We start from the raw sequence: 203,401 nt of genomic DNA, 5'->3' as shown, positions 1-203,401 counted from the left end.
CAATAACAGAGCAGCAAAGGTCACCGAAGGGCCGAAAAACCACTCAATGTGGTGAGTAGGTTCTTCAGGGGTGGTCGTGTCTGAGTTCAGGCGAGCTGAAAATCCGACTTTTTCAACAGAATCGGCCAGAAGCAGACATTCAAACCGCTAGCCAAATACACTGTCGAGAAGATCGCACTCAAAAATTTTGGTGCAAGTGTGCAGCCATGGAAAAGGGAGGATTCATGAGTCTTGATCTGTGCTTGGAAGCTGATAGTACGCTCACAATTTCGACGCTGAGCAAAGCACTTGCGAATGCTGGTGCTTGGGAAATAGAGAAAACGCAGCGGCCAGCGCAGTTCAAGATTACTGAACAAACACAGTCCATCTATCCACTCGCCAATACGCTCGTATCGTCAAAGGCTGGGTGAAGGCCGTTGGCCTTGATCCAGCCATGTATGGCACTCATGAGATGAGACGTACGAAGGCATCACTGATCTATCGCAGGACGAATAACCTGCAGGCGGTTCAACTGCTGCTCGACCTGTACGAAGACCTGAACGGCAAACACCGCGACATCGCCCTGGCGATCCATCAACTGAGCGAACTGGGCGTACTCCTCACCGCCAAATTACTCGATCGTGAAACGCCTTGCCCTGGCCAACCCGCCCAACAAGCCGTCTCAGGCCACCTGCAACGGCTTGCCGCGATCAATTGACCCCAGGCCAGCTCTCCACATATTCAATAGTGAAGTCCGGATAGGAATCGACGATCTGGATCTTGTAGTCGGGGTAGCTGTCGACGATTTGCCATTTGCCAACAGAGTCCGGCCAGGAAACCACCTTCTTTACCTTAAGGTCGGGGTACTGATTCACCACTTTCACCTTGTAGTCGGGATAGCTGTTCACGAACTGGATCTTGCCGTAAATCTTCGACACATCGACCGTCGTACCGGCGTGAGCGCAAAAAGTGCAGGTCAACAGCAAGGAAGCGAGGGCAGCTTTGAACATGAGCATTTCATCCTAAAAAATCGAAGCGTCCAGTCTATCGATATCCACGCGGGCCGTGCCGAGAAACGCCTATCCCTTCAACTCACCTGCCCGATTGCTGGCGGCGTCATCATACGGCACATACAACGGCTCGGCGATCTGGCTTGTGATGGCTTTGGTCGATTCAAGCCCCAATACAACCCCCTCAGCCTTGCCGACTGCGCGATTGAGCTCAAGCGCCATCGATGGCGTCGAGCTGCTTGGCAGCGTGAAGGCCCACGCCTTATCGCTCTAAAGTGATCACTGTAGTCCGCTATCCAAATCTAACGGTTCGGAATTCTATTTCGCGGGAAGAAAGTGACCAGCTACTCGTTTTATACTTGGCCGGTTCAGGCTTGCTCATGCAGTCATTTCACCAGCCAGCCCATAAAGCTCGATTTGTATAACAAAGCCCCACCAACCGAAAAATAACTTCAGATTAAAAATCAATTTGCCTGCCGCCGATTGGGGTTTCCATATCATTCTGACCAGCAATCATAGCCGACGCGCTAATTGCATTTTGATTCGCCCAATCACGAAGTTTTATAAACTCATCCTTACGCATTTTGCTCATTGGCACTAAGCGCGAAATAGTAGTTTCAAAATCAACCATATTCAGATCGCTTAGATCATCAGAGCCATTCATCCGCCGCGAGAACGCTTCAATCAGGGAGTCTCCAACCCAAGCTTCGATTTCAGCACCAGATAGCACAACGTCTTTACCAAAATTCGACTCGCCCCCCAAAGCAGACAATCGATCCAAATCAAATTTTTCTGGGTCACGTTTCAATTTTTTCAGATGTATTTCAAGAATCTTTTTTCTTTCTAATGATGAAGGAAAATCAACGAAAAATATTTCGTCGAATCGCCCCTTTCTCAATAACTCCGGAGGTAAGCTGTTGATGTTGTTAGCGGTAGCAAACACAAAAACAGGCGCCGTCTTTTCCTGCATCCAAGTTAACAGTGTGCCGAATACGCGTGTAGCCGTTCCACCATCAGATGCCCCTCCGGAAGAACCGGAAAGTCCTTTTTCAATTTCATCGATCCATAGGATGCAGGGCGAAACAGCTTCGGCAGTGCGTAGTGCGGAACGAATATTGGACTCTGAAGAGCCAACCACCCCTTGGAAAATTTTCCCCATGTCCAAACGTAATAAGGGCATATTCCATGACGACGATACGCATTTCGCTGTTAAAGACTTACCGCAACCAGGAACTCCAGTTAAGAGCAAACCCTTCGGAGTCCCAACACCGAACTCCTGAGCAATCTGCCCAAAACACTGGCTACGCAAGTGGAGCCATTTCTTAAGAGTTGCCAGACCTCCAACATCTTCAAGACTCACCTTTGAGTCAATGTATTCCAAGATACCTGTTTTTCGTATGATTTGTTTTTTTTCGGAAAGCAAATCTTTTACAGTATTTTCATTTACACTCAGACTGGATACCAATGAACGAGATAAGCTATTGTCAATTTCCAATCCCGTGAGGCCCAATGCAGCATCAATGAGTTTCTCTTTGGTTTCGGCAGTAAGATCAATTTTAACGCTACTATTTCCTTGCCATGAATTAACAAAATTATTTATCTGGTCCTTAACCTCATCTCTTGATGGCAAAGGAAAATCAATCAACGTGATTTCCTTTTGAAGATCGTTGGCAACTTCAAAGCTGGGGGCCACGATAATGCAATTGCTTCGATATCCGCGTGAGCGGATATTTATGGCTAAATCTCGAAGTCGACGCCGATAGACCGGATTTGATCTTGAGGTAAGGTAGTTATGAGCATCACAAAAAACAAAAATATTTTTGCTGCCTTCCTCCTTCGCCTTTTCTTCGCAAAAGTCCAAGGCCATTTTCAAATCAAAGGTTTTATCCCCAGAAACGACGCCATTTATCTGGACGCCTACCGTCGAGTTCCAAACGAACAACCGATGGCTAAGAGCCTTAGCGATTTCAGAAATTTCACTGAGTGCACGTTCCTCCTCGAAAGTTTCAATGACCAAAATCGCATAACGCGCCTTGAGGTAATCTGTTATCTGCTTGGTACGATTCATGCCTATTATCCCTATTCTTGAACTGAGTTATACATGCATCGGAAGGCCAGTTTTGGTAACGCCAGAACTTGAAACAACAAACTCGACAACTCTTCCAGTACGGAAAAAGTCAATATCGACCCTGTCGCTGGTTTTGATAATCTGCTTGTGCTGATAGGGATGTTTCGCGTTATGCCGATACCGACCAGCCAACGTCATATCAACGGCTTTAACTACTCGGATCATGGCATCATTCTGGAATATCTCTTTTGGCGTATAGCCTGTATAAAGTATCCGGTTTTTCTCACCATTGACGGCATGTATTAATTTTTCCAAGGCTGGCGCTTGGTCGAGGGGCTCCCCCCCAGAGAGGGTAACTCCAGCGATGTCCAGTGCATTTATCTTCTGTGCCAACTCATGAATAGACATCAACGTACTCGCTTCGCGAGCGTGGGTTCCCTGATTGAAGCACCCCTTACAATTCAGCGCACAGCCCTGCACCCATAATGTCAAGCGCAACCCAGGCCCGTTAACGCTGCTCAACTCCATATGATGTACATTTATTTCCATTTATAAATTCGCGCTGAGAATTTGAAGGGTTTGTTCTTCATGAACGACGGTATACTCCGGCTTCCACTCAGTCACAAGTTCCGTAGTGGGGCTAGAAAGTAGAGACTCGAGCTCTTCGGTAAGCTTTGTACAAATATCGCCTTTCACGCCATGCACTTCCTCCGTAATCTCATTGCCCGTGAAAGTGACATGAATACCGTATTCGTAGTTAGGTCCGAATTCAATCTCGAACCCTTGAAAAGTTTCTTTCACTCTTGCTGGAACACCTGATGCGTCTATGCGCCTGATGGTTTCATCGATGGCTACGCTGATGTACGCTTTCTGAAAGCTTAAAGCCAGGTCAGCCATTATTGCTTCATCGTCGGACGAAATCATTCCCCGCTCAATGAGAAGCTTGTAAGAGCCCTCCTCAATCTTGCAAACAAACAAATTGAATTTATCAGCTGTTTGGCCACAAATAGCTCTAAACTGCTGTTTGCCCATATAACCTATTTTACCCAATATCTTTTTACTGAAGTCGCTGGTAAATACGGAAACTAGATCGGTCGCTGGCTTAATGCCCATCTTGCCGAAAGCTTTGGCAATGGTCTCTTCATTAACATAAGAAAATTCAAATTTTGTACAATGAGACATTGTTAAAGCTCCAGCCTGCGACCGGGAACAACTTCTTCAACGTTCTGGATAGCGACTAATACGTCAGAGGCAACCTCAATATTGCGAATCGGTGCCACGGATGCAAGCGTAGCCTCAGGCGCAACATTTTTTGTGAGCGCAGTTGGAGTTCCAGAGTTGGCAACCACCCGACGTCTTTGTACAGCCTGTGATGCACCACTACCACAAAGGAGACTTGTATCGATCGTTTCCAATAACCTTCTGATGACCAGAATGGGATTTGATGTTAGCTTTTCATATAGGCCAATGCGCAACAACACATCACACCCATCATTGAATTGCAATTTAACAAAATAATTTTTATTTTCATCACCGATGATACCAATGCGCGAGACCTGATTAAGATCCCGCGACAGCTTGCCCCAACCATATCCATCAAACGACGCTACAATTAGTTTTGTCGCTGTTGCGGCAAAAGCATTACTACCAACGTCAAACTCGTCAGCATCAAAATTCTGGTAGCTGACTAGAACTTTTTCCCCTGCAGGAATTCCCAGAGCGGTCGCTAAATATTCATTTGTTGAATGATCGATATCTGCGTGAAACTTTAAGCTTTTTGACAAAACATAAAGACTAAAGACACATCCTACTCCATAGAATATTGCACTCAGTGCGTCTTCTGGTGCTAGGGCTACAAAAGCCACGACAATAAAAATAATGATTCCGTAGCCGTAATTTATGGCCTTCTTTGTACTGAGTTTTTTATTTCTGTAGCCCTGAAATGTTTTGCCGGGAATATACTTTTTTGAAGGTGCAAATAGCACGGCGCACACACTAAAAAAAACCAGACAAATTAGCCCCATTGCAGCCTGGCGCTTTTGCCCATTTTGCAACCCTTCGAGAAACATCCACGCACCTGTAACGATGAAAGCAGGTAAGGACGCCAGTACTGCAAGTCCCGCTGCCTTACCTTTGGTGATCATCATCATTTTCCACATCGGGATAGTTTTTATCATTCATAAACCTTCTAGAGTCGGTGCAGAAGCGCGTAGTGTGAGGATGACTGTAGAACTACTCATTGGTCTATGCTACATGATGATCTTTGGTTTATCACGCCTTAGGGATGGTCTGAAGTAGCCTTACGTTTCGTGTTAACTTCGACCACTGCCGATTTTGAAAGTGACGAGTCGATCCAAAACACTGAAATCACTCACTCCTTTCTGGCTTTTCAGCCGTTACGAGCAACTCGCAGCGGCCATTCCCCGCAGTACAGGCACGCCTCTCCTGCGTTACTCTGCAAATGTCGACGGGCCATCCACAGATTTCCGATTTTGGGCTGCCCCTAGGTCTCCTAGACACATCGCGAGTGTCCGTTTCTGGCCGGACGCGGCCTATTCCGAATCCCCGCTCTCGACCCATAGCTGCTGGTGGTGATCGCCCGCTTTAGGCCGTAAACCATTTCGAGTGAAGAGAATTAACTCGTCTGATTTTCACCTGTGCAGCTAGATCAAGGAGGGACTTTAACGAATGCGTCGTTAGGGATATGGGCTCTTATCGCTTGCTCGATTTTGCGTTATGCCATGCAGCTGCATGGCATAACGATAGTGGCTGGTGAATGCGATGCGCTCACGCCCCTAAACGATGCGGCACGCGGGAGTTGCGTTACAGCGCTCGCACTGGAATGCAGATGTCGCAACTAAACTCACCGGTGTGGGGGTCAAGTGCCGTGGTCGCAGAAAACATCTCGAAGCAAGGCCTATCGTCGCATTGTAGTCCGCTGGACGGCATCCATTCACGCGTCAGCCACATCCAGGCGTTACCTAAAACCTCAGCTTTCCCTTTGAAACTCGCTACGGCATAACGGCCGCCCGGCAGAGTTAGAATATCTACCTGGCCGCTAGCAACAAAATGAGCGGGTACTTCGACGCACGCGTCATAGCGGCACTTGTTGGCTGGAGTGAGAGACGGGTCGTCATGACCTATGCCATAACACGTTTCATCACTGAGGCCATTTGAGTGCATCCACGGGGCAATGGTGCCGCGCCAAAATTCGCCGATGGCGGGCCCATATGGTCCGATCAAACGTTGATACGCGACGCGTGCTTTTGGTAAATCAACGATACGTACATCCATGGCACAAGTTTCCGTTAGCCGATAAGAGACGTCAGATTCACCGAGCGCGGGCTCGCCTTCCTGATGGATATTGCTGAAGACCTGATCAGGATTGCTCTCTTGGTTGCCTGGTTGCTGTCCGATCGCGGACGCCTGCATTTTCAGCCGCTGAAGAGTCGTGGAGCGCCAGGTCGATGGCGTGCAGCCGAACTTGAGTTTGAAGGCTCGTGCAAACGCTTCACCCGAATGGAAGCCGGTGGCCAACGCTGTTTCAAGTACTGTTTCATGGCTACCACAGGACAGCCGGAAGGCCGCCTTCTCGAGCCGTCGACGCTGTGCATAGCTGCCAAGCGTTTCGCCCATCCATGCGGCGAAAATTCGATGAAAATGGAAGCGCGAGAAATTGGCGATGTCGGCTAACTGCGCGCCATCTAACGGCTGATCGAGGTGAGCATCGATGTAGTTGAGTACACGATTTATCCGTCGCGCGTACTCAGCGCGGGATACTTGCGCCGAAGGCTTGGTCGTCATGTTAGCTATTCTAAAAATCACCGTTCATGTGGCTGTTGAGCCGTTGAGTTCCTGCGATAACCGCAGCGCGTTCTTCGTTTCTTTCTCGGCAGCGTGCAGCTCCAGCGTAGGCCAATCTGTAGCAAAGGTATCGAGTTTGAACTGTTGGCAGAGCGCTTAAAGCGTCATGTCAATCCACGCAGACAGCACAGGACCAGGCACTTCGACGGTCATCGGGTTTTTGAAATAACGCCACCCATGTATTGATTTAAATCGCGAAAATCCTTAACGCTCCATGAGTGCGGCGATAGCTTTACTCCATTCTCACGCAAGGTTCTTGGAATTAAGTCGCCATTTGGGCGAAGTATTATCGAAGACACAATCACGCCCGGATAATCATTTAATCGTTTTTTGAAAGCGAGCGTTGTTAGATCAGGCGTCGGCGGATTACTTTTTTTAGCCAGCGGTCCTGTTGCTTTGAGATCCATTCCATGGCACATGCTGCATCGCTGTAGATAGAGATTTTTTCCATTAGCATTATCCGCGAAGGATAGTGATGTTTGAGTCAGCGACAACATTCCTAGCGAAGCGATGAGCAATACTTTCATTGTTTTTATCTTCCTTGATGGGACCGGCGTTGATTGGACGCGATTGGGCGCGCGGGAAAGATATCAGCCATCGCGTCGGCGCACACTGTCATTTCTGATGCCCATTAAACCAATACGTTTTCCCGGAGGTAATCGGGGGCAGACCCCGGTTGTTTCCTGCATCTGGGGGGATCGGCGTCCCCCCCGACCGACCTAACGGAAATTTTTCGCCACAGATACTGACTTTCAACCCCAATCGCTCCTGCGCTAACTTCCTCCCCGTCGCTTCCAACCCAGCGACCGGACTTGAGAATCCGAGAAACAATAGGCTCACTATATTAGGAGCTTAAGCAATGAGCATTTCTGACAGGCCATACCCTCACAACCCCACCACCCACACCTCCGCCCATCCAGGAGGTGCCCAATGATCAACCCACCCCTCAACAAAACCCTCGGCGTCATCACCTTTTCCACCTGTGGCAAGCAGCCCAACCTTCACCGACTATTCCGCGTGAACGCCGGCGTGCCCATCCGCGATGCGCTGGAGCATGCCTCCGAACTTCTCCACTGTTCAAAACTGCTGGCGTTGGATGCCGCCATGGACACGGGCGCGGATCGTTATGCCTGGGCGGCGCATTATTTGGGGGAGATGGCGAAGGCGGTGGTGGATGATTTGGCGAATGGGATGTTGGCCAATGGGGTGACGGAGGAGGGTGAAGTGGCGGGTAGTTAGTCTGGTGGTTTGAGGGTGTTGCGGCTGACGCTATCGCAGGCAAGCCAGCTCCCACAAGGGGCTGTGTTTCAAGTTGATGTTGCGCTGGTCGGGGATTTTGCTGGTTGCCCACTTTTCGACAGGCGAAAAAAAAGACCTTGAATTTCAAGGTCTTTTTTTAAGATGGTGCCCCGAGGGAGACTCGAACTCCCACTCCTTTCGAAAACGGATTTTGAATCCGCCGCGTCTACCAATTCCGCCATCAGGGCTCAATGGCGGCGAAGTATAGAGATGAGATTACCGTTGGTCAATCACGTTTCATGGTCAATTTTGACTATTTCCGCTAGACTTCCCGGCCCTGCTAGACGAACCCCATCATGCGCGTTGCTGACTTTACTTTTGAGCTCCCTGATTCGCTGATCGCCCGCCACCCTTTGGCCGAGCGTCGCGCCAGTCGACTGCTGACCCTGGACGGGCTCAGCGGTGCCCTCGCACACCGTCAATTCACTGATTTGCTTGAGCATTTGCGCCCAGGCGATTTGATGGTGTTCAACAATACCCGGGTGATTCCGGCGCGGCTGTTTGGCCAGAAAGCTTCCGGCGGCAAGCTGGAAATTCTGGTGGAGCGGGTGCTGGACAGCCATCGCGTGCTGGCCCATGTGCGCTCCAGCAAGTCGCCGAAACCGGGTTCGACCCTGCTGATCGATGGCGGTGGCGAGGCCGAGATGGTGGCGCGTCATGATGCGTTGTTCGAGCTCAAGTTTGCCGAGGAAGTGTTGCCGCTGCTGGAGCGCGTCGGCCATATGCCGTTGCCTCCTTATATAGACCGCCCCGACGAAGATGCGGACCGCGAGCGCTATCAGACGGTGTATTCCCAGCGCCTCGGTGCCGTCGCGGCGCCGACGGCCGGGCTGCATTTCGACCAGCCGCTGCTGGATGCGATCGCCGCCAAGGGCGTCGAGAGCGCGTATGTGACCCTGCACGTGGGGGCCGGCACGTTTCAGCCGGTGCGTGTGGATAACATCGAAGACCACCATATGCACAGCGAATGGCTGGAAGTCAGCCAGGACGTCGTGGACGCGGTCTACGCGTGCAAGGCGCGCGGCGGGCGGGTGATTGCCGTGGGCACCACCAGCGTGCGTTCCCTGGAAAGCGCGGCGCGTGATGGCGTGCTCAAGCCGTTCAGCGGCGACACCGATATCTTTATTTACCCAGGCCGGCCGTTTCATGTGGTCGATGCGCTGGTGACCAACTTCCATTTGCCGGAATCCACGCTGTTGATGCTGGTGTCGGCATTTGCCGGTTATCCGGAAACCATGGCTGCTTATCAGGCTGCCATCGACAATGGATACCGTTTTTTCAGCTACGGTGATGCGATGTTTATCACCCGTAATCCGGCGCCACGCGGCCCAGAGGAACAACTATGAGTCGTATGTCGTTTGAATTGCTGGCCACTGACGGCAAAGCCCGTCGCGGTCGTCTGACCTTTCCGCGCGGTACGGTAGAGACCCCGGCGTTCATGCCGGTCGGCACCTACGGCACCGTCAAAGGCATGCTGCCGCGCGATATCGTCGCCACCGGCGCCGAGATCATCCTCGGCAACACCTTCCACCTGTGGCTGCGCCCGGGCACGGAAGTGATCAAGAAGCACGGCGACCTGCATGACTTCATGAAGTGGCAAGGCCCGATCCTCACTGACTCGGGTGGTTTCCAGGTGTTCAGCCTGGGCGCCATGCGCAAGATCAAGGAGGAGGGCGTGACCTTCGCCTCGCCGGTCGACGGTTCCAAAGTGTTCATGGGCCCGGAAGAGTCGATGCAGGTCCAGCGCGACCTGGGCTCCGACATCGTGATGATTTTCGACGAATGCACGCCGTACCCGGCCGATGAAGACGTCGCGCGGGTTTCCATGGAGTTGTCGCTGCGTTGGGCCCAGCGCTCGAAGAACGCCCACGGCGACAACACTGCGGCGCTGTTCGGTATCGTCCAGGGCGGCATGCATGAAAGCCTGCGCAAGCGCTCGCTGGAAGGCCTGGATAAGATCGGCTTCGACGGCCTGGCCATCGGCGGTCTGTCGGTGGGTGAGCCCAAGCACGAGATGATCAAGGTGCTGGATTACCTGCCAGGCCTGATGCCTGCTGACAAACCTCGTTACCTTATGGGCGTTGGCAAACCGGAGGATCTCGTAGAGGGTGTGCGCCGCGGTGTGGACATGTTCGATTGCGTGATGCCAACCCGTAATGCCCGCAATGGGCATCTGTTCATCGATACAGGCGTGCTGAAGATCCGTAACGCGTTCCATCGCCATGATGATTCGCCGCTGGATCCCACCTGTGACTGCTATACCTGCCAGAACTTCTCCCGTGCTTATCTGCACCATCTGGACAAGTGTGGGGAAATGCTGGGTAGCATGTTGAATACCATCCACAATTTGCGTCATTACCAAGTCCTGATGGCTGGTTTGCGCGAGGCTATTCAACAGGGTACATTGGCCGCCTTCGTCGATGCCTTCTATGCCAAGCGCGGGCTCCCTGTGCCGCCCTTGGACTGAGTTTTCCGACCCTAAGATTCACTATTTGCAACTGGAGTGCTAAATGAGCTTTTTTATCTCTAACGCCATGGCTGATGCCGCTGCGCCTGCTGCTGCCGGCCCTATGGGCGGTGGTTTCGAGTGGATTTTCCTGGTCGGCTTCCTGGTCATCTTCTACCTGATGATCTGGCGTCCACAGGCCAAGCGCGCCAAAGAGCAGAAAAACCTGCTCGGCAGCCTGCAGAAAGGTGACGAAGTCGTGACCACCGGCGGTATCGCGGGCAAGATCACCAAGGTTTCCGATGCTTTCGTGGTTCTGGAAGTCTCCGACACCGTCGAAATGAAGTTCCAGAAGGGCGCCATCGCCGCCACGCTGCCTAAAGGCACGCTCAAAGCGATCTGAGTAACAACTTTTACCAATCGACGGGGCGCGCAAGGCGCCCCGCGTTATAAGCGGGCGGCGTGATGCTGAACAAATACCCTCTGTGGAAATACCTACTGATCCTGGCGGTGCTGGCGATCGGTTTTATTTATTCCGCTCCCAATCTCTATCCTGATGACCCTGCGATCCAGATCTCTGGCGCCAGCACTTCGCTGAAGGTCAATCAGGCTGACCTGGAACGCGCGAGCAAAGCGCTCACCGATGCGGGCATCCAGGTCAAAGCGGCAACGTTGGCAGCTGATGCGAAGGGCGGCTTGTTGCGCCTGACCAAGCAAGAAGACCAATTGCCGGCCAAAGACGTCGTGCGCAAGGCCATGGGTGACGACTACGTTGTCGCGCTCAACCTGGCACAGACCACGCCAAAATGGCTGCGCAGCATTGGCGCGCACCCGATGAAGCTGGGTCTGGACTTGTCCGGTGGTGTGCACTTCCTGCTGGAAGTCGACATGGACAAAGCCCTCGACGCGCGCCTGAAAGTCTACGAAGGCGACGTGAAGAGCCTGCTGCGTAAAGAGAAGTTGCGTTATCGCAGCCTGCCGCAGCTCAACGGTGCCATCCAGCTGGGCTTCTCTGACGAAGCGTCCCGCGAGCAGGCCCGTGCGCTGATCCGCAAGAACTTCAACGATTTCGACATCGTACCGGCCGACCTCAACGGTCAACCTGTACTGCGTCTGGCGATGACCCCGGCCAAGCTGGCGGAAATCCGCGAATACTCCATCAAGCAGAACTTGACCACGGTGCGTAACCGCGTCAACGAGCTGGGTGTGGCCGAGCCGATCGTTCAGCGCCAGGGCGCCAACCGCATCGTGGTTGAGCTGCCGGGCGTGCAGGATACCGCTGAAGCCAAGCGTATCCTCGGCAAGACCGCCAACCTGGAATTCCGTCTGGCCGCCGAGCCGGGTGCTTCCAAAGCCACTTCCGAGACCTTCGAGTTCCGTGAAGGCAACCGCCCTGCGGCGCAGATCGAGCGTGGCTTGATCATCACCGGCGACCAGGTGACTGACGCCAAGGCCGGTTTCGGCGAGCACGGTACGCCTGAAGTGAACATCCGCCTGGATGGCCATGGTGGCGAACTGATGAGCCGCGCCACGCGCAGCAACGTCGGGCGCAGCATGGCGGTGATCTTCATCGAGCAACGCCCGATCACCACCTACACCAAGCAAATGGTCAACGGCGTCGAGAAAGACGTGCCGGTGCAGACCTTCAAGGAAGAGAAGAAGATCATCAGCCTGGCGACCATCCAGTCGCCGCTGGGTGCTCAGTTCCGCATCACCGGCCTGAACGGCCAGGGCGAATCCTCGGAACTGGCCCTGCTGCTGCGTGCCGGTGGCCTGGCTGCGCCGATGTACTTCGCTGAAGAACGCACCATCGGCCCGAGCCTGGGTGCCGACAACATCACCAAGGGTATCGATGCGGCCTTGTGGGGCATGCTGTTCGTGTCGCTGTTCATCATCGCCATCTACCGCTTCTTCGGCATCATCGCCACCGTGGCCCTGGCGGGCAACATGGTGATGCTGCTGGCCTTGATGTCGTTGCTGGGCGCTACGCTGACCCTGCCAGGCATCGCCGGTATCGTCCTCACCATGGGGATGGCGGTGGACGCCAACGTGCTGATCTTCTCGCGGATTCGTGAAGAGATCGCCGCCGGCATGACCGTGCAGCGCGCAATCAACGAAGGCTTCGGCCGGGCATTTACCGCGATTCTCGACTCCAACCTGACCACATTGCTGGTCGGCGGGATTCTCTTTGCCATGGGCACCGGCCCGGTCAAAGGTTTTGCGGTGACCATGTCCCTCGGTATCTTTACCTCGATGTTCACGGCCATCATGGTGACCCGCGCAATGGTCAACCTGATCTTTGGCGGGCGTGACTTCAAGAAGTTGTGGATTTAAGGGGCTGCCATGTTACGTACAATCAACTTCATGGGCGTTCGCAATATTGCGTTCGGCGTCACCGTGCTCCTTACCGTTCTGGCGTTGTTCAGCTGGTTCCATAAGGGCCTGAACTACGGTCTGGACTTCACCGGCGGTACGCTCATCGAGCTGACCTACGAGAAGCCGGCCGACGTGACTCAGGTGCGCGAAGAGCTGGTCAAGGCCGGCTATCACGAAGCTATCGTGCAGAGCTTTGGTGCGACCACCGATCTGCTGGTGCGTATGCCGGGCGAAGACCCGCAACTGGGTCACCAGGTTGCCGAGGCCTTGCAGAAGGTCGGCGGTGATAACCCGGCGGCAGTCAAGCGCGTCGAGTTCGTCGGCCCGCAAGTGGGTGAAGAGCTGCGCGACCAGGGCGGCCTCGGCATGCTGATGGCGCTGGTCGGCATCATGATCTACCTGGCGTTCCGCTTTCAGTGGAAGTTCGGTGTCGGCGCCATTGTCTCGCTGATCCACGACGTGGTCGTGACCGTGGGCATCCTGGCGTACTTCCAGATCACCTTCGACCTGACTGTGCTGGCCGCGGTGCTGGCGATCATTGGTTACTCGCTCAACGACACCATCGTGGTATTCGACCGGGTTCGCGAGAACTTCCGCGTACTGCGCAAGGCGACGTTGATCGAGAACATCAATATCTCCACTACCCAGACCCTGTTGCGCACCATGGCGACGTCGATCTCCACCTTGCTGGCGATCGCAGCACTGATGATCTTCGGTGGCGATAACCTGTGGGGCTTCTCCCTGGCGCTGTTTATCGGCGTTCTGGCGGGCACCTACTCGTCGATCTACATCGCCAACGTGGTGCTGATCTGGCTGAACCTCAACAGCGAAGACCTGATCCCTCCGGCCGCGACTGGCAAGGAGGTCGACGACCGCCCTTGATGGGTGTTTGTTGATCTGCTGTTACAAAGAAGGCGCGAGTATTGAACTCGCGCCTTTTTTTTTGCTCCAAGGCTGGGTATAGCGCGGATCTTTCGGTCCGTTTGTGATGGTCAGGAGGTTCAACGTGAACAAGTCGTTACTGGTTGGTGCGGTATTGGGTGCTGTCGGTGTGACTGCCGGGGGTGCTGTTGCCACCTACAGCCTGGTAAAAAGCGGCCCTGAGTATGCGCAAGTGCTGGCGGTGCAGCCGGTGAAAACCCAGATTAAGACCCCGCGCGAGGTCTGCAAGGACGTCGCCGTGACCCGGCAGAAGCCGGTGCAGGATCAACACCAGATCGTCGGTACGGTGGTCGGTGCGCTGGCCGGTGGCCTGTTGGGCAACCAGGTCGGTGGCGGTAACGGTAAGAAGCTGGCCACCGTGGCCGGTGCGGTCGGTGGCGGTTATGCCGGTAACAAGGTGCAGGAGGGTATGCAGAACCGTGATACCTACACCACCACGCAAACCCGTTGTAACACCGTCAACGACATCAGCGACAAGGTCGTCGGTTATGACGTGCGTTACACCTTGGATGGCAAGGAAGGTTCGGTGCGTATGGACCGTGACCCGGGCGGCCAGATCCCGGTGGATAAAGAGGGGCGTCTGATCCTCGGCCAGAACCAGCAATAACCCCGGGCCTGGCACAGTTCACAATGTGGGAGGGGGCTTGCCCCCGATGGCGGTGTGTCAGTCAGCCTATCTGTAGCTGAAACTCCGCTATCGGGGGCAAGCCCCCCTCCCACAGTTGGCTTGTGGTGTTGCTGGTATTTAAGCTCACACCAAATTCCAGGCATAAAAAAAGCACCGAAGGGTGCTTTTTTGTGCTCGCTCGCTTAGCGCTTCAGCGAAGCCGGCAGGTGCGGCTGGATCGCCGTCAGTACTGCCTTGAAGCATTTGGTGTTGCCGGCTACCACGTGGCCTTTCTCCAGGAAGTCATGCCCGCCGGTGAAGTCGCTCACCAGGCCGCCGGCCTCTTGGATCAGCAGGGCGCCCGCTGCCATGTCCCACTCGGACAGGCCCGATTCCCAGAAGGCATCGAAACGACCGGCGGCGACGTAGGCCAGGTCCAGGCTGGCTGCGCCGGCGCGGCGGATGCCGGCGGTCTGGCCAACCAGGGCGCGGAACATACCCAGGTAGTTGTCCAGGTTGTCCATCTGGTCGTCACGGAATGGGAAGCCGGTGCCCAGCAGGGCGCCGTCCAGGCTGGTGCGGCCGCTGACGCGCAGGCGACGACCGTTCAACTGGGCGCCACGGCCACGGCTGGCGGTGAATTCTTCCTGGCGAACCGGGTCCAGCACAACGGCGTGTTCCAGGCGGCCACGGTATTTGCAGGCAATGCTCACGGCAAAGTGCGGGATACCGCGCAGGAAGTTGGTGGTGCCATCCAGTGGGTCGATGATCCACAGGTAGTCTTCGCCTTCGCCGCTGCCTTTGTGCAGGCCGGTTTCTTCGCCGAGAATGCCGTGGGTCGGGTAGGCCTTGCGCAGGGCGTCGATGATTTTCTGTTCGGCGGCGCGATCCACCTCGGATACATAATCCTTGGCGTCTTTTTCGTCGACCTTGATGGTATCCAGGCGCTCGATGGAGCGGAAGATCAATTCACTGGCGCTGCGGGCGGCGCGCAGCGCGATATTCAGCATGGGCTGCATGGATGTGTCACCTAAGGTTGTTAAAGAAAGCCGAGCATTCTAGCAGAAACTTTCTTCAGGTGAAGGACGGCGTGAGCTTTCGTGGCATAACCTTAGGCTGTTCTGTAAGATTTGCTCCCCTTTCCCGTGTCCGAGAGCGCCTCCCTTGCTGCAAAACATTCGTGTCGTCTTGGTCAATACCAGTCATCCCGGCAATATCGGCGGGGTGGCGCGAGCCATGAAAAACATGGGGCTGACGCGCCTGGTGCTGGTCGAGCCGCGCGTGTTCCCGCACCACGAGGCCGATGCCCGCGCATCCGGCGCCAATGACATCCTTGAAAAAGCCCAGGTCGTCGCCACTTTGGAAGACGCATTGGTCGGCTGCAACCTGGTGCTCGGCACCAGCGCCCGCGACCGGCGCATCCCCTGGCCTTTGCTCGATCCGCGCGAATGCGGGACCAAAGTGGTGGAAGAGGCCGTCGGCGGCGCTGAAATCGCCCTGGTGTTCGGTCGTGAAGACTCCGGCCTGACCAACGAAGAGCTGCAGCGATGTCATTATCACGTGCATATTCCATCAGACCCGGAGTTCAGCTCGCTGAACCTCGGGGCGGCGGTGCAGGTGTTGAGTTACGAAGTACGCATGGCCTGGCTGGCCGCTGAAGGGCAGCCGAGCAAGGTTGAGAAGGATGAAGTGGCGTCGACCAAGAGTGGCGAGTTGGCCACCATGGACGAGCTGGAGCGGTTCTATGAACACCTGGAGCAAACCCTGGTGGCCATCGAATTCCTCGATCCGGAAAAACCGCGGCACTTGATGGCGCGCCTGCGTCGTCTGTACGGACGCAGCTCGGTCAGCCGGGCGGAAATGAATATATTGCGTGGCATCCTCACGGAAACCCAGAAAGCGGCCCGTGGCGAGCTTCTTAAGCGGAAGGATTAAAAATGTTCGAGCGTTTGCGAGAAGATATCCAGAGTGTTTTCCACCGTGACCCGGCGGCGCGCAACGCCTTTGAAGTACTGACCTGCTACCCGGGCATGCATGCGATCTGGATTCATCGCCTGTCCGGTGCCTTGTGGGGCATGGGCTGGAAATGGCTGGCGCGGGTGGTGTCCAACTTTGGGCGCTGGTTGACCGGCATCGAGATTCACCCGGGCGCCAAGGTCGGCCGCCGCTTCTTTATCGACCATGGCATGGGCATCGTGATTGGCGAGACCGCCGAAATCGGTGACGACGTGACCCTGTACCAGGGCGTAACCCTGGGCGGCACCAGCTGGAACAAGGGCAAGCGTCACCCGACCCTGGAAAACGGTGTAGTGGTCGGGGCGGGCGCCAAGGTGCTGGGTCCGTTCACCGTGGGGGCAGGGGCCAAGGTCGGCTCCAATGCGGTGGTGACCAAGGCGGTGCCGCCGGGCGCAACCGTGGTCGGCATTCCGGGGCGCATCATCGTCAAGCCGGAAGTCGGCGATGAGCAGGAAGCCAAGCGCAAGGCCATGGCTGAGAAGATCGGCTTCGATGCCTACGGCGTCAGCGAAGACATGCCCGACCCGGTGGCCCGTGCCATCGGCCAGTTGCTCGACCACCTGCAGGCGGTAGATGGCAAGCTGGACGGCATGTGCGGCGCGCTGAAGGAGCTGGGCAGTAACTATTGTGCGAAAGACCTGCCTGAGCTGCGCGAAGAGGACTTCGCCGAGATCAAAGACGAAGCCGCCACCAAGGCTGGCTGAAGCCTCGCGATCACCAAAAGTCCCCTGTGGGAAGGGGCTTGCTCCCGATAGCGGTGGGGCAGTCACCCATACATTGACTGGTCCTTCGCCATCGGGAGCAAGCCCCCTCCCACAGGTTGTTCTCCATTGGTCTTGGAATTCCTGCTTGGCCGCTGTTCCTTCTGTTCGTCCCCACCCCATCCTGCTATTATTTGCGCGCCCTTTTTACGGGTAATCCTGACTAAAGTACTAGGTCTTATAGTTGACTTAAATACTCGGGAATAGCATACTTGCTCCCATTCTGAAACACCTTGGTACTTGTCCATGAGACTGACTACAAAAGGCCGATACGCGGTGACCGCCATGCTTGACTTGGCTTTGCACGCGCAAACTGGGCCGGTGTCCCTGGCCGATATCTCCGAGCGCCAAGGCATTTCCCTGTCCTACCTCGAGCAACTGTTCGCCAAATTGCGCCGCAGCAATCTGGTCTCCAGTGTGCGTGGGCCGGGTGGCGGCTATCAACTGTCCCGCGACATGCAGGGCATTCAGGTGGCCCAGGTGATCGACGCGGTCAACGAATCCGTCGATGCCACCAAATGCCAGGGTTTGGGTGATTGCCATGCCGGCGACACCTGCCTGACCCACCACTTGTGGTGTGACTTGAGCCTGCAGATCCATGAGTTTTTGAGTGGTATCAGCTTGGCTGATCTTGTGACTCGCCGTGAGGTGCAAGAAGTAGCCCAGCGTCAGGACCAGCGCCGTTGCAACACCAAGGCGCCGCGTCTGGACAAGATTGAAGCGTCCGCCGTCGAGTGACAGCCGAAGAGCTAACGGCACGCCAGCCAGCCTGATTTAGGAGAAAGTCCATGAAATTGCCGATTTACCTTGATTACTCAGCGACCACCCCGGTTGATCCGCGTGTCGCGCAAAAGATGAGCGAATGCCTGCTGGTTGACGGAAACTTCGGCAACCCGGCGTCGCGTTCCCACGTATTCGGCTGGAAAGCCGAAGAAGCGGTTGAAAACGCTCGTCGCCAAGTCGCCGACCTGGTGGGTGCAGATCCACGCGAAATCGTCTGGACCTCCGGTGCCACCGAATCCGACAACCTGGCAATCAAGGGCGCCGCGCATTTCTACGCGACCAAAGGCAAGCACCTGATCACCACCAAGATCGAGCACAAGGCGGTCCTCGACACCATGCGCCAACTGGAGCGTGAAGGGTTCGAAGTCACCTACATCGAGCCGACCACCGACGGTATCGTGACGCCGGCGATGATCGAAGCGGCCATGCGTGAAGACACCATCCTGGTTTCCGTGATCCACGTGAACAACGAAATCGGCACCATCAACGACATCGCGGCCATCGGCGAGCTGACCCGCTCCAAAGGTGTGTTGCTGCACGTCGACGCGGCTCAGTCCACCGGCAAGGTCGACATCGACCTGTCGAAGCTGAAAGTCGACCTGATGTCGTTCTCGGCGCACAAAACCTACGGCCCCAAAGGCATCGGCGCCCTGTACGTGAGCCGCAAGCCTCGCGTTCGCATCGAAGCCACCATGCACGGCGGCGGTCACGAGCGCGGCATGCGTTCGGGCACCCTGGCGACTCACCAGATCGTCGGCATGGGCGAAGCGTTCCGTATCGCCAAGGAAGAAATGGCTGCCGAAAACGTGCGTATCAAGGGCCTGAGCGATCGCTTCTACAAGCAGGTCGAAAACCTTGAAGAGCTGTACATCAACGGCAGCATGACTGCCCGTGTACCGCACAACCTGAATTTGAGCTTCAACTACGTCGAAGGCGAGTCGCTGATCATGGCGCTCAAGGACCTGGCGGTTTCGTCCGGTTCGGCCTGCACCTCGGCCTCCCTTGAGCCGTCCTACGTGCTGCGCGCCCTGGGCCGCAACGACGAACTGGCGCACAGCTCGATCCGCTTTACGTTTGGCCGTTTCACCACCGAAGAAGAAGTCGACTACGCCGCGCAGAAAGTCTGCGAGGCCGTCACCAAGCTGCGCACCTTGTCGCCGCTGTGGGACATGTACAAAGACGGCATCGACATTTCCAAGATCGAGTGGGCGGCACACTAACTATAGAAGCCGCCACCCCAGCTCTGTAGGAACGTGGCGGAAAACGCAGACGTTTTTACAGGGTTCCAGAGCGGCCCTGATGAGTGAGGATTCAGTACCATGGCTTACAGCGAAAAGGTCATCGACCACTACGAAAACCCGCGCAACGTCGGCAAGATGGACGCGGAAGACCCTGATGTCGGCACCGGCATGGTCGGCGCTCCGGCGTGCGGCGATGTGATGCGCCTGCAGATCAAGGTCAACGAACAAGGCATCATCGAAGACGCCAAGTTCAAGACTTACGGCTGCGGTTCGGCCATCGCCTCCAGCTCCCTGGCGACCGAGTGGATGAAAGGCAAGACTCTGGATGAAGCAGAGACCATCAAGAACACTCAGCTGGCCGAAGAACTGGCCTTGCCGCCAGTGAAGATTCACTGCTCCGTACTCGCAGAAGACGCCATCAAGGCGGCCGTTCGCGACTACAAGCAGAAGAAAGGCTTGATCTAAAGCATTTGGCGACGAGTAAGGAGTCAACGATGGCTATCAGCATGACAGAAGCGGCTGCGCGGCACGTGCGACGCTCCCTGGATGGGCGCGGTAAAGGTGAGGGGATTCGTCTGGGTGTTCGCACCACGGGCTGTTCCGGCCTTGCCTATGTGCTGGAGTTCGTCGACGAGGTAGTGGCGGAAGATCAGGTGTTCGAAAGTCACGGCGAGAAAGTGATCATCGACCCGAAAAGCCTGACCTACCTGGACGGCACCGAACTCGATTTCGTCAAGGAAGGGTTGAACGAAGGCTTCAAGTTCAACAACCCCAACGTGCGCGGTGAATGTGGCTGCGGCGAAAGCTTCAACATCTGAGGCTACTTGTGGGCACTCCTTGTCATTTCGCTTTATTCGAGTTGCAACCGAGCTTTCGGCTGGACCTCGAGCAGCTTGCCACGCGCTACCGTGAATTGGCGCGTGGCGTGCATCCGGACCGCTTTGCCGACGCTTCCGAGCGTGAACAGCGCCTGGCGCTGGAGCAGTCGGCCAGCCTCAACGAAGCCTATCAGACCCTCAAAAGCCCCCCCAAGCGCGCGCGTTACCTGCTCGCGATGAACGGTGGTGAGTTGCCGCTGGAAGTCACGGTGCATGATCCTGACTTTCTGATGCAGCAGATGCAGTGGCGCGAAGAACTCGAAGACTTGCAGGACGAAGCCGATCTGGCGGGTGTCGCAGTCTTCAAGCGGCGTCTGAAGGTGGCCCAGGATGAGCTCAACGAAAGCTTCGCAGCCTGTTGGGACGATGCAGCGCAACGTGAGCAGGCCGAACGCCTGATGCGGCGCATGCAGTTCCTCGACAAGCTCTCCTACGAAGTGCGCCAGTTAGAAGAGCGCCTCGACGATTAACCCAGCGCTGCCCCTGTTGCACGCCTGAAAGACAGATAAGACCTGATTACCATGGCCCTACTGCAGATCGCCGAACCCGGCCAAAGTCCTCAACCGCACCAGCGTCGCCTGGCGGTCGGGATTGACTTGGGCACCACTAATTCCCTGGTCGCCGCCTTGCGCAGCGGCCTGTCCGAGCCGCTGCCCGATGCTGATGGCCAGGTGATCCTGCCGTCGGCGGTGCGCTATCACGCCGATCGCACTGAAGTCGGTGAGTCGGCCAAGCTGGCGGCGTCCACCGACCCGTTGAACACCGTGCTGTCGGTCAAGCGCTTGATGGGTCGTGGGTTGTCCGACGTCAAGCAATTGGGCGATCAACTGCCGTACCGCTTTGTCGGCGGCGAGTCGCACATGCCGTTCATCGACACCGTCCAGGGCCCGAAAAGCCCGGTGGAAGTGTCGGCCGATATCCTCAAGGTGCTGCGCCAGCGCGCAGAGACCACCCTGGGCGGCGAACTGGTGGGGGCGGTGATCACCGTGCCGGCGTATTTCGACGACGCCCAGCGCCAGGCGACCAAGGACGCGGCGAAACTCGCCGGCCTGAACGTACTGCGCCTGCTCAATGAGCCGACCGCGGCCGCCGTGGCCTATGGCCTCGACCAGCAGGCCGAAGGCCTGGTCGCCATTTACGACCTGGGCGGCGGTACCTTTGATATTTCGATCCTGCGCCTGACCGGCGGGGTCTTCGAGGTGTTGGCCACCGGCGGCGATACCGCCCTGGGCGGCGATGACTTCGACCATGCGATCGCGCGCTGGATCATCAGCAGTGCCGGTTTGTCCGATGACCTGGACCCGGGCGAGCAGCGCCATCTGCTGCAAACCGCCTGCGCCGCCAAAGAAGCCCTGACTGACGCGGCCTCTGTTGACGTTTCCTACGGCAATTGGTCGGCCCAGTTGACCCGCGAAGCCTTCGATGCGCTGATCGAGCCGATGGTCGCCCGCAGCCTCAAAGCCTGTCGCCGCGCTGTGCGTGACTCCGGCGTAGAACTCGAAGACGTGGCTGCCGTGGTCATGGTCGGTGGTTCGACCCGCGTGCCGCGCGTGCGCGAAGCCGTTGCCGAAGCGTTCGGTCGTCAGCCGCTGACAGAAATCGACCCGGATCAAGTGGTGGCCATTGGTGCTGCGATCCAGGCCGATACCCTGGCGGGCAACAAGCGCGACGGTGGCGAACTGTTGCTGCTCGACGTGATTCCGCTGTCCCTGGGCCTGGAAACCATGGGCGGCCTGATGGAGAAGGTGATTCCGCGCAACACCACCATCCCCGTCGCCCGCGCCCAGGACTTCACCACCTACAAAGACGGCCAGACGGCCATGATGATTCATGTGCTGCAGGGCGAGCGCGAGCTGATCAGCGACTGCCGCTCCCTGGCGCGCTTTGAATTGCGCGGTATCCCGGCGATGGTCGCGGGCGCGGCGAAGATTCGCGTGACCTTCCAGGTCGACGCCGATGGCCTGCTCAGTGTGGCTGCGCGTGAATTGGGCTCGGGCGTTGAGGCCAGCATCCAAGTCAAGCCGTCCTACGGCCTGACCGACGGCGAAATCGCCAAGATGCTCAAGGATTCGTTCCAGTATGCCAGTGACGACAAGGTCGCCCGCGTGCTGCGCGAGCAGCAAGTCGATGCCCAGCGCCTGCTTGAAGCGGTGCAGGGCGCCCTGGATGTCGACGGCGAACGCCTGTTGGATGCCGAAGAGCGCATGGTCATTGACCTGCAGATGCAGGAACTGGCCGAATTGATGAAAGGCTCCGATGGCTATGCCATCGAGCAGCAGACCAAGCGCCTGTCGCAAGTGACCGATGCCTTCGCTGCCCGCCGCATGAACCAGACGGTAAAAGCCGCCCTGGCGGGCCGCAACCTGAATGAAATTGAGGAATAATTGATGCCGCAGGTCATTTTTCTGCCACACGCCGAGCATTGCCCGGACGGTATGGTCGTGGAGGCTGAGACCGGCAAGTCCATCCTCGAAGTTGCCCATGAAAACCACATCGAGATCGAAAGTGCCTGCGGCGGTGTCTGCGCTTGCACCACTTGCCACTGCATCATTCGCGAGGGTTTCGACTCTCTGGAAGAAGCTGACGAGTTGGAAGAAGACTATCTTGACCGTGCCTGGGGCCTGGAGCCGACTTCTCGCCTAAGCTGTCAGGCCAAGGTCGGGACTGAAGACATCACCGTCGAAATTCCGAGATATTCACTCAACCATGCGGCCGAAGCGCCGCATTGATTCAAGGAAGTGTCATGAGTCTTAAATGGGTTGATGTGCAAGAGATCGCTATCCTGTTGGCCGATGGCAATCCGGATATGGATCCCTACTCGCTGAACTTTGTCGCTTTGCGCGACATGGTCATGGCTTTGCCAGGGTTTGACGATGAGCGCGACCGCGGCGGTGAAAAGGTCCTGGAAGCGATCCAGACTGCCTGGAACGAAGAACAGGACTGACGCCTCCTTTACGCAGTTAGGCAATACCCAAGAACCCGCGTATAATTCGCGGGTTTAATTTTTCGCAAATTACCGTTTCTGGAGTTACACCATGGCTGTTCAACGTACTTTCTCCATCATCAAGCCTGACGCTGTTGCAAAAAACGTCATCGGCGAGATCACCACTCGTTTCGAAAAAGCCGGCCTGAAGGTTGTAGCCTCGAAACTCAAGCAACTGTCCAAGGCTGAAGCTGAAGGCTTCTACGCTGAGCACAGCGCTCGTGGCTTCTTCGGCGACCTGGTTGCCTTCATGATCTCCGGTCCTGTTGTCGTTCAGGTTCTGGAAGGCGAAAACGCTATCGCTCTGAACCGTGAGCTGATGGGCGCTACCAACCCTAAAGAAGCAGCTGCCGGCACCATCCGTGCTGATTTCGCTGATTCCATCGACGCCAACGCTGTACACGGTTCGGACTCCGAAGCCGCTGCTGCCCGCGAAATTTCGTACTTCTTCGCAGCTACTGAAGTAACCACTCGCTAAGCATTGGCTTAAGAGTGAAGGTGAATCCATGACTACATCGACTGTAAAAACCAACCTGCTGGGTCTGACTCAACAGGAAATGGAAAAATTCTTCGACTCGATCGGGGAGAAGCGTTTCCGTGCCGGTCAGGTAATGAAATGGATTCACCACTTTGGCGTCGATGATTTCGACGCCATGACGAACGTCAGCAAGGCCCTGCGCGACAAGCTCAAGGCTATTGCCGAGGTCCGTGGTCCCGAAGTTGTCAGCGAGGACATCTCCAGCGACGGCACCCGTAAGTGGGTGGTGCGCGTGGCGTCCGGCAGCTGCGTCGAGACCGTCTACATTCCCCAGGGCAAACGTGGCACCTTGTGCGTTTCGTCCCAGGCAGGCTGTGCCCTGGACTGCAGTTTCTGCTCCACCGGCAAGCAAGGCTTCAATAGCAACCTCACCGCCGCCGAAGTCATCGGCCAGGTGTGGATTGCCAACAAATCCTTTGGCAGCGTCCCGGCGACCGTCGACCGTGCCATCACCAACGTGGTGATGATGGGCATGGGTGAGCCGCTGCTGAACTTCGACAACGTGATCGCGGCCATGCACCTGATGATGGACGACCTGGGTTACGGCATCTCCAAGCGCCGTGTGACCCTGTCGACCTCCGGCGTGGTGCCGATGATCGATGAGCTGTCCAAGCACATCGACGTCTCCCTGGCGTTGTCGCTGCACGCACCCAATGACGCATTGCGTAACCAATTGGTGCCGATCAACAAGAAGTATCCGCTTAAGATGCTGCTTGAATCTTGCCAGCGCTACATGTCGTCCCTGGGCGAAAAGCGCGTGCTGACCATCGAGTACACCTTGCTCAAGGACATCAACGACAAGGTCGAACACGCGATCGAGATGATCGAGTTGCTCAAGAACATCCCGTGCAAGATCAACCTGATTCCGTTCAACCCGTTTCCCCATTCTGGCTACGAGCGGCCGAGCAACAACGCCATCCGCCGTTTCCAGGATCAACTGCACCAGGCCGGCTTCAACGTCACCGTGCGTACCACCCGTGGTGAAGACATCGATGCCGCCTGTGGCCAATTGGTAGGACAGGTGCTGGATCGCACCCGTCGCAGCGAACGTTATATCGCCGTGCGCGAACTGAGCGCCGCCGACGATGTGCCGCAAAGCGCCGCGACTCGAACCTGAGAGAGGATCTCTATGCCCTTGCGCCTTGCGCTGCTTTTGCTTGTTACCGGTCTCGCGGCCGGTTGTGTTTCATCGGGCTATGACAGCCCTTTGCAAACCGGCAAGGGCCGCGAAGAGGCGCGAGTGGCTTATGTGCAACTGGGCTTGGGTTACCTGCGCCAGGGCATGAGCGAGCAGGCCAAGGTGCCGTTGAAAAAGGCCCTTGAACTGGACGGCGACGATGCCGAGGCCAATGGCGCACTCGCCCTGGTGTTCCAGGCCCAGGCCGAGCCTGAGTTGGCCGAGCAGTATTTCAGCAAGGCCCTGGCTTCCCGTCCTGCCGATCCCCGGCTGCTGAACAACTACGGCAGCTTCCTGTTCGAGCAGAAACGCTATGACCAGGCTTCCCGTTATTTCCAGCAAGCCAGCGCCGATACCCTCTACCCAGAACGGTCGCGCGTGTTCGAGAACCTTGGGGTGGCCTCCAAGCGTCTCGGCCAGCGTGACATCGCGCGCCAACACCTGGAAAAAGCCCTGCACCTGAACAGTCGCCAGCCTCGCGCTTTGCTCGAAATGGCTGAGTTGTCTTACGAAGACAGGCATTATGTGCCGGCACGTGACTATTACGAACGTTTTAGCCTGCTCAGCGGGCAAAATGCACGTAGTCTATTGCTCGGTGTGCGCCTGGCGACGGTTCATGAAGAACGCGACACGGCCGCACGTTATGGCCAGCAACTCGAACGACTCTATCCCGGTACGCCGGAATATCAGCAATACCTGTCGGAGCAATGATGAAAGCGGCGCACCCGGAAGTTGTAGCAGCTAATCGCGTAAACCCAGGCGACACCTTGCGTCAGGCCCGCGAAAGCAATGGTTGGTCGCTGGCGGAAGTGGCCCTCAAGCTCAATTTGACCACCACGTCCCTGGGCAACCTGGAAGCCGGCGCGTTCGACAAGCTGCCTGGGCATACCTTCGCCCGCGGCTATATCCGCGCCTACGCCAAATTGTTGGGTATCGACCAGGCCATCTTGGTCCAGCAATTCGACCAGGTCACCGGCACCGACTCCCAGGGCAGCAACGTCCATGGCCTGGGGCGCATCGAAGAGCCGGTGCGGGTGTCCCATACGATCCTGCGCATCGTCAGCCTGTTGCTGCTGATCGCCGTGATTGGTGGCGGTTTCGTCTGGTGGCAGGACCAGGCCTCCCAGCGCACCAAGGACCTGACCAGCAACGCCATGGAGCACGTCGAAGTCGAAAGCGCCGACGGCACCACGCAGATTCACCCGTTGGACGAGCCGGAAGACCAGGCTGTCGCCGAAGGCCAGGCTGCGCCCGAAGCGCCAGTGACGGCCGAGCAACCCGCGGCGGAATCGGCCCCGGCGGCCACCACTGCTGCGGTGCCGGCTCCAGCCGTACCGGCGCACGCCCCGGTCGTACCGGCTGCACCGGCGCACACTCCGGCGGCGCCTGTGGCGCAAGCCACCGCCCCGGTCGCTCCCGTGCAGGCGCCAGCGCCTGCCGCCGCCCCGACAGCCCCCGCGATTTCGCCGCCGACCACTCCCGTGTTGATCGCCGGTGACGGGCACGTACAAATTACCTTCGTTGCTGACTGCTGGACGCAACTCAGCGATGGCAATGGCAAAGTGCTGTTTAGCGGTCTGAAGCGTAAGGGAGATACGCTCGACCAGGGCGGCAAGCCTCCTTTGACGCTGCGTCTGGGCTTTGCCCGTGGCGCGCAAGTGGCCTACAACGGCCAGCCTGTCGACGTAGCGCCGTTCACCAGTGGCGAAACTGCTCGCCTGAAGTTGGGACAATAGTCATGCACGGCGAATCTCCAATCAAACGTCGCGTATCGCGCAAGATCTGGGTCGGCTCGGTGCCGGTGGGTGGCGACGCCCCCATCGCGGTACAGAGCATGACCAACAGCGACACCAACGATGTCGCTGCCACCGTCGCCCAGATCAACCGTCTGGAAGCCGCCGGTGTCGACATCGTGCGGGTTTCCGTACCGGATATGGATGCCGCCGAAGCCTTCGGCCGCATCAAGCAACTGGTCAAGGTGCCGCTGGTTGCCGACATCCACTTCGACTACCGGATCGCTTTGCGCGTCGCCGAACTGGGCGTCGATTGCCTGCGCATCAACCCGGGCAACATCGGTCGCGAAGACCGTGTGCGCGCAGTGGTGGATGCTGCCCGTGATCGCGGGATTCCGATCCGCATCGGCGTCAACGCCGGTTCCCTGGAAAAAGACCTGCAAAAAAAATACGGCGAGCCGACCCCGGCCGCGCTGGTTGAATCGGCGCTGCGCCACGTTGAACACCTTGAGCGTCTGAACTTCCAGGACTTCAAGGTCAGCGTAAAGGCCTCCGACGTGTTCATGGCGGTAGAAGCCTACCGCCTGCTGGCCAAGGAAATCGTGCAGCCGCTGCACCTGGGTATCACTGAAGCGGGCGGTTTGCGCTCAGGCACAGTGAAATCTGCGGTGGGTCTCGGTATGCTGCTCGCCGAAGGGATTGGCGATACTATCCGCATCTCCCTGGCGGCAGACCCGGTAGAGGAAGTGAAGGTCGGTTACGACATTCTCAAATCCCTGCATTTGCGTTCCCGTGGCATCAACTTCATTGCCTGCCCGAGCTGCTCGCGGCAGAACTTCGACGTGGTGAAAACCATGAACGAACTGGAAGGGCGCCTCGAAGACCTGCTGGTGCCGCTGGATGTCGCGGTGATCGGTTGTGTGGTCAACGGGCCGGGTGAAGCCAAGGAAGCCCATATCGGCTTGACCGGCGGCACGCCGAACCTGATTTACATCGACGGCAAGCCGTCGCAGAAACTGACGAATGACAATCTGGTGGATGAGCTCGAAAGACTGATCCGCCAGAAAGCGGCCGAAAAGGTCGAGGCTGACGCTGCAGTTATCGCGCGCGGCTGATCCAGCGAATTTAAGGAATAGATGTGAGCAAGTCTCTGCAAGCCATTCGTGGCATGAACGACATCCTTCCGGAGCAGACGCCGCTGTGGCGCTACTTCGAGAACACCGTTGCGCGTCTGCTGGATAACTACGGTTACAAACAGATCCGTATGCCGATCGTCGAGTTCACCGAGCTGTTCAAGCGCTCCATCGGTGAAGTGACCGACATCGTTGAAAAAGAGATGTACACCTTCGAAGACCGCAACGGTGATTCCCTGACCTTGCGTCCGGAAGGCACCGCCGCGTGCGTGCGCGCCGTGCTCGAGCATGGCCTCACCGGCGGTGGCCAGCCGCAGAAGCTGTGGTACATCGGGCCGATGTTCCGCCACGAGCGCCCGCAGAAAGGCCGTTATCGCCAGTTCCACCAGATCGGCCTGGAAGTGTTCAACCTCGACGGTCCGGACATCGACGCCGAACTGATCGTGCTGACCTGGCGCCTGTGGGGCCTGCTGGGCATCCGCGATGCGGTCAAGCTTGAACTCAACAGCCTGGGCACCAGTGAGTCCCGGGGCCGCTATCGCGTCGCCCTGGTCGAGTACCTGTCTGCCCACCTGGACAAGTTGGACGAAGACAGCCAGCGCCGTCTGAAAACCAACCCGTTGCGCGTCCTCGATACCAAGAACGCCGACACGCAGGCCGTGCTGGTCAATGCGCCGAAGATGGCCGATTACCTGGACGACGAATCCCGCACCCACTTCGAGGGGCTCAAGGCGCGCCTGGAAGCCGCCGGGATTCCTTACGTGATCAACCCGAAACTGGTGCGCGGCCTCGACTACTACAGCAAGACCGTGTTCGAGTGGGTCACCGACAAGCTCGGCGCCCAGGGCACCGTGTGTGCCGGTGGCCGTTATGATGGCCTGGTCGAGCAGATGGGCGGCAAGCCGACCCCCGGCGTGGGTTTTGCCATGGGTATCGAGCGCCTGATCCTGCTGCTGGAAACCCTGGAACAGGTTCCGGAAGAAATCTCCCGTCAGGTGGATGTGTACCTGTGCGCCTTTGGCGAGGCCGCCGAACTGGCTGCCCTGGCCCTGAGCGAAAAAGTGCGCGACCAGTTGCCGAACCTGCGCCTGCAGATCAATGCCGGCGCCGGCAGCTTCAAGAGCCAGTTCAAGAAGGCCGACAAGAGCGGTGCGCTGTACGCACTGATCCTCGGCGATGACGAATTGGCCCAGCAAGTGATAGGTTTCAAACCCCTGCGTGGCCAGGGCGAGCAACAGAACATTGCCTTTGATGCGCTCGCCGCGCACTTGGCCACCTGCGTCGTGCAGGGTTGAAGCTGTCGAACAGCCGAATTTAGCGATTAAGGAGTGTTGGGGTGTCGAGTACTGATGATGAGCAGCTGGCCGAGTTCAAGGACTGGTGGCAGCGTAACGGCAAGCCCCTGGTTACCGGCGGCCTGCTGGCTTTAGTGGTGGTGTTCGGCTGGCAAGCCTGGCACAAGTATCAGGCCAACCAGTCCCAAGGCGCCTCGATCCTCTATCAGCAATTGCTGGAAAGCACGCTGACGCCGAGCGGCAAGCCCGATCCTGCGCAAGTGGCAGACCTGGCCGGCAAGCTCAAGAGCGAATTTGGCGGTAGCACCTACGCCCAATACGGCAGCCTGTTCGTCGCGAAAGTCGCGGTCGACACCGGCAAGCTGGATGACGCCGTCGCCGAACTGAAGGCCATCGCCGACAAGCCGACCAACCCGACCCTGGGTGAAATCGCACGTCAGCGCCTGGCTCAGGTATTGGCGGCACAGAACAAGGCCGACGAAGCACTCAAACTGCTCGACGGTGACGCTGACAAGGCATTTGTAGCCACTCGCGAAGAGCTCAAGGGTGACCTGTTGGTCCAATTGGGTCGTACCGACGAAGCCAATGCTGCGTACAAAAAAGCCAAGGCGGCGCTGTCTGATGAAGCGGCGGTCGGTGGCTTACAAATCAAGCTCGACGACTTGGCCAAAGGGGATGCGTGACGTGATCCGTTGGAAACATGCAGCATTGCTGGCTCTGGCCGTTCTGGCCGCGGGTTGCAGCAGCAACAGTAAAAAAGAACTGCCTCCGGCCGAGCTGACCAGCTTCAAGGAAGAAGTGGTCCTGCAAAAGCAGTGGAGCCGCTCCATCGGTGACGGTCAGGGCGAAACCTACAACATGTTGGTACCGGCAATCGACGGTGACAACATTGTGGCCGCTGACGTGACCGGCGTGGTGATCTCCATGGATCGCATGAACGGCGACGTGAAGTGGAAGAAAGACCTCGAACTGCCTGTATCCGGCGCCGTCGGCGTGGGTTACGGCATGGTCATGCTCGGCACGCTCAAGGGCGAAGTCGTGGCGCTGGACTCCAGCACCGGTGAAGAGAAATGGCGCGCTCGCGTGACCAGTGAAGTTCTCGCACCGCCTGCCACCAACGGCGACATCGTCGTGGTGCAAACCCAGGACGACCGTGTGATCGGCCTCGACGCCAGCACTGGCGCCCAACGCTGGTTGTACGACAGCACCCCTGCGGTGCTGACCCTGCGCGGTACCAGTGGTCCGGTTGTGACCAATAATCTGGCCGTTGCGGGCCTGTCGACCGGTAAAGTGGTCGCCCTGAATACCCAGAACGGCGTGCCTATCTGGGAAACGCGTGTGGCGATCCCGCAAGGTCGTTCGGAACTGGATCGCGTCGTCGACATCGACGGTGGCTTGCTGCTGTCCGGCGAAACCCTCTACGTCGCTACCTACCAGGGCCGTGTCGCGGCACTGGACCTGCAAAGCGGCCGCGTCAACTGGCAGCGTGATGCTTCCAGCTACGCCGGTGTCGCCCAAGGGTTTGGCAGCGTCTACGTAAGCCTGTCGTCCGGCACCGTTGAAAGTGTCGACGAACGTTCCACCACTGCGCTGTGGAGCAACGACTCTCTGGCCCGCCGTCAACTGTCGGCACCGGAAGTGTTCTCCAGCTACGTAGCGGTAGGCGACTTCGAAGGCTACCTGCACCTGCTGAGCCAGGTAGACGGTCGCTTTGTGGGTCGCGAGCGCATCGACAGCGACGGCCTGCGTGCTCGTCCGCTGGTCGTGGGTAACATGCTTTATGTGTTTGGCAACAGCGGCAAGCTGGAAGCCCTGACCATCAAGTAAAGGTTTGACTATGCTTGGGGTTACCCCCAGGCGGCCCTGCTTCATTGCTTAATGTAGGAGCGAGCTTGCTCGCGAAGGACGTCAACGCTCACGCGGGTTTCTGGATAAACGCGGCGTCCTCAGGTTTTTCGCGAGCAAGCTCGCTCCTACAGGAACCAGTGTCGGGCAGGGTATGCGGCATTTCAAATGCCGCCCCGAGCACCAGCCGCTGCCTTGCAGCGGCTTTTGTATTTTCTGAAATAACGAAGTGGAGAGCCGCATGGTTCCCGTAATCGCCCTGGTGGGCCGACCTAACGTCGGCAAGTCCACCTTGTTCAACCGCCTGACCAGGACTCGCGACGCCATTGTCGGCGACTTGTCCGGTCTGACCCGTGATCGCCAATACGGTGAGGCAAAGTGGCAAGGGCGCTCCTACATTATTGTCGACACCGGTGGTATCTCCGGTGACGAGCATGGCATGGACGAAAAGATGGCCGAGCAGTCGCTGCTGGCCATTGAAGAAGCCGATGTCGTGTTGTTCCTGGTGGACGCCCGCGCGGGCTACACCGCTGCCGACCAGATGATCGGCGAGCACCTGCGCAAGCGCAACAAGCGTTCCTACGTGGTCGCCAACAAGATCGACAACATCGATCCTGAAATGGCCCGTGCCGAATTCAGCCCGATGGGCCTGGGCGACGCGATCCCGATCGCCGGTGCCCACGGTCGCGGCATCACCCAGATGTTGGAAATCGCCCTGCGCGACTTCCCTAAGGATGACGCCGAGGAAGAAGAGGGCGAAGAAGAGGTCGTCGCCGAAGGTGAGGAAGCCAAGCGCATTCCGGGCCCGAGCGAAAAAGACGGTATCAAGATCGCCATCATCGGCCGTCCCAACGTCGGCAAGTCGACCCTGGTCAACCGTATGCTCGGTGAAGACCGGGTCATCGTGTATGACCAGCCCGGCACTACTCGCGACAGTATCTACATCCCGTTCGAGCGTAACGACGAGAAGTACACGCTGATCGACACCGCTGGTGTGCGCAAGCGCGGCAAGATCCACGAGGAAGTTGAAAAGTTCTCCGTGGTGAAAACCCTGCAGGCGATCAAAGACGCCAACGTGGTGATCTTCGTGATGGACGCCCGCGAAGGCGTGGTGGACCACGACCTCAACCTGCTGGGCTTCGCCCTTGAGGCTGGTCGGGCGCTGGTGATCGCGATCAACAAGTGGGACGGCATGACGCCGAGCGAGCGCGATTTCGTCAAGATCGAACTGCAGCGTCGTCTGTTCTTCGTCGAGTTCGCCGATATCCACTTTATCTCGGCACTGCACGGTACCGGCGTGGGCAACCTCTACGCGTCCGTACAGAACTCGTTCAAGTCCGCGGTCACCCGCTGGCCGACCAACCGTCTGACCCAGATCCTCGAAGACGCGGTCGGCGAGCACGCACCGCCGATGGTCAACAACCGCCGGATCAAACTGCGTTACGCCCACTTGGGTGGTGCCAACCCGCCGATTATCGTGATCCACGGTAACCAGATCGAGAAGGTGCCTAAATCCTACGTGCGTTACCTGGAAAACACCTACCGCCGTGTCTTGAAGCTGGTCGGTACGCCGATCCGTATCGAGTTCAAGGGTGGCGAGAACCCATACGAAGGCAACAAGAACACACTGACTGACCGTCAGGTGAACAAGAAGCGTCGTTTGATGACTCACCACAAGAAGGCCGACAAGAAGCGCCGCGACAAGCGCTGATTCTGACCTCGCAAAAAGGGCTCTTTACGGGCCCTTTTTTGTGCGTGGTGGTTTGCGCCTTGACCCGATGCAGTTGGCAGCTTAAAACTTGGGGTTCACCTGCAGGGGCCTCCGATGATCAACAGCAAGCTGCCAAATGTCGGCACGACCATTTTCACCACCATGTCGCAACTCGCTGCCGAAACCGGCGCGCTCAACCTGTCCCAGGGCTTCCCTGACTTCAATGGCCCGCAGGGTTTGCTCGATGCCGTGGGCAAGCATGTCGCCAGCGGCCATAACCAATACGCACCGATGACCGGCCTGCCAGCCCTGCGCCAGCAAGTGGCGGCCAAGATCGCGCGCAGCTATGGCGCCACGGTCAGCCCCGACAGCGAAGTGACGATCACGCCCGGAGCCACGGCGGCGATCTTCTGCGCGATCCAGGCGGTGATCCGCAGCGGCGATGAGGTCATCGTGTTCGACCCGTGCTACGACAGCTATGAGCCTTCGGTCGAGTTGGCCGGCGGTCGCTGCGTGCATGTGCAACTGAACCTGGAAAACTTCAGCCTCGACTTTGAAAAGATCCAGGCGGCGTTGTCTGCGCGCACGCGCATGATCATCCTGAACACGCCGCATAACCCCACCGGCGCACTGATCAGCCGTGCCGAGCTGGACCTGTTGGCGGCCTTGATCCGCGACCGCGATATTTACCTGGTCAGCGATGAGGTCTACGAACATCTGGTGTTTGACGGTGTGCCTCATGTCAGCGTGCTGGCCCACGAAGAACTGTATCAACGTGCGTTCGTGGTCAGTTCCTTCGGCAAGACCTATCACGTCACCGGCTGGAAAACCGGCTACGTGGTCGCGCCACCGGCACTGACCGTCGAATTGCGCAAGGTGCATCAATATGTCAACTTCTGCGGCGTGACCCCGCTGCAGTACGCGTTGGCAGACTTCATGGCCGAACACCCGGAACACGTCGAAGAACTGCCGGCCTTTTACCAGGCCAAGCGCGACCTGTTCTGCGACCTGTTGACGCCGTCGCGTTTCAGCTTTACCCGGGTCACCGGTACTTACTTCCAACTGGTGGATTATTCAGCGATTCGCCCAGACCTGGATGACGTCGCCATGTCGTTGTGGATGACCCGCGAGCATGGCGTAGCGACGATCCCGGTTTCGGTGTTCTACCAGCATCCACCCCAAGGCCAGCGCCTGGTGCGCCTGTGCTTTGCCAAACGCGAGGAGACGCTGCAACAAGCAGCTGAGAAACTATGCGTGATCTGAATGCACTACCCGACCTGAACATCGCCCTGGTCCAGACCAGCCTGGCCTGGCACAACCGCCAGGCCAACCTCGATCACTTCGAACTGTTGCTGGAACAGGCTCGTGGCGCTGACCTGATCATCCTGCCGGAGATGTTCACCACCGGTTTCTCCATGGACTCGGCCACCCAGGCCGAACCGGAAAATGGCCCGACCCATCGCTGGCTCCAGAGCCAGGCGGCGAAGTACAACGCGGTGATCACCGGCAGTGTGATCATCCAGGCCGCCGACGGCAGCCACCGCAACCGCCTGTTATGGGCGCGGCCGGATGGCGAGGTGCTGCATTACGATAAGCGCCACCTGTTCCGCATGGCCGGCGAGCACAATCACTACACGCCCGGCGAGCGCCAGGTGCTGTTCGAGATAAAGGGCTGGCGTATTCGCCCATTGATTTGCTACGACCTGCGCTTTCCGGTGTGGAGTCGTGACGCCCAGGATACCGACCTGCTGCTGTACACCGCCAACTGGCCGGGGGCGCGACGCCAGCATTGGAACCGGTTGCTGCCAGCGCGGGCGATCGAGAACCTGTGTTATGTGGCGGCGGTGAATCGGGTGGGTACCGACGGCAAAGGCTTCGCTTATACCGGGGATAGCCAGGTGCTGGATTTCCAGGGTGAGAGCCTGTTGAGTGCGGGGGAGGCGGACGGGGTGTTTACGGTGTGCCTCAAAGCGGATGAATTGGCGGCTTACCGCAGCAAATTTCCGGCGAACCTGGATGCCGATACTTTTCAGTTTGTCTGACAGACCGCTATCGCGGGCAAGCCCACTCCCACATTCGAGCCGAACACGGTCAAAATGTGGGAGTGGGCTTGCCCGCGATGAGGCCCCAACAGACCACACACATCCAAAGCCCAACAAAAAAGGCCCCTGAGTTCTCACCCAGGGGCCTTTTGCATGTCAGCGCTCAGTGTGTTTACGCCGCTTTCGCTTCCAGATGGCTCAACGAGCGGTTCAGGGCGCTGAATACCGCCTTGAAGCTGGCCGTGGTGAAGTTTTCATCAATGCCCACGCCATGCACCGGACGCTCACCGTTCACTCGCAGCTCGATGTAGGCCGCAGCCTTGGCGTTGGTGCCGGCACCGATCGCGTGTTCGTTGTAGTCCATGATTTCCACGCCAATCGGCAGGCTGGCGACCAGGGCTTCGAGCGCGCCGTTGCCCTTGCCGTGCCAGCGCAGGTTGGTTTCGCCCTGGCCTTTGCCCGAGACTTCCACTTCCACGGTGCTGTTACCGTTTTCTTCCTGCAGGCGATGGCTGACCAGCGCGTAGGGCGTATTGGCTTGCAGGTATTCACGCTGCAACAGCGCGTGAATCTGCGAAGCGCTCATCTCCAGGCCCACGCGGTCGGTTTCGGCCTGAACCACTTGGCTGAACTCGATCTGCATGCGACGCGGCAAGCTGATGCCGTATTCCTGCTCCAGCAGGTAGGCGATGCCGCCTTTGCCCGACTGGCTGTTCACCCGGATCACCGCCTCGTAGCTGCGGCCGATGTCGGCCGGGTCGATCGGCAAGTACGGCACTTCCCACAGGGCGTCGGGTTTCTGCTGGGCGAAGCCCTTGCGGATTGCGTCCTGGTGGGAGCCGGAGAATGCGGTGTGTACCAGGTCGCCGACATACGGGTGACGTGGATGCACCTGGATCTGGTTGCATTCCTCGACCACTTTGCGCACGCCGTCGATGTCGGAGAAGTCCAGCTCAGGGTTCACGCCCTGGGTGTAGAGGTTCAACGCCACGTTGACCAGGTCGACGTTACCGGTACGCTCGCCGTTGCCGAACAGGCAGCCTTCGACACGGTCGGCGCCGGCCATCAGGCCCAATTCGGTGGCAGCTACGCCGGTGCCACGGTCGTTGTGGGTGTGCAGGCTGATGATCACGCTGTCACGACGGTTGACATGACGACCGAACCACTCGATCTGGTCGGCATAGATGTTCGGCGTGGCGCATTCAACGGTGGCCGGCAGGTTGAGGATCATCTTGTGCTCGGGCGTCGGGTTCCACACCTCGATCACTGCGTCACACACTTCCTTGGCGAATTCCAGCTCGGTGGCGCTGAAGGTCTCTGGCGAGTATTCGAACGTCCACTGGGTTTCCGGCTGCTGGGCGGCGTATTTGACGAACAGTTTGGCCGCGTTGACCGCGATGGCCTTGATCCCGTCCTTGTCCTGGTTGAACACGATGCGACGGAAGGACGGCGAGGTAGCGTTGTACAGGTGGACGATGGCTTTTTTCGCGCCGCGCAGGGATTCGAAGGTGCGCTCGATCAAGTCTTCACGGCCCTGGGTCAGCACCTGGATGGTGGTGTCCTCGGGGATGTGGTTGCCTTCGATCAGGGTGCGGACGAAGTCGAAGTCGGTTTGCGAAGCAGCCGGGAACGAGGCTTCGATTTCCTTCACGCCGACGGCGACCAGGGTCTTCCAGAAGCGCAGTTTTTTCACTGCATCCATCGGTTCGATCAGCGACTGGTTGCCATCACGCAGGTCGGAGCTGCACCAGATCGGCGCGGTGGTGATGGTTTTCGACGGCCAGGTGCGGTCCGGAATATCGATGGTCGGAAACGCGCGGTACTTCGAAGACGGGTCTTTGAGCATGCTCATCGGGAAATCCTTTGGTGGAGGGGCCGAAAAAGGGCGGCCTGCCGGAAAATTGTTATGGGGTATAAAACAAGGGACGAGGCAGATCGATTCAGCCTGGCAGTCGTGCGCTGACAAGGCACAGGCTGCGGTGCTGGCGGAGCAAAATGAGTGTGTGAGAGGTTTTCATAAGCTCAACCCTAACCGCCGGGGTGAAAGATGGCAAGTAGTCCAGAAAAATTGAGATAAGTTCTTCTGTGGGCGTAGGAAACGAGATTTTATGCTTGGTAAATAGTCTGGGGCTGGTTTTAATTGCGCAGCCTTTATCGGCTGCGCAATCGAGTCGGTCAAGGTTGAAATGCGCCGATAAAGATCGCGGGATCCACCCGTGCATCGTTCAGGCTGACATTCCAGTGCATATGCGGCCCGGTCGCGCGACCCGTCGCGCCGACCTTGCCCACCACCGCGCCGCGTGCCAGTTGCTGGCCCGGGCTGACATCGATCTTCGACATATGGCAGAACATGCTGATAAAGCCCTGGCCGTGGTCGACGAACACGGTGTTGCCGTTGAAGAAGTAGTTGCCGGTCAGGATCACCTTGCCCGCCGCCGGGGTCTTGATCGGTGTGCCGGCGGGGACGGCGAAATCCAGGCCGGAATGCGGATTGCGTTCTTCGCCGTTGAAGAAGCGACGCACGCCGAACTTGCTCGACAGCGGCCCGTTGACCGGTTTGTCCAGCAGCAGGTTGCTTGGCAGGTTAGGGCTGAAACTGCGGTAAGCCTTGATCTGCACCGCCAGCTCGGCTTCGATGCGCTTGAGTTGCGCCGGGGCGGGGTTGACCTGGCTTTTGTTCTTCAGGGTGATGCGCTGTTCCGGGTACTGCTTGTAGCCGACGATAAACGGCAGGTTGCGCCCGCCGCTGCTGATGCGTTCGTTGCCCGGTTTGACCGTCAACGGAATGCCGACAATCGCCAGCCAGTTGGCCTGTTCCTTGACCACCAGGACCGGCTTGCCCTGGTAGGTGGCTTTTGGCGCGGCCGCCGCGGGGCCGAGGTCGACGACGGCCACACCGCCGGGCACCGGCTTGTTCAAGGCCCGGATGATGAAGCTGTCGGCGTGGGCGTTGACGGTCAGGCACAGCAGCATCAACAGGCTGAAAAAACGTGGCATCGATCAATCCAATAACGAAAGGGTGACGGGTGTCAGGTGGTTGTCTTCCACCCGCACTTGCAATTGGCCTTCACCGAGGCGCGCAGTCAGGCGCTGGCCGGTGTGGGTCTGCGCGGCATTGCGAATCGCCTGGCCGCGCTCGTCGAGCAGGATGCTGTAGCCGCGGCCGAGAGTCGCCAGCGGGCTGACCACTTGCAGCGTCTGCACCTGGCTTTGCAGTTGCAGGCGGCGCGCCTTGAGGCCTTCGCGCATGGCGCGGGGCAGGCGTTCGGCGAGGCTGTCCAGGCGTTGGCGCAGCAAGGCCAGTTGGCGCCCGGGGTGTTGGCCGGCGAGGCGGGTTTCCAGGCGGATCAAGCGTTCGCGGCGGGTATTGAGGCTGCGTTCGAAGGCGCGGCGCAGACGCATGTCCAGGTCGTCCAGGCGCTGGGCCTGTTGGCGCAGACGTTCGCCGGGGTGGCGCAGGCGGCGGGCCATGCCTTCGAGGCGCAGGCGGTCGTGGCTCAGCCGGTTGCGCATCAGCATCACCAGGCGGCGGTGCAGGCTGTCGACCTGGCGCACCAGGTTGCTGGCGTCCGGAGCCAGCAGTTCTGCGGCGGCCGACGGCGTCGGCGCGCGCACGTCGGCGACAAAGTCGCTGATCGACACATCAGTCTCATGGCCGATGGCGCTGACGATCGGCGTCACGCAAGCATCCACCGCCCGGGCCACGGCTTCTTCGTTGAAGCACCAGAGGTCTTCCAGCGAGCCGCCGCCACGGGCCAGGATCAATGCGTCGAAGCCACGCGCGTCGGCCAGCTTCAGCGCGCGCACGATCTGCGCCACCGCTTCGCGACCTTGTACGGCCGTGGGGATCAAGGTGAGCTGCACCTGCGGCGCGCGGCGGCGGAACACGCTGATGATGTCGCGGATCACCGCGCCGGTCGGCGAGCTGATAATGCCGATGCGCTGCGGATGGGCCGGCAACGCCACCTTGCGGTCGGCGCTGAACAGGCCTTCGGCGCTGAGTTTTTCCTTCAGCGCATCGAAGGCCAGGCGCAGCGCGCCATCGCCGGCGGGCTCGACGGTGTCGAGGATCAGTTGATAGTCGCCACGGCCCTCGAACAGCGAGACCTTGCCGCGCACTTTCACCGCCAGGCCGTCCTTCAAGGCCTGGCGCACCCGCGCGGCGTTCTGCCGGAACAGCGCGCAACGCACTTGGGCGCCGCTGTCCTTGAGGGTGAAGTACACATGGCCGGACGCCGGGCGGGCGAGGTTGGAGATCTCGCCTTCGACCCAGATATTGGTGAACACGTCTTCCAGCAACACCCGCGCACGGCCGTTGAGTTGGCTGACAGTCAGGACCTCGCGGTCCAGGCCCAGGCGGGCGAACGGATCTTTAATCATGGAGAGGGATCTTTAATCATGGGCGGCAGTTTATAGGCATTCGCGCAAGGTTTGGCAGAATTGCTCCACCAACGCGCTCGGTGTGTGCGGGCAGGCCAGGGCTACGGTACTCAGGCAGTCCGGGTCGGCCAGGGGTAAAAAATGCACGGCGGCCGGGGCGATTTCCTGCATCGATTTTGGTAACAAGGCAATACCGAAGCCGGCCTGGATCAACTGCAACTGCGTGGTCTTGCGCGACATGACCCGTGCAGCCTTGGGGAAAAATCCGGCACGCATGCACAACTCGGCCGACAGATAGCTCAGCCCGCCGCGCTGGGGGTGGGGGACCGAGATAAACGCTTCGTCCTTGAGTTGGGCCAATTCGACCGGTGCCTGGCAGCGGGCTAGCGCGTGGTTCGGCGGTACGGCCAGCAGTAACTGCTCACTGTATAAAGGCACCACACGCACGCCTTCGCGCTGGCGTAGCACCGGCAGGCGCAGTAGGCCGACGTCCAGGCGACCGTCGGCAATTTCTTCGAGCTGGGCTTCGGAGGACAGTTTTGCGATATCCATCGATACGCCGGGGCAGCGCTCCAGCCAGGTGCTGATGCCGCGCAGCAGCGCGCCGCTCATCGGCACGGTGCTCGAATGGCTCAAGCGCAGGGTGCCGACCTGGCCGTTACCCACTTGCGTCGCCATCTCGCTGGCCTTGTGCAGTTCACTCAGCAGGTTGCGCGCCCGCGGGTAGAAGGCTTCACCGGCGGCGGTCAGCCGAGGCTGGCGCGCGGTGCGTTCGAACAATGGCGTGTGCAGTTGGTTTTCCAGTTCTTTGATCTGCCGGCTCAGGGCCGATTGCGCGACAAACAGGCGCTCGGCGGCGGCGCTGAAGCTGCCGCTGTCGGCGATTTCGACGAAGTAGCGCAGTTGGCGGGTGGAAATCACACGTCATGCCTTTTCGAGATGGGTGGAGGGCTTTGAAGATATTAGTCGCAACTCTCACCGATGGCTAAAGTGATGGACATCTCTTTCAAGGAATTACCCATGAGCCCGGTTGAGCTGATGAGTCAGTGGTCGTTTGGCGGTACAGATTGGCTGGTGATCGGCCTGGGCGTTGCCGTGGCCTATATCGTGTTTGGCATCGCCGGGTTCGGTACGGCGCTGGTGGCGGGGCCGATCCTGCTTATGTTCATGCCGCTGTCGAAGATCATCCCGCTGCTGGTGTTGCTGGATTTCATCGCGGCCTTCGGCAACCTGCTGCAATCGCGACGGGATGTGAACAAGCCGGAGCTGTTGCGACTGCTGCCGTGCATGGCGATCGGTTGCACCCTGGGCGTGGTGTTTTTGCTCAACCTGCATTCGGATCTGTTGCTGTTGTTGATGGGGCTGTTTATCAGCGCCTACGCGATTTACACCTTGGCGGTGAAGGCCCGGCCGGCGCAATTGGCGTCGGGCTGGGCGGTTCCCATGGGCACCGTCGGCGGTTTGTTCGGTGCGTTGTTTGGCAGTGGTGGCTTTCTATATGCGATTTACTTGAGCAGTCGTTTGCCCAAGGACGCCGCGCGTGCCACGCAAAGCGCGTTGATCAGTTGCAGCACCGTGGTGCGCCTGAGCCTGTTCCTGATCGCCGGGGTGTATGCCGACATGCCGCTGTTGCTGCTGGCGGTTTGCCTGCTGCCGGCGATGGCCCTGGGGTTGTGGTGTGGGCGGCGGCTGACGTTGCGCATGTCCCGTGAGGCGTTTGTGCGATTGGTCACGTGGCTGGTGCTGGCCAGTGGCATTGCCTTGATTGGGCGGTACCTGAGTACTTGACCTGTGTCGGGCAGGGATTAAGCTGCCTGCCTTCAGGGCTTCTTCGCGAGCAAGCCCGCTCCCACAGTCGATCGCATTGCAAGGTGGGAGCCGGGCTTGCCCGCGACGGCGCCAGACGTCATACCGCAGGGCTCCCATGAATTCCCAAAGCATCCTTGTCCCGAAAATCTCCACCTTGCCCGTCCACGAACCCCGTGCCCGGGCGATCGTGCGCTGGCTGGTGCGCAAGAACATCATCAAGGAAGAGCTGACCACCTGCGGGCGCACCGGCAACCGCATGGCCTACGCCCTGGCCGACGGCGCCCGTGCCGTGGTGCTGCACCCGGATGCGTTGCCGTTCAACGAACCCGTCAATGGCCTGGAAATCATCTACAAGCGTTGCATCTATACACCGGCCAAGGGTTTTCTCGAAGAAGCCGGCTGCCCGGAATGCCTCAAGGAAATCGGCGAGGCGCTGTTCGACAGCCTGGAAGAGTGGATGCCCGGCCACACCGACAACTTCACCTGCCCGCTGTGTGGGCATGAGGATGACATCAACGGTTTTCTGTTCCTGCAGGAATGTGGGTTTTCCAACCTCGGATTCATCTTCAACAACTGGGCGGAGGCGGGGTTCAAGCAGAGCTTTATCGACGAATTTGCCGATTGGTTGGACCAGAAGATCAGTTGGGTCAAAGTCGAGTTGTAGGCTGCAAGCTCAACCCTTTGTAGGAGCGAGCTTGCTCGCGAAAACCGTCAACGATAATCCGGGTAGTCTGGTTGAACGCGGTGTCTTGGTGTTCTTCGCGAGCAAGCTCGCTCCTACAGAAAAGCAGCATCTTTTCTCCATCTATCAGTATTACCAAGTTTGTCAGAGTTTTACGTTGAGACCTGAGGGGTGTCTGAGTATAATGGCGCGCTTCCATTTTCCCGCTCGGGAGCCCCCGCGATGCTGCGTATCAGCCAAGAAGCTCTGACATTCGACGACATTCTCCTAGTGCCCGGTTATTCCGAGGTGCTTCCTAACGAAGTCAGTCTCAAGACCCGCCTAACCCGTGGCATCGAGCTGAATATTCCCCTGGTTTCCGCTGCCATGGATACCGTCACCGAAGCCCGTCTGGCCATCGCCATGGCTCAGGAAGGCGGTATCGGCATCATCCACAAGAACATGACCGTCGAGCAGCAAGCTGCCGAAGTGCGCAAGGTCAAGCGTTATGAAGCCGGTGTGGTGAAAGATCCGATCACCATCGACGCTGACGCCACCGTGCGCGACCTGTTCGAACTGACCCGCCTGCACAACATCTCCGGCGTTCCGGTGCTGCACAATGGCGACCTCGTCGGCATCGTCACCTCCCGTGACGTGCGTTTCGAGAACCGTCTTGAAGTCACCGTCCGCGAAGTGATGACGCCTAAAGAGCGTCTGGTCACGGTCAAGGAAGGCGCCAACAAGAACGACGTGCGCGAATTGCTGCACAAGCACCGCATCGAGCGCGTGCTGATCGTCGACGACAAATTCGCCCTCAAGGGCATGATGACCGTCAACGACATCGAAAAAGCCAAGGCTTACCCGCTGGCCAGCAAGGATGACCAAGGTCGTCTGCGCGTCGGCGCGGCAGTCGGCACCGGTAAAGACACTGGTGATCGCGTAGCGGCCCTGGTTGCTGCCGGTGTGGACGTGGTAGTGGTCGACACCGCCCACGGTCACTCCAAGGGCGTGATCGACCGCGTTCGCTGGGTCAAACAGAATTTCCCTGAAGTCCAGGTGATCGGCGGCAACATCGCCACCGGCGCTGCCGCCAAGGCCCTGGCCGAAGCGGGCGCGGATGCGGTCAAGGTCGGTATCGGCCCTGGCTCGATCTGCACCACGCGTATCGTCGCCGGTGTGGGCGTGCCGCAAATCAGCGCCATCGCCAACGTCGCCGAGGCCCTCGAAGGCACGGGCGTTCCGTTGATCGCCGACGGCGGTATCCGGTTCTCCGGTGACCTGTCCAAGGCCATCGTCGCCGGTGCTTCCTGCGTGATGATGGGCTCGATGTTCGCCGGTACTGAAGAAGCCCCGGGCGAGATCGAACTGTTCCAGGGTCGTTCGTACAAGGCTTACCGCGGCATGGGTTCGCTGGGCGCCATGTCCCAGGCGCAAGGTTCTTCCGACCGTTACTTCCAGGACTCTTCGGCAGGCGCCGAGAAACTCGTTCCGGAAGGTATCGAAGGTCGTGTGCCGTACAAAGGCACCCTGAGCGCGATCATCCATCAACTGATGGGCGGCCTGCGTTCCTCGATGGGCTACACCGGTAGCGCCAACATCGACGAAATGCGTACCAAGCCAGAGTTCGTGCGGATCACCGGCGCCGGTATGGCCGAATCCCACGTCCATGACGTGCAGATCACCAAGGAAGCGCCAAACTACCGCGTAGGTTGAGGCTTCCAGCATAAAGTTAAGTAACCGGGGCTGTCTTATTCAGCCCCGAGTTGTTTCTGATTCATTAGACGAGACTGATCTCATGGCCCTCGACATTCACGCCCACCGTATCCTGATCCTCGATTTCGGTTCCCAGTACACCCAACTGATCGCCCGTCGCGTGCGTGAAATCGGCGTGTACTGCGAACTGCATCCGTTCGACATGGACGACGCAGCGATCCGCGAATTCGCACCGAAAGGCGTCATCCTCGCCGGCGGCCCCGAGTCGGTACACGAAGCCAACAGCCCGCGCTGCCCGCAAGCCGTATTCGACCTGGGCGTGCCCGTGTTCGGTATCTGCTACGGCATGCAGACCATGGCCGAGCAGTTGGGCGGCAAGGTTGAAGGTTCCGAGCTGCGTGAATTCGGTTATGCCCGTGTCGACGTGGTCGGCAAGAGCCGCCTGTTGGACGGCATCGAAGACCACGTCGACGCCGACGGCCTGTTCGGCCTCGACGTGTGGATGAGCCACGGTGACAAAGTCACCAAGATGCCGCAAGACTTCCACATCCTGGCCAGCACCCCGAGCTGCCCGATCGCCGGCATGTTCAACGACGAGCGTGGTTACTACGGCGTGCAGTTCCACCCGGAAGTGACCCACACCAAGCAAGGCGGGCGCATCCTGTCGCGCTTCATCCTCGACATCTGCGAGTGTGAAGCCCTGTGGACCCCGTCGAAAATCGCTGAAGACGCCATCGCCAACGTGCGTGCCCAGGTCGGCACCGACAACGTCCTGCTCGGCCTGTCCGGCGGCGTTGACTCCTCCGTGGTTGCTGCGCTGCTGCACAAGGCCATCGGTGATCAACTGACCTGCGTATTCGTCGACAACGGCCTGCTGCGCCTGCACGAAGGCGAGCAAGTGATGGCCATGTTCGCCGAGAACATGGGCGTCAAGGTGATCCGCGCCAACGCTGAAGATCAGTTCCTGAACAACCTGGCCGGCGAGTCCGACCCGGAGAAGAAGCGCAAGATCATCGGCCGCACCTTCATCGACGTATTCGATGCCCAGTCCAACAAACTGGACAACATCAAGTACCTCGCCCAAGGCACCATCTACCCCGACGTGATCGAGTCGGCTGGCGCCAAGAGCGGCAAGGCCCACGTGATCAAGTCCCACCACAACGTGGGTGGCCTGCCCGAGGAAATGAACCTCAAGCTGGTCGAACCGTTGCGTGAGCTGTTCAAGGACGAAGTCCGCCGTCTCGGCCTGGAACTGGGCCTGCCCTACGACATGGTCTACCGCCACCCATTCCCGGGCCCGGGCCTGGGCGTGCGGATCCTCGGTGAAGTGAAGAAGGAGTACGCCGACCTGCTGCGTCGCGCCGACCACATCTTCATCGAAGAACTGCGCAAGGCCGACTGGTATCACAAAGTCAGCCAGGCGTTCGTGGTGTTCCAGCCGGTGAAATCGGTGGGCGTGGTCGGTGACGGCCGTCGTTACGCCTGGGTCGTGGCCCTGCGTGCGGTGGAAACCATCGACTTCATGACCGCCCGTTGGGCACACCTGCCTTACGAACTGCTGGAAACCGTCAGCGGCCGTATCATCAATGAAATCGAAGGCATCTCGCGCGTGACGTATGACGTGTCGAGCAAGCCGCCGGCGACGATTGAGTGGGAATGATCCTGCCCTAGCAGGTGGATGCTGAATAACAGAACCCCGGCCATGTGCCGGGGTTCTGCGCATCTGAAACACGATAAATCAAACGCCGCAGCAAAAGTGTGGGAGCGGGCTTACTCGCGATAGCGGCCCGCGGCTACGTTTGAGCTTCGCTCGGCCTTAGCGCCGCGCAATATCCGAAAAGTAGAACTTATCCAACGTATGCCGCGACTCGGTGTACTCGAACTGCCGCCCGTCCTGCAGAAACGTCTGGTTGCTTACCACGATCACATGGCTTTGCCCCTCGAGGTCGAGGTGTGCCTGGTCGTCTTTGCCGCGGGGCAGGGCTTCGATGGTGCGTTGGGCGTAGCTGATGTGCAGCTGCAACGTCTGTTCGATGAAGGCGTAGATCGACTGCTCGGCGATGGTGCGGTCCAGGCCGGGGATCAGGTCGGCGACGAAGTGGTTGATGTCGAGGATCACCCGTTTGCCGCCGATGCGCCGCACCCGTTTGATGCGGGTGATCAGGGTGCCGGGTTCGGCCTCGATATGCTGCAGCAGTGAGCCTTCCAGCGGGAACTGGGTGAATTCGACGACGTCGGTGTGGACGTCATCGCCCAGGTCGGCGTGGGTTTCGTGGAAGCTGACGATGCCGCCCAGTTGGAACTCGATGGGGTTGGGCGATAACACAAACGTGCCTTTGCCATGGATTTTCTGCGCAAACCCACGCTCCTGCAGCTGCTCGATGGCCCGCCGCACGGTGCCACGACTGGCCTGGTAGGCATCCATCAGTTCGGTTTCAGAGGGAAGACGGGTGCCGCGTTGCAGGCGTTCGGTGGTGATGTTGGCAAGCAGATCGGTATAGATCTGGTTGTATTTGCTCATGGGGATGGCTCTGTGCCGCGTTTGCGTTCAAGGCAGGAACCTTAGTGGCACGGCTGGGGTTTGTCCATTGGGCCCATGGAAATCTGTGGGCTGTGGCGGGGCCTGATCCAGAAAAAATAGACAATATGTAACTCGTACAGACGAGTTGTTGCTTTAACTCGTCTGTACGAGTACTTTTGCCTTCGGCGTGCTGCCAATGACTGCCCCCCAAATAAAAAAATCAAAGTGGAAACCAAGCATGAGCCACGACTATTCGAACATCGCCCGCGAAATTCTCGAGCACCTCGGAGGCCGCGATAATCTTGAGCAAGCCGCCCATTGCGTGACCCGCCTGCGCCTGGCGCTCAAGGACCCGAGCCTGGTCAACGGCAGCGCGTTGAACCAAGTCGACCTGGTCAAGGGCTCGTTCTTTACCGGTGGCCTGTTCCAGGTGGTGATCGGCCCCGGCGAAGTGGAAAAGGTCTACGCCGCCCTGCGCGAACAGACCGGCCTCGCCGCCGCCACCATCGCCGACGTCAAGAAGAAGGGCGCCGACAAGACCAACGCCATGCAGCGTCTGGTGCGGGTGTTCTCCGATGTGTTCATGCCGATCCTGCCCGCGTTGATCATCGCCGGCCTGTTGATGGGCGTGAACAACCTGATGGGCGCCAAGGGCATGTTCATCGAGGGCAAGACGCTGCTGGAGGCCTACCCGAACCTGGATGGCCTGTGGAGCCTGATCAACCTGATGGCCAACACCTCGTTCGTGTTCCTGCCGGCGCTGGTGGGCTGGTCGGCGGCCAAGCGTTTTGGCGGCAGTGAAATCCTCGGCATCGTGCTTGGCCTGATGCTGGTCCACCCGGACCTGCTCAACGCCTGGAACTACGGCAAGGCGGTGGCCGGCCTCGATGGCCAGAGCCTGCCGTACTTCGATATTTTCGGATGGTTCAAGATCGAGAAAGTCGGCTACCAGGGGCAGATCCTGCCGATCCTGATGGCGGCGTATGTGATGAGCGTCATCGAGAAATGGCTGCGCGCGCGAGTGCCGAATGCCATCCAACTGTTGGTCGTGCCGATCACCACCATCGTCGTCACCGGCGTGCTCGCGCTGGCGATCATCGGCCCGGTGACCCGTCACCTCGGCATCCTGATCACCCAGGGCGTGGTCACCCTGTTTGACCTGGCGCCGATGCTCGGCGGGGCGATTTTCGGCCTGTTGTATGCGCCGCTGGTGATCACCGGCATGCACCACATGTTCCTGGCGGTGGACCTGCAACTGATCTCCACCCAGGGCGGCACGTTTATCTGGCCGATGATCGTCATGTCCAACCTGGCCCAGGGCAGCGCCGCGCTGGCGGTGTTCTACATGGCGCGCAATGCGCGGGACAAAAGCATGGCCTCGACTTCCGCTGTCTCCGCGTATTTCGGTATCACTGAACCGGCGATGTTCGGCGTGAACCTGCGCTTCAAGTTCCCGTTTTATGCCGCGCTGCTGGGCTCGGCACTGGGCAGCATTTTCCTGTCGCTGAACAAGGTGCAGGCCTCGGCCATCGGGGTCGGCGGCTTGCCCGGGTTTATCTCGATCGTGCCGCATGCCATCCCGATGTTTGTGATCGGGATGGTCATCGCGATGGTCGTGCCGTTTGTTCTGACCTGTGCATTGAGCATGAAGATCGTGCGGCCTGGGTATCGCGTTGCCTGAATTACCGCGTTCGCGAGCAAGCCCGCTCCCACAGTTGAATGCGTTCCCCCTGTGGGAGCGGGCTTGCTCCCGACGAGGCCCGAGCGGCGGGTACACAATTTTACTGAAGGAACCCACCATGCAAAACTGGCAACACTCGGTGATCTACCAGATCTACCCCAAAAGCTTTCACAGCCACGCGGGTAACGCCACCGGTGACCTGCTGGGTATCGTGGACAAACTCGACTACCTGCAATGGCTGGGCGTCGACTGCCTGTGGATCACCCCGTTCCTGCGCTCGCCGCAGCGCGACAACGGCTACGACATCAGCGACTACTACGCCATCGACCCGAGCTACGGGACCATGGCCGATTGCGACCAACTGATCAGCGAAGCGGCCAAGCGCGGCATCAAGTTGATGCTCGACATCGTGGTCAACCACACCTCCATCGAGCACGAGTGGTTCCAGCAGGCGCGCAGCAGCCTCGACAACCCGTACCGCGACTTTTACATCTGGCGCGACCAGCCGAACAACTGGGAATCCAAATTCGGCGGCTCGGCCTGGGAATACGAAGCGCAAACCGGCCAGTACTTCCTGCACCTGTTCGATCACACCCAGGCCGACCTGAATTGGGACAACCCCAAGGTGCGCGCCGAGGTGTTCAAGCTGATGCGTTTCTGGCGCGACAAAGGCGTCGGCGGTTTCCGCCTGGATGTGATCAACCTGATCTCCAAGCCCGCCGATTTCCCCGAGGACGCCAGCGACGGTCGGCGTTTCTACACCGACGGTCCGAACGTACACGCGTACCTGCAGGAAATGCACCGCGAAGTCTTCGCAGGCCATGACCTGATCAACGTCGGCGAGATGTCATCCACCAGCCTGGAACACTGCATCCGCTACTCGCGGCCGGAGTCCAAAGAACTGTCGATGACCTTCAACTTCCACCACCTGAAAGTCGACTACCCGAACCTGCAGAAGTGGGTGAAGGCCGACTTCGATTTCCTGCAGCTCAAGCAGATCTTTTCCGACTGGCAACTGGGCATGCAGGCCGGCGGCGGTTGGAACGCGCTGTTCTGGTGTAACCACGACCAGCCACGGGTGGTCTCGCGTTTTGGGGATGACGGTGAGCATCGTGTGGTCTCGGCCAAGATGCTCGCCACGGCGCTGCACTTCCTGCAGGGCACGCCGTATGTGTACCAGGGCGAGGAGTTGGGCATGACCAATCCGGGCTTCGACACGATCGAGCAGTACCGCGATGTCGAAACCCTCAACATCTACCGCCTCAAGCGCGATGCCGGTGAGTCCGAGGCGTCGAGCATGGCGGCGATCATGCAGAAGTCGCGGGACAACGGGCGCACGCCGATGCAGTGGAATGCCCGCCAGCATGCCGGTTTCAGCAGCGGCGAACCGTGGATCGGCATCCCGGCCAACGCGGCGCAGATCAACGTCGACAGCCAACGGGATGACCCGGATTCGGTGCTGCATCACTACCGCAGCCTGATCGCCCTGCGTCGCCAGGAACCGCTGATTCAAGACGGCGTTTACCGCGAACTGTTGCTGGGCCACCTCCAGGTCTGGGCCTACCTGCGCGAAGGCCATGGCGAGCGCCTGCTGGTGCTGAACAACTTCTACGGCAAACCCTGCGAAATCCAGCTGCCCGATCACGTCCTCAACGCCGCTACCCGACAACGCCTGCTGATCAGCAACTACCCCGATTGCCAGGTCAGCACGGGCCCGCTGCTGTTGCGGCCTTACGAATCCTTTGTGCTGCACCTCAAGGATTGACGGCTGGAACGTCGTTGCAACTGCCCCGCGCGACGCGAAGCAGAAGGTCAATTCCCGGTGTGGGAGCACCGGGCGCTTCACACAAACATAATAAAAATATCGGAGTACTTCATGAAAACAACAATAAAGCTGGGCCTCGTTGCATCGTGTCTGAGCCTGCCGTTCGGCGCTCAGGCTCTGGAGTTTGCCGGTTACTTGCGTAGCGGCGCGGGGACGTCGACCGGCAGTGGCAAGCAGCAATGCTTCCAACTGCCGGGCGCGCAATCCAAATACCGGTTGGGCAACGAATGCGAACAGTACGCCGAACTGGAACTGCGCCAGGACCTGCTGACCCTCGACGACGGCTCCGTGCTCAGCGTCGACGCCATGGCTTCGCTCTACAACAAGTACGACCGCGCGCTTAAATTCCAGGGCGAAGACAACGGCTCGGCGCGCATGCCGCAGATGTATGCACAGTGGTCCAACCTGCCCAGCCTCAACGGCGGCTCGCTGTGGGCGGGGCGGCGTTACTACAAGCGTAACGACATCCATATCTCCGATTTCTACTACTGGAACCAGAGCGCCACGGGCGGCGGCATCGAGGATGTGCTGATTGGCGACCTGAAATACAGCTACGCGCTTTCGCGCAAGGACAACCTGTACCAGAAGGAATACGCCACGCGTCACGACTTCAACGTGGCCGGCTTCAAGACCAACCCCGGCGGCGAGCTGGAACTGGGCTTGAGCTACATCGAAAAAGCCGGTGGGCGTGATGCCAACAGCGGTTGGGCGCTGACCGCGCAACATGTGCAAAAACCTTTCCTCGGCGGCAAGAACAAGTTCGCCCTGCAGTATGGCGAAGGTCCCGGCACCGGCCTTGGCTACACCGGCAATACGGCCCTGGATAACAGCAGCAAAAGCTACCGCGCCGTGGAGTTTTTCGACTGGCAGGTGACCCCGCGTTTCGGTGGGCAGATCGAGGCCGTGTACCAGAAAGACATTCGCCCCGGCAGCCAGGATCAGACCTGGATGTCCATCGGTGTGCGCCCGGCCTATGCCATCAGTGAGCAGTTCAAACTGGTCACCGAGCTTGGTCATGATCAGGTCGACGCCACCGGCGGTACGCGCAAACTGAGCAAATTCACCTTTGCCCCGACCTGGTCGCCCAAAGGCCCGGATTTCTGGGCGCGCCCGGAAGTGCGTCTGTACTACACCTATGCGAGCTGGAACGCAGCGGCCAAACGCGCGGCGAATGAGCTGGCGGCTGGGTCGGCGTTGTCTGACACCGGCGCCTACGGCACCGCGCGGCATGGCTCGAATGTCGGTGTGCAAGTCGAGTACTGGTGGAAGTGAATCTTCGGATGTAGACAGGCTTAAATGTGGGAGGGGACAAGCCCTTCCCACATTTGATCTTTGTCACCTCGGGATTTGTATCCACCCAATGATTTTTACAGAACAAAACAGCAGGTGAAGTCATGACCGCAACTCAACCCCTGGAATTGCTTGCGCCCTTGTCGGGCGTGCTGCTGGCACTGGACAAGGTCCCCGACCCGGTGTTCTCCAGCCGCCTGATCGGCGACGGCCTGTGCATCGACCCGACCTCGCAGACCCTCTGTGCACCGTTGGCCGGGGTGATCAGCAATATCCAGGACACTGGCCATGCGGTGAGCATCACGGCTGACAATGGCGTCCAGGTGCTGCTGCATATCGGCCTGGACACCGTGAACCTGGCGGGCAAGGGGTTCAGCCGTTTGGTCGGGGAAGGCCAGCGGGTGGAGGCCGGGCAGCCGTTGATCGAGTTCGACGCCGACTACGTAGCGCTCAATGCCCGGAGCCTGTTGACCTTGATGCTGGTGGTCAGCGGCGAGCCGTTTGCGCTGCTGGCGTCGGACAGCGGCCCGGTCACACTGGGCCAGCCGCTGGTGCGCCTGTCGCCAGGCGAGGCGGCTGAAACCGAGGACGAAGAGGAGGGCGACGCACTGTTCTCCAAACCGTTGACGTTGCCCAATGCCAACGGTTTGCACGCGCGCCCGGCGGCGGTGTTTGCCCAGGCAGCGAAGGGGTTTGACGCCAGTATCTACCTGCACAAGCAAACCCAGAGCGCCAACGCCAAGTCGCTGGTGGCGATCATGGCACTGCAAACCGTGCAGGGCGACACCTTGCAGGTGAGCGCGGCGGGAGAGGATGCCGCCGCGGCGATCAAGGCGTTGGTGGCGCTGTTGGCCGAGGGGTGCGGCGAGAGCGTCGCGGCGCCGGTCGAGGACGTCGAACCGCGTGTGTCGCTGGCGTCCACGAGCCTGCTGCGGGGCGTGTGTGCGTCGCCGGGCTCGGCGTTTGGCCAGGTGGTCCAGGTGGCAGCGCCGGCGCTGAGCATTCCCGAAACGGGCGGCGGCGAAGCACTCGAACGCGCGGCGTTGGACCGTGGCCTGCACGCCGCTACCGAGGCCTTGCAGAGCTTGCAGGCCAAGGCGGTCGGCAGTGCCCAGGCGCAGATCTTCCGCGCCCATCAGGAACTGCTCGAAGACCCGACCCTGCTGGAGCAAGCCCACGACCTGCTGGCCGTCGGCAAAAGCGCCGCCTTTGCCTGGAACAGCGCCACGCTCGCCACCGCCCAACTGTTCCAGGGCCTGGGCAATGCCCTGCTCGCCGAACGTGCGGCGGACCTGGCAGACGTCGGCCAGCGCGTGCTGAAACTGATCCTCGGCATTCACGACCGCGCCTGGGAACTGCCCGAGCGCGCGATCCTGATCGCCGAGCAACTGACGCCGTCGCAGACCGCCAGCCTCGACACGCACAAGGTGCTCGGGTTCGTCACCGTCGGCGGCGGGGCGACCAGCCACGTCGCGATCCTCGCCCGGGCGCTGGGGCTGCCGGCGATTTGCGGGGTGCCGCCGCAGGTACTGGCGTTGGCCGACGGTCGGCAGGTGTTGCTGGACGCCGACAAGGGCGAGTTGCACCTGGACCCGGACCTGGCCGAGATCGAGCAATTGCAGGCCACCCACCGGGAGCAAATAGTGCGGCGCCAACGCGACGTCGCGCAGGCACGCCTGGCGGCCATCACCCGCGATGGTCATCACGTCGAAGTCACGGCCAACGTCGCGTCGCTTCAGGAGGTCGAGCAATCCCTGAGCCTGGGCGGCGAAGGCGTGGGGCTGCTGCGGTCAGAGTTTCTGTACCTGGACCGCCATCGCGCACCGAGCCCCGAGGAGCAAGCCGGCACCTACAACGCCATCGCTCGCGCCCTGGGCCCGGAGCGCAACCTGGTGGTACGCACGTTGGATGTCGGCGGCGATAAGCCGTTGGCCTATGTGCCGATGGATGCCGAGACCAACCCGTTCCTGGGCTTGCGCGGTATTCGTTTGTGCCTGGAGCGCCCCGAGTTGTTGCGCGAACAGTTCCGCGCGATCCTCGCGAGTGCCGGGTTGACGCGGCTGCACATCATGCTGCCGATGGTCAGCCTGCTCTCGGAGCTGCGCCTGGCGCGCACGATGCTTGAAGAGGAAGCGTTGGCGCTGGGGCTCGCCGAGCTGCCGAAGCTGGGCATCATGATCGAAGTGCCGTCCGCGGCCTTGATGGCGGACGTGTTCGCGCCCCATGTGGACTTTTTCTCCATCGGCACCAACGACCTGACCCAATACACCCTGGCGATGGACCGCGATCACCCGCGCCTGGCCAGCCAGGCCGACAGCTTTCACCCTGCGGTGCTGCGTCTGATCGCCACCACCGTCAAGGCCGCCCATGCCCACGGCAAGTGGGTTGGCGTGTGCGGGGCGCTGGCGTCTGAAGCGTCGGCGGTGCCGGTGTTGATCGGGCTGGGGGTGGACGAGCTGTCGGTCAGCGTACCGCTGATCCCGACCATCAAGGCCACCGTGCGCGAGCTGGACCTGGCGGATTGCCAGATCATCGCCCATCAGGTGCTCGGCCTTGAAGAAGCCGCGCAGGTGCGTGAGGCCTTGCGCCTGTACCACGCGGCCACCGTTGAAACCTCACCTGTCGTGGAGCACTGAACATGTTCGAGAAATTGCAGCGGGCATTCTGGAAAGCCCTGACCCCGGACTTGATCGCCGAAACCGTCGCGGCGCCTGTGCCGGCGGCGGAGAACCTGTTGTCCGCCGATGTGCTGAATGCCCTCGGTGGCGCGGATAACCTCCAGTCGCAACAACGCGTGGCGCTGACGCGGGTGCGTGTGCAACTGCGGGATGCGGCGCGGGTGGATGCGGCGGCGTTAAAGGCAGCGGGAGTGTCGGGAGTGATGGTGCTGGCGGGTGGCGCGGTACATCTGCTCACCGGCCTCCAAGGCCAGTAGCGATTCAAATGTGGGAGGGGGCTTGCCCCCGATGGCGGTGGGTCAGTTATAAACAAGCTGACTGTCACACCGCTATCGGGGGCAAGCCCCCTCCCACATTGGGCGGTGGTGTTTGGGGGCTTCGGGTTTACAGCTGCGGGTTCTCTTCCGGCGGCTTGGTCTTGTTGACCCCTGGCACATGCAGGTTGCCTTCGACTACCTGGTTGCCTTCCAGCTGTGGCTGGGTCACCCAGGTGAGGATGTCGTAGTAGCGCCGGATGTTCGCCACGAAGTGTACCGGCTCGCCGCCCCGTGCATAGCCGTAGCGGGTCTTGCTGTACCACTGCTTCTGCGACAGGCGCGGCAGCATTTTCTTCACGTCCAGCCACTTGTTCGGGTTCAGGCCGTCCTTCTGCGCCAGCTTGCGTGCGTCGTCCAGATGCCCGGTGCCCACGTTGTAGGCGGCCAGGGCAAACCAGGTGCGGTCCGGCTCGGCGATATCGTCGTCCAGCTCGTCCTTGATCTTCGCCAGGTACTTGGCGCCGCCCATGATGCTTTGCTTGGCGTCCAGGCGGTTGGACACGCCCATCGCCTGGGCGGTGTTCTGGGTCAGCATCATCAGGCCGCGCACGCCGGTCTTGGAGGTGACCGCCGGTTGCCAGAGTGATTCCTGATAGCCGATGGCGGCCAACAGGCGCCAGTCGACCTTTTCTTCCTTGGCGAAGGTCTTGAAGTGTTTCTCGTACTTGGGCAGGCGCTGCTGCAAGTGCTGGGCGAAGGTGTAGGCGCCCATGTAGCCGAGTACATCGACGTGCCCGTAATAGCGATCTTTCAGGCGCTGCAAGGTGCCGTTCTTGCCGACCTTGTCCAGGTAGCTGTTGACCTCGTTGAGCAGGCTGTTGTCTTCGCCGGCGGCCACGGCCCAGCTTTGGTTGCTGGCATCGCCGAGGTCGAACGCCACGCGCACGTTGGGAAAGTACACCTGGTTCATCGCCACTTCGTTGGAGTCCACCAGGGTCAGGTCGATCTGGCCCTCGTCGACCATGCGCAGCAGGTCGACCACTTCAACGGCGTCGGATTCTTCGTATTCGATCGCAGGGTTCTGCTTTTTAAGCTCGGCCAGTTGTTCGGCGTGGGTGCTGCCCTTGAGCACGATGATCTTCTTGCCCGCCAGGTCTGCCGCGTTGGTGGGGCGCGACTGGCCGTTGCGGTAGATGATCTGCGGGGTGACTTCCAGGTAAGGGTGGGAAAAGCGCACCTGCTGCTTGCGTCGCTCGCTGCTGACCAAGCCGGCGGCGGCGAGGACCGGGCCGTTAGGTTTGCCCAACTGGCCGAACAGGTCGTCGAGGTTGTCGGCGGTCTCGATTTCCAGCTTCACCCCCAGGTCGTCGGCAAAGCGCTTGACCAGTTCGTATTCGAAACCGGTTTCACCGTTGCGGTCCTGGAAATACGTGGCCGGGCTGTTCCGGGTAATCACCCGCAATACGCCATCCTCCTTGATTCGCTCGAGCGTGCTGGGTTTATCAACACAGGCGCTGAGCATCAGGAAGAGTCCGGTGGCGATGAGCCATTTGGCGCATCGCGGGCGCAAAGCAGTTGGGGAGAACATCTGCGCAGTATACGCAAACGGCCCACGGCGCCATATCTCGACAGCGGGGGACTTGTCTGCTAGCCGCCTTGAAACTGTGCTGCAGCCCGCAGAAACGTGGCTTGGAGAGCGATTGTGACGGTTAAAATAACTGTGCCCGCCGCCCCGGATAACGCCCCGACACCGTGCAAACCCAGCCAACTGACGTTCGGCAGCGGCCAGCGTTAGTGTTTCGGGTGCCGTTGACGACGGTTTACGTTAGAATGCACGGCCTCAAAGCACACCCCTTCCCGAGGCTGTCCCGAAGATGTTGATCCTGCGCGGCGCTCCTGCCCTTTCTGCCTTTCGCCACAGCAAACTCCTTGAGCAACTGAGCCAGAAGGTTCCAGCTGTTACAGGCCTGTATGCTGAATTTGCTCATTTCGCCGACGTGACCGGCGTCTTGACCGCCGACGAACAGCAAGTGCTGGCACGCCTTCTGAAGTACGGCCCAAGCGTTCCCGTTCAAGAGCCGACTGGCCGCTTGTTCCTGGTTCTGCCGCGGTTCGGCACCATCTCGCCCTGGTCGAGCAAGGCCAGCGATATCGCCCGCAACTGCGGCCTGGAAAAAATCCAGCGCCTGGAACGCGGTATTGCCTTCTATGTCGCGGGCCAGTTCAGCGAGGCCGAAGCCGAGCTGATCGCCGGCAGCCTGCACGACCGCATGACCCAGATCATCGTCAGCCAGCTGGAACAGGCCGGTGCTCTGTTCAGCCACGCCGAGCCCAAGCCGCTGACCGCGATTGACGTGCTCGGCGGTGGCCGCGCCGCCCTCGCGAAGGCCAACACCGAGCTGGGCCTGGCCCTGGCCGAAGACGAGATCGATTATCTGGTCAACGCCTTCAACGGCTTGAAGCGCAACCCGCACGACATCGAACTGATGATGTTCGCCCAGGCCAACTCCGAGCACTGCCGTCACAAGATCTTCAACGCCAGTTGGGACATCGACGGCGAAAGCCAGGAAAAAAGCCTGTTCGGCATGATCAAGAACACCTACGTGATGCACAGCGAAGGCGTTCTGTCGGCTTATAAGGACAACGCTTCGGTCATCGTCGGCAGCGTCGCCGGTCGTTTCTTCCCGGACCCTGAAACCCGCCAGTACGGCGCGGTGCGGGAACCGGTACACATCCTGATGAAAGTCGAGACCCACAACCACCCGACCGCAATTGCCCCGTTCCCGGGCGCAGCCACCGGTTCCGGCGGCGAGATCCGCGACGAAGGTGCCACCGGCCGTGGCGCCAAGCCCAAGGCCGGGCTGACCGGTTTTACCGTGTCCAACCTGCAGATCCCGGGCTTCGAACAGCCGTGGGAAGTGCCCTACGGCAAGCCGGAGCGCATCGTCACCGCGCTGGACATCATGATCGAAGGCCCGCTGGGCGGCGCCGCGTTCAACAACGAATTCGGCCGTCCGGCGCTGACCGGTTATTTCCGTACCTTCGAACAGTCCATCACCACCCCGCGTGGCGACGAAGTGCGCGGTTACCACAAGCCGATCATGTTGGCCGGCGGCATGGGCAACATCCGTGAAGAACACGTCAAGAAAGGCGAGATCCTGGTCGGCTCCAAGCTGATCGTGCTCGGCGGCCCGGCGATGCTGATCGGCCTGGGCGGCGGCGCGGCTTCCTCCATGGCCACCGGCACCAGCTCGGCAGACCTGGACTTCGCTTCGGTACAGCGCGAAAACCCAGAGATGGAGCGCCGCTGCCAGGAAGTCATCGACCGTTGCTGGCAGTTGGGTGACAAGAACCCGATCAGCTTCATCCACGACGTCGGCGCCGGCGGTTTGTCCAACGCCTTCCCGGAACTGGTCAACGATGGCGAGCGTGGCGGCCGTTTCGAACTGCGCAACATTCCAAACGACGAGCCGGGCATGGCCCCGCACGAAATCTGGAGCAACGAGTCCCAGGAACGCTACGTCCTGGCCGTCGGTCCTGAAGACTTCGCGCGCTTCCAGGCCATCTGCGAACGCGAGCGTTGCCCGTTTGCCGTGGTCGGCGAAGCCACTGCCGAGCCGCAACTGACGGTCACCGACAGCCACTTCGGCAACAGCCCGGTGGACATGCCGCTCGAAGTGCTGCTGGGCAAAGCCCCGCGCATGCACCGCTCGGCGGTACGTGAAACCGAGCTGGGCGATGACTTCGACCCAAGCACACTGGAATTGGCCGACAGCATCGAACGCGTGCTGCACCACCCAGCGGTCGCGAGCAAAAGTTTCCTGATCACCATCGGCGACCGCACCATCACCGGCCTGGTTGCCCGTGACCAAATGGTCGGCCCATGGCAAGTGCCGGTGGCCGACGTTGCCGTCACCGCCACCAGCTTCGACGTCTACACCGGTGAAGCCATGGCCATGGGCGAACGCACGCCGCTGGCCCTGTTGGACGCTCCGGCGTCGGGCCGCATGGCCATTGGTGAAACCCTCACCAACATCGCCGCGTCCCGTATCGGCAAGCTGTCCGACATCAAGTTGTCGGCCAACTGGATGTCCGCTGCCGGTCACCCCGGCGAAGACGCGCGCCTGTACGACACCGTCAAGGCTGTCGGCATGGAGCTGTGCCCTGAACTGGGGATCACCATTCCGGTGGGCAAGGACTCCATGTCCATGGCCACCCGCTGGAACGACGAAGGCGTGGACAAGAGCGTCACCTCGCCACTGTCGTTGATCGTCACCGGTTTCGCGCCGGTCACCGACATCCGCCAGACCCTGACCCCGCAACTGCGCATGGACAAGGGCACCACCGATCTGATCCTGATCGACCTGGGCCGTGGCCAGAACCGCATGGGCGCCTCGATCCTCGCGCAAACCCATGGCAAGCTCGGCAAACACGCGCCGGACGTCGATGACGCCGAAGACCTGAAAGCCTTCTTCGCCGTGATCCAGGGCCTCAACGCCGACGGCCACCTGCTGGCCTACCACGACCGTTCCGACGGTGGTCTGTTGACCAGCGTGGTCGAGATGGCCTTCGCCGGTCACTGCGGCTTGAACCTGGTGCTCGACAGCGTTGCCGAGGACGCCTCTGAACTCAACGGCATCCTGTTCAACGAAGAGCTGGGTGCGGTGATCCAGGTGCGCCAGGACGCGACGCCAAACGTATTGGCACAGTTCAGCGCCGCCGGCCTGGGCGATTGCGTGGCCGTGATCGGCCAGCCGATCAACAACGGTCAGATCGACATCGTCTTCAACGGCGATACCGTGTTCGAAGGCCAGCGCCGTCTGCTGCAACGCCAGTGGGCCGAGACCAGCTACCAGATCCAGCGCCTGCGCGATAACGCCGACTGCGCCGAGCAGGAATTCGACGTGATCCTGGAAGAAGACAACCCGGGCCTGAGCACCAAGCTCAGCTTCGACGTCAACCAGGACATCGCCGCGCCGTACATCAAGAAAGGCATTCGCCCACAGGTTGCCGTACTGCGCGAGCAGGGCGTCAACGGCCAGGTGGAAATGGCGGCCGCGTTCGACCGCGCCGGCTTCAATGCGATCGACGTACACATGAGCGACATCCTCGCCGGTCGCGTCGACCTCAACGAGTTCAAAGGCCTGGTGGCCTGCGGCGGTTTCTCCTACGGCGACGTGCTGGGTGCCGGTGAAGGCTGGGCCAAGTCGGCCCTGTTCAACAGCCGTGCCCGCGACGCGTTCCAGGGCTTCTTCGAACGCAACGACAGCTTCACCCTGGGTGTGTGCAACGGTTGCCAGATGATGTCCAACCTCCACGAACTGATCCCGGGCAGCGAGTTCTGGCCGCACTTCGTGCGTAACCGTTCCGAGCAGTTCGAAGCTCGTGTCGCCATGGTGCAGGTGCAGGAGTCCAACTCGATCTTCCTGCAAGGCATGGCCGGTTCGCGTATGCCAATCGCCATCGCCCACGGTGAAGGCCATGCCGAGTTCGCCAGCGAAGAAGCCTTGCTCGAAGCCGATGTATCCGGTTGCGTCGCCATGCGTTTCGTCGACAACCACGGCAAGGTCACCGAAAGCTACCCGGCCAACCCGAACGGTTCGCCGCGCGGGATCACCGGCCTTACCAGCCGCGACGGTCGCGTCACCATCATGATGCCGCACCCGGAGCGTGTATTCCGCGCCGTGCAGAACTCGTGGCGCCCGGAAGAGTGGAACGAAGACGGCGCGTGGATGCGGATGTTCCGCAACGCGCGCGTGTGGGTGAACTAAAGCGGTGTACAAGCTCAGCTTCTTCGTGCCCGGCAGCCATGTGGAGGCGGTGAAAGCTGCCGTCTTCGCAGCTGGCGGCGGGCGCATCGGCGACTACGACAGCTGCGCCTGGCAAGTGCTGGGCCAGGGCCAATTCCGCGCGTTGGACGGCAGCCAGCCGTTTCTCGGGCAAGTTGGCCAGGTTGAAGTGGTTGAAGAGTGGAAGGTTGAGCTGGTGGTGGCGGATGAGCTGATCGTGGCTGTTGTGGCTGCGTTGAAGCAGAGCCATCCCTATGAGACACCGGCGTATGAGGTGTGGCGGTTGGCGGATTTCTGATTCGTTGATTGCATGAACGAGAAACCCGCTGGGCCAGTTTGGTCAGTGGGTTTTTTGTTGGCTGTAAGGGCCTCATCGCGGGCAAGCCCGCTCCCACATTTACCCGCATTCCAGCGTTGGAACTCGGGCAAATGTGGGAGGGGGCTTGCCCGCGATGAGGCCAGAACAACCACTACCTCTCTTAAACCCTGGCGCCGACCTCATGGCCGCTGACCAGTCGCTCCAATACCTCACCCAAACCCGAGGCCTTGTCACCAATCAGCAGGTGCCAAACACCGCTATCAAGTTGGCTGATGCCTTGGCAACCAAGCGCCGTCAGTTGAGCCTCGGACACCACCGAATCATCCCCCAGCTCCACCCGCAACCGGGTCATCGCCACCGCTTCCAGCTGGCGCACATTCCCCCGGCCGCCCAATGCACTCAACCATTGCTCGGCTTCCTGCACATTGACCGCGACCGGTTTATCCACCGGCGCGCCCGCCACAAACGCTGGCATCGCCAGGCGAATCTCATCGGCAATGCTGTCGGCCATCGGCCCGACCACCACCTGCAAACTGCCGCCGTTGCCCGGCCGCACCACGGCCATCGCGCCGAGGGCTTTCAACTGTGCATCCACCGCTTTGTTGCGGTCGACCATGTCCAGGCGCAGGCGCGTGGTGCAAGCCCCGACGCTGAGCAGGTTGTCCGCCCCTCCCAGCGCGTGGATGTAAGCCGTGGCGCGCTGGTTATCGCTCATCGCTTCGGCCTGCGCTACCGGGATATCTTCGCGGCCCGGTGTCTTCAGGTTGAAGCGGCGGATGCAGTAGCTGAACACGCTGTAGTAAATCGCCGCATAAGCCAGGCCGACCGGTACGACCAGCCAACCGTTGGTGGACTTGCCCCAGCCCAGCACCATGTCGATAAAGCCGCCGGAGAAAGTAAACCCGAGGTGGATATCCAGCAGGTTGGTGACCGCCATCGACAGCCCGGTCAGCAGCGCATGCAGCAGGTACAGGAACGGCGCGAGGAACATGAAGGCGAATTCGATCGGCTCGGTCACGCCGGTCAGGAACGAGGTCAGCGCCATCGACAGGAAAATCCCGCCCATCACTTTGCGTCGTTCCGGCAGGGCATTGCGGTACATCGCCAGGCACGCGGCGGGCAGGCCGAACAGCATCACCGGGAACATGCCGGTCATGAACTGGCCACCTTTCGGGTCGCCAGCGAAGTAGCGGGTCAGGTCGCCGGTCACCACCGCGCCGGTCACCGGGTCGGTAAAGCTGCCGAACACGAACCACGCCATGTTGTTGAGGATATGGTGCAGGCCGGTGACGATCAGCAGGCGGTTGAACACGCCAAACACGAAGGCCCCCAGGCTGCCGCTTTCCATCAGCAACACGCCGAAGCTGTTGATGCCGTGCTGGATCGGCGGCCAGATCAGGCCAAAGATCACGCCCAGGCCGACCGCGCTGAACCCGGTGACAATCGGCACGAATCGCCGCCCGCCGAAGAACGCCAGGTACTCCGGCAGCTTGATGTCCTTGAAGCGGTTATACAGCCCGCCCGCCATCAGGCCGCTGGCGATCCCGGCGAGCATGCCCATGTTGATGGTCGAGTCCATCACCTTGAGCGTCGAGATCATCACCAGGTAGCCGATGGCCCCGGCCAAACCGGCCGTGCCGTTATTGTCGCGGGCAAAGCCCACGGCGATGCCGATGGCGAAGATCAGCGCAAGGTTGGCGAAGATCGCCTGCCCGGCGTCGTGCATCACCGCGATGTTGAGCAGGTCGGTGTCGCCCAGGCGCAGCAGCAGGCCGGCGATCGGCAGGATCGCGATCGGCAGCATCAGCGCACGGCCCAGGCGTTGCAGGCCTTCGATAAGGTGTTGGTACATGGCGTGTCTCCCTTTTCTTGTTGTTGTCAGCTCAGCGGCCAGTGGTGTTGACAGGCTTGGCGTACCGCCTTGGCGCTGCTCAGGTCGAGCAGGCCCAGGCTCAGTTGCCGGCATTGCGCCGCGTCCAGATGGCGGACGCGGTCCTTGATTTCGCCGATCTGCGGCGGGCTGACCGACAGCTCGCTGACCCCCAGCCCGACCAGCACCGGCGTCGCCAGCGGGTCGGATGCCAAGGCGCCGCACACGCCGACCCAACGCCCGTGTTTGGCCGCGCCCGTGCAGGTCTGGGCGATCAGCCGCAGCAGCGCCGGGTGCAGCGCATCGACCCGCGCGGCGAGGCCGGCGTGGTCGCGGTCCATGGCCAGGGTGTACTGGGACAGGTCATTGGTGCCGATGGACAGGAAGTCGGCATGCCTGGCCAGTTGTTCGGCCATCAGCGCGGCGGCGGGCACTTCGATCATCACCCCCAGTTCTGGGCGTTGGGTCAGTTGCAGCTCGGCGCACAGTTCATCCAGGCGTTGGCGGATCTGCAGCAGTTCGTCGACTTCGCTGACCATCGGCAGCAGGATGCGGCAGCGCGCCAGCGGGCTGACTTGCAGCAGTGCGCGCAGTTGCTGGTCGAGCACGTCGGGGCGCACCTGGGCCAGGCGAATGCCGCGCAGGCCCAGCACCGGGTTGGCCTCGACCGGCAGCGGCAGGTAGTCGAGCTGTTTGTCGCCGCCCACGTCGATGGTGCGGATGATCACCGACTTGTCGCCCATCGCATCCAGCACGGCTTGATAGGCCTGGCGTTGTTCCTGTTCATCCGGCGCGGTGCGGCGGTCGACGAAGAGGAACTCGGTGCGCAGCAGGCCGATGCCATCGGCGCCGTTTTCAAACGCCACCTGGGCCTCGGCGCTGGAGGCGACATTGGCGGCGACTTCGATGGTCATGCCATCGCGGGTGTTCGCTGGCAGTCGGGCCTGGGTCTGTTGTTCCTGGCGACGCAGGTTCTGTGTTTCGCGAATCCGCTCGACTTCGGCGTGGCGCGTCGCGCTGGGCGCCAGCTCCAGGCGACCGTTGGCCGCGTCGAGCACCACGCGTTGGCCTTGGGGCACATCGAGCACTTCGGCGCCCAATGCCACCACGCACGGCAAGCCTTTCCCGCGGGCCAGGATCGCGACATGGGAGGTGGCGCCGCCCTCGGCCATGCAAAGGCCGGCGGCGTGTTGCGCGCTCAGTTGGAGCAGGTCCGACGGGGTCAACTCGTGGGCGCTGACAATCGCCCCGGCAGGCAACTCGACGTGCCACGCTTCGCCGAGCAGCACGCGCAGCACCCGTTGTTGCAGGTCGCGCAGGTCGTTGGAACGCTCGGCCAGCAACGGCTTGCCCAGGCCCAGCAACACCGCGCATTGCGCCTGGATCGCATCGCGCCAGGCGTGGGTCGCGGCGCTGCCGTGCTCGATGGTGCGGGTGGCGGTGTCCAGCAGGGCGGGGTCTTCCAGCAAGGCGAGGTGGGCGGCGAAGATGTCTTCTTCTTCGGCATTTCGGCGTTGGCGGGCGAGGTCCAGGGTGGTGCGGATTTCGCCGCGCACTTGCTCAAGGGCCGCGTCCAGCCGTTGCAACTGTTCGTCGGCGCAGTGGTTGCCGGTATCGGCCGGCAACTCGATCGTGCTCAGGCGGAACAGCGGCCCGCACACCAGGCCCGGTGCCGCACAGACACCTTGCAACACACCGACCTCGGTGTTCGCGCGGCGTGGAGCGGCCGCCATCGGCGTGTGAGGTTCTTCGCCGATGGCGACAGACAGCGCGGCGACCAGCGCCTGTAACGCCGCCGCACAATCCTTGCCGCGACAGGTGACACGCACCTCATCGCCCTCACCGATGCCCAGCCCCATCAGGCCGATCAAGCTGTCGCACGCCGCCGACTTGCCGGCGAAATGCAACTGCGTCTGGCTGCTGAACGCTTGTGCGGTCTTGCGGATCAATGCCGCCGGACGCGCATGCAAGCCGCCGCGATGGGTGATCCGCACGTTGGCGCTGGCTTGCGCGACGGAGTTATCCACAGCGGTTTGCAGCGCGGCGCCGGAACGCAGCGCCACGCGCGCCAGCGGTTCACCGTGTTTGACTGAGCGCAGCGGCAGCGGTGTCAGTTCGAAGCGCTCGCTGTTGGTGAGAATGATCAGGCTGACCAGGCTTTTGCACTGGCGCGCAATCCGGTCCAGATCGAACTGTATCAGCGCCTGGCCCTTGCTCACCTGCGCACCGTTCTTCACCAGCAGGGCGAACCCTTCGCCGTTCAACTCTACGGTGTCGATGCCCACATGCATCAACAGCTCGGCGCCGTTCTGCGCGCGAAGCGTCAGCGCATGCCCGGTGCGCGCGACATGGATGATCTCGCCGTCGCACGGTGCGTACAGGCTATCGTTCAGCGGATCGATGGCCAGGCCGTCACCCATGGCGCCGCTGGCGAATACTTCGTCGGGGACGTTGCCCAGGGCCAGCACCGGCCCGCTGAGGGGGGCGCCGAGGGTCAATGCATTATTGTTGTTGGACATGGGCACGGTACTCATCAGGAAATCGCAGCACGCCACTCAGTGGGTGCGGGTCACTTTGCTCAGGTGGCGCGGCTGGTCCGGGTTCATGCCACGGGCGAGCGCCAGGCCGGCGGCCATGACATAGAAACTCTGGATGGCCAGGATCGGGTCCAGGCTCGGGTGTTCGGCGCGGCTCAGCGGCAGGTCGCGTTCGGCGATATCGTCCGGCGCGGCCAGCAACACGCGGGCGCCGCGTTGGCGCATATCGGCGGCCAGGCTCAACAGGCCGGCTTGCTCGGCACCGCGTGGGGCGAATATCAGCAGCGGGTAGTTGTCGTCGATCAAGGCCATCGGCCCGTGACGCACCTCGGCGCTGCTGAAAGCTTCGGCCTGGATCGCCGAGGTTTCCTTGAGCTTGAGCGCGGCTTCCTGGGCGATGGCAAAACCGGCGCCTCGGCCGATGACCATCAACTGCTGGCAGTCGCGCAGGGCGTCGATGGCGTTCGTCCAATCCTGTTTGGCCGCCTCGCGCAGGCCATCGGGCAACGCACGGCAGGCGTGCAGCAGGTCGGTTTCCTGGTTCCAGTGGCCGATCAACAGCGCGCTGGCGCTGAGGGTCGCGATAAAGCTCTTGGTCGCGGCCACGCTGAGTTCCGGCCCGGCGCACAGCGGCACGTGGAATTCGCAGGCGGCTTCCAGGGGCGAGTCTTCGGCATTCACCAGCGAGATGCTCAAGGCGCCGCGTTGGCGCAGCAGGCGCAGGCTGTCGACCAGGTCCGGGCTCTGGCCCGACTGAGAGAAGGCGAATGCGACCTGGCCGCTGACCTTCAACGGCGCGTGCAGCAGGGTCACCACCGACATCGGCAACGACGCCACCGGAATGCCCACGTGCTGCATGGCCAGGTAGGCGAAGTAGCTCGCGGCGTGGTCGGAACTGCCGCGAGCGACAGTCATCGCCACGTGCGGCGGCTGACGGCGCAGGCGCTCGGCGATGTCTTGCAGGCGCGGGGCCAGGCGTTGCAACTGCGCCGCGACCGCGTCGCTGGAGGCGAGGGCCTCTTCAAGCATTTTTGAAGACAATGGTTTCTCCTTCGACCATGACGTCGGTGAGGTGCAGGGAGCGGTCCAGGCGCACGCAGTCGGCAAAGCTGCCGGGTTGCAGGCGGCCGCGTTGTTCCAGGCCCAGGTAGTCCGCCGGAAATTGCGACAGGCGTTGTGAGGCTTCGCTGATGGGCAGGCCGATCTTCACCAGGTTGCGCAGCGCCTGATCCATGGTCAGGGTGCTGCCAGCCAGGGTGCCGTCGGCCAGGCGCACGCCGCCCAGGCATTTGGTCACGGTGTGGCTGCCCAGCTTGTATTCGCCGTCGGGCATGCCGGCGGCGGCGGTGGAATCGGTGACGCAGTACAGGCATGGGATCGCGCGCAGGGCCACGCGCATGGCGCCGGGGTGTACGTGGAGCAAATCCGGGATCAATTCCGCGTACTGCGCGTGGGCCAGCGCCGCGCCGACGATGCCGGGCTCACGGTGATGCAGCGGGCTCATGGCGTTATACAAATGCGTGAAGCTGGTGGCGCCGGCGGCGAGGGCGGCGACGCCTTCCTCATAGCTGCCCAGGGTGTGGCCGATCTGCATACGCACGCCGCGTGTACTGAGGGCGCGGATCAGGCGGTCATGCCCGGCGATTTCCGGGGCGATGGTGATCACCCGGATCGGCGCCAGGCGCAGGTAGGCTTCCACTTCTTCCATCAATGCGGTGTGGGCGAAGTTGGGTTGCGCGCCGAGTTTGCCCGGATTGATGTAGGGCCCTTCCAGGTGTACGCCGAGGACCCGGGCGCTGCCGCTCGGGCGTTGCGCGCAGAAGCTGCCGAGCTGGCCGAGCACGCTGGAGATTTCATCCACCGGCGCGGTCATGGTGGTGGCCAGCAGCGACGTGGTGCCAAAGCGCACGTGGGTGCGGGTGATGGTTTCGAAGGCGTCGGCACCTTCCATGATGTCTTTGCCGCCACCGCCGTGGACGTGCAGGTCGATAAAACCCGGCAGCAGGTAGGGCAGGTCGTTGTCGGCCGGGTCGCAAGGTGCGCCTTCAATGGCGATCACCTTGCCGTGTTCATGCACCAGGCGGCCGCGAATCCAGCCATGGGGTGTGAGGATATTGTCTTCGGACATGGGCAGTTCTCTAAGGCCGCGGTGCGCGGCAAAGGCCTATCGACGCAGCTCGGCGACAAAGTCGTAGTAGTCGTTGCGGCAGTAGGTGTCGGTGATTTCGATCGGGGTGTTGTCGGCGGTGTAGCCGACACGGGTCATCAACAGCATGGCGGTGCCGGGGGCGATGCCGACCAGCGCGGCGAACTCGTCCGAGGCGTTGATCGCCTGGATATGCTGCAGGGCGCGCACGATGGGTTTGCCGATGCCTTCGAGGTACTCGTAGAGGGACTGGCCGATGGCTTGCGGGTGCGGCAGCACCGCGGCGGGCATGGTGGTCATTTCGATGGCCATCACCGTGTCGTCCGCCTTGCGCAGGCGCTTGAGCCGCGCCACTTTGTCGGTCGGCGACAGGCCCAGGCGGATCAGCTCTTCGTGGGTCGGCGCGCTGATGTCGCGTTCCAGCCACTGGGAGCTGGGCACAAACCCCTTGAGTCGCAGCATCTCGCTGAAGCCCGACAGGCGCGACAGCGGTTGTTCCAGGCGTGGCGTGATAAAGGTGCCGGAGCCTTGGCTGCGACGGATCAGGCCTTGGGCAAACAAGACTTCCAGCGCCTTGCGGGCGGTGACGCGCGAGATGCTCAACTGCTCGCTGAGGGCGCGTTCCGACGGCAGGGCCTGTTCGGATTTCCATTGGCCGGCGTGGATCGCCGCTTCCAGGTTGCGGGCCAGTTGCAGGTACAGCGGCGTGGATTGCTTGTCGTCGGGACGCAGCGTCAGGATGGGGTTCATCTGTCAGGTTTCCGATGCGGTTATTAGTGTGTTGTCGCCCGGTATTGGCCGGAAACTAATACCACTTAAATACCATGTCAATGCTGCCAAAACGCTTCGGCTCCTGGTTTCAGGGCGCATTAACGGTGTCTGGTATCAAGTGGTATTAGAGAGGTCTTTAAGGCGCGCAGAGCTGCGCAGCCTGCGGGGTGAATTGGTATTCACCGGCAGGCGCTGTCGAGGGCAGGAAACTTTTTTTAGTTAATTGACCGAGGGGCGAAGGTTACGGGCGGATCTCGACCAGGGTGCCGTCCTTGACCAGGTTCCAGACTTCGCGCATGTCGACGTTACGCATGCCGATGCAGCCGTCGGTCCAGTCCAGGGTGTGAAACCACTGCTCCGGGTACTCCGCGGTGTCGGGCGTGCCGTGGATCATGATCATGCTGCCGGGGTTCACGCCTTGGCGGCGGGCACGGGCCGAATCGCTGATATTGGGGTAGGAGATGTGCATGGACAGGTTGTAGCGGTCGCTGGTTTTGCGCCAGTCGATCCAATACAAGCCTTCCGGCGTGCGACGGTCGCCCTCGATCAGCTTGGTGCCCTTGGGGTTTTTGCCCAGGGAGATACGGTAGGTCTTGAGGGGTTTGCCGTCGTTGATCAGTTGCAACTGATGGGCGGACTTGAGGACCAGAATTTTCTCGACCGTTTTGCCGCCCAGGGTTTCCAGGGTGGTGGCTGAGGACAACGTGGCGAACGACAGGCAGAGCAAAGCAAGCAACCAACGCATTAAAACGATTTCCCTTGGACGACGATCTGCCGGTTTGTTATTGGGCGGGCTGGGACAGCGGCGGCACAGCTTCGTTGCGCACCGGGAACGACCGTAGGCGACGGTCGGCGAAGAAGTATTCTAAGGTACGCCCGACTGTGCGGAAAGCCAGCTCGGACCAAGGGATATCGGCCTCGTCGAACAGTCGCACTTCCAGGCTTTCGGGGCCAGCGGCGAAGTTCAGGTCAATCAGCTCGGCGCGGTAGAACACGTGCACCTGGCTGATATGCGGTACGTCGATCAGGGTGTAGAGGCTCAGGTTGCGTACATGGGCGCAGGCTTCTTCCATGGTCTCGCGCATGGCGGCCTGTTCCACGGTCTCGCCGTTCTCCATGAAACCGGCGGGCAGGGTCCAGTAACCCAGGCGGGGCTCGATGGCGCGGCGACACAACAACACTTGATCGCCCCACACCGGCACGGTGCCGGCGACGATATTGGGGTTCTGGTAGTGAATGGTATGACAGTGATCGCATACAAAACGCAGGCGTGCGTCGCCTTCGGGAATGCGTTGGGTGACCGGTTTACCGCACTGGCTGCAGAAATTCATGCTGGGGTTCCTGGAAAGTCTGCCTATCTTGGCGTGGGCGGCAGGGCCCTGCAAGTTGTCGTTTCGCGACAGCCCTTCGGTTTTGGGGTTGGGCGCCCGCGCGCTTTGGTGCATGATGCAAAGTAGCCAACAGACCGAGATGACTCATGCTGGACGAGCTACTTCGCCGGGTAAGCAATCACACACCGCAACGGCTTGAGACCGACGGGCGTTTCCCCGAGGCCGCCGTGCTGGTGCCGATTACCCGCAGTGACGAACCTGAGCTGATCCTGACCCTGCGCGCCAGCGGCCTGTCGACCCATGGTGGCGAAGTGGCCTTTCCCGGCGGGCGTCGCGACCCCGAAGACCCGGACCTGATCTTCACCGCCCTGCGCGAAGCCGAAGAAGAAATCGGCCTGCCGCCCGGCCTGGTCGAGGTGATCGGCCCGTTGAGCCCGCTGATTTCCCTACATGGCATTCGGGTCACGCCCTACGTTGGCGTCATCCCGGACTACGTCGACTACCTGGCCAACGACGCCGAAATCGCCGCCGTCTTCAGCGTGCCCCTGGAGTTTTTCCGCCAGGACCCGCGCGAACATACGCACCGCATCGATTACCAGGGCCGCAGTTGGTACGTGCCGAGCTATCGGTTCGGCGAATACAAGATCTGGGGGCTGACGGCAATCATGATCGTCGAGCTGATCAATTTGCTCTATGACGATGCCAACATCAGCCTGCACCAGCCGCCCAAGAGCTTCATCCATCTATAAGCCATCGTTTAAATGGCCAGTCGTGAGGACATATCATGAAATACCGCCTGGGCGACGCCCGCGTCGAGACGCACCCACACAGCTGGGTGGCGCCGAATGCCACGCTGGTGGGCAAGGTCAAGCTGGAGGAGGGCGCCAATGTCTGGTTCAACGCGGTGTTGCGTGGCGACAACGAACTGATCCTGATCGGCAAGAACAGCAATGTGCAGGACGGCAGCGTGATGCACACCGACATGGGTTACCCGCTGACCCTGGGCACCGGCGTGACCATCGGCCATAACGCCATGCTGCATGGCTGCACCGTCGGCGACTACAGCCTGATCGGCATCAATGCGGTGATCCTCAACGGCGCGAAGATCGGCAAGCACTGCATCATCGGCGCCAATTCGCTGATCGGCGAAGGCAAGGAGATTCCCGATGGCTCGCTGGTCATGGGCTCGCCGGGCAAAGTCGTGCGCGAATTGACTGACGCGCAGAAGAAGATGCTCGAGGCCAGCGCTGCGCACTATGTGCATAACGCCCAGCGTTATGCGCGGGATCTGGTCGAGCAGGAAGAATGAAGCCGCCAGAGCGCCCCGTCGCCTCGCCGTGCGTGAGCATTTGCGCACTGGATGACGACGACATTTGCACCGGTTGCCAGCGTACCGTGGAAGAAATCACGCGTTGGAGCCGCATGGACAACGCCGAGCGTCGGGTGGTGTTGGGGTTGTGTCATGAGCGGGCGCTGGCGGGTGGGTTGGTGTTTATGGCGTCCGATAAATCCGCTGGCTGAATCATCGCTATCGGGGGCAAGCCCCCTCCCACATTTTGACCGCGTTCCTACAGATTAAACGCGGTCGAATGTGGGAGGGGGCTTGCCCCCGATGGCGCCATCCCAGACGACATCCCTGTAATTGTGTACCCTGTGCGGCATTACCCACAGGTCCATCCCCCCATGCTCTTCCTGATCGCCTACATCAGCAGCGTCGTGCTGATCAACTTCGCCTTCTCCACCGCGCCGCACCTGGATGTGATCTGGTCCGCCTGGGGCGGCCTGGTGTTTATCCTGCGCGACATGGTGCAAACCCGCTTCGGCCACGGCGCGATCCTTGCCATGCTGGCGGCGCTGGCGCTGTCGTATATCACCTCCGACCCGTCCATCGCGCTGGCCAGCGCCACTGCGTTCGCGGTGTCCGAGTGCATTGACTGGCTGGTGTTCAGCATCACCAAGCGCCCGCTCCACGATCGCCTGTGGATAAGTTCGGCGCTGAGCATTCCCCTCGATACCTTTATCTTTTTCGGCTTGATCGGTGCGCTTACGCCTGCCGTGGTGGGCACCGCGCTGGCGTCGAAATTCGCCGGGGTCACGGCGGTCTGGCTGATCATGGCCTGGCGTATCCGCAAACGTGCCGTCGCCAACTGAAGCCAATCTGTGCAGTTCATGTAAAATGCCGGCCTTTCTCCCCATGATCCGCTCCCCTGAGGACCTGAGATGACCCGAATCGGAACTCCATTGTCGCCAACCGCGACCCGCGTTTTGCTGTGTGGCTGCGGTGAGCTGGGCAAGGAAGTGGTAATCGAACTGCAACGCCTGGGCGTTGAAGTGATTGCCGTGGATCGCTACGCCAACGCGCCGGCGATGCAGGTGGCTCATCGCAGCCATGTGATCAACATGCTCGACGGCGCGGCCCTGCGTGCGGTGATCGAGGCGGAAAAACCGCACTTCATCGTGCCGGAAATCGAAGCCATCGCCACCGCCACCCTGGTGGAGCTGGAGGCCGAAGGCTTTACCGTGATCCCGACCGCGCGCGCCGCGTCGCTGACCATGAACCGCGAAGGCATCCGGCGCCTGGCCGCCGAAGAGCTGGACCTGCCGACCTCGCCGTACCACTTCGCCGATACCTTCGAAGACTACAGCAAGGCCGTGCAAGACCTGGGCTTCCCGTGTGTGGTCAAGCCGGTGATGAGTTCGTCGGGCAAGGGCCAGAGCCTGCTGCGCAGTGCCGACGACGTGCAGAAAGCCTGGGATTACGCTCAGGAAGGCGGGCGTGCCGGCAAGGGTCGGGTGATCATCGAAGGCTTTATCGACTTCGACTACGAAATCACCCTGCTGACCGTGCGCCACATCGGCGGCACGACCTTCTGTGCGCCGGTCGGCCACCGTCAGGAGAAAGGCGATTACCAGGAATCCTGGCAGCCTCAGGCCATGAGCCCGATTGCCCTGGCGGAATCCGAGCGCGTGGCCAAGGCCGTCACGGAATCCCTGGGCGGCCGCGGCCTGTTTGGCGTGGAGTTGTTCATCAAGGGCGATCAGGTGTGGTTCAGCGAAGTGTCGCCACGCCCGCATGACACCGGCCTGGTCACCTTGATTTCCCAGGACTTGTCGCAGTTCGCCCTGCACGCGCGCGCCATCCTGGGCCTGCCGATCCCATTGATCCGTCAGTTCGGGCCTTCGGCGTCGGCGGTGATCCTGGTGGAAGGGCAATCGACCCAGACCGCTTTTGCCAACCTCGGCGCGGCCCTGAGCGAGCCGGACACGGCGTTGCGTCTGTTCGGTAAGCCGGAAGTGAACGGCCAGCGCCGCATGGGCGTGGCGTTGGCGCGGGATGAGTCGATTGAAGCGGCTCGCGCCAAGGCGACCCGTGCGGCTCAGGCGGTTGTTGTAGAGCTCTAAACCGCGTCGTGCCTATCGGGGGCAAGCCCCCTCCCACACTTAACCGCGTTTAATCTGTAGGAATGCGGTCAAAATGTGGGAGGGGCGGTGCGACGATTCGACTTGCCCCCGATAGCGATCTATCAGGCAACCTTGTTCAAATCGTTATCCCGCGTCTCTTTCAAGCACAGCACCGCAATCAAGCTCAGCAACGCTGCCGCCGACACATACCCGCCGACATAACTCAGCCCGCCCATCGCCACCAGCTTGGTCGCGAAGAACGGTGCCGCCGACGCACCGACGATCCCACCCAGGTTATACGCCGCCGAAGCGCCGGTATAACGCACGCGGGTCGGGAACAGTTCCGGTAGCAACGCGCCCATTGGGGCGAAGGTCACACCCATCAGGAACAGCTCCAGGGCCAGGAACAGCGCCACGGCCCAGGTCGAACCGTGGGTCAGCAACGGCTCCATGGTGAACCCCGACAGAATCGCCAGCAGCGCACCGACAATCAGCACCGGCTTGCGCCCGAATCGATCGCTGGCCAAGGCTGCCAGCGGCGTCGCCAGGCCCATGAACAGCACGGCAAAACACAGCAAGCCGAGGAATGTCTCGCGGCTGTAGCCCAGGGTCGAAACGCCGTAGCTCAGGGAAAACGCCGTGGTGATATAGAACAGCGCATAACACACCACCATCGACGCGGCACCCAGCAGCACCGGCAGCCAATGCTGGCTGAACAGTTCCACCAACGGCACTTTTACCGGCGCTTCCTTCGCTACCGCACTGGCGAATACCGGGGTTTCATGCAGCTTCAGCCGCGCATACAGGCCGACCATCACCAGCGCCGCGCTGAGGATGAACGGGATGCGCCAGCCCCAACTGCGGAACTGCTCGTCGTTCAGGTTCATGGCCAGGATCAGGAACAGGCCGTTGGCCGCCAGGAAGCCAATCGAAGGACCGAGTTGCGGGAACATGCCGAACCACGCGCGTTTGCCCTTCGGCGCGTTCTCGGTGGCGAGCAACGCCGCACCGCCCCATTCCCCGCCCAGCCCCAGGCCTTGGCCGAAACGCAGCACGCACAACAGAATCGGTGCCCAGGCGCCGATGCTGTCATACCCCGGCAGCAAGCCGATCAGCGTGGTACACACCCCCATCAGCAGCAACGAAGCCACCAGCGTCGATTTGCGGCCGATACGGTCGCCAAAGTGGCCGAACAGCGCCGAACCCAGCGGGCGGGCGATGAACGCGATGCCGAAGGTCAGGAACGACGCGAGCATCTGCGCCGTGCCGGAGGTTTGCGGGAAGAACACCGGGCCGATCACTAGCGCGGCCGCAGTGGCATAGATATAGAAGTCGTAGAACTCGATGGCCGTGCCGACGATGCTGGCGGTGGCGACGCGGGCGGTCGAGTTGGTCGGGGCGGCGCTTGCAGCCTCGTTATAGGTGGTGCTCATGGCGGTATCCCTGAGGGGCAGTGCGCGTTTGGACGCGGATTATTATTGGTCGAACACCCATGGATCAGGGTTGTGGGCGGAGCGGCTCGGGATGAGAGCGGACACCGGTCGTACAGGGCAAGGCAGTGCCTGGACGCGGTCCGTGCGGATAGCACGCGGTCGGGCGCGGCTTGGGTAAGCCGACCCGATTATAGGAAGGGGGTTGCGCATCCAACAAGGGGGAAAATCTGATCGTCTGCACACAGTGGATCAGTGTGTTCCGTCAGCGAGGCTACGTGGCAACCGGCACGCGGCTGGTGTGCCAGATCAGCACCTTGCTCACGCGGTTGTCTTCGGTCTCGAGGATTTCCAGGCGGTAGCGGCCGATCTTCAGGCACACCGCGCAATCGGGAATGGTTTCCAGCGCTTCGGTCACCAGGCCGTTGAGGGTCTTGGGCCCGTCGCTGGGCAGGTGCCAGGCCAGGCTCTTGTTCAATTCGCGGATCGAGGCGGTGCCGTCGACGATGTAGCGGCCGTCCGGTTGCGCTTCGATATGCGGGTTATCGGCACTCTGTTCGCTTTCGAATTCGCCGACGATTTCTTCGAGAATGTCTTCCAGGGTGACGATGCCCAGCACTTCGCCATACTCGTCCACCACCATGCCCAGGCGCCGCTGTTGCTTGTGGAAGTTCAGCAGTTGCAGTTGCAGGGGCGTGCTTTCCGGGACGAAGTAGGGTTCGTAGCAGGCCTCGAGCAAGGTCTCCTTGGTCAGGCTGGCATCCGGTAGCAGGTGCTGGATCAGCCGGGTGTTGAGCACGGCTTCGACCTGGTTGATGTCGCTGTGGAACACCGGCAGGCGGGTGCGCTGGGAGTTGCGCAGTTGCTCAAGGATCGCGTCGAGCGAGTCGTCCAGGTTGATGCCGTCCACTTCGCTGCGCGGCACCAGGATGTCGTTGACGGTGATGTTGTCCAGCGCGTGGATACCGGGCATGCCGGGCGTGCGACGTTCATCTCCCTCTGGCTCGGGTTCGTCATCATGGTCGGGCTGCGGGTCGTCGCTTTTTTTCACCATGCCCGGCGGGCGGGCAAAGGGGCGCAGCAACAGCAGGCTGATGCCATTGAGCAGCCAGGCGAGGGGGTAGATAATTTTCAGCGGCACGCCCAGCAGGGCATTGCCGAAGCCCAGCACCGCTTGCGGATGGCGGGTGGCCAGGGCGCGCGGCAGGTAATCGGCCAGCACCAGCAGGATCGAGCAGGAGACCAGCCAGCCCAGCCACGCGCCGTTTTGCGCCCAGGCGTAGATCGCCAGCAGGGTGCAAAGGATCACCACGCCAGCACGGCACAGGGTGTTGCAGAGGATCATGCTGTGGCGCGGGAAGTGCAGACGGGCGGCGGCTTTGTCGCCCTGGCGGGTACCGGGGCGCAGGGCCAACAGGTGTTGTTGTGCGGCTTCGATGGCGGTAAACAGCGCCGCCCACAAAATCAGCAAGGCGATTACCGCGAGCATCGGCCCTAAGGGCAAGTTGTCCATGATCGCTGCCCGTCAGATATGCAGGATGTATTCGCGAACCAGCTTGCTGCCGAAATAGGCCAGCATCAGCAGGCAGAAACCGGCCAGGGTCCAGCGGATCGCCTTGTGCCCGCGCCAGCCAAGGCGGTTGCGGCCCCACAGCAGCACACTGAACACCACCCACGCCAGGCACGCCAGCAGGGTTTTATGCACCAGGTGCTGGGCGAACAGGTTCTCGACGAACAGCCAGCCAGAGATCAGCGACAGCGACAGCAGCGTCCAGCCGGCCCACAGGAAGCTGAACAGCAGGCTTTCCATGGTTTGCAGCGGCGGGAAGTTCTTGATCAGGCCCGACGGATGCTTGTGCTTGAGCTGATGGTCCTGCACGAGCAGGAGCAACGCCTGGAACACCGCGATGGTGAACATGCCGTAGGCCAGGATCGACAGCAGGATATGCGCAAGGATGCCCGGCTCTTCGTCGATCACCTGCACCGTGCCGGTGGGGGCGAATTGCGCCAGCAGCACCGTCAGCATGCCCAGGGGGAATAGCAGCACCAGCAGGTTTTCCACCGGGATGCGTGCGCAGGCGATCAGCGTGAGGGCGATCACTGCGGCGGCGATCAGGCTGGCGGCGCTGAAAAAATCCAGGCCCAGGCCGACCGGCGTCATCAAGTGGGTGAACAGGCTCGCGGCATGGGCCAGCAGGGCGAGCACGCCAAGGCCTGCCAGCAGGCGAGTGTCGGCCTTGGCGCCTTGCGCCAGGCGAGTGCCCTGGTAGAGGGTCGCAGCGGCATATAAAAAGGCGGCGGCGAGACTGGGTAGCAAACTGGGTGACAAAGGGAGCATAAATCCTGTTAGGCAAGCCCGAAAGGCGCTGAGTTTGGCATACACCTGCGTTCCACGAAAGACTTCAGGGCCAGACAGCGGGTGTGCATGGGCGCAGTCTTCGCTATAATCCGCGACCTGCCCACGCCGCAGGCTCGCCGAGCGCTGTTTTTAATAGCGATTTATCACAGCCTGGGCCGCCATTACCTCGGTCTACCATAGGGCCTGAAAGGATCGCGCATGTTTGAAAACTTGACTGACCGTCTCTCGCAGACGCTGCGCCATGTAACCGGCAAGGCCAAGCTGACCGAGGACAATATCAAAGACACCCTGCGTGAAGTACGCATGGCGTTGCTGGAAGCCGACGTGGCCTTGCCTGTGGTCAAGGACTTCGTCAACTCGGTCAAGGAGCGCGCGGTCGGCACCGAAGTGTCCCGCAGCCTGACGCCGGGCCAGGCTTTTGTGAAGATCGTCCAGGCCGAGCTCGAGAGCCTGATGGGCGCGGCCAACGAAGACCTGAACCTCAGCGCCGTGCCGCCGGCCGTCGTGCTGATGGCCGGTCTGCAAGGTGCGGGTAAGACCACCACCGCCGGCAAGCTGGCGCGCTTCCTTAAAGAGCGCAAGAAAAAAACCGTGATGGTGGTGTCGGCCGACGTGTACCGTCCGGCGGCCATCAAGCAGCTGGAAATGCTCGCGGGCGAAGTGGGCGTGACCTTCTTCCCGTCCGACCTGAGCCAGAAGCCGGTCGACATCGCCAACGCGGCGATCAAAGAAGCCAGGCTGAAGTTCATCGACGTGGTCATCGTCGATACCGCCGGTCGCCTGCACATCGACGAAGAGATGATGGGCGAGATCAAGGCGCTGCATGCCGCGATCAACCCGGTCGAGACGCTGTTCGTGGTCGACGCCATGACCGGCCAGGATGCGGCCAACACCGCCAAGGCCTTTGGTGACGCACTGCCGCTGACCGGCGTGATCCTGACCAAGGTCGACGGCGACGCCCGTGGCGGTGCCGCGCTGTCGGTGCGCGCCATCACCGGCAAGCCGATCAAATTCATCGGTATGGGCGAGAAGAGCGACGCGCTCGAACCGTTCCACCCTGAACGTATCGCTTCGCGTATCCTCGGCATGGGCGACGTGCTCAGCCTGATCGAGCAGGCCGAAGCGACGCTCGACAAGGACAAGGCCGATAAACTGGCCAAGAAACTGAAGAAGGGCAAGGGCTTCGACCTCGAAGACTTCCGCGATCAGTTGCAGCAAATGAAGAACATGGGCGGCCTCGGCGGCCTGATGGACAAGCTGCCGAACATCGGCGGTGTGAACCTGGCGCAAATGGGCAATGCCCAGGGCGCGGCAGAGAAGCAGTTCAAGCAGATGGAAGCCATCATCAACTCCATGACCCCGGCCGAGCGCCGCGACCCTGAGCTGATCAGCGGTTCGCGCAAGCGTCGGATCGCCATGGGCTCCGGCACCCAGGTGCAGGACATCGGTCGCTTGATCAAGCAGCACAAGCAGATGCAGAAGATGATGAAGAAATTCTCCGCCAAGGGCGGAATGGCCAAGATGATGCGCGGCATGGGCGGTATGTTGCCCGGCGGCGGCATGCCGAAAATGTAAAGTATTCGAGCGGGAGCATGCTCCTGCTCCGACCCACAGGGATGTGGGATCTCCAGCAAACCCGCCGTCTGGCGGGAGCTGACTTGCCGTTTTAACCGACGGCTCTATAGCAGATCTGAATGGCACGCTGATAGGCGCCAGAAAAAGACATTTGCAAAAGTCCGGATATTCCTTAGAATATGCGGCCTTTCGGGCACCTATGCCCGCTGTGCATTTAGATTTGCAGCACCGACTACAGGAACGATGTTCACATGCTAACAATCCGTCTTGCCCTTGGCGGCTCCAAAAAGCGCCCGTTTTACCACTTGACCGTAACCGACAGCCGCAACCCGCGTGACGGTTCGCACAAGGAACAGGTTGGTTTCTTCAACCCTGTTGCTCGTGGTCAAGAAGTTCGTCTGTCCGTGAACCAAGAGCGCGTAGCCTACTGGCTGAGCGTTGGTGCACAGCCTTCCGAGCGTGTTGCCAAGTTGTTGAAGGACTCGGCTAAGGCCGCAGCCTGAGCAATATGAACGCGACGCCAGCTGTTGCTGATGATTTGATCGTTATCGGCAAGATTTACTCTGTTCATGGCGTTCGCGGCGAAGTGAAGGTGTATTCCTTTACTGATCCGACTGAAAACCTGTTGCAGTACAAAACCTGGACGCTCAAGCGCGAGGGGAATGTGAAACAGGTCGAGCTGGTCAGTGGACGCGGGAACGATAAGTTCTTGGTCGCAAAGCTCAAGGGTCTTGATGATCGTGAAGAAGCTCGTCTTCTGGCCGGTTATGAGATCTGCGTGCCGCGCAACCTGTTCCCTGAATTGACCGACGGCGAGTACTACTGGTACCAGCTGGAAGGTCTGAAGGTTATTGATCAACTCGGGCAATTGCTCGGGAAAATCGATCATCTTCTGGAAACCGGCGCCAATGATGTAATGGTGGTCAAGCCTTGCGCTGGCAGCCTGGATGATCGCGAACGCCTGTTGCCCTATACCGAGCAATGCGTGTTGGCCGTCGACCTGGCCGCGGGCGAGATGAAGGTGGAATGGGACGCGGACTTCTAAGCGTGGCTAATTTGCGCATTGAAGTGATCAGTTTGTTTCCCGAGATGTTCTCCGCCATCAGCGAGTACGGCATCACCAGTCGGGCGGTGAAACAGGGGCTCTTGCAGCTCACCTGTTGGAACCCGCGAGACTACACGACGGATCGACATCACACTGTGGACGATCGCCCATTTGGCGGTGGCCCGGGCATGGTGATGAAGATCAAGCCCCTGGAAGACGCGTTGGTTCAGGCCAAGGCTGCCGCCGGGGAGAAGGCGAAGGTAATTTACCTGTCCCCTCAAGGCCGTCAGCTGAAACAGGCGGCGGTACGCGAACTGGCGAATGAGGAAGCACTGATCCTGATTGCCGGTCGCTATGAAGGCATTGACGAGCGTTTCATTGAAGCTCATGTCGATGAAGAGTGGTCGATTGGGGACTATGTCCTGTCTGGCGGTGAGCTGCCGGCGATGGTCCTGATAGATGCGGTTACACGACTGCTGCCTGGAGCTTTAGGGCATGCGGACTCCGCGGAGGAAGATTCCTTCACGGATGGTTTGCTGGATTGCCCGCACTACACCCGACCGGAGGTGTATGCGGATCAGCGTGTTCCCGACGTATTGCTAAGTGGCAATCACGCACACATCCGGCGTTGGCGTTTACAGCAGTCCCTTGGTCGGACCTATGAACGACGCGCCGATCTTCTGGAAAGCCGCTCGCTTTCTGGAGAAGAGAAGAAGCTGCTCGAGGAATACATCCTCGCGCGGGACGATAGTTAACAACGTATCGATGGTAGGTCCATTGACTTACCTTAGGAGCACAGCATGACTAACAAAATCATCCTTGCACTCGAAGCAGAGCAGATGACCAAAGAGATCCCTACCTTTGCCCCGGGCGACACCATTGTCGTTCAGGTGAAAGTGAAGGAAGGCGACCGTTCGCGTCTGCAAGCGTTCGAAGGCGTGGTAATCGCCAAGCGTAACCGTGGTGTGAACAGTGCTTTCACTGTTCGTAAAATCTCCAACGGTGTTGGCGTAGAGCGTACTTTCCAGACCTACAGCCCGCAAATCGACAGCATGGCCGTTAAGCGTCGCGGTGACGTGCGTAAAGCCAAGCTGTACTACCTGCGTGACCTGTCCGGTAAAGCAGCTCGCATCAAGGAAAAACTGGCTTAAGTCCAGCTTCCCGATGCAGAAAAAAAGCAGCCTGCGGGCTGCTTTTTTTGTGCCTGGGATTTATTGACGGGGGCGGGTCGGCGGCGCGCCTATCGCAGGCGGGCCAGCTTGCACACTTGATCATTAGTGGTCATAAAATCGATGCACGACACAAATCCAATGTGGGAGCCGACTTGCCTGCGATAGGATCTACCAGACACCTCCGTCATCTGCCTGAGCCCCCATGCCCGCCATCGACCACCCTCTGATTGACCGCTTCCTCGACGCCCTCTGGCTGGAAAAAGGCCTGTCGGACAACACCCGCCAGGCCTACCGCAGCGATCTGGCGCTGTTCAACGGCTGGCTGCAGGAAAAAAACCTCGAGCTGATCAATGCCGGCCGTGAGTTGATCCTCGATCACCTGGCCTGGCGCCTGGAGCAGAACTACAAGCCGCGCTCCACGGCACGCTTCCTTTCCGGTGTGCGTGGCTTTTATCGCTACCTGCTGCGGGAAAAGCTCATTGCCCTCGACCCGACGTTACAGGTCGACATGCCGCAATTGGGTCGGCCATTGCCCAAGTCCTTGTCGGAAGCCGATGTCGACGCCTTGCTCGCCGCCCCGGACTTGAGCGAAGCCATCGGCCAGCGCGATCGTGCCATGCTCGAAGTGCTGTACGCCTGCGGCCTGCGGGTGACCGAGCTGATCAGCCTGACCCTCGAGCAAGTCAACCTGCGCCAGGGCGTGCTGCGGGTGATGGGCAAGGGCAGCAAGGAGCGGCTGGTGCCGATGGGCGAAGAAGCGATTGTGTGGGTCGAGCGCTACATGCGCGATGCGCGCGGCGAACTGCTCGGTGGGCGCCCCAGCGATGTGCTGTTCCCCAGCCAGCGCGGTGAGCAGATGACCCGCCAGACTTTCTGGCATCGCATCAAGCACCAGGCCAAGGTGGCGGGGATCGGCAAGAGCCTGTCGCCGCATACCCTGCGCCATGCATTTGCCACGCATTTGCTCAACCACGGCGCGGATTTGCGCGTGGTGCAAATGCTCCTTGGCCACAGCGACTTATCCACAACCCAGATCTACACCCATGTGGCACGGGCGCGCTTGCAGGATATGCACGCCAAGCACCATCCGCGAGGCTGAAAACCGCCAAATTATCCCGCCACGGGCTGCCCTGCGGCCCAACTGTGGTAGGCTTTGCCGGTTAGCAAAGGGGACGGCGTGACTTGTGATTACAGTGCCGTGTTTCCAGATCGGTGTTCGACACGCCCGTCCCTGCATCTGCCTTCAGGAGTTCCCATGCGCTTGACCCAGATTATTGCCGCCGCAGCCATTGCGTTGGTTTCCACCTTTGCCGTCGCCGATGACGCTGCCGAGCAGACTATTCGCAAGAGCCTGGCCAACCTGCAACTCGACACACCGATCGAAAGCATCAGTGCCAGCCCGATGGCCGGTCTGTACGAAGTCAAGCTCAAGGGCAGCCGCGTGTTGTATGCCAGTGCCGACGGCCAGTACATTGTCCAGGGCTACCTGTTCCAGTTGAAGGACGGTAAGCCGGTCAACCTGACCGAGAAAGCCGAGCGCCTGGGCGTGTCCAAGCTGATCAACGGCATTCCGGTTGCAGAAACCGTGGTCTACCCGGCCATCGGCGAGACCAAGACGCACATCACCGTGTTCACCGACACCACCTGCCCGTACTGCCACAAGCTGCACGCCGAAGTGCCGGCGCTGAACAAGCTCGGTGTGGAAGTGCGCTATGTCGCGTTCCCGCGTCAGGGCCTCGGTTCGCCGGGCGACGAGCAGTTGCAGGCGGTCTGGTGCTCGGCCGACAAGAAAGCGGCGATGGACAAGATGGTCGACGGCAAGGAAATCAAAGCGGCCAAGTGCGCCAATCCGGTTTCCAAGCAGTTCGCCCTGGGCCAGTCCATTGGTGTGAACGGTACACCGGCCATCGTTTTGGCTGACGGCCAGGTGATTCCGGGCTATCAGCCGGCACCGCAAGTTGCCAAACTGGCGCTGAGTGCCAAATAAACCAGCATCGTCGAACCTTTGACGATCATGGCCCTTTGATAAGTCGATGGGCCATTAATTGAAAGCCGCGGTTGTGCGGCTGTTTTCCACGGCCGACCTCGCGTCGGCCGTTTCATGGGGAGTTCTTCAGTGAAACCGGTCAAAGTAGGCATCTGTGGGTTAGGGACCGTCGGTGGCGGCACCTTCAACGTACTTCAGCGTAATGCTGAAGAAATTTCCCGCCGTGCAGGGCGCGGGATTGAAGTGGCGCAAATTGCCACGCGTTCGCCAAAGCCTCAGTTCGAAACGACCGGTATTGCGATTACCAACGATGTCTTCGCCGTGGCGACCAACCCAGAAATCGATATCGTCATCGAGCTGGTGGGCGGCTATACCATTGCCCGCGAGCTGGTGCTCAAGGCGATCGAAAACGGCAAGCACGTGGTCACCGCCAACAAGGCGCTGATCGCCGTCCACGGCAACGAGATCTTCGCCAAGGCGCGTGAGAAGGGCGTGATCGTCGCGTTCGAAGCCGCGGTGGCCGGTGGTATCCCGGTGATCAAGGCGATCCGTGAAGGCCTGTCCGCCAACCGCATCAACTGGGTGGCCGGCATCATCAATGGCACCGGTAACTTCATCCTCACCGAAATGCGCGAGAAGGGCCGCACCTTCGAAGACGTGCTGGCCGAAGCCCAGGCTCTGGGTTACGCCGAAGCCGACCCGACCTTCGACGTTGAAGGCATCGACGCGGCGCACAAACTGACCATCCTTGCGTCCATTGCCTTTGGCATCCCGCTGCAGTTCGACAAGGCCTACACCGAAGGCATCACCCAGCTGACCACCGCCGACGTGAATTACGCCGAAGCCCTGGGCTATCGCATCAAGCACCTGGGCGTGGCGCGCTGCACCGCGGCCGGTATCGAGTTGCGCGTACACCCAACGCTGATCCCGGCCGACCGCCTGATCGCCAACGTCAATGGCGTGATGAACGCCGTGATGGTCAACGGTGACGCCGCCGGTTCGACCCTGTTCTACGGTGCCGGCGCCGGTATGGAACCGACCGCTTCGTCGGTGATCGCCGACCTGGTGGACGTGGTTCGCGCCATGACCAGCGACCCGGAAAACCGCGTGCCGCACCTGGCCTTCCAGCCGGATTCGCTGTCGGCCCACCCGATCCTGCCGATCGAGGCGTGCGAAAGCGCCTACTACCTGCGCATCCAGGCCAAGGATCATCCGGGTGTACTGGCCCAGGTTGCCAGCATCCTGTCGGAACGTGGCATCAACATCGAGTCGATCATGCAGAAGGAAGTCGAGGAGCAGAACGGCCAGGTGCCGATGATCCTGCTGACTCACCGCGTGCTCGAGCAGCACATCAACGATGCCATCAAAGCCCTGGAAGCCTTGCAAGGCGTAGTGGGCCCGGTGGTACGGATTCGCGTCGAACACCTGAACTAACCGATTTGTTCCAGGGGCCCCGTGTGATCGGCGGCCCCTGTTCGAGAATGTTTTAGAGGAGCCAGTCATGCGTTACATCAGCACCCGCGGCCAGGCACCGGCCCTGAATTTCGAAGACGTCCTGTTGGCAGGCCTTGCCACCGACGGCGGCCTGTACGTGCCGGAAAACCTGCCACGCTTCACCCAGGAAGAAATCGCTTCCTGGGCCGGCCTGCCGTATCACGAACTGGCGTTCCGGGTGATGCGCCCGTTCGTCACCGGCAGCATTCCGGATGCGGATTTCAAAAAGATCCTGGAAGAGACCTACGGCGTGTTTTCCCACAACGCCATCGCGCCTCTGCGCCAACTGAATGGCAATGAGTGGGTTTTGGAGCTGTTCCATGGCCCGACCCTGGCGTTCAAGGACTTCGCTCTGCAACTGTTGGGGCGCCTGCTCGATTACGTGCTGGAGAAGCGCGGCGAGCGCGTGGTGATCATCGGCGCCACTTCCGGTGATACCGGCTCGGCGGCCATCGAAGGCTGCAAGCACTGCGAAAACGTCGACATCTTCATCCTGCACCCGCATAAGCGCGTGTCGGAAGTACAGCGTCGGCAGATGACCACCATCTTCGGTGAAAACATCCACAACATCGCTATCGAAGGCAACTTCGACGACTGCCAGGAAATGGTCAAGAACAGCTTCGCTGACCAGAGCTTCCTCAAGGGCACGCGCCTGGTTGCGGTGAACTCGATCAACTGGGCGCGGATCATGGCCCAGATCGTCTACTACTTCTACGCTGCGCTGCAGCTGGGCGGGCCGGCGCGTTCGGTGTCGTTCTCGGTGCCGACCGGCAACTTCGGCGACATCTTCGCCGGCTACCTGGCGCGCAACATGGGCCTGCCGATCAATCAGTTGATCGTCGCCACCAACCGCAACGACATCCTGCACCGCTTCATGAGCGGCAACCAGTACGTCAAGGAAACCCTGCACGCCACCTTGTCGCCGTCGATGGACATCATGGTGTCGTCGAACTTCGAACGCCTGCTGTTCGACATGCACGGCCGCAACGGTGCGGCGATTGCCGGCTTGATGGACACCTTCAAAAGCGGTGGCGGTTTCAGTGTCGATGAAGAGCGCTGGACCGAAACCCGCAAGCTGTTCGACTCCCTGGCCGTGGACGATGCACAGACCTGCGAAACCATCGCAGAAGTCTATGCCCAGACCGGCGAACTGCTCGACCCGCACACCGCGATCGGCGTGAGGGCTGCACGCGAATGCCGTCGCAGCCTGGATATCCCGATGGTGATCCTCGGCACCGCGCACCCGGTCAAATTCCCGGAAGCGGTGGAGAAGGCCGGCGTTGGCAAGGCGCTGGAGTTGCCGGAGCATCTGTCCGACCTGTTCGAGCGTGAAGAGCGTTGCACCGTGCTGCCGAATGACCTGAAGGCGATGCAGGGGTTTGTCAGCCAGCATGGCAATCGCGGTAAGCCGCTGTAAGGCAAACTGCCGGCGCCCTGGCGCAGACAAAAACGCCGCTTTCCCTTCCGTGGGTCAGCGGCGTTTTTCGTTTCAGGCAGGCCCGGGTTGCTGAGCGTTATGAGAGTAGTTTCTGCGCCACGACAATCACGGTGCCGACAGCGGCGTAGAAACCCGTGGCGATACCCACGGGGTACCAGAAAGTCTCACAGGTTATCTTCAAGGACTCTGCGTTGAGCTTGCCTCGCTCGGCATGCATGCGTGAAATCTCGGCATAGATGCGAGATACGTCAGCATGCATCTTCTCCATCGACGCTTGTTGTTCGTTGTGTTCCACCATCATGTTCATCCTTAGCAATAAGGGCCTTTGACATGCACTTCTAGCTGCGTGACAGCGTGATCAGCGCTTAACCGAATATAGGGTTCACCCTCCGCCGCGCTGCAGGGCGAACCCCGAAACGGCCGCCCATTGCGTAAGCAGTTATGTGCGGCCGTTTTTTCGTTGTCATGTTGCAAGCGCATGCTGGATCAAGTCACTCCCTGACGGCTCCATAAACACGAAAAAGCGAACTTTCCTACGTTACAAACAGTCACTTAGGAGAGAGGCAACCCCCATTGAAACGATTGTTCCCGAACTATTGAGTGGTGATCGAAATGGAAAGTATCAGCCTATTGCTCGAAGAAGCGCTGAGCCCTTATCAGGTTACGCTGACCACCGCTGGTGTGCAGGGCGAGTGCCTGGTAACCGTAAAGAACCCTGCTGGTGCCATCGTGGTCGAGCGTGAAGTCGACCGGGCGCAACTGACCGACAAGCGCGTCCTGGTGGATGTCGTGGATTGCTTGCTGCGCGATCTGAAAATCGCCGAAGGGCGCCTGGAGCCCTCGGTCATCGCTGCCTTGCGCAATGCGGCCCAGACCCGCAGCAGCGCCCTCGCATGAAGAATTGTTTATCTGCGGAAACTTCCTACGGCGTGGCCGGTCAGATTTAGTAACAGCAAGAGCAGACATTGTGCTCCGGTGTTTGTGACTTGCTGTACTGGTCTTTGTAGGCCACGTTTAACCCCGAAGTGTCTCCCCACTCTTCGGGGTTTCTTTTTGCCCGCGATTTATCACGGGGTGGGCACTTCTTCATAGAATCGCGAATGGTCCAGCAGGTATTGCTCGCGCAGGGCCGGGTCGAGCCATGACGCGTAGGAACGCAGCAACTGCGCCTGCGGCAGGTCGCCCAGCAACTGGTTGATACGCGCCATGACCTCGCGCCCCTCGGGCGTATCCGAACAACCGATATGGATGTGCTGATAGGGCGCGGTGCCGGCAATCGGATAGAACGCCAGCCCTTCGGGATCGATACCTTGCTGCAATGCGTGATAGCGAATTTCGGTCCAGTAACCCAGTACGCCTTCCAGGCGTCCCAGGCGCTGCATTTGCAGCAGGCTGCCCAAGGCGTCGGTGCCGTAGTGCATCACTCGATTGTGCGTGTCGCCTTGCTGCAACATGCCGTCGATGAATGGCCCGTAGCTGCGCTCGGCGATGATGCCCAGGCGTGTGCTCTTGTCCCGTAGCATCGCGTCCAGGTCGACCTTGCCTTGCACGATAAAGGGCGCCAGGACTTCACGGTTTTGCTGGCGGACGACCACGCCATTGCTCACCACGGGAAACGCCTGGCCGGAATACACAATCCATTGGGTCCGCTCCGGCGTCCACAGCAGGGTAGGGTCGCAGGTGAGGGAGGGCGCCTGGAGCATCTGCATGCCCCGCGCACGGTTGACGTGCTGGACCTGGTGCTGATACTCCGGCAGGTGCTCCATCAGCATCGGCAACAATTCGTCGATGGCGCCCTGGCCTTTTTGCGGGCCTTCGAAGATCGTCAGCGGCGGCAGGTCGCGAACCAGCCAGATCAAGGTCTGCGCCGCCTGGGTCGGTAGCGGCAATAGCCCCAACAAGGGCGCGCACAGGTGCAATAGCCAGCGGCGAGTCATTATCTTGAACGCGCCATCAGATCGCCCCTTGTTCACGCAAGCGGATGATGGCCGCCGCGTCATAGCCCAGCTCACCGAGTACCACGCTGTTGTGTTCGCCCAGTTGCGGCCCCACCCACTCGCAACTGCCAGGGGTGTCGGAGAGCTTGGGCACGATGCCTGGCATCTTGAAGTCCTTGCCGTCGGGCAGTTGCGCCTTGAGGAACATTTCCCGCGCCAGGAATTGCGGGTCCCCGAGCATGTCTTCGGCGCTATAGATGCGGCTGGCCGGCACCTCGGCCTTGTTGAGCTGCTCGACCACCTGTTCCAGCGGCAGCGAATTGACCCAGCGATCAATCACGCCATACAGCTCGTCGCGGCGCTCGTCACGCCCGTCATTACTGGCCAATTGCGGGTCGTTGGCCAGATCCTCACGGCCGATGGCGGACATGAAGCGCTTGAAGATCGCATCGCCGTTGGCGCCGATCTGCACATGCTTGCCGTCCGCGCTGGTGTGGATCGAGGACGGAGTGATGCCGGGCATGATGTTGCCGGTGCGTTCGCGGATGAACCCGAACACATCGAACTCCGGGATCATGCTTTCCATCATGGCGAAGATGGCCTCATACAGTGCTACATCCACCACTTGGCCCAGCCCGCCGTTGACCTCGCGGTGACGCAACGCCATCAGCGCGCCGATCACCGCCCACAGAGCGGCAATGGAGTCGCCGATGGAAATCCCGGTGCGTACCGGCGGGCGGTCTTCAAAGCCGGTGATGTAACGCAGCCCGCCCATCGATTCGCCGACCGCGCCAAACCCCGGCTGGTCTTTCATCGGGCCGGTCTGGCCAAAGCCCGAGAGGCGCACCATCACCAGCTTGGGGTTCAGCGCGTGCAGGGTGTCCCAGCTCAGGCCGAGCTTTTCCAGGACGCCGGGGCGGAAGTTCTCGATCAGGATGTCGGCGTCCGCCAGCAACTGCTTGAGGATGGCCAGGCCGTCGGGGTGCTTGAGGTTCAGCGTCAGTGATTTTTTGTTGCGTGCCTGTACGAACCACCACAGCGAGGTGCCTTCGTACAGCTTGCGCCATTTGCGCAGCGGGTCGCCGCCGTCCGGGGATTCGACCTTGATCACTTCGGCGCCGAATTCGGCGCAGATGCGTGAAGCGAACGGGCCGGCGATCAGGGTGCCGAGTTCGATGACTTTCAGGCCGGCAAGCGGTTTGGCGTTAAACGACATGAGGAACCTTTCATACGCAGCACAGTGGTGTAATGCCTTTTAACATAGGCGAGTCGCGCAGGGATAAGGATGATGCAGCGCAGGATTCGTTGAATAGCCCTACCATCGGTTAGACTGCCCGCCTTTCCCTGTCTCTAGAAGCCCGTTCATGGCCCAGCCGTCCACGACCTACAAGTTCGAACTCAACCTCACCGACCTCGATCGCTCGGTGTACGAGAGCGTCAAACAGACCATTGCCCGCCACCCTTCGGAAACCGAAGAGCGCATGACCGTGCGTCTGCTGGCCTACGCCCTTTGGTACAGCGAGCAGCTGTCGTTTGGCCGTGGACTGTCAGATGTAGACGAGCCAGCCCTGTGGGAAAAAAGTCTGGATGATCGGGTTTTGCACTGGATCGAAGTCGGCCAGCCCGATGCCGACCGCCTGACCTGGTGCTCGCGTCGCGCCGAGCGTACCAGTCTGCTGGCTTACGGCAGCCTGCGCGTGTGGGAAGGCAAGGTGATTCCGGTGGCGAAAACCCTGAAGAACGTCCACATCGCCGCCGTGCCGCAGGAAGTCCTCGAGACCCTGGCCAAGGACATGCCCCGCGTGATCAAGTGGGACGTGATGATCAGCGAAGGCACGATCTTCGTCACCGATGATCGTGGCCAGCATGAAGTGCAACTGCAATGGCTGATCGGCGAGCGCGGTTGAGCTAGCGCTTGTAGCTTGCCGCTAATATTTCCCCTACAGAGAATTTCCCAGCGTCCCATGCGTATCGATCCCCGCCCGTTGCCTGCTGTCCTGCCGTTTCTCGGTGAATTGCCACCGCTGTTGACCCGCCTCTACGCTGCGCGCGGGGTGCGCTCGGAAGCTGAGCTGGACAAGAGCCTGGCGCGGTTGATCCCTTATCAGCAGCTCAAGGGCATCGACGCCGCGGTAGACCTGCTGGTGACAGCCTTGGAGCAACGCCAGCGCATCCTGATCGTCGGCGACTTCGACGCCGATGGCGCCACTGCCAGTACGGTGGGCACCCTGGGCCTGCGCTTGCTCGGTGCGGCCCATGTCGATTACCTGGTGCCCAACCGTTTCGAATACGGCTACGGCCTGACGCCAGAAATCGTCGCCGTAGCGCTGCAGCGCGAGCCGCAGTTGCTGATCACCGTGGATAACGGCATCTCCAGCGTCGAAGGCGTGGCGGCAGCGAAGGCGGCGGGGCTCAAGGTGCTGGTCACCGACCACCACTTGCCGGGGGATGAGTTGCCGGCGGCGGATGCCATCGTCAACCCGAACCAGCCCGGCTGTGAGTTTCCGAGCAAGGCGTTGGCCGGGGTCGGGGTGATCTTTTATGTCTTGATGGCCCTGCGTGCCCGTTTGCGCAGCCTGGGCTGGTACGAGAACACGCAGCAGCCGAACATTGGCGAGTTGCTTGACCTGGTCGCCCTGGGCAGCGTTGCCGACGTGGTGCCGCTGGACGCCAATAACCGCATCCTGGTCCACCAGGGCTTGGAGCGTATCCGTGCCGGTCGCGCGCGGCCGGGGATCAAGGCGATCCTCGAAGTGGCCAAGCGTGACCACGCTCGCCTCACGTCCACCGACCTCGGGTTTATCCTCGGGCCACGGCTCAATGCCGCCGGGCGCCTGGACGATATGAGCCTGGGCATCGAATGCCTGCTCACCACGGATTTCGCCGCTGCACGGGAAATGGCCGCGCAACTGGACGGCATGAACCAGGACCGCAAATCCATCGAACAAGGCATGCAGCGCGAGGCCCTGGCCCAGCTCAAGGACTTGCCGCTGGAGTCGATGCCGTATGGCTTGTGCCTGTTCGACCCGGAGTGGCACCAAGGTGTGATCGGGATTCTGGCGTCGCGCATGAAAGAGCGCTATTTCCGTCCGACCATCGCCTTTGCCGACGCCGGTGATGGCCTGCTCAAGGGCTCAGGCCGCTCGGTGCAGGGCTTTCACATCCGCGATGCGCTGGCGGTGGTGGCGAGCCAGCATCCCAACCTGATCAGCAAATACGGCGGTCACGCCATGGCGGCCGGCCTGACATTGCCCGAGGCGAATTTCCCGTTGTTTGCCCAGGCCTTCGATGCCGAAGTGCGTCGGCAACTGCGCGAAGAAGACTTGACCGGCCGGCTATTGTCCGACGGCACCCTGGCGGTGGAAGAGTTTCACCTGGAGCTGGCGCGCGCGCTGCGGCATGCCGGCCCCTGGGGGCAGCACTTCCCCGAGCCGTTGTTTCACGGGGTGTTTCAGTTGGTCGAGCAGCGTGTGGTGGGGGAGCGGCACCTGAAAGTGGTGCTCAAGAGCGAATGCGGCTCCGTGAAGCTCGATGGCATTGCGTTTGGGGTTGACCGTGAGGTCTGGCCGAACCCGACCGTGCGTTGGGTGGAGTTGGCCTACAAGCTGGATGTGAACGAGTTCCGTGGGCAGGAAACCGTGCAGTTGATGATTGCGCATATCGAGCCGCGCTAGTTCCAACCCCAATGTGGGAGGGGGCTTGCCCCCGATAGCGGTATGACTGACCTATCGCTATCGGGGGCAAGCCCCCTCCCACATTGGGTTTTGCGTACAGCGCGGAATTACTCGGCCTTGGCCTGGTGCTTGACGATGATATCCACCAAACGCTTGGCCAGCGCCGGGTAGTTCTCATCGAAGTGGTGCCCGCCCGGCAGCTTGATCGCTTCGCCGACGGCGGTCTTGTCGGTGCAGCCGCTTTCGTCGACCTCTTCGGCACCGTAGATGCACACCACCTTGGCCGCTGGCAGCTTGGCCATTTCCGGGCCGGTCGCGGCTTCTTTGCCGGCGTTGCCCAGCCAACCTTCCACTTCGATTTCAAAGCTGCCGGTGCGTGCGAACGCCAGCAGGATGATTGCGTCGACGCGCTGCTGCTCGCTTTCCGGCATGCGGTTGTAGATGGCCGGCAACACGTCGGCGCCGAACGAATAGCCGGTCAGTACGAAGCGCTTGGTGCCCCATTTCTGCCGATAGTGCTGCATCAGCTCGCTGAGGTCCTTGGCGCTTTGTTCCGGAGTCTTGTGCTGCCAGTAGTAGCGCAGGGTGTCGATGCCCACGACCGGGTAGCCGATCTTGGCCATTTCACCGGCCACGTCGCGGTCGAGGTCACGCCAGCCGCCGTCACCGGAGAGGAACAGGGTCACGGTGTCCTTGGCCTGGCCTGCCGGGACTTCCACGACTGGAATCGCCAGGCCGCCATTGTCCGAACCGACCAGTTGCTTGCGCAGTTCGTTATTCAGCACTTGTGGGTAGTGAATGTCGTAGTCGCTGATGCTGGTGGTGGCGCGGGGGGTGTCGCGCACGAAACTGGCGCTTTCATCGTCAGGGTTGTCGTTCCACGCCACCAGCCAGTTGCCGTGGGCGGCGGTTTTCGGCAGCGGGTCTTTGCAGCCCTCCTGCACCAGGGCGAAGCCGACGGAGATGGCATTGGCCTTGTCGTCGTTCTGTGTGGCCAGCCAGCGCCAGGCGAGGGCTGCGCCAGGGCCGATGCCGCTGACCAGCGTCGCAGGGCCCTTGAGCTGGCTCAGGGCGCCTTGCAGTGCCTGTTGCTGCAGTGTGCAGTCATCCTTGGGCAGGATCACCTGCACGATCTGCGCCTTGCCGCCCTGGCTGAGGGCAATCAGTTGGCTGTCGGTCAGGGTCTCGTCAGCCATCACCGCCACGGCCACGCGGGCTTTGGGGGTGCCGGCCGGGGTGACGCGGGTCATCACCGAGCCATCGGCCTGGGGCAGTTGCTCCAGGGTCGGCTGTGGGGCAGGGCGGTTCCAGTACCAATAGCCGCCACCCAGGACCACGGCGAGCAGCACCACAAAGGCTAATACATACCGCCAGGAGCGTCGAATCATCAGCGTTTCACCAATCCAGTCAAGCCGCCTGCGATCAGGGCGGCGGTATCGGCCAGTGCCACCAGCGGATCAAGTCCTGCGGGCACGGCCATGTAACGGGGTTCCCAGTCAGGCTGGAACTTGTCTTTGAAGCGGCGCAAACCTTGGAAGTTATACAGTTGCTCGCCACGGCGGAACACCATCGAGCCCAGGCGTTGGGTCAGCGGCGCGCCACGACGCGGTTGCAGGCCAGACAATGGCACCATGCCGAGGCTGAAGCGAGCATAACCGTGGCTCTTATAGTGTTGAATCAGGCCGACCATCATGAATTCCATGGTCAGCTTGGGCGCATCGGGGTGGGCGCGCATCAGGTCGAGGCTGGCCAGGTCGTGGCTGTAGGTCTCGAGCAGGTTGGCGAAGGCCACCGGGTGCCCTTCGAAGCGAATGATCGCGATGCGAAAGTGCTTGAGGTAGTCGTCGCTGAAGCGTCCCAGGGAAAACCCCTTCTCCCGCACGTTCTTGCCGGTCAGCCAGGCGTCGGAAATAACCTTGAGTTCGTCCATCGGCGCCGTGCCCGGTTCGTGGATCTCCAGGGACAAGCCATCCCGGGTGCCACGGTTCCAGGTGTAGCGCAAATCCTTCATCTCTTTGCCCTTGGCTTCCAGGTCAAAGCGTTTCAGGTCGACGCGGGCTTCTTCGCCCAGCTTGATCGCGGTCAGGCCGATGTCCATGTAGTACGGCAGGTTTTCCGCGCGTACCTGGTAGAACACCGGGCGCGCATGGTGGATGTCGCACAGGTCGCGGAACTGCCAGATCATCTCGGCGCGGGGTTGGGTCGGGCCGATCGGGTCGTACAGGGCTACCAGGCTGCGCCCGCGACGGGCGTACATCAGGAAGGCTTCGTCGTTGGGGTGGAACAGCAGCGCCTTGTCGCCGGTCAGCGCCAGGCCGCCGTCGGGTTGCGATGAGGCCATCAGGATCTTGGTGGCGCGTTCCAGTTCTTCGGCTGTCGGCAGGTGGATCACCGGGCGCGCGGTACGCAGCAGCCAGGTCAGCGACACGATCACCAGCAGCACCGCGGCCCCCAACAGCGAGCGCAGGCCGCGCGGGGCGTTGGCGTCGAGGGTGAACTGCCACCACAGTTGGTGGCTATACGGGACGTCTTGATAGGCAAACAGCAGCAGCCAGATCGAAGCCCCCAGCACGCACACGCTGGCTACCAGATACAGCGGCGAGAACGGCAATTCGGTCAGTCGGCTGGCGCGGTAGAAGGAGCGGCGGAAGATCGCCAGCAGCACGGCGGTCATGGTCATCAGGCTGGCTTCTTCCCAGTCGAAGCCCTTGAGCAGTGAGAGCAGGGCGCCGGTCAGCAGCAGCACCATGGTCAACATCCAGGCCGCCGACAAGCGTCGACGCAGGCCTTGGGCCAGCAACAGACACAACACGCCGATCAGGCTCGCGCCAAAGTGCGAGGCGTCAATCAGGCGGTGGGGAATCAGGAAGCCGATGTTTTCCAGGCGTGAGTCGATCTCCGGCGTGGCGCCGGAAAACAGCAGGACCACGCCGGACAAAAAAACCAGTACGGCCAGCACCGGCGCGGCGAAGCCCGACGCCACGCGCAGGCTCTGCTGGGTCTGGAACAGGCGCTGGGCCTCGTTGACCAGCAGGAACACACAGGCGATCAGCAGCGGCAGCACCACATAGATCATGCGGTACAGCAGCAGGGCGGCGGCCAATGGCGCGGCGCCGAGCTTGTCGGCAAAGGCCGCGAGCAGGATCGCCTCGAACACCCCGACGCCACCCGGCACATGGCTGAGTACGCCAGCGGCCAGCGCCAGCAGGTACACCAGCAGGAACGGGCCGAACGGTGGCGCTTCCGGCAGCAGCATATAAAGGACGGTGGCGGCAGCGGCGACGTCCAGCGCGGTGATGATCAGTTGCAGGAACGTCAGGCGTCGACCGGGCAGGCGCAGGGTGCGGCGGCCGACCTTGACCAGCAGGTTGTCCGCGTAGGGCTGTTCCGGCAGGCGACGGCGATAAATCCCGATGCACAGCGCGGCCGACAACAGCAACACGACGCCGGCAATCGCCCCCAGCAAGCCTTGCGACACATGCAGGGCAGTGGACGCGGCGGGCAAGTTGCTCAAGGTGGCCAAGGCCGCCAGCGGCGGCAGGGCGCAGCCCAGGGAGAGGCTGGCGAACACAGTCATGCGGGCGACTTCCGAAGCCCCGATGCCATGGCGCGCATATAAACGGTAACGCACCGAACCGCCCGAGAGCATCGACAGGCCAATGGCGTTGCCGATGGCAAAGGCGGTAAAGCCGCCGAGGGCGAGGGTCTTGCGGGGCAGTTTCACCCCGGCATAGCGTGCGCCGGAGAACTCATAGCCCAATAGAATGACGAAGCCGGCGATGGCGGCGACGAACGCGCCCAGCAACGCCGGTTTGGGTACTTCCAGGATCGAGTCGTGGAGGGCGTAGAGATCCAGTTCCAGCAGCAGGTGTCGGCAGGCGATCAGGGCGATTGCGAACAGCAACAGCGTCACGGCCAGCCCGATGGGTTGCCGATACTTGCTTAACAGATCCAGCCAGCGCAAACGGGTGGGAGTGATCGGTTGTGTCGCTGTGACAGGGTCTTGTGGTTCAGACGAGTTGGCGCGCATCAATCACCTCGTGGATTGTGCGCGACAGGATGGGGGTATCCAGCCAAGTTACCAATCCCTATGGACAAAATAATTACAAATATTAACGCGGATCACCGGATGCGGCGACTGCGGCCATTGGTCGTAGAAGGATCAAGCATAGCGTGCGATGAAATGGACTCCACGAAACGTCTAGGGTTTCATGAAAGATGCCATGTCATTGTTTCAGAAGAACTTTTTTGTCAGATACAAAAAAGGCCACTCTTTCGAGTAGCCTTTTTTGATGTTTGGTTGCGGGAGCCGGATTTGAACCGACGACCTTCGGGTTATGAGCCCGACGAGCTACCAGACTGCTCCATCCCGCGTCTGTGGCCGGCATTCTACAGCCCAGCGGCGGAGTGTCAACCGTTAATGGTCCGTTGGGTCAAATAAGTGCAAATTGGCCGTTGAATCTCAACGAAATGCGCTAAGTGCGCGCTCGGGCAAGGTTTTTTGTCGGACAATCGTCCACGCCTGACGCGGGCAGGCGCAAAAAAGCCTTAGCGCAAGGTCGCAACAGACTGGCGGAACAGCAGCAAACTCATCGCGATAAATGTCACGCCCATCACCAGGACCGTCACGAACTCTTTCCACACGATATCGAGGCCCGCGCCTCGATACACGATCGCCTGCATGAAGCTCACATAGTGCCGCGACGGGAAAAACCACGTCACGTACTGGACCCATTGCGGCTGGCTCTCGATGGGCGACATGCCGCCCGACAGCATCATCATCGGCATGACGGCCATCATCATCAGCAGGGCAAATTGCGCCATGGTGCGGGCGAGGGTGCCAAGAAAGATGCCGATCGCTGCCGTGGCGAAGATATAGATGAGGGTGCCGAGCAGCAGCACACCGCGCGAGCCAGCAATCGGAACGTCGAGAAGGCCCTCGACCACGAACAACAGGGAACAGATGAAACCGATGAAGATCACCAGCCCGCTCGACCACACTTTGGCGAGCGCTATCTCGAAGGCCGTCAACGGCATCACCAACAAGTGCTCGATCGTGCCGTGCTCGCGCTCGCGCAAGAGCGCCGCGCCGGTCAGGATAATGATCAGCATCGACAACTGATCGGCAAGGCCGACGATCGCGCGGAACCAGGATTGTGTGCCGTTGGCATTGAAGGCGCGGCGCACGACGAGATCGGAGGGCAGCCCGGTGGTTTGCTGCGCCTCCTGTCGGTAGCGCGTGACTTCGTCGGTCACCATGTTCTGGATATAACCCGACCCCAGGGACGCCTGCTGGACCGCGGTGGCGTCTGCGTTGACCTGGACTTCGATATCGCGGCCCTTTCGCACATCCGCTTCAAAGTGCGGAGGAATCACGATGACGAGGGTGTAAAGGCCGTTGTCCATGCCGCGATCGATGTCGGCGGCACTGATCATCTTGGCTGCCTGGAAGTACGGCGGATAGAACAGTCCGGCAATCGATCGCGACAGGCTGGAGTGGTCCTCGTCGACGATCGCCACGGAGGCATTGTTGACGGTCTCGCCGGCTCCGGTCGACTGCATATAAATGCTGAGGCCGAAGGAATAGATGATGAAGAGGATCATCATCAGGTCCTTCGAGAGGGTGCGCAGATCTTTGACGCCGAGCCAGAAAATGTTGGAGAGACTCTGCATCTTATTTCTCCTGTTTGCGCAGGAGCAGCGCGGACAGCAATAAGAAGGCCGGGCAAAACAGGCTCAGCGCGAGCAGGTCGGTCACCATGTCGGTGAAGCCAAGCCCCTTGGTAAACGCACCGACACTCATGTGCATGTAATAGCTCGTCGGCCAGAGGTACCCCATGAGGCGCGCGCCGCCCTCCAGCGTCGAGACGGGCTGCATCATGCCGGAGAACTGCATGGTCGGCAGCATCGACAGCACCGCTCCGGCGAACACCGCTGCGACCTGGCTTGAGGTGAACGTCGAGATGAACAGCCCGTAGCCGGTGGCCGCCGCCACATAGAACAGCGCGCCCAGGGTCAGCGTGAGGCCGTCGCCCTTGAGCGGAACATCGAAGAGGAACCGCACGGTCACGGTCATGATGAAGAAATTGATCATGCCGACGCCAATGTAGGGCAGTTGTTTGCCGATCAGGAACTCCAGGCGCGTCGTGGGCGTGGCGTAGAAGTTCGTGATCGTGCCGATCTCCTTTTCACGGGCAACGCTGACGGCTGTGAGAATGGCGAGAAACATCATGAGCAACATCGCCGGCACGGCCGGCCCGATTGCATAAATGCTCTCGGCCGTCGGGTTGTAACGGTTGCGGATCACGATGCTGGTCGTCGGTTTCTTGCTCGCTACGTCGCTGGACTGGCGCTTTCTCTCTTCGGCGAAGAGGTTGTGCGCCGACTCGACGTAACCCTCGATGGTGGCGGCACGCGAGGTGTTGGCGCCGTCGATCCAGGCCGATACCTGCCAATCCGAGTCGCGCTTTACCAGGCGCCCGAAGCCAGGTGGGATTTCGATGGCCAGCGTGATGTCGTTCGACTTCAGGCGCCTTTGCATTTCGTCGACACTGTGGATCGGCGTCTTTTCGGTGAAATATCGGGAGCTCGAGTAGTTGGCGAGATAGGCTCTGCTCTCCGGCGTGTCGTCGTGGTCGAACGCCGCATAGGTGAGGTTGGTCACATCGCTGGAGACGCCGAAGCCGAAGATCAACAGCATGATGAAGGAGCCGAGGAAGGCGAAGGCGAGCCGCACCGGATCGCGCATAAGCGACAACGTCTCGCACTTGGTAAAGGCCAGGAGGCGGCGCAGCGGCATGAAGGTCGAGCGGCTGGGCGACAACGCCGCTGCATCGCGCTGGGTCTGCGCCTCGGCATCCGCCACGGAGGGCGCGGGCGCAGCGGGCTCGGCATCCTCGATATAGGCGATGAACGCCTCTTCGAGATTCGCGCTGCCCTTGGCGGTAATGACGTTTTGCGGCGTGTCGCAGACGAGGACGCGACCTGCGTGCATCAATGAGATGCGGTCGCAGCGCATGGCTTCGCTCATGAAATGCGTGGAGACGAAGATCGTGACATTGCGGGTTCGCGAGAGATCGCCGAGCAAACGCCAGAATTCATCGCGTGCCAGCGGATCGACGCCCGAGGTCGGCTCGTCAAGGATCAGCAACTCGGGGTCGTGAACGATCCCCACGGCCAGCGAAAGGCGCTGTCGCACGCCGAGCGGCAGCGAGTTCGCTTCGGTGTCGGCATAGTCGACAAGGCCGACATCGACCATGAGCTGGGCGATACGCGCGTTAGCGTGGTCCGCGGCCAGATGAAAAAGGCGTGCATGAAGACGCAGGTTTTGCCGCACGGTGAGTTCGCCATAGAGCGAGAACGATTGCGACATGAAGCCGACGCGCTGGCGGACCGACAGGTCGTTGGCATCGACAGGTTTGCCGCAGACCTCGGCCTCTCCCTCGCTTGGCGCCAGGAGTCCGGTCAGCATCTTCATGGTGGTGGTCTTGCCGCTGCCGTTCGAGCCGAGGAAGCCGAAGATTTCTCCGCGCTCGATGGCGAAGCTGACGTTATCGACCGCGGTGAAACTGCCGAAACGACGTGTCAGATTCCTCGCGACAATGACCGGCGCCTCGCTGCCTGGTTGGCGCGGCGGAATGACGAAGCGCTGCGCCGTCGATTTGTGCCCCGGCTGCAGGGCGGCAAACACCGCTTCGATGTCTTGTTGGCCGGTCTTCTCGCGCAGCTCATCCGCGGTGCCGCAGGCAAGCACGCGGGCGTGATCCATTGCGATGAGCCAATCGCATTGGCCGGCCTCGTCCATATAGGCGGTGGAGATGACGACACTCATCGTCGGTCGCTCGCGCCGCAGTTCGCTGATCAGGTCCCAGAACTGTCGACGCGACAACGGATCGACGCCGGTCGTCGGCTCATCGAGAATGAGCAGGTCGGGGTCGTGAATGAGCGCGCAGCACAGGCCGAGCTTTTGCTTCATGCCGCCCGACAGCTTTCCGGCCGGCCGCTCGAGAAACGCGAGTAAGCCTATCGCCGCCGCCAGGCGCCGGGTGCGTGCGTCACGTTCCGATGCGGACAGGCCGAAGAGGGTGGCGAAGAAGGCCAGGTTCTCGCGGACGCTGATCTCCTGATAGAGGTTTTTGCCGAGCCCTTGCGGCATATAGGCAATGCGTGTGCAGACGGAGCGGCGGTGCCGGGCATTGCTCATGCTGCCGCCGAGGACCTCGACCGATCCGGTCTGCATCTTCCGCGCACCGGCGATCAGGCCGAGCAGCGTGGACTTGCCGGCGGCGTCAGGGCCGATGATGCCCGTCATCTGGCCGCTCGGCAGTGCGAGCGAGACATTGTCGAGCGCTAGAACCTTGCCATAGACATGGCTCGCGTTGGAAACCTCGGCAATCAGCGCTGCGCGAGTCTCCATTATCAATCCTCGGCGTCGACAGGATCAGCCTGAATGCGCTTTTGCAGGGTGTCCGGCCAATTGGGCGGGTTCGGATCGAGGCGCACATAACCGATGCCGCGGGTGCCCGTTTTCACTTGGTTGAGGTGGCGCGCGATGAGGCTCGGCGGGATGCGCAGCTTGACCCGGAACATAAGCTTGTCGCGTTCGCTGCGCGTCTCGACCTGCTTGGGCGTGAACTGCGCGTCCGGCGACACGAAACTCACTTTGGCCGGCACGGCGAAGTCGGCACCGTCGAACACAATTCGCGCGGCCGACCCGATCGTTACGCGCATGGCCTGTTCGGAGGGGAGATAAATCTCCATGTAGATTTCGGACAGGTCGATGATCGTCAGCACCTTTCCGCCCGCCGAAACGACTTCCCCGGGGTTGACGAGACGATACAGAACACGCCCCTGCACGGGCGCCACAAGAATGGTGTCGGCGATCTGGGCGTCGGTCTGATTAACCAGGGCTTGTGCGGCCACCACCGAACGCTCGCGCGCGGTCACGGTCCGCTGCGCGGCGTCGAGAACGGCGCGCGCAGAATCGCGTTCGCCCTGCGCCTCATCGCGGTTGTCCTCACTGATCGCCCCGGTGACGATCAGCTTGAGGGCGCGGCGCAGCTTTGCTTCCTTGAGGGTCAGTTCTGCTTGCCGTTGCACGACAGTCGCCTTTGCCTCGAGCATCGAGGCCTCCTCGGAAGCCACGTCGGCGGCATATTTGGCACGTTGCGCTTGCAACTCCGTGGTATCGAGGCGGGCGAGCACCTGGCCTTCGGCGACGAGGTCGCCTTCCCGGGCCAGCACCTCGCGCACGCGTCCGGCCAGCTTCGCGGCGATGTCGATTTGGTCGGATTCGATGCGGCCGTTCCCGGAGACAATGCCCTCGGGCAACTTGCCTTGCTGGCTTTGCCACCAGTACCAGGCGCCACCGGCGCCGGCTGCCAAGACGATGACAAGGATCAGAACAATCCTTGTGACACGCCGCCAAGACCACTTTGCATCGTTACTCGGGATGGCCGTCATGATCCGATCCTTGAGTGGGGAGGCGTGAAGATCGATTGAGGCGTACACCAGCACCTGTCAGGCCGCGAGACGCAAACGCGAGCGCGTTATTTCATCCGTGGCGGCAGGTGAATTCCGATGCTTGCCCATCCGGGTAAACGTTACCAACCAAGGGCTGTACATAACGTTGATTTTTATCAAGCAATCGAGCCGAAACCGGGCGCGACCATCGCCCTCAGTCTCAGTCATTAAAATCAGCACAAACGAAAACACCGCCGCGACGGTGAGGTCGTGGCGGTGTTTGACGTGTACTTAAAACTGGTTGCGGGAGCCGGATTTGAACCGACGACCTTCGGGTTATGAGCCCGACGAGCTACCAGACTGCTCCATCCCGCGTCTGTGTGTCGGCATTCTACAGCGCAACGCAGGGGTGTCAACCTATGAATCGAAGAAAAGCGCTTGTGCTTCAATCGGTTAGCTCTCCATCACAGCCAGGTTGAGCCTTCGGGGCCAGTCTGGCCGAGGGTTTCAGCTCTATTGGCAGGTTAAATTCGATTGAGAAAATAAATTCATCTGAGAATTTTCCTACCGCTCAAGCGGAAGATTCAAACTACTGGTGCTATATACAGGGGTGAGTGCGATACTGCCCATCCGTTGGATTGCTCCCCTTCTTATATATGACGCAGCGCAAAATCATCCACGTCGACTGTGATTGCTTCTACGCCGCCATCGAGATGCGCGATGACCCGAGCCTGGCGCAAAAACCGCTGGCCGTCGGCGGCTCGGCGGATCGGCGCGGGGTGATCGCAACCTGCAACTACGAAGCGCGGGCCTATGGGGTGCGTTCGGCGATGTCATCACGCCATGCCTTGAAGCTCTGCCCCGACCTGACCATCGTCAAGCCGCGCATGGATGCCTATAAGGAAGCGTCGAAGGAAATCCACGGCATCTTTCGCGACTATACCGACCTGATCGAGCCGCTTTCCCTGGATGAGGCTTACCTGGACGTCTCCGACAGCCCGCATTTTGGCGGCAGCGCCACGCGTATTGCCCAGGACATCCGCCGCCGGGTCTCGAATCAATTGCATATCACCGTGTCCGCCGGTGTGGCGCCCAACAAGTTTCTGGCCAAGATCGCCAGTGATTGGAAGAAACCCAACGGCCTGTTTGTGATCACCCCGGACCAGGTCGAAGACTTTGTGTCGATATTGCCGGTGAAAAAGCTGCATGGCGTGGGCAAGGTGACCGCCGACAAGCTGGCGCGCCTGGGGATCGAAGACTGCCTGCAGTTGCGCGAATGGAACAAGCTGGCGCTGGTGCGCGAATTCGGCAGTTTTGGCGAGCGACTGTGGAGCCTGGCGCGTGGGATAGATGAGCGCGAGGTGCAGAACGACAGTCGTCGGCAATCGATCAGTGTGGAAAATACCTACGATGTGGACCTGCCAGATCTTTCAAGTTGCCTGGCGAAACTGCCTGAACTGATGGAAACCCTGGCTGGACGCATCGCGCGCATCGACAGCAGTTACCGCGCGGGGAAGCCGTTCGTGAAGGTGAAGTTTCATGACTTTACCCAGACGACCCTGGAGCAGGCGGGGGCAGGGCGGGACCTGGAGAGTTATCAACAGCTGATGACCCAGGCGTTCAATCGCGGTGGCAAGCCGGTGCGGTTGCTGGGGATTGGGGTGCGGTTGCTCGACCTGAGCAGTGGCAATGAACAACTCGAACTCTCCTGGTAGAACCCGGAAACCAAATGTGGGAGGGGGCAAGCCCCCTCCCACATTTAGATCTACAGCGTTTTCGAGGGCTCAGCGTGCGCCAGGATCCGCGACGAGTCGCCCCGCGTCCTTGGTCAGCGCTTGCAGGAATTCCTGCTGCAACTCCGGATCATTGTGGGTCAGTTCGATCAGGCTCTGCTCCAGTTCGCTGGCTTCTTCCTCCAGGCCCAGCTCCGACAGGCGCTTGACCCGGTGGACCCACTGGCTGACTTCGTCGTCTTCCAGGTCGTCGTAGATCAGGCCGTGGGCTTCGAGCAACTTGCCGCGCAGTGTGTGGCTCACCGCCAGGGTCGAGTCCGAATGTACGTCGTCCTGGCCATCTTCCACGCTGATCTTCAAGGTGCTGATGCGGTTCAGATCCTGCTCGGCAAACGGGCTGTCCAACAGGTTCAGGCGCAGTACGCCGTTGCGGTCGGTGGTCATTTCATACACTTGCCTGCCGGCGGTGACCTGCACCGGGCGTTCGCTCCAGGGCAGGCTCGAATACTCCACGCGCTTGTCGCGCTGGACTTCATCGATACCCGCCAGGTTCTGTTGCGCACGCCCGTGGGATTGCACGTTCATGAACGGGTTGATGCCGTCGATGCCGTAGCTCAGCCAATCGTGGGTCATGCTGGTCGGCAGGTTGCCGAGGGCGAAGATATTCGCCACGTTGGCGCCCGCGCCGGCCACCAAAGCGACCGCGCCCAGCGGCATCTCATAGAGTTTGCGCCAGGGTTGGTAGGGGGTGTAGCGGTCGTAACGACGGGTGACTTCGAATTCGGTGACCTCGAAGGTCTTCTGCTCGTGAATGCGAACCCGACGTTGCGGCAGCTCCAGCACTTTGGGTTCGCCTACATCGATCTGCAGGCTGTGGTCGAGCAACTTACGCTCGACCCGCTCCTCGTGCTCACTGCGTTGCGACATCTGGTTGGCGCAGCCGCTGACCAGCAGGGCGCCGCACAAGGCGGCGCCCCCCAGGGCTCTGGTGTTTCGCTTGAACATGACTTCTCTTGATCTGGTTTTCAGCGACGAATACGCGCCTGAAGGAAAGACAGCACGTCAGCCACCGGCAACGGTTGGGCTTCGGCTTCGGTCCGGCTCTTGTATTCCAGATTGCCATCGGCCAGGCCACGGTCACTGACCACGATCCGGTGCGGGATGCCAATCAGCTCCATGTCGGCGAACTTGATGCCCGGGCTGGTTTTCTTGTCGCGGTCGTCCAGCAACACTTCGAAACCGGCGGCCGTCAGTTCGGCATACAGTTTGTCGGTGGCTTCACGGACTTGCTCGGTTTCATAGCGCAGCGGCACCAGGGCCACCTGGAACGGCGCCAGGGCGTCACTCCAGATAATGCCTTTCTCGTCGTTGTTCTGCTCGATGGCAGCGGCAACCACGCGCGATACGCCAATGCCGTAGCAACCCATTTCGAGGGTGATCGGCTTGCCGTTTTCGCCCAGCACTTCGCACTTCATCGCCTTGCTGTACTTGTTGCCCAGCTGGAAGATGTGCCCGACTTCAATGCCGCGCTTGATTTCCAGGGTGCCCTTGCCATCCGGGCTCGGGTCGCCGGCGACCACGTTACGCAGGTCGGCCACGGTCGGCACCGGCAAGTCGCGTTCCCAGTTCACGCCGAAGTAGTGCTTGTCGTCGATGTTCGCGCCGATACCGAAGTCGCTCATCAGCTCGACCGAGCGGTCGATGATGATCGGCAGCGGCAGGTTCAGTGGGCCCAAGGAGCCGGCACCGGCGCCAATGGCGTCGCGCAGTTCGGCATCGGAGGCCATGACCAGCGGGCTGGCCACGCCCGGTTGCTGGGCGGCCTTGATTTCGTTGAGCTCGTGGTCGCCACGGATCACCAGGGCGATCAGCTTGCCGGCTTCCTCGGCGTGAACGATCAGGGTCTTGATGGTCTTTTCAATCGGCAGATTGAATTTTTCCACCAGGGCCGCGATGGTCTTGGTGTCCGGGGTGTCCACCAGGCGCAGTTCTTCAGCCGGGGCTGGACGGGCGGTTTCCCGTGGCACGGCTTCGGCTTTCTCGATGTTCGCCGCGTAGTCGGAACCGTTGCTGAACACGATATCGTCTTCGCCGGACTCGGCCAGTACGTGGAACTCGTGGGAGCCGGCGCCGCCGATGGAGCCGTTGTCCGCTTCAACCGGGCGGAATTTCAGGCCCAGGCGCGTGAACACGTTGCAGTAGGCGGTGTGCATGCGGTCATAGGTGACCTGCAAGGACGCCTGGTCGGCGTGGAACGAATACGCGTCCTTCATGATGAACTCGCGGCCGCGCATCAGGCCGAAGCGTGGGCGGATCTCATCACGGAACTTGGTCTGGATCTGATACAGGTTGAGGGGCAGCTGTTTATAGCTGCTCAACTCGTTGCGCATCAGGTCGGTGATCACTTCTTCATGGGTCGGGCCAGCGCAGAAGTCGCGGCCATGACGGTCCTTGAAGCGCAGCAATTCAGGGCCGTACTCTTCCCAGCGTCCGGATTCCTGCCACAGCTCGGCCGGTTGGGTGCTCGGCATCAACACTTCCAGAGAACCGGCAGCGTTCATTTCTTCGCGAACGATGGCTTCGACCTTGCGCATCACCTTCAGGCCCATGGGCAGCCAGGTGTACAGGCCAGAAGCCAGCTTGCGGATCATACCGGCGCGCAGCATCAGCTGATGGCTGATCACAACCGCGTCGGAAGGCGTTTCTTTCAGTGTGGCGAGCAAATATTGACTGGTACGCATGGTAGGCCGTTGTCGGTTGCTTGGACTTGAAGTGACTTGGGATTGTACGGGCGCAAACTGCCGCCGTACAGGCATCAGGACGCAGAGCTGTTTGTAGGAGCGAGCTTGCTCGCGAAGATCGTCAACGATGACGCGGGAAACCGGGATAAACGCGGTGTCTGTGACTTCTTCGCGAGCAAGCTCGCTACAGCTACAAGGGGAGGCTCTGTCAGTCTTCTGCCGGCGGATTCAAGCGAATCCGTCGGCTTTCCTGGAACCAATGCAGCGCAATCAGCAGCAAGGTCGGCACACCCAGCACGCAGGTGATCAGGAAGAAGTTGTGATAACCGAACTTCTCCACCATCACCCCCGAATACCCGCCGATCAGGCGCGGCAGCAACAGCATGATTGAACTCAGCAGCGCGTATTGGGTGGCGGAGAACTTGAGGTTGGTCAGGCTCGACAGGTAGGCGACAAACGCCGAGGTGGCAAGGCCTGAGCTGAAGTTGTCCAGGGAGATGGTGAAGATCAGCATCTGCAGGTCCGGGCCCATGTCGGCGAGCATCACGAACAGCAGGTTGGTGCCGGCCGAGGCGATGCCGCCGATGAGCAGGATCGGAAGGATGCCGAAGCGCACAATCAACAGGCCTCCCATGCCGGCGCCGACCAGGGTCATGATCAGGCCGAAGATCTTGCTGACCCCGGCAATCTGGTCCTTGGTAAAGCCCTGGTCGATATAGAACACGTTGGCCATCACGCCCATCACGGTATCGGACATGCGATAGGTGGCGATCAGCCCAAGCAGCAGCAGCGCCTGCCAGCGATAGCGCAGGATGAAGTCGTTGACCGGCGTCAGCACCGGCGCCAGGCCTCGGCGGCCCATGGCCGACAGGCACAATGTTGTCAGGGTGATGTAGAGGATGGCGCGCAGGAAGGCGCGGTCTTCCATTAACAGTTCCCACAGGCTGACACCGTGGAACAGCACGCTGGCGAAATCGGTGTTGTACAACTGGGTGAACGTCGCCGGCACCGACACCAACAGCACGATCAGCACAAACACCGACACCAACTGATGCACGAAACTGTAGCGTCCGGCCTGCAACTGGGTGCGCAGTGGCACATTGGGCTCGCGCATGAACAGGGTGGTCAGCAGCGCCGGAATCATCAGCACGCCGAACAGCACATAGGTGCCGGTCCACGCCGAGTGTTTATAGTTGAAACCGGTAGAGCCGAAACCTTCGGCAAAAAACAGCGCGCCGGCCGTGGCGAGCAGGGCGGCGATGCGGTAACCGGACATATAGCTGGCGGCCAGGGCAGCCTGGCGGCTGTCATCGGCGATTTCCAGGCGATAGGCATCGACTGCAATATCCTGGGTAGCCGAAGCGAAGGCGACGATCACCGCAATAGCGATCAGCCAGGACAAGTGTTTCTGCGGGTCGCAGAAGCCCATGCCGATCAATCCGAGGATCACCAGCGATTGGGCCAGTACCAGCCAGGAGCGACGACGTCCGAGTTTGCCCAGCAGCGGCAGGCGCCATTGGTCGAGCAATGGCGACCACACCCATTTGAAGGCATACGCCAAACCGATCAGGCTCGCATAGCCGATGGTCTCGCGGGCCACACCGGCCTCACGCAACCATACCGAAAGCGTCGAGAACACCAACATGTAAGGCAAGCCGGCGGCAAAGCCAAGCAACAACAGCACTAACGTCGAGGGGCTGGCATAGGCGGCGAGCGCGGCGCGCCAGGTTTTACGGGGCATGGGCTGGAGTCTGCCTCAGATTCACGGAAACAAAGCGCGCACTCTAACCGCTGTGCTCTACCGGGCGCCAGCCATGACGCTGAATATCCACGCGATTGTTCAGGATAGCGACACCTTCGTTGCGTAAACGCGCACGTTGTTCGTCGCCTGAGGCGCTGCCCGCCGGCAGGCTTATCCGACCGCCGGCAGCCAGCACGCGGTGCCAGGGCAAGCGGGTATCGTCGGGCAGTTGGCTCAGGGTGCGCCCGACCCAACGCGCCGCGCGCCCCAGCCCGGCGAGGTGGGCCAGTTCGCCGTAACTCACCACGCAACCTTCGGGGATTTGCGCCAGCGTCAGGTACAGCGCGGTGCGGCGCATCTCGGCAGGGCTTTGCGGGGCTTCGGCGGGTTGCTTCACGGTGGATATATCCGTTCAGATCGTCGGTTTCTTGTAAGAAACGTCTGTAAATATGCAGATGAGAACTGAACTCAACACAATTCATTGAGTCAGTCCTAGCTATCTAACACGATAACGCCCCTATTTCGCCAATCCTGAGCCCCTTATCTGCTTATGTTGTCCAGAACCCTGCTGTGCCTTGCTGTTTTCAGCGCCTCCACCCCCTTGCTCGCCGACACCGTCTGGTTAAAGAACGGTGACCGCCTGTCCGGCAAGATCAAGCTCTTCGACGGTGGCAAGCTGCTGATCCAGACCGACTATGCGGGGGCTATCCCGGTGGATTGGAAACAGGTGAAAACCCTGGAGAGCGATCAGGAGTTGTTGGTCAAGCAGGATGCCTACACCGGTGAGAAAGCCAAATCCTTGCAGGCTGCGGCTGATGGCAAAGTGGTGCTGGCCAATGGCGAGGCGCCCAAGACCGTGGAACTGGCCAGCATCCAGCAGATCATCAAGCCCAAGCCGGTGATCGAAGACCTGGTGTGGAAAGGCAATGTCGACATGGCGCTGGACTACAGGCGCGCCGAGAAAGACACCAACGACTACGACATCGACTTCAAAACCTCCGCCCGCCACGGCCAATGGCGCCACACCGGGCAGGGCGAGTACAACCGCGAGTTCCAGGACGACGTCACCACCACCGACAACTGGTCCCTGGAATACGACCTCGACCGCTTCATCACCGAGCACTGGTTCTGGCAGGGCCGCTTGACCTACAAGCGCGACAGGGTCGAAGACCTGTCCCGCCAACGCACTGTCGGCACCGGCCCGGGCTACCAATTCTGGGACGATGAGCTCGGCGCGTTCTCCCTGGGTTCGTTGGTCAACCGCACCGATTACGAATATTCCGATGGCGGCAAGGACAACTTCTATTCCCTGGCCATGAAGTGGGACTACAACCGCTACCTGATCGGCAAGACAGTTGAATTCTTCACCTCCGGCGAGTTGGGCAAGCCTATCGGCGGGCCGGCCGAGTATGCCCTCGATGCGGAAATGGGCCTGCGCTACAAGGTCACCGAGTGGGCGTCGCTCAATCTCAAGGCCGAGCGTGACGTGATCAGCGGCGACTCGGAAAGCAGCTTGAGCAAGACCCGCTACACCGCAGGGTTTGGCGTGGCCTGGTAATCCGCTTCGTGCCCGCTGGCAACCTGCGCGGATATTGATTACCTTGGCTTGAGATCCATTCCCATACGCTATGGGCGACTGAATTCCCGAGGAGTCATACGTTGAGCGCGCACGTTGCCAAGAACGCCCGAGAGCTGTTGCTCAAGGAATACCGTGGGGCCCTCTCCACATTGTCCAAAGCCATGCCCGGCTTTCCCTTCGGTTCGGTCGTGCCGTATTGCCTGGACGAGCAAGGCCGGCCGTTGATCCTGATCAGCCGGATCGCCCAGCACACCCATAACCTGCAGAAAGACCCCAAGTGTTCGCTGCTGGTCGGCGAGCGTGAAGCGGATGACGTGCAGGCAGTGGGGCGCCTGACCTACCTGGCCGAAGCCGAGCAATTGCACGACGCCGCCGCGATTGAAGCGGCCGCCGAACGCTATTACCGCTACTTCCCCGAATCGGCCAATTATCACCAGGCCCACGACTTCGACTTTTGGGTACTCAAGCCGGTACGTCACCGCTATATCGGCGGCTTTGGCGCGATTCACTGGCTTGACCGGTTGACCCTGGCCAACCCGTTCGCCGGCCCGGCCGAGCGCAGCATGGTCGAGCACATGAACGCCGACCACTCCAAGGCCATCGCCCATTACGTCGGGTTGGCCGGTTTGCCCACCCACGAGCCGGCGCAACTGGCCGGGATCGACAGCGAAGGCATGCACCTGCGCATAGGGCATGCGCTGCACTGGTTGCCGTTCGCCGAGTCTTGCAACACGCCGACACAAGTGCGCGAGGCCCTGGTTTCCTTGGCTCATGCTGAGGTCTGGCCGAAAAAAAGCGCCGCTGAAGCTTGAATTCACGAAATGGCGACGTCATCTAAGGTGGACTGGCAAGGCAATCTTGCGTTGAGGAAACCATTTGATGCGCCCTTTTTTATTGCTCTTTCTGCTGTTCCCGGTGTTGGAGCTGTTCGTATTCGTAAAAGTCAGTGGTGCGATCGGGTTTTTCCCGGCACTGCTGCTGATCATTCTCGGCTCGATGCTCGGCGTTCTGGTGCTGCGCGTCGCCGGTCTGGCCACGGCGCTGCGTGCCCGTGAAAGCCTGAATCGCGGCGAATTGCCGGCACAAACCATGCTCGAAGGGCTGATGATGGCCCTGGCCGGTGGCCTGTTGATCCTGCCAGGCTTCATCAGCGATGTGCTCGGCCTGGTCATGTTGCTGCCGTTCACCCGCAAGCTGCTGGCGGGCAAGATGCGCCAGCGCGCCGAAGAGGCTGCGATTCGCCAACGGGCGTTCGCCGACGACCTGCAACCCCGTGGCGGCCCGGCTCCGCGCCAGCCGTTGGGGCGAGAAGGTGATGTGATCGAAGGTGAGTTCGAGCATCGCGACAGCAAATAACCGCTTCACTGGCGCGGCCCCTTCGGGGGCTGTGTTGTTTTTAAGGGCCGGCAGACGCAAAAAAATTCATCGCCGGCCCCTTGTAATAAGCTGATGCGCCCTTATGTAACGGTCACCGCAAGGTTTCTGGTGGCGACACCAGACAGACTTCCGCGTTTCGCCCAGCGAACCGCGACCGGCCCCGCCGGATTTAACCTGCCGGTACTGACACCGGCCGATGAAAAACACAATTAGGAGAGATCGACAATGAGCAAGCTTCGTCCTCTGCACGACCGCGTCGTTATCCGTCGCAGCGAAGAAGAAAAGAAAACCGCTGGCGGTATCGTTCTGCCAGGTTCGGCTGCTGAAAAAGCCAACCACGGTGTGATCGTCGCTGCAGGCCCAGGCAAGACTCTGGAAAACGGTGAAGTACGTGCGCTGGCCGTTAAAGTCGGTGACAAGGTTGTATTCGGTCCTTACTCCGGCAGCAACACTGTGAAAGTCGACGGCGAAGACCTGCTGGTCATGGCTGAGAACGAGATTCTCGCCGTTCTGGAAGGCTGATTTCCCCGCTCATTTTCCCGTTACTACAAAGTATTTAAGGAATATCGATAATGGCTGCTAAAGAAGTTAAATTCGGCGATTCCGCCCGCAAGAAAATGCTCACCGGTGTCAACGTCCTGGCTGACGCAGTAAAAGCGACCCTGGGCCCTAAAGGCCGTAACGTGATCATCGAGAAGAGCTTCGGCGCTCCGACCATCACCAAGGACGGCGTTTCCGTCGCCAAAGAAATCGAACTGGAAGACCGTTTCGAGAACATGGGCGCGCAGCTGGTCAAAGACGTTGCCTCCCGTGCCAACGATGACGCAGGCGACGGCACCACCACCGCTACCGTTCTGGCTCAGTCGATCGTCAACGAAGGCCTGAAAGCCGTCGCTGCCGGCATGAACCCGATGGACCTCAAGCGCGGCATCGACAAGGCGACCATCGCCATCGTCAAAGAGCTGAAAAACCTGTCCAAGCCATGCGCTGACACCAAGGCTATCGCTCAGGTGGGTACCATCTCCGCCAACTCCGACAACTCCATCGGCGACATCATTGCCGAAGCCATGGAAAAAGTCGGTAAAGAAGGCGTGATCACCGTTGAAGAAGGCACTGGCCTGGAAAACGAACTGTCGGTTGTAGAAGGCATGCAGTTCGACCGTGGCTACCTGTCCCCGTACTTCGTCAACAAGCCAGAAACCATGGTTGCCGAGCTGGAAAGCCCGCTGATCCTGCTGGTCGACAAAAAAATCTCCAACATCCGCGAAATGCTGCCGGTGCTGGAAGCCGTTGCCAAGGCCGGCCGCCCACTGCTGATCGTTTCCGAAGACGTTGAAGGCGAAGCCCTGGCGACTCTGGTTGTGAACAACATGCGTGGCATCGTCAAGGTTGCAGCCGTCAAGGCTCCAGGCTTCGGCGACCGTCGCAAGGCCATGCTGCAGGACATCGCCGTTCTGACCGGCGGTACCGTTATCTCCGAAGAGATCGGCCTGAGCCTGGAAAGCGCCACCCTGGAAAACCTGGGCAGCGCCAAGCGCGTGACCATTTCCAAGGAAAACACCATCATCGTCGACGGTGCTGGCGTAGACGCCGACATCCAGGCGCGCATCACTCAGATCCGTGCCCAGGTTGCCGAAACTTCCTCGGACTACGACCGTGAAAAACTGCAAGAGCGTCTGGCCAAGCTGTCCGGCGGCGTTGCAGTGATCAAGGTTGGCGCTGGCTCCGAAGTTGAAATGAAAGAGAAGAAAGCCCGCGTTGAAGACGCCCTGCACGCAACCCGCGCAGCCGTTGAAGAAGGCGTGGTACCTGGCGGTGGTGTTGCGCTGATCCGCGCCCTGGAAGCCATCCTGGACCTGAAAGGCGACAACGCCGATCAGGACGTGGGTATCGCTGTACTGCGTCGCGCCGTTGAAGCACCGCTGCGTCAGATCGCTGCCAACAGCGGCGACGAGCCAAGCGTTGTGGTTAACGCTGTGAAGAACGGTAAAGGTAACTTCGGTTACAACGCGGCAACCAGCGAATACGGCGACATGATCGAAATGGGCATCCTGGACCCTACCAAGGTGACTCGTTCGGCGCTGCAAGCAGCTTCCTCCATCGGCGGTCTGATCCTGACCACCGAAGCAGCTGTTGCTGAAGCACCGAAGAAAGAAGGCTCGGCTGGCGGCGGTATGCCAGACATGGGCGGCATGGGTGGCATGGGCGGCATGATGTAAGCCAGCCTTACCCGGCGACTGAAAAACCCCGCCTGCAGCGATGCAGGCGGGGTTTTTTTATGCGGGTGCGTAATAAGGGAGGGAGGTAACTGAAGTGGTTGGCCGGTCTACGTATTCAATGCACGCACTTCTGACACCCTGACCTTCGATGGTCGATAGAGCATCAGGCAGTACAGCCCCAGGCAGATCAGCCAACAGAAAATCGCCGTCCACACGTTGTGGGAAAAGAAGTGCGCGCCCTGTGCCATGCGGCTCACGGAAAACACGCTGCCCAGCGCCACGGCAAAGATGAACGCCTTGCGTGCCATCCGCGGCCGGCGATCCCGTAGCGCAAAGAACCAGGCGAACAGGGCGAACCCGGTTGCCGCATGCCCGCCGGGCCAGCAGCGCCCAGGTTTATCGGTGGGCGGGCGAGGGCTCAGCAGTTCGCTGTAGGTTTCCTGGCCACCGAACTCCTTGAGGCTCCACGGGCATTGCACGGCGGTGACGGTTTTCAATGGCGAGACGAACGCCGTGGCCAGCCCCAGGGACAACACCAGGCAGCCCAGTTCGCGGCGGTACGGCTTGAGGCGCTGGAGGATAAAGGTACCGGCAAACCCCAGAATGGCCAGCACCGAGAACAGGATGACCAACTGTTTGGCGCGGTCATGCAGGATGTCTTCGAGGAAGAAGCTGTAACGCCCGATGAAGCCGCCATCCGCAGCGCTGTAGAACTGCTTGGCGAGGTCCATGTCCAGCGATGTCAGCTGCAGCAATAGCATCAGCAGCGCAGCACCGGCGGGGATGCCCAGGCACAGCCAGAAATTGAGAGGTTTGGAAACCGGAACAACAGGAGGGGATTGCATGGTAAACCCTGATAAAAAAGTCCCGTACTCGGCTGTACGGGACGTTTTGGTTAGCGCGTGCTTAATGCCGGGGCCTCTTCCTTGGGCGCTTTCCAGCTCAGCAGTTGTTGTTTGAAACCATAACTGGCGGCCTGGTAATAGGTGATCGCCCGCAGGATCAGCGGGTCATCGCTGCCGACCCGCAACTCCTGGCTTTCACCCAGCGCCTCGTCGTGGCGACGCAGGCCCTGGCGTGGGCTGAGAATCGCCAGGTCTTTGCCGTCGAACAGCCCCAGGTGCTGGTAGTTGCCGACCACGACCCGAGGGGGCAATGGGTTGTCCTGCAACAGGTCGCGGCCAAAGAAGGTCGATTCATAGCTCAGGTTGATCAGGCCCAGCAGGGTCGGCGCCAGGTCGATCTGGCTGGCCAGTTGCGCCGATTCCCGTGCGTCGATCAGCTTCGGCGCATAGATGAACAGTGGAATCTGATAGTTGGTGATGGGCAGGTCTTCCTTGCCTGCACTGCCGGCGGTGTGGTCGGCGACGAAGACGAAGATCGTGTTATCGAACCATGGCTTCTGACGCGCCGCTTCCAGGAACTGGCCGATGGCATGGTCGGTATACTTCACCGCGCCGTCGCGGCCATTGCCGGATTTGATATCGATGCGCCCGTCCGGGTAGGTGTAGGGGCGATGGTTGGAGGTGGTCATCAGTTGCAGCAGGAACGGCTGCTGCTTGGCGTAGTCGGCATCGGCCAGCTTCAGGGTCTGTTTGTACAGATCCTCGTCCGCCATGCCCCACGCATTCTTGAACGAAATTTCCGACTCGGGCACGCTGCTCTGGTCTACGACGCGATAACCGTTGCCGCTGAAAAACGCGTTCATGTTGTCGAAATAACCGCGCCCGCCATACACAAACACGCTGTCGTAACCGATGGCCGTGAGTTGTTGCCCCAGGCTGGCGAAGCCGCTCTCCCGACCAATGCGCTTGACGATGGAGCGTCCCGGCGTCGGTGGGATGGCCAGGGTGATCGCCTCCAGGCCACGGTCGGTGCGGGTGCCGGTGGCGTAGAAGTTGTTGAAGTACAGGCTTTGTTGACGCAAGGCGTCGAGATTCGGCGTGAGGTTGCGCCCGTCGCCATTGCTGCCCATGTATTTGGCGCTGAAACTTTCGATGGTCACCAGCACGATGTTGGGTTTGCGCAGCGTGCCCGGGTGGGTGATGGCACGGCGGATATCCAGTGGGTCCTGGCCGATGAAGCGCGCATTGGGCTCGCTGAGTTCGGCGCGCAACTGCTTGGCTACGATTTCGGTTGGCAGGCTCTTGTAGAACTGTGAGTAATCCAGCTCGTTGTTACGGAACGCGGCGAAAAACTGATACGGGCCATTGCTCGCCAGTTCGTTCTTGTAGGCATTGCCACCTTGGGCGCGTGGGCTGTCCTGGCTGATCAGTTGCAGGCTCAGGCCCGCGACGACCAACAGCGCCAAGGCATTCAACAGACGGCCGCGCATGGGCGGCAGCGGGGCGTTCATTGCCGCATTGAATGGCTTGCGCAGGGCCAGGCTCAGCACGACAGCCAGCATCGCCAGCAAACTGAGCAACTTGCCGATGGGATAGGATTCCAGCAGGTTGTTCAGTACTTCGTCGGAGTACACCAGGTAGTCGACAGCGATAAAGTTGAAGCGCACGCCGAACTCATCCCAGAACAACCATTCGGCCACCGAGGTGAACAGCATCGCGAACAGGCTGACGGTGAGCACCGCCTGCAGGAACCAGCGATGGCCGCGGCGACGCCACAGCGCGGGCGGGCACAGCAACAGGTACAGCCCCAGAGGAAGGGCGGCATAGGCTAGAAAGGCCAGGTCATAGAGCAGGCCCACACCAAACACCGGCAACAGATTGCCGCCGACTTCACTCAGGTGAGTAATGAGCAATACGCTACGTGTGAGCAGGAAAATAACCAGCCAGGCACCGGTTACCAATAGCAAATAGCGCATAGGCGCTGTTTTGAAAAAACCCATGTACAGCTTCCTTATATCGATGCGCGCGATGTTCACCCCGCTACTGTAGTGAGTTTGTGAAGCTATAGTGAAAAACTCGTTCAACTCTTTAGTCGGTTGAAATCGTTTATCTGCCTAGCGCTCAGCTCTATCCCTGAGCCCTACTTGGCCTTAAGCTGCGCGGGCCAACACACGGCTGGCACGAAAGTACGGAGACACTGCCCATGCGAATTTTATTGGTTGAAGACAACCGCGATATTCTGGCCAATCTGGCCGATTATCTGGGGCTCAAAGGTTATACCGTGGACTGCGCGCAGGACGGCTTGTCGGGCCTGCACCTGGCTGCCACCGAGCACTACGACCTGATCGTGCTCGACATCATGCTGCCTGGCATCGATGGCTACACCTTGTGCAAGCGCCTGCGCGAAGATGCGCGCCGCGATACGCCGGTGATCATGCTCACCGCCCGCGATCAGTTGGATGACCGCCTGCAGGGCTTCAAGTCCGGAGCGGATGACTACTTGCTCAAACCGTTCGCCCTGTCGGAACTGGCCGCGCGCATCGAAGCCGTGCTGCGCCGCGCCCACGGCGGCGGGCGCCGTGCCCTGCAGGTGGCCGACCTGCATTACGACCTCGATACCCTGGAAGTCACCCGCGAAGGGCGCCTGCTCAAGCTCAACCCGGTGGGCCTGAAGCTGCTGGCGGTGTTGATGCAGAAAAGTCCCCATGTGCTGCGTCGGGAAATTCTCGAAGAAGCCCTATGGGGGGATGATTGCCCCGACAGTGACAGCCTGCGCAGTCACGTCCACCAGTTGCGCCAAGTGATCGATAAACCTTTCGCCAAGCCATTGCTGCAAACGGTACACGGTGTGGGTTACCGCCTGGCCGAGGGTCGTGATGGAGTTTAAGCAAAGCCTTGCCCAGCGGATCATCATCGCCTTTGCCTTGATGAGCGCATTGGTGGCGGGCGCCTTCGCGATGGGGATCATCGCGACGGTGCATCTGGTGGAAGAGAAGCTGATTTCGGCAGGGTTGGGCGGCGACTTGCAGCGCCTGCTGCTGATGGACAGCGTCGAGGACTGGAGCCACCGACCCGAGCCGGACCAGCTGTTCTATTTCAGCGGCGGGCGCGGGGATTTCGAGCTGCCCAAGGACCTGCGGCACCTGGAACCGGGTTTTCATGAAGTGTTCCGCGAGGCGTTGTCGTACCACGCCATGGTCGAAGTGGTCGATGGTCGGCGTTACGTGCTGCTGCAAGATCAGAGCGATTTCGAAGAGCGTGAGCGCGTGCTGTTCGCGGTGGTGCTGGTGGGCTTCGTGCTCAGCCTGGCGCTGGCGGTCTTCCTCGGCTGGGTGCTGGCCCGCAAGGTGATGGCACCGGTGGTGCGCCTGGCGCGCCAGGTGCGTCATCGTGACCAGTTGCTCGGCCTGGCGCCGCCCCTGGCACCGGATTACGCCGCCGATGAAGTGGGCGAGCTGGCTGTGGCCTTCGACGCCACATTGGGCCGTCTGCGCCAGGCGCTGTCCCGCGAGCAGTTGTTTACCAGTGATGTGAGCCACGAATTGCGCACGCCGTTGATGGTATTGGCCAGTTCCTGCGAGCTGCTGCTGGAAAACCCGGCCATCGACGAGCGTGGGCGCAACCAGGTGCTGCGCATCGCCAGGGCCTGCGAAGAAATGCGTGAACTGGTGCAGACCTTCCTGATGCTGGCACGCGCCCAACACAACGACGCCACCATGTCCCCCCGGGTAACCCTCACCCAGGTGGCGGATGATTTGCTCGGCCTCTGGCGTGAGCCGATCGAGCAAAAAGGCCTGCAACTGATCTACCAGCCGGGCAACCCCCTGGATACGCGCTATAACACCACCTTCCTGCATGCGGTGATGGGCAATCTGCTGCGTAATGCACTGCATTACACCGAGCAGGGCTTTATCCGGCTCACCCTGGAACCGAGTGGTTTTGTGGTGGAAGACTCCGGCGTCGGCATTCCTGAAGACAAGCGCGAAGCCATGTTCGAGCCCTTCGTGCGCGGCAGCGAAAAACGCGGTGAGGGCCTTGGCCTGGGGCTGTCGCTGGTGCAGCGGATCTGCGAGAACCAAGGCTGGAGCGTCAGCCTGAGCACCATGGAACCCAATGGTTGCCGCTTTCATGTCCAGTTGAACCAAGTCAAACCCTGACTTGCCGTGCTACCGCTATGCTGGCAACGATCAGTGTAATTCGTCGAAGATGGCCCTGTGCCATCAATCGTGTCGGTAAAGTCTTGAAATGTATGAGTCTGGACAGGACAAGTTTTTCACAACGAGTTGACCTATTGATCACAGTTTGCAACCTAAGGTCGTAGGCATCAGTAAACGGAGACGTAAGATGCCTACCCCGATCAAGCTCGAATTTTCCGATAAGTACGACGAAGAGCATGCACAGAATTATTTGCTCAAACATCAGGATAATTTAGCTCGCCGGCTGTCCCACAAACGTGACGAGCAGTTGGCGCGCGGTGCGCTGGCCATGGCCGGTGAACCTGGCCTGGTCTTGGACTTGCCTTGCGGGGCGGGGCGTTTCTGGCCGTTGCTGGCGGAAAAACCCAACCGGGTGATCATCGGCGCCGATAATTCGGAGTCGATGTTGAAGGTCGCGATGGTCGCCCAGCCAGCGGATGTGGTCAAACGGGTACGCCCTTTGCAGACATCCGCCTTTGATATCGATTTGCCTGATAACGCGGTCGACAGCATCTTCTGCATGCGCCTGATGCACCACATTGGTGAGCCTGAGCACCGCTTGGCGATATTGCAGGAGTTTCATCGTGTTACCCGCGACAGCGTGATCATCTCGCTGTGGGTGGATGGCAACTTCAAGGCCTGGAAACGCAAGCGTGCTGAAGTAAAACGTCGTAGGAAAGGTGAGCAGGAAGGTTACCAAAACCGGTTCGTGTTACCGGCTGCTACTGTCGAGGCAGAGTTTGAGCAGGCCGGTTTCCGAGTTCAGGAGTCCCTGGACTTTATTCCGTTCTACGCCATGTGGCGGGTATACGTATTGCGCAAGAGGTAACAGGATGGCAGTTGAGTGCGTAGCAGGCAGTCATGTAGCTCCCGAAGAGCGATTTGAGTATTTCTGGCGCCAGCAGGGCGAGTGGGTCGAAGAGCCTAATCGTCGGCGTGGCGGTGAAAGTGGCGTGCAGCGTGTGATGGGTCCCACCGGGCGTTTGCTCTACAGCAAACGTCAGACCGGGCATATCTACCGCAGTTTGCTGCATCCGTTTGGGCGCCCGACGGTGTTGCGCGAACGGGATGCTCTCAAAGGCCTGCGCGCGCTGAATGTACGGGTACCGGAGATGGTGTTCTGCGAGGCGCGTCGTGATCCGCAACACCAATGGAAAGCATTGTTGGTGACGGCTTCGCTGGACGGTTTCGACGAAATCGAAAAATGGTACGCCGCCGGTGGCCGTGAACAGTACGGCGAAGCGGTACACGAGCGTGTACTCAAAGAGGTGGCGGCGACATTGGCGCGCATGCACAAAGGTCGCTGGCAACACGGTTGCTTGTACATCAAGCATATCTTTGTGCGCGTCACGGGTGAGCCCGACTCGGCCAACGTGGAAGTCGCGCTGCTGGACTTCGAGAAATGCCGCCAGCGCCTGACCGCTTATCGAGCCGCCTCCCATGACATGCTGCAACTGCGCCGCCATTCGTCGTGGAGCGATGGCGACTGGGCAAAACTCAGCTACTTTTACGAGACGGCGTTTGGCAGCGCTATCAAGGGTTTAACCAAATGAAGCTAGAAATAGCTCGAGGTCTGTTTCTGGTCGGGGCGTTGGGCATTGCTGCCCTGGCCCTGGCTGCATGGGAACAGCCTCGGACACAGGTCCTCAGTGCGGTGCAAGGCAGCGGGCAATGCCTGCTGCCGCGCATCGCCAAGGCGAGTGCGACGGTCAAGCCCGATCATGACCTGCTGCTGTTCATGTTCGGGATGTCTCGAGGGATGGGGCCACAAAGTTGAAACGATCGAAACCACCCAAAAAGGGCCTTGTGAAACGAGGCCCTTTTTTTTCGTCGGCGATTTGGCCGTCGGGCGCAGCGTTGGCCGAGCCTGGCCGTCAGACCAGATGCAGATGGTTATCCCAAAGCCCGGCCGGCAATTCCAACGGTGTTGCGCTCAGCTGTGCCTGGCGGCAGTCATAGAACCGGCAGCGCCCCTGGCCGGAGGTCACGACAAACCCATCCGCCACCGCACCCACGCCCGCACAGTCCGGCAACGGCCCATCCAGGCGCAGCTCGCCACTGTCCATGTGCCAGATAAACAAGCGGTTGCCGCGCGGTGCGGTCAACGCGACCAGGCGCAATTCGCTGTGTACCGCGACGCTGGCGGTGTAGTGCGCCATCGCCTGTAACTGCTCGTCGGCCACCGCAAACGCCATGAATGGCTGCCCCGGCCGCTTGATCGCGAGCAACTCGGAGCGCTCCTGGGACGGCCCCATGAACTGCTGCCCGGTAAGGATTGTGCCATCGCTGGCGATGCCCATATGGCGCACGCTGTTCATCTGCTGGCCGAGGGTTTCCTTGCTGATCAGGCTGCCGTCGCGTTGCATCAGCACCAGGCTCGGTTCCATGGCGTTGAGGTTCATTTCCACGCGGCTTTCGGCTTCGGTGCGGATGCCGCCGTTGGCCACCACCAGGGTTTCGCCGTCGGGCATCCACGCCACCTGGTGCGGGCCGATGCCATGGGTGGAAATCTCGCCGCTGTGCACCAGCCGTTCGCCTTCGAACCGGTACACCCCGAGCAGGCCACGGCCCGGATCGGAGGTGTCGTTTTCGGTGGCGTACAGCCAGTCGCCACTTTTATGGATTACCGCGTGGCCATAGAAGTGGCGGTTTGCATTCGCGGTGATGGTTTGCAGCAGCGCGCCATCACGCAGGTCGATCAGGTAACTCTCGGTGCCCGGGCGACGGGCGACAAACAGCGCGATCGGCAGCGTCGGGTGGTTGATGATGTCGTGGCAGCGCTGGCCGACCTGGGTGGCGAACACCCGCTGGCCGTCCAGGCGATAACCGACAGCATAGTGTTTGCCGTCTGCATCATCCCGCGCCGACAGCAGCAGCGGGCCCTTGTCTTTCTGCTTGAACAACGTCCAGCCGCCCAGCGTGAGTGCGCCGAGCAACGCGCTGCCAATGGCCAAAGCCTGTCGCCTGAGCATCATCAGTCACCGTCGTTGGCGTTGAAGCCCAGTTGGATGCCCAGCGCCTTGGCCAGCTCGCCTTCGTGCAGGCGGTGGACGACGTTGAGGCTGTCGTAGAGATCGTTGAGCTGCTGGCGTCCGGCGTCATCGGCGAGCAATTCGTTGAGGGTGCGCTGATTGCTGGCGAACAGTTTCAGGGACGCGGCATAGGCGGCGTCGATCTTCTCGGCCAGGGCCTTTTGATCGGCCGGCAACAAGCCACGCAGGCCTTTGTTGTCGACGCCGACCCACACGGTCTGGGCCGCGGCAAGGCTGGCTTCCAGGCTTCGCAGGGACGACTGGCTGCGCCATGCGTCGGCCTGGAACGGCTGCGGGATGCCCTTGGTCTGGCGACCCATCGGCGTGCCGAGTTTTTTCTTCAGGGTGTCCAGTGCGGTCACTTGTACGCGCAGCAGGTCGGCAATGGCCTCGTGGGAATCAGCGTAGCGCTGGTTGGGAAACTTGCTCATCTGCGCGAGCATGCCGTCGGTGCTGTTCCAACTGGCCAGGATCTCTTCGGCCAGGGCTTTCTGGCGCTCGCCGATGGCCGTCAGCAGCGGGCAGTAGCGGGCTTTCTGCGCGGCGTCGGCGATATCGGTCTTGGCGTCGTAGAGGATGTATTCATAGGCCGACAGGCCCTGCACCACCACGCTGGATTTGGCCAGGGCGGCCGCATCGATCTGCGGCTGGGCGGCGACCAGTTGCTCGACCTGACGACCCACCAGGTTTTTCTTGTCCGGCCAGAACTGCACCTGCCACGAACGGTTACCCTCGGCCAGCGGGCCGATCAGCAGCGGTTGCAGTTCGGCCCAGGCTTTTTGGGCGTGAAGGAAGTCGGCGCGAGCGGTGTCCAGGCTTTCCTTGCCCTGGCAGTACGCCAGGGCGCTGACGGCCAGTTGACGGTCGGCTTCCACCCAGCGGCTGTAGGTCGGCAAGATCACTTGCTTGGCGATGGCGGCCGAGGTCACCGCTTGCGGGTCTTGCGGCGAGCAGGCACCGAGCGCGAGGGCGGCCAGGCTGGTGAACAACAACTTGGGACGGAACATGTCGAGCTCCCTTCTGTAAGTGGGGCGAAGCTTATAAAGAGTTCAGGAACGCCAGCAGTGCAGCGCGCTGCTCGGCATTGAAGGACAACACATGCTGCTGCGCCGCTTGTGCTTCACCGCCGTGCCAGAGCACGGCTTCCAGCAGGTTGCGGGCGCGGCCGTCATGCAAGAACTGGGTGTGGCCACTGACGGTTTGCGTCAGGCCGATGCCCCACAACGGCGGCGTGCGCCAGTCGCGGCCACTGGCCTTGAATTCGGTGCGGTGGTCGGCCAGGCCGTCGCCCATGTCATGCAACAGCAGGTCGCTGAAGGGGCGAATCACCTGGTTGGCCAGTTCAGGTTCGGCAGCATTGGTCGCCGTGGTGAACGACGGCGTGTGACACCCCTGGCAACCGGCCTGGTAGAACAGGTTCTTCCCGGCCAGCACCTGTGGTGCGTCGACGTCGCGGCGCACGGGCACCGCCAGGTTGCGGGTATAGAACAGCACCAGGCGCAGGATGTTATCGCTGACTTCCGGCTCGCCATCGGGGCCATTGCCGTTGGGCGCCTGTTTGCAGGCGACCTGGGCGTCGGTGCAGTCATCGACGGGTCTCAGCGACGTGGTGAGGCCCATATCCCCCGAAAACGCGTGAACGTTCTGTTGATTGAGGTTGGGTTGCCCGGCTTTCCAGCCGAAACGTCCGAGCACGGTTTTTTGCCGGGCGTCATCCCAGACCCAGTTCGCGCGGCCGACGATGGCGTCTTTGTCGGCGGTCTTCGGGTCGGTGTTGCGCAAGATATCCGCGTCGGCAATCGCTTCGAGCAGGCCCAGGCCGATCATCGGCGGGGCGATGCGTGCGGAGAAGCGTGTGTCCGGGTGCATCGGGCCGTAACCGAGTTGGGTGATCTGCAGGTTGGGCTTGCGCAGTTCGACGACGCTGCCGTCCGTGAACGTGACGTTGACCGGCGTGTAGTCGACCCGCACCTTGCCCTCCGGCGTCACGCCGGGTACGGCCATGTCCTGCAACTGCCCACCGTAGACCGGCTCGGGCACTACGCCGAGTTGCTCGATGAGCTTGGCATACGGCGGCGCATCCGGGATCGACAGGCGCACCAGCATCGACACGGCGTTCTGCGCGTCGGCCAGCGGCGGGTGGCCACGGCCGTCCTTGATATGGCAGTTCTGGCAGGCATTGGTGTTGAACAGCGGCCCCAGGCCGTCGCGCGCGGTGGTGGTGGAAGGCGCGATCACCCAGGGGCTGCGAAAGAAACTGTTGCCGACGCTGAAATCCAGGCGGCGGGTTGGCGACAGATTGGCCGAGGGCAGGGAAAAGGCGTTCTGGCCGTGTTTGTTCACCGTCGTTGCCCCGCCGGCCCGCGCTTCCCCCGGCTCAGCCTGGGTAAACCGGGGGGCGTCGTCGCAGGCAACCAGGCTCATGGCCATCAGTCCTGCAGACAGGCGAAGAAGCGAACGGAGCATCGAGTTTCCTGAGCAAAGGCGGAAAATAAGGTCGCAAAGTCTAACAGGGCGGGGCGGTTTGAATAAGAGCAATTATCGTTTGATGGCATCCCGGTCCATTCCCGCTAGAATGACCGCACATTTTTTTCTGGAGGTGGCCAATGCAGGCTCTCGACGCTTTGCTCAACCGTGTTTCCGTGCCGCGCCTGCTGGAACCGGCACCGACCCAGGAGCAGCGTGATGTGCTGTTCGCCGCGGCCATGCGTGCGCCCGACCACGGCCAGTTGCGTCCTTGGCGGTTCCTCACCGTGGAAGGAGCGGCCCGTGAGCAGATGGGCACGTTGCTGGTCGAAGCCGCCCGCCTGCAAGACCCCGACGCGCCGCAGGCCGTCCTCGACAAGGCCCAGAACGGCCCGTTGCGCGCGCCGCTGGTCGTAGTGGTGATTGCCCGCCTGCAGGAACACTTCAAGGTGCCGAAATCCGAGCAACTGCTGGCGGCGGCTTGTGCCGCCCATGGCATCCTGCTGGCGGCCTACGCCCAGGGGATTGGCGCGGTGTGGCGCACCGGGGACTTGTCCTACTCGGCCCATGTGGCCAAGGGGCTGGGACTGAAAGAGGGCGAGGAAGTCATTGGCTTCCTCTACCTGGGCACCCCGCAGAACCCGCCGCGTACCGCGCCGAAAGAGGATGTAGCGGCGTTTGTCACGGCCTGGACCGGCCTGTAGGAGCGAGCTTGCTCGCGAAAAACTCAAGGACACCGCGTTCATCCAGGATGCACGCATGATCGTTGACGTTCTTCGCGAGCAAGCTCGCTCCTACAGCGAAAAACTCAAGGACACCGCGTTCATTCAGGATGCACGCGTGATCGAGGATGTGGCGGCGTTTGTCACGGCCTGGACCGGCCTGTAGGAGCGAGCTTGCTCGCGAAAAACTCAAGGACACCGCGTTCATCCAGGATTCACGCATGATCGTTGACGTTCTTCGCGAGCAAGCTCGCTCCTACAGCGAAAAACTCAAGGACACCGCGTTCATTCGGGATGCACGCGTGATCGAGGATGTAGCGGCGTTTGTCACGGCCTGGACCGGCCTGTAGGAGCGAGCTTGCTCGCGAAAAACTCAAGGACACCGCGTTCATCCAGGATGCACGCGTGATCGTTGACGTTCTTCGCGAGCAAGCTCGCTCCTACAGCGAAAAACTCAAGGACACCGCGTTCATCCAGGATTCACGCGTGATCGTTGACGTTCTTCGCGAGCAAGCTCGCTCCTACAGTGTTATTTACACCCTGAACTGGTCCATCAACTTCATCTGTTGAGTCGCCAGTGCATTGAGTTGGCTGCTGATTGCCGCCGACTCGGTGGCCTGGCCGGTGAGGGTTTCGGTCACGGTGCGGATCGCCGACACATTGCGGTTGACCTCTTCGGCCACTGCGCTCTGTTGTTCGGCGGCGCTGGCAATCTGCAGGTTCATGTCGCTGATCACCGTCACCGCGTCGCTGATCTTGCCCAACGCCTGCACGGCCTGATGGATCTGTCCGGCATTGCTCTGGGCCTGCTGTTGGCTCGAATGCATGGTCGCCACCACGCCACGGGTGCCGCTCTGGATGCGTTCGATCACCTGGCGGATTTCCTCCACCGAATCCTGGGTGCGCTTGGCCAGGTTGCGTACTTCGTCGGCCACTACCGCAAACCCGCGCCCGCTTTCCCCGGCGCGTGCCGCTTCGATGGCGGCGTTGAGCGCCAGCAGGTTGGTCTGCTCGGCAATGCTGCGAATCACTTCCAGCACTGAACCGATCTGCTCGCTGTTGACGGCCAGTGCTTCGACTTCGCTTACGGCCTTGCTGACTTCGTCGGCGAGGGTGGTGATATCGCGGGTGCTCTGCTCGATGATCGACATGCCTTCGCGCGCCGACTGATCGGCCCCGCGCGCCGCGCTGGCGGCGTTGGAGGCGCTGTTGGCGACGTCATGGGCGGTGGCGCTCATTTCATTGGACGCCGTGGCCACCTGGTCGATCTCGCGGAACTGCACCTGCATGCCTTCGCTGGTCTGGCGTGCAATGGCCGAAGACTGGTCCGCCGTGCCACGGGCTTCGCTGATGCTTTGCTTGATCTGCGCGATGGTCGGTTGCAGCTTGTCGAGGAAACGGTTGAACCAGGTCACCAGTTCGCCCAGCTCGTCTTTCTTGGAGTAGGCCAGGCGCTGGGTGAGGTCGCCGTCGCCGCTGGCGATGTCCTTGAGCATGGCGGCCACGCTGTTGATCGGCCGGGTCACGCCGGTGGCGGTCAGCCAGACCAGCAGCAGGCCGAGCAATGCGGCGACGGCCGCGACCAGCAAGGCCTTGAGCGTGCCGCTGGCCTGGGCCTTGTCGAGTACGGCTTGCAGCTTGACGTTATCGGCCAGCAGTACCGCCTTGGGCAGCTTGATCACTATGCCCCAGGACTTGGCGTCGGCAAGCGGTTTGACCGGGTACACCGCGCGGATGGTGTTGTCCTGTTCGAGAATCGTGCGGTTGTCGCTGCCCAGCAGTTGCACGATCTCTTTGCCTTCGGCGCCCAGGGTGTCGATCAGGTTCTTGCCGACCTTGGCCGGTTCGCCACTGTAGGCGGCGATCAAACCGGTGCTGGAGAGAATCTCCAACTGCGCCATACCGTTGAACAGGTCTTTCTGCGCGGCATCGGTGCTGGCTTGCAAGGCATTGAGGGCAATGTCGACGCCCAGGACGCCGATGAGTTTGCCGTCCACCAGCAACGGCAGGGCGATGGTGGTCATCAGTACAAGCTTGCCGCCCACCGTGTCTTCATACGGGTCCAGCAGGCAAGCGCGACGGGTGTCCCGTGGGCAGGTGTACCAGATGTTGTAGGGGGTGCCGTTGAGGTTGAGGGTGGTTTTGTTCAGGTCCTCTTCGACCATGATGGTGTTCAAGCCTTCGCCGCCGGCGCGGCTCCAGTAGCTGGAGAAACGGCCTTTATCGTTGGAGACACGCGCCTTGTCGTCGACAAACTCACTGTCCTTGCCATCCAGCGCATTGGGCTCGAACGACATCCATATCCCCAGCACCTTGCTGTTGCGTTCAAACGCGGTTTTCAGGCTCTGGTTGAGTTCTTCACGCAGCGCGCCGGGTTCGAGGGAGCGCTTGGCGGCCAGGGTGCGCAGGTCTTTGACCTGGTCGGCGAGGGCGGTCAGCGCCACCAGGCTGTCGCCGAAGGTTCGCTGCAGTTGTACCGCCTGTTCGGCAGCCTTGGCTTGCAGCAGTTGTTGCACACTGGCGGTGAGCATCCGTGAGCTTGAGTCGCTGACCAGCGCATTGTTCTGCGCGGTATTGTAAATATTCATGCCGACCACCAGCGCAATCACTCCCAGCAGGCAGAGGCCGGACAGCAGCACGATTTTCAAGCGGATGGAGAGGGTATCGAACATAGGTTCACTCACGGATGGGCTTGTTGGTATGCGAGCCGGGCCAAGTCCATTCGGCGCCTTATCCGGAGCATCGGCGTAGCCAGGGGTTTCATGAGAGGGAGGCGATGAACGGTAGGAAAACGCCTACATCCCGCGTTATACGGGGCGTGCGAGCCGTTCCGGGCGGGACCATATCCACAGGTTGCCCAGGCTCATTCCGGCGATGGTCAGGTATATCGGCCAGCCGTGATCGAGCGTCAGCAGCATCAGTAGGGCACAGAGCAGCATGCTGACGGTGGCGCTGATTTTGGCGCGGCGCGCAATGATCTTGCCGTTGCGCCAGTTGAACAGGATCGGCCCGAACAGGCGGTGGTTTTCCAGCCAGGCGCTGAGGCGCGGCGAGCTTTTGGTGGCGGCCCAGGCAGCCAGCAGGATGAATTCGGTGGTGGGCAAACCCGGCACGACAATCGCCACCAACCCGATACCCAGGCTGACGTAGGCCAGCAGGCCGAAGAGGAGCCGGGCGATTCTCGAGGTGGATGGGGATTTGCCGGTCATGGGTGTGTGCAAGTCGGGGAAAACAATTATTCAGCTTGGCATGAGATCCAAGTGTGGGGGGGCGTGTCAGCCACCACTTTCATGGCTGACCCATCCCTATCGGGAGCAAGTCGAATCGTCGCACCGCCCCTCCCACCGAATACGCATTTCAATCGAATATCAGGCCAGCTCAGGGGCGGTAGCGTATGCCTGTTCGAGCAACACCGTGAAGCGCATAAACGCATTGAGCGCACCTTTTTCCACATCGGCTTCTTCTTCGGCGCTGAATTCCAGGCCGTCGAGGGTGCGGGTGAAGCGCTTCCAGCCGTCGGCGCGGCCGCCGGCCGGCTCGCCGAGGTGGCGGGCGCCGAAGGTTTCGCTCAGGCCCAGGGCCACGGCGCGCTTGATCAGGAACGCCGCGCCCAGCTTGGAGCCTTCGGAGACGAACAACCACCCCAGGGCTTCGGCTTGGCTCGGGTTCTGCACGGCGCCGGGGACGGCGGCCGGCACGTCAGTGTCCAGGTCGGCCAGGTCCAGTCTGGCGGCGTCGGCGCGGCAGCGCTCGGCCAGGTCGGGGACGATCTTGATCAGCGCGGCATCGTTGTACAGCGCCACCAGTTCCGATTGGAACAGGTACTGCGCCACCACGAAGCGCGCGAAGTTGGGCTGGGTTTCAAACGGCGCGTGCGCCTTGACCAGCGCATCGAGCCGGGTGTGCGGTTCGCTGGTGATCTGGTTCAGGCGCTGGGAGCGCAGGCTTGGGCGTTCTGCGGAAGGCGAAGCGGTCATGACAAAGTCCTTGTGAAGGGAGCGCCGTGTTGCCCTGAGGCATGGCTGGGCGGTTAGTAACTAGACGAACAAGAAGACGCGGCACAGTAAAAAATCCTCACCTCGCCGGTGATTGATTCCGGCGAGGCGAGGCGGATTGATCAGATGTCCCAGATCACATTGATCGCAAAGTTGCGACCGGGCTGGGTCAGGCGGTCGAGGTTGGCCGGGCCGGTGACACCGGCTTCGCCGACGCTGTCGTAGCTGCGCACGTCATCCCAGTTCCAGTACTTCTTGTCGGTCAGGTTGTAGAGGCCGGCGTTGAGGGTCACGTCGTGGGTGACTTTATAGAAGCCGGTCAGGTCGAGGATGCCGAAGCCTGGGGTCTTGAACGGGCCGTTGGCGCTGTCGCCGTCGGGCGCGAAGAAGGTCTTGCTGTCGACACGGTCTTGTTTCTTCACCAGGGTCCAGCTCAGCAGGCCACCGTAGTTGTCCTGTTCGTAACCCAGACCGAATACGCCTTTGAGTGGGTTGACGCTGTTCAGCGGCTCGCCGCTGTCGTCGTTGCGCCCGTAGGCGTAGGCAATCGACCCCTGGGTATACAGGCCCTGAGGCGCCCCGAAGGCGTCGAGGTTCAAGCGGCCCTTGGCTTCCGCGCCCTTGATGGTTGCGCGCTTGATATTGACGGCCTGGAACTGTTCGACGGTGCCGCCGACGACCGCGTTGTCTTCGTCGATAAAGTCGCGGTACTTGTTGTAAAACACCGCGATGTCGAAGGAGCCTGCGGCGAACTTGCCGCGAATCCCGGTTTCGATGCCTTTGCTGGTTTCCGGCTTGAGGTCGGGGTTGGGCTCGACGGTGTAGCCCAGGTTCAGGTTTTCAAAGCGTCCGTACAGCGCCTTGGCCGAGGGGGTGCGGAAGCCTTCGGCGTATTGGCCAAACAGGGTGTAGTGATCGGTCAGGGCATACGTCAGGCCAAACTTGGGGGTGACACGGTGCCAGGTTTTTTCCTTGTCGCTCACCGGGTATTGGCCGGTCGGGTTGACGGTACTGAGGAACGCTTGAGTCAGCTTGGGTTTGAGCTGGGTGTAGTCATAACGCAGGCTGGGCAGGAAGGTCCATTTGTCCCAGGCAATCTGGTCCTGGGCAAACAACGAATAGGTGTTGATGGTCGGGTCGGGGAAGTCGCTGGCCTTCTTCACGCTGTCGCTGGCCGTTGGGCTGGGCGCGCCAATGGCTGTGCAACCGGCGCCGACGGCAAGGCAAGTGGCCGCGCCCTCGCGGGAGCCGGTGACTTTCTGCTGCTTGAGCGTGGTGCCGTAGGTCACTTGGTGATCGGTTTCGCCGAGGCTGAATGCCTTGTCCAGCTGGGCATCGAATACCCACTGTTTTTCTTCATAAAGCGTGTCGCGGGTGCGCAATACCCGACGGCCGGCCTGGTAGATTTCTGCGGTGCTCTGGTCGGTCTTGGCGATCTGGTAATTGAGACTGGTCTTGATGCGATCGGTCACGGGCGAGTCGAGGGCGAAGGTGTTTTCCAGGCCGAAACGTTCGCGGGTGATGGTGTCGTTGCCTCGGCGATCACGGTAGAGATTGAAACCTTGACCACCGACGAACGGGCCACCCACGGCATTCTTCAGGTTGACGTCGCGATCGTCCTTGTACTTCTCGTAAGTCAGGCCCAGACGGTTGTCATCGCCATAGTTCCAGCCCAGTTTGGCCAACACGTTGGTGGTGCGCGCCTCCTCGGGGTTGGCGCCGGTGCGGGCCAGGCCGGTGGCATTGTTGCCGTCGTAGGCTTCGGTTTCATGGCCGTTGCGCTGGCTCAGGTGCAGCAAACCGTCGACGTCCTGTACGCGGCCGGCGACGGTGGCGGAGGTCAGCCAGCTCTCGTCGGCGGAGCTGTAGCCGGTCTTGAGGCGGGCGCCGACGTCCTGGCCGGGTTTGATGATGTCGTCCGGGTCGAGGGTGAAATAGCTCACCGCGCCGCCGATGGCGCTGCTGCCATACAGGGCCGACGCCGGGCCGCGCAGGATTTCCACGCGCTTGACGATTTCCGGGTCGACGTAGTTGCGACGGGTCTTGGCGTAGGGGCCGTTGAAGAAGTTGTCCGGCACTTCCACGCCATCGACCTGGGTGAGGATGCGGTCGCCGTCGATACCGCGAATGTTGTAGCCCGCATTGCCGGCACGGGTGCCGGCGCCACCGACCGAGACGCCGGGCTCGTAACGCACCAGTTCGCGGATCGTGTTGACGTTCTGGCGGTCCAGCGTTTGGCGATCATGCACGCTGACGGTGTTCGGTACGCTGTTGACGTCCTGCTCGTTACGGGTGGCGCTGATGGTCACCTGTTGCAGGTTGAGGACACCGCCGGCAGCGTGCTTTTCCAGGACGATGTTGCTGTTGCCGAGTTTGCGGTAGCCCAGGTTGGTCCCCACCAACAAGCGCTCCAGGGCTTTTTCCGGCGACAGCGCACCACGCACGCCAGGGGACGACACGCCCTGGCCCAGCTCCGCCGACAGGCCGACTTGCCAGCCGGTCACGGCGGTGAAGGCATTGAGTGCCGAAACCAGTGGCTGCTGTTCGATGCTGAAGCTGTAGTTGCCGTGGCTGCGGGCGGTCGGTTCGGCGGCGGCGACCGTCAGCGGGGTACCGGCCAGCAGGAGGGCGGCGGTCAGCAAGGACAGCACGGGTGAAGAAGACCGGCGATTGAAACGAGAGGACATCGAGAGCGCTCCGGAAGTACGAGTCTTATAGTTGCGCACTGGTTCAAATAGGAATCAGTTGCATTGGCTAAGACGAGACGTACAGCCGAGGTCTATCGAGTAAAAATAATTCTCATTTAGTTCAGGATCACCAAGGCCGGGTATTCAGAGAGCTTGGCCGAGGTGATGTGGGCCAGGGAACGCACTACGTCCAACGGTTGGTCGAGGCGGTAGTTGCCGGTGACGGCGACGCTGGCGAGTTGGTCGTTGGTGTTGACGATCCAGCCGGGGTAGTAGCGGCGCAATTCGGCGAGCACTTCGCTCATCGGGCGGTTTTCGAAGATCAGCCGGCCCTGGACCCAGGCCAGGTCCTTGTTGGCGTCGAGCCTGGCGGGTTGACCGAAGCCCTTGGGACCGATGCGGATGCTTTGCCCAGCGCTCAGGCGCACGCGGGCATCGTCGAAGGTGTTGCTCAGGTCGACGTCGCCGCGCTGCACCTGCACCTGCGCTTCGCCGTTGAGGTAGCGCACGGCGAATGCGGTGTCGCGCACGCTGGCGCGCACCGGGCCGGCGTCGACTTCCAGGGGCAGGCCGCGGTTGGGCGTTACCTCGAAAAACGCTTCGCCTTGGTAGAGGCGGGCGATGCGCTGGTGATCCCGGGTGGTGCTGGAGAATGCCGAATCGGTGTTCAACAGGACGTTCGAGCCCTCATCCAATTGCAGGCGCTGGCGCTCACCCACCACGGTGAGGTGGTCGGCTTGCAGACGTACCGGCAGGTTGCTGAAGCTGAACAGCCCGAGCATCAACACGGCGGCGGTGGCCAGTGGTTTCCAATGCGGTTTGATACGGCGCCAGGCCCCGGGTTTGCGCGGTGCGGCCAGCGCGACGGCGGCGCTGTGGACGGGCGCCCCGCCCCAGGCGGCCTGGGCTTTGCCGAAGGCACGGACGCGTGCCGGATCGCCGGCCAGCCAGGCTTCGAACGCGGCCTGCTGCCCGGGTTGCGGGCACTGCAAGGCGATCAGCCAGTCGAGGGCCTGGTCCATCGCCGGGTCTTGCAACACCTCATGAGCCAGCGCGTGGGGGCGCAGTTTATTCGGGTCGGTCACGGTGTGCCTCGGGTCTTCGCCACGTTCTATTTATCTTTCCTACAGCCTGGGTCGACATTTCTGTCGGGTGAAGCTTAAGGCTGATCCAGCCGTTCGGCCACACCTACACAGATGGCCATGATCAATTTCAGTTCCTTTTGCACCGTGCTCAAGGACACTTCCAATTGATCGGCAATCTCCTGGTAACTGCAACCGTGCAGGCGGCTGAGGATGAAAATCCGTTGCTGGCGGGCACTCAATTGGCCGAGGCTGATGCTCAGGTGCTCAAGCAGTTGCTCGGCCTGGGTCGCGTCTTCGGGCGTGCTGATGGGGGCGGCGACGCTTTGCAGGACGTCCAGCGGGACATCTTCCTGCAGTGTGCGCGCCTGTATCCTGCGTGAACGCAAGTGATCCAGCGCGAGGTTGCGCGCGGTCTGGTAGACGAAGGGTTCGAGGTGATCGATCGGCCGCTCGCCCAGGGCCCGGGTCACGCGCAGGTAGGTTTCCTGCAACAGGTCCTCGGCGGTGCTGTGGTTGTTCACCATCCGCTGCAAGGTGCGTAGCAGAATCACCCGTTGGGTGAGAAAGACTTGGTTGAAGCGAGATTGGCTCACAGCGATACCGGACCGATTTGTAGTTAATGATAATGCGTATCATCAGCACAAATGGCAAGTGGCTGTTTCTCTGGGCCTCTACCGATCAAATGTGGGAGCGGCTTGCTCCCGATTACGGAATGTCAGTCAACACATGCATGACTGATACACCGCCATCGGGAGCAAGTCGAACCGTCGAGCCGCCCCTCCCACAAAAGATTATTCGGCGTTGCAGAGCGCCAGGCAGTTGTCCAGCATGCGGTTGGAGAAGCCCCACTCGTTGTCGTACCAGGCCAGCACTTTCAGCAGTTTGCCGCTGGACTTGGTGTGGTTGGCGTCGAAGATCGACGACAGCGGGTTGTGGTTGAAGTCACTGGAAACCAGCGGCAGGGTGTTGTAGCCGAGGATCTTCGAGTGCTGGCTGGCTTCCTTGAGCAGCGCGTTGACTTCCTCGGCGGTAGCGTCTTTCTTCAACTGCACGGTCAGGTCCACCAGCGATACGTTGATCACCGGCACCCGCACGGCCATGCCGGTCAGCTTGCCCGCCAGTTCCGGCAGCACCAGGCCGACCGCTTCGGCGGCGCCGGTCTTGCTCGGGATCATGTTCTGGGTGGCCGAGCGCGCGCGGTAGGGGTCGGTGTGGTAGACGTCGGTCAGGTTCTGGTCGTTGGTGTAGGCATGGATGGTGGTCATCAGGCCGCTCTCGATGCCCAGCTCGCGGTGCAGCACCTGGGCCACGGGTGCCAGGCAGTTGGTGGTGCAGGAAGCATTGGAGATGATCTGGTGGGATTGACGCAAAATGTCATGATTTACCCCGTAGACCACGGTGGCATCCGCGCCTTTGGCCGGGGCAGAGATGATCACCTTGCGCGCGCCGGCGCTAATATGGGCAGCAGCCTTGGCCCGGTCGGTGAACAGGCCGGTGCATTCGAACACCACGTCGATATTGTGCGCAGCCCAGGGCAGCTCGGCCGGGTTGCGAATGGCACTGACGGCGATCCGGTCACCATTGACGGTCAGGCTTTCCTGATCGTGTGCGACTTCTGCATCGAAAGTACCGTGGACGGTGTCGTATTTGAGCAGGTGGGCATTGATCGAGCTGTCGCCCAAGTCATTGATCGCGACGATCTGCAAATCCTGGCGATAGCCTTGGGTATACAGTGCGCGCAGGACATTGCGGCCGATACGGCCAAAACCATTGATTGCGATTCGAAGAGTCATTGAAGAGTGCCTGTCGTCGATTTGTTGTAAGAATTACAAGATTATTCGCATAAAAATAGAAAACAAGCCTTTTTAGTGGCAATATTTTGTTCAATCTACAACGAGTGACCTGAATCAACTGGTCCGATGATCCAAACGACTCTCTGCCATCCCATGTGCCGCGGGCGTTTGATCAGCATAGACACTCAGGTCGCCACATCCGTTAGCCTGGAGTTCTACACATGCATCCCCGCGTTCTTGAGGTCACCGATCGGCTTATCGCCCGCAGTCGTGCAACCCGTGAGGCTTACCTTGCGCTCATTCGCGGCGCCGCCAGCGACGGCCCGATGCGCGGCAAGCTGCAATGCGCCAACTTTGCCCACGGCGTGGCCGGTTGCGGCACCGAAGATAAAAATAGTCTGCGTATGATGAATGCCGCCAACGTGGCAATTGTTTCGTCATATAACGACATGCTCTCGGCGCACCAGCCGTATGAACATTTCCCGGACCAGATCAAAAAAGCCCTGCGCGAAGTCGGCTCGGTCGGCCAGTTCGCCGGCGGCACGCCCGCCATGTGCGACGGCGTGACCCAAGGCGAGCCGGGCATGGAGCTGAGCCTGCTCAGCCGTGAAGTCATCGCCATGTCCACGGCGGTAGCGCTGTCCCACAACATGTTCGACGCCGCGCTGATGTTGGGCATCTGCGACAAGATCGTCCCCGGCCTGATGATGGGCGCCCTGCGCTACGGCCATCTGCCGATGATCTTCGTTCCTGGCGGGCCAATGCCGTCGGGCATCTCCAACAAGCAGAAGGCCGACGTGCGCCAGCGCTACGCCGAAGGCAAGGCCAGCCGCGAAGAGCTGCTGGAGTCGGAGATGAAGTCCTACCACAGCCCCGGCACCTGCACCTTCTATGGCACCGCCAATACCAACCAGTTGCTGATGGAAGTGATGGGCCTGCATTTGCCCGGCGCCTCGTTCGTCAACCCGTACACGCCGCTGCGTGACGCGCTGACCCGCGAAGCCGCGCATCAGGTCACGCGCCTGACCAAGGCCAACGGCAACTTCACGCCGATCGGCGAGATCGTCGACGAAAAATCCATCGTCAATGCCATCGTTGCGCTCAACGCTACCGGTGGTTCCACCAACCACACCCTGCACATGCCGGCCATCGCCATGTCGGCGGGGATCATCCTGACCTGGCAGGACATGGCCGACCTCTCCGAGGTGGTGCCGACCCTGTCCCACGTCTATCCAAACGGCAAAGCCGACATCAACCACTTCCAGGCGGCGGGCGGCATGTCGTTCCTGATCCGCGAACTGCTCGAAGCCGGCCTGCTTCACGAAGACGTCAACACCGTGGCCGGCAAAGGCCTGAGCCGCTACATCCAGGAACCGTTCCTGGTCGACGGCGAACTGATCTGGCGCGACGGCCCGATCGAAAGCCTCGACGAAGCCATCCTGCGCCCGGTGGCCCGCGCGTTCTCGCCCGAAGGTGGCTTGCGCGTGATGCAAGGCAACCTCGGCCGTGGCGTGATGAAAGTCTCCGCCGTGGCCCCCGAGCACCAGGTCGTCGAAGCCCCAGCGGTGGTGTTCCAGGACCAGCAAGATCTGGCCGATGCGTTCAAGGCCGGTCAGTTGGAAAAAGACTTTGTCGCGGTGATGCGCTTCCAGGGGCCGCGCTCCAACGGCATGCCCGAATTGCACAAGATGACGCCGTTCCTCGGCGTGTTGCAGGACCGTGGCTTCAAAGTGGCGCTGGTAACGGACGGGCGCATGTCCGGCGCGTCGGGTAAGATCCCCGCCGCGATCCATGTCAACCCCGAAGCCCAGAGCGGCGGGCCGCTGGCACGGGTGCGCGATGGCGATATCATTCGTGTGGATGGCGTCAAAGGCACCTTGGAGCTTAAGGTGGACGCCGAAGAATTTGCAGCGCGCACACCTGCCACGGGCCTGTTGGGCAATAACGTGGGGGCCGGTCGCGAGCTGTTTGCATTTATGCGCTTGGCCGCAAGCTCCGCAGAGCAAGGCGCCAGCGCCTTTACCTGTGCCTTGGAGACGCTTAAGTGAAGCTTGCGCTGGTCGGTGATATTGGCGGTACCAACGCCCGGTTTGCGTTGTGGCGGGATCAGGCACTGCATTCGATCCGGGTGCAGGCCACCGCGGATCATAAAAGCCCTGAGGACGCGATCAAGGTCTACCTCAAGGAAGAAGGCCTGGCGATCGGCGACGTCGGCGCGGTGTGCCTGTCGGTGGCCGGGCCGGTGAGCGGTGATGAATTTAAATTCACCAACAACCACTGGCGCCTGAGTAAGACTGCGTTTTGCAACACCTTGCAGGTGGATGAACTGCTGCTGGTCAATGACTTCTCGGCCATGGCCCTGGGCATGACCCGCTTGAGGCCCGACGAATTCTGCGTGGTCTGCCCTGGCACGCCGGAACCGTTGCGCCCGGCGGTGGTGATCGGTCCGGGCACCGGCCTGGGCGTCGGCACCTTGCTCGACCTGGGCGGCGGCCGTTGGGCCGCGTTGCCGGGGGAGGGCGGCCATGTCGACCTGCCCCTGAGCAGCCCGCGGGAAGCCCAGCTGTGGCAGCACATTTACAATGAGATCGGCCATGTCAGCGCCGAAAGCGCCTTGAGTGGTGCAGGTTTGCCACGGGTGTATCGGGCGATCTGTGCGGTGGATGGTCACTCGCCGGTGCTGGATACGCCGGAAGCGATCACGGCGGCAGGCCTGGCCGGCGACCCGGTGGCGATGGAAGTGTTGAACCAGTTCAGTATCTGGCTGGGCCGCGTAGCCGGTAACAACGTCCTGACCACCGGCGCACGGGGCGGTGTGTATATCGTCGGCGGGGTGATCCCGCGGTTTGCCGACTTCTTTATCCACAGCGATTTTGCCAAGAGCTTCAGTGACAAAGGCTGCATGAGCGACTATTTCAAGGGCATTCCGGTATGGCTGGTGACGGCGCCGTATTCCGGGTTGACCGGGGCGGGTGTGGCGCTTGAACAGGCATTCGCCATGTAGGAGCGAGCTTGCTCGCGAAGAACGTTGACGATAACGAAGCGCATCAGGTGATACGCGGCAGCCTCAGGATTTTCGCGAGCAAGCTCGCTCCTACAACATGGCCATAACAACAAGGAGGACCCCGTGAGCGTAATCAGTAAATCGATTCTCCTCGTCGACGACGACCAGGAAATCCGCGAATTGCTGCAAACCTACCTCAGTCGCGCCGGTTTCCAGGTGCGTGGCGTGCCGGACGGTGCGGGGTTCCGTCAGGCGATGGACGAGGCGCCGTGCGACCTGGTCATCCTCGATGTGATGTTGCCGGACGAAGACGGCTTCAGCCTGTGTCGCTGGATTCGCCAGCACCCGCGCCAGGCGCAGGTGCCGATCATCATGCTCACCGCCAGTTCCGACGAAGCCGACCGTGTGATCGGCCTGGAGCTGGGCGCCGACGACTACATCGGCAAGCCTTTCAGCCCCCGCGAGTTGCAGGCGCGGATCAAGGCACTGTTGCGCCGCTGCCAGTTCGGCCAGGAGCGCGGCGGCAATGGCGACGTGTTGGCGTTCGATGAATGGCGCCTGGACACGATCAGCCACCGACTGTTTCACGTCGACGGTGAAGAGGTGATCCTCTCCGGGGCCGACTTTGCCCTGCTCAAGCTGTTTCTCGACCACCCGCAACAGATCCTCGACCGCGACACCATCGGCAACGCCACCCGTGGCCGCGACCTGATGCCGCTCGACCGGATCGTCGACATGGCCGTCAGCCGCCTGCGCCAACGTCTGCGCGACACGGAAAAACCGCCGAGGCTGATCCGCACCGTGCGCGGCAGCGGTTATCAACTGGCAGCCAGCGTGGTTGCCGGCAGTGTCCACTGAACACCTGAGCGAACGTCGCCGCCGCTTCCCGGTGCCGCGCTCGCTGCTCGGGCGCATGCTCCTGCTGACGCTGCTCGCGGTGCTGTTCGCCCAGGCGCTGTCCAGCGTGATCTGGGTCTCGCAATTGCGCGCCACCCAGCTCGAAGGCCTGGTCACCAGCGCCCGCAGCCTGGCGCATTCGATGACGGCCAGCGTGAGCTATTTCCGTTCGTTGCCGGTGGCTTATCGCCCGTTGGTCCTCGACCAATTGCGCAGCATGGGCGGCACACGGTTTGTGGTGACGCTCAACGACCGCCCGCTGGACATGGCGATCTTGCCGCAGACCCCGCGCAAGCAAGCGGTGCTCAAGGCGGTCGATGAAGTGTTGCGCCAGACCTTGGGCGCCGATGTGCATATCTCGGTGGAATTCGTCAGCGCCGAAGACCTGCGCATCTTCAATGCCGGGTTGAAACTCGATGAGCTGCCACGCTCCTGGGCGCATTACGCGCTGACCCTGGAACCGGTGAACCCGCCCGTGCTGGTCACCCAGATCCAACTCGCCCCCGGCGAATGGCTGTACATCGCCTCGCTGTTGCCCGAGCCGTACACCAGCCTCGAAGAACAAGGTCTGCCGTCGCAGCAAGTGTGGTTTATCGTGCTGACCAGCGGCTTTTTGCTGCTGTTCATCGGCCTGTTGGTCCACTGGCAGAGCCGGCCGCTCAAGCGCCTGGCGCGGGCGGCGCGGGACATGTCGCTGGGCGCCGACGTGGAGCCGGTGGCCGAAGGCGGCGGCAGTGAAGTGGTCGAAGTGGGGCGCGCCTTCAATGCCATGCGCGAGCGCATCAGCCGTTACCTCACCGAGCGCAGCCAGTTGTTCAGTGCAATTTCCCACGACTTGCGCACACCGATCACACGCCTGCGCCTGCGGGTTGAATTGCTTGAAGATGAAAACCTGCAAACCAAATTCGGCCGCGACCTGGACGAGTTGGAGTTGCTGGTCAAAGGTGCGCTGCAATGCGTGAAAGACACCGACATCCACGAAAACATCGAGCCGGTGGACCTCAACCATGTGCTCGACTGTCTGGTGGAACCGTACCTGGCGCCCAACGGCAACGGCCGCGTGACCCAGCATGGGCGCGCGTTGGCGCCGTACCCGGGCAAGCCGCTGGCGCTCAAGCGCTGCATCGGCAACCTGATCGACAACGCATTGAAATACGGGCAGAACGCCCATTTGCATATCGAGGACGATGGCGCGGAGTTCATCCTGCACGTCGACGACGAAGGCCCCGGCGTGCCGGAACAGCGCCTGGAGCAAGTCTTCGAACCGCACTTCCGCCTCGCTGGCCAGCAGCAGGGCTACGGCCTGGGCCTGGGCATCGCGCGCAACATAGCGCACAGCCATGGCGGCGAAGTGAGTTTGCAGAATTTGCGCGAGGGTGGTTTGCGGGTCACCTTGCAACTGCCCCGCACCCTCGACTAAGCAGCGCCGCCGATCAAATGTGGGAGGGGCGCTGAATCACACGCTCTGACGCAACCTGGCCAAATCCCGCAGTGGCGGCGCACCAAACAGCCGGCTGTATTCGCGGCTGAACTGCGACGGGCTTTCATACCCCACCCGATACCCCGCCGCGGAGGCTTCCAGCCCTTCGGCAAGCATCAGCCGCCGCGCCTCCTGCAAGCGCAACTGCTTCTGGTATTGCAGCGGGCTCATCGCGGTGATGGCCTTGAAGCGGTGGTGCAAGGTCGAGACGCTCAGGTTCACTTCCCTGGCCAGGTCATCGATGCGCAGCGGTTGTTCGTAGTTGCCATTGAGCCATTTGATCGCCTGGCTGACCCGATGACTCTGACTGTTGGCTACGGCAATTTCATACAGCCGATAGCCCTGCGGCCCACGTAACAAGCGGTAGAGAATTTCACGGTTGATCAACGGCGCCAGCATGGCGATGTCTTTGGGCGAATCGAGCAAGCGCGTCAAGCGCAGTACGGCGTCGAGCAGTTGGTTGTCGAGGCGGTCGACGTACATCCCACGCGCAGTCGGGCGCGATGGCACGCCCATCGGTCCGGCTTCTGCGATCAGGGCGGTGAGCTGCGCCGGGTCGATGTTGATGCGGATCGACAGGTTCGGGTCTTGCGCGGTGGCATCGATGATCCGCCCGGCCACGGGCATCGACACCGAAAACACCAGGTAATTGAGCGGGTCATAGGCGAAGATTTCATCGGCCAGGCGCACTTCCTTGCGGCCATTGGCCAGGATGCACAAGGCGGGCTCCACCAGCACCGGGCTGAAGTCGCGCGGGGTGTTGTGGCGGTTCAGGAACAGTGACGTGATCGCCGTACCGTAGGAGCCGTCTTCCCAGGTATGCCGACGCACGATGCTGGCCAGTTCGGCGCGCTGTTTTTCCATCTCGGCATCGAGGGGCACGGGCTTAGGTTCGGGCGACGACATAGGGCGTCCTCTGCAGGCTTCTTTGATGGGCTCAGCTTAGCGGTGGCGGTGCAAACCGTGTTATGTCGATTCTGCTCGATCCTTGCCTGATCCTGCGAAGCTGCGTGAATCAGGCAAGCGCGGCGGTTGTCACGTCCCTGAAACAAGGCGTTTGCCGGTGGAATAAAACCGGCGGGCAATCGTCCTGTCTACGCTTTTCGCAGGATTGTGCAATAAGCCGGCAGGAATCGACTAACCGCGCCTCGACCCGCGCCGTTATCTTTGATCCTGTGGCAACACACCCTCACAGTGTTTGCCGAGCATCACTTCTCAACGGGAGAGTCGAACATGTCCACCCCCATTCCCGCGAGCCATATGGCCTTTATCCGCGCCCGTAGCGGCTGCAGCACCGAACTCGGTGCTCGTTTGAGCAGTTTGATCGAACCGGGCCGTCAGGCTCAGGGTTGCCTGCAATTTTCGTTGCAGCATTCCCAGGTCGACCCCGATGTCTGGCTGGTCTCGGGCCTCTGGAGCAGCGAGCAGGCGATGAGTGCCTACTTCAACTCGCCAGCCCTGATGATCTTCACCGAGCTGTTGAACGACGCAGTCGTGCGCAGCATGGACTTCCAGACCTTCACCGATGCATCCGCCGCCAGTGCTTACGGCGAGTACCTGCAACTCGCCGGTTAGGGTTTAGAATGGCCGACTTTCCATTGGCCAGGACCTGCAACATGGCACGTAAACAATTTGCCCACCACGAAGCCGTTTCCGCCGTAGTACCGGGCGAAGGAGGCTACAGCGCCGCCGTCGCCGTCAAGGCACTCGATGGCATGGGCGCACCGCAGTTTCACAAGATCCTGGATGGACAGAAGTTCAAGACGGCATCCGATGCCGATGATGCGGCGACGCTGCACCTTGAGTTGTTGACCGACGTCGACGCAGAAGGTCAGTTGACCTGGGCGACTGCCACAAACTAACGCACGCCGCTGATCTAATGTGGGAGGGGGCTTGCCCCCGATGGAGGTGTGTCAGTCAGCCTATCTGTAGCTGAAACACCGCTATCGGGGGCAAGCCCCCTCCCACATTTTTATTGCATTGCATTGCAGTCAGGCTTGGGTGACGCCTGGGCGATACATTTTGAACAGCGCCTCGGGGCCCAGTTGGAAGTAATCCGCCGGGCCGCCGCCACGCAGGATCGGCTCGGCGGCGGCGGTGTCGTAGATCCCATCCTTGAGCAGCCACTTGGCAATATGCACCGCGACCACCTCGCCCAGCACCAGCCAGCTGGGTACCAGCACATGGTCGGCGCGCTGCAGCTGAATGATCTGCGTGACTTTGCACTCGAACGCCACCGGGCTCTCGCCCACCCGCGGCACGCCGACGATCTTCGAGGCCACCGGCGTCAGGCCGGACAACTCGAACTCATTCACCTGCGGCGGCACGGCGGCACAGCTCTGGTTCATCTGCTCGGCCAACGGACGGGTGGCCAGGTTCCACACAAACTCGCCGGTCTGTTCGATGTTGTTCAGGCTGTCTTTGCGCCCGACACTGGAAAACCCGATGATCGGCGGAATGTAGTTGAACGCATTGAAGAAACTGTAGGGCGCCAGGTTCAGGTGGCCCTCACTGTCGTGGGACGAAATCCAACCGATCGGTCGCGGGCCGACGATGGCGTTGAACGGGTCATGGGGCAGGCCGTGGCCCTTGGCGGGTTCGTAGTAGTAGCTGTCGTCAGACATGGCTGGGGTTCCTGCTGCGCTTCTCTGGGAGGCCGTCATAGTGCAAGCCATGGCGGCGAATTTCCATCGACCCTATGGAATTTTCATTCAGCGCCCACCTATTTTTCACAGCGTCCCGTTCAGTCTGCGCGCGCGGTCGACACCCCCTATAAGTCGGCCCATTGATAGATTGAGCTTCGGAGCCTTCCACTGCATGAACAAACTTCCTCAGATCACCCTGGCGTTCTGGGTCATGAAAATCTGCGCAACCACCCTGGGCGAAACCGCCGGGGATTTGCTGTCGATGACCCTTAACGTCGGTTACGCCATCAGCTCGATGATCCTGATCAGCGTGTTCCTGGTCACCCTGGTGACGCAACTCTGGTCGAAAGCCTACAACCCGGTGCTGTACTGGATCGTGATCCTGTCCACCAGCACCGCCGGCACCACCATGTCCGACTTCATGGACCGCAGCCTCGGCCTGGGCTACGCCACGGGGTCGATGATCCTGATCGTGATCCTGATGATCATCTTCGCGTTATGGCACCTCAGCGGTGATTCGCTGAACGTGAACAAGGTGCAGACCTTTCGCGGCGAGTTGTTCTACTGGATGGCGATCCTGTTCTCCAACACCTTGGGCACCGCCCTCGGCGACTTCCTTGCCGACGATTCCGGGCTCGGCTTCGCTGGTGGCGCGTTGTTGATCGGCTCGACCATCGCAGTGGTGGTGGCGCTCAAGTACTTCACACGGATCTCGTCGGTGTTGCTGTTCTGGGTGGCGTTCGTGTTGACCCGGCCGTTTGGTGCGACCCTGGGCGACTTCCTGACCAAGCCCCATGCCAAGGGCGGGCTGGACTTCGGCACCATCGGTTCGTCGGCGGTGTTGGCGGCGGTGCTGGTGGTGATGATTATCGGGGCGTCGTATGCGCAGCGGCGCTATGTGCGGCGCGAAGTGGCAGAGTTGTCCTGATTCCACATGTGAGAGGGGGCTTGCTCCCGATGGCGGTGGGTCAGCTTGAGACAAGTTGACTGATACACCGCGATCGGGAGCAAGCCCCCTCCCACATTCGTGACTGCGTTCAGCGGTTAGTTCGTGGTGATCCGCGAGTGCTTGCGGGTGTCTTTCATGGTCACGTAGACCACCAACGACACCGCGATACATGCGGTCACGTACCAGTAGTAGCCGGTTTCCATGCCGATGCTCTTGAACCACAGCGCGATGTATTCAGCGGTGCCGCCGAAGATCGATACGGTCAGCGCATACGGCAGGCCCACGCCCAGCGCGCGGATTTCGGTGGGGAACAGCTCAGCCTTCACCACCGCGTTGATCGAGGTGTAGCCGCTGACGATGATCAGCGCCGCCATGATCAGGAAGAACGCGCCCCACCAGGTCTGGATGGTGTGCAAGGTGGTCAGGATCGGCACGGTGAACAGCGTGCCGAGGATGCCGAAGGCGATCAGGATCGGACGGCGGCCGACTTTGTCCGACAGCGCGCCGACCAGGGGTTGCAGGCACATGAACAGAAACAGCGTCGCCGCCGAGATGGTGGTGGAGTCGGAAATGCTCATGCCGACGGTGTTCACCAGGTACTTCTGCATGTAGGTGGTGTAGGTGTAGAAGGCCAAGGTGCCGCCCATGGTCAGGCCGACCACGGTCATCAGTTCCTTGGGGTGGCGCATCAAGGTACGCATTGCGCTTTCCTTGGCTTTTTCCTTCTTGGTGAACGACTCGGTTTCTTCCATGCCGCGACGCAGGTACAGCGCGACCACTGCACACAGGGCGCCGATGGCGAACGGGATACGCCAGCCCCAATCGTATAGTTGCTCGGTGGTGAGCACTTGTTGCAGCACGATCAGCACCGCCAGGGCTATGAGCTGGCCGGAGATCAGGGTCACGTACTGGAAGCTGGAGAAGAAACCGCGACGCTCCTTGGTCGCCATTTCACTCAGGTAAGTGGCCGAGGTGCCGTATTCGCCACCCACCGACAAGCCTTGCAGCAGACGGGCGAACACCAGCAGGATCGGTGCGCCGACGCCGATGGTTTCATAACCCGGGCTCAGGGCGATGATCAGCGAGCCGAAGCACATCAGCAGCACCGAGGCCATCAACGCGGCCTTGCGACCGGCACGGTCGGCATACAGGCCCATCAGCCAGCCGCCGATCGGGCGCATCAGGAAGCCCACGGCGAAGATCGCAGCGGTGTTGAGCAGTTGGGCGGTGGTGTCGCCTTTCGGGAAGAAGGCTTTGGCGAAGTACAGCGAGAACGCCGCGTAGACGTACCAGTCGTACCACTCGACCATGTTGCCGACCGATCCGCTGAAGATCGATTTGATGCGGCTGGTGGTGGTGCGTTCTTTCGCCGGCGCAGCCGCCGACCCCAGAGGCAAAGTATTGGAGTTATCCATTGAAGGAACCTTCAGATAGTTGTTTTTATGGAGCGTGCCTGAGCACAGCCTGACTGGGGCTATAGCAGGAGCTGTGCCAGGTGGGGGAAGGCCCGATCTAGAAGGGTTTGCAGCTTTTTTTGAGCGGAAAGCCGCCGATGGTTCTGGGGTGGGTGAGCGGAAATCCGCTTATGACGTGCCTGCGATGGCGTCTTTGAAAACACCACAAAGAACGCCCTAGAGAAACATCTCGCGCACCAACCCATGCCGCTGCATTTTCTCGTTGAAGGTGCGCCGGGGCAGTTGCAGCTCGGCCAGTACCGCCTTGATATCGCCTTTGTGTCGGGTCAGTGCGGCTTTCAGGCAGTGGGCCTCGAAGGCTTCTTGTTGCGCCGCCAATGATTGCCCGGCCTCGATGCCTTCGGGCTCCGGTTCGCCCAGCCCCAGCACCTGGCGTTCGGCGACGTTGGCCAGTTCGCGCACGTTGCCCGGCCAGTCATGGCTGAGCAGGCGCCCCAGTTGCGCGCCACTCAGCGGTTCAACGCTGCGGCCCAGGCGTTCGGCGGCGCTTTGCGCAAAGTGATCGAACAGCAGCGGTATATCTTCACGGCGCTCGCGCAGGGGCGGCAGGCGCAGTTGTGCGACGTTCAGCCGATAGGCCAGGTCTTCGCGAAAACGTCCGGCGCGGGCTTCTTCCAACAGGTCCGGTTTGGTCGCAGCGATGATGCGCAGATCGACGTGGATGCTCTGATTGGAGCCCAGGCGCTCTAACTTCTGCTCCTGCAACACCCGCAGCAATTTGACTTGCTGGGCCAGGGGCATGCTTTCGATTTCATCCAGAAACAGCGTGCCGCCGTGGGCGTATTCCAGCTTGCCAATACGCTTACCCTGAGCCCCCGTAAACGCGCCGCTCTCGTGGCCGAACAGCTCGGCTTCAAACAGCTGCTCGGGGATTGCCGCGCAATTGAGCGCGACAAAGGCTTTCTTCGCCCGCGGGCCGAAGTCGTGCAGGCAGCGGGCGACCAGTTCCTTGCCGCTGCCGGTCTCGCCGCGGATCAGCACATTGACCGGTAGCGTCGCCAGGTCGAGCACCTGGCGGCGCAGGTTCTGCATGCTGCGGGACACGCCCAGCAGGCTGTTTTCCAGTTGCGTCCGATGATCGGCTTGTTGATGCAGGCGGCGGTTTTCCAGGATCAGCCCACGTTTATCGAGGGCGCGACGCAGGCTGTTGAGCAGGGCTTCGGGGCTGAAGGGTTTTTCCAGGAAGTCGTAGGCCCCGTCGCGCATGGCCTCGACGGCCATCGGCACATCGCCATGGCCGGTCAGCAGGATCACCGGTAAGTCGGCGTCGCGCCGCCGCACTTCGGCCAGCAGTTCCAGGCCGCTGAGGCCGGGCATACGCACGTCGCTCAACACCACCCCGGGAAAGTCCTTGGGCAGTTGCGCCAGGCAGGCCTCGGCGCGACTGAACAATTGCACGTCAAATCCCGACAGGCTCAACCATTGCTCAACGGCTGTGCGAATGCTGGCTTCGTCATCGACCACAATCACCGCATTCAACATAGCTCCGGCGTCTCCAGCGCGATAGGCAGGGTCAGGGTAAACACCGCGCCGTCGCCACGGTTAGCGACGCACAGGCGTCCACCCAGTTCATGCACGATAGCGTAGGACACCGCCAGCCCCAAGCCGAGTCCATCACCCACGGGCTTGGTGGTGAAGAACGGGTCGAACACGCTGTTCAGGTGTTCTTCGGCGATGCCGCCGCCGCTGTCGCTGACGGTCAGTTGCCACAGTTGCTCATCGGCGTGCAGGCGGATTTCCAGGCGTTTGCGCGGCTTGTTGGCCATGGCGTCGAGGGCATTGCGCAACAGGTTGATCAGTACCTGTTCCAGGCGGATCGCGTCGCCACGGACCCAGGCGGGGCGGGTCAGGTCCAGCACGGTGCCGATGCCTTCATCGCGCAGGCGTGCGTCGAGCAGTTGCAGGGCCTGGTCGACCACACTGGCAAGGTCCAGGCGCTCGCGCAGGCCGCTGGGGCTTTTGCGGGCGAAGGTCTTGAGGTGGCCGGTCAGCGCGGCCATGCGGGTGAGCATGTCGTCCAGTGGTGTGAGCGCCTTGTAGGCATCTTCCACGCGGCCATGGTCGAGCAGCAGGCGCAGGGTCGCCAATTGCATGCGCTGTGCGGTCAGCGGCTGGTTGATTTCATGGGCGAGTGCGGCAGACATCTGCCCCAGCGCCGCCAGCTTGGCCGATTGCACCAAACCATCCTGGGCCGTGCGCAGGGCCTGGGTGCGCTCCTCGACAAGCTGTTCGAGCTCTTCGCGGCTGCGCTGGCGCATGCGGGCCAGGCGCCAGCGCTGGGTCAGGAACAGCACCAGGAACACCAGCGCCAGCCATGAACCGGCGGCGGCGAGGCCGGCGTTGCGTTGGTCTTCGAAGGCGAACTGGGGTTTGCGCAGCAGGTGCAAGGTCCAGCCTTCGCCCTTCAGCGGCAGGGATTCCCAGATGTACCGGGCGTTGCCGTCGGGGCCGTTGACGCGCATCAGGTGGCTGTTTTCGTCGAAACGTTGCAGGGTCTGGGTCTCCAGCGATTGCAGCTGTTTCTTGTCGTACTGGCGGGTGGCCGTGAGTTCGGCGAGGTCGCTGGCCGACAGCGGGCGCAGGTTGCGATAACGCCAGCCCGGCTGGTTGGCGATAAACACAATGCCGCGTGCATCGCTGACCAGCAGTAGGTCGTTGCCCTGGGCCCATTCGCGCTCGAGTTCGGGGAACTCCAGTTTGACCACCATCGCGCCGAGGAACTGCTCGTGTTCATCGAGCACCGCGCTGGATAGGAAATACCCCGGCACGCCGGTGGTCACCCCGACCGCATAAAAGCGCCCGGTGCCCTGGCTCAGGGTCTGCCTGAAATAAGGCCGGAACGCATAATTGTGCCCGACGTAACTGCTCGGCAGCTTCCAGTTGCTCGCGGCCACGGCCAGGCCGGTGCGGTCCATCAGTTCCAATGTGGAGGACTGCGCGGCGTTGTTGATACGTTCCAGTTTACGGTTGAGCAGGTCCTGGGTCGCGGCATCCAGCGGGCCTTTCAACGCGCTGATCATTTCCGAATCCAGTGCCAGCACGGCGGGCAGGGCGCGGTAGCGTTCGATCAGGGTGTGCAGCGAGTTGGCGTACAGCGCTAATTGCTGATTGGCACGGGCGGCATCGTCCACCAGGGCCTGGCGTTCAGCGTGGCGGGTGGCCAAGGCAGCGGCCAGCACCGCACCGGCGATGATCAACAGGGAGTAGAAGGTCAGGCGCAGGGGGCGAGGGATCGCGATCATACGGAGATGAACAGCTGCAATTAGGGGGGAGCACCATAGCATGCGCGATAAAAAAGGCGACTGGGCTGTGTAGCCGCAGTCGCCTTTATCGGTGCGAAGAAGCGCTTACTGCACTTCTACCGCCAGGCTTTCACTGATCTTTTTCTGCCAGATGGCAGGACCGGTGATGTGGACGGATTCGCCTTTGCTGTCCACCGCAACGGTGACCGGCATGTCTTTCACTTCGAACTCGTAGATCGCTTCCATGCCCAGTTCGGCGAAAGCCACCACGCGCGACTTCTTGATGGCTTGCGCCACCAGGTAAGCAGCACCGCCTACGGCCATCAGGTACACGGCCTTGTAGTCCTTGATCGCTTCGATGGCGGTCGGGCCGCGCTCGGATTTGCCGATCATGCCCAGCAGGCCGGTTTGTTCGAGGATCTGACGGGTGAACTTGTCCATCCGCGTCGCGGTGGTCGGGCCGGCAGGGCCAACCACTTCGTCGCGCACCGGATCAACCGGGCCGACGTAGTAGATGAAGCGACCCTTGAGGTCCACCGGCAGGGTTTCGCCCCTGTTCAGCATCTCGACCATGCGCTTGTGCGCCGCGTCGCGACCGGTCAGCATCTTGCCGTTGAGCAACACGGTTTCGCCCGGCTTCCAGCTCTGCACGTCTTCCGGGGTCAGGGTGTCGAGGTTGACGCGACGGGCCGACGGGCCGGCTTCCCAGACGATTTCCGGGTAGGCGTCCAGCGGTGGCGCTTCCAGCGATGCCGGGCCCGAACCGTCGAGCACGAAGTGCGCGTGACGGGTGGCGGCGCAGTTGGGGATCATGCACACCGGCAGGGAGGCGGCGTGGGTCGGGTAATCCATGATCTTCACGTCGAGCACGGTGGTCAGGCCACCCAGGCCCTGGGCGCCGATGCCCAGTTGGTTGACCTTCTCGAACAGCTCCAGGCGCATCTCTTCGATACGGTTGGAAGGGCCACGCTTTTTCAGCTCGTGGATGTCGATGGATTCCATCAACACTTCCTTGGCCATCACGGCGGCTTTCTCGGCGGTGCCGCCGATGCCGATGCCGAGCATGCCCGGTGGGCACCAGCCGGCGCCCATGGTCGGAACGGTCTTGAGCACCCAGTCGACGATCGAGTCGGACGGGTTGAGCATGGCCATTTTCGACTTGTTCTCGGAACCACCGCCCTTGGCGGCCACGTCCACTTCCACGGTGTTACCCGGGACGATGGAGTAGTGGATCACCGCCGGGGTGTTGTCCTTGGTGTTTTTACGCGCGCCCGCCGGGTCGGCGAGGATCGAAGCACGCAGGACGTTTTCCGGCAGGTTGTAGGCGCGACGCACGCCTTCGTTGATCATGTCGTCCAGGCCCATGGTGGCGCCGTCCCAGCGCACGTCCATGCCTACGCGCACGAACACGGTGACGATACCGGTGTCCTGGCAGATCGGGCGGTGGCCGGTGGCACACATGCGCGAGTTGATCAGGATCTGGGCGATGGAGTCACGGGCTGCCGGCGATTCTTCGCGCAGGTAGGCTTCGTGCATTGCCTGGATGAAGTCAACGGGGTGGTAGTAGGAAATGAATTGCAGGGCGTCGGCAACGCTCTGAATCAGGTCGTCTTGCTTGATCACGGTCATGAGTCGCGCTCCTCTATAAGGGAACATTCAATAAAGGTGGCTTCAGTGGGGTGTATCGGTCGGCTGAAACCACCTTTCCAAGGCACGCCGAGTGATGCTGGCGCGACGCTAAAAAGGCGCGGCAGTATAACCCGGCACGGTGGCCGATACACCCGACTATGGTCAAACTCTGCCGGGCGTGATTCCCTGTGTAGGCTTTTTTGATCCGAGACCTTGTATGCCTGAACTGTACGTCGGCGAACGCCACTGGTCGGTCTCCACCGGCAGCAACCTGTTGGATGCCCTGAACCAGGCCGGCGTTGCCGTGCCCTACAGTTGCCGCGCCGGCAGTTGCCATGCGTGCCTGGTGCATTGCCGGGGCGAGGTCGAAGATCAGCAGCCCGACGCCCTCAGCCCGGCGCAACGCGAGAGCGGCTGGCGCCTGGCCTGCCAGTGCCGGGTGGTGGCGGACCTGCACGTCGAAGCGTTTGACCCGAGCCGTGACGGCGTGCCGGCCGCGGTGGTCGGCGTGGAGTGGTTGAGCACGCATGTGCTGCGCCTGCGCCTGCAACCGGAGCGCGGCCTGCGCTACCGGGCCGGGCAGCATCTGGTGTTGTGGGCGGGGCCGGTGGCGCGCCCGTATTCCTTGGCCAGCCTGCCCGAGGAAGATCCGTTCCTGGAGTTTCATCTCGACTGCCGTCAGCCCGGCGCGTTCAGCGATGCCGCTCGACAGTTGCGCGTCGGTGACCATCTGCGCCTGGGCGAACTGCGCGGCGGCGCTTTGCAGTACGACCCCGACTGGCAAACCCGGCCGCTGTGGCTGTTGGCGTCCGGCACCGGCCTGGGCCCGTTGTGGGGCGTGTTGCGTGAGGCGTTGCGCCAGGACCACCAAGGCGCGATCCGCGTGATTCACCTGGCCCACGATGCCAGCGGTCACTACTTGGCCGAGCCCCTGGCAGCGCTGGCCGAGCGCCATCCGAACCTGACGGTGGAGCTGTGGACGGCGGCGCAGTTGACCCCGGCCTTGGCGCAACTGCGGCTGGTTTCCCGGCAAACACTGGCCTTGCTCTGCGGGCATCCGGCCAGCGTCGAGGCGTTCTCCAAGCGCCTGTTCCTGGCAGGGCTGCCGCGCAATCAACTGTTGGCTGATGTGTTCCTGTCCAGGTCGATCAGCGGGTGCTGATGACGTTTCCACAGGCAAGCCCATCACTGTGAGCCGCAAAGCAAAAAGCCCCGCCATTCACAGGGCGGGGCTTTGTTTTTTCAGCAGATTACTCAGACCATTGGGTCGCCAACGTGCAGGATCTTCATGCCGTTGGTGCCGCCGATGGTGTGGTAGCTGTCGCCCTTGGTCAGGATGACCCAGTCGCCTTTCTCCACCACGCCACGCTTGAGCAGTTCGTCGATGGCAGCCTGGCTGACTTGCTCAGGCGGCAACGACGCCGGGTCGAACGGTACGGTGTAGACACCACGGAACAACGCCGCGCGGGCCTGGGTTTCGCGGTGCGGGGAGAACGCGTAGATCGGTACCGAGGAACGGATACGCGACATGATCAACGGCGTGTAGCCACTTTCGGTCAGGGCGATGATCGCTTTGACGCCAGGGAAGTGGTTGGCGGTGTACATGGCGGCCAGGGCGATGCTCTGGTCGCAGCTTTCGAACACTTTGCCGATGCGGTGGCTGGAGGTCTTGCTGGTCGGGTGCTTTTCGGCACCGATGCAGATACGCGCCATGGCCTGGACGGCTTCCAGCGGGTACGGGCCAGCGGCACTTTCAGCCGAGAGCATCACGGCGTCGGTGTAGTCGAGCACGGCGTTGGCCACGTCGGACACTTCGGCGCGGGTCGGCATCGGGTTCTGGATCATCGACTCCATCATCTGGGTCGCCACGATCACCGCTTTATTGTGGCGGCGTGCGTGCAGGATGATTTTTTTCTGGATACCGATCAGCTCGGCATCACCGATTTCCACGCCCAGGTCGCCACGGGCAACCATCACCGCGTCGGACGCCTTGATCAGGCCGTCGAGGGTTTCGTCATCGGCCACGGCTTCGGCGCGTTCGATCTTCGCCACCAGCCAGGCAGTACCACCGGCTTCGTCGCGCAGTTTGCGCGCGTATTCCATGTCGGCAGCGTCGCGTGGGAAGGACACCGCGAGGTAGTCCACTTCCATTTCGGCGGCGAGCTTGATGTCGGCCTTGTCTTTTTCAGTCAGGGCCGGCGCCGTCAGGCCGCCACCGCGACGGTTGATACCTTTGTGATCCGACAGCGGGCCGCCGATGAGCACGGTGCAGTTCAGTTCGGTAACGCTGGCGGTGTCGACTCGCATGACCACGCGACCGTCGTCCAGCAGCAGTTCGTCGCCGACGCCGCAATCCTTGACCAGGTCCGGGTAGTCGATACCCACGACGTGCTGGTTGCCGTCGGTCAGCGGGTGGCTGGTGGAGAAGGTGAACGTGTCACCGATCTTCAGCTCGATCCGTTTGTCGGTGAATCTGGCGATGCGGATTTTCGGGCCTTGCAGGTCACCCAGCAATGCGACGAAGCGACCGTGTTTGGCGGCCAGGTCACGCACCAGCTTGGCGCGAGCCTTGTGCTCGTCCGGGGTGCCGTGGGAGAAGTTCAGACGGGCAACGTCCAAACCAGCCAGAATCAGCTGTTCGAGGACTTCCGGCGAGTTACTGGCCGGGCCAAGGGTGGCGACGATTTTGGTACGACGGACGGACATGCACAGACTCCTGAGTTCAAGCGCTGAGGAAGGCTACTATGCTCTTTGGTTGTAGTCATTGTTCGTTTGCACTACTTATCGGCGATTCGCTTTTCGCTCCGGTTGAATAGCTGAACAACCTTGAAGATTTTTGACGAGGGGTCGATACACTGCACAAGACAGGAGAACCCTCATGCGAATTTTGCTCATTGCTGCCCTGGCCGTCAGTGTTGTCGGCTGTACCCGCTGGTCGATGGACCACCATTTGAACAACGCCTACCGTGCGTATGGGGTTGGTGACTGCGAGCGCGTGACCCTGGAATTGTCCCAGGTCGACCGGGAAAGTCGCACCCGGCGCTATGTGCAGCCGGAGGTCTCGATGTTGCGCGGGCAGTGCCTGGAGCGACAGAAGTTGTTCGTCGACGCGGTGCAAACCTATCAGTTCATCATCAACCAGTACCCGTCCAGCGAGTACGCCTACCGGGCCCGTGCGCGTCTCGACACCCTGCAACAACTGGGGCACTACTCCGGCGCGAGCGTTGCGCAGCCACGTCCGGCGTCGTTGTGATGCTATTTGTCGTTGCGTAGCTGGCCCGTTGCCAGTCTTAGGCTATTCTTTGAATGTCCGTTTGTACAAGTTTGTGTCCAAACGGATGGAACACTTGGGATTGGCAGGCTGTAGAGTGGCAAAGCGCTAGCTGTTGTCGCACCGATCTCCAGGGAGAGCGGGGGTGTTTGGCCCGTTCCGAATCACTGGCGTGGCCAGAGTTATGGCCAATGGATGGCGATATCATCATGTTTACCGACCGACGAATTGAGCGGCATCAATTGTCTTGTTTCCTGCAAGTGTTCAACCGGCTTACGGATAAGCCCATTGGTTACTTGGGTAACGTATCCGCAGAAGGACTGATGTTGATCAGTCAATTGCCGATGATGGTCGACGTGGCGTTCGAGCTGCGCTTGAAGATTCCCACGGTCGACGGTGATTTCCAGGCAGTTGATTTCACCGCGACCTGTTTATGGAGTCACGAGGACATCAATCCCCAGCATTACGACTCGGGTTTCAGCGTGGCTGAGGCGCCTGTCGAATACGGCCAACTGATCAATGCCTTGCTGCAGTATTTCAGCTTTGACCCCTTACAGGCGTCCGCTTAGACATAGCGCGCAGTCGCCCCGGCTTGGGTGTAGCGACCCAAGCCGGGGTGTGCGCTGTTTTCACAGAACGCCGGCTTTTTTCCAGCCCAGGTAACGTGTCACCAGAGCGGCGCCCAACTCCGAGGGGCGCGTATCCAGTACCGACAACCCATGGGCGTTCAGGCGGTCATGCAGTTCGTCGCGTTGATTGAGGTAGTCGACGGTGCCGCTGTAGGCCAGCGCTTCGGGCAGGGTTTGCACCGGCGAAAGGCGCAGTTGGTCGAGTACTTCTTCGCGCAGGCTGGCGACCAGTACCCGGTGTTGCCGGCTGATGCGTTTGACCGCGGTCAGCAGTGCCTCATCGTCCTCATCCCGCAGGTTACTCACCACGATCACCAGCGCCCGGCGTTTCTGCCGAGCCAGCAACTGGTTGGCCGCGGCTTCGTAGTCGGCCGCGCGTCGCGTGGTGTCGAGGTCGTAGACGGTGTTGAGCAACAGATTCAACTGCCCGGTGCCCTTGACGGGCGCCAGGTAGCGCGGCTGGTCGCAGGCAAAGGTGCATAGGCCGACGGCATCGCCCTGGCGCAAGGCAACATAACTGAGCAGCAGGCAGGCATTGAGCGCGTGATCGAAGTGGGACAGCTCTGCGTCCTGGCTGCGCATGCGCCGACCACAATCGAGCATGAACACGATCTGCTGGTCGCGTTCGTCCTGGTATTCCCGGGCGATCGGCGTGCGTTGGCGTGCGGTGGCTTTCCAGTCGATCTGCCGCAGGCTGTCGCCCTCGCGAAACTCGCGCAGTTGATGAAACTCCAGCCCCAACCCCCGGCGCTGGCGTTGACGCACGCCCAACTGGCTCAGCCAGTTATCCACACCCAAGAGCTGCGCGCCATACAGGCGGGCGAAATCCGGATAGACCCGGGTGGCATCGCTGACCTCAATAAAGCGCCGTGCGGACCACAACCCCAAGGGGCTGGGCAGGTGCAGCTCGCAGCGACTGAAACTGAAGTGCCCACGCCGCAGGGGGCGCAGCCGATAGCCCAGTTCGCTGCGTTCGCCGGGGCGCAGTTCGATCGACTGCGGCATGTGTTCCAGGCTCAGGCCGTCGGGGACGTGATCGAACACCTGCACCGTCAGCGGTTGTGGGTAATCGTGTTCAAGCGTCAGGCGTACTTCGCCCCAGCGTCCCAATGCCAGGCTGCCGGGCATCTGCCGTTGTACTCGCGCGGACGGACGACGGCGCAGGCGCATCGCGTCCAATAGCGCCAGCAACAACAGCGCCAGCAGCAGACCCCAGGCCACCGAATGCAGGCTGTCGGGCACCGGGAGCTGCAACGCCTGTGCGGCGCCCAGCAATATATTCAGGCCCAGCAGCACGCCGAGCCAGATCAACAGCAGACGGGTCGGCTTCATGGATGGGTCATTGCCGAGGTGCCGAAATCTGGTCCAGCAGTTGCTGGAGGACCTGGTCCACTTCCAGTCCGTCGATATCCAGCTCGGGGGCGATGCGAACGCGATGACGCAGCACCGCCAGGGCGCAGCCCTTGATGTCGTCCGGGGTGACGAACTCGCCCCCGCGCAGCAAGGCGCGGGCACGGGCGCCGCGCACCAGGGCAATGGATGCGCGTGGGCCGGCACCGATGGTCAGCCCCGGCCAACTGCGGGTGGCCCGTGCCAGGCGCACGGCGTAGTCGAGCACTTGCTCGTCCAGCGCCAGTTCGCTGGCGATCTGTTGCAGTTGCAACACGTCCTCGGCTTGCAGCACGGTGCGCAGGGGTTGTACGTCGAGCATGTCGGCCCGGGATGAGCGCGTGACTTCGCGCACCATCTCCAGCTCTTGTTGGGAGTCGGGGTAGTCCATCCGCACCTTGAGCATGAAACGGTCCAGTTCGGCCTCGGGCAGCGGGTAGGTGCCTTCCTGCTCGATGGGGTTCTGGGTGGCCAGCACCATGAACGGTTGGCCGATGGGCAGCGCTTCGCCCTCAAGGGTCACTTGGCGCTCCTGCATGGCCTCGAGCAAGGCGGCCTGGGTCTTGGCCGGCGCGCGGTTGATCTCGTCGGCCAGCAACAGGTGGGTAAACAACGGCCCCTTGCGCAGCTTGAACTGCTCGGTGTGCAGGTCGTACACGGCGTGCCCGGTGACATCGCTGGGCATCAGGTCCGGCGTGAACTGGATGCGCGCGAAGTCGCCGCCGAAGCAACGGGCCAGGGCCCGAACCAACAAGGTCTTGCCCAGGCCGGGTACGCCTTCAAGCAGCACGTGGCCGCCGGCGATCAAGGCGGTGAGGACGTCGTCGATCACCTGGTCCTGGCCAATCACCGCCTTGCGCAGCTCAACGCGCAACGCCTGGGCTTGGCGGCTGGCGTGTTGCAGGGTTTCGGTGGTCAGGGCAGTGGCCGTTGGAAATTCGCTCATAGTGCATTCCTGAGAGTTTGCAGGCAAGCCACCTGGCGGCTGAAATCGGCGCTGGAAAGCCGTTTTGCCGCAAGTGGGCCAAGGGCCTGGCTGATCACGTGAGAGGGTTGGCGCGTCAGGTGTTCAAGCACCTGCCACTGGTCTGCGGTGTTTAGGTGTTCAAAGCCAGGGTGGCGCCGCCTTGCGGCGCGCAGGATATCGCGCTGCAAGGCGTGCAACAGGGCGCCCTGGCCGCTGCGGCGCAGCAGGAAGTCGGCGCTGGCCTGCAAGTGTTCCTGCAGTTGTCGGCGTGCTCTGGGCGCTGGCGCGTGGATCGGGCCTTGGCGCATGCCGGCCTGCCAGAGCGCCAGGGCGATCAGCGCGGCGAGCGCCACCAGCGCCTGGGGGAAATAGCGCATCAACAAGGTGAACAGGTCGTCCACGTCGCTGTTGAACAGCAGGCTCACGTCGGTGCCCTGGTTGAGGTACCACAGCAGCCAGGCGTTATCGTGTTGGCCGATTCCCGGGGTTTTCCATAAGTCGCTGTCGGTGACGACTGTCACACGGCCTTGGCCGAGATTGAGTTGCATCAGGTGGCTGGACCTGGCGCTGTTGGCGGAGAACTGGGCCAGGTGCTTGGGGTCGGTGAGATTGAAGTCGGTATCGAAGCTGAAATACGCCGGGGCGGTTTCATTGTCGACATAGAGTTTGGTCAGGTCCGGTTTTTTCTGTTTGCGTGCCGGAGCGGGTTGCTCGGATTCGTCGCTCAAGGTCTGCTGGATATGCAGGCGGTCGAGCAGCAGGTCGCCGCTTTTAGCGGTTTCTTCATCCCACAGCGCTTCGGCCACCACCAGCAGGTGGCCACCGGACTTTGCCCAGTCCAGCAGTTGATCCACCTGGCGCGGGGTCATGTTGTCGCGTTCGCCCAGCAGCAACAGGCTGCGGCCTCTGGGGGGCAGATCGGAGAGCCGTTCAAGGCCGCTGGCACGCTCCACCGCCAGGCCTTGCTGGCGCAGAAAGTGTTCGGCCGCCAGGTAGGGATTGCCCAATGCTTCGGGTGAAGGGCCGCGATCCACCACTTCGTCATAAGGCATTGCCTTGTGCCACACATACAGGCCGCCCGCCCCCAGCAGGCAAGCAAGCAGCAACCCCACCCACAGCAATGGCCGCTTCATCGGGCGACTCCCGAGCTGAACAGGGTGCGCCAATCGTTGCACAACTGCTGCTGTACCACCGCGGGCGGAAGGCGGTGCCCGTAGGCGAGGTTTTGCCAGTGCCGGGTCAATTCGTCGCTGAATGCCAGCAATTGTGGTTGTTGCAAGCGTTGAACGCGTTCCAGGACCTGGCCTTCGGTGTCGGCGGTTTTCAGTGGCAGGTTGAAGTCGTGCAGTAACCGGCTGAGCAGCCCGCGATACAACAGGCCCAGTGCTTCCCTGGGGTGGTTGGGCCATAGTCGCTCGGCGGCGCTGGCAATGTCATCGGGCAGGGTTTCGGCGCCCAGCTCCAGGCCGAACAGTTGGGTGGGTGTCGGTTTGGCGAGCTTGGGTTGGCGTGGCCCGCGCCGGCTGACAAAGGTGCGCAGCCACTCGCGATAACGCCAGGCGAGCAACGCCACGCCGCCCGCCAACAGACTCCACAGCAGCACCTCCAGGCCTTGGGCGAGGTGCTTGAAGGCGTCGCTGTTGAAGTTGTCCAGCAGTGCTTGCAGCCAGGCCGGTAGTTTGCCGTCACCGCGTGCCTGGGGCTTGGTGTTGGGTTTTTCGTCAGCAAAGCGATAGCGCGTGACGGTTTCCGGATTTTTGAACGGAGGCTTGTCCAGCAGCGCCTTGATCGATTGGCTGGCGGATTGGGGGGTGACTTGCCGGGTGGGGGGCGAGTCATCGGCCATCGCGGGTCGGCCCAGCGGCAGCAGCATCAGCCCGATCACCAGCAGTAGCAACGGGGCCGCGCTGCTCAGGCGCTGGCGCAGGCGGCGAAAAACCAGCTCAAGGTCCCACGCTTCCAGCACGGTGCGACGGTTGAGGTAGAGGCTGAAGCCACAGGCGACGTAGATCGGTTCCCAGAACACCAGGACCAGCGCGTAGAAGGCGTTGCTCAGGTGTTCCAGCCACAACCCCTCCGGGCCGGTTGCCAGGGCCAGCCGTTGCCAGTCCCAATCCAGTTCAACCTGCTGGGGGATGAACAGATAGAACAGCGCCATGCAGCCGAACCACAGGCCGATTTCCAGGTGTACACCGAGCGTGGTCAACCAGCGCGCCGCGCCGGCGTTGTGTTGTTGCAGCACGCCCAGGCGTTTTTGGCGTGCCTGACCATCCAGGCCCTCGAGTTGGCTGACCGGCATCAAAAAGCTGCGGCTCAGGCTCAGTCGCCGCCAGGTCAGGCTGGCCAGGAGTTGGCCCTTGAGCAGGCGCGGCCAGTGACGCACGGCCTGTTTCAGGCTGGGCGTCTCGCCAAACAGGGCCTTGGACAGGATATACAGGGGCAGCCGGTCGAAGGCCGGCTTCAACCACCAGAACACAAACAAGGCCGTGGACGGGTATTGCCACAACAGAACGCTAAGCGCGATGAATATCGGCAGGCTCACCAGCGCCCAACTGGCCATCAGCAGCAGTCGGTGTTCCTGGGCCATTAACACGCCCAGGTCCATGGCTTCCCATGATGTTCGCGGGCGAATCACTACGCTGGCATCACTCAGGCGCATGGCGAGTCCGTCCGGCAAGGGTCAGGTAGGCGGCCACCAGTAGCCAGAGCCCCGCGCCCACCAGGTATTTGACCCAAGGCGCGATCGCGGTGGTGGAAGACCAGTAGGCTTCGATAAATGCTGCGATCAGCAGGAACAGCATGACGCCGCAGAGCATCTGCACGCTTTTACGTGCCGCCAGCCGCAGGGATTCACCGCGTGTCAGGTGCCCCGGAGCGATCAACGCCCAGCCCAACTGCAAGCCTGCCGCGCCAGCCAGGGCAATTGCGCTGAGTTCGAAGGCACCGTGGCCGATGACAAACGACCAGAAGGTCTGGCCGTAGCCGATTTCAGTGAGGTGCCCGGAGATCGCACCGATGATCAGGCCGTTGAATATCAGAAAGAACACGCTGCCCAGGCCGAACAGCAAGCCCGCGGCAAAGGTCTGGAAGGCGATGCCGATGTTGTGCATCACGTAGTAGCCGAACATCATCCAGTCTTCACTGGATGCACGTTCGGCGACGCGGCCCAGGCGACTGGCGTCCGGGTCGTACATGCTATGCATCTCGGCCACCTGCTGGGGGCTGACGACGCTGTAGATCAGTTCGGGAAACAGGTACACCAGCAGCGCAATACCCACCAGGCTGCCGAAGAACAGCAGGCTGGCGATCAACACGAAGCGCCACTGTTCACGCACCAGCCGGGGGAAACCGGCCAGCAGGAAAGCCAATACGTTCGCACCCAATTGGCTGCGGTGGCGATACAGCTGTTGGTGGCCGCGCAGGGCCAGTTGTTGCAGCGGGTCCACCAGGTAACTGCTGTAGCCGCGCTCCTGGGCCATGGCCAGGTGCTGGCACAGGCGTCGATACTGATGAGGGAAATCAGCCAGCTCAGCGGCCTTGGCCTTGCCTTGTTCCAACTGCGTCAGTTGTTCGGCGAACGCTTGCCATTGGGGCTGATGACGGCTTTCGAACAGGCTCTGTTTCATGTCGGCCCCAGCAAGCCACGGGCCACGCCGTTGAGCTGCTCGACAGCGCGAGCCGGGGACACCTGCAGGGGCGTGGCGAGGATCGAGGCCAGTTCCTGTACTCGCTCGGCGGACAGTTCGCCCTGGCGCTCGGCGAAATTGAGGATGGCGCGCTGTTCGCTCAGGTCCAGGGCAAATGGCAGGCGCAGGGCAGGGGCCTGCGGCACCTTGGGGCGTGCCAATGGCAGTTCGCGGTAGACCACCAGCGTGCCGGCCGCCAGATCACCGAGCCGTTTGAAGTTAGGGTGCTGCAGGCAACTGATGGCGCCGAGGAAGTAGCCGAACGGCAGCATATCGACAAAGCGCAGCAGGTTGCGGATGAGTGAGGCCGACCAGCCGATGGGCGTGCCGTCATCCTGTACCACGCGCATCCCCATGACCTGCTTGCCCGGCGAGCAGCCCTGGTTGAGTACTTCAAACAGCACCATGTACCACCAACTGACCAGGAACAGCAGCAATGAGCCCAGCCCTATGCCGATGTTGCCGAGCAGGGCCAACGGAACCAGCAGGATGCCCATGAGCAACCCGCGCACGCCCAGGTCGAAGGCGAAGGCCCGTGCACGTGGCAGCAGGCCAGCCGGGCGCAAGGGCAGGTCGATGCCCTCCGGGGTCTCGATCTGGTAACGGGTATCCAATGGAGCTGATGGCATCGCGATCCTTGGCAGCGCAGAGCGGTTGGAAGACACGGATGCTAGCAGTGTCGGCGATGGAAGCAACCACTCAAGGTTTTGCTGGATGTTTATACAGTTGATCTGGCGCTGGCCTCAGGCACCTTCCAGCGCCTAGACTTTGTCGATCTTCAGCACAGGAATAGCCCGTGACCACTCTTTTCTGGTACGACTATGAAACCACCGGCATCAACCCGCGCAGCGATCGTCCCCTCCAGGTCGCCGGTATTCGCACCGATGTCGACCTCAACGAGGTTGGCCCGCCGGTCAACCTGTATTGCCAACCCAGCGACGATATCCTGCCCCATCCGGCAGCCTGTGCGATCACCGGCATCACCCCGCGCATGCTGGCGGAAAAGGGCTTGGCCGAAGCCGATTTCATGACGCGGGTGCATGCCGAACTGGCGGCCCCCGGTACCTGTGGGGTGGGTTACAACACCCTGCGGTTTGACGATGAAATGACCCGTTACAGCCTCTATCGCAATTTCTTCGACCCTTACGCGCGTGAATGGCAGGGCGGTAACAGCCGCTGGGACTTGATCGATGTGATGCGTACCGCCTACGCGCTGCGCCCGGAGGGAATCGTCTGGCCCGAGCAGGATGGGCGTGTCACCCTCAAGCTGGAGCGTTTGACCGAGGCCAACGGGATCGCCCATGGCCAGGCTCACGATGCGTTGTCCGACGTGCGCGCGACCATTGCCCTGGCCCGATTGGTCCGTGAAAAACAGCCCAGGTTGTACGACTGGCTATTCCAATTGCGCAGCAAGCAACGGGTGATGGACCAGGTGCGGCTGCTGCAACCGATGGTGCATATCTCCGGGCGTTTTTCGGCCGAGCGCCATTTCCTCGGCGTTGTACTGCCGCTGGCCTGGCACCCGCGCAATCGCAACGCGTTGATCGTCTGTGACCTGGGCCTTGATCCGCAAGGGCTGCTGGACCTCGACGCCAATACCTTGCGTCAGCGCCTCTACGCCCGTCGTGATGATCTGGCCGCGGGCGAGTTACCGGTACCGCTCAAGTTGTTGCATATCAACCGCTGCCCGGTGGTGGCGCCATTGAATGTGCTGCGGGCGCAAGACCGTGAGCGACTGCAATTGGATATGGACGCTTATCAGGCGCGGGCGCTGCGGCTAACTGACGCACAGGAAGTTTGGCGCGACAAGTTGGCGGAGATTTATGCCGAGGAAGATTTTGCACCGAGTTCGGACCCGGAGCAGCAGCTCTATGATGGTTTTATCGGCGACCGCGATCGTCGTTTGTGCGAACAAGTCCGCGCGGCAGAGCCGGCGCAATTGGCGCGGCAGCAGTGGCCCTTTGATGATCAGCGTTTGCCGGAATTATTATTTCGCTACCGTGCGCGCAACTTTCCTGCAACCTTGAACAGCGAGGAGCAACAACGCTGGAAACTTTTCTGTCAGCAACGCTTGTCAGATGGCGAATGGGGTGCACCCAATACCTTGGAGGCATTTAAACGTGCTCGTATTGAATTGGCTGTTAGTGCCACGCCGTTTCAGCGTCAGGTGCTGGATCAATGGCAGGAGTATGCTGACTCTTTAGCCGTTCGGTTCAATCTGTAATCAGGCAATTGCAGATTATTCAGACAATAAAAAAACGCCAGCAAGCTGGCGTTTTTCGTCTGTCGCGTATCAGGCAAGAGCCTGGCGAGGCTTAGCCCAGCAGGGTAGCCCAGCCTTCAACCACATCACCGCCCCACTTGGCTTTCCACTCTTTCAGCGTCTTGTGGTTGCCACCTTTGGTTTCAATCACTTCGCCGTTGTGCGGGTTTTTGTATTGCTTGACCTTGCGGGCACGCTTGGTGCCGGTAGTTTTCACTGCGCCGCGCGGTGCTTTAACTTTAGACTCTGGATCCAGCAGCGCGATGATGTCACGCAGGGATTTGGAGTATTCACCCATCAGGGTACGCAGTTTGCCTTCGAATTCCAGCTCGGTTTGCAGTTTGTCGTCTTGGGACAGATTCTTCAAACGGGCTTGCAGCTCTTTGATAGCTTCTTCGGTGGCACGGTATTCGTTGATCAGGGACATGTGGACTACCTTATGTAGAGCGCTGATTGACAGGGATAGTGGCCCAATAATAGTCAGGCTATTTCCCCAAGTAAACATTTAAGGGAACATTTATGTGAATTACTTTGAATGTTTGTGGCAAATCTATGCAAACGAGTTAATTAGTAGCGGGTATGGGCAAAGACTACCTGCTTAATTTCCGCTAACTGCCTGAGCGTGCCGATGCACATGCATATAGCGGTGGTAAAACCCTACGTTATTAAGGGGTGTGGTCAAGGCGAGGGCAGAATAAGCGTCAACGGATACTGCAGTTTTTCTGCGTAATCGCTAGAATGACCGCCTTTGCGAAGTTCTGGAGTTTCCCCCTAATGCACACTTTTCGGCTGGTGATCGCTTGCCCGGACCGGGTTGGCATCGTTGCCAAAGTCAGTAACTTTCTGGCCTCCCACAACGGCTGGATCACCGAGGCGAGCCATCACTCGGACAATCTCAGCGGTTGGTTCTTCATGCGCCACGAAATCCGTGCCGATACGCTGCCCTTTGGCCTTGAGGCGTTTCGCGAGGCGTTTGCGCCGATCGCCGAAGAGTTTTCGATGATCTGGCACATCAGCGATACCGAGCAGAAAAAACGTGTGGTGTTGATGGCCAGCCGTGAATCGCACTGCCTGGCGGACTTGCTGCACCGCTGGCACAGCGACGAGCTGGACTGTGAGATCGCCTGCGTGATCTCCAACCACGACGACCTGCGTAGCATGGTCGAGTGGCATGGCATCCCGTACTACCATGTGCCGGTCAACCCGCAGGACAAGGAACCGGCGTTCGCCGAGGTGTCCCGCCTGGTCAAGCAGCATGAAACCGACGTCGTGGTGCTGGCGCGCTACATGCAGATCCTGCCGCCGGAACTGTGCCGCGAATACGCCGGCAAGGTGATCAACATTCACCACAGCTTCCTGCCGTCGTTTGTCGGTGCCAAACCGTACCACCAGGCTTCCCTGCGTGGCGTGAAGTTGATTGGCGCAACGTGCCATTACGTCACCGAAGAACTGGACGCCGGCCCGATCATCGAGCAGGACGTGGTGCGTGTCAGCCACAGCGACAGTATTGATGACATGGTGCGCTTCGGCCGTGACGTCGAGAAAATGGTCCTGGCCCGTGGTCTGCGCTATCACTTGGAAGACCGCGTGCTGGTACACGGCAACAAAACAGTCGTGTTCTGATCAACGCGTTTTGATTGAAGAATGAAGGGCCTGGGCGTTAAATCGTCCCAGGCCTTTTTTCATTGATCTGCCCAGCAGGACAAGCCCATGACCGATCCACTCGATAAAGCTACGTCCAGGGCGCCAGCTACGTTGGGCGAGGGGTGTCTGAGTCGCTATGACCCGGATGAGCTGGAGGCCGAGGATGGTACTGACTTTCCTGGGGCAGCCCAATTGTGGGACGAGTTGCAGAAACGGCCGGCGTCCCCTGAAACAGACGCTTGAGCAGCGGCCTGCCGAGCATCAGCAGAAACACCGGCCCACCGGCCAGCAGATAGAAATAGTAGGTCACCGCCCGCCAGATCAGAATCGCCGCCGCTGCGCTGGATTTGCCCAGCCAGGGCGCCAGCAAGGCCGCTGACGTCAACTCCGCCGCACCGGCCCCGCCGGGCATAAGGCTGAACTGGCCCGCCGTCAGCGACAGCATCTGGATCAGGAAACTCCAGGCCCACTGCACATCGCCTCCCAACCCTTGCACCGCAAGGTAAAGCACGCTGTAGCGCAGTATCCAATGCAGGCTGGTCAAGGCAAACACGGCGGACAGGGTGCGCCACGGCAATTTCAGCGTTTGGGTAAATGCCGCCAGGAAGCGCAATACTTTGCGCGCCCAGCGCCGGCGAGTCGCGGCGCTTACCTTGCATCGCTGGAGCAAGGTGCCGCTCAGCCGTATCAGGCGGCGATGAAAGCGCACCAGCAGCACAGCGCTGAACACTGCGCCCACCATCGATGCCGCACTGAGCCCCAACAGCCACTCCAGGCGTGGGCTGAGGCTGTGGAACACTGCGTACAACGCGATCCCCACCAGTGCGCAGAAAAAAAACAGCAGGTCGCTCAACTGATCCATGGCGAACACCGCGCTGCCATGGGCCGGACGTATGCCGTTGCGCGCCAGCAGGACCATCAGTGTCAGTGGCCCGCCGCTGCCTCCGGGCGTGGCGCACATGGCGAATTCGGTCGATATCACCACGCCCAGGCTGTTGAGTCGCCCCAGTTGGCCGCGTTGCTCGCCCAGTAATAAGCGGATACGCACGCTGTTGATCAGCCAGCACAGGATAATCATGCCGAACATCAGCGACAGTTGGGGCAGCGGGAATTGCTTCAGGCGCGTAACGGTTTCGCCACCTCCCAGCCACACGGGGATCGCCAGCGCCAGTAGCAGGCCCAGCAGCAGCCAGATCACCCGGCTCATGGCTGGGTGGCCAGCCAAGCGGCCTTGGTCAGTGGTGTGCGTCCGGCGTTGAGCAGGCGTTGTAGGGTTTCAAGCCAGTAGCGGCGGGAAAATTCGTGGCGCATGTCCACCGGGTGCAGTCCCAGGCGAATCACCGGGGCCGCCTGCCAGCGCTGTTCCCGTCGGTCGCTGAGACACTTGGACAGACCTCGGCGCCAGGCGCTGCGCGCACTCCACACCAGCCCCGGGGCGTTGACCGGCGTGAAGTCGGGTAGCCGGTACAGATGCTGCGGGTCGCTGGTGTAGGTCAGCGGCAATTGGCGCAGTGCCTGGCGGGTGCCGCGGCTCATCAGCCAGGCGGGAGCGACAAAGCCTTGCAGCGGCCAGTCGTAGCGACGGAATACCTCGATGCCATCGCTGATACGCTGCAGCGCCTGATCCTGGCGCAGTTGGTAGAACTCACCCTCATGGGTATACAGGCGCCGCATGAACCAGGCTTTGGGGGTGCGCGGAGCCGGTTGATCGTCGCAATGATAGTAGCCGTGCAAGGTCAGCTCATCGCCCTTGGCCACGCGGCTGTCCAGCAGACGGCGAAAGTCGCCATGGGCGGTCAGGGCGTCATGATGATGAAACTCCGGCACCACCAGCCAGGTGATGGGCACGCCGCCCAACGCGTCGACGACTGCGACGAATGGGCGGTAGTCGGCCCAGGTCTGCGGCGCTACATCGTGCAGCACCAGCAGCACCGAACGCTCATCCATGGGCAAGCATCGGCTTGTGGCTGCCCAGCACCGCATAATAGTGCGTCAACAGGCTGTCGACGACCGTCTCCCAGGCGTAATGCTGTTCGACATGACGCCGTGCCTGCGCGCCCAGGCGACGGCTGTCGGCACCGAACAGCTCGCGCACCGCATCGGCCATGGCCCGTGGATTATTGGGCGTACACAGTAGGCCGCAGCGCTCGTCAATGATCTCGGTAAATGCGCCGGCCGCCACGGCGACCACCGGTATGCCGCAGGCCATGGCCTCCAGTATTACCAGGCCGAAGGTTTCCTGATCGCCGCCATGCAGCAGCGCGTCGGCGCTGGCCATCAGCCGGGCGACATGCTGGGCGGGGCGGAACCCATCGATCACGGTGACGTTGTCCGGCACGCTGGCCGGCATGCCGGAGCCCACCAACAGCAAGTGGTAGTTGTCCCCCAGGCGTTTCATGCAGTTGAGCAGCAGCGGCAGGTTTTTTTCCTTGGAACCGCGCCCGGCGAAGATCAGCAGCCGGGTATCCGCGGCGATCCCCAGTTCGGCGCGCAAGCCCGGGTCGCGGACGTCCGGGCAGAACGTCTGCAGGTCGACCCCCAGCGGCTGCACGAAGACATTATTCACCCCAAGCCCGATGAGCTTGTCAGCCATCACTTGGCTGGGCGCCAGTACCCGGTCGAAATTCCCATAGAGTTTGCTGACGTAGGCTTCAGCGTTCGGGGTAAACCACGACCCCATGCGGTTACTCACCAGCAGCGGCAGATCCGAGTGATAAAAACCAATGACGGGCACATCTAGTTGGCGTCGTGCATCCAGCGCCGCCCAGGCGGTCAGGTAGGGGTCGCCGACTTCGATCAGATCGGGCTGTAAATCGTGCAGGACATTTCGCCAAGGCGCGAGCCGAAGGGGGAAGCGGTAGCCCTTGCCGAAGGGGAGGGCGGGGGCCGGCACCTTGAATATCCCATCCCGTTCGCTCAAGTGCGCGCCGGGGACCAACAGGCTGTGGCGAATGCCGGGCTTGAGCGTCAGACGCCGGTGCTTGGCGTCGAGATAAGTGCGTACGCCACCGCTGGCGGGGGCGTAGAACATGGTGATGTCCGCGATATGCACGATGAACATTCCTCCGATCCGTAGCTCTCCTTACGTGGACCTGAGGTAATGATAGATGTTCGATCGGAATTGGGGGCGCGCGCGCTCAAGTTGATAAAGGTCAATGTGGGCGCAAGGCGGACCTGTGCTCCCACAAGGTTCTGTGGTGTCGGTCAGATACGGAAACTGCCCACCAGATGCTTCAGCCGTGCCGCCTGCTGTTCCAGGTCGGCGCAGGCGCGCAGGGTCGATTGCAGGTTTTCCACGCCTTCCTGATTGAGTGTGTTGATCTCGGTGATGTCCATGTTGATCGACTCGACCACCGAGGTCTGCTCCTCGGTGGCGGTGGCGACTGACTGGTTCATCCCATCGATCTCGCCGATGCGCTGGGTCACGCTGTTCAGGCGTTCGCCGGCCAGGTTGGCGATTTCCACGCTGTCGAGGCTGTGGCGCTGGCTTTCGCTCATGGTACTGACCGAATCCCGGGCGCCGACTTGCAGCTCCTCGATCATCGTTTGCACCTGTTGTGCCGATTCCTGGGTGCGGTGCGCCAGGTTACGCACTTCGTCGGCCACCACCGCAAACCCACGTCCGGCTTCCCCGGCGCGCGCCGCCTCGATGGCGGCGTTGAGCGCCAGCAGGTTGGTTTGCTGAGAGATGCTGGTGATCACTTCGAGGATTTGCCCGATATTCACCGTTTTGCTGTTAAGTGCTTCGATGTTGCTGCTGGAAGCGCTGATCATCGCGGACAACTGGGTCATTGCCTTGATATTGCGTTCAACCACCTGCTGACCGTCTTCGGCCAAGTGCCGCGCATCGCTGGCCTGGTTCGAGGCTTGTGCGGCGTTACGCGCGATTTCCTGGGCGGCGGCCCCCAATTGGTTGATGGCCGCGGCGACGCTGTTGGTGCGGTTGGCCTGCTCGTCGGAGTTGATCATCGACGAGTTGGACGCGCTGACCACCCGCAGGGCGACTTCATTGACCTGCCCGGTGGCCGAGGACACTTCGCGGATCGACGTATGAATCCGCTCCACGAAGCGGTTGAACGCATTACCCAGGATGCCGAATTCGTCGTGATTCTGGATGCTCAGGCGACGGGTCAGGTCGCCCTCGCCATCGGCGATGTCCTGCATGGCGCGAGTCATCACGTGCAGCGGTTGCATCAGCACTCGGATCAGCATGCCGAGCAAGGCGATGATGATTACCACGGCAATGATCGTGGCGATGATCGCCGAGGTGCGGAATTCGCTGAGCATGGCGAAGGAGGTGGCTTTATCCACGGAAATACCGAGGTACCAGTTCACCGACGGCAGGCCCTTGATCGGTGTAAAGGTCACGATGTTGTCCTTGCCGTTGGCCTCGACTTCACTGAAGTCGCTGCTGATCTTCGGCGTGTGTTTCGGGTAGACGTCGGCCAGGGTTTTCATCACCAGGTTTTTGTCCGGGTGGACCAGCACCTTGCCGTCGGCGCTAACCAGGAACGCATAGCCCATGCCGCCGAAGTTCAGCGCGCCGATGTTGTCCACCAGGGTTTGCAGGCTCAGGTCGCCGCCGACCACGCCGATGCTCTGGCTGCCCTGGGCGCTGGGGGTCGCGATGGAAATGATCAATTGCCCCGTCGCGGCATCGATATAGGGTTCGGTCAGGGTCGAACCATTGCTGCTCTGGGCGCCTTTGTACCAAGGACGAACGCGTGGGTCGAAACCGTCCGGCATCTTGGTGTCGGGGCGGATAGTGAACGCGCCCTGGCTGTCGCCCACGTAGGTTGCCATGAACGAGGAGGTCAGGGCTTTCTGTTCCAGCAGGCTGGCGACCACCTTGGGGTCGGGATTGATCGCAATATTTTGTGCCGCGTTTTCCACCAGGACAATGCGCCCGGTGAGCCAGGTTTGAATGTTGCTGGCAGTGACATCACCCATTTCATGCAGGTAATTGTTGAGATCTTCGCGAATTGCGTTGCGTTGCAGGTAGTCGTTATAAAGCGTAAACAGCGCGAAGGCGGCGATGACGATAAGGGAGGCAGCAAGCAGGATTTTGTGGCTGAAGCGCAGGTTTTTATTCATGGCCTGAAGGGTCCGCTAAGGTCTTAATATCCAAAACGCGTCCTTATGGGATGCGCAGAATGGTAGCGTCAAAAAAGGTGTGATATTTCTGGCGATAGCCCTGTGAGGTCCCTGTAGGAGCTGTCTGACCTGTTTTTAGACTTTGTGGGTCTTACATTGATGTGTATCGACCTTGCGGCACGAAAGATTAACCATAGGTGACGAAATGCCTGACTCCACGCAACTCCTTATCGGCGCCGGCCTTGATGGCCAGCCCATCGCCCAGGCCATGCGCCTGGCCAATCGTCACGGGTTGGTTGCCGGTGCCACGGGCACTGGCAAGACCGTCACCCTGCAACGCCTGGCAGAAGCGTTCAGCGATGCGGGCGTGGCGGTATTCGCCGCGGATATCAAGGGCGACCTTTGTGGTCTCGGCGCTGCGGCCAACCCCCAGGGCAAGGTGGCCGAGCGCATCGCCGGCATGCCTTTCCTGAATTACACGGCCAAGGCGTATCCGGTCACGCTGTGGGATATTCACGGTCAGTCCGGTCATCCATTGCGTACCACCATCAGTGAAATGGGACCGTTGCTGCTCGGCAGCCTGCTGGAGCTCACCGACAGCCAGCAGTCAGCGTTATATGCCGCCTTCAAGGTGGCGGACCGCGAAGGCCTGTTACTGCTGGATTTGAAGGACCTCAAGGCGCTGCTCAATCACTTGCGCTACCACCCGGAACTGCTGGGTGAAGATGCGGCGCTGATGACCACCGGCTCCAGCCAGGCGCTGTTGCGGCGCCTGGCGGTGCTGGAGCAGCAGGGCGCGGAAGCGTTGTTCGGCGAGCCGGCGCTGCAGCTCGAGGATATTTTGCAACCCGCCAGCGATGGTCGCGGGCGTATCCACCTGCTCGACGCCAGCCGCCTGGTCCACGAAGCCCCCAAGGTGTACGCAACCTTCCTTTTATGGCTGCTGGCTGAACTGTTCGAGCAGTTGCCCGAACGCGGCGATGCCGATAAGCCGCTGCTGGCGCTGTTTTTCGACGAAGCGCACTTATTGTTTGCCGATACGCCCAAGGCCTTGCAGGACCGCCTCGAACAGGTGGTGCGGTTGATTCGCTCGAAAGGCGTGGGTGTGTATTTCGTCACGCAATCGCCCGGGGACTTGCCTGACAGCGTGTTGGCGCAACTTGGCTTGCGTATCCAGCATGGCCTGCGCGCATTCACCACCAAAGAGCAGAAATCACTGCGCGCGGTGGCGGACGGTTTTCGGCCCAATCCGACATTTGATGCGTTGTCGGTCCTGACAGAGCTGGGCACCGGTGAAGCACTGGTGGGCACTTTGCAGGAAAAGGGCACGCCGGAAGTCGTCCAGCGCGTGCTGGTCGCGCCACCGCAATCGCGGATCGGCCCGCTCAGCGACGCCGAACGCGCCGCCCTGATTGCCAGTTCGCCGTTGCAGGGCCGCTATGACAAGCCGATTGACCGCGAATCGGCCTATGAAGTGCTGATGGCGCGCAAGGCGTTGGGCCCGGCCGAAGCCGAAGAAGCCAAGCCGGTGAGCGAAGAACCGAGCTTTACCGACAGGGCCGGGGCATTCCTCGGGACTGCGGCCGGCAAGGCGCTCAAGTCAGCCATGCAACAGGCCGCCAATCAGGTGGGGCGCCAATTGGTGCGGGGCTTGCTGGGGTCGTTGCTGGGCGGCAGCAAGCGTAGATAGCCGATCAGGCTTTGGGCTTGGCGTGCGCGGCGAGGCGTTCCAGCGCCGCGCGTAAACCCGGATCGCTGATGCCGTCGGCCGTTGCCTGAATGGTTTCGGCCGCATTCGCCGATAAATCCATGGTGTGCCCCGCCGCGCCTTGCGGAACGGTCGGCGGTTGCACCTTGAATTGGATACGCGTCAGGCTGGCAAACTCATCAAACGCCATCAATTGTCGCTGCAAGCGTTTTTGCTGATAGCGCAAGCGTGTCGCCCAATGGCCGTCTGTGACAATAAGCAGCAGGTTGCCCTCGCGCCACGAGGCGACATGGCAATGTTCCCGCGCTGCCGGTTGCAATTGGCTTTCAACCAGGCGTTGCAGGTGGCCCAGGCGTTGCGCATGGCTGAAGATGGCTTTCAACGGCTTGGCTTCGCGAAGCAACACGCTGGGCGCGCGGGCTGTAAGAGGGCGAAACGCCATGATCAGACACCTTAAGTAACAGAGCCGCCATCTTAGCAGAAAGCGCCTGTGGACCCCCAGGCAATGCATTGGCGGGGCTTTATCTGCGAAATCAATGCACTCCATGGGTTGAAGTTCCGGTAAAAGCCCTTATTTTAAATGGGCCCTCTCACGGGCTCATGCCTGCATTGGGGAACAACGCCACTTTCCTCACCCACGATTCCGGGTAGAATGCGCGTTCGCATGCGCCCGTGAGGGCCGCTCGGGCCACTCACGGTGCGCCCTCCATCCCTATGTGTGGAAGAACCTGCCGATATGTTTGCGCCTTTGTTAAAGAAACTTTTTGGAAGCAAGAATGAGCGCGAAGTCAAACGCATGCTCAAGACGGTGCAGCTGGTCAATGCCTTCGAAGAGCAGATGGTTGCCCTTTCGGACGAGCAATTGCGCGCCAAGACCGAAGAGTTCAAGGCCCGCATAGCCAAAGGTGAAACCCTCGACAAGTTGCTTCCCGAAGCCTTCGCGGTCGCCCGTGAAGCCGGTAAGCGTGTCATGGGCATGCGCCACTTCGACGTCCAGCTGATCGGCGGCATGACCTTGCATGAAGGCATGATTGCCGAAATGCGTACCGGTGAAGGCAAGACCCTGGTAGCGACCCTGGGTGTTTACCTCAACGCGCTGTCCGGCAAGGGCGTGCACGTTGTGACGGTGAACGACTACCTGGCCCGCCGTGACGCCAACTGGATGCGCCCGCTGTATGAATTCCTCGGCCTGACCGTCGGCGTCGTGACGCCGTTCCAGCCGCCGGAAGAGAAGCGTGCGGCCTATGCTGCCGACATCACCTACGGCACCAACAACGAATTCGGTTTCGACTACCTGCGCGACAACATGGCGTTCAGCATGGAAGAAAAATTCCAGCGCGAACTCAACTTTGCCGTGATCGACGAAGTCGACTCCATCCTCATCGACGAAGCCCGTACCCCGCTGATCATCTCCGGCCAGGCCGAAGACAGCTCGCGCCTGTACACCGAGATCAACAAGTTGATCCCGCGCCTGGAGCAGCACATCGAGGAAGTGGAAGGCGTGGTGACCAAAGAAGGTCACTTCACCATCGACGAGAAGACCCGTCAGGTCGAACTCAACGAAGCCGGTCACCAGTTCGTCGAAGACATGCTGACCCAGATCGGCCTGCTGGCCGAGGGCGAAAGCCTGTACTCGGCCCATAACCTGGGCCTGCTGACCCACGTGTATGCCGGCCTGCGCGCGCACAAGCTGTTCCATCGCAACGTCGAATACATCGTCCAGGACGGCCAGGTCGTCCTGGTTGACGAACACACCGGGCGTACCATGCCGGGTCGTCGTCTGTCCGAGGGCCTGCACCAGGCCATCGAGGCCAAGGAAGTGCTCAACATCCAGGCCGAAAGCCAGACGTTGGCTTCCACCACCTTCCAGAACTACTTCCGTCTGTACAACAAACTGTCCGGCATGACCGGTACGGCCGACACCGAAGCGTTCGAATTCCACCAGATCTACGGTCTGTCGGTTGTGGTCATCCCGCCGAACAAACCGCTGGCGCGTAAAGACTTCAACGACCTGGTGTTCCTGACCGCCGAAGAGAAATACGCGGCGATCATCAACGACATCAAGGACGGCATGGCCCAGGGGCGTCCGATCCTGGTGGGTACCGCGACGATCGAAACGTCTGAGCACGTGTCCAACCTGCTCAACAAGGAAGGCATCGAGCACAAGGTCCTCAACGCCAAGTTCCACGAAAAAGAAGCCGAGATCATCGCCCAGGCCGGTCGCCCCGGCGCACTGACCATCGCCACCAACATGGCCGGTCGTGGTACCGACATCCTGTTGGGCGGCAACTGGGAAGTGGAAGTGGCTTCCCTGGACAACCCGACTCCCGAGCAGATCGCCCAGATCAAAGCCGACTGGCAGAAACGCCACCAGGCGGTGCTGGAGTCCGGCGGCCTGCAGGTGATCGCGTCCGAGCGTCACGAATCGCGCCGTATCGACAACCAGCTGCGTGGTCGTGCCGGTCGTCAGGGTGACGCCGGTTCCAGCCGTTTCTACCTGTCCCTGGAAGACAGCCTGATGCGTATCTTCGCCTCGGATCGGGTGAAGAACTTCATGAAAGCCCTGGGCATGCAGTCCGGTGAAGCGATCGAGCACCGCATGGTGACCAACGCCATCGAGAAGGCCCAGCGCAAGGTCGAAGGCCGCAACTTCGACATTCGTAAGCAACTGCTCGAGTTCGATGACGTCAACAACGAACAGCGTAAAGTGATCTATCACATGCGTAACACGTTGCTGGCCGCCGACAACATTGGCGAGACCATCGCCGATTTCCGTCAGGACGTGCTCAACGCCACCGTCAGCGCACACATTCCGCCACAGTCCCTGCCAGAGCAGTGGGATGTTGCTGGCCTGGAAGCCGCGTTGAAGAGCGACTTCGGTGTCGACTTGCCGGTTCAGCAGTGGCTGGACGAAGACGATCACCTGTACGAAGAAACCCTGCGCGAGAAGCTGATGACCGAGCTGCTGGCCGCGTACAACGAGAAAGAAGAGCAGGCGAGTGCCGAAGCGCTGCGCACTTTCGAGAAACAAATCGTACTGCGCGTGCTGGACGACCTGTGGAAAGACCACCTGTCGACCATGGATCACCTGCGTCACGGTATCCACTTGCGTGGCTACGCCCAGAAGAACCCGAAGCAGGAGTACAAGCGCGAGTCGTTCACGCTGTTCTCCGAACTGCTGGATTCGATCAAGCGCGATTCGATTCGCGTGCTGTCCCACGTTCAGGTGCGTCGCGAAGACCCGGTCGAGGAAGAAGCGCGCCTGCGTGAGGAAGCCGAGGCACTGGCGGCGCGCATGCAGTTTCAGCATGAGGAAGCGCCAGGTCTTGAGGCGCCTGAGGTCTTGGGCGAAGAGGTCGATGTGGCCCTGGCTCAGACGCCGGTGCGCAACGAGCAGAAGCTGGGCCGTAACGAGTTGTGCTGGTGCGGTTCGGGCAAGAAGTTCAAACACTGCCACGGCGAAATCAACTAAGATTTTCGCCTGACGCTGCAACACCCCGCGCCGCGACCGGCATCAGCCGTCGCGGCGTTTTGCCATTAATTCCCACCGTCGAACGCGACGGCACAGACATCATCTATTTTTAAGGAGCGCATTCATGGCTGTTGGTCTTGGTCCTTTGCCCACATTGCACCCGGTTGCCGGTTTTGAACTCGGTATCGCTTCGGCCGGCATCAAACGCCCGGGGCGCAAGGATGTCGTGGTGATGCGCTGTGCTGAAGGCTCGACCGTCGCCGGTGTGTTCACCCTCAACGCCTTCTGCGCCGCGCCGGTGATCCTGGCCAAGCAGCGCGTGGCCGGTCCGATTCGTTACCTGCTGACCAACACCGGCAATGCCAACGCCGGCACCGGCGAGCCTGGCCTGGTCGCCGCCGCGCGGACCTGCGCCAAACTGGCACAACTGGCCGGCGTCGACGCCAGCCAGGTGCTGCCGTACTCCACTGGAGTGATCGGTGAGCCGCTGCCGGTGGAAAAAATCGAAGGCGCCCTGCAAGCCGCGCTGGATGACCTGTCTGTGGATAACTGGGCGGCCGCCGCCACTGGCATCATGACCACCGACACCTTGCCCAAGGGCGCGAGCCGTCAGTTTGTGCATGACGGCGTGACCATCACCGTCACTGGCATCAGCAAGGGCGCGGGCATGATCCGCCCGAACATGGCCACCATGCTTGGCTACATCGCCACCGACGCCAAAGTCTCCCGCGACGTGCTGCAGCGCTTGATGCTGGACGGCGCCAACAAGTCGTTCAACCGCATCACCATTGACGGCGACACCTCCACCAACGATTGCTGCATGCTGATCGCTACCGGCCAGGCCAACCTGCCCGAAATCACCTCCACCAGCGGCCCGCTGTTCGCCGCGTTGAAGCAAGCGGTGTTCGAAGTGTGCATGGATGTGGCCCAGGCCATCGTGCGTGACGGCGAGGGCGCCACCAAGTTCGTCACGGTTGAAGTCAACGGCGGCGGCAACCACCAGGAATGCCTGGATGTCGGTTACACCGTGGCGCACTCGCCGCTGATCAAGACCGCGTTGTTCGCCTCCGACCCGAACTGGGGCCGTATCCTCGCCGCCGTCGGCCGTGCCGGCGTGCCGGACCTGGACGTGAGCAAGATCGACGTGTTCCTCGGTGACGTGTGCATCGCCAGCCGTGGCGCCCGCGCCGAGAGCTACACCGAAGCCCAGGGTTCGGCGGTGATGCAGCAGGAAGAAATCACCATCCGCATCGAGCTGGGTCGCGGCGAGTGCAGCGAAACCATCTGGACCACGGACCTGTCCCACGAGTACGTGAAGATCAACGCGGAATACCGTACCTGAAGCCCGGAGGATAAACGCGGTGAAACGAGTGCATGTAGCAGCAGCGGTGATCCGCGGCGTCGACGGCAGAATCCTGCTGGCGCGCCGTGCCGATACCCAGCATCAGGGCGGCCTCTGGGAGTTTCCCGGCGGCAAGGTGGAGGCCGACGAGTCGGTCGCCACGGCGCTGTCCCGCGAGTTGCAGGAAGAGCTGGGCATCCAGGTCACCACGGCGCGACCGTTGATCAAGGTGCAGCATGATTACCCGGATAAGCAGGTGTTGCTGGATGTCTGGGAAGTCTCGGCCTTTACCGGCGAGCCACACGGCGCCGAAGGTCAACCCCTTGAATGGGTCGCGGCGCGTGACCTGCTCAACTATGAGTTCCCAGCGGCCAATGCGCCGATCGTTGCCGCCGCACGGTTGCCCGGCGACTACCTGATCACACCGGGCGAGCTGGAAACCGCGCCGCTGTTGCGCGGTATCCAGAAAGCCATCGCGGGCGGCATCAAGCTGGTGCAACTGCGCGCCCCTAACGGTTACGACCCCAAGTACCGTGACCTGGCGGTAGACGCCGTGGGCCTGTGTGCCGGCAAGGCGCAACTGATGCTCAAGGGCCCGTTCGAATGGCTGGGGGATTTTCCTGCGGCCGGTTGGCACATGACCTCGGCGCAACTGCGCAAATACGCAAGCAAGGGCCGACCGCTGCCGAAGGATCGCTGGTTGGCGGCGTCTTGCCATAACGCCGAGGAACTGGCGCTGGCGGAATTGATGGACGTGGATTTTGTCACGCTGTCGCCGGTGCAGCCGACCCAGACCCATCCCGATGCCCAACCGTTGGGTTGGGAACAGGCGGCAGAGCTGATCCGCGGGTTCAGCAAGCCGGTGTATCTGTTGGGTGGCGTTGGGCCTGCTGAGCGCGAGCAGGCATGGGATGCCGGCGCTCAAGGTGTGGCAGGGATTCGGGCGTTCTGGCCGCAAGATTGATCTAGCGTTTGTTGGCCTCATCGCGGGCAAGCCCACTCCCACATTTGGATTTGTGAACACCTTCCAATGTGGGAGTGGGCTTGCCCGCGATGGCGCCAGACCAGACACCTGATAATCAGTGGGGTTTGGCCGCCGCCTGCCACAAAATCTCCGCCACACCCTGGCGCTTGGCAATTACCCGCGCCGCCACAAACAGCAAATCCGACAGCCGGTTGATATACGCCAAAGCCACCCCCTCCAACGGTTCAACCGCATTCAGGTGCTGACAGCGGCGCTCGGCACTGCGTGCTGCGCTGCGGCACACGTGGGCCTGGGCGATCAGCGCTGAGCCACCGGGCAAGATGAAGTTCTCCAGCGCCCCGACCTCTTCGTTCCAGCGATCAATCGCTGCCTCCAGCCGATTCACCTCCGCGGCGTTCAGCGCTTTGTACACCGGCATCGCCAGCTCGCCGCCGAGGTCGAACAGACGATGCTGGCAAGGCGTCAGCACTTCGATCACGTCCTTCAGGTGCGGATGCTTGCCGCTTTGCTCTTCAAGGCCGGCCAGCAGCAAGCCCAACTGACTGTTCAACGTGTCGACTTCGCCGATGGCTTCCACCCGCGGGTGGTCCTTGGGCACGCGGCGACCGTCGCCGAGCCCGGTTTCACCCTGGTCGCCGGTACGGGTGTAAATCTTCGACAGGCGAAAGCCCATGATCAGTGCTCCAGTTGGGTAAGTTCAGCGGGGGACAATTGGCTGCCGGCCAGGGGCAGGCGCAACGTGAAGCAGGTGCCTTGGCCCAGGGTGGAATGCACTTCCATCTGCCCTTTGTGGTTATTGGTGATGATGAAGTACGACACCGACAACCCCAGCCCGGTGCCCTGGCCGATTTCCTTGGTGGTGAAGAATGGCTCGAAGGTGCGTTTGCGCACGTTCTCGCTCATGCCGATGCCGTTGTCTTCGACCTGGATCTCCGCCCAGGGCGGGTTGAGGCGGGTGCGCAGGATGATGCGCCCCGGCTCGCGGTCGTCTTCGCGCTGGTGAATGGCCTGCGCCGCGTTTTTCAGCAGGTTGAGCAGCACCTGTTCCAACTCGTTGGCGGTGCCGGGCACCGGGCCGAGCTGCGGGTCGAACTGGCGGATGATCGCCTGGCCCTTGAAGTCGAAGCCGATCGCCAGGTCAAAGTCGTTGCCGGCGATTTCCACCGCCTGGTCGATCAGCGCCGGCAAATCACACGGTGCCATCTGCCGATTGCTGCGCCGGCTGAAACTGAGCATGTGGGTGACGATTTTCGCCGCCCGCGCGCCGGCCTGCTGGATACCGTCGAGCAATTGTGGGACTTCGCGGCTTTGCAGGTAACGGTTGACCGTCTGCAGTTCGATGCCCACTTGTTCGGCGTGTTCCAGGTTCTTGGGCAGGTCGGGGGACAGCCGGCGGCGGATGTTCTGCACGTTATGCAGGATCGCCCCCAGCGGGTTGTTGATTTCATGCGCCATACCCGCAGCAAGGCCGCCGACGGAGAGCATCTTTTCCGACTGCACCATCATTTCTTCCAGGGACAGGCGCTGGGTGATGTCATCGATCCGGATCACCACACCGCGCCCGGCGCCGCCCATCAGCGGATAGAACGTCAGGGCGTAATGCTTGGATTCATCGTCCTTGACCCAGGTGACACGCTCGATGCGCTCCACCGTGTGTTGCTCGACCGTGGCCTTGATCTGCGGCAGATAGGGTTTGAGCGGTTGGAAAGCGAGGTAGATCGGCTGGTTCAGCGCTTCATCCAGGCGCGTGCCGGAAAGTGCGGTGGCTTCCTGGTTCCACTGGGTGACATAGAGCTGTTCATCCAGGGCGATCAGCGCCGAGGGCATCGAGTCGATGATGCTGTTGAGATAGTTCTGGAAGCCGGTGAGTTTTTTCTCGATCTTGCTGCGCACCTGGACTTCCAGCTCCAGCTTGCGGTTGGTATGGCGGGTTTCTTCGGCCAGGCCCTGTGCCTGGTCGTAAGCCGCCTGGGACTCATCGCGCGCGCGCTTGAGCTGCTGCTCGCGGGCCTCAATGCGCGACAGCATGGTGTTGAAGGCTTCGGCCAGGCTGCCGATCTCGTCATGGTTGCCACGGCCGGCGCGCAGGGCGTAGTTCTCTTCGCGGGTGACCTGGCGCGACAGCTCTTCCAGCTCATGGATCGGCCGGGTGATCAGGCGTTTGATCTGCCGGGCGATGACCAGCCACAGCAGTACGCTGAAAATCAGGATGCCCAGGCTCGCCGTCAGTGTGCCGGTATAGAACGCCACCGGTAGCTCACTGCTGGCCACCAGCAACAAATGCCCGGAAGGCTGGCCGGGGCGGGGCAGGGTGATGACTTGGTTACTGCGAAATTCGGTGAGGCGCCAGGCTTCGATATCCCGGTAGTTGCCCGGCAGGTGCAGGCGGTCGCCGTGTTGCATCTGCGCCAGGCGGTTGCCCTCGGCGTCGTACAACGCGGCTGCGCGCAGCGGCGAATAGCTGGTCAGCTCATTGAGCAGGGCGTCGGCCTTGGCCGGAGACTCAAGGGCTTCGGCGGCAAGCGCCGGGTTGGACACCAGCCGGCCAATCGCCTGCAGCGCCTGGGGCGCCATGCTCTCCTGGGAGATCCAGTAAGCGGCGCTGATAAAAGTCAGGTTGGCCACCAGTAACACAGTGGTCAGCAGCACCAGCAGGGCGGCCAGCAGTTTCTGCCCTACCGGTAGGTTTTCAAGACGCTGGCGCAGTGGCATCAGGGGTTTCACAGGTAATAGACGAGTGGGCAGGGTAGCGCGTGCCTCAGTCGCGGGGCAATCCGCGTGCAACCAGTTGGTCGACGAGGCGCGTGTACACCTGTTGCAGATGCGGCAGCGTCAGCCGATGCCGAGCGGCGGCCTGGCAGGCGTAGCCCAGCAGGTAGCTGATTTCGGTGCGCCGCGCGCTGGCCACGTCCTGGTACATCGAAGAGTAATTGGCCGCCGTGGCCTGGATCACCCGTTCCACTTCCGTCTGCAGGTCTTGCGCCGCTGCCGGCTGGCCGCAGCATTGCAGTAGCTCGGTGAGTTCGGCGCACAAGGTTGCGACTTCACACTGATGGGCTTGCAGGCCGCCATTGCGGCATTGGTACAGCACGGTCAGCGGGTTGATGGCGCAATTGAGTGCGAGCTTGCGCCACAGGCGCGTAAGAATGTCGCTGCTCCATTCGTGAGGGATGCCGGCGGCGCGCAAGTCGTCCAGCCACACCGGGGCCGTGGGGTGACTGGCGTCCCCCAGCCAGGTGTAGCCGTGGCCGGCAAACACCACGCGCCAATCGCCGTCGCGAAACGCGCCTTCGGTGCTGGAGGCAAAAATGCAGCGGGCCTGGGGATATTGCGCGGCGACGGCGTCCTGGCTGCCCAGGCCGTTCTGCAGCAGGATCAATTCGACGCCGGGCGCGAGACGCGATTGCAGGTGTGCGACGGCGCTTTGGGCGTCGTAGGCTTTGCACGCCACCAGCAGGCGATGGATCGGCTCAGGGCAGTCAGGCGTTTCGCCGAGTACCGGGTAAGTGTGCGCTACGCCGTGCTCCACCAGGGTCAGCCCGTCGGCCGCCTGGTAGCTGGCCAGGCGTGCCGCATCGCGCAGGATCAGCTTCACCGGCAGGCCGGCGCGGGCCAGGCGGGTGGCCCACAGCGTGCCGAGGCTGCCGGCGCCGAGAATATGCCAGGTGGTCGACATCAGTTTGTGCTCCGTAGGGTCGCTCACAGCGAATGGGGCGAAAGAACCGCTATAATGCCCCGGCATTTTAGCTTGGGCGCGCTCCATCTCTACTGAGCCCGCCCCTTATATTGGAGAAATGACATGCCTTCGTTCGACGTGGTATCCGAACTGGACAAACACGAAGTCACCAACGCCGTCGAGAACGCCGTCAAGGAACTGGACCGTCGCTATGACTTGAAAGGCAAGGGCAGTTTCGAATTCAAGGAAAAGGAACTGACCGTCAACCTGACCGCTGAAGCCGATTTCCAGCTGGAAGCGATGATCGAGATCCTCAAGCTCGCCCTGGTCAAGCGCAAGATCGACGTGCAGTGCCTTGAAGTCAAGGACGCCTACGCGTCCGGCAAGCTGATGAAGCAGGAAGCCGTCCTCAAGGAAGGCATCGACAAGGAACTGGCGAAGAAGATCGTGGCGCATATCAAGGACGCCAAGCTGAAAGTCCAGGCCGCCATCCAGGGTGAGCAGGTGCGCGTCACCGGCAAGAAACGTGACGACCTGCAAGAGGCCATCGCTGCCCTGCGCGCCAAGACCTTCGAGATGCCGCTGCAGTTCAATAACTTCCGCGACTGATGGCACTTTGGGGAACCTGCGGCCGTTTTTGACGTCCCACGCCCCAGAACCTGCGCCTGCCATTGAGCCCTTCGGGGCTCAATTGCGTTAGTGGGCACAAAAAACGCCGTACATCCGGCAAACAGGAGAATGTAGATGGATTTGAACGCTGAAGTGGATCACCTGATCAAGACCTCCCAGTCGTGGATCCCGATGATCATGGAATACGGCAGCCGGGTATTGCTGGCCGTGATTACCCTGGCCATCGGCTGGTGGCTGATCAACCGCCTGACCCACAGAGTGGGGCGTTTGCTGGCCATCCGTAACGCGGACCTGGCGCTGCAGCACTTCATCACCAGCCTGGCGAACATCGTGCTGAAGGTCATGCTGATCGTCAGCGTGGCCTCGATGATCGGCGTGGAAACCACCTCGTTCGTCGCCGCCATCGGTGCCGCGACCCTGGCCATCGGCCTGGCCTTGCAGGGCAGCCTGGCCAACTTCGCCGGCGGCGTGCTGATTCTGTTGTTCCGCCCGTTCCGCATCGGCGACTGGATCGAAGCCCAAGGTACGTCCGGTACCGTCGACAGCATCCAGATCTTCCACACCGTGCTGCGCACCGGCGACAACAAGACCGTGATCGTGCCGAACGGCATCCTCTCCAACGGCATCATCACCAACACCAACCGTCAGCCTACCCGCAAGGTGGTGTTTGATGTGGGGGTGGACTACGAGGCCGACCTGCAGAAAGCCCGCGAAGTGTTGCTGGAACTGGCAAAAGACCCGCGTGTATTGGCTGACCCGGCGGCAGTGGCCGTGGTTTCGACCTTGGGCGACAGTTCGATCACAGTGTCTTTGCGGTGCTGGACCAAGACGGCGGATTATTGGGACGTGATGTTCATGTTCAATGAACTGGCGCGTGATCGCTTGAAAGCGGCGGGGATCGATATTCCATTTCCGCAGCGGGTTATTCGGGTGATGCAGGAAACAGCGGCGAAGTAATGGGAAACACTGGCACTCAACTTGGCTGAAAGGTCAGGTTTAGTGCGGGCGCGTCAATCTCGTTAGTTAGCTTGCTAGTTATTTTGCTGATGAAATAATACTGCAATAAAAAAGCCGCTCCCTTGCATGCAGGGGAGCGGCTTTTAATTTAAGGCCGAAGCCTTAAGTCATCGTTGTAATCGAACTGGCAATTACAAGATGTTCAGCGGGTATTGCGCGATCAGACGCAGTTCGTCGATCGACGACGAACCGTAGTACACGCCGTCAGACGAGCGATAAGTCGCTTGGCGTACACGCAAGGCTCAGGTCTTTCGCTGGGCCGCTCTGGATCACGTACTTGGCTTCGATGTCGCGTTCCCACTCTTTGCCGTTCGACGTGGTGCCAGTGTTGGCGCCGCTACCGTTGACGTAACGAGTCATGAAGCTCAGGCCTGGCACGCCGAAGGTGGCCATGTTCAGGTCGTAGCGAGCTTGCCAGGATTTCTCGTCTTCAGCGTTGAAGTCGGAACGGGCGATGGAGTTGGCCAGGAAAACCGTGCCGCCGCCATCTATGCCGTAACCGTAGTCACCGTCACCGCTAACTTTCTGGTAAGCGAGGGTAAAGGTGTGAGCCTGGTAGGTGTAAGCGCCTTGCAGGCTGTAGGCACGGTTATCCAGTTTGGTGGTGTCGTCTTTTTCTGCGCGTTGCAGACCGGCACCGTCGCTTTTGGTGCTGTAGATGTTGAAGTCTACGGCCAGGGACTGATCAGCGCTCAGCGCATGGGTCCAGTTCACGTTGGCGTAAAGTTTCTTCCAGTAGTCTTCTACTTTCGAGTAGTAGAGGCTGGTAGTGAACTCTGGGGTCCACGCGTAGACACCACCGACGAAGTTAGCTTCCTTGAGGCCTACGTGGTTGCCAGGAAAGTCGGTAATACTGTCTTTGTAGGTTTGAGCTTGTGCAACGCTCGAGGTGAAGTGACCGGCTTCGAGCTTCAGGTCTTTGATCTCGTTGCTGGTGATCGAGACACCTTGCGGCAACTCAGGCAGCAAGCGGCTATCGTCGGAAGCGAATACCGGTGCGGTCGTGTACTGATCGCCGATCTTCAACACGGTATTGGAGAGACGGAATTTGACCGCCGCGCCGCCTTTAGAATAATCGTCTTGCGAACGACCATCCGAACCTGTTGGGAACAGACCAGTGCCAGCACGGCCCTTGCCGCTATCGAGCTTGAGGCCCAGCAGGCCGATGGCGTCGACGCCGACACCGATGGTGCCTTGGGTGAAGCCCGATTGGTACAGACCGTTGAAACCAAGACCGGTTTCTTCGCTGCGGCTTTGGCCGGAGTCATTGTTGCGTTTGTCGCGGCTGAAATACAGCGCACGGGTATTGATACTGAAAGTGCTGTCTTCAACGAAGCCCTTGGCATCGTCTTGGGCAGACGCCATTGCGAACTGCGAGGTGCCTGCTGAAACAGCCAGGGCGATCATGCTCCACTTCATCACGCGCATCGTGATTTGCTCCTTTGGTTTTAGGAAGAGTACTGCCGTCCCACCTGTATTTTTATCTGGGCGGCTCTTTCTTTTTTTGTGTCCGCGTAAAGTTATATCACGCTGACTCTAATGACGATACTTACCCATCTTTCCTTTCAGCTTCTTTACGAGGCTGTCGTGAATTGCTAGGTCCATGTCGCAAATTCACAGTCCGAATGTTACCGAACTGACAACTTCAATGCTGTTTTCCAACCCTTTTCTAAGTTTGAATGCATCCTTGATACGCATTGACTCGCTAGTGTTCTTATCGCGAAACACCCGCTTCCCGAAGGGTGCCGTTGCCGACGATGTGGGTGTGAATGCAACAAGCGCGCCCAAACCGGTAACTGAATGTCATTTTTTCGTGAAAAGCCTCACTGCGGTGTAAAAACCGCATAAACACGGGCCTCTCAAGCCGTTCAGTTTGTCCTTGACGGCCATGCATTCCATTGATTCGGTGGTGCATGAATCCTGTACCTGCGCGAAACGTTACCGGTTCACCCTCATGGGTGGGTACTTGGCGGATCTCTTTGAAGCACAAGTGGGTCATTTTGGTGCACTCCGATGAGTCCCGATTCAGCGTAGCTCAATTATTCGCCTGCCTCGAAAAGGGGCAGGTTTTTTATCGGGATGCGCGTTGGCGTCTGTATTCGAAGTGAAGCCGCCGGCGTTCGAAGGTATGCTGGGCGCCAGAATCTGACCTGCCGAACGGAGTGCCCGCGGTGTTCGCCTTAGATCAACGCCTGCAACAAGACACACTGACCATCGGGGACTTCCCGTTGTGCCGCCTGCTGCTGTCCAATGACTCGAATTACCCTTGGTTTATTCTGGTACCGCGCATAAACGGTATCAGCGAAGTTTTTCAATTGTCTGTCATAGATCAACAAAAACTGTGGAATGAAACGACAACCCTTGCGCAATTGCTGAGTGAAGGTTTCGGCGCCGACAAGATGAACATCGGCGCGCTGGGGAACGTTGTCAGCCAGTTGCATGTGCATGTGATCGTGCGCAAGCGCGATGACATGGCCTGGCCTGCGCCGGTCTGGGGCAAGCATCCGGCCCGGCCGTATACTGAAGAACAGGTGGCAGCGATCCGTGCGCGGTTGCGCGAGCTGTCACCTGCCGACTTCATCTTTAGCCAGGACTGAACCATGGATCTGCAAGACCGCGTGACCGACCTGGAAAGCCGCCTGGCCTTTCAGGACGACACCATCGAAACCCTCAACGACATCCTGGTCACCCAGCAGCGGGCGGTCGAACGCCTGCAGCTGCAGATGACCGCGCTGCTCAAGCGCCAGGAAGAAATGGGCGGCCAGTTCGAGTCGTCCGAAGAAGAAGCGCCGCCGCCTCACTATTAATAGCCGCGCAATAAAAAACCGCGATCCAGCTTGTGCCGGATCGCGGTTTTTTTTGCCTGGCTTGGAATCAGCGACGCGGCAACGCGGCGATCACATCTTCGGCTTGCAGGCCTTTGTCGCGGTTCATGACGGAGAATTCCACACGCTGGCCTTCGACCAGGACGCGATGGCCTTCGCCACGGATGGCCCGGAAGTGGACGAAGATATCGTCGCCCGAATCGCGGGAAATAAAGCCGAAGCCCTTGGACGTGTTGAACCACTTGACGGTCCCGGTATCCCGATTGGTCATGTCGTAGTTTTGCGACGCGGCCGCAGGGGACGAACGGTAGAAGCTGATGGCCAGGTGAAGAACGATGGCGACCAGCGCAATCACCAGGCTGAGCAGGATGGCCGGGTGGCCGCCGACTTCAGGCATGGGTGCCAGGAGGGTGAGGGTTTGTACGACAACAGTCAGCACCAGCAGCGCGCTGACCAGGTTTTGCAGTTGATGACGCGTGCCTTTGTTCCAGTAAGGGATCACTGGCGCCAGCGTCAGGTTAAGAAGGCCGAACAAGGCCAGGTACAGAGCGTCATGTTGTTGCAGGTAGGGCAGGCTTTCAGGCTGCAGGCTCGGGATAAAGGACAGCAGCAAAGCTGCAACGCCCGTTAGCAGGTGGACGATTTTCAACATTTTGATTAACTCACGTTAAGACGGATCACAAGGAAGAGCTGACTGGCACGGTTCGCTTCTGAACAATGGGAGGCGTTGGGCACGTGCGCGGGTATCAGCCTATGCGCTGGCCGAAGAAAATAACGGCAGCGACACGCTGCCTATTTAACAGCAAAGGCTGTGCCTACTCAAATCAAGCATTTCCGGGCGTTGCAAGGGGCAGGGCATTTCTGCGTCAAACGCTTGTCCTAGACAGTTGCAGGCGTTTTGCCTGCTGTCGGGGAAATTTTCTGTCGCGCCTAAAGCCTTTACCGTCGCGGGCCAGCGAGGCCGCGCAGGGCGATTTGCCGCACGTCGCCTCGGTGCGTCGGGCTGCACACAGTGGGTACTCTTGCTAGAGTGATCCGGCACCTGATCAATGAATGCTGTTCAATTGAAGGGGATAAACATGGCAATCGATATCGGTATCAGTGAAGAAGATCGCAAATCCATCGTCGACGGGCTTTCGCGTCTGCTTTCCGATACCTATGTACTGTACCTGAAGACCCACAATTTCCACTGGAACGTCACGGGCCCCATGTTCCGCACGCTGCACTTGATGTTCGAAGAGCAGTACAACGAGCTGGCGCTGGCGGTGGACCTGATTGCCGAGCGCATTCGTGCCCTGGGCTTCCCGGCGCCGGGTGCCTATTCGATCTATGCGCGTCTTTCTTCGATCAAGGAAGAAGAGGGCGTGCCCAGCGCTGAAGAGATGATCAAGCAACTGGTGGCGGGCCAGGAGGCGGTTACGCGTACCGCGCGCGGTATTTTTCCGCTGCTCGATAAGGTCAGCGATGAACCGACGGCCGACCTGTTGACCCAGCGTATGCAAGTTCACGAAAAAACTGCGTGGATGCTGCGTTCCCTACTCGAAAACAAGTAAACACCGACCTCGGGCGGCGGCCCTGGCGCCGCTCGCTTGTTTCTCCGTGCTTCCTGGCGTTGTCCTACGACTATCAACTCCCCGTCTTCTGGCTACCCCCCGTCGTCCTGCTGTTTGATAGGCCCACTGTCCAATGGGAGAAGCCCATGGACTGCTGTTTGGCAATGGAGTGTCAGGTGTATGTCGCGTGGAGTGGGTAGTAGAGTGATGGAGACCTGTGGTTTTCATAAGATAAACGTCGACCCCTTTGTCAAAGGGTTCGATATGGGGCTGGCGCGGCCGTTGTCCCGATCGGTAAGGCTCAATGGGTTTTCCACTTGCCTGCGGCTGGAACAGATCTACTGGAATATCCTCACGGAAATAGCCAGGCTCAATGCCTGTTCAGTCAGTGCGCTGTTGTCTTATGTCGATCGGGAAGTGCATTTGCGCTATGGCGGCGTGAAGAACTTCAGCGGGCTGGTCAGGGTGGTCTGCGTGGTTCACGTATTGAAAGGCCGCGCTTGCCTGTCCAATCCCGAGTAATCCGGGGGTTCCGGGGCTGGCCCGGCGTTCAGGCGGGCCGGGCCTCGGGCAGAAAGCCGGCTGCGCTGCCTCGATTTACCAGATATAATCCCGCGCTTTGCCGCTGCAGGCGCTTTCTGCGCAGTGGCCTCTATCCGGAGGCCGGCGCGGCACAGTAACGATCTGATCGCCGAGACATCTCCATGCCCATGTACGACTATCAATGCGCTTCCTGTGGTCATCAGTTGGAAGCCATCCAGAAGATCAGCGACGCGCCGCTGGTCGATTGCCCAGCTTGCAAGGCGCCTGAGCTTAAAAAGATGTTGTCCATGCCGGGCTTCCGCCTGAGCGGCAGCGGCTGGTACGAGACCGACTTCAAGACCGGCTCGAAGAAGAATCTGGCGGGCGGCGACAAAGCAGACTGAGTTGAACTCTACGCGCAGGCTCCTGCATTATCCGTCCCCTGACTTATGTACGGTGACTGAGGCCAAGCCTGCCACCGAATTTCGAATTACGAGAAGTGAAACCACTACCATGATGCGCAGCCATTATTGCGGCCAACTGAACGAGACCCTGGAAGGTCAGGAAATCACCCTTTGCGGATGGGTTCACCGTCGCCGCGACCACGGCGGGGTGATCTTCCTCGATATCCGTGATCGTGATGGTCTGGCCCAGGTGGTGTTCGACCCGGACCGCGCCGAGAGCTTCGCCGCCGCCGACCGCGTGCGCAGCGAATACGTAGTGAAGATCACCGGCAAGGTGCGCCTGCGTCCGGCCGGTGCGGTGAACCCGAACATGGCGTCCGGCGCGATCGAAGTGCTGGGCTACGAGCTGGAAGTGCTGAACGAGTCGGAAACCCCGCCGTTCCCACTGAACGAATATTCCGATGTTGGCGAAGAAACCCGCCTGCGTTATCGCTTCCTGGACCTGCGTCGCCCGGAAATGGCCGAGAAGCTGCGTCTGCGCTCGCGCATGACCACCAGCATCCGTCGCTTCCTCGATGAAAACGGCTTCCTCGACGTTGAAACGCCGATCCTCACCCGTGCCACCCCGGAAGGCGCGCGTGACTATCTGGTGCCGAGCCGTACCCACGCCGGCAGTTTCTTCGCCCTGCCGCAATCGCCGCAGCTGTTCAAGCAACTGCTGATGGTGGCCGGCTTCGACCGTTACTACCAGATCGCCAAGTGCTTCCGTGACGAAGACCTGCGCGCCGATCGCCAGCCTGAATTCACCCAGATCGACATCGAGACCAGCTTCCTCGATGAAAAAGAGATCATGGGTATCACCGAACAAATGATCCGCAACCTGTTCAAGGAAGTGCTGGACCTGGAATTCGGCGAATTCCCGCACATGACCTTCGAAGAAGCCATGCGCCGCTACGGTTCCGACAAGCCTGACCTGCGTATCCCGCTGGAACTGGTGGACGTGGCCGACCAACTCAAGGACGTCGACTTCAAGGTGTTCAGCGGCCCGGCCAACGACCCGAAATGCCGCATCGCCGCCCTGCGCGTGCCTGGCGGTGCGAGCATGCCGCGCAAGCAGATCGACGACTACACCAAGTTCGTCGGCATCTACGGTGCCAAGGGCCTGGCGTACATCAAGGTCAACGAGCGTGCCAAGGGCGTTGACGGCCTGCAGTCGCCGATCGTGAAAAACATCCCGGAAGCCAACCTCAATGTGATCCTCGATCGCGTGGGCGCAGTCGACGGTGACATCGTGTTCTTCGGCGCCGACAAGGCCAAGATCGTCAGCGAAGCCCTGGGCGCGCTGCGGATCAAGCTGGGCCACGACCTGAACCTGCTGACCTGCAAGTGGGCACCGATGTGGGTCGTCGACTTCCCGATGTTCGAAGAGAACGACGACGGCAGCTTCAGCGCCTTGCACCACCCGTTCACCGCGCCGAAGTGCTCGCCGGAAGAGCTCGAAGCCAACCCGGCGGGCGCTCTGTCCCGGGCCTACGACATGGTCTTGAACGGCACTGAGCTGGGTGGCGGTTCGATCCGTATCCACCGCAAGGAAATGCAGCAAGCGGTATTCCGTCTGCTGGGCATCAACGAAGCCGAACAGGAAGAGAAATTCGGCTTCCTGCTCGACGCCCTGAAGTACGGCGCACCGCCCCACGGCGGCCTGGCCTTTGGCCTGGACCGTCTGGTGATGCTGATGACCGGCGCCCAGTCGATCCGTGAAGTGATCGCCTTCCCGAAAACCCAGAGCGCTGCGGACGTCATGACCCAGGCGCCAGGTGTTGTGGATGCCAAGGCACTGCGCGAGCTGCATATCCGCCTGCGCGAGGCGCCAAAGGCTGAGTAAGGCCGCTGCGTGAAAGCGCGATAAGGTTTTACGCAGTCAAAAAGGCGCATCTTCGGATGCGCCTTTGCGTTACAAGGGTTGTATCCCGCCTGGGGCGGGGTTGATAAGGTTTCTAGAGAATTTCGGAGTTGTGTTATGGCTGGCCATTCCAAGTGGGCGAACATCAAGCACCGCAAAGAGCGTCAGGATGCCAAGAAAGGCAAGATCTTCACCAAGTGGATTCGCGAACTGACCGTCGCCGCCCGCCAGGGCGGCGGTGACCCAGGCTCCAACCCGCGTCTGCGCCTGGCGCTGGACAAGGCCCTCGGCGCCAACATGAGTCGCGACATCATCGACCGCGCCGTGGCCCGTGGCGCCGGTGCGGCCGATACCGACGACATGGTCGAGCTGACCTACGAAGGCTACGGCCCGGGCGGCGTGGCGGTGATGGTCGAGTGCATGACCGATAACCGCAACCGTACTGCCGCGGCGGTGCGTCATGCGTTCAGCAAGTGCGGTGGCAACCTCGGCACGGACGGCTCGGTGGCCTACCTGTTCGAGCGCAAGGGCCAGATTTCCTTCGCGCCGGGCGTGGATGAAGACGCGTTGATGGAAGCCGCGATGGAAGCGGATGCCGACGACGTGGTGACCAATGAAGACGGCTCGATCGATGTGTTCACCTCGTTCGCCGGGTTCTATGCGGTGCGTAACGCGTTGGAAACCGCTGGTTTCAAAGGCACCGACGCAGAAATCGTGATGCTGCCGACCACCAGCGCCGAACTGGACCTGGACGGCGCGCAGAAAGTGCTGAAGATGCTGGATATGCTCGAGGACCTGGATGACGTGCAGAACGTCTACTCGAATGCTGACATTCCAGAGTCGGTCGCCGAGCAGCTAGGCTGACGGACGATGTGGATCTAAATGTGAGAGGGGGCTTGCTCCCGATTACGGTGTGTCAGTCATTTATGAATCGACTGAACCACCGTAATCGGGAGCAAGCCCCCTCCCACATTGGATTTTACCTGTATCAAAAATTGTGTTTACCCGACCTGCAGGCGTTATGACTTTAATTCTAGGTATCGACCCCGGTTCGCGCATCACCGGTTTTGGTGTGGTGCAACACACCCCGCGCGGCTGCGTGTATGTCGCCTCGGGCTGCATCCGCACCGGTGCGGGCGAGTTGGCCGAGCGCCTGCAGATCGTCTATCGCGGCGTGCGTGAAGTGATCCAGACCTACAAGCCGGTGACCATGGGGATCGAAAAGGTGTTCATGGCCAAAAACGCCGACTCGGCTCTCAAGCTCGGCCAGGCCCGTGGCGCCGCCATCGTCGCCGGTGCCGAGGAGGCCATGGAAATCGCCGAGTACACCGCCACCCAGGTCAAGCAGGCCGTGGTCGGCACCGGCGCGGCCAATAAAGAGCAGGTGCAGATGATGGTCATGCACATGCTCAAACTCACCTCCAAGCCGCAGATCGACGCCTCCGACGCCCTGGCCATCGCCATTTGCCACGCGCATACCCGTTCCAGCCTGCTGCCTCACGGCCTGGGGGCGGCACGTAGTCGTGGCGGGCGGCTGCGTCTCTGATAGCATCGGCGCAATCGTTATTTGCGGTCAGGCCTCGATCTGACCCCCAAGCTTTAAGGATCTGAACCGTGATTGGACGCTTGCGCGGCACCCTGGCTGAGAAACAGCCGCCGCACCTGATTCTGGATGTCAACGGGCTGGGGTATGAGCTGGAAGTGCCCATGACCACCCTGTATCGCCTTCCGTCGGTTGGCGAGCCATTGACCCTGCATACTCACCTTGTGGTGCGCGAAGATGCGCAACTGCTCTATGGCTTCATTGGCAAGCGTGACCGGGACTTCTTCCGCGAATTGATTCGCCTCAATGGCGTAGGGCCGAAACTGGCCCTGGCGCTGATGTCGAGCCTGGAAGTGGATGAACTGGTACGCGCGGTGTCGGCCCAGGACACCTCGGCGCTGACCAAGGTGCCGGGGGTCGGCAAGAAAACCGCCGAACGCCTGCTGGTGGAGCTCAAGGACCGTTTCAAAGCCTGGGAAGTCGTGCCGAGCATGTTCGCCCTGGTGCCGAACCAGCCGAACCAGCCGGCGGCCCAGGTGGCCAGTGCCGAAAGCGATGCGGTCAGCGCGCTGATTTCCCTGGGCTACAAGCCGCAGGAAGCCAGTAAAGCGGTGTCGGCCATCAAGGACAAGAACCTGAGCAGCGAAGACATGATCCGCCGAGCCCTGAAGGGAATGATTTAAGTGATTGAAGCTGATCGTCTGATCGCGGCCACCGGCCCCCGTGACCGTGAAGAAGTCCAGGACCGCGCCATCCGCCCCCTGAGCCTGGCCGACTACATCGGCCAGCCCACCGTGCGCGAGCAGATGGAGTTGTTCATCCAGGCTGCGCGTGGGCGCAGTGAATCCTTGGACCACACCTTGATCTTCGGCCCGCCGGGGTTGGGTAAAACCACCCTGGCCAACATCATCGCCCAGGAAATGGGGGTGTCGATCAAGTCCACCTCCGGCCCGGTGCTGGAGCGTCCGGGCGACCTCGCGGCGCTGCTGACCAACCTCGAACCGCACGACGTGCTGTTCATCGACGAAATCCACCGCCTGTCGCCCATCGTCGAGGAAGTGCTGTACCCGGCGATGGAAGACTTCCAGCTCGACATCATGATCGGTGAAGGCCCCGCGGCCCGCTCGATCAAGCTCGACCTGCCGCCGTTCACCCTGGTGGGCGCGACCACGCGCGCGGGCATGCTGACTAACCCGTTGCGAGACCGTTTCGGCATCGTCCAACGTCTAGAGTTCTATAGCACCGCAGACCTGGCGACCATCGTCAGCCGTTCGGCCGGCATTCTCGGCTTGCCCCTGGACCCCGAAGGCGCGTTTGAAATCGCCCGGCGGGCGCGGGGCACGCCACGGATCGCCAACCGCTTGCTGCGGCGCGTGCGCGATTTTGCCGAAGTGCGAGCCAAGGGCCATATCACCAAGGTCGTGGCCGACCTGGCGTTGAACCTGCTGGACGTGGATGAGCACGGCTTCGATCACCAGGATCGACGGCTACTGTTGACCATGATCGAGAAATTCGACGGTGGCCCGGTGGGCGTGGACAGCCTGGCAGCGGCCATCAGTGAAGAGCGCCATACCATTGAGGACGTGCTGGAGCCGTACCTGATCCAGCAGGGCTACATCATGCGTACACCAAGGGGCCGGGTGGTTACCCGCCATGCCTATTTGCACTTTGGGCTAAACATTCCGTCACGATTGGGCGAGATGCCCGTGCTAGACGAATTCCTCGATGCAGTGGACGATTAAAAAGGTCACTCGGGTCGATTTATTCAAGGTTTGTGCTGTCCTAGTGGCTGGCGTCGTCATTCAGTCGTTAGAAATGTTTCATAGAATGAAAAAACAGTTGCCCAGCCGGATTGGCAACCTGAGGAGTAAGCACTAGAGTATGCGCGCGCAAAACGGGGATCAGTCGTTCGCACATCGCTGTCGCGTTTATTACGAGGACACCGATGCTGGCGGCATCGTGTATTACGTCAATTACCTCAAGTTCATGGAGCGGGCTCGAACCGAGCGGCTACGGGAGCTGGGCTTTGCCCAATCCCAGCTGGCAGGGGAGGACCTGTTGTTTGTCGTGCATTCCAGCGAGGCGCGTTATTACGCGCCGGCGCGATTGGACGATGAGCTGCTGGTCAGCGCTGAAGTAATCGAATTGAACCGTGTCAGCCTGCGCTTTAAACAGCAGGTCAGGCGGGCTGCGGATGCAACGCTGCTCTGTGAGGGGCAGTTCCTGGTGGCGTGTGTGCGCCCCAATAGTTTGAAACCTCGGGCCATTCCCGAAACTCTACGTGCGGCCTTTGCCGCCGTGAGCGGCGCGGGTAAACAATCAAAGCAGGAGATTTAGCGTGGAACCTACCGTCGTCGACCATTCCTCCATGTGGAGCCTGGTCAGTAATGCCAGTGTTGTGGTTCAACTGGTGATGCTGATCCTGTTAGCCGCATCGGTTACATCCTGGGTCATGATTTTTCAGCGCAGCAACCTGCTGCGTGCCGGTCGACGTGCCCTGGAGAGCTTCGAAGAGCGCTTCTGGTCGGGTATCGACCTGTCCAAACTGTATCGCCAGGCCGGTAGCAACCCTGACCCGGATTCGGGCGTCGAGCAGATCTTCCGTGCCGGCTTCAAGGAGTTCTCGCGCCTGCGCCAGCAGCCGGGCGTCGATCCGGAAGCGGTCATGGAAGGCGTGGCCCGTGCCATGCGCGTGGCCATCTCCCGCGAAGAAGAGAAGCTGGAGCAGAGCCTGCCGTTCCTCGCCACCGTGGGTTCCGTCAGCCCGTACATCGGTCTGTTCGGTACCGTGTGGGGGATCATGAACTCCTTCCGCGGCCTGGCCCAGGCCCAGCAAGCGACCCTGGCCACCGTGGCCCCGGGTATCGCCGAAGCCCTGGTCGCCACCGCGATCGGCCTGTTCGCTGCGATCCCGGCGGTTATCGCCTACAACCGCTTCGCCGCGCGCGGTGAGACCCTGATCAGCCGTTACTACACCTTCGCCGACGAATTCCAGGCGATCCTGCACCGTAAAGTGCACACCAGCGAAGAATAAGCAGGTACTCCCCGATGGCTTTAATCACTCGAGCACGAACCAAGCGCAAGCCGGTCGCCGAGATGAACGTAGTGCCTTACATCGACGTGATGCTGGTGCTGCTGGTGATCTTCATGGTGACCGCGCCGATGCTCAACCAGGGTGTGAAGGTTGATCTGCCCAAGGTTTCCAGCGAAGCCTTGCCCCAGGACAACAACACCCAGGTGCTGACGATTTCGATCAAGGCTGACAAGACCTACTACTGGAACCTTGGCAGTGAAGTCGATACGCAGAAACAACAGGACAAGGCCCTGACCTTGCCGGCGATGACCGATGCGGTGACCAAGATCATTCGCTCCGGCAACGAAGGCGGCAAGCACACCCAGGTGTTCATCCGCGGCGACAAGTCGGTCGACTACGGTTCCGTCATGGGCGCCATGGGCGGGCTGCAGAAGGCCGGCGTCGGTAACGTTGGCTTGATTACCGAGGCGCCCTGATGCACCAACAGCGAGAGCCGTCCGCCTCGGAAAGCTACTTCTGGCCTAGCGTCTGGGCAATTGCCCTGCACGTCCTGGTGTTTGGCATGCTGTTCGTCAGCTTTGCCATGACCCCGGACCTGCCGCCAGCCAAGCCGATCGTGCAGGCGACCCTGTATCAGCTGAAATCGAAAAGTCAGGCCACTACCCAGACCAATCAGAAGATTGCGGGTGAGGCCCAGAAGTCGGCTGCGCGCCAGACTGAAGTCGAGCAGATGGAACAGAAGAAGGTCGAGCAGGAAGCAGTGAAGGCTGCTGCGGAACAAAAGAAAGAAGAGGCGGCTCAAAAGGCCGAGGAATCGAAAAAGGCTGACGAAGCGAAGAAGGCTGACGAAGCGAAGAAGGCTGACGAGGCGAAAAAGGCTGATGAAGCCAAGAAAGCCGAGAAAGCTGCCGAAGCTAAAAAAGCCGAAGAGAAACAATTGGCTGATATAGCCAAGAAGAAATCTGAAGAAGAAGCCAAGAAAGCTGCCGAAGAAGAGGCCAAGAAAAAGGCCGCTGAAGACGCCAAGAAAAAGATAGTCGAAGACGCGAAGAAGAAAGCCGCCGAAGACGCCAAGAAAAAAGCTGAAGCAGACGAGGCGAAGAAGAAAATCGCCGACGACGCGAAGAAGAAAGCTGCCGCCGATGCCACCAAGAAAAAGGCCCAGGAAGCAGCGCGTAAATCCGCCGAAGAGAAAAAGGCCCAGGCCTTGGCAGATTTGCTCTCCGACACGCCGCAGCGTCAGCAAGCCTTGGCCGATGAACGTGGCGATGAAGTCGCGGGCAGTTTCGACGACCTGATTCGGGCGCGGGCAGCAGAAGGCTGGACACGTCCGCCTTCGGCACGCAAAGGCATGACAGTAGTGCTGCAGATCGGCATGTTGCCGGACGGTACGGTGACTTCGGTCAGCGTGGCCAAGTCCAGTGGTGACGGTTCGTTCGACAGTTCGGCGGTCGCGGCGGTCAAGAATATTGGCCGGTTGACCGAGATGCAGGGAATGAAACCAAGCGACTTCGCTCCCTATCGTTCATTCAAGATGACATTCACACCTGAGGATTTAGCCTTGTGAGAAACCTTCTTCGAGGAATGCTTGTCGTTATTTGCTGTATGGCAGGGATAGCGGCGGCGGATGAAAAGAACATCCTGGTCACCAGCGGTAGCGATCGGGCCACCCCGATCGCCGTTGTACCGTTCGGCTGGCAGGGCGGCAGCGTGTTGCCGGACGACATGGCCCAGATCGTCAGCGACGACCTGCGCAACTCCGGTTACTACGCGCCGATTCCCAAAGGCAACATGATCAGCCAGCCGACCCAGGCCAGCGAAGTCATCTTCCGCGACTGGAAAGCCGTGGGTGCCCAGTACCTGATGGTCGGCAGCATCGTGCCGGCCGGCGGTCGCCTGCAGATCCAGTACGCCTTGTTCAACGTGGCGACCGAGCAGCAGGTCTTGACCGGCAGCGTATCGGGCACCGCCGAACAACTGCGCGACATGGCCCACTACATCTCGGACCAGTCGTTTGAAAAGCTCACCGGTATCAAGGGGGCTTTCTCGACACGTCTGCTGTATGTAACGGCCGAGCGTTTCTCCGTAGACAACACGCGCTACACGCTGCAGCGTTCCGACTATGACGGCGCGCGCGCTGTGACCTTGCTGCAATCGCGTGAACCAATCCTGTCGCCGCGCTTCGCGCCGGACGGCAAGCGCATTGCCTACGTGTCCTTCGAGCAGAAGCGTCCGCGCATCTTCGTCCAGCACATCGATACTGGCCGTCGTGAGCAGATCACCAACTTCGAAGGCCTCAACGGTGCGCCAGCCTGGTCGCCGGATGGTTCGCGCCTGGCTTTCGTGCTGTCCAAGGACGGCAACCCGGATATCTACGTGATGAACATGGCTTCGCGCCAGATCAGCCGCGTGACCAGCGGTCCTGGTATCAACACCGAACCGTTCTGGGGTAAAGATGGTTCGACCATCTATTTCACCTCCGACCGTGGCGGCAAGCCTCAAATTTATAAAACGAGCGTGGGTGGCGGTGGCGCGGAACGCGTGACCTTTATTGGTAACTACAACGCCAACCCTAAGCTTTCGGCTGATGAAAAGACGTTGGTGATGATTCACCGTCAGGATGGTTTCACTAATTTCCGGGTTGCGGCCCAGGATTTGCAGCGCGGAACCGTAAAAATCCTTACAGATACCAACCTAGATGAGTCAGCCACTGTTGCGCCCAACGGCACCATGGTAATCTACGCCACCCGCCAGCAGGGCCGGGGAGTCTTGATGCTCGTGTCCATTAATGGACGCGTAAGGCTCCCGCTTCCTACCGCACAAGGCGAAGTCAGAGAACCATCCTGGTCCCCTTACCTGAACTGACGCGGCGCTACATGATTTGCTTAACACACTGGGGTTCATTAGGAGTTTCACGATGGAAATGCTGAAGTTTGGTAAGTTTGCTGCTCTGGCTCTGGCTCTGTCCGTAGCCGTTGGTTGCTCGTCTAAAGGCGGCGACAATGCCGGTGAAGGCGCAGCTGTTGATCCAAACGCTGGTTATGGCGCCAACACTGGTGCAGTTGACGGCTCCCTGAGCGAAGAAGCTGCTCTGCGCGCAATCACCACTTTCTACTTCGAATACGACAGTTCGGACCTGAAACCAGAAGCCATGCGCGCTCTGGACGTTCACGCGAAGGACCTGAAAGCTAACGGCGCTCGCGTTGTTCTGGAAGGTAACACCGACGAACGTGGTACTCGCGAGTACAACATGGCACTGGGCGAGCGTCGTGCGAAAGCCGTTCAGCGCTATCTGGTACTGCAAGGTGTTGCTCCAGGCCAACTGGAACTGGTTTCCTACGGTAAAGAGCGTCCAGTTGCTACTGGCCACGACGAGCAGTCCTGGGCTCAAAACCGTCGCGTCGAACTGCGTAAGTAATTCGTCATGCGAACGTGCCGTCGTGCTCTAACTGTATTGGCTCTCAGCCTCGCGCCGCTTGCGGTGTGGGCTGCGGTTCCTGTGGAAGATAGCAACTCAGGCTATAACAATAGCGGGAGCAGTTATCCGCCAGCAGGTTATGGCACGAACGGCGCCTATGCTGGGGGGGCGGCTACGTCCGCTCCCTCGGCACAGGGCGAACTGTTCAACCAGTTGCAACGCATGCAGGATCAATTGTCGCAGCAACAAGGCGCCATTGAAGTTCTGCAGAATCAAGTGAACCAGCTGAAGCAAGAAGGCCTGGAGCGATACCAGGATCTTGATCGACGCATAGGAGCCGGCGTTACACCTGCCGCTACTCCTGATAATTCTTCTGCCGGTGGCGCGCCAAGTGCCGCCGCCGGTGGTGGTGCAGCAGGGGCCGCCGCCGCAGCCCCTGCCGCCAGCAGCGAACCGGGTGATCCGGCGAAGGAAAAACTGTATTACGATGCAGCCTTCGACCTGATCAAGGCCAAGGATTTCGACAAGGCCAGCAAGGCCTTCACCGCATTCCTCGGTCGTTACCCAAACAGTCAGTACGCGGGCAACGCCCAGTACTGGCTGGGTGAGGTAAACCTGGCAAAGGGTGATCTGCAGGGGGCGGGCCAGGCATTTGCCAAGGTCAGCCAGCTGTACCCCAAGCACGCCAAGGTGCCGGATTCGCTGTACAAACTCGCTGACGTAGAACGCCGCCTGGGTCACACCGACAAGGTCAAAGGCATTCTGCAGCAGGTCGTTGCCCAGTATCCGGGGACTTCCGCTGCCCAGTTGGCTCAACGCGACCTGCAGCGCTTGTAAGCGATGCTGTCCGTTTAGAAGAAACCCGCGCCTGGCGCGGGTTTTTTCGTTAGAATCCACGCCCTTTTATGAAACACGCTTCCTGGGGTTTACGCGTTGGCGGAATTCCTTGAAGTGCCTGACGGAGGCGGACAGCCTGTTTAGCTGTTACGCCCGTGGCGACTATGCAAGACACATTACGCATCACCGAAGTTTTTTACTCGTTACAGGGTGAAACGCGAACGGCCGGCCTGCCCACAGTATTTGTGCGCCTGACCGGTTGCCCCCTGCGTTGCCAGTACTGTGACAGCGCCTACGCCTTCAGTGGCGGCACCGTGCGAACCCTTGAAGACATCCTTGAACAGGTTGCCGGTTACCGGCCGCGCTACGTCTGCGTGACCGGCGGTGAGCCGTTGGCGCAACCCAACGCCATCCCTTTGCTCAAGCAGCTGTGTGACGCCGGTTACGAGGTGTCCCTGGAAACCAGCGGCGCCCTGGATATTTCCGCGGTGGACCCGCGTGTAAGCCGAGTGGTCGATCTCAAGACCCCCGGCTCCAAAGAGGCACATCGCAACCTCTACGAGAACCTGGACCTGCTGACGGCCAACGACCAGGTCAAGTTCGTGATCTGTTCCCGCGACGATTACGACTGGGCGAGCTCCAAGCTGATCCAGTACGGCCTGGACCGCCGCGCGGGCGAGGTGCTGTTCTCTCCAAGCCATCACGACCTGAACGCACGCGACCTGGCCGACTGGGTGGTGGCTGATAACCTACCGGTCCGTCTGCAACTGCAACTGCATAAATACCTTTGGAACGACGAGCCAGGACGCTGAAATGACTGAACAACCGATTGATCAAAAACGTGCGGTAATCCTGCTGTCCGGCGGCCTCGACTCCGCCACGGTGGTGGCCATGGCGCAGGCTGAAGGCTACACCTGCTACACCATGAGCTTCGACTACGGCCAGCGCCATCGCGCCGAGCTGAACGCCGCTGCCCGCGTCGCCCGCGACATGGGTGTGGCCGAGCACAAGGTCATTGGCCTGAATCTCAACGGCATCGGCGGCTCGGCGCTCACCGACAGCAGCATCGACGTGCCGGAAGCACCCAGCGAAGGCATCCCGATCACCTACGTCCCGGCGCGCAACACCGTGTTCCTGTCCCTGGCCCTTGGCTGGGCGGAAGTGCTGAATGCCCGCGATATCTTTATCGGCGTCAACGCAGTGGATTATTCCGGCTACCCGGATTGCCGCCCAGAGTTCATCGAGTCGTTCGAACGCATGGCCAACCTGGCGACCAAGGCCGGGGTAGAGGGGCAGGGCTTCCGTATCCTGGCGCCGCTGCAAAACCTCAGCAAGGCCGATATCGTGAAGGCTGGCGTAGGGCTTGGCGTCGATTATTCGCTGACTGTTTCCTGCTATCAGGCAGACGATGACGGCCGTGCTTGTGGGAAATGCGACAGCTGCCGACTGCGTGCAGAAGGCTTCAAAATGGCCGGAATTACGGACCCAACGCGTTATTTTTGATTTATTTAAAATAAGGTGTTGAATAATCCTTAGAAATCAGTATTATACGCGCCACAACACAGCGGGTCGTTAGCTCAGTTGGTAGAGCAGTTGGCTTTTAACCAATTGGTCGTAGGTTCGAATCCCACACGACCCACCATTTTTGGCGGTTTAGAAAATCCGGAAGGCCCACGCAAGTGAGGATTTCCGGGTTTTTTTTTGCCCGCGATTTGATGCTGGCTTGCATTGAATAGGGAATCCTCCTCAATGCTCGTAAGTCTCCTTAGGTGCTGATCTTCCTACACACGAATCATCGGCCGTGATCGAATGGTCAAGTACTTTGGCAGGTAACGCTCTTCAGCGCAGTTGTTGCACTTCATGCCGACCAGACCAATCATCAGCGTGAGCATCATCGATGACTCGGCGCTTTCATCAATGGATGGCAGCGGTAATCTTAGGTCTTCCCACCAGGTTCCAGACCATATCAGTCCATGACCGAGCCCAATGCCCGGTCGGGTGCAAGGCCGGAGCCATTGAGTATCTTTCGGACCCTAGGCGCACGACGTGGGTGAGCAGTTTGTATGCAGGTTTTGACCTTGCAACCGAAAGGCGTGCAGAGCAGCCAGTAGCAGACGCCTACGACCTTGTACTCCAGACAGGTTGGTGACAGGCTCCATGCTCGGTTGATCAGCCCAACCGTTTTAGCCACGTCCGGCTCGCCGTCAACGACAGAGGGCCTCTTCTCGATAGCAAGCTCCAGGCGTTTGTGACACCTTGCGGGGGCTGAGCAAGATCGCTTGGAAGGCGCTTGCCAGTGGGGGAAACAGCGCTGGATTTTACTAAGGTTGGGAGGGGCGGCTGTCGGTCGTGGCATCGTACTTGAAATGAGTTTAGGTATAGGAGGGCGGGTGGACTGCTTGAAGGGGTTGCTTAAAAAGGCCAAAGATGATGTAAATTTTAAAAGTGGTTCACATCATATCTGGCCTTGGGGTTAATGAAATAATAGGCATACTATTTTCTTGCGATTTAATGTGTATTAAATCAATATCCGGCTTCTAGCAGAAGCTCTTGAGTTCTTGAAATTTCCACTTGTGTATGTATAGGCTCCATGCCGGCGATATAGGTGCCAATAATTATACATGTCGTAGTTTTTGCGATATGAACGCCCGTCTCCTGGTACTTAAATTGTATTTGGTTTTCGTATGGTCGTCGGTACATATATTTTACTCCGTTAATATGTATTCCAGCCGCTAATAAAATACTGTCATCTTTAAATCCTGCCAGGATTTGCGAGATTTCGTCGCTGGAAATATTTAATTCGGGTGACTGGGCCCATATTGTTCCGTCAAGCCCGACTATTGCTGCTTGGGTTACTTTGCCAAAACTCGTCAGATGCTCTACATAGTCTTGCCAGGTTTCCATGTTTCTCTCCTTAATACCGTTAGATAGAAGTAATTGTGTGAATGTATCTGCATGAGAATTTATAGCTGTATTTTTTCTGCTGGTAACTGTCAGGTCTGACAGTTTTTTAATGTGTATTGTCATGGGTTATATTGTGGTTAGCTGTTTTTGATATAAGGTGGCATGGAGATGGTCTGAAGTAACTGAGCATCGTTCGGATACAGTGTGTGGTGAAGCTTGCACCTAGTCCTGGATTAACGGAAAGCCGGCCATGAATGTGCCTGCCAAAAGATCTTCCGAAATTACTCAGCGTTTATGAGATCGGGTCACGCCGCCGCCTCGGCGGACTATCAGAGATCGTAGTGAGTATTTGCGCAAGACTTCCAATATTGTATTTTCTGCACCCGCAGACTGTGGATATTGTCTAAGGCAATCGCTGAGCACTACACCAAGTTGATACTGGATGCCACAGCGATCCACCGCGTGTACCAAGACCCGTTGCAACGGCTAGATCAGTACGGGGGCATAAACTTCAAGAGTCTGAATGGCATCTTTCCCAGGTTGTTGAAGCCATTGGGTCAGGCTTTCAATCAGGCTCTGGATCAAGGTATTCAGTGTTTTGATACCTGGCGCTCCTAGGTCGTAGTTTGTTCGGGGAATATGATGATGTGCAGTTCGATGCTGCAATATCGATCCAGTGTCGTGGCGACCTCAATGGCTGCGTCGAGTTCGCTGCAGCCTGTTGCCTGCATGATGTCGAAGTGTTGTTTTTTTTCTCTTCTGGCGCTGTCATGGTCTGCGCGAGGTATTGACTTGGTGGCACTGCTCGAAACAGCATTTCCATGCTTTGGAGAGGACCCCGCCCTCGGTGAGTTTGCCGCTCTCTTTTCGTGCTGAAAGCATCATCGATTTTTGCGCCGGGCTCAGTTTGGCAAACTGGGTCAGCTGCCCCTTACCTTTAAAGGTCCTTTAGTTAGGTTGCCTGTTGCAGACGCCGGAAGGCTTCCTGTTCCCGCCAGGTTCCAGGCCATATCAGTCCATGACCGAGCCCGATGCCCGGTCGGGTGCAAGGCTGGAGCCATTGGGTATCTTCAGACTCCGGGCGCTTGACGTGGGTGAGCAGCTTGTATGCTCCGGCGGCTACCCGCGGCACCAGGGCGGCGATGCACTGATCTTGGTGTGGCGCCATGCGTATGCCGACTATTCACGACTGAGCTGGGGTCGCGTCGACCTACTCCACCCCCATCAAGCCGCCCAGACGGCCCTTGACGACCTTTTGCAGGAGCAAGGCCAGCGTCTCGGTGGCATAGGGTTTCTGCAGCAGTACAAAACGCTTGGCTTCTTCTTGGGCAATGCGCGCGTATTCGTCGTTGTAGCCGGTGGTGAGCACCACCGGCAGCCATGGATAGAGCGCCTCGATCGCGTCGAGCAGTTCCAGGCCGCTCATGCCGGGCATGGAGATGTCGGAGAACACCACCTGGAAACTTTCCGGGTTGGGGGCCAGGGCTTCCAGTGCGCTCTTGGCGTCCGGCACCCATAACACGTGAAAGCCCATCTGTTCCAGGGTCTGCGAGGTGTAGAGGCCAACGTCAGCATTGTCCTCGACCATCAGCACGCACAAGTTCGAGATGATCGGTACGCGATGGTTGTCCTGGGCGGTCGGGATCGTGCTGGCCTCGACCTTGGGCAGGTACAACATAAACTGGCTGCCTTTGCCGCGTTCGCTCTGCACCAGAATCTCCCCGCCTGACTGTTTGGCAAAGCCGAACACTTGCGACAAGCCCAGCCCGGTGCCTTGGCCGATGCCTTTGGTGGTGTAGAAGGGTTCGAAGATGGCGTCGAGTTTTTCCGGCGCAATGCCTGATCCGGTGTCGCTCAATGCGATGGTCACGTAGTCGGCGACCCGCCCCGGGTGGGCGCGCACCGACGGCAGCCAGGCGGCTGTCGTGACCTGGATGGTCAAGTGGCCATTGCCGGCCATGGCATCCCGCGCATTAACCACCATGTTCACCAGTGCGGTATCGAACTGGCTTTCATCGGCGTTTATAAAGCAGGGCTCATCCGGCACTTCGATGGTGACCTTGATCCGCGAGCCAGTCAGGCTGTCCATCATCTCGCCCACCCGCAACACGCTGTCGCCGACATTGAATACTTCCGGGCGCAGGGCCTGGCGTCGGGCGAAGGTCAGCAGTTGCGCGGTCAGGCGGGCGGCGCGGTCGACGGTGCTGGCGATGGCATCGATGTATTTGATGCGCCGCACTTCACTCAGGGATGGGGTCTTGAGCAGGTCGGCGCAGGATTTGATTACCGTCAGCAGGTTATTGAAGTCGTGTGCGACGCCGCCGGTGAGTTGGCCAATGGTTTCCAGTTTCTGGGATTGGCGCAAGGCATCTTCCGACAGGCGCAGGGCGTCCTTGGCTTCTTCTTCGGCCTGGATATCCCTGCCCACCGCATGGATGTAATCGCTGTCGGGTACGGCGGTCCAGGCGATCATGCGATAGCTGCCATCCTGGTGGCGGTAACGGTTCTTGAAGTTGGGGAAGTTCTTGCCGTCTCCCAGGCGGCTGACTGCCGATGCGGAGTCGGCCAAGTCGTCCGGGTGAACCAGGGCCAGCAACTGGCTGCCCACCAAGTCGTGTTCGGCGTGGCCGAGCATGCGAGTCCAGGCTGGGTTGACGGCGGAGATCACGCCGTCGAGTTGGGCCACCAGCATCAGGTCCGGGGACAGGCGCCAGATGCGGTCGCGGTCGCGGGTGCGTTCCACCACCCGTTGTTCCAGGGACTCGTTGAGCTTGCGCAGTGCTTCTTCGGCTTCACGCAGGGCCGTGATGTCGCGGGATACGCAGAGGATCTGTTCCGGCCGGCCGTTACTGCCCAGGATCGGGCTCACCTGTACATGCCACCACTTCAGGTTACCGGCCAGGGTCTGGGCCGGGCCGATAAAGCTGGCGCTCTCGCCGTTTCTGGCGGCCTGTACGGCGGCCTTGGCGTCTAGGTTGCCTTGATCCTGCCAGAAATCGGGCCAGGAGCAGCCACGGATGGTGTTGAAGTCACTGACCTCCATGATTTTTTGGCCGCCTTCGCTCATGAACGTGAGGCGGGCATCGAGATCGAGTACTTGGATGCAATCGTTGATGCTGGCCAGTACGCGCTCGGTGAACGCTTCGTTTTGGCTCAGGCCGGAGGTGGCCAGTTCGCTGACCTCAGAGCCCATCCCGACGGTGCTATTCATTTGAGTTTGGCCGAGCGGGTTAAATGGCCTTCATCATGTCATTAAGATACCTCCCCCCACCAGCGACTTCCTTACGCACTGCACTGCTTTTGCTGTGGGAAGGCATTGGATAATGCCGGCACGTTTTGTACATATTCCTACGAGCGATCGCGCGGTATGTGTGGCGTTGACTTACAGCTCCTGAGTCTGCGCGATGCGGCAAAGAGGCGGTTTTTTTGATGTGGCTCTTTGCCACTTATTTCGGCTTTAATGTTGTCAATACGCGGCGTATCTTGGCTAGATTGGAGGCTAAGCTTTCAAGACATGGACTGTCATGACTACGCTAACTCCGATCATCGCTAGCAATCCCCTCATTGTTCGCGCTGTAGCCACACCGCTCGCCATTTCGGCGAACACTGTCGATGTCTTGCCGGTGCGACCTGCGTCGGTGGTCAGCCTCGGTAATCCGGCTGCCGATGTCGTTGATATCTACTCCCGAGACGGGCAGATGCCGGGTCGGGAAAGTGTGCGGGCCTGGGAAAATAGCAGCCAGGACGCAGTCAGCAAGATCATCAACACCCGCTTTAACTCGACCTCCACGGCCAGTCGCTACAGCGGCTTGGGGGCAGCATTGGTGGCGCAGTTCGCCAAAGGCGGCGGCGCGGACATTTCACAGTCGGTGCTCAACACCACGGCCGACCGGGCCGGGAGCGATAAAGGCTTGCTGACCGGTCTGGCGGACTTCAAGGCTTCCATCAAGCAGGCCGTAGACAGCTCCAACCCGATGCGCCCTTCAGAGGTCGACAGCTTTTCTTACAATGTGTCGCAAAAAACCCAGGTTAATGGTCGCAGCAGCGCGGATCGCAGCGTCACCCAGAACCAGCAATCGGTGCTTTCGGCGAGCTTCCACAAAGGCCTTGATGGTGGGAAACCGCCGGTGTTTGATGGCAGTCGCGAATCGCAGAATTACCTGTATGTGCACGTACAGGACAGGGCCAGCAGCACCGCGAGCTTTGCCTATAAAGACAGCCAACTGACCCGTGCTTCCGTCACACAGTCGGCTTCCCAGAATACCCACACGCAGAAGTATGTGATGGCCAACCTGGTAGAAGACACCGTGGTGCCGAAGGAAGGCTCATCCAAGCGTGACTACCTGGCGCTGCTCGAACACGCGGGCAGGGAAAGCAAAAAATCCAAGGATGCGCTGGAGCAGTCGACGTTGAAGGATGCATTGGCGAAGATGCATGACTCAGTCCTGTTGCAGGATGATCCGGATGTGCTGATGCGCTGAGGGTCAACGCGCGAAGCCCCAGTGATGCGCCTTCGCGTTTTTTTTGCCCGACAGATGCGTCGCGCCATGCCAGATTAGGCTTTTGAATCCATTCGATATTCTGTAGCCTTGCGCAGCTTCACCTTAACCCGTGCTTGATGACATCATCACTTCGTCCGGCGGCGCCTGAAGGGCTCCAGAGCCGGTGGTACACTCGACTTTCGCGCAACGGCGCCTGCAGGTCTTGCGAACATGACGCAAATTTCCGAACGCCTTCTGGTTCAAGCCCACCTCGACGCCAAGCAGCCCAAGGCCCTCAGTGCCGAGGAAGAGGCTAGCCTGCGTACCGCCATCGCCGCCGAGCTCAAAGCTCAGGACGCGGTGCTGGTCGCCCACTTCTATTGCGACCCGGTGATTCAGGCCCTGGCCGAAGAAACCGGCGGCTGTGTCTCCGACTCCCTTGAAATGGCACGCTTCGGCGCTGCTCACCCGGCCAAGACCGTACTGGTCGCCGGTGTGCGTTTCATGGGCGAGACTGCCAAAATCCTCACCCCCGAAAAACGCATCCTGATGCCGACCCTGGAAGCTACGTGCTCCCTCGACCTGGGCTGTCCGGTGGAGGAGTTTTCCGCGTTCTGCGATCAACACCCCGAGCGCACGGTGGTGGTGTATGCCAACACCTCGGCGGCGGTCAAGGCGCGGGCGGACTGGGTGGTGACTTCCAGTTGCGCGCTGGAAATCGTCGAAAGCCTGATGGACAACGGCGAGACCATTATCTGGGGGCCGGACAAGCACCTGGGTACTTACATTCAGCGCCAGACCGGTGCCGACATGCTGCTGTGGGACGGTGCGTGCATCGTCCACGAAGAGTTCAAGTCCAAGCAGCTGGAAGACATGAAGGCGCTGTACCCGGACGCGGCGATCCTGGTCCACCCGGAATCCCCGACCTCGGTGATCGAACTGGCGGATGCAGTGGGTTCCACCAGCCAACTGATTGCCGCCGCTCAGCGTTTACCGAACAAAACGTTCATTGTCGCCACCGACCGCGGCATTTTCTACAAGATGCAGCAGCTGTGCCCGGACAAGGTCTTCGTCGAAGCGCCTACCGCCGGCAACGGCGCGGCGTGCCGCAGTTGCGCGCACTGCCCGTGGATGGCGATGAATACGCTGGAGCGCACGCTGCAGTGCCTGCGTGAGGGCAGCAACGAGATCTTCGTCGAGCCTTCGGTGATCCCGCAGGCGGTGCGCCCGCTCAAGCGCATGTTGGACTTCACCCAGGCTGCGCGCCTGAAGCTGGCCGGCAACGCCTGACCCGGTCGAACATGTGGGAGGGGGCTTGCCCCCGATAGCGTAGTGTCAGTCACCAGATACATCGACTGATTTACCGCTATCGGGAGCAAGCCCCCTCCCACA

183 protein-coding genes, 4 tRNA genes and 7 pseudogenes are annotated in these 203,401 nt (G+C 60.7%); 114 read left to right on the top strand and 80 right to left on the bottom strand.

The window, feature by feature from the left end; genetic code table 11:
* Positions 1–224 precede the first annotated feature (224 nt).
* The 3 genes and pseudogenes from TU80_RS33950 to TU80_RS33040 all read left to right on the top strand — a co-directional run.
* A complete protein-coding gene (locus tag TU80_RS33950; RefSeq protein WP_165933317.1) occupies positions 225–410 on the top strand; it encodes a hypothetical protein in 186 nt (61 codons plus the stop codon).
* Positions 365–520, top strand: a pseudogene (locus tag TU80_RS33945) (integrase); the annotation flags it as partial. The gene TU80_RS33950 and the pseudogene TU80_RS33945, both read left to right, overlap by 46 nt.
* Positions 512–697, top strand: a pseudogene (locus tag TU80_RS33040) (DUF6124 family protein); the annotation flags it as partial. The pseudogenes TU80_RS33945 and TU80_RS33040, both read left to right, overlap by 9 nt.
* On the opposite strand, the gene TU80_RS12635 reads toward TU80_RS33040, so the two are convergent.
* The 8 genes and pseudogenes from TU80_RS12635 to TU80_RS31545 form a co-directional block, all read right to left on the bottom strand.
* Positions 690–989, bottom strand: coding sequence for a 7(1) septoil knot domain-containing protein (locus TU80_RS12635; protein ID WP_057004590.1), 300 nt, complete (start codon positions 987–989; stop codon positions 690–692). The pseudogene TU80_RS33040 and the gene TU80_RS12635 sit on opposite strands and share 8 nt — an antisense overlap.
* Positions 990–1,058: 69 nt before the next feature.
* Positions 1,059–1,248, bottom strand: a pseudogene (locus tag TU80_RS12630) (hypothetical protein).
* A 198-nt stretch (positions 1,249–1,446) separates the two neighbouring features.
* The gene (locus tag TU80_RS12625) at positions 1,447–3,057 is read right to left on the bottom strand and encodes an AAA family ATPase (RefSeq protein WP_057004589.1); all 1,611 of its coding nucleotides are present in this window, start codon (positions 3,055–3,057) and stop codon (positions 1,447–1,449) included.
* Positions 3,058–3,084: 27 nt separating this feature from the next.
* The gene (locus TU80_RS12620) at positions 3,085–3,585 is read right to left on the bottom strand and encodes a 4Fe-4S single cluster domain-containing protein (protein WP_234427222.1); all 501 of its coding nucleotides are present in this window, start codon (positions 3,583–3,585) and stop codon (positions 3,085–3,087) included.
* Positions 3,586–3,606: 21 nt separating this feature from the next.
* A complete protein-coding gene (locus TU80_RS12615) occupies positions 3,607–4,239 on the bottom strand; it encodes a DUF2997 domain-containing protein (RefSeq protein ID WP_057004587.1) in 633 nt (210 codons plus the stop codon).
* Between the two features lie 2 nt (positions 4,240–4,241).
* Positions 4,242–5,234 (bottom strand): hypothetical protein, encoded by a 993-nt coding sequence (locus TU80_RS12610; RefSeq protein ID WP_057004586.1) that lies wholly within the window; start codon positions 5,232–5,234, stop codon positions 4,242–4,244.
* Between the two features lie 646 nt (positions 5,235–5,880).
* Positions 5,881–6,861: an AraC family transcriptional regulator gene (locus TU80_RS12605; RefSeq protein WP_046382169.1), complete on the bottom strand. Its 981-nt coding sequence runs from the start codon at positions 6,859–6,861 to the stop codon at positions 5,881–5,883.
* Between the two features lie 209 nt (positions 6,862–7,070).
* Complete coding sequence (locus TU80_RS31545) at positions 7,071–7,448, bottom strand: c-type cytochrome (RefSeq protein ID WP_082118788.1); 378 nt, start codon at positions 7,446–7,448, stop codon at positions 7,071–7,073.
* 403 nt (positions 7,449–7,851) lie between these two features.
* Between TU80_RS31545 and TU80_RS12600 the strand changes: the two genes are divergently transcribed.
* Positions 7,852–8,160, top strand: coding sequence for a DUF3077 domain-containing protein (locus TU80_RS12600; protein WP_017846211.1), 309 nt, complete (start codon positions 7,852–7,854; stop codon positions 8,158–8,160).
* A gap of 163 nt (positions 8,161–8,323) precedes the next feature.
* Here the strand turns inward: TU80_RS12600 and TU80_RS12595 are convergent.
* A tRNA-Leu gene (locus tag TU80_RS12595) sits at positions 8,324–8,408 on the bottom strand.
* A gap of 108 nt (positions 8,409–8,516) precedes the next feature.
* On the opposite strand from TU80_RS12595, the gene queA reads away from it, so the two are divergent.
* From queA to TU80_RS12565, 6 genes are all read left to right on the top strand, one after another.
* Positions 8,517–9,566, top strand: a complete 1,050-nt coding sequence (queA, locus tag TU80_RS12590; protein ID WP_057004585.1) for a tRNA preQ1(34) S-adenosylmethionine ribosyltransferase-isomerase QueA — start codon at positions 8,517–8,519, stop codon at positions 9,564–9,566.
* Between the two features lie 5 nt (positions 9,567–9,571).
* A complete protein-coding gene (gene tgt / locus TU80_RS12585) occupies positions 9,572–10,687 on the top strand; it encodes a tRNA guanosine(34) transglycosylase Tgt (protein WP_010565220.1) in 1,116 nt (371 codons plus the stop codon).
* A 43-nt stretch (positions 10,688–10,730) separates the two neighbouring features.
* The gene (gene yajC / locus TU80_RS12580; protein WP_003175975.1) at positions 10,731–11,069 is read left to right on the top strand and encodes a preprotein translocase subunit YajC; all 339 of its coding nucleotides are present in this window, start codon (positions 10,731–10,733) and stop codon (positions 11,067–11,069) included.
* A gap of 62 nt (positions 11,070–11,131) precedes the next feature.
* Complete coding sequence (gene secD, locus TU80_RS12575) at positions 11,132–13,000, top strand: protein translocase subunit SecD (protein WP_057004584.1); 1,869 nt, start codon at positions 11,132–11,134, stop codon at positions 12,998–13,000.
* Positions 13,001–13,009: 9 nt separating this feature from the next.
* On the top strand, positions 13,010–13,924 hold the full coding sequence (secF, locus tag TU80_RS12570; protein ID WP_017846188.1) for a protein translocase subunit SecF: 915 nt from the start codon (positions 13,010–13,012) through the stop codon (positions 13,922–13,924).
* Positions 13,925–14,048: 124 nt separating this feature from the next.
* Positions 14,049–14,591, top strand: a complete 543-nt coding sequence (locus TU80_RS12565) for a glycine zipper 2TM domain-containing protein (protein ID WP_053257883.1) — start codon at positions 14,049–14,051, stop codon at positions 14,589–14,591.
* A 203-nt stretch (positions 14,592–14,794) separates the two neighbouring features.
* On the opposite strand, the gene suhB is transcribed toward TU80_RS12565, so the two are convergent.
* Positions 14,795–15,610, bottom strand: coding sequence for a type III secretion system regulator SuhB (gene suhB, locus TU80_RS12560; protein WP_017846186.1), 816 nt, complete (start codon positions 15,608–15,610; stop codon positions 14,795–14,797).
* A gap of 145 nt (positions 15,611–15,755) precedes the next feature.
* Between suhB and trmJ the strand changes: the two genes are divergently transcribed.
* The 21 genes from trmJ to TU80_RS12455 all read left to right on the top strand — a co-directional run bounded on the left by trmJ (position 15,756) and on the right by TU80_RS12455 (position 34,727).
* On the top strand, positions 15,756–16,526 hold the full coding sequence (gene trmJ, locus TU80_RS12555; protein WP_057004583.1) for a tRNA (cytosine(32)/uridine(32)-2'-O)-methyltransferase TrmJ: 771 nt from the start codon (positions 15,756–15,758) through the stop codon (positions 16,524–16,526).
* Between the two features lie 2 nt (positions 16,527–16,528).
* Entirely contained in the window at positions 16,529–17,311 is a 783-nt protein-coding gene (gene cysE / locus TU80_RS12550; RefSeq protein ID WP_046382172.1) for a serine O-acetyltransferase, read from the top strand.
* Between the two features lie 303 nt (positions 17,312–17,614).
* Positions 17,615–18,106 carry a Fe-S cluster assembly transcriptional regulator IscR gene (gene iscR, locus TU80_RS12545; protein ID WP_003194020.1) on the top strand — a complete coding sequence of 164 codons (492 nt, stop codon included), beginning with the start codon at positions 17,615–17,617 and terminating at the stop codon, positions 18,104–18,106.
* A 50-nt stretch (positions 18,107–18,156) separates the two neighbouring features.
* Positions 18,157–19,371 (top strand): IscS subfamily cysteine desulfurase, encoded by a 1,215-nt coding sequence (locus TU80_RS12540; protein WP_046382173.1) that lies wholly within the window; start codon positions 18,157–18,159, stop codon positions 19,369–19,371.
* Between the two features lie 99 nt (positions 19,372–19,470).
* Complete coding sequence (gene iscU, locus TU80_RS12535; protein WP_003443374.1) at positions 19,471–19,857, top strand: Fe-S cluster assembly scaffold IscU; 387 nt, start codon at positions 19,471–19,473, stop codon at positions 19,855–19,857.
* A gap of 29 nt (positions 19,858–19,886) precedes the next feature.
* Positions 19,887–20,210: an iron-sulfur cluster assembly protein IscA gene (iscA, locus tag TU80_RS12530; RefSeq protein WP_010565230.1), complete on the top strand. Its 324-nt coding sequence runs from the start codon at positions 19,887–19,889 to the stop codon at positions 20,208–20,210.
* 8 nt (positions 20,211–20,218) lie between these two features.
* Complete coding sequence (gene hscB / locus TU80_RS12525; protein WP_046382174.1) at positions 20,219–20,740, top strand: co-chaperone HscB; 522 nt, start codon at positions 20,219–20,221, stop codon at positions 20,738–20,740.
* Between the two features lie 51 nt (positions 20,741–20,791).
* A complete protein-coding gene (hscA, locus tag TU80_RS12520) occupies positions 20,792–22,654 on the top strand; it encodes a Fe-S protein assembly chaperone HscA (RefSeq protein WP_017846182.1) in 1,863 nt (620 codons plus the stop codon).
* 3 nt (positions 22,655–22,657) lie between these two features.
* The gene (gene fdx, locus TU80_RS12515) at positions 22,658–22,999 is read left to right on the top strand and encodes an ISC system 2Fe-2S type ferredoxin (protein ID WP_057004582.1); all 342 of its coding nucleotides are present in this window, start codon (positions 22,658–22,660) and stop codon (positions 22,997–22,999) included.
* Between the two features lie 14 nt (positions 23,000–23,013).
* Entirely contained in the window at positions 23,014–23,214 is a 201-nt protein-coding gene (gene iscX, locus TU80_RS12510) for a Fe-S cluster assembly protein IscX (RefSeq protein ID WP_057004581.1), read from the top strand.
* A gap of 91 nt (positions 23,215–23,305) precedes the next feature.
* The gene (ndk, locus tag TU80_RS12505; protein WP_017846179.1) at positions 23,306–23,731 is read left to right on the top strand and encodes a nucleoside-diphosphate kinase; all 426 of its coding nucleotides are present in this window, start codon (positions 23,306–23,308) and stop codon (positions 23,729–23,731) included.
* A 28-nt stretch (positions 23,732–23,759) separates the two neighbouring features.
* Entirely contained in the window at positions 23,760–24,908 is a 1,149-nt protein-coding gene (rlmN, locus tag TU80_RS12500; protein ID WP_017846178.1) for a dual-specificity RNA methyltransferase RlmN, read from the top strand.
* Between the two features lie 12 nt (positions 24,909–24,920).
* Positions 24,921–25,679, top strand: a complete 759-nt coding sequence (pilW, locus tag TU80_RS12495) for a type IV pilus biogenesis/stability protein PilW (protein WP_057004580.1) — start codon at positions 24,921–24,923, stop codon at positions 25,677–25,679.
* On the top strand, positions 25,679–26,704 hold the full coding sequence (locus TU80_RS12490) for a RodZ domain-containing protein (RefSeq protein ID WP_057004579.1): 1,026 nt from the start codon (positions 25,679–25,681) through the stop codon (positions 26,702–26,704). Before pilW ends, TU80_RS12490 begins: the two co-directional genes overlap by 1 nt.
* A 2-nt stretch (positions 26,705–26,706) precedes the next feature.
* On the top strand, positions 26,707–27,816 hold the full coding sequence (ispG, locus tag TU80_RS12485) for a flavodoxin-dependent (E)-4-hydroxy-3-methylbut-2-enyl-diphosphate synthase (RefSeq protein WP_017846175.1): 1,110 nt from the start codon (positions 26,707–26,709) through the stop codon (positions 27,814–27,816).
* A gap of 23 nt (positions 27,817–27,839) precedes the next feature.
* The gene (gene hisS, locus TU80_RS12480) at positions 27,840–29,129 is read left to right on the top strand and encodes a histidine--tRNA ligase (protein ID WP_017846174.1); all 1,290 of its coding nucleotides are present in this window, start codon (positions 27,840–27,842) and stop codon (positions 29,127–29,129) included.
* 41 nt (positions 29,130–29,170) lie between these two features.
* Positions 29,171–29,812, top strand: coding sequence for a YfgM family protein (locus TU80_RS12475; protein ID WP_046382180.1), 642 nt, complete (start codon positions 29,171–29,173; stop codon positions 29,810–29,812).
* On the top strand, positions 29,805–30,956 hold the full coding sequence (gene bamB / locus TU80_RS12470) for an outer membrane protein assembly factor BamB (RefSeq protein WP_017846172.1): 1,152 nt from the start codon (positions 29,805–29,807) through the stop codon (positions 30,954–30,956). The genes TU80_RS12475 and bamB overlap by 8 nt, the downstream gene beginning before the upstream one ends.
* 259 nt (positions 30,957–31,215) lie before the next feature.
* The gene (gene der / locus TU80_RS12465) at positions 31,216–32,685 is read left to right on the top strand and encodes a ribosome biogenesis GTPase Der (RefSeq protein ID WP_017846171.1); all 1,470 of its coding nucleotides are present in this window, start codon (positions 31,216–31,218) and stop codon (positions 32,683–32,685) included.
* Between the two features lie 114 nt (positions 32,686–32,799).
* The gene (locus TU80_RS12460; RefSeq protein ID WP_057004578.1) at positions 32,800–33,948 is read left to right on the top strand and encodes a pyridoxal phosphate-dependent aminotransferase; all 1,149 of its coding nucleotides are present in this window, start codon (positions 32,800–32,802) and stop codon (positions 33,946–33,948) included.
* Entirely contained in the window at positions 33,936–34,727 is a 792-nt protein-coding gene (locus TU80_RS12455; RefSeq protein WP_017846169.1) for an amidohydrolase, read from the top strand. Before TU80_RS12460 ends, TU80_RS12455 begins: the two co-directional genes overlap by 13 nt.
* A gap of 172 nt (positions 34,728–34,899) precedes the next feature.
* On the opposite strand, the gene leuA is transcribed toward TU80_RS12455, so the two are convergent.
* The 4 genes from leuA to TU80_RS12435 form a co-directional block, all read right to left on the bottom strand.
* Positions 34,900–36,579 (bottom strand): 2-isopropylmalate synthase, encoded by a 1,680-nt coding sequence (gene leuA, locus TU80_RS12450; protein WP_057004577.1) that lies wholly within the window; start codon positions 36,577–36,579, stop codon positions 34,900–34,902.
* A 323-nt stretch (positions 36,580–36,902) separates the two neighbouring features.
* On the bottom strand, positions 36,903–37,724 hold the full coding sequence (locus TU80_RS12445; protein ID WP_046382182.1) for a M23 family metallopeptidase: 822 nt from the start codon (positions 37,722–37,724) through the stop codon (positions 36,903–36,905).
* A 3-nt stretch (positions 37,725–37,727) separates the two neighbouring features.
* Positions 37,728–39,107, bottom strand: a complete 1,380-nt coding sequence (xseA, locus tag TU80_RS12440) for an exodeoxyribonuclease VII large subunit (protein ID WP_017846166.1) — start codon at positions 39,105–39,107, stop codon at positions 37,728–37,730.
* 30 nt (positions 39,108–39,137) lie between these two features.
* Positions 39,138–40,028, bottom strand: coding sequence for a LysR family transcriptional regulator (locus TU80_RS12435; RefSeq protein WP_057004576.1), 891 nt, complete (start codon positions 40,026–40,028; stop codon positions 39,138–39,140).
* A gap of 99 nt (positions 40,029–40,127) precedes the next feature.
* Between TU80_RS12435 and TU80_RS12430 the strand changes: the two genes are divergently transcribed.
* From TU80_RS12430 to guaA, 4 genes are all read left to right on the top strand, one after another.
* Positions 40,128–40,895, top strand: coding sequence for a sulfite exporter TauE/SafE family protein (locus TU80_RS12430; protein WP_057004575.1), 768 nt, complete (start codon positions 40,128–40,130; stop codon positions 40,893–40,895).
* A gap of 136 nt (positions 40,896–41,031) precedes the next feature.
* Positions 41,032–41,580: a hypothetical protein gene (locus TU80_RS12425; RefSeq protein ID WP_017846163.1), complete on the top strand. Its 549-nt coding sequence runs from the start codon at positions 41,032–41,034 to the stop codon at positions 41,578–41,580.
* Positions 41,581–41,820: 240 nt separating this feature from the next.
* Positions 41,821–43,290: an IMP dehydrogenase gene (gene guaB, locus TU80_RS12420; RefSeq protein ID WP_017846162.1), complete on the top strand. Its 1,470-nt coding sequence runs from the start codon at positions 41,821–41,823 to the stop codon at positions 43,288–43,290.
* A gap of 82 nt (positions 43,291–43,372) precedes the next feature.
* Positions 43,373–44,950, top strand: a complete 1,578-nt coding sequence (gene guaA, locus TU80_RS12415; RefSeq protein WP_046382186.1) for a glutamine-hydrolyzing GMP synthase — start codon at positions 43,373–43,375, stop codon at positions 44,948–44,950.
* 156 nt (positions 44,951–45,106) lie between these two features.
* Here guaA and treR read toward each other — a convergent pair whose 3' ends face one another.
* Entirely contained in the window at positions 45,107–45,811 is a 705-nt protein-coding gene (gene treR, locus TU80_RS12410) for a trehalose operon repressor (RefSeq protein ID WP_017846160.1), read from the bottom strand.
* Positions 45,812–46,049: 238 nt separating this feature from the next.
* Between treR and treP the strand changes: the two genes are divergently transcribed.
* The 5 genes from treP (at position 46,050) to TU80_RS12385 (ending at position 53,542) form a co-directional block, all read left to right on the top strand.
* Complete coding sequence (treP, locus tag TU80_RS12405; protein WP_017846159.1) at positions 46,050–47,492, top strand: PTS system trehalose-specific EIIBC component; 1,443 nt, start codon at positions 46,050–46,052, stop codon at positions 47,490–47,492.
* A gap of 118 nt (positions 47,493–47,610) precedes the next feature.
* Positions 47,611–49,257 carry an alpha,alpha-phosphotrehalase gene (gene treC, locus TU80_RS12400; RefSeq protein WP_057004574.1) on the top strand — a complete coding sequence of 549 codons (1,647 nt, stop codon included), beginning with the start codon at positions 47,611–47,613 and terminating at the stop codon, positions 49,255–49,257.
* A 111-nt stretch (positions 49,258–49,368) separates the two neighbouring features.
* Positions 49,369–50,589 carry a maltoporin gene (locus TU80_RS12395; protein ID WP_026139927.1) on the top strand — a complete coding sequence of 407 codons (1,221 nt, stop codon included), beginning with the start codon at positions 49,369–49,371 and terminating at the stop codon, positions 50,587–50,589.
* A gap of 122 nt (positions 50,590–50,711) precedes the next feature.
* A complete protein-coding gene (gene ptsP, locus TU80_RS12390; RefSeq protein ID WP_057004573.1) occupies positions 50,712–53,243 on the top strand; it encodes a phosphoenolpyruvate--protein phosphotransferase in 2,532 nt (843 codons plus the stop codon).
* A 2-nt stretch (positions 53,244–53,245) separates the two neighbouring features.
* The gene (locus TU80_RS12385) at positions 53,246–53,542 is read left to right on the top strand and encodes a PTS sugar transporter subunit IIB (protein ID WP_017846155.1); all 297 of its coding nucleotides are present in this window, start codon (positions 53,246–53,248) and stop codon (positions 53,540–53,542) included.
* Positions 53,543–53,669: 127 nt separating this feature from the next.
* Here the strand turns inward: TU80_RS12385 and mltF are convergent, their stop codons facing one another.
* Positions 53,670–55,130, bottom strand: a complete 1,461-nt coding sequence (gene mltF / locus TU80_RS12380; protein WP_046382191.1) for a membrane-bound lytic murein transglycosylase MltF — start codon at positions 55,128–55,130, stop codon at positions 53,670–53,672.
* A gap of 286 nt (positions 55,131–55,416) precedes the next feature.
* On the opposite strand from mltF, the gene purL reads away from it, so the two are divergent.
* Both purL and TU80_RS12370 read left to right on the top strand, forming a co-directional pair.
* Positions 55,417–59,313 carry a phosphoribosylformylglycinamidine synthase gene (gene purL, locus TU80_RS12375; protein WP_057004572.1) on the top strand — a complete coding sequence of 1,299 codons (3,897 nt, stop codon included), beginning with the start codon at positions 55,417–55,419 and terminating at the stop codon, positions 59,311–59,313.
* Between the two features lie 4 nt (positions 59,314–59,317).
* Positions 59,318–59,629: a YqfO family protein gene (locus TU80_RS12370; RefSeq protein ID WP_046382193.1), complete on the top strand. Its 312-nt coding sequence runs from the start codon at positions 59,318–59,320 to the stop codon at positions 59,627–59,629.
* Positions 59,630–59,810: 181 nt separating this feature from the next.
* Here the strand turns inward: TU80_RS12370 and nagE are convergent, their stop codons facing one another.
* The 7 genes from nagE to TU80_RS12335 form a co-directional block, all read right to left on the bottom strand.
* Positions 59,811–61,502, bottom strand: coding sequence for an N-acetylglucosamine-specific PTS transporter subunit IIBC (nagE, locus tag TU80_RS12365; RefSeq protein ID WP_057004571.1), 1,692 nt, complete (start codon positions 61,500–61,502; stop codon positions 59,811–59,813).
* Between the two features lie 26 nt (positions 61,503–61,528).
* On the bottom strand, positions 61,529–64,039 hold the full coding sequence (ptsP, locus tag TU80_RS12360; RefSeq protein ID WP_057004570.1) for a phosphoenolpyruvate--protein phosphotransferase: 2,511 nt from the start codon (positions 64,037–64,039) through the stop codon (positions 61,529–61,531).
* Positions 64,040–64,075: 36 nt separating this feature from the next.
* On the bottom strand, positions 64,076–65,086 hold the full coding sequence (locus tag TU80_RS12355; RefSeq protein WP_057004569.1) for an SIS domain-containing protein: 1,011 nt from the start codon (positions 65,084–65,086) through the stop codon (positions 64,076–64,078).
* Positions 65,079–66,185: an N-acetylglucosamine-6-phosphate deacetylase gene (gene nagA, locus TU80_RS12350; protein WP_017846148.1), complete on the bottom strand. Its 1,107-nt coding sequence runs from the start codon at positions 66,183–66,185 to the stop codon at positions 65,079–65,081. Before nagA ends, TU80_RS12355 begins: the two co-directional genes overlap by 8 nt.
* 36 nt (positions 66,186–66,221) lie before the next feature.
* A complete protein-coding gene (locus TU80_RS12345; RefSeq protein ID WP_017846147.1) occupies positions 66,222–66,953 on the bottom strand; it encodes a GntR family transcriptional regulator in 732 nt (243 codons plus the stop codon).
* Positions 66,954–67,215: 262 nt separating this feature from the next.
* Positions 67,216–67,719, bottom strand: coding sequence for a L,D-transpeptidase family protein (locus TU80_RS12340; protein ID WP_017846146.1), 504 nt, complete (start codon positions 67,717–67,719; stop codon positions 67,216–67,218).
* A 37-nt stretch (positions 67,720–67,756) separates the two neighbouring features.
* Entirely contained in the window at positions 67,757–68,305 is a 549-nt protein-coding gene (locus tag TU80_RS12335) for an NUDIX hydrolase (RefSeq protein WP_017846145.1), read from the bottom strand.
* A 146-nt stretch (positions 68,306–68,451) separates the two neighbouring features.
* Here TU80_RS12335 and TU80_RS12330 point away from each other — a divergent pair, with 146 nt between their 5' ends.
* The 5 genes from TU80_RS12330 (at position 68,452) to purT (ending at position 71,707) form a co-directional block, all read left to right on the top strand.
* Positions 68,452–69,054 (top strand): CoA pyrophosphatase, encoded by a 603-nt coding sequence (locus TU80_RS12330; RefSeq protein ID WP_017846144.1) that lies wholly within the window; start codon positions 68,452–68,454, stop codon positions 69,052–69,054.
* Between the two features lie 35 nt (positions 69,055–69,089).
* Positions 69,090–69,614, top strand: a complete 525-nt coding sequence (locus tag TU80_RS12325; protein ID WP_017846143.1) for a gamma carbonic anhydrase family protein — start codon at positions 69,090–69,092, stop codon at positions 69,612–69,614.
* Entirely contained in the window at positions 69,611–69,826 is a 216-nt protein-coding gene (locus tag TU80_RS12320) for a DUF1289 domain-containing protein (protein ID WP_057004568.1), read from the top strand. The genes TU80_RS12325 and TU80_RS12320 overlap by 4 nt, the downstream gene beginning before the upstream one ends.
* 162 nt (positions 69,827–69,988) lie before the next feature.
* Positions 69,989–70,456 (top strand): VUT family protein, encoded by a 468-nt coding sequence (locus TU80_RS12315; protein ID WP_017846141.1) that lies wholly within the window; start codon positions 69,989–69,991, stop codon positions 70,454–70,456.
* Positions 70,457–70,525: 69 nt separating this feature from the next.
* Positions 70,526–71,707, top strand: a complete 1,182-nt coding sequence (gene purT / locus TU80_RS12310) for a formate-dependent phosphoribosylglycinamide formyltransferase (RefSeq protein WP_026139924.1) — start codon at positions 70,526–70,528, stop codon at positions 71,705–71,707.
* A 122-nt stretch (positions 71,708–71,829) separates the two neighbouring features.
* On the opposite strand, the gene TU80_RS12305 is transcribed toward purT, so the two are convergent.
* From TU80_RS12305 to TU80_RS12295, 3 genes are all read right to left on the bottom strand, one after another.
* Positions 71,830–73,140: an MFS transporter gene (locus TU80_RS12305; protein ID WP_057004567.1), complete on the bottom strand. Its 1,311-nt coding sequence runs from the start codon at positions 73,138–73,140 to the stop codon at positions 71,830–71,832.
* A gap of 271 nt (positions 73,141–73,411) precedes the next feature.
* Positions 73,412–74,650 carry a transporter associated domain-containing protein gene (locus TU80_RS12300; protein ID WP_046382198.1) on the bottom strand — a complete coding sequence of 413 codons (1,239 nt, stop codon included), beginning with the start codon at positions 74,648–74,650 and terminating at the stop codon, positions 73,412–73,414.
* Between the two features lie 12 nt (positions 74,651–74,662).
* Positions 74,663–75,475: a cytochrome C assembly family protein gene (locus TU80_RS12295; RefSeq protein ID WP_026139922.1), complete on the bottom strand. Its 813-nt coding sequence runs from the start codon at positions 75,473–75,475 to the stop codon at positions 74,663–74,665.
* 219 nt (positions 75,476–75,694) lie between these two features.
* On the opposite strand from TU80_RS12295, the gene ffh reads away from it, so the two are divergent.
* From ffh to thrC, 9 genes are all read left to right on the top strand, one after another.
* A complete protein-coding gene (gene ffh / locus TU80_RS12290) occupies positions 75,695–77,071 on the top strand; it encodes a signal recognition particle protein (protein WP_017846136.1) in 1,377 nt (458 codons plus the stop codon).
* Between the two features lie 251 nt (positions 77,072–77,322).
* Positions 77,323–77,574: a 30S ribosomal protein S16 gene (rpsP, locus tag TU80_RS12285; RefSeq protein WP_003175899.1), complete on the top strand. Its 252-nt coding sequence runs from the start codon at positions 77,323–77,325 to the stop codon at positions 77,572–77,574.
* Between the two features lie 5 nt (positions 77,575–77,579).
* The gene (gene rimM / locus TU80_RS12280; RefSeq protein WP_008014731.1) at positions 77,580–78,116 is read left to right on the top strand and encodes a ribosome maturation factor RimM; all 537 of its coding nucleotides are present in this window, start codon (positions 77,580–77,582) and stop codon (positions 78,114–78,116) included.
* Positions 78,098–78,871, top strand: coding sequence for a tRNA (guanosine(37)-N1)-methyltransferase TrmD (gene trmD, locus TU80_RS12275; protein WP_024077235.1), 774 nt, complete (start codon positions 78,098–78,100; stop codon positions 78,869–78,871). Before rimM ends, trmD begins: the two co-directional genes overlap by 19 nt.
* Before the next feature lie 45 nt (positions 78,872–78,916).
* Positions 78,917–79,267 carry a 50S ribosomal protein L19 gene (gene rplS / locus TU80_RS12270; RefSeq protein WP_003175895.1) on the top strand — a complete coding sequence of 117 codons (351 nt, stop codon included), beginning with the start codon at positions 78,917–78,919 and terminating at the stop codon, positions 79,265–79,267.
* A gap of 223 nt (positions 79,268–79,490) precedes the next feature.
* Positions 79,491–80,387: a site-specific tyrosine recombinase XerD gene (gene xerD / locus TU80_RS12265; RefSeq protein ID WP_017846134.1), complete on the top strand. Its 897-nt coding sequence runs from the start codon at positions 79,491–79,493 to the stop codon at positions 80,385–80,387.
* Positions 80,388–80,543: 156 nt separating this feature from the next.
* Positions 80,544–81,275 (top strand): thioredoxin fold domain-containing protein, encoded by a 732-nt coding sequence (locus TU80_RS12260; protein ID WP_003175893.1) that lies wholly within the window; start codon positions 80,544–80,546, stop codon positions 81,273–81,275.
* A 129-nt stretch (positions 81,276–81,404) separates the two neighbouring features.
* Positions 81,405–82,709 carry a homoserine dehydrogenase gene (locus tag TU80_RS12255; protein ID WP_017846133.1) on the top strand — a complete coding sequence of 435 codons (1,305 nt, stop codon included), beginning with the start codon at positions 81,405–81,407 and terminating at the stop codon, positions 82,707–82,709.
* Positions 82,710–82,776: 67 nt separating this feature from the next.
* Positions 82,777–84,186 (top strand): threonine synthase, encoded by a 1,410-nt coding sequence (thrC, locus tag TU80_RS12250; RefSeq protein WP_057004566.1) that lies wholly within the window; start codon positions 82,777–82,779, stop codon positions 84,184–84,186.
* Positions 84,187–84,283: 97 nt separating this feature from the next.
* Here thrC and TU80_RS12245 read toward each other — a convergent pair whose 3' ends face one another.
* Complete coding sequence (locus TU80_RS12245) at positions 84,284–84,505, bottom strand: hypothetical protein (RefSeq protein WP_017846131.1); 222 nt, start codon at positions 84,503–84,505, stop codon at positions 84,284–84,286.
* Positions 84,506–84,819: 314 nt separating this feature from the next.
* Between TU80_RS12245 and TU80_RS12240 the strand changes: the two genes are divergently transcribed.
* Entirely contained in the window at positions 84,820–85,104 is a 285-nt protein-coding gene (locus TU80_RS12240; protein WP_017846130.1) for a DUF3509 domain-containing protein, read from the top strand.
* A 170-nt stretch (positions 85,105–85,274) separates the two neighbouring features.
* Here TU80_RS12240 and TU80_RS12235 read toward each other — a convergent pair whose 3' ends face one another.
* Both TU80_RS12235 and TU80_RS12230 read right to left on the bottom strand, forming a co-directional pair.
* A complete protein-coding gene (locus TU80_RS12235; protein ID WP_057004565.1) occupies positions 85,275–86,144 on the bottom strand; it encodes a TIGR02285 family protein in 870 nt (289 codons plus the stop codon).
* Positions 86,145–86,160: 16 nt separating this feature from the next.
* Positions 86,161–87,360: a CaiB/BaiF CoA transferase family protein gene (locus TU80_RS12230; RefSeq protein ID WP_046382203.1), complete on the bottom strand. Its 1,200-nt coding sequence runs from the start codon at positions 87,358–87,360 to the stop codon at positions 86,161–86,163.
* A gap of 148 nt (positions 87,361–87,508) precedes the next feature.
* Here TU80_RS12230 and TU80_RS12225 point away from each other — a divergent pair, with 148 nt between their 5' ends.
* Together TU80_RS12225 and recJ are read left to right on the top strand one after the other, a co-directional pair.
* Positions 87,509–88,051, top strand: a complete 543-nt coding sequence (locus TU80_RS12225; protein WP_017846127.1) for a YaeQ family protein — start codon at positions 87,509–87,511, stop codon at positions 88,049–88,051.
* A gap of 57 nt (positions 88,052–88,108) precedes the next feature.
* A complete protein-coding gene (gene recJ, locus TU80_RS12220) occupies positions 88,109–89,818 on the top strand; it encodes a single-stranded-DNA-specific exonuclease RecJ (protein ID WP_046382204.1) in 1,710 nt (569 codons plus the stop codon).
* Positions 89,819–89,925: 107 nt separating this feature from the next.
* On the opposite strand, the gene TU80_RS12215 is transcribed toward recJ, so the two are convergent.
* From TU80_RS12215 to TU80_RS12185, 7 genes are all read right to left on the bottom strand, one after another.
* Positions 89,926–91,206 (bottom strand): virulence factor family protein, encoded by a 1,281-nt coding sequence (locus TU80_RS12215; protein ID WP_046382205.1) that lies wholly within the window; start codon positions 91,204–91,206, stop codon positions 89,926–89,928.
* Positions 91,206–93,848: a bifunctional lysylphosphatidylglycerol flippase/synthetase MprF gene (mprF, locus tag TU80_RS12210; RefSeq protein ID WP_057004564.1), complete on the bottom strand. Its 2,643-nt coding sequence runs from the start codon at positions 93,846–93,848 to the stop codon at positions 91,206–91,208. Before mprF ends, TU80_RS12215 begins: the two co-directional genes overlap by 1 nt.
* A gap of 267 nt (positions 93,849–94,115) precedes the next feature.
* Positions 94,116–94,192: transfer RNA gene (locus TU80_RS12205), tRNA-Met, on the bottom strand.
* Positions 94,193–94,366: 174 nt separating this feature from the next.
* A complete protein-coding gene (locus tag TU80_RS12200; RefSeq protein ID WP_046382207.1) occupies positions 94,367–95,491 on the bottom strand; it encodes an ABC transporter permease in 1,125 nt (374 codons plus the stop codon).
* Between the two features lies 1 nt (position 95,492).
* The gene (rbbA, locus tag TU80_RS12195) at positions 95,493–98,234 is read right to left on the bottom strand and encodes a ribosome-associated ATPase/putative transporter RbbA (protein WP_079444617.1); all 2,742 of its coding nucleotides are present in this window, start codon (positions 98,232–98,234) and stop codon (positions 95,493–95,495) included.
* A gap of 2 nt (positions 98,235–98,236) precedes the next feature.
* Positions 98,237–99,280 (bottom strand): HlyD family secretion protein, encoded by a 1,044-nt coding sequence (locus TU80_RS12190; RefSeq protein WP_057004563.1) that lies wholly within the window; start codon positions 99,278–99,280, stop codon positions 98,237–98,239.
* A 298-nt stretch (positions 99,281–99,578) separates the two neighbouring features.
* Positions 99,579–99,655, bottom strand: a tRNA-Met gene (locus TU80_RS12185).
* Between the two features lie 281 nt (positions 99,656–99,936).
* Between TU80_RS12185 and dinB the strand changes: the two genes are divergently transcribed.
* Positions 99,937–100,995 carry a DNA polymerase IV gene (dinB, locus tag TU80_RS12180; protein WP_046382209.1) on the top strand — a complete coding sequence of 353 codons (1,059 nt, stop codon included), beginning with the start codon at positions 99,937–99,939 and terminating at the stop codon, positions 100,993–100,995.
* Between the two features lie 69 nt (positions 100,996–101,064).
* On the opposite strand, the gene TU80_RS12175 is transcribed toward dinB, so the two are convergent.
* From TU80_RS12175 to TU80_RS12160, 4 genes are all read right to left on the bottom strand, one after another.
* Positions 101,065–102,018 (bottom strand): hypothetical protein, encoded by a 954-nt coding sequence (locus TU80_RS12175; protein ID WP_057004562.1) that lies wholly within the window; start codon positions 102,016–102,018, stop codon positions 101,065–101,067.
* 20 nt (positions 102,019–102,038) lie between these two features.
* A complete protein-coding gene (locus TU80_RS12170) occupies positions 102,039–103,754 on the bottom strand; it encodes a proline--tRNA ligase (protein ID WP_017846118.1) in 1,716 nt (571 codons plus the stop codon).
* Between the two features lie 208 nt (positions 103,755–103,962).
* The gene (locus tag TU80_RS12165) at positions 103,963–105,495 is read right to left on the bottom strand and encodes an AmpG family muropeptide MFS transporter (protein WP_057004561.1); all 1,533 of its coding nucleotides are present in this window, start codon (positions 105,493–105,495) and stop codon (positions 103,963–103,965) included.
* Between the two features lie 43 nt (positions 105,496–105,538).
* Complete coding sequence (locus TU80_RS12160; protein WP_186355047.1) at positions 105,539–105,853, bottom strand: MGMT family protein; 315 nt, start codon at positions 105,851–105,853, stop codon at positions 105,539–105,541.
* 192 nt (positions 105,854–106,045) lie between these two features.
* Here TU80_RS12160 and TU80_RS12155 point away from each other — a divergent pair, with 192 nt between their 5' ends.
* The 5 genes from TU80_RS12155 (at position 106,046) to groL (ending at position 110,670) form a co-directional block, all read left to right on the top strand.
* Positions 106,046–107,053, top strand: coding sequence for a DUF481 domain-containing protein (locus tag TU80_RS12155; protein WP_057004560.1), 1,008 nt, complete (start codon positions 106,046–106,048; stop codon positions 107,051–107,053).
* 101 nt (positions 107,054–107,154) lie between these two features.
* Entirely contained in the window at positions 107,155–107,886 is a 732-nt protein-coding gene (locus TU80_RS12150) for a HugZ family pyridoxamine 5'-phosphate oxidase (RefSeq protein WP_057004559.1), read from the top strand.
* A gap of 67 nt (positions 107,887–107,953) precedes the next feature.
* Positions 107,954–108,430 (top strand): FxsA family protein, encoded by a 477-nt coding sequence (locus TU80_RS12145; protein ID WP_017846113.1) that lies wholly within the window; start codon positions 107,954–107,956, stop codon positions 108,428–108,430.
* A gap of 246 nt (positions 108,431–108,676) precedes the next feature.
* The gene (locus tag TU80_RS12140; RefSeq protein ID WP_017846112.1) at positions 108,677–108,973 is read left to right on the top strand and encodes a co-chaperone GroES; all 297 of its coding nucleotides are present in this window, start codon (positions 108,677–108,679) and stop codon (positions 108,971–108,973) included.
* A gap of 50 nt (positions 108,974–109,023) precedes the next feature.
* Positions 109,024–110,670 (top strand): chaperonin GroEL, encoded by a 1,647-nt coding sequence (gene groL, locus TU80_RS12135; protein ID WP_057004558.1) that lies wholly within the window; start codon positions 109,024–109,026, stop codon positions 110,668–110,670.
* Between the two features lie 107 nt (positions 110,671–110,777).
* On the opposite strand, the gene TU80_RS12130 is transcribed toward groL, so the two are convergent.
* Positions 110,778–111,515, bottom strand: a complete 738-nt coding sequence (locus TU80_RS12130; RefSeq protein WP_057004557.1) for a phosphatase PAP2 family protein — start codon at positions 111,513–111,515, stop codon at positions 110,778–110,780.
* 50 nt (positions 111,516–111,565) lie between these two features.
* On the bottom strand, positions 111,566–113,515 hold the full coding sequence (locus TU80_RS12125) for an LTA synthase family protein (protein ID WP_057004556.1): 1,950 nt from the start codon (positions 113,513–113,515) through the stop codon (positions 111,566–111,568).
* 203 nt (positions 113,516–113,718) lie between these two features.
* On the opposite strand from TU80_RS12125, the gene colR reads away from it, so the two are divergent.
* The 5 genes from colR (at position 113,719) to TU80_RS12100 (ending at position 117,488) form a co-directional block, all read left to right on the top strand.
* Complete coding sequence (gene colR / locus TU80_RS12120; protein WP_046382217.1) at positions 113,719–114,402, top strand: two-component system response regulator ColR; 684 nt, start codon at positions 113,719–113,721, stop codon at positions 114,400–114,402.
* Positions 114,392–115,672 (top strand): sensor histidine kinase, encoded by a 1,281-nt coding sequence (locus tag TU80_RS12115; protein ID WP_057004555.1) that lies wholly within the window; start codon positions 114,392–114,394, stop codon positions 115,670–115,672. The genes colR and TU80_RS12115 overlap by 11 nt, the downstream gene beginning before the upstream one ends.
* Before the next feature lie 187 nt (positions 115,673–115,859).
* Positions 115,860–116,540, top strand: a complete 681-nt coding sequence (locus TU80_RS12110; RefSeq protein WP_057004554.1) for a class I SAM-dependent methyltransferase — start codon at positions 115,860–115,862, stop codon at positions 116,538–116,540.
* Between the two features lie 4 nt (positions 116,541–116,544).
* Positions 116,545–117,264, top strand: a complete 720-nt coding sequence (locus TU80_RS12105) for a lipopolysaccharide kinase InaA family protein (protein ID WP_057004553.1) — start codon at positions 116,545–116,547, stop codon at positions 117,262–117,264.
* Entirely contained in the window at positions 117,261–117,488 is a 228-nt protein-coding gene (locus TU80_RS12100; protein ID WP_057004552.1) for a hypothetical protein, read from the top strand. The genes TU80_RS12105 and TU80_RS12100 overlap by 4 nt, the downstream gene beginning before the upstream one ends.
* Positions 117,489–117,585: 97 nt before the next feature.
* On the opposite strand, the gene TU80_RS12095 is transcribed toward TU80_RS12100, so the two are convergent.
* Genes TU80_RS12095 through TU80_RS12085 form a run of 3 tightly spaced genes read right to left on the bottom strand, consistent with a single transcriptional unit; the run spans position 117,586 to position 121,209 of the window.
* Positions 117,586–118,683, bottom strand: a complete 1,098-nt coding sequence (locus TU80_RS12095) for a DUF1513 domain-containing protein (RefSeq protein ID WP_057004551.1) — start codon at positions 118,681–118,683, stop codon at positions 117,586–117,588.
* A gap of 2 nt (positions 118,684–118,685) precedes the next feature.
* Positions 118,686–119,750: an imelysin family protein gene (locus tag TU80_RS12090; protein ID WP_057004550.1), complete on the bottom strand. Its 1,065-nt coding sequence runs from the start codon at positions 119,748–119,750 to the stop codon at positions 118,686–118,688.
* Between the two features lie 31 nt (positions 119,751–119,781).
* Positions 119,782–121,209, bottom strand: coding sequence for a di-heme oxidoreductase family protein (locus TU80_RS12085; RefSeq protein ID WP_057004549.1), 1,428 nt, complete (start codon positions 121,207–121,209; stop codon positions 119,782–119,784).
* Between the two features lie 140 nt (positions 121,210–121,349).
* Here TU80_RS12085 and TU80_RS12080 point away from each other — a divergent pair, with 140 nt between their 5' ends.
* Genes TU80_RS12080 through TU80_RS32660 form a run of 4 tightly spaced genes read left to right on the top strand, consistent with a single transcriptional unit; the run spans position 121,350 to position 122,501 of the window.
* Positions 121,350–121,913 (top strand): NAD(P)H nitroreductase, encoded by a 564-nt coding sequence (locus TU80_RS12080; protein ID WP_017846101.1) that lies wholly within the window; start codon positions 121,350–121,352, stop codon positions 121,911–121,913.
* 55 nt (positions 121,914–121,968) lie between these two features.
* Positions 121,969–122,097 carry a hypothetical protein gene (locus tag TU80_RS33705; protein WP_256381374.1) on the top strand — a complete coding sequence of 43 codons (129 nt, stop codon included), beginning with the start codon at positions 121,969–121,971 and terminating at the stop codon, positions 122,095–122,097.
* Between the two features lie 55 nt (positions 122,098–122,152).
* A complete protein-coding gene (locus tag TU80_RS33700; RefSeq protein ID WP_256583796.1) occupies positions 122,153–122,281 on the top strand; it encodes a hypothetical protein in 129 nt (42 codons plus the stop codon).
* On the top strand, positions 122,256–122,501 hold the full coding sequence (locus tag TU80_RS32660) for a hypothetical protein (RefSeq protein ID WP_156422908.1): 246 nt from the start codon (positions 122,256–122,258) through the stop codon (positions 122,499–122,501). The genes TU80_RS33700 and TU80_RS32660 overlap by 26 nt, the downstream gene beginning before the upstream one ends.
* Here the strand turns inward: TU80_RS32660 and TU80_RS12075 are convergent.
* The 7 genes from TU80_RS12075 to gap all read right to left on the bottom strand — a co-directional run bounded on the left by TU80_RS12075 (position 122,465) and on the right by gap (position 131,491).
* Positions 122,465–124,603 (bottom strand): methyl-accepting chemotaxis protein, encoded by a 2,139-nt coding sequence (locus TU80_RS12075; protein WP_057004548.1) that lies wholly within the window; start codon positions 124,601–124,603, stop codon positions 122,465–122,467. The two genes, TU80_RS32660 and TU80_RS12075, sit on opposite strands and share 37 nt — an antisense overlap.
* Positions 124,604–124,738: 135 nt before the next feature.
* Positions 124,739–125,140 (bottom strand): YbaN family protein, encoded by a 402-nt coding sequence (locus TU80_RS12070; protein ID WP_057004547.1) that lies wholly within the window; start codon positions 125,138–125,140, stop codon positions 124,739–124,741.
* A 159-nt stretch (positions 125,141–125,299) separates the two neighbouring features.
* Positions 125,300–125,908, bottom strand: a complete 609-nt coding sequence (locus TU80_RS12065; RefSeq protein ID WP_046382224.1) for a biliverdin-producing heme oxygenase — start codon at positions 125,906–125,908, stop codon at positions 125,300–125,302.
* A gap of 140 nt (positions 125,909–126,048) precedes the next feature.
* Positions 126,049–128,613 (bottom strand): TonB-dependent receptor, encoded by a 2,565-nt coding sequence (locus TU80_RS12060; RefSeq protein ID WP_057004546.1) that lies wholly within the window; start codon positions 128,611–128,613, stop codon positions 126,049–126,051.
* A gap of 116 nt (positions 128,614–128,729) precedes the next feature.
* Positions 128,730–129,698, bottom strand: a complete 969-nt coding sequence (locus TU80_RS12055; RefSeq protein WP_046382226.1) for a FecR family protein — start codon at positions 129,696–129,698, stop codon at positions 128,730–128,732.
* A 74-nt stretch (positions 129,699–129,772) separates the two neighbouring features.
* A complete protein-coding gene (locus TU80_RS12050; protein WP_017846095.1) occupies positions 129,773–130,291 on the bottom strand; it encodes an RNA polymerase sigma factor in 519 nt (172 codons plus the stop codon).
* A 198-nt stretch (positions 130,292–130,489) separates the two neighbouring features.
* On the bottom strand, positions 130,490–131,491 hold the full coding sequence (gene gap / locus TU80_RS12045) for a type I glyceraldehyde-3-phosphate dehydrogenase (protein WP_057004545.1): 1,002 nt from the start codon (positions 131,489–131,491) through the stop codon (positions 130,490–130,492).
* A gap of 221 nt (positions 131,492–131,712) precedes the next feature.
* Here gap and edd point away from each other — a divergent pair, with 221 nt between their 5' ends.
* The 4 genes from edd (at position 131,713) to TU80_RS12025 (ending at position 136,812) form a co-directional block, all read left to right on the top strand.
* The gene (edd, locus tag TU80_RS12040) at positions 131,713–133,539 is read left to right on the top strand and encodes a phosphogluconate dehydratase (protein WP_046382228.1); all 1,827 of its coding nucleotides are present in this window, start codon (positions 131,713–131,715) and stop codon (positions 133,537–133,539) included.
* Positions 133,536–134,495, top strand: a complete 960-nt coding sequence (locus TU80_RS12035) for a glucokinase (protein WP_057004544.1) — start codon at positions 133,536–133,538, stop codon at positions 134,493–134,495. Before edd ends, TU80_RS12035 begins: the two co-directional genes overlap by 4 nt.
* Positions 134,496–134,618: 123 nt before the next feature.
* Complete coding sequence (locus tag TU80_RS12030) at positions 134,619–135,353, top strand: response regulator (RefSeq protein WP_046382230.1); 735 nt, start codon at positions 134,619–134,621, stop codon at positions 135,351–135,353.
* A 31-nt stretch (positions 135,354–135,384) separates the two neighbouring features.
* Positions 135,385–136,812 carry an ATP-binding protein gene (locus tag TU80_RS12025; protein ID WP_162231530.1) on the top strand — a complete coding sequence of 476 codons (1,428 nt, stop codon included), beginning with the start codon at positions 135,385–135,387 and terminating at the stop codon, positions 136,810–136,812.
* 36 nt (positions 136,813–136,848) lie between these two features.
* Here the strand turns inward: TU80_RS12025 and TU80_RS12020 are convergent, their stop codons facing one another.
* A complete protein-coding gene (locus tag TU80_RS12020; protein WP_057004543.1) occupies positions 136,849–137,778 on the bottom strand; it encodes an AraC family transcriptional regulator in 930 nt (309 codons plus the stop codon).
* A 327-nt stretch (positions 137,779–138,105) separates the two neighbouring features.
* Here TU80_RS12020 and TU80_RS12015 point away from each other — a divergent pair, with 327 nt between their 5' ends.
* Together TU80_RS12015 and TU80_RS12010 are read left to right on the top strand one after the other, a co-directional pair.
* Positions 138,106–138,447 (top strand): antibiotic biosynthesis monooxygenase family protein, encoded by a 342-nt coding sequence (locus TU80_RS12015; RefSeq protein WP_046382232.1) that lies wholly within the window; start codon positions 138,106–138,108, stop codon positions 138,445–138,447.
* A 41-nt stretch (positions 138,448–138,488) separates the two neighbouring features.
* Positions 138,489–138,734, top strand: coding sequence for a hypothetical protein (locus TU80_RS12010; RefSeq protein ID WP_017846087.1), 246 nt, complete (start codon positions 138,489–138,491; stop codon positions 138,732–138,734).
* Between the two features lie 129 nt (positions 138,735–138,863).
* Here the strand turns inward: TU80_RS12010 and TU80_RS12005 are convergent, their stop codons facing one another.
* A complete protein-coding gene (locus TU80_RS12005; RefSeq protein ID WP_046382233.1) occupies positions 138,864–139,496 on the bottom strand; it encodes a flavin reductase family protein in 633 nt (210 codons plus the stop codon).
* Positions 139,497–139,689: 193 nt separating this feature from the next.
* Here TU80_RS12005 and TU80_RS12000 point away from each other — a divergent pair, with 193 nt between their 5' ends.
* Complete coding sequence (locus TU80_RS12000) at positions 139,690–140,445, top strand: COG4705 family protein (protein WP_057004542.1); 756 nt, start codon at positions 139,690–139,692, stop codon at positions 140,443–140,445.
* 116 nt (positions 140,446–140,561) lie between these two features.
* Here the strand turns inward: TU80_RS12000 and TU80_RS11995 are convergent, their stop codons facing one another.
* The 4 genes from TU80_RS11995 to TU80_RS11980 form a co-directional block, all read right to left on the bottom strand.
* Positions 140,562–141,881, bottom strand: coding sequence for an MFS transporter (locus TU80_RS11995; protein ID WP_046382234.1), 1,320 nt, complete (start codon positions 141,879–141,881; stop codon positions 140,562–140,564).
* Positions 141,882–142,097: 216 nt separating this feature from the next.
* A complete protein-coding gene (locus TU80_RS11990) occupies positions 142,098–143,423 on the bottom strand; it encodes a sigma-54-dependent transcriptional regulator (protein ID WP_017846084.1) in 1,326 nt (441 codons plus the stop codon).
* Positions 143,417–145,183, bottom strand: coding sequence for an ATP-binding protein (locus tag TU80_RS11985; protein ID WP_057004541.1), 1,767 nt, complete (start codon positions 145,181–145,183; stop codon positions 143,417–143,419). The genes TU80_RS11990 and TU80_RS11985 overlap by 7 nt, the downstream gene beginning before the upstream one ends.
* 105 nt (positions 145,184–145,288) lie before the next feature.
* Positions 145,289–146,812, bottom strand: coding sequence for a fumarate hydratase (locus tag TU80_RS11980; protein ID WP_017846082.1), 1,524 nt, complete (start codon positions 146,810–146,812; stop codon positions 145,289–145,291).
* 217 nt (positions 146,813–147,029) lie between these two features.
* Between TU80_RS11980 and TU80_RS11975 the strand changes: the two genes are divergently transcribed.
* Positions 147,030–147,974, top strand: a complete 945-nt coding sequence (locus TU80_RS11975) for an iron-sulfur-binding ferredoxin reductase (RefSeq protein WP_057004540.1) — start codon at positions 147,030–147,032, stop codon at positions 147,972–147,974.
* A 92-nt stretch (positions 147,975–148,066) separates the two neighbouring features.
* Here TU80_RS11975 and pyk read toward each other — a convergent pair whose 3' ends face one another.
* Positions 148,067–149,518, bottom strand: a complete 1,452-nt coding sequence (pyk, locus tag TU80_RS11970) for a pyruvate kinase (protein WP_046382238.1) — start codon at positions 149,516–149,518, stop codon at positions 148,067–148,069.
* 172 nt (positions 149,519–149,690) lie between these two features.
* On the opposite strand from pyk, the gene TU80_RS11965 reads away from it, so the two are divergent.
* Together TU80_RS11965 and TU80_RS11960 are read left to right on the top strand one after the other, a co-directional pair.
* The gene (locus TU80_RS11965) at positions 149,691–150,065 is read left to right on the top strand and encodes a tetratricopeptide repeat protein (RefSeq protein ID WP_017139782.1); all 375 of its coding nucleotides are present in this window, start codon (positions 149,691–149,693) and stop codon (positions 150,063–150,065) included.
* 227 nt (positions 150,066–150,292) lie between these two features.
* Positions 150,293–150,652: a PilZ domain-containing protein gene (locus TU80_RS11960; RefSeq protein ID WP_026139915.1), complete on the top strand. Its 360-nt coding sequence runs from the start codon at positions 150,293–150,295 to the stop codon at positions 150,650–150,652.
* A 60-nt stretch (positions 150,653–150,712) separates the two neighbouring features.
* Here the strand turns inward: TU80_RS11960 and TU80_RS11955 are convergent, their stop codons facing one another.
* From TU80_RS11955 to TU80_RS11930, 6 genes are read right to left on the bottom strand one after another with little or no spacing between them, the layout of a single operon-like run.
* The gene (locus TU80_RS11955) at positions 150,713–152,044 is read right to left on the bottom strand and encodes a DUF58 domain-containing protein (protein WP_057004539.1); all 1,332 of its coding nucleotides are present in this window, start codon (positions 152,042–152,044) and stop codon (positions 150,713–150,715) included.
* A gap of 7 nt (positions 152,045–152,051) precedes the next feature.
* Positions 152,052–153,047 carry an AAA family ATPase gene (locus TU80_RS11950; RefSeq protein WP_057004538.1) on the bottom strand — a complete coding sequence of 332 codons (996 nt, stop codon included), beginning with the start codon at positions 153,045–153,047 and terminating at the stop codon, positions 152,052–152,054.
* Positions 153,044–154,201 carry a DUF4350 domain-containing protein gene (locus TU80_RS11945; RefSeq protein ID WP_057004537.1) on the bottom strand — a complete coding sequence of 386 codons (1,158 nt, stop codon included), beginning with the start codon at positions 154,199–154,201 and terminating at the stop codon, positions 153,044–153,046. The genes TU80_RS11950 and TU80_RS11945 overlap by 4 nt, the downstream gene beginning before the upstream one ends.
* Complete coding sequence (locus tag TU80_RS11940; RefSeq protein WP_026139914.1) at positions 154,198–155,727, bottom strand: DUF4129 domain-containing protein; 1,530 nt, start codon at positions 155,725–155,727, stop codon at positions 154,198–154,200. The genes TU80_RS11945 and TU80_RS11940 overlap by 4 nt, the downstream gene beginning before the upstream one ends.
* A complete protein-coding gene (locus TU80_RS11935; protein WP_017846071.1) occupies positions 155,714–156,694 on the bottom strand; it encodes a stage II sporulation protein M in 981 nt (326 codons plus the stop codon). The genes TU80_RS11940 and TU80_RS11935 overlap by 14 nt, the downstream gene beginning before the upstream one ends.
* Positions 156,691–157,383 (bottom strand): RDD family protein, encoded by a 693-nt coding sequence (locus TU80_RS11930; protein ID WP_057004536.1) that lies wholly within the window; start codon positions 157,381–157,383, stop codon positions 156,691–156,693. Before TU80_RS11930 ends, TU80_RS11935 begins: the two co-directional genes overlap by 4 nt.
* 167 nt (positions 157,384–157,550) lie before the next feature.
* Here TU80_RS11930 and sbcB point away from each other — a divergent pair, with 167 nt between their 5' ends.
* Positions 157,551–158,978: an exodeoxyribonuclease I gene (sbcB, locus tag TU80_RS11925; RefSeq protein ID WP_057004535.1), complete on the top strand. Its 1,428-nt coding sequence runs from the start codon at positions 157,551–157,553 to the stop codon at positions 158,976–158,978.
* A 91-nt stretch (positions 158,979–159,069) separates the two neighbouring features.
* Here sbcB and mvaT read toward each other — a convergent pair whose 3' ends face one another.
* Positions 159,070–159,444 carry a histone-like nucleoid-structuring protein MvaT gene (gene mvaT / locus TU80_RS11920; RefSeq protein ID WP_005790963.1) on the bottom strand — a complete coding sequence of 125 codons (375 nt, stop codon included), beginning with the start codon at positions 159,442–159,444 and terminating at the stop codon, positions 159,070–159,072.
* A gap of 347 nt (positions 159,445–159,791) precedes the next feature.
* On the opposite strand from mvaT, the gene purU reads away from it, so the two are divergent.
* On the top strand, positions 159,792–160,640 hold the full coding sequence (gene purU / locus TU80_RS11915; protein ID WP_017847102.1) for a formyltetrahydrofolate deformylase: 849 nt from the start codon (positions 159,792–159,794) through the stop codon (positions 160,638–160,640).
* A 127-nt stretch (positions 160,641–160,767) separates the two neighbouring features.
* Here the strand turns inward: purU and gpgF are convergent, their stop codons facing one another.
* From gpgF to TU80_RS33935, 5 genes and pseudogenes are all read right to left on the bottom strand, one after another.
* On the bottom strand, positions 160,768–161,868 hold the full coding sequence (gpgF, locus tag TU80_RS11910; protein WP_057004534.1) for a glucosaminyl phosphatidylglycerol flippase: 1,101 nt from the start codon (positions 161,866–161,868) through the stop codon (positions 160,768–160,770).
* On the bottom strand, positions 161,865–162,608 hold the full coding sequence (gene gpgD / locus TU80_RS11905) for an N-acetylglucosaminyl phosphatidylglycerol deacetylase (RefSeq protein WP_057004533.1): 744 nt from the start codon (positions 162,606–162,608) through the stop codon (positions 161,865–161,867). The genes gpgF and gpgD overlap by 4 nt, the downstream gene beginning before the upstream one ends.
* Entirely contained in the window at positions 162,601–163,722 is a 1,122-nt protein-coding gene (gpgS, locus tag TU80_RS11900; RefSeq protein ID WP_046382247.1) for an N-acetylglucosaminyl phosphatidylglycerol synthase, read from the bottom strand. Before gpgS ends, gpgD begins: the two co-directional genes overlap by 8 nt.
* A 143-nt stretch (positions 163,723–163,865) precedes the next feature.
* Entirely contained in the window at positions 163,866–164,630 is a 765-nt protein-coding gene (locus TU80_RS33940) for a methyl-accepting chemotaxis protein (protein ID WP_370737559.1), read from the bottom strand.
* Between the two features lie 93 nt (positions 164,631–164,723).
* Positions 164,724–165,755 (bottom strand): annotated as a pseudogene (locus tag TU80_RS33935) (HAMP domain-containing protein); the annotation flags it as partial.
* Positions 165,756–165,960: 205 nt separating this feature from the next.
* Here TU80_RS33935 and TU80_RS11890 point away from each other — a divergent pair.
* Entirely contained in the window at positions 165,961–167,445 is a 1,485-nt protein-coding gene (locus TU80_RS11890) for a helicase HerA-like domain-containing protein (RefSeq protein WP_057004532.1), read from the top strand.
* Between the two features lie 4 nt (positions 167,446–167,449).
* On the opposite strand, the gene TU80_RS11885 is transcribed toward TU80_RS11890, so the two are convergent.
* Positions 167,450–167,905: a DUF721 domain-containing protein gene (locus TU80_RS11885; protein WP_017847108.1), complete on the bottom strand. Its 456-nt coding sequence runs from the start codon at positions 167,903–167,905 to the stop codon at positions 167,450–167,452.
* Positions 167,906–168,199: 294 nt separating this feature from the next.
* Between TU80_RS11885 and secA the strand changes: the two genes are divergently transcribed.
* The 3 genes from secA to TU80_RS11870 all read left to right on the top strand — a co-directional run bounded on the left by secA (position 168,200) and on the right by TU80_RS11870 (position 173,241).
* Positions 168,200–170,935: a preprotein translocase subunit SecA gene (gene secA / locus TU80_RS11880; RefSeq protein WP_017847109.1), complete on the top strand. Its 2,736-nt coding sequence runs from the start codon at positions 168,200–168,202 to the stop codon at positions 170,933–170,935.
* 124 nt (positions 170,936–171,059) lie between these two features.
* Positions 171,060–172,277, top strand: a complete 1,218-nt coding sequence (gene argJ, locus TU80_RS11875) for a bifunctional glutamate N-acetyltransferase/amino-acid acetyltransferase ArgJ (RefSeq protein WP_026140046.1) — start codon at positions 171,060–171,062, stop codon at positions 172,275–172,277.
* A gap of 19 nt (positions 172,278–172,296) precedes the next feature.
* Positions 172,297–173,241 carry a Nudix family hydrolase gene (locus TU80_RS11870; protein WP_046382249.1) on the top strand — a complete coding sequence of 315 codons (945 nt, stop codon included), beginning with the start codon at positions 172,297–172,299 and terminating at the stop codon, positions 173,239–173,241.
* A gap of 115 nt (positions 173,242–173,356) precedes the next feature.
* Here TU80_RS11870 and TU80_RS11865 read toward each other — a convergent pair whose 3' ends face one another.
* Genes TU80_RS11865 through TU80_RS11855 form a run of 3 tightly spaced genes read right to left on the bottom strand, consistent with a single transcriptional unit; the run spans position 173,357 to position 176,938 of the window.
* The gene (locus tag TU80_RS11865; RefSeq protein ID WP_017847112.1) at positions 173,357–173,935 is read right to left on the bottom strand and encodes a cob(I)yrinic acid a,c-diamide adenosyltransferase; all 579 of its coding nucleotides are present in this window, start codon (positions 173,933–173,935) and stop codon (positions 173,357–173,359) included.
* Between the two features lie 2 nt (positions 173,936–173,937).
* Complete coding sequence (locus TU80_RS11860; RefSeq protein ID WP_026140048.1) at positions 173,938–175,974, bottom strand: sensor histidine kinase; 2,037 nt, start codon at positions 175,972–175,974, stop codon at positions 173,938–173,940.
* Positions 175,975–176,020: 46 nt separating this feature from the next.
* Complete coding sequence (locus TU80_RS11855; protein ID WP_057004531.1) at positions 176,021–176,938, bottom strand: putative 2-dehydropantoate 2-reductase; 918 nt, start codon at positions 176,936–176,938, stop codon at positions 176,021–176,023.
* 123 nt (positions 176,939–177,061) lie between these two features.
* Between TU80_RS11855 and TU80_RS11850 the strand changes: the two genes are divergently transcribed.
* Both TU80_RS11850 and TU80_RS11845 read left to right on the top strand, forming a co-directional pair.
* Positions 177,062–177,547 (top strand): YajQ family cyclic di-GMP-binding protein, encoded by a 486-nt coding sequence (locus TU80_RS11850; protein WP_017847115.1) that lies wholly within the window; start codon positions 177,062–177,064, stop codon positions 177,545–177,547.
* Positions 177,548–177,682: 135 nt separating this feature from the next.
* Entirely contained in the window at positions 177,683–178,525 is an 843-nt protein-coding gene (locus TU80_RS11845) for a mechanosensitive ion channel family protein (RefSeq protein WP_017847116.1), read from the top strand.
* Positions 178,526–178,716: 191 nt separating this feature from the next.
* Here TU80_RS11845 and TU80_RS11840 read toward each other — a convergent pair.
* Positions 178,717–180,013 (bottom strand): annotated as a pseudogene (locus tag TU80_RS11840) (OprD family porin).
* Positions 180,014–180,756: 743 nt separating this feature from the next.
* Between TU80_RS11840 and TU80_RS11835 the strand changes: the two are divergent.
* A complete protein-coding gene (locus tag TU80_RS11835; RefSeq protein WP_046382253.1) occupies positions 180,757–181,182 on the top strand; it encodes an HIT domain-containing protein in 426 nt (141 codons plus the stop codon).
* Positions 181,183–181,185: 3 nt separating this feature from the next.
* Positions 181,186–181,392, top strand: coding sequence for a SlyX family protein (locus TU80_RS11830; RefSeq protein ID WP_017847119.1), 207 nt, complete (start codon positions 181,186–181,188; stop codon positions 181,390–181,392).
* 67 nt (positions 181,393–181,459) lie between these two features.
* On the opposite strand, the gene TU80_RS33695 is transcribed toward TU80_RS11830, so the two are convergent.
* Entirely contained in the window at positions 181,460–182,062 is a 603-nt protein-coding gene (locus tag TU80_RS33695; protein WP_010566142.1) for a cold-shock protein, read from the bottom strand.
* Between the two features lie 427 nt (positions 182,063–182,489).
* On the opposite strand from TU80_RS33695, the gene TU80_RS11820 reads away from it, so the two are divergent.
* From TU80_RS11820 to TU80_RS11735, 18 genes are all read left to right on the top strand, one after another.
* On the top strand, positions 182,490–182,963 hold the full coding sequence (locus TU80_RS11820; RefSeq protein ID WP_057004530.1) for a Dps family protein: 474 nt from the start codon (positions 182,490–182,492) through the stop codon (positions 182,961–182,963).
* Between the two features lie 180 nt (positions 182,964–183,143).
* A complete protein-coding gene (locus TU80_RS11815; RefSeq protein WP_017847121.1) occupies positions 183,144–183,485 on the top strand; it encodes a ribbon-helix-helix domain-containing protein in 342 nt (113 codons plus the stop codon).
* 182 nt (positions 183,486–183,667) lie between these two features.
* On the top strand, positions 183,668–183,889 hold the full coding sequence (locus TU80_RS11810) for an FmdB family zinc ribbon protein (protein ID WP_026140049.1): 222 nt from the start codon (positions 183,668–183,670) through the stop codon (positions 183,887–183,889).
* A 109-nt stretch (positions 183,890–183,998) separates the two neighbouring features.
* The gene (gene aspS / locus TU80_RS11805) at positions 183,999–185,774 is read left to right on the top strand and encodes an aspartate--tRNA ligase (protein ID WP_017847123.1); all 1,776 of its coding nucleotides are present in this window, start codon (positions 183,999–184,001) and stop codon (positions 185,772–185,774) included.
* Positions 185,775–185,909: 135 nt separating this feature from the next.
* On the top strand, positions 185,910–186,656 hold the full coding sequence (locus tag TU80_RS11800) for a YebC/PmpR family DNA-binding transcriptional regulator (RefSeq protein ID WP_017847124.1): 747 nt from the start codon (positions 185,910–185,912) through the stop codon (positions 186,654–186,656).
* Between the two features lie 157 nt (positions 186,657–186,813).
* Positions 186,814–187,338 carry a crossover junction endodeoxyribonuclease RuvC gene (ruvC, locus tag TU80_RS11795; protein ID WP_017847125.1) on the top strand — a complete coding sequence of 175 codons (525 nt, stop codon included), beginning with the start codon at positions 186,814–186,816 and terminating at the stop codon, positions 187,336–187,338.
* Positions 187,339–187,406: 68 nt separating this feature from the next.
* Positions 187,407–188,018 carry a Holliday junction branch migration protein RuvA gene (gene ruvA / locus TU80_RS11790; protein WP_017847126.1) on the top strand — a complete coding sequence of 204 codons (612 nt, stop codon included), beginning with the start codon at positions 187,407–187,409 and terminating at the stop codon, positions 188,016–188,018.
* Positions 188,019–189,077: a Holliday junction branch migration DNA helicase RuvB gene (gene ruvB / locus TU80_RS11785; protein WP_057004529.1), complete on the top strand. Its 1,059-nt coding sequence runs from the start codon at positions 188,019–188,021 to the stop codon at positions 189,075–189,077. It begins immediately after the preceding gene.
* Positions 189,078–189,216: 139 nt separating this feature from the next.
* Entirely contained in the window at positions 189,217–189,672 is a 456-nt protein-coding gene (ybgC, locus tag TU80_RS11780) for a tol-pal system-associated acyl-CoA thioesterase (RefSeq protein WP_046382255.1), read from the top strand.
* A gap of 1 nt (position 189,673) precedes the next feature.
* Complete coding sequence (tolQ, locus tag TU80_RS11775; protein WP_017847129.1) at positions 189,674–190,369, top strand: protein TolQ; 696 nt, start codon at positions 189,674–189,676, stop codon at positions 190,367–190,369.
* Positions 190,370–190,392: 23 nt separating this feature from the next.
* Positions 190,393–190,845: a protein TolR gene (gene tolR, locus TU80_RS11770; RefSeq protein ID WP_160384999.1), complete on the top strand. Its 453-nt coding sequence runs from the start codon at positions 190,393–190,395 to the stop codon at positions 190,843–190,845.
* Positions 190,845–191,936: a cell envelope integrity protein TolA gene (gene tolA, locus TU80_RS11765; protein WP_057004528.1), complete on the top strand. Its 1,092-nt coding sequence runs from the start codon at positions 190,845–190,847 to the stop codon at positions 191,934–191,936. The genes tolR and tolA overlap by 1 nt, the downstream gene beginning before the upstream one ends.
* 17 nt (positions 191,937–191,953) lie before the next feature.
* Positions 191,954–193,234, top strand: a complete 1,281-nt coding sequence (tolB, locus tag TU80_RS11760; RefSeq protein WP_046382256.1) for a Tol-Pal system beta propeller repeat protein TolB — start codon at positions 191,954–191,956, stop codon at positions 193,232–193,234.
* Positions 193,235–193,286: 52 nt separating this feature from the next.
* A complete protein-coding gene (gene pal, locus TU80_RS11755; RefSeq protein ID WP_003209827.1) occupies positions 193,287–193,787 on the top strand; it encodes a peptidoglycan-associated lipoprotein Pal in 501 nt (166 codons plus the stop codon).
* A gap of 6 nt (positions 193,788–193,793) precedes the next feature.
* Entirely contained in the window at positions 193,794–194,624 is an 831-nt protein-coding gene (gene ybgF / locus TU80_RS11750; protein ID WP_057004527.1) for a tol-pal system protein YbgF, read from the top strand.
* 164 nt (positions 194,625–194,788) lie between these two features.
* Positions 194,789–195,436, top strand: coding sequence for a 7-carboxy-7-deazaguanine synthase QueE (gene queE, locus TU80_RS11745; RefSeq protein WP_017847133.1), 648 nt, complete (start codon positions 194,789–194,791; stop codon positions 195,434–195,436).
* A gap of 16 nt (positions 195,437–195,452) precedes the next feature.
* The gene (queC, locus tag TU80_RS11740; protein WP_162231531.1) at positions 195,453–196,127 is read left to right on the top strand and encodes a 7-cyano-7-deazaguanine synthase QueC; all 675 of its coding nucleotides are present in this window, start codon (positions 195,453–195,455) and stop codon (positions 196,125–196,127) included.
* Between the two features lie 63 nt (positions 196,128–196,190).
* Positions 196,191–196,266, top strand: a tRNA-Lys gene (locus TU80_RS11735).
* A gap of 881 nt (positions 196,267–197,147) precedes the next feature.
* Here the strand turns inward: TU80_RS11735 and TU80_RS11730 are convergent.
* The 3 genes and pseudogenes from TU80_RS11730 to TU80_RS11720 form a co-directional block, all read right to left on the bottom strand.
* Entirely contained in the window at positions 197,148–197,528 is a 381-nt protein-coding gene (locus TU80_RS11730) for a profilin (protein ID WP_057004526.1), read from the bottom strand.
* 614 nt (positions 197,529–198,142) lie between these two features.
* Positions 198,143–198,437: pseudogene (locus TU80_RS33410) on the bottom strand (conjugative transfer ATPase); the annotation flags it as partial.
* A gap of 301 nt (positions 198,438–198,738) precedes the next feature.
* Positions 198,739–200,739, bottom strand: coding sequence for a hybrid sensor histidine kinase/response regulator (locus TU80_RS11720; RefSeq protein WP_232565959.1), 2,001 nt, complete (start codon positions 200,737–200,739; stop codon positions 198,739–198,741).
* A 688-nt stretch (positions 200,740–201,427) separates the two neighbouring features.
* Between TU80_RS11720 and TU80_RS11715 the strand changes: the two are divergent.
* Together TU80_RS11715 and nadA are read left to right on the top strand one after the other, a co-directional pair.
* Positions 201,428–202,009: pseudogene (locus tag TU80_RS11715) on the top strand (lactate dehydrogenase); the annotation flags it as partial.
* A gap of 231 nt (positions 202,010–202,240) precedes the next feature.
* Positions 202,241–203,299 carry a quinolinate synthase NadA gene (gene nadA / locus TU80_RS11710; protein WP_017847137.1) on the top strand — a complete coding sequence of 353 codons (1,059 nt, stop codon included), beginning with the start codon at positions 202,241–202,243 and terminating at the stop codon, positions 203,297–203,299.
* Positions 203,300–203,401: the final 102 nt, after the last annotated feature.

This window comes from Pseudomonas veronii (genome assembly GCF_001439695.1).
In the GTDB taxonomy this organism is placed as follows: domain Bacteria; phylum Pseudomonadota; class Gammaproteobacteria; order Pseudomonadales; family Pseudomonadaceae; genus Aquipseudomonas; species Aquipseudomonas veronii.
The sequence above is the reverse complement of the archived record's forward strand: the minus strand, read 5'-3'. Positions and strand labels throughout refer to the sequence as shown.

Excerpts from the sequence above, each read along its gene's own strand:
- TU80_RS33950 (WP_165933317.1), top strand. The coding sequence starts at position 225 with ATGAGTCTTGATCTGTGCTTGGAAGCTGATAGTACGCTCACAATTTCG.
- TU80_RS12635 (WP_057004590.1), bottom strand. The coding sequence starts at position 989 with ATGTTCAAAGCTGCCCTCGCTTCCTTGCTGTTGACCTGCACTTTTTGC.
- TU80_RS12625 (WP_057004589.1), bottom strand. The coding sequence starts at position 3,057 with ATGAATCGTACCAAGCAGATAACAGATTACCTCAAGGCGCGTTATGCG.
- TU80_RS12620 (WP_234427222.1), bottom strand. The coding sequence starts at position 3,585 with ATGGAGTTGAGCAGCGTTAACGGGCCTGGGTTGCGCTTGACATTATGG.
- TU80_RS12615 (WP_057004587.1), bottom strand. The coding sequence starts at position 4,239 with ATGTCTCATTGTACAAAATTTGAATTTTCTTATGTTAATGAAGAGACC.
- TU80_RS12610 (WP_057004586.1), bottom strand. The coding sequence starts at position 5,234 with ATGATAAAAACTATCCCGATGTGGAAAATGATGATGATCACCAAAGGT.
- TU80_RS12605 (WP_046382169.1), bottom strand. The coding sequence starts at position 6,861 with ATGACGACCAAGCCTTCGGCGCAAGTATCCCGCGCTGAGTACGCGCGA.
- TU80_RS31545 (WP_082118788.1), bottom strand. The coding sequence starts at position 7,448 with ATGAAAGTATTGCTCATCGCTTCGCTAGGAATGTTGTCGCTGACTCAA.
- TU80_RS12600 (WP_017846211.1), top strand. The coding sequence starts at position 7,852 with ATGATCAACCCACCCCTCAACAAAACCCTCGGCGTCATCACCTTTTCC.
- queA (WP_057004585.1), top strand. The coding sequence starts at position 8,517 with ATGCGCGTTGCTGACTTTACTTTTGAGCTCCCTGATTCGCTGATCGCC.
- tgt (WP_010565220.1), top strand. The coding sequence starts at position 9,572 with ATGTCGTTTGAATTGCTGGCCACTGACGGCAAAGCCCGTCGCGGTCGT.
- yajC (WP_003175975.1), top strand. The coding sequence starts at position 10,731 with ATGAGCTTTTTTATCTCTAACGCCATGGCTGATGCCGCTGCGCCTGCT.
- secD (WP_057004584.1), top strand. The coding sequence starts at position 11,132 with ATGCTGAACAAATACCCTCTGTGGAAATACCTACTGATCCTGGCGGTG.
- secF (WP_017846188.1), top strand. The coding sequence starts at position 13,010 with ATGTTACGTACAATCAACTTCATGGGCGTTCGCAATATTGCGTTCGGC.
- suhB (WP_017846186.1), bottom strand. The coding sequence starts at position 15,610 with ATGCAGCCCATGCTGAATATCGCGCTGCGCGCCGCCCGCAGCGCCAGT.
- cysE (WP_046382172.1), top strand. The coding sequence starts at position 16,529 with ATGTTCGAGCGTTTGCGAGAAGATATCCAGAGTGTTTTCCACCGTGAC.
- iscR (WP_003194020.1), top strand. The coding sequence starts at position 17,615 with ATGAGACTGACTACAAAAGGCCGATACGCGGTGACCGCCATGCTTGAC.
- TU80_RS12540 (WP_046382173.1), top strand. The coding sequence starts at position 18,157 with ATGAAATTGCCGATTTACCTTGATTACTCAGCGACCACCCCGGTTGAT.
- iscU (WP_003443374.1), top strand. The coding sequence starts at position 19,471 with ATGGCTTACAGCGAAAAGGTCATCGACCACTACGAAAACCCGCGCAAC.
- iscA (WP_010565230.1), top strand. The coding sequence starts at position 19,887 with ATGGCTATCAGCATGACAGAAGCGGCTGCGCGGCACGTGCGACGCTCC.
- hscA (WP_017846182.1), top strand. The coding sequence starts at position 20,792 with ATGGCCCTACTGCAGATCGCCGAACCCGGCCAAAGTCCTCAACCGCAC.
- fdx (WP_057004582.1), top strand. The coding sequence starts at position 22,658 with ATGCCGCAGGTCATTTTTCTGCCACACGCCGAGCATTGCCCGGACGGT.
- iscX (WP_057004581.1), top strand. The coding sequence starts at position 23,014 with ATGAGTCTTAAATGGGTTGATGTGCAAGAGATCGCTATCCTGTTGGCC.
- ndk (WP_017846179.1), top strand. The coding sequence starts at position 23,306 with ATGGCTGTTCAACGTACTTTCTCCATCATCAAGCCTGACGCTGTTGCA.
- rlmN (WP_017846178.1), top strand. The coding sequence starts at position 23,760 with ATGACTACATCGACTGTAAAAACCAACCTGCTGGGTCTGACTCAACAG.
- pilW (WP_057004580.1), top strand. The coding sequence starts at position 24,921 with ATGCCCTTGCGCCTTGCGCTGCTTTTGCTTGTTACCGGTCTCGCGGCC.
- TU80_RS12490 (WP_057004579.1), top strand. The coding sequence starts at position 25,679 with ATGAAAGCGGCGCACCCGGAAGTTGTAGCAGCTAATCGCGTAAACCCA.
- ispG (WP_017846175.1), top strand. The coding sequence starts at position 26,707 with ATGCACGGCGAATCTCCAATCAAACGTCGCGTATCGCGCAAGATCTGG.
- bamB (WP_017846172.1), top strand. The coding sequence starts at position 29,805 with ATGCGTGACGTGATCCGTTGGAAACATGCAGCATTGCTGGCTCTGGCC.
- der (WP_017846171.1), top strand. The coding sequence starts at position 31,216 with ATGGTTCCCGTAATCGCCCTGGTGGGCCGACCTAACGTCGGCAAGTCC.
- TU80_RS12460 (WP_057004578.1), top strand. The coding sequence starts at position 32,800 with ATGATCAACAGCAAGCTGCCAAATGTCGGCACGACCATTTTCACCACC.
- TU80_RS12455 (WP_017846169.1), top strand. The coding sequence starts at position 33,936 with ATGCGTGATCTGAATGCACTACCCGACCTGAACATCGCCCTGGTCCAG.
- leuA (WP_057004577.1), bottom strand. The coding sequence starts at position 36,579 with ATGAGCATGCTCAAAGACCCGTCTTCGAAGTACCGCGCGTTTCCGACC.
- TU80_RS12445 (WP_046382182.1), bottom strand. The coding sequence starts at position 37,724 with ATGCCACGTTTTTTCAGCCTGTTGATGCTGCTGTGCCTGACCGTCAAC.
- xseA (WP_017846166.1), bottom strand. The coding sequence starts at position 39,107 with ATGATTAAAGATCCGTTCGCCCGCCTGGGCCTGGACCGCGAGGTCCTG.
- TU80_RS12430 (WP_057004575.1), top strand. The coding sequence starts at position 40,128 with ATGAGCCCGGTTGAGCTGATGAGTCAGTGGTCGTTTGGCGGTACAGAT.
- TU80_RS12425 (WP_017846163.1), top strand. The coding sequence starts at position 41,032 with ATGAATTCCCAAAGCATCCTTGTCCCGAAAATCTCCACCTTGCCCGTC.
- guaB (WP_017846162.1), top strand. The coding sequence starts at position 41,821 with ATGCTGCGTATCAGCCAAGAAGCTCTGACATTCGACGACATTCTCCTA.
- guaA (WP_046382186.1), top strand. The coding sequence starts at position 43,373 with ATGGCCCTCGACATTCACGCCCACCGTATCCTGATCCTCGATTTCGGT.
- treR (WP_017846160.1), bottom strand. The coding sequence starts at position 45,811 with ATGAGCAAATACAACCAGATCTATACCGATCTGCTTGCCAACATCACC.
- treP (WP_017846159.1), top strand. The coding sequence starts at position 46,050 with ATGAGCCACGACTATTCGAACATCGCCCGCGAAATTCTCGAGCACCTC.
- treC (WP_057004574.1), top strand. The coding sequence starts at position 47,611 with ATGCAAAACTGGCAACACTCGGTGATCTACCAGATCTACCCCAAAAGC.
- TU80_RS12395 (WP_026139927.1), top strand. The coding sequence starts at position 49,369 with ATGAAAACAACAATAAAGCTGGGCCTCGTTGCATCGTGTCTGAGCCTG.
- ptsP (WP_057004573.1), top strand. The coding sequence starts at position 50,712 with ATGACCGCAACTCAACCCCTGGAATTGCTTGCGCCCTTGTCGGGCGTG.
- TU80_RS12385 (WP_017846155.1), top strand. The coding sequence starts at position 53,246 with ATGTTCGAGAAATTGCAGCGGGCATTCTGGAAAGCCCTGACCCCGGAC.
- mltF (WP_046382191.1), bottom strand. The coding sequence starts at position 55,130 with ATGTTCTCCCCAACTGCTTTGCGCCCGCGATGCGCCAAATGGCTCATC.
- purL (WP_057004572.1), top strand. The coding sequence starts at position 55,417 with ATGTTGATCCTGCGCGGCGCTCCTGCCCTTTCTGCCTTTCGCCACAGC.
- nagE (WP_057004571.1), bottom strand. The coding sequence starts at position 61,502 with ATGTACCAACACCTTATCGAAGGCCTGCAACGCCTGGGCCGTGCGCTG.
- ptsP (WP_057004570.1), bottom strand. The coding sequence starts at position 64,039 with ATGTCCAACAACAATAATGCATTGACCCTCGGCGCCCCCCTCAGCGGG.
- TU80_RS12355 (WP_057004569.1), bottom strand. The coding sequence starts at position 65,086 with ATGCTTGAAGAGGCCCTCGCCTCCAGCGACGCGGTCGCGGCGCAGTTG.
- nagA (WP_017846148.1), bottom strand. The coding sequence starts at position 66,185 with ATGTCCGAAGACAATATCCTCACACCCCATGGCTGGATTCGCGGCCGC.
- TU80_RS12345 (WP_017846147.1), bottom strand. The coding sequence starts at position 66,953 with ATGAACCCCATCCTGACGCTGCGTCCCGACGACAAGCAATCCACGCCG.
- TU80_RS12340 (WP_017846146.1), bottom strand. The coding sequence starts at position 67,719 with ATGCGTTGGTTGCTTGCTTTGCTCTGCCTGTCGTTCGCCACGTTGTCC.
- TU80_RS12335 (WP_017846145.1), bottom strand. The coding sequence starts at position 68,305 with ATGAATTTCTGCAGCCAGTGCGGTAAACCGGTCACCCAACGCATTCCC.
- TU80_RS12330 (WP_017846144.1), top strand. The coding sequence starts at position 68,452 with ATGCTGGACGAGCTACTTCGCCGGGTAAGCAATCACACACCGCAACGG.
- TU80_RS12325 (WP_017846143.1), top strand. The coding sequence starts at position 69,090 with ATGAAATACCGCCTGGGCGACGCCCGCGTCGAGACGCACCCACACAGC.
- TU80_RS12320 (WP_057004568.1), top strand. The coding sequence starts at position 69,611 with ATGAAGCCGCCAGAGCGCCCCGTCGCCTCGCCGTGCGTGAGCATTTGC.
- TU80_RS12315 (WP_017846141.1), top strand. The coding sequence starts at position 69,989 with ATGCTCTTCCTGATCGCCTACATCAGCAGCGTCGTGCTGATCAACTTC.
- purT (WP_026139924.1), top strand. The coding sequence starts at position 70,526 with ATGACCCGAATCGGAACTCCATTGTCGCCAACCGCGACCCGCGTTTTG.
- TU80_RS12305 (WP_057004567.1), bottom strand. The coding sequence starts at position 73,140 with ATGAGCACCACCTATAACGAGGCTGCAAGCGCCGCCCCGACCAACTCG.
- TU80_RS12300 (WP_046382198.1), bottom strand. The coding sequence starts at position 74,650 with ATGGACAACTTGCCCTTAGGGCCGATGCTCGCGGTAATCGCCTTGCTG.
- TU80_RS12295 (WP_026139922.1), bottom strand. The coding sequence starts at position 75,475 with ATGCTCCCTTTGTCACCCAGTTTGCTACCCAGTCTCGCCGCCGCCTTT.
- ffh (WP_017846136.1), top strand. The coding sequence starts at position 75,695 with ATGTTTGAAAACTTGACTGACCGTCTCTCGCAGACGCTGCGCCATGTA.
- rpsP (WP_003175899.1), top strand. The coding sequence starts at position 77,323 with ATGCTAACAATCCGTCTTGCCCTTGGCGGCTCCAAAAAGCGCCCGTTT.
- rimM (WP_008014731.1), top strand. The coding sequence starts at position 77,580 with ATGAACGCGACGCCAGCTGTTGCTGATGATTTGATCGTTATCGGCAAG.
- trmD (WP_024077235.1), top strand. The coding sequence starts at position 78,098 with ATGGGACGCGGACTTCTAAGCGTGGCTAATTTGCGCATTGAAGTGATC.
- rplS (WP_003175895.1), top strand. The coding sequence starts at position 78,917 with ATGACTAACAAAATCATCCTTGCACTCGAAGCAGAGCAGATGACCAAA.
- xerD (WP_017846134.1), top strand. The coding sequence starts at position 79,491 with ATGCCCGCCATCGACCACCCTCTGATTGACCGCTTCCTCGACGCCCTC.
- TU80_RS12260 (WP_003175893.1), top strand. The coding sequence starts at position 80,544 with ATGCGCTTGACCCAGATTATTGCCGCCGCAGCCATTGCGTTGGTTTCC.
- thrC (WP_057004566.1), top strand. The coding sequence starts at position 82,777 with ATGCGTTACATCAGCACCCGCGGCCAGGCACCGGCCCTGAATTTCGAA.
- TU80_RS12245 (WP_017846131.1), bottom strand. The coding sequence starts at position 84,505 with ATGGTGGAACACAACGAACAACAAGCGTCGATGGAGAAGATGCATGCT.
- TU80_RS12240 (WP_017846130.1), top strand. The coding sequence starts at position 84,820 with ATGGAAAGTATCAGCCTATTGCTCGAAGAAGCGCTGAGCCCTTATCAG.
- TU80_RS12235 (WP_057004565.1), bottom strand. The coding sequence starts at position 86,144 with ATGACTCGCCGCTGGCTATTGCACCTGTGCGCGCCCTTGTTGGGGCTA.
- TU80_RS12230 (WP_046382203.1), bottom strand. The coding sequence starts at position 87,360 with ATGTCGTTTAACGCCAAACCGCTTGCCGGCCTGAAAGTCATCGAACTC.
- TU80_RS12225 (WP_017846127.1), top strand. The coding sequence starts at position 87,509 with ATGGCCCAGCCGTCCACGACCTACAAGTTCGAACTCAACCTCACCGAC.
- recJ (WP_046382204.1), top strand. The coding sequence starts at position 88,109 with ATGCGTATCGATCCCCGCCCGTTGCCTGCTGTCCTGCCGTTTCTCGGT.
- TU80_RS12215 (WP_046382205.1), bottom strand. The coding sequence starts at position 91,206 with ATGATTCGACGCTCCTGGCGGTATGTATTAGCCTTTGTGGTGCTGCTC.
- mprF (WP_057004564.1), bottom strand. The coding sequence starts at position 93,848 with ATGCGCGCCAACTCGTCTGAACCACAAGACCCTGTCACAGCGACACAA.
- TU80_RS12200 (WP_046382207.1), bottom strand. The coding sequence starts at position 95,491 with ATGCAGAGTCTCTCCAACATTTTCTGGCTCGGCGTCAAAGATCTGCGC.
- rbbA (WP_079444617.1), bottom strand. The coding sequence starts at position 98,234 with ATGGAGACTCGCGCAGCGCTGATTGCCGAGGTTTCCAACGCGAGCCAT.
- TU80_RS12190 (WP_057004563.1), bottom strand. The coding sequence starts at position 99,280 with ATGACGGCCATCCCGAGTAACGATGCAAAGTGGTCTTGGCGGCGTGTC.
- dinB (WP_046382209.1), top strand. The coding sequence starts at position 99,937 with ATGACGCAGCGCAAAATCATCCACGTCGACTGTGATTGCTTCTACGCC.
- TU80_RS12175 (WP_057004562.1), bottom strand. The coding sequence starts at position 102,018 with ATGTTCAAGCGAAACACCAGAGCCCTGGGGGGCGCCGCCTTGTGCGGC.
- TU80_RS12170 (WP_017846118.1), bottom strand. The coding sequence starts at position 103,754 with ATGCGTACCAGTCAATATTTGCTCGCCACACTGAAAGAAACGCCTTCC.
- TU80_RS12165 (WP_057004561.1), bottom strand. The coding sequence starts at position 105,495 with ATGCCCCGTAAAACCTGGCGCGCCGCGCTCGCCGCCTATGCCAGCCCC.
- TU80_RS12160 (WP_186355047.1), bottom strand. The coding sequence starts at position 105,853 with ATGCGCCGCACCGCGCTGTACCTGACGCTGGCGCAAATCCCCGAAGGT.
- TU80_RS12155 (WP_057004560.1), top strand. The coding sequence starts at position 106,046 with ATGTTGTCCAGAACCCTGCTGTGCCTTGCTGTTTTCAGCGCCTCCACC.
- TU80_RS12145 (WP_017846113.1), top strand. The coding sequence starts at position 107,954 with ATGCGCCCTTTTTTATTGCTCTTTCTGCTGTTCCCGGTGTTGGAGCTG.
- TU80_RS12140 (WP_017846112.1), top strand. The coding sequence starts at position 108,677 with ATGAGCAAGCTTCGTCCTCTGCACGACCGCGTCGTTATCCGTCGCAGC.
- groL (WP_057004558.1), top strand. The coding sequence starts at position 109,024 with ATGGCTGCTAAAGAAGTTAAATTCGGCGATTCCGCCCGCAAGAAAATG.
- TU80_RS12130 (WP_057004557.1), bottom strand. The coding sequence starts at position 111,515 with ATGCAATCCCCTCCTGTTGTTCCGGTTTCCAAACCTCTCAATTTCTGG.
- TU80_RS12125 (WP_057004556.1), bottom strand. The coding sequence starts at position 113,515 with ATGGGTTTTTTCAAAACAGCGCCTATGCGCTATTTGCTATTGGTAACC.
- colR (WP_046382217.1), top strand. The coding sequence starts at position 113,719 with ATGCGAATTTTATTGGTTGAAGACAACCGCGATATTCTGGCCAATCTG.
- TU80_RS12115 (WP_057004555.1), top strand. The coding sequence starts at position 114,392 with ATGGAGTTTAAGCAAAGCCTTGCCCAGCGGATCATCATCGCCTTTGCC.
- TU80_RS12110 (WP_057004554.1), top strand. The coding sequence starts at position 115,860 with ATGCCTACCCCGATCAAGCTCGAATTTTCCGATAAGTACGACGAAGAG.
- TU80_RS12105 (WP_057004553.1), top strand. The coding sequence starts at position 116,545 with ATGGCAGTTGAGTGCGTAGCAGGCAGTCATGTAGCTCCCGAAGAGCGA.
- TU80_RS12100 (WP_057004552.1), top strand. The coding sequence starts at position 117,261 with ATGAAGCTAGAAATAGCTCGAGGTCTGTTTCTGGTCGGGGCGTTGGGC.
- TU80_RS12095 (WP_057004551.1), bottom strand. The coding sequence starts at position 118,683 with ATGCTCAGGCGACAGGCTTTGGCCATTGGCAGCGCGTTGCTCGGCGCA.
- TU80_RS12090 (WP_057004550.1), bottom strand. The coding sequence starts at position 119,750 with ATGTTCCGTCCCAAGTTGTTGTTCACCAGCCTGGCCGCCCTCGCGCTC.
- TU80_RS12085 (WP_057004549.1), bottom strand. The coding sequence starts at position 121,209 with ATGCTCCGTTCGCTTCTTCGCCTGTCTGCAGGACTGATGGCCATGAGC.
- TU80_RS12080 (WP_017846101.1), top strand. The coding sequence starts at position 121,350 with ATGCAGGCTCTCGACGCTTTGCTCAACCGTGTTTCCGTGCCGCGCCTG.
- TU80_RS33705 (WP_256381374.1), top strand. The coding sequence starts at position 121,969 with ATGATCGTTGACGTTCTTCGCGAGCAAGCTCGCTCCTACAGCGAAAAA.
- TU80_RS33700 (WP_256583796.1), top strand. The coding sequence starts at position 122,153 with ATGATCGTTGACGTTCTTCGCGAGCAAGCTCGCTCCTACAGCGAAAAA.
- TU80_RS12075 (WP_057004548.1), bottom strand. The coding sequence starts at position 124,603 with ATGTTCGATACCCTCTCCATCCGCTTGAAAATCGTGCTGCTGTCCGGC.
- TU80_RS12070 (WP_057004547.1), bottom strand. The coding sequence starts at position 125,140 with ATGACCGGCAAATCCCCATCCACCTCGAGAATCGCCCGGCTCCTCTTC.
- TU80_RS12065 (WP_046382224.1), bottom strand. The coding sequence starts at position 125,908 with ATGACCGCTTCGCCTTCCGCAGAACGCCCAAGCCTGCGCTCCCAGCGC.
- TU80_RS12060 (WP_057004546.1), bottom strand. The coding sequence starts at position 128,613 with ATGTCCTCTCGTTTCAATCGCCGGTCTTCTTCACCCGTGCTGTCCTTG.
- gap (WP_057004545.1), bottom strand. The coding sequence starts at position 131,491 with ATGACTCTTCGAATCGCAATCAATGGTTTTGGCCGTATCGGCCGCAAT.
- edd (WP_046382228.1), top strand. The coding sequence starts at position 131,713 with ATGCATCCCCGCGTTCTTGAGGTCACCGATCGGCTTATCGCCCGCAGT.
- TU80_RS12020 (WP_057004543.1), bottom strand. The coding sequence starts at position 137,778 with ATGTCGTCGCCCGAACCTAAGCCCGTGCCCCTCGATGCCGAGATGGAA.
- TU80_RS12015 (WP_046382232.1), top strand. The coding sequence starts at position 138,106 with ATGTCCACCCCCATTCCCGCGAGCCATATGGCCTTTATCCGCGCCCGT.
- TU80_RS12010 (WP_017846087.1), top strand. The coding sequence starts at position 138,489 with ATGGCACGTAAACAATTTGCCCACCACGAAGCCGTTTCCGCCGTAGTA.
- TU80_RS12005 (WP_046382233.1), bottom strand. The coding sequence starts at position 139,496 with ATGTCTGACGACAGCTACTACTACGAACCCGCCAAGGGCCACGGCCTG.
- TU80_RS12000 (WP_057004542.1), top strand. The coding sequence starts at position 139,690 with ATGAACAAACTTCCTCAGATCACCCTGGCGTTCTGGGTCATGAAAATC.
- TU80_RS11995 (WP_046382234.1), bottom strand. The coding sequence starts at position 141,881 with ATGGATAACTCCAATACTTTGCCTCTGGGGTCGGCGGCTGCGCCGGCG.
- TU80_RS11990 (WP_017846084.1), bottom strand. The coding sequence starts at position 143,423 with ATGTTGAATGCGGTGATTGTGGTCGATGACGAAGCCAGCATTCGCACA.
- TU80_RS11985 (WP_057004541.1), bottom strand. The coding sequence starts at position 145,183 with ATGATCGCGATCCCTCGCCCCCTGCGCCTGACCTTCTACTCCCTGTTG.
- TU80_RS11980 (WP_017846082.1), bottom strand. The coding sequence starts at position 146,812 with ATGACCGTGATCAAGCAAGACGACCTGATTCAGAGCGTTGCCGACGCC.
- TU80_RS11975 (WP_057004540.1), top strand. The coding sequence starts at position 147,030 with ATGCCTGAACTGTACGTCGGCGAACGCCACTGGTCGGTCTCCACCGGC.
- pyk (WP_046382238.1), bottom strand. The coding sequence starts at position 149,518 with ATGTCCGTCCGTCGTACCAAAATCGTCGCCACCCTTGGCCCGGCCAGT.
- TU80_RS11965 (WP_017139782.1), top strand. The coding sequence starts at position 149,691 with ATGCGAATTTTGCTCATTGCTGCCCTGGCCGTCAGTGTTGTCGGCTGT.
- TU80_RS11960 (WP_026139915.1), top strand. The coding sequence starts at position 150,293 with ATGTTTACCGACCGACGAATTGAGCGGCATCAATTGTCTTGTTTCCTG.
- TU80_RS11955 (WP_057004539.1), bottom strand. The coding sequence starts at position 152,044 with ATGAAGCCGACCCGTCTGCTGTTGATCTGGCTCGGCGTGCTGCTGGGC.
- TU80_RS11950 (WP_057004538.1), bottom strand. The coding sequence starts at position 153,047 with ATGAGCGAATTTCCAACGGCCACTGCCCTGACCACCGAAACCCTGCAA.
- TU80_RS11945 (WP_057004537.1), bottom strand. The coding sequence starts at position 154,201 with ATGAAGCGGCCATTGCTGTGGGTGGGGTTGCTGCTTGCTTGCCTGCTG.
- TU80_RS11940 (WP_026139914.1), bottom strand. The coding sequence starts at position 155,727 with ATGCGCCTGAGTGATGCCAGCGTAGTGATTCGCCCGCGAACATCATGG.
- TU80_RS11935 (WP_017846071.1), bottom strand. The coding sequence starts at position 156,694 with ATGAAACAGAGCCTGTTCGAAAGCCGTCATCAGCCCCAATGGCAAGCG.
- TU80_RS11930 (WP_057004536.1), bottom strand. The coding sequence starts at position 157,383 with ATGCCATCAGCTCCATTGGATACCCGTTACCAGATCGAGACCCCGGAG.
- mvaT (WP_005790963.1), bottom strand. The coding sequence starts at position 159,444 with ATGTCCCTGATCAACGAATACCGTGCCACCGAAGAAGCTATCAAAGAG.
- purU (WP_017847102.1), top strand. The coding sequence starts at position 159,792 with ATGCACACTTTTCGGCTGGTGATCGCTTGCCCGGACCGGGTTGGCATC.
- gpgF (WP_057004534.1), bottom strand. The coding sequence starts at position 161,868 with ATGAGCCGGGTGATCTGGCTGCTGCTGGGCCTGCTACTGGCGCTGGCG.
- gpgD (WP_057004533.1), bottom strand. The coding sequence starts at position 162,608 with ATGGATGAGCGTTCGGTGCTGCTGGTGCTGCACGATGTAGCGCCGCAG.
- gpgS (WP_046382247.1), bottom strand. The coding sequence starts at position 163,722 with ATGTTCATCGTGCATATCGCGGACATCACCATGTTCTACGCCCCCGCC.
- TU80_RS33940 (WP_370737559.1), bottom strand. The coding sequence starts at position 164,630 with ATGATCAACTCCGACGAGCAGGCCAACCGCACCAACAGCGTCGCCGCG.
- TU80_RS11890 (WP_057004532.1), top strand. The coding sequence starts at position 165,961 with ATGCCTGACTCCACGCAACTCCTTATCGGCGCCGGCCTTGATGGCCAG.
- TU80_RS11885 (WP_017847108.1), bottom strand. The coding sequence starts at position 167,905 with ATGGCGTTTCGCCCTCTTACAGCCCGCGCGCCCAGCGTGTTGCTTCGC.
- secA (WP_017847109.1), top strand. The coding sequence starts at position 168,200 with ATGTTTGCGCCTTTGTTAAAGAAACTTTTTGGAAGCAAGAATGAGCGC.
- argJ (WP_026140046.1), top strand. The coding sequence starts at position 171,060 with ATGGCTGTTGGTCTTGGTCCTTTGCCCACATTGCACCCGGTTGCCGGT.
- TU80_RS11865 (WP_017847112.1), bottom strand. The coding sequence starts at position 173,935 with ATGGGCTTTCGCCTGTCGAAGATTTACACCCGTACCGGCGACCAGGGT.
- TU80_RS11860 (WP_026140048.1), bottom strand. The coding sequence starts at position 175,974 with ATGCCACTGCGCCAGCGTCTTGAAAACCTACCGGTAGGGCAGAAACTG.
- TU80_RS11855 (WP_057004531.1), bottom strand. The coding sequence starts at position 176,938 with ATGTCGACCACCTGGCATATTCTCGGCGCCGGCAGCCTCGGCACGCTG.
- TU80_RS11850 (WP_017847115.1), top strand. The coding sequence starts at position 177,062 with ATGCCTTCGTTCGACGTGGTATCCGAACTGGACAAACACGAAGTCACC.
- TU80_RS11845 (WP_017847116.1), top strand. The coding sequence starts at position 177,683 with ATGGATTTGAACGCTGAAGTGGATCACCTGATCAAGACCTCCCAGTCG.
- TU80_RS11830 (WP_017847119.1), top strand. The coding sequence starts at position 181,186 with ATGGATCTGCAAGACCGCGTGACCGACCTGGAAAGCCGCCTGGCCTTT.
- TU80_RS33695 (WP_010566142.1), bottom strand. The coding sequence starts at position 182,062 with ATGTTGAAAATCGTCCACCTGCTAACGGGCGTTGCAGCTTTGCTGCTG.
- TU80_RS11820 (WP_057004530.1), top strand. The coding sequence starts at position 182,490 with ATGGCAATCGATATCGGTATCAGTGAAGAAGATCGCAAATCCATCGTC.
- TU80_RS11815 (WP_017847121.1), top strand. The coding sequence starts at position 183,144 with ATGTCGCGTGGAGTGGGTAGTAGAGTGATGGAGACCTGTGGTTTTCAT.
- TU80_RS11810 (WP_026140049.1), top strand. The coding sequence starts at position 183,668 with ATGCCCATGTACGACTATCAATGCGCTTCCTGTGGTCATCAGTTGGAA.
- aspS (WP_017847123.1), top strand. The coding sequence starts at position 183,999 with ATGATGCGCAGCCATTATTGCGGCCAACTGAACGAGACCCTGGAAGGT.
- TU80_RS11800 (WP_017847124.1), top strand. The coding sequence starts at position 185,910 with ATGGCTGGCCATTCCAAGTGGGCGAACATCAAGCACCGCAAAGAGCGT.
- ruvC (WP_017847125.1), top strand. The coding sequence starts at position 186,814 with ATGACTTTAATTCTAGGTATCGACCCCGGTTCGCGCATCACCGGTTTT.
- ybgC (WP_046382255.1), top strand. The coding sequence starts at position 189,217 with ATGCGCGCGCAAAACGGGGATCAGTCGTTCGCACATCGCTGTCGCGTT.
- tolA (WP_057004528.1), top strand. The coding sequence starts at position 190,845 with ATGCACCAACAGCGAGAGCCGTCCGCCTCGGAAAGCTACTTCTGGCCT.
- tolB (WP_046382256.1), top strand. The coding sequence starts at position 191,954 with ATGCTTGTCGTTATTTGCTGTATGGCAGGGATAGCGGCGGCGGATGAA.
- pal (WP_003209827.1), top strand. The coding sequence starts at position 193,287 with ATGGAAATGCTGAAGTTTGGTAAGTTTGCTGCTCTGGCTCTGGCTCTG.
- ybgF (WP_057004527.1), top strand. The coding sequence starts at position 193,794 with ATGCGAACGTGCCGTCGTGCTCTAACTGTATTGGCTCTCAGCCTCGCG.
- queE (WP_017847133.1), top strand. The coding sequence starts at position 194,789 with ATGCAAGACACATTACGCATCACCGAAGTTTTTTACTCGTTACAGGGT.
- TU80_RS11730 (WP_057004526.1), bottom strand. The coding sequence starts at position 197,528 with ATGGAAACCTGGCAAGACTATGTAGAGCATCTGACGAGTTTTGGCAAA.
- TU80_RS11720 (WP_232565959.1), bottom strand. The coding sequence starts at position 200,739 with ATGAATAGCACCGTCGGGATGGGCTCTGAGGTCAGCGAACTGGCCACC.
- nadA (WP_017847137.1), top strand. The coding sequence starts at position 202,241 with ATGACGCAAATTTCCGAACGCCTTCTGGTTCAAGCCCACCTCGACGCC.